Annotated in this window: 193 protein-coding genes, 3 pseudogenes and 1 riboswitch (1 of these 197 running past the window's edge); of the genes and pseudogenes, 82 read left to right on the top strand and 114 right to left on the bottom strand. The window is 66.7% G+C overall.

The window, feature by feature from the left end; translation table 11 throughout:
* A protein-coding gene (locus tag CDN36_RS04760; RefSeq protein ID WP_287496107.1) for a YhdP family protein crosses the window boundary here: on the bottom strand, positions 1-2,374 show its 5' portion. Its footprint begins 2,006 nt before the window's first position; the window shows 2,374 of its 4,380 coding nt (coding positions 1-2,374); the start codon lies at positions 2,372-2,374; its stop codon lies beyond the left edge, outside the window.
* A 410-nt stretch (positions 2,375-2,784) separates the two neighbouring features.
* Here CDN36_RS04760 and glnE point away from each other — a divergent pair, with 410 nt between their 5' ends.
* Positions 2,785-5,682, top strand: coding sequence for a bifunctional [glutamate--ammonia ligase]-adenylyl-L-tyrosine phosphorylase/[glutamate--ammonia-ligase] adenylyltransferase (gene glnE / locus CDN36_RS04755; protein WP_287496106.1), 2,898 nt, complete (start codon positions 2,785-2,787; stop codon positions 5,680-5,682).
* A gap of 13 nt (positions 5,683-5,695) precedes the next feature.
* On the opposite strand, the gene recN is transcribed toward glnE, so the two are convergent.
* On the bottom strand, positions 5,696-7,360 hold the full coding sequence (recN, locus tag CDN36_RS04750) for a DNA repair protein RecN (protein ID WP_150556671.1): 1,665 nt from the start codon (positions 7,358-7,360) through the stop codon (positions 5,696-5,698).
* A 22-nt stretch (positions 7,361-7,382) separates the two neighbouring features.
* Positions 7,383-8,291: an NAD kinase gene (locus CDN36_RS04745; protein ID WP_502920334.1), complete on the bottom strand. Its 909-nt coding sequence runs from the start codon at positions 8,289-8,291 to the stop codon at positions 7,383-7,385.
* 116 nt (positions 8,292-8,407) lie between these two features.
* On the opposite strand from CDN36_RS04745, the gene hrcA reads away from it, so the two are divergent.
* The 4 genes from hrcA to CDN36_RS04725 all read left to right on the top strand — a co-directional run bounded on the left by hrcA (position 8,408) and on the right by CDN36_RS04725 (position 13,950).
* On the top strand, positions 8,408-9,436 hold the full coding sequence (hrcA, locus tag CDN36_RS04740) for a heat-inducible transcriptional repressor HrcA (protein ID WP_150556673.1): 1,029 nt from the start codon (positions 8,408-8,410) through the stop codon (positions 9,434-9,436).
* Between the two features lie 287 nt (positions 9,437-9,723).
* Complete coding sequence (locus tag CDN36_RS04735) at positions 9,724-12,189, top strand: DUF6600 domain-containing protein (protein WP_287496104.1); 2,466 nt, start codon at positions 9,724-9,726, stop codon at positions 12,187-12,189.
* A gap of 187 nt (positions 12,190-12,376) precedes the next feature.
* The gene (gene hemH / locus CDN36_RS04730) at positions 12,377-13,552 is read left to right on the top strand and encodes a ferrochelatase (RefSeq protein ID WP_150556674.1); all 1,176 of its coding nucleotides are present in this window, start codon (positions 12,377-12,379) and stop codon (positions 13,550-13,552) included.
* A 2-nt stretch (positions 13,553-13,554) separates the two neighbouring features.
* Entirely contained in the window at positions 13,555-13,950 is a 396-nt protein-coding gene (locus CDN36_RS04725) for an RNA-binding S4 domain-containing protein (protein WP_502920337.1), read from the top strand.
* A gap of 246 nt (positions 13,951-14,196) precedes the next feature.
* Here the strand turns inward: CDN36_RS04725 and CDN36_RS04720 are convergent, their stop codons facing one another.
* On the bottom strand, positions 14,197-14,385 hold the full coding sequence (locus CDN36_RS04720) for a hypothetical protein (RefSeq protein WP_241013900.1): 189 nt from the start codon (positions 14,383-14,385) through the stop codon (positions 14,197-14,199).
* Between the two features lie 299 nt (positions 14,386-14,684).
* On the opposite strand from CDN36_RS04720, the gene grpE reads away from it, so the two are divergent.
* The 5 genes from grpE (at position 14,685) to CDN36_RS04695 (ending at position 21,032) form a co-directional block, all read left to right on the top strand.
* Positions 14,685-15,230 carry a nucleotide exchange factor GrpE gene (grpE, locus tag CDN36_RS04715; protein ID WP_150556676.1) on the top strand — a complete coding sequence of 182 codons (546 nt, stop codon included), beginning with the start codon at positions 14,685-14,687 and terminating at the stop codon, positions 15,228-15,230.
* A 92-nt stretch (positions 15,231-15,322) separates the two neighbouring features.
* Positions 15,323-15,751, top strand: a complete 429-nt coding sequence (locus tag CDN36_RS04710; RefSeq protein WP_287496102.1) for a thioredoxin family protein — start codon at positions 15,323-15,325, stop codon at positions 15,749-15,751.
* Between the two features lie 96 nt (positions 15,752-15,847).
* On the top strand, positions 15,848-17,770 hold the full coding sequence (gene dnaK / locus CDN36_RS04705) for a molecular chaperone DnaK (protein ID WP_150556677.1): 1,923 nt from the start codon (positions 15,848-15,850) through the stop codon (positions 17,768-17,770).
* Positions 17,771-17,897: 127 nt separating this feature from the next.
* Complete coding sequence (gene dnaJ / locus CDN36_RS04700) at positions 17,898-19,040, top strand: molecular chaperone DnaJ (protein ID WP_150556678.1); 1,143 nt, start codon at positions 17,898-17,900, stop codon at positions 19,038-19,040.
* 3 nt (positions 19,041-19,043) lie between these two features.
* Positions 19,044-21,032, top strand: coding sequence for a chorismate-binding protein (locus CDN36_RS04695; RefSeq protein WP_287496101.1), 1,989 nt, complete (start codon positions 19,044-19,046; stop codon positions 21,030-21,032).
* A gap of 121 nt (positions 21,033-21,153) precedes the next feature.
* Here CDN36_RS04695 and CDN36_RS04690 read toward each other — a convergent pair whose 3' ends face one another.
* From CDN36_RS04690 to CDN36_RS04680, 3 genes are all read right to left on the bottom strand, one after another.
* On the bottom strand, positions 21,154-22,182 hold the full coding sequence (locus CDN36_RS04690) for an ABC transporter substrate-binding protein (RefSeq protein WP_150556680.1): 1,029 nt from the start codon (positions 22,180-22,182) through the stop codon (positions 21,154-21,156).
* A gap of 110 nt (positions 22,183-22,292) precedes the next feature.
* The gene (locus tag CDN36_RS04685; RefSeq protein ID WP_287496100.1) at positions 22,293-23,204 is read right to left on the bottom strand and encodes an ABC transporter permease; all 912 of its coding nucleotides are present in this window, start codon (positions 23,202-23,204) and stop codon (positions 22,293-22,295) included.
* Positions 23,205-23,214: 10 nt separating this feature from the next.
* A complete protein-coding gene (locus tag CDN36_RS04680; RefSeq protein WP_287496099.1) occupies positions 23,215-23,967 on the bottom strand; it encodes an ABC transporter ATP-binding protein in 753 nt (250 codons plus the stop codon).
* A gap of 324 nt (positions 23,968-24,291) precedes the next feature.
* On the opposite strand from CDN36_RS04680, the gene CDN36_RS04675 reads away from it, so the two are divergent.
* Positions 24,292-24,954, top strand: a complete 663-nt coding sequence (locus tag CDN36_RS04675) for a response regulator transcription factor (RefSeq protein WP_150556683.1) — start codon at positions 24,292-24,294, stop codon at positions 24,952-24,954.
* The gene (locus CDN36_RS04670) at positions 24,951-26,327 is read left to right on the top strand and encodes a sensor histidine kinase (protein WP_287496098.1); all 1,377 of its coding nucleotides are present in this window, start codon (positions 24,951-24,953) and stop codon (positions 26,325-26,327) included. Before CDN36_RS04675 ends, CDN36_RS04670 begins: the two co-directional genes overlap by 4 nt.
* Before the next feature lie 60 nt (positions 26,328-26,387).
* Here CDN36_RS04670 and panB read toward each other — a convergent pair whose 3' ends face one another.
* The 6 genes from panB to hda are packed head-to-tail and all read right to left on the bottom strand — an operon-like array spanning position 26,388 to position 31,358.
* Positions 26,388-27,206 carry a 3-methyl-2-oxobutanoate hydroxymethyltransferase gene (gene panB / locus CDN36_RS04665; protein ID WP_150556685.1) on the bottom strand — a complete coding sequence of 273 codons (819 nt, stop codon included), beginning with the start codon at positions 27,204-27,206 and terminating at the stop codon, positions 26,388-26,390.
* Positions 27,207-27,260: 54 nt separating this feature from the next.
* Positions 27,261-27,917 carry a deoxynucleoside kinase gene (locus CDN36_RS04660; protein ID WP_287496097.1) on the bottom strand — a complete coding sequence of 219 codons (657 nt, stop codon included), beginning with the start codon at positions 27,915-27,917 and terminating at the stop codon, positions 27,261-27,263.
* Positions 27,914-28,426, bottom strand: coding sequence for a 2-amino-4-hydroxy-6-hydroxymethyldihydropteridine diphosphokinase (gene folK, locus CDN36_RS04655; protein ID WP_150556687.1), 513 nt, complete (start codon positions 28,424-28,426; stop codon positions 27,914-27,916). The genes CDN36_RS04660 and folK overlap by 4 nt, the downstream gene beginning before the upstream one ends.
* Complete coding sequence (pcnB, locus tag CDN36_RS04650) at positions 28,423-29,940, bottom strand: polynucleotide adenylyltransferase PcnB (RefSeq protein WP_287496096.1); 1,518 nt, start codon at positions 29,938-29,940, stop codon at positions 28,423-28,425. Before pcnB ends, folK begins: the two co-directional genes overlap by 4 nt.
* Entirely contained in the window at positions 29,937-30,617 is a 681-nt protein-coding gene (locus tag CDN36_RS04645; protein WP_287496095.1) for a histidinol-phosphatase, read from the bottom strand. Before CDN36_RS04645 ends, pcnB begins: the two co-directional genes overlap by 4 nt.
* Before the next feature lie 30 nt (positions 30,618-30,647).
* A complete protein-coding gene (gene hda, locus CDN36_RS04640) occupies positions 30,648-31,358 on the bottom strand; it encodes a DnaA regulatory inactivator Hda (protein WP_150556767.1) in 711 nt (236 codons plus the stop codon).
* A gap of 147 nt (positions 31,359-31,505) precedes the next feature.
* Between hda and purM the strand changes: the two genes are divergently transcribed.
* The gene (gene purM / locus CDN36_RS04635) at positions 31,506-32,552 is read left to right on the top strand and encodes a phosphoribosylformylglycinamidine cyclo-ligase (RefSeq protein ID WP_150556690.1); all 1,047 of its coding nucleotides are present in this window, start codon (positions 31,506-31,508) and stop codon (positions 32,550-32,552) included.
* Positions 32,553-32,772: 220 nt separating this feature from the next.
* On the opposite strand, the gene CDN36_RS04630 is transcribed toward purM, so the two are convergent.
* The 9 genes from CDN36_RS04630 to mutL all read right to left on the bottom strand — a co-directional run bounded on the left by CDN36_RS04630 (position 32,773) and on the right by mutL (position 43,619).
* Complete coding sequence (locus tag CDN36_RS04630) at positions 32,773-33,690, bottom strand: LysR substrate-binding domain-containing protein (protein WP_287496094.1); 918 nt, start codon at positions 33,688-33,690, stop codon at positions 32,773-32,775.
* A gap of 87 nt (positions 33,691-33,777) precedes the next feature.
* A complete protein-coding gene (locus tag CDN36_RS04625; protein WP_150556692.1) occupies positions 33,778-35,019 on the bottom strand; it encodes a metal-dependent hydrolase family protein in 1,242 nt (413 codons plus the stop codon).
* A 47-nt stretch (positions 35,020-35,066) separates the two neighbouring features.
* On the bottom strand, positions 35,067-36,263 hold the full coding sequence (locus tag CDN36_RS04620; protein ID WP_287496093.1) for a M24 family metallopeptidase: 1,197 nt from the start codon (positions 36,261-36,263) through the stop codon (positions 35,067-35,069).
* Positions 36,264-36,354: 91 nt separating this feature from the next.
* Positions 36,355-37,260 carry an ABC transporter permease gene (locus CDN36_RS04615; RefSeq protein WP_287496092.1) on the bottom strand — a complete coding sequence of 302 codons (906 nt, stop codon included), beginning with the start codon at positions 37,258-37,260 and terminating at the stop codon, positions 36,355-36,357.
* 68 nt (positions 37,261-37,328) lie between these two features.
* Positions 37,329-38,393, bottom strand: coding sequence for an extracellular solute-binding protein (locus CDN36_RS04610; protein WP_150556694.1), 1,065 nt, complete (start codon positions 38,391-38,393; stop codon positions 37,329-37,331).
* 61 nt (positions 38,394-38,454) lie between these two features.
* Positions 38,455-39,507: an ABC transporter ATP-binding protein gene (locus tag CDN36_RS04605; RefSeq protein ID WP_287496091.1), complete on the bottom strand. Its 1,053-nt coding sequence runs from the start codon at positions 39,505-39,507 to the stop codon at positions 38,455-38,457.
* Position 39,508: 1 nt separating this feature from the next.
* The gene (locus CDN36_RS04600) at positions 39,509-40,384 is read right to left on the bottom strand and encodes an ABC transporter permease (protein ID WP_287496090.1); all 876 of its coding nucleotides are present in this window, start codon (positions 40,382-40,384) and stop codon (positions 39,509-39,511) included.
* Positions 40,385-40,687: 303 nt separating this feature from the next.
* Positions 40,688-41,647: a tRNA (adenosine(37)-N6)-dimethylallyltransferase MiaA gene (gene miaA / locus CDN36_RS04595; protein WP_287496089.1), complete on the bottom strand. Its 960-nt coding sequence runs from the start codon at positions 41,645-41,647 to the stop codon at positions 40,688-40,690.
* A 7-nt stretch (positions 41,648-41,654) separates the two neighbouring features.
* Positions 41,655-43,619, bottom strand: a complete 1,965-nt coding sequence (mutL, locus tag CDN36_RS04590) for a DNA mismatch repair endonuclease MutL (protein WP_287496153.1) — start codon at positions 43,617-43,619, stop codon at positions 41,655-41,657.
* A gap of 451 nt (positions 43,620-44,070) precedes the next feature.
* Between mutL and CDN36_RS04585 the strand changes: the two genes are divergently transcribed.
* On the top strand, positions 44,071-44,739 hold the full coding sequence (locus CDN36_RS04585; protein WP_287496088.1) for a VTT domain-containing protein: 669 nt from the start codon (positions 44,071-44,073) through the stop codon (positions 44,737-44,739).
* 210 nt (positions 44,740-44,949) lie between these two features.
* Here the strand turns inward: CDN36_RS04585 and CDN36_RS04580 are convergent, their stop codons facing one another.
* Together CDN36_RS04580 and tsaE are read right to left on the bottom strand one after the other, a co-directional pair.
* Positions 44,950-46,404 (bottom strand): N-acetylmuramoyl-L-alanine amidase, encoded by a 1,455-nt coding sequence (locus CDN36_RS04580; protein ID WP_174966448.1) that lies wholly within the window; start codon positions 46,402-46,404, stop codon positions 44,950-44,952.
* The gene (gene tsaE, locus CDN36_RS04575) at positions 46,398-46,931 is read right to left on the bottom strand and encodes a tRNA (adenosine(37)-N6)-threonylcarbamoyltransferase complex ATPase subunit type 1 TsaE (RefSeq protein WP_287496087.1); all 534 of its coding nucleotides are present in this window, start codon (positions 46,929-46,931) and stop codon (positions 46,398-46,400) included. The genes CDN36_RS04580 and tsaE overlap by 7 nt, the downstream gene beginning before the upstream one ends.
* Before the next feature lie 17 nt (positions 46,932-46,948).
* Here tsaE and queG point away from each other — a divergent pair, with 17 nt between their 5' ends.
* Both queG and xerD read left to right on the top strand, forming a co-directional pair.
* A complete protein-coding gene (gene queG, locus CDN36_RS04570; RefSeq protein WP_287496086.1) occupies positions 46,949-48,223 on the top strand; it encodes a tRNA epoxyqueuosine(34) reductase QueG in 1,275 nt (424 codons plus the stop codon).
* Between the two features lie 92 nt (positions 48,224-48,315).
* Entirely contained in the window at positions 48,316-49,329 is a 1,014-nt protein-coding gene (xerD, locus tag CDN36_RS04565) for a site-specific tyrosine recombinase XerD (protein WP_502920336.1), read from the top strand.
* A gap of 18 nt (positions 49,330-49,347) precedes the next feature.
* On the opposite strand, the gene CDN36_RS04560 is transcribed toward xerD, so the two are convergent.
* Positions 49,348-50,913, bottom strand: a complete 1,566-nt coding sequence (locus tag CDN36_RS04560) for a class I adenylate-forming enzyme family protein (RefSeq protein WP_287496084.1) — start codon at positions 50,911-50,913, stop codon at positions 49,348-49,350.
* A 76-nt stretch (positions 50,914-50,989) separates the two neighbouring features.
* Here CDN36_RS04560 and ybaK point away from each other — a divergent pair, with 76 nt between their 5' ends.
* Both ybaK and plsY read left to right on the top strand, forming a co-directional pair.
* Positions 50,990-51,481, top strand: coding sequence for a Cys-tRNA(Pro) deacylase (gene ybaK / locus CDN36_RS04555; RefSeq protein WP_150556703.1), 492 nt, complete (start codon positions 50,990-50,992; stop codon positions 51,479-51,481).
* 127 nt (positions 51,482-51,608) lie between these two features.
* On the top strand, positions 51,609-52,211 hold the full coding sequence (gene plsY / locus CDN36_RS04550) for a glycerol-3-phosphate 1-O-acyltransferase PlsY (RefSeq protein ID WP_287496083.1): 603 nt from the start codon (positions 51,609-51,611) through the stop codon (positions 52,209-52,211).
* Between the two features lie 111 nt (positions 52,212-52,322).
* Here plsY and CDN36_RS04545 read toward each other — a convergent pair whose 3' ends face one another.
* Positions 52,323-52,808, bottom strand: coding sequence for a YajQ family cyclic di-GMP-binding protein (locus CDN36_RS04545; protein WP_150556705.1), 486 nt, complete (start codon positions 52,806-52,808; stop codon positions 52,323-52,325).
* Between the two features lie 268 nt (positions 52,809-53,076).
* Between CDN36_RS04545 and murB the strand changes: the two genes are divergently transcribed.
* Positions 53,077-54,111, top strand: a complete 1,035-nt coding sequence (gene murB, locus CDN36_RS04540) for a UDP-N-acetylmuramate dehydrogenase (protein WP_287496082.1) — start codon at positions 53,077-53,079, stop codon at positions 54,109-54,111.
* 33 nt (positions 54,112-54,144) lie between these two features.
* Here the strand turns inward: murB and CDN36_RS04535 are convergent, their stop codons facing one another.
* The 3 genes from CDN36_RS04535 to argF form a co-directional block, all read right to left on the bottom strand.
* Positions 54,145-55,608 carry a patatin-like phospholipase family protein gene (locus tag CDN36_RS04535; RefSeq protein ID WP_353846847.1) on the bottom strand — a complete coding sequence of 488 codons (1,464 nt, stop codon included), beginning with the start codon at positions 55,606-55,608 and terminating at the stop codon, positions 54,145-54,147.
* An 86-nt stretch (positions 55,609-55,694) separates the two neighbouring features.
* The gene (ppnP, locus tag CDN36_RS04530; protein WP_150556707.1) at positions 55,695-56,018 is read right to left on the bottom strand and encodes a pyrimidine/purine nucleoside phosphorylase; all 324 of its coding nucleotides are present in this window, start codon (positions 56,016-56,018) and stop codon (positions 55,695-55,697) included.
* A gap of 400 nt (positions 56,019-56,418) precedes the next feature.
* Positions 56,419-57,345 (bottom strand): ornithine carbamoyltransferase, encoded by a 927-nt coding sequence (gene argF, locus CDN36_RS04525; protein ID WP_287496081.1) that lies wholly within the window; start codon positions 57,343-57,345, stop codon positions 56,419-56,421.
* A 349-nt stretch (positions 57,346-57,694) separates the two neighbouring features.
* Here argF and CDN36_RS04520 point away from each other — a divergent pair, with 349 nt between their 5' ends.
* Positions 57,695-58,009: a DUF3579 domain-containing protein gene (locus CDN36_RS04520; RefSeq protein WP_150556709.1), complete on the top strand. Its 315-nt coding sequence runs from the start codon at positions 57,695-57,697 to the stop codon at positions 58,007-58,009.
* Between the two features lie 282 nt (positions 58,010-58,291).
* Here CDN36_RS04520 and rpsT read toward each other — a convergent pair whose 3' ends face one another.
* Positions 58,292-58,564 carry a 30S ribosomal protein S20 gene (rpsT, locus tag CDN36_RS04515; RefSeq protein ID WP_039405217.1) on the bottom strand — a complete coding sequence of 91 codons (273 nt, stop codon included), beginning with the start codon at positions 58,562-58,564 and terminating at the stop codon, positions 58,292-58,294.
* A gap of 179 nt (positions 58,565-58,743) precedes the next feature.
* Between rpsT and murJ the strand changes: the two genes are divergently transcribed.
* Both murJ and CDN36_RS04505 read left to right on the top strand, forming a co-directional pair.
* The gene (murJ, locus tag CDN36_RS04510) at positions 58,744-60,297 is read left to right on the top strand and encodes a murein biosynthesis integral membrane protein MurJ (protein ID WP_206111267.1); all 1,554 of its coding nucleotides are present in this window, start codon (positions 58,744-58,746) and stop codon (positions 60,295-60,297) included.
* Positions 60,298-60,354: 57 nt separating this feature from the next.
* Positions 60,355-61,221 (top strand): SirB1 family protein, encoded by an 867-nt coding sequence (locus CDN36_RS04505; protein WP_150556711.1) that lies wholly within the window; start codon positions 60,355-60,357, stop codon positions 61,219-61,221.
* A 77-nt stretch (positions 61,222-61,298) separates the two neighbouring features.
* Here CDN36_RS04505 and CDN36_RS04500 read toward each other — a convergent pair whose 3' ends face one another.
* The 8 genes from CDN36_RS04500 to CDN36_RS04465 form a co-directional block, all read right to left on the bottom strand.
* On the bottom strand, positions 61,299-61,793 hold the full coding sequence (locus CDN36_RS04500) for an Mpo1 family 2-hydroxy fatty acid dioxygenase (protein WP_174966449.1): 495 nt from the start codon (positions 61,791-61,793) through the stop codon (positions 61,299-61,301).
* A 190-nt stretch (positions 61,794-61,983) separates the two neighbouring features.
* Complete coding sequence (locus CDN36_RS04495) at positions 61,984-62,742, bottom strand: SDR family NAD(P)-dependent oxidoreductase (protein ID WP_150556713.1); 759 nt, start codon at positions 62,740-62,742, stop codon at positions 61,984-61,986.
* A gap of 125 nt (positions 62,743-62,867) precedes the next feature.
* Positions 62,868-63,533 carry an adenylate kinase gene (adk, locus tag CDN36_RS04490; protein WP_287496080.1) on the bottom strand — a complete coding sequence of 222 codons (666 nt, stop codon included), beginning with the start codon at positions 63,531-63,533 and terminating at the stop codon, positions 62,868-62,870.
* A gap of 307 nt (positions 63,534-63,840) precedes the next feature.
* Positions 63,841-64,632 (bottom strand): 3-deoxy-manno-octulosonate cytidylyltransferase, encoded by a 792-nt coding sequence (gene kdsB, locus CDN36_RS04485; protein WP_150556715.1) that lies wholly within the window; start codon positions 64,630-64,632, stop codon positions 63,841-63,843.
* A gap of 5 nt (positions 64,633-64,637) precedes the next feature.
* Positions 64,638-64,835 carry a Trm112 family protein gene (locus tag CDN36_RS04480; protein WP_150556716.1) on the bottom strand — a complete coding sequence of 66 codons (198 nt, stop codon included), beginning with the start codon at positions 64,833-64,835 and terminating at the stop codon, positions 64,638-64,640.
* Positions 64,816-65,901, bottom strand: a complete 1,086-nt coding sequence (lpxK, locus tag CDN36_RS04475; RefSeq protein WP_502920333.1) for a tetraacyldisaccharide 4'-kinase — start codon at positions 65,899-65,901, stop codon at positions 64,816-64,818. Before lpxK ends, CDN36_RS04480 begins: the two co-directional genes overlap by 20 nt.
* Positions 65,898-66,359, bottom strand: a complete 462-nt coding sequence (locus CDN36_RS04470) for an ExbD/TolR family protein (RefSeq protein ID WP_150556718.1) — start codon at positions 66,357-66,359, stop codon at positions 65,898-65,900. Before CDN36_RS04470 ends, lpxK begins: the two co-directional genes overlap by 4 nt.
* A gap of 15 nt (positions 66,360-66,374) precedes the next feature.
* On the bottom strand, positions 66,375-66,989 hold the full coding sequence (locus CDN36_RS04465; protein ID WP_150556719.1) for a MotA/TolQ/ExbB proton channel family protein: 615 nt from the start codon (positions 66,987-66,989) through the stop codon (positions 66,375-66,377).
* Positions 66,990-67,436: 447 nt separating this feature from the next.
* Here CDN36_RS04465 and xseA point away from each other — a divergent pair, with 447 nt between their 5' ends.
* The 3 genes from xseA to CDN36_RS04450 all read left to right on the top strand — a co-directional run bounded on the left by xseA (position 67,437) and on the right by CDN36_RS04450 (position 70,535).
* Positions 67,437-68,810 carry an exodeoxyribonuclease VII large subunit gene (xseA, locus tag CDN36_RS04460; protein ID WP_287496079.1) on the top strand — a complete coding sequence of 458 codons (1,374 nt, stop codon included), beginning with the start codon at positions 67,437-67,439 and terminating at the stop codon, positions 68,808-68,810.
* Between the two features lie 202 nt (positions 68,811-69,012).
* Entirely contained in the window at positions 69,013-69,591 is a 579-nt protein-coding gene (sodB, locus tag CDN36_RS04455; protein ID WP_150556721.1) for a superoxide dismutase [Fe], read from the top strand.
* 212 nt (positions 69,592-69,803) lie between these two features.
* On the top strand, positions 69,804-70,535 hold the full coding sequence (locus CDN36_RS04450) for an HD-GYP domain-containing protein (RefSeq protein ID WP_287496078.1): 732 nt from the start codon (positions 69,804-69,806) through the stop codon (positions 70,533-70,535).
* A 65-nt stretch (positions 70,536-70,600) separates the two neighbouring features.
* Here the strand turns inward: CDN36_RS04450 and CDN36_RS04445 are convergent, their stop codons facing one another.
* The 4 genes from CDN36_RS04445 to CDN36_RS04430 all read right to left on the bottom strand — a co-directional run bounded on the left by CDN36_RS04445 (position 70,601) and on the right by CDN36_RS04430 (position 72,444).
* Positions 70,601-71,011, bottom strand: a complete 411-nt coding sequence (locus CDN36_RS04445) for a DUF192 domain-containing protein (RefSeq protein WP_150556772.1) — start codon at positions 71,009-71,011, stop codon at positions 70,601-70,603.
* A 204-nt stretch (positions 71,012-71,215) separates the two neighbouring features.
* Entirely contained in the window at positions 71,216-71,422 is a 207-nt protein-coding gene (locus CDN36_RS04440) for a hypothetical protein (RefSeq protein ID WP_039405187.1), read from the bottom strand.
* A gap of 127 nt (positions 71,423-71,549) precedes the next feature.
* Positions 71,550-71,801, bottom strand: a complete 252-nt coding sequence (locus CDN36_RS04435) for a hypothetical protein (RefSeq protein WP_150556723.1) — start codon at positions 71,799-71,801, stop codon at positions 71,550-71,552.
* Between the two features lie 52 nt (positions 71,802-71,853).
* A complete protein-coding gene (locus CDN36_RS04430) occupies positions 71,854-72,444 on the bottom strand; it encodes a pseudouridine synthase (protein ID WP_150556724.1) in 591 nt (196 codons plus the stop codon).
* A 225-nt stretch (positions 72,445-72,669) separates the two neighbouring features.
* Here CDN36_RS04430 and icd point away from each other — a divergent pair, with 225 nt between their 5' ends.
* Positions 72,670-73,923 carry an NADP-dependent isocitrate dehydrogenase gene (icd, locus tag CDN36_RS04425; RefSeq protein ID WP_287496077.1) on the top strand — a complete coding sequence of 418 codons (1,254 nt, stop codon included), beginning with the start codon at positions 72,670-72,672 and terminating at the stop codon, positions 73,921-73,923.
* A gap of 73 nt (positions 73,924-73,996) precedes the next feature.
* On the opposite strand, the gene CDN36_RS04420 is transcribed toward icd, so the two are convergent.
* Positions 73,997-74,425 carry a hypothetical protein gene (locus CDN36_RS04420; protein WP_287496076.1) on the bottom strand — a complete coding sequence of 143 codons (429 nt, stop codon included), beginning with the start codon at positions 74,423-74,425 and terminating at the stop codon, positions 73,997-73,999.
* Positions 74,426-74,576: 151 nt separating this feature from the next.
* Positions 74,577-75,500: a LysR family transcriptional regulator gene (locus CDN36_RS04415; RefSeq protein ID WP_150556727.1), complete on the bottom strand. Its 924-nt coding sequence runs from the start codon at positions 75,498-75,500 to the stop codon at positions 74,577-74,579.
* A gap of 107 nt (positions 75,501-75,607) precedes the next feature.
* On the opposite strand from CDN36_RS04415, the gene CDN36_RS04410 reads away from it, so the two are divergent.
* Positions 75,608-76,351 (top strand): SDR family oxidoreductase, encoded by a 744-nt coding sequence (locus tag CDN36_RS04410; RefSeq protein ID WP_287496075.1) that lies wholly within the window; start codon positions 75,608-75,610, stop codon positions 76,349-76,351.
* Between the two features lie 51 nt (positions 76,352-76,402).
* Here CDN36_RS04410 and CDN36_RS04405 read toward each other — a convergent pair whose 3' ends face one another.
* Entirely contained in the window at positions 76,403-77,314 is a 912-nt protein-coding gene (locus CDN36_RS04405) for a LysR family transcriptional regulator (protein WP_287496074.1), read from the bottom strand.
* Positions 77,315-77,496: 182 nt separating this feature from the next.
* On the opposite strand from CDN36_RS04405, the gene CDN36_RS04400 reads away from it, so the two are divergent.
* Genes CDN36_RS04400 through CDN36_RS04385 form a run of 4 tightly spaced genes read left to right on the top strand, consistent with a single transcriptional unit; the run spans position 77,497 to position 80,773 of the window.
* Positions 77,497-78,612: a 2Fe-2S iron-sulfur cluster-binding protein gene (locus CDN36_RS04400; protein WP_287496073.1), complete on the top strand. Its 1,116-nt coding sequence runs from the start codon at positions 77,497-77,499 to the stop codon at positions 78,610-78,612.
* Between the two features lie 40 nt (positions 78,613-78,652).
* Positions 78,653-79,939, top strand: a complete 1,287-nt coding sequence (locus CDN36_RS04395; protein ID WP_287496072.1) for an aromatic ring-hydroxylating dioxygenase subunit alpha — start codon at positions 78,653-78,655, stop codon at positions 79,937-79,939.
* 13 nt (positions 79,940-79,952) lie between these two features.
* Positions 79,953-80,426, top strand: a complete 474-nt coding sequence (locus CDN36_RS04390; protein ID WP_287496071.1) for an aromatic-ring-hydroxylating dioxygenase subunit beta — start codon at positions 79,953-79,955, stop codon at positions 80,424-80,426.
* A 32-nt stretch (positions 80,427-80,458) separates the two neighbouring features.
* Positions 80,459-80,773, top strand: coding sequence for a non-heme iron oxygenase ferredoxin subunit (locus CDN36_RS04385; RefSeq protein ID WP_150556732.1), 315 nt, complete (start codon positions 80,459-80,461; stop codon positions 80,771-80,773).
* A 511-nt stretch (positions 80,774-81,284) separates the two neighbouring features.
* Here the strand turns inward: CDN36_RS04385 and CDN36_RS04380 are convergent.
* On the bottom strand, positions 81,285-81,491 hold the full coding sequence (locus CDN36_RS04380; protein ID WP_150556733.1) for a cold-shock protein: 207 nt from the start codon (positions 81,489-81,491) through the stop codon (positions 81,285-81,287).
* 441 nt (positions 81,492-81,932) lie between these two features.
* On the opposite strand from CDN36_RS04380, the gene clpS reads away from it, so the two are divergent.
* Positions 81,933-82,247 carry an ATP-dependent Clp protease adapter ClpS gene (gene clpS / locus CDN36_RS04375; RefSeq protein WP_150556734.1) on the top strand — a complete coding sequence of 105 codons (315 nt, stop codon included), beginning with the start codon at positions 81,933-81,935 and terminating at the stop codon, positions 82,245-82,247.
* Positions 82,244-84,541, top strand: a complete 2,298-nt coding sequence (gene clpA, locus CDN36_RS04370; RefSeq protein WP_150556735.1) for an ATP-dependent Clp protease ATP-binding subunit ClpA — start codon at positions 82,244-82,246, stop codon at positions 84,539-84,541. Before clpS ends, clpA begins: the two co-directional genes overlap by 4 nt.
* 97 nt (positions 84,542-84,638) lie before the next feature.
* On the opposite strand, the gene dut is transcribed toward clpA, so the two are convergent.
* The 7 genes from dut to CDN36_RS04335 form a co-directional block, all read right to left on the bottom strand.
* Positions 84,639-85,085, bottom strand: coding sequence for a dUTP diphosphatase (gene dut / locus CDN36_RS04365; RefSeq protein WP_150556736.1), 447 nt, complete (start codon positions 85,083-85,085; stop codon positions 84,639-84,641).
* 31 nt (positions 85,086-85,116) lie between these two features.
* Entirely contained in the window at positions 85,117-86,148 is a 1,032-nt protein-coding gene (locus CDN36_RS04360; RefSeq protein WP_150556737.1) for an LLM class flavin-dependent oxidoreductase, read from the bottom strand.
* Between the two features lie 46 nt (positions 86,149-86,194).
* A complete protein-coding gene (locus tag CDN36_RS04355) occupies positions 86,195-87,415 on the bottom strand; it encodes an MFS transporter (protein ID WP_287496070.1) in 1,221 nt (406 codons plus the stop codon).
* Positions 87,416-87,455: 40 nt separating this feature from the next.
* A complete protein-coding gene (gene coaBC, locus CDN36_RS04350) occupies positions 87,456-88,667 on the bottom strand; it encodes a bifunctional phosphopantothenoylcysteine decarboxylase/phosphopantothenate--cysteine ligase CoaBC (RefSeq protein WP_287496069.1) in 1,212 nt (403 codons plus the stop codon).
* A gap of 124 nt (positions 88,668-88,791) precedes the next feature.
* Positions 88,792-89,340, bottom strand: a complete 549-nt coding sequence (gene lspA / locus CDN36_RS04345; protein WP_150556740.1) for a signal peptidase II — start codon at positions 89,338-89,340, stop codon at positions 88,792-88,794.
* Complete coding sequence (gene ileS, locus CDN36_RS04340; protein WP_287496068.1) at positions 89,340-92,177, bottom strand: isoleucine--tRNA ligase; 2,838 nt, start codon at positions 92,175-92,177, stop codon at positions 89,340-89,342. Before ileS ends, lspA begins: the two co-directional genes overlap by 1 nt.
* Before the next feature lie 146 nt (positions 92,178-92,323).
* Entirely contained in the window at positions 92,324-93,316 is a 993-nt protein-coding gene (locus tag CDN36_RS04335) for a bifunctional riboflavin kinase/FAD synthetase (protein WP_150556742.1), read from the bottom strand.
* A gap of 218 nt (positions 93,317-93,534) precedes the next feature.
* On the opposite strand from CDN36_RS04335, the gene purN reads away from it, so the two are divergent.
* From purN to nadC, 6 genes are all read left to right on the top strand, one after another.
* Positions 93,535-94,185: a phosphoribosylglycinamide formyltransferase gene (gene purN / locus CDN36_RS04330; protein WP_150556744.1), complete on the top strand. Its 651-nt coding sequence runs from the start codon at positions 93,535-93,537 to the stop codon at positions 94,183-94,185.
* A 161-nt stretch (positions 94,186-94,346) separates the two neighbouring features.
* Positions 94,347-95,666: an RsmB/NOP family class I SAM-dependent RNA methyltransferase gene (locus CDN36_RS04325; RefSeq protein ID WP_150556774.1), complete on the top strand. Its 1,320-nt coding sequence runs from the start codon at positions 94,347-94,349 to the stop codon at positions 95,664-95,666.
* Between the two features lie 43 nt (positions 95,667-95,709).
* On the top strand, positions 95,710-97,134 hold the full coding sequence (locus CDN36_RS04320; RefSeq protein WP_150556745.1) for a mechanosensitive ion channel family protein: 1,425 nt from the start codon (positions 95,710-95,712) through the stop codon (positions 97,132-97,134).
* 299 nt (positions 97,135-97,433) lie between these two features.
* Complete coding sequence (locus CDN36_RS04315; protein ID WP_287496067.1) at positions 97,434-98,630, top strand: DesA family fatty acid desaturase; 1,197 nt, start codon at positions 97,434-97,436, stop codon at positions 98,628-98,630.
* Between the two features lie 93 nt (positions 98,631-98,723).
* Positions 98,724-99,857 (top strand): quinolinate synthase NadA, encoded by a 1,134-nt coding sequence (gene nadA / locus CDN36_RS04310; protein ID WP_287496066.1) that lies wholly within the window; start codon positions 98,724-98,726, stop codon positions 99,855-99,857.
* The gene (gene nadC, locus CDN36_RS04305) at positions 99,854-100,759 is read left to right on the top strand and encodes a carboxylating nicotinate-nucleotide diphosphorylase (protein ID WP_241014072.1); all 906 of its coding nucleotides are present in this window, start codon (positions 99,854-99,856) and stop codon (positions 100,757-100,759) included. Before nadA ends, nadC begins: the two co-directional genes overlap by 4 nt.
* Positions 100,760-100,907: 148 nt before the next feature.
* Here the strand turns inward: nadC and nadB are convergent, their stop codons facing one another.
* From nadB to radC, 4 genes are all read right to left on the bottom strand, one after another.
* Positions 100,908-102,512 carry an L-aspartate oxidase gene (nadB, locus tag CDN36_RS04300; protein WP_287496065.1) on the bottom strand — a complete coding sequence of 535 codons (1,605 nt, stop codon included), beginning with the start codon at positions 102,510-102,512 and terminating at the stop codon, positions 100,908-100,910.
* Between the two features lie 273 nt (positions 102,513-102,785).
* On the bottom strand, positions 102,786-102,953 hold the full coding sequence (gene rpmG, locus CDN36_RS04295; protein WP_010807102.1) for a 50S ribosomal protein L33: 168 nt from the start codon (positions 102,951-102,953) through the stop codon (positions 102,786-102,788).
* Between the two features lie 16 nt (positions 102,954-102,969).
* Positions 102,970-103,203 (bottom strand): 50S ribosomal protein L28, encoded by a 234-nt coding sequence (gene rpmB, locus CDN36_RS04290; RefSeq protein WP_039405121.1) that lies wholly within the window; start codon positions 103,201-103,203, stop codon positions 102,970-102,972.
* A 225-nt stretch (positions 103,204-103,428) separates the two neighbouring features.
* On the bottom strand, positions 103,429-104,103 hold the full coding sequence (gene radC / locus CDN36_RS04285; protein ID WP_150556749.1) for a RadC family protein: 675 nt from the start codon (positions 104,101-104,103) through the stop codon (positions 103,429-103,431).
* A 161-nt stretch (positions 104,104-104,264) separates the two neighbouring features.
* On the opposite strand from radC, the gene CDN36_RS04280 reads away from it, so the two are divergent.
* The 7 genes from CDN36_RS04280 (at position 104,265) to CDN36_RS04250 (ending at position 111,568) form a co-directional block, all read left to right on the top strand.
* The gene (locus tag CDN36_RS04280; RefSeq protein WP_287496064.1) at positions 104,265-104,720 is read left to right on the top strand and encodes an FKBP-type peptidyl-prolyl cis-trans isomerase; all 456 of its coding nucleotides are present in this window, start codon (positions 104,265-104,267) and stop codon (positions 104,718-104,720) included.
* Positions 104,721-104,728: 8 nt separating this feature from the next.
* Positions 104,729-105,703 (top strand): 4-hydroxy-3-methylbut-2-enyl diphosphate reductase, encoded by a 975-nt coding sequence (ispH, locus tag CDN36_RS04275; RefSeq protein WP_150556751.1) that lies wholly within the window; start codon positions 104,729-104,731, stop codon positions 105,701-105,703.
* An 831-nt stretch (positions 105,704-106,534) separates the two neighbouring features.
* Entirely contained in the window at positions 106,535-107,743 is a 1,209-nt protein-coding gene (locus CDN36_RS04270) for a branched-chain amino acid ABC transporter substrate-binding protein (protein WP_150556752.1), read from the top strand.
* Between the two features lie 211 nt (positions 107,744-107,954).
* Complete coding sequence (locus CDN36_RS04265; RefSeq protein WP_150556753.1) at positions 107,955-108,905, top strand: branched-chain amino acid ABC transporter permease; 951 nt, start codon at positions 107,955-107,957, stop codon at positions 108,903-108,905.
* A gap of 18 nt (positions 108,906-108,923) precedes the next feature.
* Complete coding sequence (locus tag CDN36_RS04260) at positions 108,924-110,060, top strand: ABC transporter permease subunit (protein WP_241014073.1); 1,137 nt, start codon at positions 108,924-108,926, stop codon at positions 110,058-110,060.
* Positions 110,061-110,081: 21 nt separating this feature from the next.
* Positions 110,082-110,855 (top strand): ABC transporter ATP-binding protein, encoded by a 774-nt coding sequence (locus CDN36_RS04255; RefSeq protein ID WP_150556754.1) that lies wholly within the window; start codon positions 110,082-110,084, stop codon positions 110,853-110,855.
* The gene (locus tag CDN36_RS04250) at positions 110,855-111,568 is read left to right on the top strand and encodes an ABC transporter ATP-binding protein (RefSeq protein ID WP_370750473.1); all 714 of its coding nucleotides are present in this window, start codon (positions 110,855-110,857) and stop codon (positions 111,566-111,568) included. The genes CDN36_RS04255 and CDN36_RS04250 overlap by 1 nt, the downstream gene beginning before the upstream one ends.
* Positions 111,569-111,666: 98 nt before the next feature.
* Here CDN36_RS04250 and CDN36_RS04245 read toward each other — a convergent pair whose 3' ends face one another.
* The 5 genes from CDN36_RS04245 to CDN36_RS04230 form a co-directional block, all read right to left on the bottom strand.
* On the bottom strand, positions 111,667-112,143 hold the full coding sequence (locus tag CDN36_RS04245; protein WP_287496063.1) for a GNAT family acetyltransferase: 477 nt from the start codon (positions 112,141-112,143) through the stop codon (positions 111,667-111,669).
* Positions 112,140-112,487 carry a GNAT family N-acetyltransferase gene (locus CDN36_RS04240; RefSeq protein ID WP_353846846.1) on the bottom strand — a complete coding sequence of 116 codons (348 nt, stop codon included), beginning with the start codon at positions 112,485-112,487 and terminating at the stop codon, positions 112,140-112,142. The genes CDN36_RS04245 and CDN36_RS04240 overlap by 4 nt, the downstream gene beginning before the upstream one ends.
* Before the next feature lie 27 nt (positions 112,488-112,514).
* Complete coding sequence (locus tag CDN36_RS22510; RefSeq protein WP_353846845.1) at positions 112,515-112,637, bottom strand: hypothetical protein; 123 nt, start codon at positions 112,635-112,637, stop codon at positions 112,515-112,517.
* A gap of 82 nt (positions 112,638-112,719) precedes the next feature.
* Positions 112,720-113,979 (bottom strand): acetylornithine transaminase, encoded by a 1,260-nt coding sequence (locus CDN36_RS04235; protein ID WP_150556758.1) that lies wholly within the window; start codon positions 113,977-113,979, stop codon positions 112,720-112,722.
* Between the two features lie 298 nt (positions 113,980-114,277).
* Positions 114,278-115,312, bottom strand: coding sequence for a CDP-6-deoxy-delta-3,4-glucoseen reductase (locus CDN36_RS04230; RefSeq protein ID WP_150556759.1), 1,035 nt, complete (start codon positions 115,310-115,312; stop codon positions 114,278-114,280).
* A 15-nt stretch (positions 115,313-115,327) separates the two neighbouring features.
* Here CDN36_RS04230 and CDN36_RS04225 point away from each other — a divergent pair, with 15 nt between their 5' ends.
* Positions 115,328-116,407: a Rossmann-fold NAD(P)-binding domain-containing protein gene (locus tag CDN36_RS04225; RefSeq protein ID WP_287496062.1), complete on the top strand. Its 1,080-nt coding sequence runs from the start codon at positions 115,328-115,330 to the stop codon at positions 116,405-116,407.
* Positions 116,408-116,423: 16 nt separating this feature from the next.
* Here CDN36_RS04225 and CDN36_RS04220 read toward each other — a convergent pair whose 3' ends face one another.
* The 4 genes from CDN36_RS04220 to CDN36_RS04205 all read right to left on the bottom strand — a co-directional run bounded on the left by CDN36_RS04220 (position 116,424) and on the right by CDN36_RS04205 (position 122,399).
* Positions 116,424-117,950, bottom strand: a complete 1,527-nt coding sequence (locus CDN36_RS04220; protein ID WP_287496061.1) for an efflux transporter outer membrane subunit — start codon at positions 117,948-117,950, stop codon at positions 116,424-116,426.
* Between the two features lie 107 nt (positions 117,951-118,057).
* Positions 118,058-120,151 (bottom strand): MacB family efflux pump subunit, encoded by a 2,094-nt coding sequence (locus CDN36_RS04215; RefSeq protein ID WP_287496060.1) that lies wholly within the window; start codon positions 120,149-120,151, stop codon positions 118,058-118,060.
* Entirely contained in the window at positions 120,148-121,305 is a 1,158-nt protein-coding gene (gene macA / locus CDN36_RS04210; RefSeq protein WP_150556350.1) for a macrolide transporter subunit MacA, read from the bottom strand. The genes CDN36_RS04215 and macA overlap by 4 nt, the downstream gene beginning before the upstream one ends.
* Positions 121,306-121,601: 296 nt before the next feature.
* A complete protein-coding gene (locus CDN36_RS04205) occupies positions 121,602-122,399 on the bottom strand; it encodes a hypothetical protein (RefSeq protein ID WP_287496059.1) in 798 nt (265 codons plus the stop codon).
* Positions 122,400-122,763: 364 nt separating this feature from the next.
* Between CDN36_RS04205 and CDN36_RS04200 the strand changes: the two are divergent.
* Both CDN36_RS04200 and CDN36_RS04195 read left to right on the top strand, forming a co-directional pair.
* Positions 122,764-123,474 (top strand): annotated as a pseudogene (locus CDN36_RS04200) (response regulator); the annotation flags it as partial.
* Positions 123,475-123,653: 179 nt separating this feature from the next.
* Positions 123,654-125,042 carry an ATP-binding protein gene (locus tag CDN36_RS04195; protein WP_287496058.1) on the top strand — a complete coding sequence of 463 codons (1,389 nt, stop codon included), beginning with the start codon at positions 123,654-123,656 and terminating at the stop codon, positions 125,040-125,042.
* A gap of 69 nt (positions 125,043-125,111) precedes the next feature.
* Here the strand turns inward: CDN36_RS04195 and ppk2 are convergent, their stop codons facing one another.
* A complete protein-coding gene (ppk2, locus tag CDN36_RS04190; RefSeq protein WP_150556354.1) occupies positions 125,112-126,032 on the bottom strand; it encodes a polyphosphate kinase 2 in 921 nt (306 codons plus the stop codon).
* A 322-nt stretch (positions 126,033-126,354) separates the two neighbouring features.
* Here ppk2 and CDN36_RS04185 point away from each other — a divergent pair, with 322 nt between their 5' ends.
* A complete protein-coding gene (locus CDN36_RS04185) occupies positions 126,355-127,371 on the top strand; it encodes a transporter (protein ID WP_150556355.1) in 1,017 nt (338 codons plus the stop codon).
* Between the two features lie 43 nt (positions 127,372-127,414).
* On the opposite strand, the gene CDN36_RS04180 is transcribed toward CDN36_RS04185, so the two are convergent.
* Together CDN36_RS04180 and CDN36_RS04175 are read right to left on the bottom strand one after the other, a co-directional pair.
* Positions 127,415-128,671: an autotransporter strand-loop-strand O-heptosyltransferase gene (locus CDN36_RS04180; protein WP_150556356.1), complete on the bottom strand. Its 1,257-nt coding sequence runs from the start codon at positions 128,669-128,671 to the stop codon at positions 127,415-127,417.
* A 271-nt stretch (positions 128,672-128,942) separates the two neighbouring features.
* Positions 128,943-129,911: a LysR family transcriptional regulator gene (locus CDN36_RS04175; RefSeq protein WP_150556460.1), complete on the bottom strand. Its 969-nt coding sequence runs from the start codon at positions 129,909-129,911 to the stop codon at positions 128,943-128,945.
* Positions 129,912-130,114: 203 nt separating this feature from the next.
* Here CDN36_RS04175 and CDN36_RS04170 point away from each other — a divergent pair, with 203 nt between their 5' ends.
* Positions 130,115-132,403, top strand: coding sequence for an NADP-dependent malic enzyme (locus CDN36_RS04170; RefSeq protein WP_150556357.1), 2,289 nt, complete (start codon positions 130,115-130,117; stop codon positions 132,401-132,403).
* 225 nt (positions 132,404-132,628) lie between these two features.
* Here the strand turns inward: CDN36_RS04170 and CDN36_RS04165 are convergent.
* The 5 genes and pseudogenes from CDN36_RS04165 to CDN36_RS04145 form a co-directional block, all read right to left on the bottom strand.
* Positions 132,629-133,259, bottom strand: a pseudogene (locus CDN36_RS04165) (amino acid ABC transporter permease); the annotation flags it as partial.
* Positions 133,260-133,295: 36 nt separating this feature from the next.
* Positions 133,296-134,018: an amino acid ABC transporter permease gene (locus tag CDN36_RS04160; protein ID WP_150556359.1), complete on the bottom strand. Its 723-nt coding sequence runs from the start codon at positions 134,016-134,018 to the stop codon at positions 133,296-133,298.
* Between the two features lie 80 nt (positions 134,019-134,098).
* Positions 134,099-134,944, bottom strand: coding sequence for an ABC transporter substrate-binding protein (locus tag CDN36_RS04155; RefSeq protein ID WP_150556360.1), 846 nt, complete (start codon positions 134,942-134,944; stop codon positions 134,099-134,101).
* Positions 134,945-135,182: 238 nt separating this feature from the next.
* Positions 135,183-135,554, bottom strand: coding sequence for a YXWGXW repeat-containing protein (locus CDN36_RS04150; protein ID WP_150556361.1), 372 nt, complete (start codon positions 135,552-135,554; stop codon positions 135,183-135,185).
* Positions 135,555-135,704: 150 nt separating this feature from the next.
* A complete protein-coding gene (locus tag CDN36_RS04145; RefSeq protein WP_150556362.1) occupies positions 135,705-136,103 on the bottom strand; it encodes a tautomerase family protein in 399 nt (132 codons plus the stop codon).
* Positions 136,104-136,235: 132 nt separating this feature from the next.
* Between CDN36_RS04145 and CDN36_RS04140 the strand changes: the two genes are divergently transcribed.
* Entirely contained in the window at positions 136,236-137,120 is an 885-nt protein-coding gene (locus CDN36_RS04140; RefSeq protein WP_287496152.1) for a LysR family transcriptional regulator, read from the top strand.
* Here the strand turns inward: CDN36_RS04140 and CDN36_RS04135 are convergent.
* Complete coding sequence (locus tag CDN36_RS04135) at positions 137,107-137,976, bottom strand: MBL fold metallo-hydrolase (RefSeq protein WP_150556363.1); 870 nt, start codon at positions 137,974-137,976, stop codon at positions 137,107-137,109. The two genes, CDN36_RS04140 and CDN36_RS04135, sit on opposite strands and share 14 nt — an antisense overlap.
* A gap of 123 nt (positions 137,977-138,099) precedes the next feature.
* Between CDN36_RS04135 and CDN36_RS04130 the strand changes: the two genes are divergently transcribed.
* The 3 genes from CDN36_RS04130 (at position 138,100) to CDN36_RS04120 (ending at position 139,469) form a co-directional block, all read left to right on the top strand.
* Positions 138,100-138,528, top strand: coding sequence for an ArsR/SmtB family transcription factor (locus tag CDN36_RS04130; RefSeq protein ID WP_353846843.1), 429 nt, complete (start codon positions 138,100-138,102; stop codon positions 138,526-138,528).
* A gap of 72 nt (positions 138,529-138,600) precedes the next feature.
* Positions 138,601-139,047, top strand: coding sequence for a YeeE/YedE family protein (locus tag CDN36_RS04125; protein ID WP_150556365.1), 447 nt, complete (start codon positions 138,601-138,603; stop codon positions 139,045-139,047).
* The gene (locus CDN36_RS04120; protein WP_150556366.1) at positions 139,044-139,469 is read left to right on the top strand and encodes a DUF6691 family protein; all 426 of its coding nucleotides are present in this window, start codon (positions 139,044-139,046) and stop codon (positions 139,467-139,469) included. The genes CDN36_RS04125 and CDN36_RS04120 overlap by 4 nt, the downstream gene beginning before the upstream one ends.
* A 75-nt stretch (positions 139,470-139,544) precedes the next feature.
* Here CDN36_RS04120 and CDN36_RS04115 read toward each other — a convergent pair whose 3' ends face one another.
* The 3 genes from CDN36_RS04115 to CDN36_RS04105 all read right to left on the bottom strand — a co-directional run bounded on the left by CDN36_RS04115 (position 139,545) and on the right by CDN36_RS04105 (position 142,253).
* On the bottom strand, positions 139,545-140,951 hold the full coding sequence (locus CDN36_RS04115) for an MFS transporter (protein ID WP_287496057.1): 1,407 nt from the start codon (positions 140,949-140,951) through the stop codon (positions 139,545-139,547).
* 246 nt (positions 140,952-141,197) lie between these two features.
* A complete protein-coding gene (locus tag CDN36_RS04110) occupies positions 141,198-141,800 on the bottom strand; it encodes a GNAT family N-acetyltransferase (RefSeq protein ID WP_150556367.1) in 603 nt (200 codons plus the stop codon).
* Positions 141,801-141,965: 165 nt separating this feature from the next.
* A complete protein-coding gene (locus tag CDN36_RS04105; protein ID WP_150556368.1) occupies positions 141,966-142,253 on the bottom strand; it encodes a hypothetical protein in 288 nt (95 codons plus the stop codon).
* A gap of 472 nt (positions 142,254-142,725) precedes the next feature.
* On the opposite strand from CDN36_RS04105, the gene CDN36_RS04100 reads away from it, so the two are divergent.
* Complete coding sequence (locus CDN36_RS04100) at positions 142,726-143,016, top strand: H-NS histone family protein (RefSeq protein WP_150556463.1); 291 nt, start codon at positions 142,726-142,728, stop codon at positions 143,014-143,016.
* A 325-nt stretch (positions 143,017-143,341) separates the two neighbouring features.
* On the opposite strand, the gene CDN36_RS04095 is transcribed toward CDN36_RS04100, so the two are convergent.
* Both CDN36_RS04095 and CDN36_RS04090 read right to left on the bottom strand, forming a co-directional pair.
* Positions 143,342-144,616 (bottom strand): ATP-binding protein, encoded by a 1,275-nt coding sequence (locus CDN36_RS04095; RefSeq protein WP_150556369.1) that lies wholly within the window; start codon positions 144,614-144,616, stop codon positions 143,342-143,344.
* Positions 144,617-144,803: 187 nt separating this feature from the next.
* Positions 144,804-145,523, bottom strand: a complete 720-nt coding sequence (locus tag CDN36_RS04090) for a response regulator (protein WP_287496056.1) — start codon at positions 145,521-145,523, stop codon at positions 144,804-144,806.
* 705 nt (positions 145,524-146,228) lie between these two features.
* Here CDN36_RS04090 and CDN36_RS04085 point away from each other — a divergent pair.
* The 5 genes from CDN36_RS04085 (at position 146,229) to CDN36_RS04065 (ending at position 156,947) form a co-directional block, all read left to right on the top strand.
* Complete coding sequence (locus tag CDN36_RS04085) at positions 146,229-147,578, top strand: MdtA/MuxA family multidrug efflux RND transporter periplasmic adaptor subunit (RefSeq protein WP_287496055.1); 1,350 nt, start codon at positions 146,229-146,231, stop codon at positions 147,576-147,578.
* Between the two features lie 90 nt (positions 147,579-147,668).
* On the top strand, positions 147,669-150,890 hold the full coding sequence (locus tag CDN36_RS04080) for an MdtB/MuxB family multidrug efflux RND transporter permease subunit (RefSeq protein ID WP_287496054.1): 3,222 nt from the start codon (positions 147,669-147,671) through the stop codon (positions 150,888-150,890).
* Positions 150,887-154,051 (top strand): multidrug efflux RND transporter permease subunit, encoded by a 3,165-nt coding sequence (locus CDN36_RS04075; protein ID WP_287496053.1) that lies wholly within the window; start codon positions 150,887-150,889, stop codon positions 154,049-154,051. The genes CDN36_RS04080 and CDN36_RS04075 overlap by 4 nt, the downstream gene beginning before the upstream one ends.
* Positions 154,052-154,307: 256 nt before the next feature.
* Positions 154,308-155,915 (top strand): efflux transporter outer membrane subunit, encoded by a 1,608-nt coding sequence (locus CDN36_RS04070; protein WP_287496052.1) that lies wholly within the window; start codon positions 154,308-154,310, stop codon positions 155,913-155,915.
* Between the two features lie 393 nt (positions 155,916-156,308).
* Positions 156,309-156,947 carry a response regulator gene (locus tag CDN36_RS04065; RefSeq protein WP_150556372.1) on the top strand — a complete coding sequence of 213 codons (639 nt, stop codon included), beginning with the start codon at positions 156,309-156,311 and terminating at the stop codon, positions 156,945-156,947.
* 57 nt (positions 156,948-157,004) lie between these two features.
* Here CDN36_RS04065 and CDN36_RS04060 read toward each other — a convergent pair whose 3' ends face one another.
* Positions 157,005-159,227 (bottom strand): FUSC family protein, encoded by a 2,223-nt coding sequence (locus tag CDN36_RS04060; RefSeq protein WP_287496051.1) that lies wholly within the window; start codon positions 159,225-159,227, stop codon positions 157,005-157,007.
* A 446-nt stretch (positions 159,228-159,673) separates the two neighbouring features.
* Between CDN36_RS04060 and recC the strand changes: the two genes are divergently transcribed.
* The 3 genes from recC to recD are packed head-to-tail and all read left to right on the top strand — an operon-like array spanning position 159,674 to position 169,253.
* A complete protein-coding gene (recC, locus tag CDN36_RS04055) occupies positions 159,674-163,096 on the top strand; it encodes an exodeoxyribonuclease V subunit gamma (RefSeq protein WP_287496050.1) in 3,423 nt (1,140 codons plus the stop codon).
* Complete coding sequence (gene recB, locus CDN36_RS04050; protein WP_287496049.1) at positions 163,093-166,938, top strand: exodeoxyribonuclease V subunit beta; 3,846 nt, start codon at positions 163,093-163,095, stop codon at positions 166,936-166,938. Before recC ends, recB begins: the two co-directional genes overlap by 4 nt.
* A 50-nt stretch (positions 166,939-166,988) precedes the next feature.
* Positions 166,989-169,253: an exodeoxyribonuclease V subunit alpha gene (recD, locus tag CDN36_RS04045; RefSeq protein ID WP_287496048.1), complete on the top strand. Its 2,265-nt coding sequence runs from the start codon at positions 166,989-166,991 to the stop codon at positions 169,251-169,253.
* On the opposite strand, the gene paeA is transcribed toward recD, so the two are convergent.
* Complete coding sequence (gene paeA, locus CDN36_RS04040) at positions 169,225-170,565, bottom strand: polyamine export protein PaeA (protein ID WP_150556377.1); 1,341 nt, start codon at positions 170,563-170,565, stop codon at positions 169,225-169,227. The genes recD and paeA overlap by 29 nt on opposite strands.
* Positions 170,566-171,059: 494 nt before the next feature.
* Here paeA and CDN36_RS04035 point away from each other — a divergent pair, with 494 nt between their 5' ends.
* Positions 171,060-172,145: a hypothetical protein gene (locus tag CDN36_RS04035; protein ID WP_287496047.1), complete on the top strand. Its 1,086-nt coding sequence runs from the start codon at positions 171,060-171,062 to the stop codon at positions 172,143-172,145.
* Positions 172,146-172,280: 135 nt separating this feature from the next.
* Here the strand turns inward: CDN36_RS04035 and thiC are convergent, their stop codons facing one another.
* Both thiC and pdxR read right to left on the bottom strand, forming a co-directional pair.
* Entirely contained in the window at positions 172,281-174,197 is a 1,917-nt protein-coding gene (thiC, locus tag CDN36_RS04030; RefSeq protein WP_150556379.1) for a phosphomethylpyrimidine synthase ThiC, read from the bottom strand.
* A gap of 73 nt (positions 174,198-174,270) precedes the next feature.
* A riboswitch (TPP riboswitch) is annotated at positions 174,271-174,369 on the bottom strand.
* Between the two features lie 197 nt (positions 174,370-174,566).
* Positions 174,567-176,123, bottom strand: coding sequence for a MocR-like pyridoxine biosynthesis transcription factor PdxR (gene pdxR, locus CDN36_RS04025; RefSeq protein WP_287496046.1), 1,557 nt, complete (start codon positions 176,121-176,123; stop codon positions 174,567-174,569).
* Between the two features lie 278 nt (positions 176,124-176,401).
* Here pdxR and CDN36_RS04020 point away from each other — a divergent pair, with 278 nt between their 5' ends.
* Positions 176,402-176,872, top strand: coding sequence for a carboxymuconolactone decarboxylase family protein (locus tag CDN36_RS04020; protein ID WP_502920332.1), 471 nt, complete (start codon positions 176,402-176,404; stop codon positions 176,870-176,872).
* Between the two features lie 129 nt (positions 176,873-177,001).
* Here CDN36_RS04020 and CDN36_RS04015 read toward each other — a convergent pair whose 3' ends face one another.
* The 6 genes from CDN36_RS04015 to CDN36_RS03990 all read right to left on the bottom strand — a co-directional run bounded on the left by CDN36_RS04015 (position 177,002) and on the right by CDN36_RS03990 (position 184,627).
* Positions 177,002-178,483: a TolC family protein gene (locus tag CDN36_RS04015; protein ID WP_287496045.1), complete on the bottom strand. Its 1,482-nt coding sequence runs from the start codon at positions 178,481-178,483 to the stop codon at positions 177,002-177,004.
* Between the two features lie 14 nt (positions 178,484-178,497).
* The gene (locus CDN36_RS04010) at positions 178,498-180,678 is read right to left on the bottom strand and encodes a peptidase domain-containing ABC transporter (protein ID WP_287496044.1); all 2,181 of its coding nucleotides are present in this window, start codon (positions 180,676-180,678) and stop codon (positions 178,498-178,500) included.
* Positions 180,679-180,680: 2 nt separating this feature from the next.
* Positions 180,681-181,853: an HlyD family secretion protein gene (locus CDN36_RS04005; RefSeq protein ID WP_287496043.1), complete on the bottom strand. Its 1,173-nt coding sequence runs from the start codon at positions 181,851-181,853 to the stop codon at positions 180,681-180,683.
* 227 nt (positions 181,854-182,080) lie between these two features.
* The gene (locus CDN36_RS04000) at positions 182,081-182,272 is read right to left on the bottom strand and encodes a hypothetical protein (protein ID WP_150556384.1); all 192 of its coding nucleotides are present in this window, start codon (positions 182,270-182,272) and stop codon (positions 182,081-182,083) included.
* 186 nt (positions 182,273-182,458) lie between these two features.
* Entirely contained in the window at positions 182,459-182,650 is a 192-nt protein-coding gene (locus CDN36_RS03995) for a hypothetical protein (protein WP_150556385.1), read from the bottom strand.
* A gap of 309 nt (positions 182,651-182,959) precedes the next feature.
* Positions 182,960-184,627 (bottom strand): hypothetical protein, encoded by a 1,668-nt coding sequence (locus CDN36_RS03990; protein WP_287496042.1) that lies wholly within the window; start codon positions 184,625-184,627, stop codon positions 182,960-182,962.
* Between the two features lie 191 nt (positions 184,628-184,818).
* Between CDN36_RS03990 and blaOXA the strand changes: the two are divergent.
* Positions 184,819-185,675, top strand: a pseudogene (gene blaOXA, locus CDN36_RS03985) (OXA-62 family carbapenem-hydrolyzing class D beta-lactamase).
* A gap of 96 nt (positions 185,676-185,771) precedes the next feature.
* Here the strand turns inward: blaOXA and CDN36_RS03980 are convergent.
* Together CDN36_RS03980 and CDN36_RS03975 are read right to left on the bottom strand one after the other, a co-directional pair.
* Positions 185,772-186,065, bottom strand: coding sequence for a hypothetical protein (locus tag CDN36_RS03980; protein WP_150556388.1), 294 nt, complete (start codon positions 186,063-186,065; stop codon positions 185,772-185,774).
* Positions 186,066-186,292: 227 nt separating this feature from the next.
* Positions 186,293-187,243, bottom strand: a complete 951-nt coding sequence (locus tag CDN36_RS03975) for a LysR family transcriptional regulator (protein WP_287496041.1) — start codon at positions 187,241-187,243, stop codon at positions 186,293-186,295.
* Between the two features lie 223 nt (positions 187,244-187,466).
* Between CDN36_RS03975 and CDN36_RS03970 the strand changes: the two genes are divergently transcribed.
* On the top strand, positions 187,467-188,558 hold the full coding sequence (locus CDN36_RS03970; RefSeq protein WP_241014047.1) for a bile acid:sodium symporter family protein: 1,092 nt from the start codon (positions 187,467-187,469) through the stop codon (positions 188,556-188,558).
* A gap of 242 nt (positions 188,559-188,800) precedes the next feature.
* Positions 188,801-190,255: a DEAD/DEAH box helicase gene (locus tag CDN36_RS03965; protein WP_150556390.1), complete on the top strand. Its 1,455-nt coding sequence runs from the start codon at positions 188,801-188,803 to the stop codon at positions 190,253-190,255.
* Positions 190,256-190,341: 86 nt separating this feature from the next.
* Here the strand turns inward: CDN36_RS03965 and gluQRS are convergent, their stop codons facing one another.
* Positions 190,342-191,289 (bottom strand): tRNA glutamyl-Q(34) synthetase GluQRS, encoded by a 948-nt coding sequence (gene gluQRS / locus CDN36_RS03960; protein ID WP_287496040.1) that lies wholly within the window; start codon positions 191,287-191,289, stop codon positions 190,342-190,344.
* Positions 191,290-191,307: 18 nt separating this feature from the next.
* Positions 191,308-192,207 carry a sulfurtransferase gene (locus CDN36_RS03955; RefSeq protein WP_287496039.1) on the bottom strand — a complete coding sequence of 300 codons (900 nt, stop codon included), beginning with the start codon at positions 192,205-192,207 and terminating at the stop codon, positions 191,308-191,310.
* Between the two features lie 261 nt (positions 192,208-192,468).
* On the opposite strand from CDN36_RS03955, the gene dnaE reads away from it, so the two are divergent.
* Positions 192,469-196,065 carry a DNA polymerase III subunit alpha gene (gene dnaE, locus CDN36_RS03950; RefSeq protein ID WP_287496150.1) on the top strand — a complete coding sequence of 1,199 codons (3,597 nt, stop codon included), beginning with the start codon at positions 192,469-192,471 and terminating at the stop codon, positions 196,063-196,065.
* A gap of 121 nt (positions 196,066-196,186) precedes the next feature.
* Positions 196,187-197,038: a glycosyltransferase family 2 protein gene (locus CDN36_RS03945; RefSeq protein ID WP_287496038.1), complete on the top strand. Its 852-nt coding sequence runs from the start codon at positions 196,187-196,189 to the stop codon at positions 197,036-197,038.
* A 181-nt stretch (positions 197,039-197,219) separates the two neighbouring features.
* Here the strand turns inward: CDN36_RS03945 and CDN36_RS03940 are convergent, their stop codons facing one another.
* A complete protein-coding gene (locus CDN36_RS03940; protein ID WP_287496037.1) occupies positions 197,220-198,002 on the bottom strand; it encodes a glycosyltransferase family 2 protein in 783 nt (260 codons plus the stop codon).
* A gap of 66 nt (positions 198,003-198,068) precedes the next feature.
* Entirely contained in the window at positions 198,069-199,877 is a 1,809-nt protein-coding gene (gene recQ, locus CDN36_RS03935; RefSeq protein WP_287496036.1) for a DNA helicase RecQ, read from the bottom strand.
* 174 nt (positions 199,878-200,051) lie between these two features.
* Between recQ and msbA the strand changes: the two genes are divergently transcribed.
* From msbA to rfbC, 5 genes are all read left to right on the top strand, one after another.
* Entirely contained in the window at positions 200,052-201,806 is a 1,755-nt protein-coding gene (msbA, locus tag CDN36_RS03930; protein ID WP_150556395.1) for a lipid A export permease/ATP-binding protein MsbA, read from the top strand.
* Positions 201,807-201,892: 86 nt separating this feature from the next.
* The gene (locus tag CDN36_RS03925) at positions 201,893-202,477 is read left to right on the top strand and encodes a peroxidase-related enzyme (RefSeq protein WP_150556396.1); all 585 of its coding nucleotides are present in this window, start codon (positions 201,893-201,895) and stop codon (positions 202,475-202,477) included.
* Positions 202,478-202,507: 30 nt separating this feature from the next.
* Positions 202,508-203,572 (top strand): dTDP-glucose 4,6-dehydratase, encoded by a 1,065-nt coding sequence (rfbB, locus tag CDN36_RS03920; RefSeq protein WP_150556397.1) that lies wholly within the window; start codon positions 202,508-202,510, stop codon positions 203,570-203,572.
* Positions 203,573-203,580: 8 nt separating this feature from the next.
* Positions 203,581-204,468: a glucose-1-phosphate thymidylyltransferase RfbA gene (rfbA, locus tag CDN36_RS03915; protein ID WP_150556398.1), complete on the top strand. Its 888-nt coding sequence runs from the start codon at positions 203,581-203,583 to the stop codon at positions 204,466-204,468.
* A gap of 22 nt (positions 204,469-204,490) precedes the next feature.
* Positions 204,491-205,039, top strand: coding sequence for a dTDP-4-dehydrorhamnose 3,5-epimerase (rfbC, locus tag CDN36_RS03910; protein ID WP_150556399.1), 549 nt, complete (start codon positions 204,491-204,493; stop codon positions 205,037-205,039).
* A 119-nt stretch (positions 205,040-205,158) separates the two neighbouring features.
* Here the strand turns inward: rfbC and CDN36_RS03905 are convergent, their stop codons facing one another.
* From CDN36_RS03905 to CDN36_RS03835, 15 genes are all read right to left on the bottom strand, one after another.
* Positions 205,159-206,418 (bottom strand): cation diffusion facilitator family transporter, encoded by a 1,260-nt coding sequence (locus CDN36_RS03905; RefSeq protein WP_287496035.1) that lies wholly within the window; start codon positions 206,416-206,418, stop codon positions 205,159-205,161.
* 28 nt (positions 206,419-206,446) lie between these two features.
* Positions 206,447-207,916, bottom strand: coding sequence for a ribonuclease G (gene rng / locus CDN36_RS03900; protein ID WP_150556401.1), 1,470 nt, complete (start codon positions 207,914-207,916; stop codon positions 206,447-206,449).
* 44 nt (positions 207,917-207,960) lie between these two features.
* Entirely contained in the window at positions 207,961-208,560 is a 600-nt protein-coding gene (locus CDN36_RS03895; RefSeq protein ID WP_150556402.1) for a Maf family protein, read from the bottom strand.
* A gap of 305 nt (positions 208,561-208,865) precedes the next feature.
* The gene (ugpQ, locus tag CDN36_RS03890) at positions 208,866-209,642 is read right to left on the bottom strand and encodes a glycerophosphodiester phosphodiesterase (protein ID WP_287496034.1); all 777 of its coding nucleotides are present in this window, start codon (positions 209,640-209,642) and stop codon (positions 208,866-208,868) included.
* Positions 209,639-210,736, bottom strand: coding sequence for a sn-glycerol-3-phosphate import ATP-binding protein UgpC (locus CDN36_RS03885; RefSeq protein WP_150556404.1), 1,098 nt, complete (start codon positions 210,734-210,736; stop codon positions 209,639-209,641). The genes ugpQ and CDN36_RS03885 overlap by 4 nt, the downstream gene beginning before the upstream one ends.
* 2 nt (positions 210,737-210,738) lie before the next feature.
* Complete coding sequence (gene ugpE, locus CDN36_RS03880) at positions 210,739-211,584, bottom strand: sn-glycerol-3-phosphate ABC transporter permease UgpE (RefSeq protein WP_287496033.1); 846 nt, start codon at positions 211,582-211,584, stop codon at positions 210,739-210,741.
* Positions 211,581-212,477 carry a sn-glycerol-3-phosphate ABC transporter permease UgpA gene (gene ugpA, locus CDN36_RS03875; protein ID WP_150556406.1) on the bottom strand — a complete coding sequence of 299 codons (897 nt, stop codon included), beginning with the start codon at positions 212,475-212,477 and terminating at the stop codon, positions 211,581-211,583. Before ugpA ends, ugpE begins: the two co-directional genes overlap by 4 nt.
* Positions 212,478-212,622: 145 nt before the next feature.
* Positions 212,623-213,954, bottom strand: coding sequence for a sn-glycerol-3-phosphate ABC transporter substrate-binding protein UgpB (ugpB, locus tag CDN36_RS03870; RefSeq protein WP_150556407.1), 1,332 nt, complete (start codon positions 213,952-213,954; stop codon positions 212,623-212,625).
* A gap of 354 nt (positions 213,955-214,308) precedes the next feature.
* Positions 214,309-214,779, bottom strand: a complete 471-nt coding sequence (gene rlmH, locus CDN36_RS03865) for a 23S rRNA (pseudouridine(1915)-N(3))-methyltransferase RlmH (protein ID WP_287496032.1) — start codon at positions 214,777-214,779, stop codon at positions 214,309-214,311.
* A gap of 18 nt (positions 214,780-214,797) precedes the next feature.
* Entirely contained in the window at positions 214,798-215,244 is a 447-nt protein-coding gene (gene rsfS, locus CDN36_RS03860; RefSeq protein WP_150556409.1) for a ribosome silencing factor, read from the bottom strand.
* A gap of 60 nt (positions 215,245-215,304) precedes the next feature.
* Positions 215,305-216,024: a nicotinate-nucleotide adenylyltransferase gene (locus CDN36_RS03855; protein WP_287496031.1), complete on the bottom strand. Its 720-nt coding sequence runs from the start codon at positions 216,022-216,024 to the stop codon at positions 215,305-215,307.
* 14 nt (positions 216,025-216,038) lie between these two features.
* On the bottom strand, positions 216,039-216,974 hold the full coding sequence (gene hemF, locus CDN36_RS03850; RefSeq protein WP_150556411.1) for an oxygen-dependent coproporphyrinogen oxidase: 936 nt from the start codon (positions 216,972-216,974) through the stop codon (positions 216,039-216,041).
* A gap of 111 nt (positions 216,975-217,085) precedes the next feature.
* Entirely contained in the window at positions 217,086-217,976 is an 891-nt protein-coding gene (locus CDN36_RS03845) for a mechanosensitive ion channel family protein (protein WP_150556412.1), read from the bottom strand.
* A 290-nt stretch (positions 217,977-218,266) separates the two neighbouring features.
* A complete protein-coding gene (gene purD, locus CDN36_RS03840) occupies positions 218,267-219,544 on the bottom strand; it encodes a phosphoribosylamine--glycine ligase (protein ID WP_287496030.1) in 1,278 nt (425 codons plus the stop codon).
* 1 nt (position 219,545) lies between these two features.
* Positions 219,546-220,271, bottom strand: coding sequence for a YebC/PmpR family DNA-binding transcriptional regulator (locus tag CDN36_RS03835; RefSeq protein ID WP_150556414.1), 726 nt, complete (start codon positions 220,269-220,271; stop codon positions 219,546-219,548).
* Positions 220,272-220,828: 557 nt separating this feature from the next.
* On the opposite strand from CDN36_RS03835, the gene CDN36_RS03830 reads away from it, so the two are divergent.
* Both CDN36_RS03830 and CDN36_RS03825 read left to right on the top strand, forming a co-directional pair.
* On the top strand, positions 220,829-222,289 hold the full coding sequence (locus CDN36_RS03830; protein WP_502920335.1) for a helicase HerA-like domain-containing protein: 1,461 nt from the start codon (positions 220,829-220,831) through the stop codon (positions 222,287-222,289).
* A gap of 77 nt (positions 222,290-222,366) precedes the next feature.
* Positions 222,367-223,290: a DMT family transporter gene (locus CDN36_RS03825; protein WP_287496028.1), complete on the top strand. Its 924-nt coding sequence runs from the start codon at positions 222,367-222,369 to the stop codon at positions 223,288-223,290.
* Positions 223,291-223,363: 73 nt separating this feature from the next.
* Here the strand turns inward: CDN36_RS03825 and upp are convergent, their stop codons facing one another.
* Positions 223,364-224,014, bottom strand: a complete 651-nt coding sequence (gene upp / locus CDN36_RS03820; protein WP_287496027.1) for a uracil phosphoribosyltransferase — start codon at positions 224,012-224,014, stop codon at positions 223,364-223,366.
* A gap of 353 nt (positions 224,015-224,367) precedes the next feature.
* Here upp and CDN36_RS03815 point away from each other — a divergent pair, with 353 nt between their 5' ends.
* The 3 genes from CDN36_RS03815 to CDN36_RS03805 are packed head-to-tail and all read left to right on the top strand — an operon-like array spanning position 224,368 to position 226,644.
* A complete protein-coding gene (locus CDN36_RS03815) occupies positions 224,368-225,147 on the top strand; it encodes an SDR family oxidoreductase (RefSeq protein ID WP_150556417.1) in 780 nt (259 codons plus the stop codon).
* A 51-nt stretch (positions 225,148-225,198) separates the two neighbouring features.
* The gene (locus tag CDN36_RS03810) at positions 225,199-225,648 is read left to right on the top strand and encodes a methylglyoxal synthase (RefSeq protein WP_241014051.1); all 450 of its coding nucleotides are present in this window, start codon (positions 225,199-225,201) and stop codon (positions 225,646-225,648) included.
* 21 nt (positions 225,649-225,669) lie between these two features.
* Positions 225,670-226,644: a quinone oxidoreductase family protein gene (locus tag CDN36_RS03805; protein WP_150556418.1), complete on the top strand. Its 975-nt coding sequence runs from the start codon at positions 225,670-225,672 to the stop codon at positions 226,642-226,644.
* A gap of 83 nt (positions 226,645-226,727) precedes the next feature.
* Here CDN36_RS03805 and CDN36_RS03800 read toward each other — a convergent pair whose 3' ends face one another.
* Positions 226,728-227,009 carry a YkvA family protein gene (locus CDN36_RS03800; RefSeq protein WP_287496026.1) on the bottom strand — a complete coding sequence of 94 codons (282 nt, stop codon included), beginning with the start codon at positions 227,007-227,009 and terminating at the stop codon, positions 226,728-226,730.
* Positions 227,010-227,465: 456 nt separating this feature from the next.
* Between CDN36_RS03800 and CDN36_RS03795 the strand changes: the two genes are divergently transcribed.
* On the top strand, positions 227,466-229,004 hold the full coding sequence (locus CDN36_RS03795; protein ID WP_287496025.1) for a gamma-glutamyl-gamma-aminobutyrate hydrolase family protein: 1,539 nt from the start codon (positions 227,466-227,468) through the stop codon (positions 229,002-229,004).
* Positions 229,005-229,146: 142 nt separating this feature from the next.
* Here CDN36_RS03795 and CDN36_RS03790 read toward each other — a convergent pair whose 3' ends face one another.
* Entirely contained in the window at positions 229,147-230,310 is a 1,164-nt protein-coding gene (locus tag CDN36_RS03790) for a porin (protein WP_150556420.1), read from the bottom strand.
* Between the last annotated feature and the right edge of the window lie 376 nt (positions 230,311-230,686).

Here is a 230,686-nt window from a genome sequence, read left to right as displayed (position 1 = left end):
GCGTCTCGTCGGTGAAGTCGCCGATCCAGTGGCCTACCGGGCTGCTGTTGAGGTACTTCACGAAATCGGCCGCGGGCCCCTTGGCGTCGCCCTTGAGCGTGAGCGTCGAATCGTCCTGACCGATGTTGCTGATATCGCCGAGCACCTGCGTGAGCGTCACGCCGAAGACCGTGCCGGAGTCGATGGCGATGTGCAGCTTGTCCGCGTCGAAGCGCAGGTTGCCGCGCACCTTCTCGAACGAGGGCCAGACTTCCGTATGGCCGGGACGCAGCGGCGAGGGGTTGAACGTCACGTCGACGAGCGGAATGTCGACGTTGAACCTGCCGCCGCCCTTGCCGTAGGGGAAGTCCTCGAGGTCGCCCTGCACGGCGAACGGCGCGTTTTGCACCGTGCCGGCGAGCAGTGCGCGCTGCAGATAGTCGCGCACGCCGGCGCCGATGTCGGTCGGCAAATAGCGCGGCACCGCATTGGCATTCGCGCGCGCGATGTTGCCCTTCAGGTCGACGATGCCGTTGCCCTTGCCGCCGTTGTGCCAGGTGCCGCTCACGTCGCCCGCGAGTTCGGCGTTCTGCACATGCAGCGCATCGATACGCACCTGCACGTTGGCCGGCGCATCGCGCCGGGCCGCGGAACGCGACACGCGCCACGACGTGCGCGCGCTCAGCGTGTCGAGATCGATGCGCGGCTGGTCGAAGCGGCCGGGAAAGTCCAGCGTGGCATTCCTTGCGTCGAGCGTCAGAGCGCCGCGCGTCTGGTCGGCATCCACGTGGCCGCTCAGGTTCGAGAAGCCGGGGCGCCCGGCGTTTGGCGCGCCGGGTTGCGCCGGCGGGCGCTGACTGGCCTGGCTGTCGATGCCGAGGCCCTCGAAGTCGGCCACCACGCGGTACCGGTCGCGCTCGGGCGGCAACTGCTTGAGCCCCGGCAGGTCGCGCCAGTTGCCCGATCCATGCGGCTTGGGCGCCTGGTAGCTGAGATCGAAGTTGGCGAGGCGGCCGCGCGGGCGGAAGCTGGCGAGCGTCTCGCGGGTCTGGGCGTCGATCGGCAGCGACGGCACGAGCGCCATCGCCGCGCCGATGTCGAAGCGCTGGCCGGCGAGCGTCATGCGCTGGCCATGCTCCTGCGAGCCGGGGGCATAGCTGCCCCGGAGGTCCGGCACGTCGAGCGTGGGACGGCCGGCGGCCTGCAGCGTCAGGTCGCGCGCGCGCAGGTTCCAGCCCGCGTCGGCCTGGGCGCCGGCGCGCGTGAGATCGATGCGCCCGCCGGTGGCGTCGAACGTGAGCGGCGGCAGATCGTCCGCCAATTGCACCGACGTGTTCTCGCCGGCCGCGCGCAGCGTGGCGCCGATGAGCGCGCCGCTGTCGAAATCGACCCAGGCGCGAGCGGCGACACGCCCGCGCGAATCCTTGCCCGGCAGATCGACGTAGCGCGCCAGCGCGCTCAGATCGAGCGTGCCGAGCTCGGCGTAGACCTGTCCGCGCCAGCGCTCGACTTCGCCGGGGCGCGTGAACAGCGGGCTCGTAAAGCGCGCCCGGATGTCGAGCGGCGCGACCATGCCGGCCGGCGGCGTGGCCTGCAAGCCAAATCGATGCTCGAAGCCGCGATTGCGCAGCATGGCGTTCACTTGCGTGACGACGAGCTCGGGCACGTCGCGCGTGGCGTCGCGCCAGCGCACCGTGCCGCCGCGAACGACGACGCGCGCCTGACGCATCAGCCAGTCGGCGGCCTGCGTGTTCGACGCGCCGGTGTTGCCGCTGATGGGCAATCCCGCCACGAGCACCGAGCCGTCGGCCAGACGCTCGACCGTCAGGTCCGGCTGATACAGCGTGAGGTCGGACAGGCGCAGATCCAAATGGAGCAGGCTTGTCCACGAGAGCACGGCGTCGAGCCGGTGCAGTGTGAGTCCCGGATCGGCCGGCGGCGGGGCGCCCGGCGGAGCATAGGCGACGGCGGCGTTCGCCGTATCGCCGGAATGGCGCGCGTTGCCCGCAGCGGACGCCGACGCATCGGCACGGCTCGCGGGCACCGCCACGCGCGCGAGCGGGTGCGCCTTGGGCTTCGGGTCCGGCGCGGCGCGCGCCACGCGCACGTCTTCGAGCGTCAGATACGGATGCCAGCCACGCCAGACGGCGTCGACGCGGCCGATGGTCACGGGCAGGCCGATGGCGCGCGTGGCCGCCGCTTCGATTTGCGGGCGGTAGTCGGCAACACGCGGGAGGATCACGTACCGGGTCGCGAGGACGACGGCACCAAGTCCGAAATAGACGATGACGACGAGCGCCAGCAGCCATTCCAGGGCCAGGCGCAGGCCACGCGGCAGTGACGAGAACCAGGACCGGGTCGCAGTGGGCGAGGCGGGCGGCTTACGGTCGGTCATGCTGCGCGTCTACGAGGGAATGTGGTAGTTTCTGTGGCAAAGACTGTAACACAAGCCCAGTGCCGCCCGAGCGGCCGGCCGTCGCGCAAACAGACGGGGGATCGGGTGTCTGATCGCGCGCAGGTAAGCCTGTGAAAGCTCGCGAAAGCCGCCGGGCCACCGAAGGGGCGAGGGCGGATGAGGGTGGAGGAGCGTGGACGACGGCGGCCAACGCCGGCGCGAACGAACCTCCTCGCACGCCGCGCTTGCATGGCATGCCGGACCGCCGTCGTTCGCGCCGTCGTTCGCACCGTCGTTCGCACCGTCTGGCGCCGCAGGCCCTGGTGCCGCAGGCGCGTTCCGGCTTGGGTTTCGGTCTTGCCGACAGACATCGCGTCTCCTCATTCCCTGTGCTGACCGGAAGCCCGCCCGTGAGTTCACCCGAAGACCCCATCGACATCACGTCCTACTCGCGTTACGCCGCGCGCATGCTGGCGAGTCGCCCCGCGCTGGCCGAAGCGCTGCCGACACTGGCCGAGCATCCGGTGGACGCCCGCTGGCTCGCCCGCCGCTTCGAGGCCATCACCGGCGCCACGCTCACGGCGCTCATGCCGCCCACGCCGCCCACGTCACCTGAACAGCCCCCGGGCGTGCCGGGCCTGGACGAGGCCGGGCTGGCACGCGCGCTGCGCGTGTTGCGTGCCGAGGCGATCTGCACCGTCATGCAGCGCGATCTGGACGGACGCGCCGAACTCTCCGAAGTCACCGAGGCGATGACGGCGCTCGCCGAGTTTGCCGTGCGGGCGGGCATCGCGGTGCTCTCGCGCGAACTGGAGGCGATTCACGGCGTGCCGCGCAATGCCGAAGGCGAGCGGCAGACGCTGGGTGTGGTGGGCATGGGCAAGCTCGGCGGGCGCGAACTGAACGTCTCTTCGGACATCGATCTGATCTTCCTTTATGAAGACGACGGCGACACCTGCGCGCCGGACGGCGCCGATGCGGCCGAGGCGAGCCGGATTCGCCCGCTCTCCAATCACGAATTCTTCACGAAGCTCGGTCGCAAGCTGATTGGCCTGATTTCGGAGCTCACGCCCGACGGCTATGTGTTTCGGGTGGACATGCGTCTGCGCCCGAACGGCGATTCCGGCCCGCTCGTGTGCAGCCTGCCCATGCTCGAAGAGTACTTCTATGTGCAGGGGCGCGAGTGGGAGCGCTATGCGTGGATCAAGGGACGGCTGGTCTCGGAGGTGGCGAGCGAGCCGGGCAAGCGCATCGAGCGATTGCTGGCTTCGCTGGTGCAGCCGTTCGTCTTCCGTCGCTATCTCGATTACGGCGTGATCGGAGCAATTCGCGCGCTGCACGAGCAGATTCGCCATGAGGCCGAACGGCGGGCGCGTGCCAAGCCGGCGCGCATCAACGACATCAAGCTAGGCCGCGGAGGCATTCGCGAAGTCGAGTTCTCCGCGCAGGTGTTTCAGCTGATCCGGGGCGGGCAGGAGCCCGAGCTGCGTGTGCGGCCGACGCTCGCCGTGCTCGGCGTAGCGGCCCGGCGCGGCTGGCTCGCGCAGCACGTGGCGGATCAGTTAAGCCACGCCTACGTCTTTCTGCGCAAACTGGAGCACCGTATCCAGTATCTCGACGACGCGCAGACGCACATCCTGCCCGCGCCCGGCGACGACCGTCTCGCCGTGGCGCGTGCCATGGGCTTTGCGGACGAGGCGACGTTCATGACCGTGCTCGATGAGCACCGCGAGTTCGTGGCCGCGCAGTTCGATGAGATCTTCGCCGACAAGGCGAACGGCAACGGACAGAAGGGCGGCCGGGCGTCGACCGGCGCGGGCGATTGTGAGTGCCCGCCCGAATTGTGGAGCGAATGCCTCGCCGACGAGGCGCAGACCGGCGATCTGGGCAACCAGCTCACGCGCCTGGGCTTCACCGATGCCGAGGGTGCGCTCGAGCGGCTGCGCGCCGTGTGGACGTCCTCGCGCTACAAGGCGCTCGGCGAGCAGAGCCGGCGGCGTTTCGATCAGCTCGTGCAGCGCGCCGTGGAGGGCGCGGCGGGCACCGGCGAAGCGGACGCCGTGCTCGCGCGCATGCTCGATCTGCTCTCGAGCATCAGCCGTCGCAGCTCGTACCTCGCGCTGCTCACCGAATATCCGCGCGCACTCGAGCGCGTGGTCAAGGTACTGGCCGGCTCGCGCTGGGCGGCGGGCTACCTGATCAGCCACCCGCAACTGCTCGACGAATTGCTCGACGACGAAGCGCTCGCCGCGCCGTTCGACTGGCCGGCGTTCAAGACGCAACTGCTGCTGAGCCTGAACGCCGCCGGCGCGGCCGGCAACGTGGAAGTGCAGATGGACATCCTGCGTCGCGCTCACCACGCCGAAGTGTTCCGGATTCTGCTGCTCGATCTGCAGGGCGCGCTGTCGGTCGAAGCGATCGGCGACCGGCTCTCGGAGCTGGCCGACATCATCGTCGACGTGACCATCTCGACGGTGTGGCCGCACGTGGCGACGCGCCACCGTGAAGTGCCGCGCTTTTCCGTCATCGCTTACGGCAAGCTTGGCGGCAAGGAGCTCGGCTACGCGTCCGATCTGGATCTGATCTTCCTGTACGACGATGACGACGAGCGCGCGCCGGACGCCTACGCCGCACTCGCCCGCCGCTTCGTGACGTGGCTCACGACGCACACGGGCGCCGGCATGTTGTTCGACGTCGACCTTCGCTTGCGACCCAACGGCCTGTCGGGCCTGCTGGTGACGAACATCCAGAGTTTCCGTCAGTATCAGTTCCGCGAGGGCAATGCCAACACCGCGTGGGTGTGGGAGCATCAGGCGCTCACGCGCGCGCGTTTCTGCGCGGGGGACGAGGCCATCGGGGCGGCGTTCGAGAGCATTCGCGCGCAGGTGCTCGCCACGCCGCGCGAAGCGGGGCCGCTCGCGCAGGAAATCGTGGCGATGCGTCGCAAGGTGCTCGAGGGGCATCCGAATCCGACGGCGCTGTTCGACCTCAAGCACGATCGCGGCGGCATGGTCGACATCGAATTCACGGTGCAGTATCTGGTGCTGCTGCATTCGGGCGCGCACCCGGCGCTGCTCCGCAATGCGGGCAATATCGCGCTGTTGCGCGAAGCGGCGCAGTTGGGGCTCATCGACGCGAAGCTCGCCGAGGACGCCGCGGCCGCATATCGCACGTACCGCAAGCGTCAGCACAAGCTGCGGCTCGATGGGGTGGAGGCGGCGCGCGTGCCGGCCGATCAGGTCGCCGCCGAACGCGACGCGGTCGTCGCGCTATGGGATTCCGTGTTCGCGGACGCCGGGCCGGTGTAACGGCGGCCGCGGTTCAGAGCGCGAGCATCTCGCGCGCGTGCTTGCGCGTGGTCGCCGTGATTTCGACGCCGCCGAGCATGCGCGCGATCTCCTCGACGCGTTCCGTGCGACCGAGCGGCTCGATCTCGCTCATGGTCGTATCGCCGTCGCTGCGCTTCTTCACGCGCAGGTGCTGATGGCCCAGGGCCGCCACTTGCGGCAGGTGGGTCACGCACAGGACCTGCCGCCCCTGCCCCAACTCGCGCAGCAGGCGGCCCACGACCTCGGCAACCGCGCCGCCGATGCCGGAATCGACTTCGTCGAAAATCAGCGTCGGCGTGAGGCTGGCGCTGCTCGCGATCACCTGCAGCGCCAGACTGATGCGCGCGAGTTCGCCGCCGGAGGCCACCTTCGCCAGTGGCCGCGTCGGCACGCCGGGGTGGCCGGCGACGAGAAACTCGACCGTCTCCAGGCCGAAAGACTGCGCCTCGCCGGCCGGATGGAGGGCCACTTCGAAGCGGCCGCCCGGCATCGAGAGATCCTGCATCGCGCGCGTGACTTCGCGCGAGAGCGACGCCGCGGCCTGTGCGCGCGCCTTCGAGAGCGCCCCGGCGAGCTCGAGGTAGGCGGTGTGCGCGGCGTCGGCGGCGGCCTGCATTGCCGCCGTGTCCTGTGACGCCGTAAGTTCTTCGAGCTGCGCGCGCCGCTCAGCCAGTTCGGCCGGCAATTGCTCGGGCGTCACCCGGAACTTGCGCGCGGCCGAGTGCAGCGCATCGAGCCGCTGCTCGACCACGGCCAGACGCTCCGGGTCGAGGTCGATGCGTTGCGCATAGTGCGTGAGCGAATGCACGGCCTCGCGCAACTGAATTTCGGCGGGTTCGAGCGCGGCCAGCGCGTCGGCGAGTCCGGCGTCGATCTCCGCCAGCTCGCGAATCTGATGCACGACGTGGCCGAGCGACGGCACGATGGCGCCATCGGCCTCGGCGAGCGCGTCGAGCGCGCCCTGAACGCCGTTGATGAGGCTCGCGGCGTGGGACAGGCGGCGGTGCTCGGCGCTCACCTCGTCCCACTCGCCCTCCTGCGGCGCGAGCTTGTCGAGTTCGGCCGTCTGCCATTCGAGGCGCTCGCGCTCCAACTGCAGTTCGCGGTCGCGCCCGTGCGCCTGCTCGCAACGCTTGACCAGCCGGCGCCATTCCTTGTGCGCCGCGGCCGTGTCGGCCGCCAGTGTGGCCGCGCCGGCATGCGAGTCGAGCAGGCGGCGCTGCGCGTCGGGGCGTAGCAACTGCTGGTGAGCGTGCTGGCCGTGAATGTCGACCAGCATGTCGCCGAGCTCGCGCAGCTGCGCGAGCGTGGCCGGGGTACCGTTGATGAAGGCGCGCGAGCGGCCGCTGGCGTCGAGCACGCGGCGCAGCAGCACGCCGCCGTGCTCCTCGAGCGAGAGGGCTTGCGCCTGCAACCAGGCTTCGAGATCGGGACGGGCGGTGGCGTCGGCGGCGAATTCGGCGGTGATGTCGGCACGGGGCTGCCCCGTGCGCACCATGCTGGCGTCGCCGCGCTCACCCAGGGCCAGCGCGAGCGCGTCGATCAGGATCGACTTGCCCGCGCCGGTCTCGCCGGAAAACACGGTGAAGCCGGCGGAGAACTCCAGGTCGAGACGATCGACGATCACGAAATCGCGAATCGAGAGACTGCGTAGCATGAGGTGTCGAAGAAGGCGTGGGTCAGTTCTGCGGCGTATCTTCGTCGGAGATATGCTCGTTCCAGTGCAGCTTGCGGCGCAGCGTGGCGTAGTAGTTGTAGCCGACCGGATGCAGGAACGTTACCTGATGCTCGGAGCGGCTCACCAGGATCTGGTCGCCCTGACGCAATTCGGCAAACGACTGCATATCGAAATTGGCGCCGACCTCGCGCCCGCCCGTGATCGTGATGACGATGTCGCTGGAGTCGGGCAGCACGATCGGGCGGTTCGACAGCGCGTGCGGCGCGATCGGCACGAGCACCACGCCGCCCAGGCGCGGATGCAGGATCGGGCCGGTGGCCGAGAGTGCATAGGCGGTCGAGCCGGTCGGGGTGGCGACGATCAGGCCGTCCGAGCGCTGCTTGTACATGAAGCGGCCGTCGACGTCCACGCGCAGCTCGACCATGCCCGAGATGCCGGAACGGTTCACGACCACGTCGTTGAAGGCGAGGGTGTCGTAGAGCGTCTTGCCGTCGCGCTCGATGCGCGCGGCGAGCAGCGTGCGCTGCTCCGCTTCGAAATGCCCTTCGAGCATGGCCGGCACGACCTGACGCATGTCGTCGAGCGGAATATCGGTGATGAAGCCGACGCGCCCGTGGTTCACGCCGATGAGCGGCACCTTCGACGCGGCGAGCTGGCGGCCGACGCCGAGCATCGTGCCGTCGCCGCCCACCACCACGGCCACATCGGCGCTCGTGCCGATCTCGAGGATGTCGAGCGTGCCGTACCGGTCGGCGGCAGTGCCGATGTTGCGCGCGGTATCGCGCTCGAACACCACGTGATGCCCGCGCTGGGCAATGCATGCCGCCAGCGTGAGCAATGGCTCGGCAACACCGTCGGCATGGTATTTCCCGACGAGCGCTACGGTCTTGAAAGGGCTCCCTGTTTTCATGCCGCCATTACACCATAAGTCGATGACAGCAACCATTGGCAAGCGCGCCACACCGAGGGCCCGGTTCCGGGGGTGACGCACGCCGCGTATGCATATTTCGCGTTACAATTTTTGCCATGCTAGATCAACGTGCGCAAACCCTCCTCAAGACCCTGATCGAACGGTACATCGAAGATGGCCAACCGGTCGGCTCGCGCACGCTTTCTCGCTACTCGGGACTCGACCTGTCGCCGGCCACGATCCGCAACGTGATGGTCGACCTGGAGGCGCTCGGTTTCGTGTCGAGCCCCCATACATCGGCCGGGCGCGTGCCCACGCCGCGAGCCTACCGGCTGTTCGTCGACACCATGCTCACGGTGCGCCCGCTCGAGGAAGCCGTGCATCAGCTCGCGTCGCAGGTGCAGAACCGCCTGCAGCCGGCCGGCCCCCAGCAACTGGTCGCTTCGGCCGCGCAGGTGCTCTCGAACCTGTCCCAGTTCGCGGGCGTGGTGCTTACGCCGCGCCGCAGCCAGACCTTCCGGCAAATCGAATTCCTGCGCCTGTCCGACAAGCGGGTGCTGCTGATCATCGTCACGCCCGAAGGCGACGTGCAGAACCGCATCATCCTGACCGAGAAGGACTATTCGCCGGCACAACTGGTCGAGGCGGCGAACTACCTGAACGCCCACTTCGGCGGCCACAGTTTCGACGATGTGCGCGCTTACTTGCGCGGCGAGCTTGACGCCTTGCGCTCTGACATGAGCGCGCTCATGCAGGCCGCCGTCGAGGCAGGCTCCGACGCCATGGCCGACACCACGCGCGAGAGCGTGCTCATCTCGGGCGAGCGCAACCTGCTCGGCGTGGAGGACCTGTCGTCGAACATGGAGCGGCTGCGCAAGCTTTTCGACGTCTTCGAGTCCAAAACGAGCCTGTTGCAGTTGCTCGACGTCTCGAGCCGTGCGCAAGGCGTGCAGATCTTCATTGGCGGCGAATCGAGCCTGGTGCCGATCGAGGAGATGACGGTCATCACCGCGCCCTACGAAGTCGACGGCGAAGTCGTCGGCACGCTCGGCGTGATCGGTCCGACGCGCATGGCTTACGAGCGCGTGATTCCCATCGTCGACATCACCGCCAAGCTGCTGTCGAACGCGCTCAGCCAGCATTGAGACGCCGCGCCCGGCGGCTCCCTTCCGGTTACATCCCCGTAGCATTCCCTTACACGCTGTCACATACGGCGGGCTTAGGCTCGAAGTGTCACTCGTGGTGAGCTGAAGCGGGGCGCGAAGCGGTGTTCCGAGACCGGCGTTCCTGGCGGCACCCCGACGGCGGCCGACGCGATGGCGGCCGCCGAAAGATTCGGACAGAGCGACGAGATGGCGCGCCCGCCAACGCATGCCGCGTTCGGCGTCATGGGTGTGATCGATGTGATGGCCCGGAGTGGCCCGGAGTCTTTATGAAACCCCTCATTTCCTGGCGGACGGTGGTTCGCTATCTCGGCGTCGGGCTCGCGTTGGGAGCCCTGGGCGCGGCCGGCGTTCCGGCGCTCGCACAGGCACAGAGCGCGGACCCGCCGAGCCGGGTCGCGCGTCTGAACGAGTTTGCCGGCACCGTGACCTACGCCCCGGCCGGCACCAACGATTGGCGTTATGCCGATCGCAACCGGCCGCTCACCACGGGCGACGCCGTGTGGGTCGAGCGCAACAGCCGCGCGGAAATGCACGTGGGCGGCACGGCCGTGCGCATGGGGCCCGCCACCAGCGTCGCGCTCTCGGCCGTCACCGACGAGAATGTGCAACTGAACGTAACGCAGGGCACCCTTGGCGTTCGCCTGCGCAGCTATGACCCGAACCAGCCCTACGAGATCGATACGCCGAATCTGGCGTTCGTGCCGCAGCAGGCCGGGGAATACCGCGTGGACGTCGACCCGAATGGCGTGACCACGGTCAGCGTCTGGCGCGGAGCGGGCACGGCGTATGGGCAGGGCGCGTCGGTGCCGCTGCAGCAGGGGCAGCGCGTGGCCTTCGTCGGGCAGAACCTCACGCAGCAACCGAGCGGGCCGCTCGTTGCCGACACGTTCGATCAGTGGATGCGCGAGCGCGATGCCCGGGAGGACGCATCCGTGTCCGCGCGCTACGTGCCGCGGGACATGACGGGCTTCGAAAGCCTGGACGACTACGGCCAATGGCAGGAGACGCCGACCTACGGCGCCGTGTGGGTGCCTTCCAACGTACCCTCGGGCTGGGCGCCGTATCGGACGGGACACTGGGTCTGGGTCGACCCGTGGGGCTGGACGTGGATCGACGACGCACCCTGGGGCTTCGCGCCGTATCACTACGGCCGCTGGGCATATGTCGACGCGCGCTGGTGCTGGGTGCCGGGGCCGGCCGCCGTGCGACCCGTGTACGCGCCGGCGCTGGTCGGCTGGGTTGGCGGCAGCAGCGGCGGCAATGCGTGGGGCGTGGCGTTTGCGGCGGGCGGCGTGGGCCTCGCCTGGTTCGCGCTGGGTCCGCACGACCCGTATCGTCCGGCCTATCACGCGAGCTCGGCGTACATCACCAACATCAATCGCTCCGCGATCGTCAAGACGACCAACATTACCAACATCAACGTCAATAACGTGTACGTGAACCGGAACGTTCGCGGCGCCGTGTCGACGCTGCCGGCGCAGGCGTTCGTGCAGGGGCGTCCGGTGGGGGCGCCCGCGGCGTTGGCCGCACCGCGTCAGGGACAGGGCTGGCGCGTGGGCAACACGCCGGGCGTGGCGCCTGTGCAGCAGAGCCTCGTCGGCAGCAGTCGTCCCGCGACGGGCGCGCCGCCGGCCGGGGTGTTCAACCGCCAGGTGCTCGCCACGCGCGCGCCGGCCGTTCGCGCGATGACGTCGCGCGAATTGACGAGCAACCTGCATCCCGTGCCCAACGCCGGCGGGACGCCGCTGGCATTCGGCGCGAACGGGCGGCAGGGACGGGACAATCCGGCCGGTCGGGCCAATGCCGCCAACGGCACCGTGCCAGCCCGCGTGCAACCTCGCGTGATGGTCGTCAGTACTCGCACGCCGGTGGGCGCGCCGATCAGCGGTGATGGTGAGAACCGCGCCACGGAACCCGCCCGGGCTGCCCGAGGGGCGACGGGGGCAGCGTCGGCGCAAGGCGGTCTGCCGCCAACGGGCGCGGCGCCGTCCGCGCACGGCGTGCCGCAGGCGCCCCAGCCGGGACGTAGCGTGCCGCATCCGCCGGCCGCCGCGACGCCGGCGCAGCCCTCGTCGACGATGCAGTCTCCGGCACGAGGCGAGGCGCCGCAAGGCCTGATGCAACCGGGCCACGACGCCGCGCAGCGCGACATGCAGATGCGCCGCCGGGCGCCGCAATCTCCGGAATCACCGCAATCGCCGCAGTCTCCGGGCGCCGCGCGTTCGGCGCGTCAGGTGCCGAACGCCCCCAACACGCCGAACGAAGGCGAGCCGGCGCGCCGGGCGCAGCAGTGGCAGACTCGCCCCGAGCCGTCCGTGCCACAGGGGCAGTCGGCGGCGCCGGTACGCCCGCGACCGCAGTACGAGCGAGCGCCAGTACACCCGGAGTCCGGTCCGCAGTCTCGTCCCGAGCGTCGTCCGGAAACCCCGCCCATGCCAAGTCCGCAGCCGCAGACCGAGCGCGCGCAGTCGCGCCCGGCGTTGCCGGCTGCGCCGCAAGCACGTCCGCAACCTCATCCGGAACCGCAGCCCGCGCCGCAAGCGCGTCCGCAGCCACAGCCCGAACGTCCGCAGGCTGCACCGCATCCCCAGCCGCAGGAACGCCCGCATCCCCAGCCGGCGCCGCGCGAGAACCGTCAGAACCATACTGAGGGCTCGCGGGCACCGGCGCACGACGAGCGCTCGTCCGTCGCCCATCGCCCGTCGCACGAAGGCGTTCCCCCACGCGGCTGACATCCCGCCGCGAAGGCCGGCCTCCCTGCGGCCTCACTGCCTCGCTGCGCCGCTGCCCCGCCGCCTCGCGTCGCGGGTGGGCGTGCGAGCGAGGGGGCCCGCCGTGGCGCGAACATTCGCGCCACCGTGCCACCGTGCCGTCGCTGCGCCTCCGGAAGCGCGCCGGGTTTGCGGTAAAGTACGTTTCATGCGCTTCGATCCCGAACCCATTTCGCATGGCCAGACCGGCAAGACTGCCGTTCTGCTGATCAACCTCGGCACGCCCGATGAGCCACGCCCCGCGGCGGTGCGCCGCTACCTGCGCGAATTCCTGTCGGACCCGCGCGTCGTGGAGATCCCGCCATGGGTGTGGCAACCGCTGCTGCGTCTGGTGATCCTGCCGTTGCGCTCGCGCCAGTCCGCACAGAAGTATGCGACGGTGTGGACGCGCGAAGGCTCGCCGCTCAAGGTCAACACCGAATACCAGACGAACGCGCTGCGCGCACTGTTGCACGCGAACGACTACGACGTCGTGGTGGACTACGCCATGCGCTACGGCAACCCGTCGATTCCCGACCGGATCCGCGCGCTGCGTCAGAGCGGCGTGGAGCGAATCCTCGTCCTGCCGCTTTATCCGCAGTACTCGAGCAGTACGACGGCCACCGCCTGTGACACCGTTTTCCGCGTGCTCGGCCGATTGCGCAACCAGCCGGACGTGCGCACGGTGCGCGACTACCACGACCATCCCGCTTATATCGAGGCGCTGCGCCAGCAAGTCGAGGGCTATTGGCAGCAGCACGGCCGGCCCGACTTCGCGGCGGGCGAGCGCCTGTTGCTGAGCTTTCACGGCGTGCCGCGCCGCACACTGGACCTGGGCGACCCCTATCACGACCAGTGCGTGCGCACGGCGCGTTTGCTGGGCGCCGCGCTCGGGCTGGACGAGACGACTTGCCGGCTCACCTTCCAGTCGCGCTTTGGCAAGGCCGAATGGCTTCAGCCGTACACCGCGCCCACGCTCGAAGAATTGGGCCGGGGCGGCACGCCGCGCGTGGACGTGTTCTGCCCGGGCTTCACGTCGGACTGCCTCGAGACCCTCGAGGAAATCAACATGGAAGGCCGTCACGCCTATCTGTCCGCGGGCGGCAAGGCGTTCCACTTCATTGCCTGCCTAAACGGCGCGAGCGCCTGGATCACCGCGCTCGGCGAGATCGCGGCGCGCCACCTGCAGGGCTGGCCGGTGCTCTCGCCCGAAGGGACGGCCGAAGCCGCGGCCGCTGCGGCTGCCTCGACACGTCAGCGTCAGGCGGCGGCCGTGGCTGCCTTCGACGAAGCGGCCGCCGCCGCGGCCTCGGCGGCCCAGGCCCACCCAGGAGCCGGCGCATGACGATCAAGATAGACGATTCGCCGCAGGCCGCCACGCGCATCGACAAATGGCTGTGGGCGGCGCGCTTTTTCAAGACGCGCTCGCTCGCCACGCAGGCCGTCGACCGTGGCCGCGTGCTGTGCAACGATGCGCGCATCAAGCCCGCGCGCGACGTGCATCCGGGCGATCTCCTGTTAGTGGACAACGGCAGCACACGGTGGGAAGTGCGCGTGAAGGCCATTGCGGAGGTGCGAGGCCCGGCGTCGGTCGCGCAGTCGCTCTACGAGGAGACGCAGGCGAGCGTTCGCGCGCGCGCCGAGGAAAGCGAGCGCCGGCGCCTCTTCCAGGAACCGGCCGCGCAGATGCACGGCCGCCCGACCAAACGGGATCGCCGCCGCCTGGGCGGTCTCGGCGAATAGCCGCCCGCACCCTTCTCCGGTTTTCTTCGGCCTTCCGCCTTTTCCTGCTTTCTTCTGCTTTTTTCTACCTTGTCCTGCCCTTTCCTGCCTTTTTTGTCTTCTCCAGTTTTTCGTGGCCAAAATGGACGCCGCCGCCGGGCCGAGGCGCGGCGGCGGGCGTATGAGGGCGCGCAAACAACACGCCTCGCGAAGACGAGACGGCCGGGACGCCTGCACGGGGTGGCAAGCGGCGTAGTCCCGGGGCGATCAGTGCGAGGGAATTCCGGAATTGGACGAGTGCGACGGCATGCCCGGCATTTCGACGAAATGATGCAGCACCGCGCGCACGCCACCATATTCGGTGTCGCGCCGGGTGACTGCGCCAGACAGGCAGATCGTAATCGTCACCGTCGTCACCAACGCAAGGATGAAGACAACAGCCAATGGCAGCTTCATGATGCGCTCCTGAAAAACGCTGCGTCGGACAGGGCGACGTTCGGCGCAGCGGCCGGGTCCGGCGCGGCACACCATCGACCGGACCGTAATTCATGTTAGGTCGCAGCAACGGCCGATACAATAGAGGACTCGTAACGCGTGTAACCGGATATTTGCCGGTCTGCCGCGCGCACCGGTCTGGCGCACGAAATGCCCGCCAGCTCTTGAAATCGGTGTGGACGCCCCTACTATCCAAAGGGATTTGAACCGGTGGCGCATCGTCTTGGTGCGCCGCAAGAACCTTTTGACGACTCAAGCTCATGACTGAACAGCAAAACACCCCCGATCAGCCGATTCCGTCCCAGGCCGACACGGCCCCGAACGATGCTGCGGGCGCGAACGACGCGCTGCCCTCGGTCGAGGCTCAACTGCTGGCGGCACAGGCCGAAGCGGCGGATTTCCGCGACCAGTTGCTGCGTGCACGTGCCGAAGTGGAAAACGTTCGCCGCCGGGCGGAAGAAGATGTGGCCAAAGCGCGCAAGTTCGCCGTCGAGAGCTTCGCCGAAGGCCTGCTGCCGGTGATGGACAGCCTGGAGGCGGCCGCGGCCGACAAGAGCGGCGACGTCGCCAAGCTCCAGGAAGGCGTGGAGCTCACGCTGCGCCAACTGGTGCAGGCGCTCGAGCGCGGCAAGGTGAAGGTCATCGACCCGGCCGGCGCGAAGTTCGACCCGCATCAACATCAGGCCATTTCGATGGTGCCGGCCGACCAGGAGCCGAACACCGTCGTTACCGTACTGCAAAAGGGTTATCTGATTGCCGATCGCGTGCTGCGCCCGGCGCTCGTGACCGTCGCCGCCGCCAAGTAAGCCGGGTGCCATTGGCGGCGAAGGCCGCAGGTCACGGCATGACATGATGGGAAGGTATGCGGCAAGTGCAGGACCCAACACAGGAGCGAACGATGGCAGCCGATCTTCCGGGAATGGCGGGCGTGGACGGCACGGCATTCGAGGCGTTTTCGATGCGCGAGCTCACGCTGGCCACGTTCGACGAGCGGCTGCGCGAGGCGGGCGACGCGCTCGCCGTCGTGTTTTTCTGGGGCGTCGACTGCTTCAACTGCGAAGTCGCTAAGAAGACCATGCTCGCGCAGCGCGAAGCCATCCAGTCGCTCGACCTGCGTTGGTTCCATGCCAACGTGTACGCCGACATGGCGCTGGGCAAGCGCTTCGGCCTGCATGGCGTGCCCACCTTCGTCTTTTTCCACAGGGGGAAGACGCTGGGCCGGGCGACCGGCTGGCACGGCCTGCCCCAGTTCCGGCTGGCGGTGGCCGCCGCCCGTGAGAAGATCGCGGCGGCACAAGCGAAAACCGGGTTGCAGAAAGGGTCTTGAAATGCACCGCGCTGCACCCATATGTCGTGCAGATCAACGAATTGACCGGGCTTCGGGCCCGACAGAAAGACGCAAAGGACGCTAGGAGAAATTCATATGGGCAAAATCATCGGTATTGACTTGGGCACCACCAACTCGTGCGTTGCCGTGATGGAAGGCAACCAGGTCAAGATCATCGAAAACGCGGAAGGGGCCCGCACCACCCCCTCGATCATCGCCTACATGGACGACGGCGAGATTCTCGTCGGCGCGCCGGCCAAGCGTCAGGCGGTGACCAATCCGAAAAACACGCTGTACGCCGTCAAGCGCCTGATCGGTCGTCGTTTCGACGAGAAGGAAGTGCAGAAGGACATCGGCCTGATGCCGTACAAGATCATCAAGGCCGACAACGGCGACGCCTGGGTGGAAGCGCGCGACCAGAAGCTGGCCCCGCCGCAGATTTCCGCCGAAGTGCTGCGCAAGATGAAGAAGACCGCCGAGGACTACCTGGGCGAGCCGGTCACGGAAGCCGTGATCACGGTGCCGGCCTACTTCAACGACAGCCAGCGCCAGGCCACGAAGGACGCCGGCCGCATCGCCGGTCTGGAAGTCAAGCGCATCATCAACGAGCCGACCGCCGCCGCACTGGCCTTCGGTCTGGACAAGAAGGAAGGCGGCGACCGCAAGATCGCGGTGTATGACCTGGGTGGCGGCACGTTCGACATCTCGATCATCGAAATCGCGGATGTGGACGGCGAACACCAGTTCGAAGTGCTCTCGACCAACGGCGACACGTTCCTGGGCGGGGAAGACTTCGACCAGCGCATCATCGACTACATCATCGCCGAGTTCAAGAAGGAACAGGGCGTCGACCTGTCGAAGGACGTGCTCGCGCTGCAGCGCCTGAAGGAAGCTGCCGAAAAGGCGAAGATCGAGCTGTCGTCGAGCCAGCAGACCGAAATCAACCTGCCGTACATCACGGCCGATGCCTCGGGTCCGAAGCACCTGAACCTGAAGATCACGCGCGCGAAGCTCGAAGCACTGGTCGAGGACCTGATCGAGCGCACGATCGAGCCCTGCCGTCTGGCCATCAAGGACGCCGGCGTGAAGGTGAGCGACATCGACGACGTGATTCTCGTCGGCGGCATGACGCGCATGCCGAAGGTGCAGGACAAGGTCAAGGAGTTCTTTGGCAAGGATCCGCGCAAGGACGTGAATCCGGACGAAGCCGTGGCTGCCGGTGCCTCGATTCAGGGCTCGGTGCTCTCGGGCGACCGCAAGGACGTGCTGCTGCTCGACGTGACCCCGCTCTCGCTCGGTATCGAAACGCTGGGCGGCGTGATGACGAAGATGATCACGAAGAACACCACGATCCCGACGAAGCACTCGCAAGTGTTCTCGACGGCCGACGACAACCAGCCGGCCGTGACGATCAAGGTGTATCAGGGTGAGCGCGAGATGGCCGCCGGCAACAAGCTGCTTGGCGAGTTCAACCTCGAGGGCATTCCGCCGGCAGCTCGCGGCACGCCGCAGATCGAAGTGACCTTCGACATCGACGCCAACGGCATTCTGCACGTGGGCGCGAAGGACAAGGCGACGGGCAAGGAAAACAAGATCACCATCAAGGCGAACTCGGGCCTGTCGGACGCCGAGATCGAGAAGATGGTGAAGGACGCCGAACTCAACGCCGAGGAAGACAAGAAGGCACGCGAGCTGGCCGACGCCCGCAACCAGGGCGACGCACTCGTGCACAGCACCCGCAAGGCGCTGACCGAGTACGGCGACAAGATCGAGGCCTCGGAGAAGGAAGCCATCGAATCGGCCATCACGGCGCTCGAAGGCGCCCTGCGCGGCTCGGACAAGGCGGACATCGACGCCAAGGTCGAAGCGCTGGGTACGGCAAGCCAGAAGCTCGGCGAGAAGATGTATGCCGACATGCAGGCACAGGCGGGTGCCGGCGCCGCGGGCGCCGAACAGGCCAAGCCGCATGACGACAACGTCGTCGACGCCGAGGTGAAGGACGTCACCGACAAGAAGTAAAGCGTGCGTGGCGCGCGGGGCGCACCCATGCGTCCCGCGTGTGGGCCGGGTATCGAAGTTCTCTGCGAAGGGAATCTCGACCCGGCTTTTTGCCTGATGGCGACATGCGCCAACATTGGAAAGACTTATGGCCAAACGTGATTACTACGAAGTCCTTGGCGTCGCCAAGAACGCCACCGACGACGAAATCAAGAAGGCGTATCGCAAGCTGGCGATGAAGTACCATCCGGACCGCAATCCGGACAGCAAGAGCGCCGAAGAGAAGTTCAAGGAAGTCAAAGAGGCCTATGAGATGCTCTCCGAGCCGGAGAAGCGCGCGGCCTACGACCAGTACGGCCACGCCGGCGTCGATCCGAACATGGGCGGCTTCGGGGGAGCGGGCGCTCAGGGCTTTGGCGGCTTTGCCGACGCATTCGGCGACATCTTCGGCGACATCTTCGGTCAGGGCGGCCCGGGTGGACGTGGTGCGCGCGGCGGCCCGCAGGTGTATCGCGGCGCGGATCTGCGCTACAACATGGAGATCACGCTCGAGCAGGCCGCGAACGGCTTCGACACGCAGATTCGCGTGCCGAGCTGGGAAGAGTGCGAAGTCTGCCACGGCAACGGCGCGAAGCCGGGCACCAAGCCCGAGACCTGCCCGACCTGTAACGGTTCGGGCTCGGTGCGCATGTCGCAGGGCTTCTTCAGCATCCAGCAGACTTGCCCGAAGTGCCACGGCACCGGTTCGTACATTCCCGAGCCCTGCACCAACTGCCACGGCTCGGGCAAGATCAAGAAGACCAAGACGCTGGAGATCAAGATCCCGGCGGGTATCGAAGACGGCATGCGCATCCGTTCGTCCGGCAACGGCGAACCGGGCGTGAACGGCGGGCCGGCGGGCGACCTGTATGTGGAAATCCACATCAAGCCGCACAACGTGTTCGAGCGCGACGGCGACGACCTGCATTGCCAGATGCCGATCTCGTTCGCCACGGCGGCCCTGGGCGGCGACATCGACGCGCCGACGCTGCATGGCAAGGCGACCTTCGAAGTGCCCGAAGGCACGCAGACGGGCAAGACGTTCCGCCTGCGCGGCAAGGGCATCAAGGGGCTGCGCTCGAGTTATCCGGGCGATCTGTACGTGCACGTGCAGGTGGAGACGCCGGTCAAGCTCGACGACAAGCAAAAGCAGATGCTGCGCGACTTCGACGCCTCGCTCAAGGCGGGCGGCGCGCGCCACAGCCCGCAGACGAAGGGCTGGTTCGACCGTGTGAAGCAGTTCTTCGAGTAAGTCATGCCAAGTGAAGCGCCCGTGGCCGCGTTCGCGCTGTTGGACGACAGTGCCGACCCGGCCGGCGGGGCGCGTCTGTATACCGGGCTCGTGCGCGTGGTGACTTGCGCCGAGCCCGCTGTGCTTTCGGACGCGCTTCGCGAGATGGAAGACGCCACGCGCCGCGGCCTGTATGCCGTGCTGCTGGCCGACTATGAATTCGGCGTTCGCCTGGGTGGCGTGCACACGATGGCGACGCGCCGCGCGCCGGGCGAGTTCCGCGCCTTGCTGTTTCGTGACTTGCAGCGTCTCGATGCGATGCAAACGCAAGCGTGGCTGGCGGCCCAGGAGGCCGCGCAGCCGGACGGGGACGCCGCCTGCGCGCCCGTGCCGGCCGTCCCGGCCGGTCAGGCCACCATCGACGGCTTTCTTGCCACCCCCGCCACCCCCGCCACACCCCCCACTACCCCTCCCGGCGTTGCGGGCGTGGCCGCGCTGCGCAGCGACGTGAGCGACGAGGCTTTCGACGACGCGATCGCCCGCATCCATGCATGGCTCTCGCAAGGCGAGTGCTATCAGGTCAACTACACCTACCGCCTGCATTTCGACGCCTTCGGCTCGCCCGTGGCGCTGTATCGCCGCCTGCGCGCACGCCAGCCGGTACCGTATGGCGCGCTCGTCGTGCTACCGGGCGCGCAGGGCGGCGCGGGCCGCGCGATTGTCTCGCTGTCGCCAGAACTGTTCCTGCGCCACTCGGCCGGGCACATCGAAGCGCGGCCGATGAAGGGCACGGCCCCGGCCAGTGGCGACGCGGCCGTGGACGCCGAACGCAGCGCCGCACTCGCGGCCGACGAGAAGAACCGCGCCGAGAACCTGATGATCGTCGATCTGCTGCGCAACGATCTCGGCCGTCTTGCGACACCGGGCACCGTCAGCGTGCCGAAGCGCTTCGAGGTCACGCGATTCGCCAGTGTTTTGCAGATGACCTCGACCGTGACGGCCACGCTGCCGTCCACGGTGACGTTTGCCGACGTGCTGCGCGCGTTGTTCCCCTGCGGCTCCATCACCGGCGCGCCGAAGCACCGCACGATGCAGTTGATCGGCGAGCTGGAGTCGTCGCCGCGCGGGCTCTACACCGGCGCCATCGGCTGGTTCGACGCGCGTGGCGACGATCCGCACGCGCTCGGCGATTTTTGTCTGTCGGTCGCGATCCGCACGCTCGAGCTCGACGCACCGGCCGCCGATGGCATACGCCGCGGCAGGCTCGGCGTGGGCGCGGGCATCGTACTCGACAGCAAGGCGGACGAGGAGCGCGAGGAGTGTTGCCTCAAGGCGCGCTTTTTGAGCGCACTCGATCCGGGCTTCGAACTGTTCGAGACGATGCGGGCGTCGCGCGAGGGCGGCGTCGCGCACATCGAGCGACATCTGGCGCGCCTGGGCGCATCGGCCGCGTATTTCGGCTTCCGCTTCGATGCGGCGGCGTTGCGCGCGCAGCTCGATGCCGTCGTCGCGACGTTGACCACCGGCGACATGCCGCATCGCGTGCGTCTCGCGCTCTCGCACGGCGGCACGGTGGCGATCACGCACGCACCGCTCACGCCACTGCCGGCCGGTCCGGTGAAGGTGCGGCTCGCCGACGCCTCCGCCGCCACGCGCGCGAACGATCTTTTTGTGCGTCACAAGACGACCGTGCGCTCGCGTTACGACGCGGCGTGGCGCGCCGCCGAAGCGCACGGTGCGTTCGACACGCTGTTCTTCAACGAGCGGGGAGAGTTGACCGAAGGCGGGCGCTCGAATGTGTTCGTCAAGCGCGACGGCCGGTGGGTGACGCCGCCGCTCTCGTGCGGCGTGCTGCCGGGTGTGATGCGCGGCGTGATGCTCGACGATCCGACGTGGGCGGCCACCGAAGGCGTGATTACGCGCGAGGACCTGCTTGCCGCGACGGCGATCGTCGTGTGCAACGCGCTGCGCGGCGCACTGCCTGCAAGACTGGTGACGGCCTCAGCCGTGTGACGCGGCCAACGCGAGGTGCGGTCGCCCCGTCGCCCCCCACCGCCCCCGTCGCCAGTCGTCGCCCACCACCGTACCCCCGCCGCGGATGCCCATCCCCGCGCGCCGGCCTCGCGCCGATACGTCAACTGCCCTGACGCGCCGCCATCTGCGGCACGAACAGCTCGCTCCACCTGGCCGGGCGCGTCTTGATCGTGCCCGCGCGTCCCATGAACTCCACGTACTGCATCAGCCCGTTGGGCGTCGTGGTGAACTGCAGGCCCGGGTCGGCGAGCATCTGCTCGATCTCGGCTTGCGGCAGGTTCATCTTCGACACGCGCAGGAAGGTTTTCGCCGCGCCGACCTTGTCCTTCGCGATGTAGGCGGCCGCTTCCTCCTGCGCGTCCAGGATCGCCTGCACGAGTTTGGGGTTCTGCACGGTGAACTGCTTTGGCGCGAACACCACGTCGATGGTGATGTTGCCCAGCACGTCGGTCGAATTGAGCACGCGCCTGATGCGCGGATCCTTGAGTTCCTGATACGAGAACGGCGGCGACGTGAAGTGCGCCGTGATCTCGGTCTTGCCCGAGAGCAGGGCGCTCACCGCTTCCGGATGGCTCAGGCTGACCGTCTGCGGATCGAGTTTCGCGTAGTTTTCAATGCCGAAGGTCTTCGCCACGGCCATTTGCAGCAGTACGGCCGACAGCGACGTCTTGATGCCCGGAATCGCGATCTTGTCCTTCGGCGTGAAGTCCTTGAGCGACCTGATGTTCGGGTTGTTCGTGTTGAGCCACAGCGGGCCGGTCGAGAGCGCCGACAGGCCGATGACTTCCGAGCGCGGAATGCCGTGCGCCTTCGACCACAGCGTGACGAAGCCGGGCGCGCCGGTGCCGGCGACATCGAGGTTGCCGGCGAGCATGGCGTCGTTGATGACGTTGCCGCCGTCGAGAATGGTCCACGTCGTCTTCACGTCGCCCAGCCCCAACGCCTTCGCATGCTTCTCGACGAGATGCTGGTCGCGCATGACCATCAGCGGCAGGTACAGGATGCCGTAGCCGTGCGACAGGCGCACGGTGCTCGCTTCGGCGTGCGCCACGCTGCCGAGCGTCGATAGCGTGGTGGCCGCGGCTAGCGCGAGGGTGCTCGCCCAACGGGTGAAATGGCGTCGATTCATGAGGTTGTCGTCTCCGGATAGTTGGAATTATTCATGACCCCGAAGGGGCGTCAATCTCGCGGCACTGCGTCGCGGCATCGCATCGCAGCCCCGCGCCGATCGCGGTGCCGTCAGTGCTGCATGCCCCAGCGGTGCAGCGTGCGCCTCTCGATGCGCGCAAACAGCAGGTTCTCCACCGCCAGCCCGATCAGAATCACGAAGAACAGCCCGGCGAACACGTTGGCCGTCTCCAGCGAGTTGCGGTTCTCGAAGATGTACCAGCCCAGCCCGCCCGAGCCGGACGACACGCCGAACACGAGCTCGGCCGCGATCAGCGTGCGCCAGGCGAAGGCCCAGCCGACCTTCAGACCGGTGAGAATGCTCGGGAACGCGGCCGGGACGAGCACGTGCCGCACGAGCGCGAAGCGCTTGAGGCCATAGTTCTGCCCGACCATGCGCAGCGTCTTCGATACGCCGCGAAAGCCGCTGTGGGTGTTGAGCGCCACGGCCCACAGCACCGAGTGCACGAGCACGAAGATCACGCTGCCGTTGCCCAGCCCGAACCAGATCAGCGCGAGCGGCAAGAGCGCGATGGCCGGCAGCGGGTTGAACATGGCGGTGAGCGTCTCGAGCAGGTCGTTGCCGATCTTCGAGCTGATGGCCACGGTGGTGAGCACCGCGGCGAGCGCGATCCCCGTGCCGTAGCCGACGAGCAGCGTCTTGAGCGAGATCGCGGCGCGCAGCAGCAGCACGCCGCTCGTCAGGCCGCTCGCGAATGCGGCGACCGTATCGGAGAAACCGGGAAAGAGCAGGGCGTTGTCGAGCCAGCGGCCGTAGATTTCCCAGATGACGGCCAGCACGCACAGGATGACGGTCTTGCGCAGCCAGCCCAGGCGATAGAGCGTTTCGAAGGCGGAGAGCGGGCGCTGGACCGAGGAGAGCTCCGCCGGCACGGGCTCGAGCACGAATTCCGGACGATGGACCGGTTCGATGCGCGGCGTTTGTTCGGCCGGCGCGGGATATTCCGGGGCAATGGCGTTCATGGTCGTGTCCTCAATGCGCGGCGAACAGCAGTTGATCGATGCGCGACTCGAGCGCGCTCTGGTGCGCCGTGCCCAATTGGTCGGGGGCGATGCTATTGAGCTCGGCCTTGACCTGACCCGGATGCGGTGAGAGCAGCAAGATGCGGGTGCCGATGCGAATGGCCTCGTCGATGCCGTGCGTGACGAACAGCACCGTGAAGCGCGTGTCGTCCCACAGGCGCAGCAGTTCGTCCTGCATCTTGCGGCGCGTGAGGGCGTCGAGCGCGGCGAACGGCTCGTCCATGAGCAGGACGTCCGGCTCCATCGCCATGCCGCGCGCGATCGACACGCGCTGCTTCATGCCGCCCGACAACGTGTGCGGATAGCTGTCGATGAACTTCGCGAGGCCGACCTTCTCGATGTAATGCGCGGCGCGCTCGGCGGCGTCACGCCCTTTCAGGCGGCCGCTCGCGGTAAGCGCGAACTCCACGTTCTGGCGCACCGTCTTCCAAGGCAGCAGTTGGTCGAATTCCTGGAACACCATCATGCGATCGGGGCCGGGCTCGGTGATGGTGCGGCCCTTGAGGCGAATTTCGCCGTGCACCGGCGGCAGATAGCCGCCGATGGCCTTGAGCAGGGTGGACTTGCCGCAGCCGGAGGGCCCGAGCAGCACGAAGCGATCGCCCGGATAGACATTGAAACTGACTTGCTGGGCGGCGGTGACGAGGTAGTCGTCGGTCTTGTACTGCAGCGTGACGCGGTCGATTTCCAGCAGCGGGGGCACGGCGGCCGCCGCGGGGCCGGGCGCGCCCGTCGGGGGGGGCGATCTGCATGGCTTGTCTCCTGAGGGATACTCTTATAATCGGCTCCGATACTAAGCAGCCAAGCTGTAGCGAAGCTGACATCGCGGGCCCGCGGCTGCCCGATTCAGGGCAAACACCGAGGCCGCCGCCGGGGATTTCCCAGACAATGCCCGCAGAACGCCGGCGTGCCCGCGCAAGGACCGGCCGCCTCGCGGGGCCACGGCGCGGGAAATCGCAACGGGCGCGAGAGCGCACGGCAACGCAGCGGCCGGCGCGCCAGCTTGCACAGAAGGAGACACAGGACCATGCGCATCATGCTGGTGGAGGACACCGCCGATGTCGCCGAAGCGATTGCCACGCAGTTGCGCAAGCTCGGCCATGCGCTCGATTGCGAGACCGACGGCGCGGTGGCGGCGTCGCGCATCGGCGACGACTACGACCTGTTGATCCTCGACGTGATGCTGCCGCATGTCGACGGCTTCGAGCTGTTGCGACGCGTGCGCGAGCGTGGCCTGTCCACGCGCGTGCTCATGCTCACCGCGTGTGCCGAAATCGAAGAGCGGGTGCGCGCGCTCGATCTCGGCGCCGACGACTACCTCACCAAGCCGTTCGACTTTCGCGAACTCGAAGCGCGCGTGCGCGCCCTCATGCGTCGCACGGGGCAGGACGCGACGAACCGGCTCGCGTGCGCGAACCTCACGCTCGATCGCAAGAGCCGCGGCGTCGAAGTCGACGGTCGGCCGGTCGAGCTCACGCGCCGCGAAGTGACGCTGCTCGAAATCCTCGCGGCGCGCCCGGGACGCATCTTCGGCAAGGACGAACTCATGGACCGCCTGTACGGCGACGAGCCCGCACCCAACGCGAACGCCATCGAGCAATACGTCGCGCGTCTGCGCAGGAAGCTCGCTGCGGCGCAGTTCCAGATTCGCACGCTGCGCGGACTGGGCTATCAGCTCGTGCTGTCATGATCGTTCCGGGCCGCTCGCTCTATTTGCGGCTCGTCATCCGCATGGGCGCCGTGCTGGCGTTTGCGGCGGTGGCGGTGATGCTGGGCATCTGGTTTTCCACGCGCGCGGCCGTTGACCGCGCCTACGACCGCTGGCTGCTCGGCAGCGCGCTGCAGGTCGCCGAGAACACGTGGTACCAGAACGGCGAAGTCAACGTCGACGTGCCGCTCGCCGCGTTCTCCGCGCTCGCGCCGGGCGATCAGATTTTCTACACGGTGCTCGATCCGAATGGCCGCTCCGTGGCGGGAGATTCCGAGTTCCGTCCGCCGATTCCGTGGGACAAGCTCGACGACGGGCCCATCGTCGTCGATGGCACGTATCAGGAGATGCCGATCCGCATCGCGATCGTCGGGCGCCGCATGCCGGTGAGCGCCCCGCATCCGTGGGCCGTGGTGGCGCTCGCGCATACCCAGAACGCGCGGGTGCGTTTCACGCGCGGGCTGGCGGACAGCACGCTGCTCATCACCATCGCGACGGGCGTCCTGACCTTGCTCGCCGCGCTGTGGACGCTGCGCCAGGCGCTTGCACCGCTCAAGCAGATCGAGGCGGCGATCCGGACGCGCGACTCCAGCGACCTCGTACCGCTCGCGGTGACGGCACCCGCGGAGACACTGGCGCTCGTCGGCGCGATCAACGACTTCATGCGGCGGCTCGCCATGTCGCGCGCGCTCATGCGGCGCGTGATCGGCGACGCCGCGCATCAGTTGCGCACGCCGGTGACGGCGCTTACGGCGCAGGCCGAGATGCTCACGCAAACGCAGGACGAGGCGCAGCGCCAGCAGCATATCGCGCGCATCCAGAAGCAGGCGCGCGGGCTCGGTGGGTTGATCCATCAACTGATCAATCACGCGATGGTGCAGCACCGCGCGGACAGCGTGGCGCGCGTGCCGGTCGACCTGGGCAAACTGCTGTCCGAGGCCATGCGCGAAACGTTCTCGTATGCGAGGCGCGACATCGACGTCGCGCTGCATGTGCCGGACGGGCCCTGCCGGGTCGTCGGCGACGCGCTGAGCCTGCGTGAAGCGGTCAAGAACGTGCTGGTCAATGCGCTGGCGTATGGCGCGCCGCACCGCCTGCACGTCGACGTGACGCGCGTGGACGGGCAATGGCGCGTGCGCTTCTTCGACGACGGTCCGGGCATTCCGGCGTCGGAATGGCAGCGCGTGCGCACGCCATTCGCGCCGCGCGCCGACGGCCGGGAAGGCGCGAGTCTCGGGCTCGCCATGGTGGCGGAGGTGATGCAGGCGCACGGCGCCCAGATGGCCTTCGAGCGCGCCGAGGGCGAAGGCTTCGCCGTTGTGCTGACGCTGCCTGTGGCGCCGGGCGAATCATAAAAAAAAGCGGCTCGTGCGTGAGCCGCTTCCGTTCATCGTCGGCGCGCTGCCGACGCGCGCTCAGAAGCAGTGCTCCGGCGACGGGAACGTGCCGTGCTTGACCGCTTGCACGTAGGCTTCGATCGCGGCCGCGATGCTGGGCTGGCCTTCCATGAAGTTCTTCGAGAACTTCGGCGACTTGCCGGGGAACACGCCGAGCATGTCGTGCAGCACGAGCACCTGGCCGTCGCAGTCCGGGCCGGCGCCGATGCCGATGGTCGGCATCGTCGGCAGCTCGGGCGTCACGCGCGAGGCGAGGGCCGCCGGAATCGCTTCGAGCACTACGAGCTGCGCACCGGCCGCCTGCAAGGCGCGCGCATCGTCGAGCAATTGCACCTGCGCCGCGTCTTCACGCGCCTGCACCTTGAAGCCGCCGAACGCGTGCACGGATTGCGGCGTGAGGCCCAGGTGCGCGCACACCGGAATGCTGCGCTCGACGAGAAAACGCACCGTCTCGGCAAGCCATGCGCCGCCTTCGATCTTGACCATCTGCGCGCCGGCCTGCATCACGGCCACCGCGCTCTGATACGCCTGCTCCTTCGTGCCATACGTGCCGAACGGCAGATCGGCGAGCACCAGCGCCTTGCTGGTCGCGCGCGCGACGCATTCGGTGTGATAGCAGATATCGCGCAGCGTGACGGGCAGCGTCGTGCCCTGGCCCTGGATCACGTTGCCGAGCGAGTCGCCGATGAGAATGGCATCGACGCCCACGCGGTCGAGCAGTGCGGCGAAGCTCGCGTCATAGGCGGTGAGCATGACGATCTTCTCGCCGCGCTCGCGCATCTGGGCAAGACCGGGAACGGTCACGGCCTTGCGGTTGGATTCCTGCAGATAACTCATGTCAGCCTCGGTTCAGGAGGTTTCACCCGCGCGCTGGGGCGGGCCCGGAGACGATCAGGGGCGTGCGCCCTTGACGAAGACTTCCTTGCGCCCGCGCATCTGGTCGATGCGCTCGACCAGCAGGGCGAAGTCGCTGTCGTTGTGCGCCGGATCGAATTGTTCCGTGTCGACGGTCAATACCGGCGCAGCGGCGTAATGATAGAAGAATTCACCGTAGATGTCGCACAGCGCACGCAGATACGTGTCGGAAATCTGCTGCTCCATCGGGATCGCGCGCTTCTGGATGCGCGAGAACAGCGTCTCGGGGCTCGCCTGAAGATGAATCACGAGATCGGGGGCGCGATTGGGCCGCTCGATGTGTGCGACGAGCTTGCGATACAGCTCGAGCTCGTCGTCGGCCAACGTGAGCCGTGCGAACAGACCGTCCTTCTCGGGCAGAAAATCGGTGAAGATCGGTTTGCCGTCGATCTCGCGTCGCGCGATCTCGAGCGCTTCGTCCACGCGCTCCAGGCAGAACGTCAGTTGTGCTGCGAGTGCATAGCGCGCACTGTCGCGATAGAAGCGTTCGAGGAAGGGGTTGAGCGCGGGCTGCTCGAGCATCACGTCGGCGCCGGCGGCTTCGGCCAGCCGGCGGGCGAGCGACGTCTTGCCCACGCCGATCGGGCCTTCGACGGCCAGATAACGGAAACGCCCCAGGACGGGCGACCTCATGAGACGTAGGCGCGCTTGGTCGGGCAGCAGCACTGCGCGACGCGTTCGATGCGCTGATCCGCGACTTGCGGCAGCAGCGCGCTCACGCGGCCAACACCGGGGATGTCGAGTTCGGGGGCGAGATCGGCCAGCGGGCGCAGCACGAAGGCGCGTGAGGCCATGCGCGGATGCGGCACGATCAGGTCAGGTTCGGCGATGCGCTCGTCGCCGTAGAGCAGCAGGTCGAGGTCGAGCGTGCGCGGCGCGTTCTTGTACGGCCGCTCGCGCCCGAAATGCAGCTCGATCTTCAGGCACAGCGTGAGCAACTGACGCGCGGTGAGACTCGTCTCGACGGCGACGGCGCAGTTGAGATAGTCGTCACCGCTCGAGTCGATGGGTGCGGTGCGATAAAGGTCGGACTTGCCAATGATGGTGACGCCGATTTGCTGCGCCAGACAGACGATGGCGTCCTTGATCGCTTGGCGGGCGTCGCCGAGGTTGGCGCCGAGCCCGATATAGGCAACAGTCATGAAGCACCTTCGGAACCATGCTGTGGCGATGATACCCGCTTGCCATGATTCTCGCTGACGCCGTTCTCACCCGCGCCGCTCGCGCCACCCTGGCCGCCGCCCCCGCCCGATGGCTTGCGGCGACGCCGGCGGCGCTTCGCCGCCGGCGTACCGCCGCCGGCACCGCTGCCCTGCGCGAGCAGGGCGTCGCGCGCGGCCGCATCGCCTTCGAGGAAGTCGGTCCACCACTGGCCCGCTTCGGCCGGCACTTCGCCCGACTCGCAGCGCAGCAGCAGGAAGTCGTAGCCGGCGCGCAGGCGCGGATGTTCGAGCAAACGCAGCGGCGTGCGGCCCGCGCGTTTGTCGAGGCGCACCTGCAGCCCCCAGATTTCCTTCATGTCGGCAACGAAGCGACGCTGGATCGCCAGCTTGCCGGTCTGCGCGTCGAGCACGTCGTCCATGGCGAGGTGCAGCGCCGGAATCGGGTATTCGCCCGCGCTCTGGTAGGCCTGCCACTTCTCGAGCACGAGATGCCAGAGCAGTGCGGCAAACAGGAAGCCGGGCGAGACCGGCTTGCCCGCACGAATGCGGGCGTCGGTGTTGGCGAGCGCGAGCGTGACGAACTTCTCGCCCAGCGGCTGCTCGAGCACGACGTCGAGCAGCGGCAGCAGCCCATGGTGCAGGCCTTGCGCGCGCAGTTGCTGCACGCACGCCCAGGCATGGCCCGAGAGCAGCAGCTTGAGCATTTCGTCGAACAGACGCGCCGCGGGCACGTTGTCGATGAGCGGCGCGAGCTGCGGGATCGGCGCGGCCGTGGCCTCGTCGATCTTGAACCCGAGCTTGGCCGCGAAACGCACCACGCGCAGCATGCGCACGGGATCTTCGCGATAGCGCGTGGCCGGGTCGCCGATCATGCGCAGCACGCGTTTCTGAATGTCTTCCCAGCCGTGGTGATAGTCGTGCACCGTCTGCGTGGCCGGGTCGTAATACATGGCGTTGACGGTGAAGTCGCGCCGCGCGGCGTCTTCGTTCTGCTCGCCCCAGACGTTGTCGCGCAGCACGCGGCCCGATTCGTCGGTCACGTGCGTCTTGCGGTCGAGCTCGCCCTTTTTCGGACGACGCGCACCGATCTGCTCGCTGTCCACGGCGTCGACCAACGCCCGGAACGTGGAGGTCTCGATGATCTCCTGCCCGAACTGCACATGCACGATCTGAAAGCGCCGGCCGATGATGCGGGCGCGGCGGAACAGCCGCTGGACCTGCTCGGGCGTGGCGCTGGTGGCGACGTCGAAATCCTTCGGGGCGATGCCCAGCAGCAGATCGCGCACGGCGCCGCCGACGATGAAGGCCTTGAAGCCGGCTTGCTGCAGCGTGTCGGTCACGCGCACGGCGTTCTTCGAGAGCAGCGTCGGGTCGATGCCGTGCACGGAGGCGGGAATCACGACCGGCATGCCGCTCGGGGGTGGGCTGCCCGCGCCGCCGTTATCGGTCTGGCCGTCCTTGCCCAGCAGCTTCTTGATGAGTTTGCGGATCACTGGAACAACTCGAGAATGGGCCAGCGACGCGCCAGCGCGATTGCCCGCAGCGTCTCATCGGGATTGGTGGCCACCGGATGGTTGACCTTCTCCATCAGGGGGACGTCGTTGGCGGAGTCGCTGTAGAAAAATGCGTGGTTGAAGTCGCCCCACGTCTTGCCGAGGCTCGCGAGCCAGGCTTCGGTGCGAGTGATCTTGCCCTCGCGAAAGCTCGGCGTGCCAACGTATTCGCCGGTGTAGCGGGCGTTCGGGCCTTCGCCGGCCGTCGCCGGCTCGGTGCCGATCAGGTGCTCGATGCCGAAGGCCTTGGCGATCGGGCGCGTCACGAACGTATTGGTCGCTGTCACGATGGCGCACAGGTCGCCCGCCTTGCGATGCATGTCGATCAGCTCGAGCGCTTCGGGGCGCACGTGCGGCAGGATCGACTCCTCCATGTACTGCGCATGCCAGGCGTCGAGCTGGTCGCGCGGGTAACGCGCAAGCGGCGCCAGGCAGAAACGCAGATAGGCCGGCATGTCGAGCCGGCCTGCACGGTAGTCCTGGTAGAAGGCCTCGTTGGCCTGCGCGTACGAGTCACGCTCGACCGCGCCCTGGCGCACGAGGAAACGGCCCCACTCCTTGTCGCTGTCGGTCGGCAGCAGGGTGTGGTCGAGATCGAAGAGAGCTAAATTGGTCATTGCGCGAATTTTACCTGAAGCGAACAACAGTCAGTGCTTGCCGTCGGGGGAGGCGGAATCGGTGTGGGTGAGCATCTGGCGCAGCAACGGCAGGGTCACCGCGCGCTTCTGCTCCATGGAAAAGCGGTCCAGGCGGTCGAGCAACGCCATGAGGCTCGACATGTCGCGCTGGAAATGCGTAAGCAGATAGGCGGGCACGTCCGCGGCGAGCTGCAGGCCGCGCTCGCGCGCCGCGTTCTGCAGCGCCTGCTTCTTGCCCGCGTCGTCGAGTCCCACGATGTGAAAAACGAGCCCCCAACCGAGGCGGGTGCGCAGGTCTTCGCGCAGCGGCATATCCACCGGCGGCTGCGAGCCTGCGGCCACGAAGGCGCAATGAGGACGGGCGCGGGTTTCGTTGAACAGGTTGAAGGCGGCGATTTGCTGCGTGGGCGAGAGATCGTCGCAGTCGTCCACGCAATAGACCGTACTCGCGTCGTCGAACGTGAAGGCGGCCAGCGGGCTGCGCGCCCTCAGGTAGCGCGCGCTCGGGCCGACGGCATGGCACAGGGCTTCCATCAGATGGGTGCGCCCGGACCCCACGGCACCCCACAGGTAGATGCCGCGGTCGCGCGCCGTGCCTGCCGACAGATCTGCGGGAAGGCCGGCGAGCGTCTGCGCCGCCTCGCGATTCGGCCCGACAATGAAATTGTCGAACGTGGCGGGCGGCGGGGTGCCGAGGTCGAGATACAGTTGCTGGATCACGAACGAAGAAAGCCGGCGCAGACGCCGGCACAGTACGGTTTGCAGGGCACGCCAGCCGTGGTTGGCGTCCGATATCCGGGTTGCGTGCCGAAAGGGCACGCGCATCGGGTAAAATCGCATTTTACCGAACCTTGATGCATTCCCGTCATGTCACACCCTAACGAAACCTCCGGCCTTTCCTATCGCGACGCTGGCGTCGACATCGAAGCGGGCGACGCGCTGGTCGAAGCGATCAAGCCGTTTGCCAAGAAAACCCTGCGCGACGGCGTGCTGGGGGGCATCGGCGGCTTTGGCGCACTGTTCGAAGTGCCCAAGCGCTACAAGGAGCCGGTGCTCGTTTCGGGGACCGACGGCGTGGGCACCAAGCTCAAGCTCGCCTTCACGCTGAACAAGCACGACACGGTCGGCCAGGATCTGGTCGCCATGAGCGTGAACGACATTCTGGTGCAGGGCGCCGAGCCGCTGTTCTTCCTGGATTACTTCGCCTGCGGCAAGCTCGACGTGGCCACCGCGGCGACCGTGGTCAAGGGCATCGCGCACGGCTGCGAGCTGGCCGGCTGCGCGCTGATCGGCGGCGAGACGGCCGAAATGCCGAGCATGTATCCGGACGGCGAGTACGATCTGGCCGGCTTCGCGGTCGGCGCGGTCGAAAAGAGCAAGATCATCGACGGCACGACCATCGTGCCGGGCGACGTGGTGCTGGGCCTGGCTTCGTCGGGCGCGCACTCGAACGGCTACTCGCTCGTTCGCAAGATCATCGAAGTGGCCCGGCCGGACCTGGACGCCGACTTTCACGGCCGGCCGCTGCGCGACGTGCTCATGGCGCCCACGCGCATCTATGTCAAGCCGCTGCTGGCGTTGATGCAGACGCTCACCGTCAAGGGCATGGCGCACATTACCGGCGGCGGTATCGTCGAGAACATCCCGCGCGTGCTGCAGGACCATCTGACGGCCGACATCAAGAAGGACGCCTGGACGTTGCCGCCGCTGTTCCAATGGCTTCAGGAGCACGGCAAGGTGGCCGACGCCGAAATGCACCGCGTGTTCAACTGCGGTATCGGCATGGCGGTGATCGTCTCGGCGGCGGACGCCGACGCGGCGCTCAGGCACCTCGAAGCCTCGGGCGAGACGGTCTACCGCCTGGGCACGATCCGCGAGCGCAAGGAAGGCGAAGCACAGACGATCGTCTCCTGACGTAACGCGACATCGAGGCACCGGCCGGCTGGGCGGCCTCTGCAACATTTGCAGCATTTGCAACATGCGAGCCGCCGGGCGCGCGCGACCGAAGCCCGTCAGGGCCCACCTGACGGGCTTTCGCTTTTATCGGAGCGAGCCACGGCCTCCCGAGCGCGCATGCCGACCAGGCCGCAGGCGGCGCCACACCACCACACCCGCACCACCCACCACCCGCGCCTCACGCCCGCTTCATCCGCGCCTGCACGGCCCGCATGACGTCGTCGAGCGTGGCTTCCATGACACGCACGAGATCGTCGAGCTGTGCGCTGGGCGCCGCCGCGCGAGGCGTCACGCGCAGCGTGTGAAAGGGCATGGACGGCTCGAACCGTCGCAGCACGAGATTCGAGTCGAGAAAGTCGTAAGCCGAGACCGGGTGCAGCAGGCCGACGCCCACGTTCTCCTTGACCATCGTGCCGATGTTGATCGAGTAGCGCGCGGTGGCCACCACCTGTCGATGCAGATTGCCTTCGGCGAACAGGCGGTCCATGCCCCAGCGCACCATGTCGGTCGGCTCGTATGACAGGATCGGCTGATCCTGCAGGTCGGCCAGGCGCACGACCTTCTTGCGCGCGAGCGGATGGCCGGCCGGCAGCGCGCAGATGGCGTCGAGCTTGGCGAACGAGACGGCGTCGGTGGCCGCCACGTCGATGGTGTCGGTCACGAGTCCCAGCGCCAGTTGATGCGTGACCACCTGATCGCGGATCAGGTCCGACGCGCCGGTCGTCAGCGCGAGCTGCACGCTCGGATGCAACGCGCGGTAGCCGGCCATCACACGCGCGAAGAAGCCCAGCCCGAACGACACCACCGAGCCCACGCGGATGACGGCCTTATCGGGATTGCGCAGGTTGAGCGCGAACTCGCGGATGTTGTCGAGCCCGGCGTAGCGGCGCTCCACTTCCTCGAAGAGCGCAAACGCCTCGGCCGTCGGCTCCAGACGGCCGCGCGCGCGATCGAACAGCGTGAGGCGCGTCGAGCGTTCGAGATCGGCGATGAGGCGACTCACCGCCGACTGCGACATGCCGAGCACCTGGGCCGCCTTGGTGGTCGTGCGCGTGAGCATCAGCGCCCGAAAGGCGTCGATGTGCCGGAAATCCATCGGTTCTCCACGGAAGGGTTGGCGCGTTCGATGCGCCGCGAAAGTCTCGCGGGCGGCTTGCGAGGCAGGCCGCCTGCCGCGCCCGCCTTACAGCGCGAAAGCGTGGATTTTACCGCCCTTCATGACCACGGGAATGCGCTCTCCCTGGCCGAGCAGGCAGTCGAGCGACTTCAGCGGATTGCCGTCGACGACGAGCACGTCGGCATGCGCGCCGGGCACGATCTGGCCGAGCTGCCCTGCCTGGCCGAGCACCTCCGCGCCGATGACCGTTGCACTGCGCAGGATCTCGGCGGGCGTCAGCACTTCGGCGCGCAGCCGGAATTCGTCGCTCTGCAGCCGCTGCGACTCGCCCAGCAGGTCCGAGCCGTACCCCATCTTCACGCCGGCCTCGCGGAAGATCTCGAGCGAGCGCAGGCCGGCCGCATGCACGTCGGCAATCTTCGCGACGCTATCCTCGGGCAGGCCGAGCGACTTGCCTTCGCTCGCGAGGGCGTCGTAGGTCACGAGCGTCGGCACGGCGTAAGCGCCTTGTTCGGCCATGTAGCGCGCGGTCGGCGCGTCGACGAGGTTGCCGTGCTCGATGGTGCGCACGCCGCAGCGCACCGCGCGCTCGATGGCCGGGGCCGTATAGGCATGCGCGAGCACGTAGGTGCCGCGCGCGCGCGCCTCGGCGACGATCGCGCGGATCTCGTCTTCCGAATAGCCCCACGCGCCCACGGGATCGGTCGGCGAGGCCACGCCGCCAGAGGCCATGATCTTGATCTGATCGGCGCCCATTTGCAGTTCCTCGCGCACGGCGCGGCGCACTTCGTCAACGCCGTCCGCCACGCGCGAGAGGGCGCCGACGCGCACGCAGCACGGGCACGGCCCGTCGGTGCCGATGTAGTCGGTGCGCGCGCGGCCGTCGCCGTGTCCGCCGGTCTGGCTGATGGCGCGGCCCGACACGAACAGGCGCGGACCCTGTGCAAGGCCGCTCTCGACGGCCTGCTTGATGGCATGCCCCGCGCCGCCGGCGTCGCGCACCGTGGTGAAGCCGCGTCGCAGCATGCCCTGCAGGATCGGCACGGATTTGAGCGTGACGAGCACGTTCGGCAGATGCGCCTGCGCTGACAGGTTGAGCTGCGTGGCATGCACGTGCACGTGCAGATCGATGAGACCGGGCATGACGGTGCGCCCGCGCGCGTCGATCTCGCGCGCCGACGCGGTGCGGATCGGCCTGTCCGAGACTTCCTTGATGCGACCGTTTTCGATCAGCACGGCGTGGTCTTCGCGCAGCACGCCCTCGATCGGGTCGAGCAGCGCGCAATTCGACAGCAGGATCGACTCCATGACTTTTCCTCCCGAGTGGTGATGATTTTTTTCGTTGCGCGGCGCGCTCAGTCGATGGTGGCGTGCGCGAGCGTGCGCGGCGTGCGGGTGAGCACGCGCGGCGTGTCGCCCGTGACGACCGAGTCGTCGAGACGGAAGCCGCCCAGTCCGTAGACGTAGATGCCCGGCTCGGCCGAATAGACTTCGTTGGCGAGCAGCGGACGATGGCTGAACGCCATGTCGTCGGGGTACTCGTGGCCGATGATGCCCATGCCGTGCCCGGTCCGGTGACGGATGTACGCGCCGCAGCCGGCCTTCTCGATCACGGCCTGCGCGGCGGCGTCGATGCCCGAGACCGGCCGGCCGGTGATGGCGGCGCCCACGGCGGCCTCGTTGGCGGCGCGCGCGACTTCATAGAAGCGCGCCTGCTCGCTCGAGGGCTTGCCGCAGAACCATGTGCGCTCGTTTTCGATCACGAGGCCGTTCAGGCGCGGGATCACGATGTTGACGAGACCGTCGCCGGCGTTGATGCGCGCGCCGCACGACGCGCCGTCGCCGTGCGGCGAAGCCGAGGCGGGGCCCGAGAGCGTCCAGCAGCGCATGACTTCCAGGTTCTCGCCGGGAAAGCGTTTGGCGCCTTCGGTGACCATCAGCGCGGCCATCGAGTAGTCGAGCTCCTGCACCAGACGTCCCGGACGAATGTTCTCGCGATAACGCTCCTGCACCCAGTCGGCGAGCGCCGAGGCCGCCTGCATGATGGCGATCTCTTCCTCGTGCTTGACCCAGCGCAGCGCACGCATGTCGGCGAGCATCGGGACGAGCTTCGCGTCGGGCATCGACGCGGCGGCGCGCGCGAGCGGCCCGCCCGCGGCGTCGACGCCGATGCGCGAGGCGCCAAGCCCCGCCGCCCGCAGGCGCTCGGCGATGAGCGCCGGGACTTCGGCGAGCAGCGGCAGGCGTTCGGTCACGCGCGCGTGCTCGGCATAGAGCGCGACGCGATCGAGCTCGAGCCAGAGGTGGCCGCGCTCGCGCGCCATCATCAGATGGTGCGTGGACAGCTCGTTCATCACCGCGAAAGGCTCGCCATTGCGCGGCACGCAAACGGCGATGGGGCGCTCCCAGGTCTGCACGTCGACGTGGAAGTTGGTCGCCCACTGGAAGAAATCGGCGGCGGTAAACACGAGCGCATCGACGCGCGCCCGGTCCATCAGGTCGTGCATCAGGCGTTGCCGGTATTGACGGGTGGCGTGAGAGAGGGTCGGCATGGCGGAGTCCTTTGTGCGAGATGTCGGCGGTGTCGGGGCGATCGGACCACTGCGGCCGGATCGCTGTGACCGGGCGGGTCGATCGGGGCGATCAGGTCATCATGGTCTTCGCGTAACGGCGCTGGATGAGCCAGTGCGAGGCGATGGCGAGCGCGAACGTCACGACCATCGACACGATGGAGAGCACCGCGCCGAACGGCCAGTTGTTCGCCTTGGCGATCTGGTCGTAGATCGCGGGCGTCATCATCGTGATGCCGGTGCCGCCGAGCAGCACGGGCGTGGCGTAGGCGTTCATGCACAGGATGAAGACGAGCATGGTGCCCGCGGCGATGCCGGGGGCGGCCATCGGCAGGATCACGCGCGTGAGCGTTTGCCGGAACGTCGCGCCGAGGTTGCGCGCCGCTTCCTCGACCGAGAAATCCATGCCCTCGAGCACGCTTTGCAGCGTGAGGATCATGTACGGCAGTACCACCGCGGTGGTGCCGATGACCACGGCAAACGGCGTGTACAGCAGGCGTACCGGCTCGGCCACGATCCCCAGCGAGACGAGCAGCGAATTGACGAAGCCCGCGTTGCCGAGCATGACCATCCAGCCCGCCGCGCGCACGACGTTGCCCACGAGCAGCGGAAACACCAGCAGCATCACAAGCAGGCTCTTGAAGCGGCTTTGCGCGCGCGCGAGCACGTAGGCGACGGGAAAGCCGAACACGAGCGCGAGCGCCGTGCACAGCGAGGCGACCTTGATCGTCGTCCAGAGCACCGTCAGGTAATAGGGATCGGTGAAGAACTTGACGTAGTTCGCGCCAGTGGTCGCCGCGCTCATCATCTCGACCGGATCGAAGCGATTGAAGCTGTAGCGAATCAGTTGCAGGCCGGGCAGGACGATCACGAGCAGCACGACGAGGGTGGCCGGTGCAACGAGCGAGCCGCCTGTGAACGCGCCGCGCACCGTCCGCGCGGGCCCTGTGGCGCGGGTGGCCGTGGGCGACGAGTTCACGAGCGGGCTGTCGAGTCGCGCTTCGTGGGACCCTCCGAGGGGGGCGCCCGAATCGGGCGGGGTGGCGCTCACAGGCCCACCTTGAATTCCTTGTTCCAGAAGTCGAGCAGCGCGGGCTTGTCCGCGGTGAAGCGTGCGTAATCGAGCTTGACCATGCGATCGAGTTCGGCGCCGGTAAATCCCACGCTCTGCTGCAGCGACGGCGGCAGGTTGGCGTTTTTCACCGTCGGCGCGTAGCCCATCGTCTCGGCGAAACCGATTTGCGCGCGCGGGTCGAGCATCGCGTCGAGGTAATTGAAGCCGCAGGTCTTCGATTGCGAGTTCTTCGGCACCGCCGCTTCGAACGTGACGGGCACCGCGCCTTCCTTGGGCACCACGTAGTCGATCGGCACACCGGCCTTCTTCCATTGCAGGGCGCGCGCTTTCCACATGCAGGTGAACCAGATGTCGCCGCTCTTGAGCGCCGAGGCGACCGCCTCGTTCGACGGATACACCTTGGGCTGCTGCGTCTTGCGCAACTCGCGCAGGAACTGCACGCCGCCGGCCGTATTGCCGTCCTTGTGGCCGGCGGCGAGCGAGCTGCTCACTACGTTGAAGTTGTAGAGGATGTCGGAGAAGCCGACCTTGCCCTTGAGCCTGGGGTCGAGCGCGGCCGTGAACGAATCGGGCTTCGTGCCGAGTTTTTCGGGGTTGTAGACGATCACCATGGCGCTGAAGATGTGCGGTATCGAATACGGCCGGCGCAGCGCTTCGAGCGTGTTGGCGAGATTCGGTACGAGCTTGGTGTCGACCGGCTCGAGTATGCCGGAGCGGTTGATGTCGTACATGTCCAGATCGGCCAGGCACGCCACGTCCATCGAGCCGCGCCGCGACGTCTTTTCGGCGCGCAGCTTGGTCATGCGATCGACCTGTCCGGCCGAGTCGTATGTCACCTTGCCGCCGGCGGCTTCGATGATCGGCTTGCCGATGTTCTGCTCGAGCAGATTCAGATAGTCGCCGCCCCAGGTGCCGACGACCACGTTCGGACACGCCGCGCCAGCGTGTGCGCTAAGCGCGTCGAGGCCGAGCGCGGGGGCGATCACCAGCCCGGAGGCGGTCTTCAGGAACGTGCGGCGGTTCAGGGCGTGCGTCATGTCGTCATCCTTCGAAACGTGGGCGGAATCGTGTGCGGGTGATACGGGTTGCGAGTGATCGTCAGGCGTTGAAGAACAGGCAGTCGCTGCTCGCGAAGCAGGCCTTGAGCGCGCGCCCGGGGGCGTAGCGGCTCGTGTCGTCGCGCGCGATGTTCGGGACGTGCGCGACGAGCGTCTCACCGTGTGCGCTCTTGAGCCGAAGCTCGAGCGTGGCGCCGAGATAGATCGTCTGATCCACCGTCACGGGCAAGGCGGTTTCATTGTCGGCGGGGGCATCGGCCAGCCGCAGGCGTTCGGGACGAATGCCGAGCGTGGTCGCGTCCGCGCCCGCGCCGGCCAGGGCCAGGCGCTCGCCTTTCGCGGTGATGAAATGGCCGTCATGCACTTGACCGGCGAGGAAATTCATCTTGCCGAGGAAGTTCGCGACAAACGGATTGGCCGGACGTTCGTAGAGCGCGTCTGCGGTGCCGATCTGCTGCACACGGCCGTCGTGCATCACGGCGAGCCGGTCGGCGATGGCGAGCGCTTCCTCCTGATCGTGCGTGACGAAGATCGTGGTCAGGCCGAGCCGGCGCTGCAGCGCGCGGATTTCCTCGCGCACTTCGGTGCGCAGCTTGGCGTCGAGATTCGAGAGCGGTTCGTCGAGCAGAAACACATCGGGCCGGATGGCGAGCGCGCGCGCGATCGCCACGCGTTGCTGCTGGCCGCCCGAGAGCTGGCGCGGGTAGCGCCCGGCGAGTGCGGACAGGCGCACCATGTCGAGCGCTTCGCGAATGCGCGTGTCGCGCTCGGCGCCCGATAGGCGCCGCATCTCGAGCCCGAACGCCACGTTCTCGGCCACGGTCATGTGCGGAAACAACGCGTAGCGCTGGAACACCATGCCGGTGTTGCGGCGATGCGGCGGCAGGCGCGAGACTTCCCTGCCGCCGATCCAGATCTCGCCCGCCGTGGGCTCGACGAAGCCCGCCACCATGCGCAGCGTCGTGGTCTTGCCGCAGCCGCTCGGGCCGAGAAAGGCGACGAGCTCGCCTTCGGCGATCTCCAGCGAGAAGTCGGCGACGGCGGCGGCATTGCCGTACTGCTTGCGCAGCCCGCGAAGCGAAACGTTGGCCATGTCAGATCACCTGGCTGAGTTTGACGAAGCGATCGGTGATCAGCATGACGATGCCGAGCAGCACGATCTGCGCGGCGGAGACGGCCGCGATCGTGGGATCGAGATTGAATTCGAGGTACTGCATGATCGCGATGGGCAGCGTGGTCTTGCCCGGGCCGACCAGCGGCAGCGTGAGCTCGAGGTTCTCGAACGACACGATGAAGCTGAACAGCACCGCCGCGACGATGGCCGGACGCAGCATTGGCAGCGTTACGCGCCAGAGCGTGCGCCACGGCCCCGCGCCGAGGTTGCGCGCGGCCTCCTCGATGGTGCCGTCGATCTGCGCCAGGCTGGCGCCGACGAGCCGCATCGTCCACGGAATGGTCAGGCAAACGTGTGCGACCACGAGGCCGCCGAAGGTGCCGACGATGTCCGCGTCCAGAAAGTTCTCGGCGCGCAGATAAAAGAGATAAGTGGCAATGCCCGCCACGATGCCCGGCACGACGAGCGGCAGCAGCAACACGTTGCCGAGCGTGCGACGGCCCGGGAAGCGATAGCGCGCGAGCGCGAGCGAGGCCGCCACGCCGAGGATCACGCCGCCGATGGCGGCAAAGGCCGCGAGTTTGAGCGAGAGCAGAAAACCGTCCGCGAACGCGGCGTTGCGCCACGCGTTGAGATACCACGACACCGTGTAGCCGCTGGGCGGGAAGGTGATGATCGCGTCCTTGAAGAAGCTCAGCCACACCACGAAGATCAGCGGGCTGAGCATGAACAGGTAGATGAGCGTGATGCCGGCGCGCACAGCCCATCGGGCCACGGATGCGCGGCGCGGTCCACCCGCCGGCAACGCGAGCGTGCTGCCCGCCAGCCCACCTGGCTCCATCGAAGTCTGCGTCATTGGCGTCCTTCCGGCATCGTGGATTCGATGCAAATTTGCATTGCACGAAACGTCGATATGCAAATTAGCATATCAAAATCGACATGCAAACCGGAAAGCTGTCAGGGTTTCAACGGAGACGGGGGGCGCCGGTCAGTACGTCGCGATGCCTCGCACAAGGTGCGAGAGGGCTGTTCGGTGCGCGCAGCAGGCGCGCCGCGCATCGAACGGCTGCGAGGGCGGTGCAACGCCTGCTTACGACCGAAGCCGCGAAGCCGTGAAGCTGTGAAGCCGCGAAGCCGCGGAGGGCGGGCCGCGAGGCGTTCAGTCTTGCCAGAGGGCGCGCACGGTCGCGAGCGCGCGTGGCAGGGCGTCGGGGGCGGTGCAGTCGACGACGTGGCGCTCGGGCATCGAGCGCAGCCACGTGAGCTGGCGCTTGCACAACTGGCGCGTGGCGAAGATGCCCTTGTCGCGCATGGTGTCGTAGTCGGTCTGGCCGTCGAGGTATTCCCACACCTGGCGATAGCCGACGCAGCGCATGGAGGGCAAGCCGGGATCGAGATCGCCGCGCGCGCGCAGGCGCGCCACTTCCTCGACGAAGCCGGCCGCGAGCATGGCGCGAAAGCGCTCGGCGATGCGTGCGTGCAGAACCGAGCGGTCGCCCGGCTCGAGCGCGACGGGCACGAAAGTGGGCACGAAAGCGGGCGCATTGCCGTCCTGCGGCGTCGGCGCCTGTTCCGCCAGCCACTGCGACATCGCTTTGCCCGTCAGCGCGAAGATCTCCAGCGCGCGCTGGATGCGTTGCGAGTCGTTCGGCGCGAGGCGCGCGGCCGTCACCGGATCGACCGACGCGAGGCGCGCGTGCATGGCAGGCCAGCCTACGCGCGCGGCATCTTCGTTGAGCTGCGCGCGCACGGCCGCATCGGCGCGGGGCAGCGGCGAGAGGCCTTGCGTGAGCGCCTTGTAGTAGAGCATCGTGCCGCCGACGAGCAGCGGGCGCCGTCCGCGTGCGGCGATCTCGCCGACGAGTCGCAGCGCGTCCTCGCGGAACTGCGCGGCGCAATAGGCGTCGCGCGGATCGATGATGTCGATCAGGTGATGCGGGACCGCGGCGAGTTCGGCGGCGCTTGGCTTGGCCGTGCCGATGTCCATCTCGCGATAGACGAGCGCGGAGTCCACGCTGATGATCTCGAGCGGGGTGTCCCGCGCGAGCGCGAGGGCCGCGGCGGTCTTGCCGGAGGCCGTCGGACCCAGCAGACAGACGATCGGGGGAGATGCCTTCATGAACCGCTCAACGTCCGCGCATGAACAGCTTGTCGAGGTCGCCGAGCGTGAGCTGGTACCAGGTGGGGCGGCCGTGATTGCACTGGTCGGCGCGCTCGGTGGCTTCCATCTGGCGCAGCAGCGCGTTCATCTCCTCGTGCGTGAGGCGGCGATTCGCGCGCACGGCCGTGTGGCAGGCGAGCGTGCCGAGCAGTTCGTGCTGGCGTTCCGTGAGCACGCGCGAGCCGCCGTACTGGCGCAGATCGGCGAGCACCGCGCGCGCGAGCGCCTGAACGTCCGCACCGTCGAGCAGGGCCGGAATGGCGCGCACGGCGAGCGTGGTCGGCGACATGGCGGCCAGGTCGAAGCCGAGCGCGGTGAGCGTCTCCCGGTGCTCCTCGGCGGTGCCGATCTCAATCGGGTCGGCGAAGAACGTCGCCGGAATGAGCAACGGCTGCACCGGCACGCTGCGCGCCACGAGGGCCTGCTTGAAGCGCTCGTAGAGGATGCGCTCGTGTGCGGCGTGCATGTCGACGAGCACGAGGCCGTGGGCGTTCTGCGCAAGGATGTAGATGCCGTGCAACTGCCCCAGCGCGAAGCCGAGCGGCTGATCGAGCGCCATGGCCTCCGCGCTGCCGGCCGGCGCCGCGGTGCTGCCCGCTGCGCCGGCGAGGCCGATGCCGTCGGCCGGCAGTGAACCGTCGCGCGCAGTGGCGCTGCCATAGGTCGGCGCGGGTACGTCCGTGACGCCCGGCTGGCCATACGGGCGCGGCGCGGGCGGTGCGGCCCGGCCGAACAGGTTGTCGTAGACGGACAGCGGCTGCGCGACCGGCAGCGTGCCTTGCTGCATGCGCGGTGTCCAACTGGCGCCGCCCGGCATGCCGGCGCTGCCGGCCGACCGCGCGCTGCCGAACATGGGGCTCGCAGCGCCCGGCCCGGCGGCGAGTCCGCCAGCATCGGTCAGATGCGCGGCATGCGATGCCCCGCCGCTGCCGGCCGCACGCGCGAGCGCACGCTGCACCGCGTGGAACACGAACTGATGAACGCTGCGGGCGTCGCGAAAGCGCACTTCGATCTTCGACGGATGGACGTTCACGTCCACCAACTGCGGCGGCAGCTCGAAGTACAGCACGTAGGCAGGATAGCGGTCGCCGTGAAGCACGTCTTCGTAGGCGGCGCGAACGGCGTGCGTGAGCAGTTTGTCGCGCACGAAGCGGCCGTTCACGAAGAAGAACTGCTGGTCGGCGCGGCCGCGGCTCGCCGTGGGCAGGCCAACGAAGCCCGACAGACGCAGGTCGCCGGCGCCTTCGTCGAGCGCGAGGTGCGCGTCGGCGAAGTCGCTGCCGAGCACGCGCTTGACGCGCGTGGCGGCGTCCGAGGCGTTCCAGTGCTCGACCGCGCGGTTGTTGTGCAGGATCGAGAAGCCGACGTCCGGACGCGCGAGCGCGCTGCGGCGAATGACGTCCATGCAGTGCCCGAATTCCGTTTGCTCGGTCTTCAGGAATTTGCGGCGCGCCGGGGTGTTGAAGTACAGGTCGCGCACGTCGACGGTCGTGCCCACGGGGCCGGCTGCAGGCGTGAGCGCGCCGGTGTTGCCGTCGATGGCGGTGGCATGCGGGGCATCCGCCTGACGGCTCGAGAGCGTGAGCTGCGCCACCGAGGCGATGGAGGCAAGTGCTTCACCGCGAAATCCGAGTGTCAGCACCGACTCGAGTTCGTCGAGCGTGCGGATCTTGCTCGTGGCGTGCCGGGTAAGCGCGAGCGGCAACTGGTCGGCGGACATGCCGCCGCCGTCGTCCGTGATCGCAATGCGGCGCACGCCGCCTTCTTCCAGCTTGATCTGGAGCGCCCGCGCGCCGGCGTCCAGCGCGTTCTCGAGCAATTCCTTGACTACCGACGCGGGACGTTCGACCACCTCGCCGGCGGCGATCTGGCTGATGAGCTGATCGGGGAGAACGCGGATCGGGCGCGCCGGCGCCAGGCCCGCCGGCATGGGGCCGGGACGGCGCTCGGGAACGTCGGCAGAAAGGTCGGCAGAAAGGTCGGCGGCCGCGCCAGGGGCGGCGGCCGAAGCGGCGTCAGCGGGCGCGGTGGCCCGGGCTGGCGAGGCGGAGGCGGAGGTGGGGGTCGCGGACATGGGAACCATTATAAAGGCTGCCCTCAAAGACATAAGCCGACCGACGTTTCAGCCTGCAATACCGTTAGAATCCGACGCATTCCTGTCATGGGAGCGTTCGGGCATTCCGGGCATCCGAGGGCATTCGGGGGCATTCGGGGGCATTCGGGGGCATTCGGGGGCGAAATGCTGCCGCGCTCGATTCCCCATGTCCGACGCCAGCCGACTGTCATGGGGACTTAACGACGCCCGATGTGCGCGCTGGTATGATGCGAGTCGTCGCGAGCCCGTGGGGACGGGCCGGCGTCCTTTATCTTGAGGAATCGTCTTGGATACTTTGGTGCAGTTGCTGGAGATGGTGCTCCACATCGATAAACATCTGGGCGTGTTTATCGATCAGTACGGAAACTGGGTGTATCTGTTCCTTTTCATGATCGTGTTCGTGGAAACGGGGCTGGTGCTCTTTCCGTTCCTTCCGGGCGATTCCCTGCTGTTCATCGGCGGCGCCTTTGCCGCCACCGGCGCCATGGACCCGTGGCTGCTGGGCGTGCTGCTCTTTGTCGCGGCCGTGACCGGCAACACCCTCAATTACTGGATCGGCTCGAAGATCGGGCCGCGCGTGTACGAGAAGAACTGGCGCTTTCTCGATCGCGACGCGCTGCGCAAGACCCATGACTTCTACGAGCACCACGGCGGCAAGACGATCGTGATGGCGCGCTTCGTGCCGGTGGTGCGCACCTTCGCGCCGTTCGTGGCGGGTGTATCGGCCATGTCGTGGGCGCGCTTTCAGTTCTACAACGTGCTTGGCGCCGCGATCTGGGTGGTGCTGCTCGTGGGCGGCGGTTATCTGTTCGGCAACCTGCCGGTCGTCAAGCAGTACCTGAACATCATCGTGCTGGTCGGCATCTCGGCCGCGGTGGTGCCCATCGCCCTCGGCGCACTGTGGAAGGTGCTCACGCGTGGCCGCCGGCGCGTGCCGCAAGGCCAGGGCGAGTAAGTCCGCTGCGGATCGGCGCGACGCGAAGCCGTCGCTTCCGAAAGACTCCTGCAGCAAACATGGCGCGTTCCGTCTGAAGCGCTTCCCAAAAGCTGGCCATGACGCCAATGCCCGGGAGGCAGTTCATGGCCGGGCGCGCCATTTTCTTGCGAGCGGCGCCGGCATCGGCGCGCACCGCGCCGCCCTTCTCACGTCGTTCCCGCGCCGTTCTCACGCCGTTCGGTTTTTCGCAATGGGCGGGTTCTTGGCGAAGTACGCCTTGATGCCCCTGAGCAACGCGTTGGCGAGCCGGTCCTGATAGGCGGGATCGTTCAGGTAGCTCTCTTCCTTCGGGTTGCTGATGAACGCCGTCTCCACGAGCACCGATGGAATGTCGGGCGCCTTGAGCACGGCGAACGCGGCCTGTTCCACGTTCTTGCTGTGCAGCCGGTCCGCCACCGTGCCGATCTCGGCGAGCAGCGCGGTGCCAAAGACCTTGCTGTCGCGGATCTGCGCGGTCGTCGACATGTCGAGCAGCGCGTGTGCGACGGCACGGTCATTGGTCTTGATGTTGACCCCGCCGATCAGGTCGGAAGCGTTCTGCGTCTTTTCGAGCAGGCGCGCCGTGGCGCTCGTGGCACCGCGCTCGGACAGCGCGAACACGGACGCGCCGTTGGCCGACGGCGACGTGAACGCATCGGCGTGAATCGACATGAACAGATCGGCGTCCACGCGGCGCGCCTTCTGCACGCGCACGCCGAGCGGCACGAAGAAGTCCGCGTCGCGGGTCATCATTGCGCGCATGTTGGGCTGCGCATCGATCTTCTCGCGCAGGCGCTTGGCGATTTGCAGCACGACCACTTTCTCGTATGTGCCCGCGCTGCCGATCGCGCCCGGATCTTCCCCGCCGTGGCCGGGGTCGATGGCGATGGTGAGCAGGCGCGCAGTCTTCGGCCCGCGAGCGGGCGCCGGCGCAGGCAGGCCGTCGTCATCGTCCTTGCGCTGCGCGAGAGGCGGCGCCTTGTCCTGCGTGGAAGCGCCGGCCGACGGACCAGGGCGCGACGGACGCGAACCGGGCTCGCGCTGCGCGTAGCGCTGGAAGAATGCCTCGCTCTCGTCGGTGCTCGGCGTGCCGGCGCCAGAAGACGGCGGCGGGTTCTGCGCCAGCGCCTCGGCCTTGTGTCCCGACTTGGCGAGCAGCTCCATGAGCGGATCGGGTTCGACGGCCGGGTAGAGATCGAACACCGTGCGGTACTTGTAGCCCGCAACGGGGGGCAGCGTGAACGACTGCGGCTTCACGCCGGCCTTCAGGTCGAACACCATGCGTACCACGCCGGGCTTGAACTGGCCCACGCGTACCTGGATGATCTGCGGGTCGTTCGGCTGGATCTTGGAGACGAGGTCGCGCAGCGCAGGGCTCAGATCCACTTCGTCGAGATCGATCACGAAGCGGTTCGGGCTCTCCATCAACTGCTGCTGAAACTTGACCGGGTTGTCGGTCTCGAGGGTGACCCGCGTGTAGTCGCGCGCCGGCCACACGCGCACGGCGACGATGGCATTGGCGCGGGCGAGGCGAGGGCCGGTGAGGGCGAGCACGAGGGTGGAGGCCCCGGCACGCAGCGCGCGGCGTCGGCCGGCATTGGGCGATGAGGCGTCGTCGGTTCGGGCGAAGCGTTTGATCAGCATGAGTTCAGGCAAGCAAGACCGGCCGGCGTGTAGGCGCTCGTCGTCAGACGGCGGCTGTTGCCGACAGGTTCCAGGCAAAGGCGCAAATCGGGCGTGCCCAGCAGGTCTTCCGCCTTTTCGGGCCATTCGACCAGGCACAGGGCGTCGCCCGCGAAATGCTCGCGAAAGCCCGTGTCGTGCCATTCGGCCGGATCGGCGAAGCGGTACAGGTCGAAATGATAGACCGGCAACACGCCGTGCGGTGTGTCGATGTTGTACGGTTCACACAGCGCGTAGGTAGGGCTCTTCACGCGCCCCGTGTGGCCGAGCGCGCGCAGCAGCGCCCGCACGAGCGTTGTTTTCCCCGCGCCGAGGTCGCCCGAGAGCTGCACGTGCAGTCCGGCGTGAGCGGCATCGGTATGCGCCATGCGCGCCACGATGACGCGTGCGAGCGCCGCGGCGAAGGCCTCGGTGGCGGCTTCGTCCGGCAGCGCGAAGATGCGCTCGCCCAGCGGGGGCGGCGCCGAGGAATCGGGCATGGCGGGCATTGCGTAAAATGGAGGGGATGAAAGCTTCCGTGATTTTCCCCGCTACCGCCGCACAAGTCGAGCCGTCGACGCTTCCGAGCGCCTCGGAAGTGTCGCCATCGCGCGACAACGCGAGCCTCGCGCCACTCGATGCCGCGGGGCTGCGTGCGCTCGCCTTGCGCATTCGCGAGTGGGCGCACGAGCTCGGTTTCGGTGCGGTGGGCATCACGGACACGGACCTCTCGCACGCCGAAGCGGGCCTGCAGCGATGGCTCGACGACGGCTGCCACGGCGAGATGGACTACATGGCCGCGCACGGCATGAAGCGCGCGCGGCCCGCGGAACTGGTGCCGGGCACCGTGCGTGTGATCAGCGCGCGCATGAATTACCTGCCGGGCGACACCGACATGGCCCGCTGGCGCCGTCACGAGGCCGAACGGGCGAAGCAGCCCGGCGAGGCGATCGTGTCGATCTACGCGCGCGGACGCGACTATCACAAGGTCATGCGCCACCGGCTCCAGCAGTTGTCAGAGCGAATTGCGCAGGCCATCGGCCCGTTCGGGTATCGCGTGTTTACCGACTCCGCGCCGGTGCTGGAGGTCGAACTGGCGCAAAAGGCCGGCCTTGGCTGGCGCGGCAAGCATACGCTGCTGCTCTCGCGCGACGCCGGTTCGCTCTTTTTCCTCGGCGAAATCTTCGTCGACGTGCCGCTGCCGGTCGATGCGCACATCAACGCCGATGGCGATGGTGGCGGCGATGGCGCCGGCAGGACCGGCGATAGGGGCGCGATGCGGCCCGGCGAGCACTGCGGGCAATGCCGGAAGTGCCGCGACGTGTGTCCGACGGGCGCGATCACCGAGGCGTTTCGCGTTGACGCGCGGCTGTGCATTTCGTACCTCACCATCGAGCACAAGGGCGCGATTCCCGAACCGCTGCGCGCGAAGATGGGCAACCGCATCTATGGTTGCGACGATTGCCAGCTCTTCTGCCCCTGGAACAAGTTCGCACAGCCTTCGCCGCTGGCGGACTTCGCGCCGCGCAACGGACTCGAGCGTGCGTCGCTGGTCGAGCTGTTCGCGTGGACGGAGACGGCGTTCATGGAACGGCTTGCCGGCAGTCCGATTCGCCGCATCGGGCACGAGCGCTGGCTGCGCAATCTGGCCGTCGGCCTCGGCAATGCCCTGCGCGGGACCTCGGACGCCGCCGCGCGGGTGCAACTGCGCAACGCGCTGCTCGCCCGCCGCGATCACCCTTCCGCGCTCGTGCGCGAACATGTCGAATGGGCGCTAGCCCAGGAAGGAGCCACGGTTTGAGTCCGCGCTCCCGCAACTTGGCTGATGCCATTGAGGCGGCTCATGCCGCCGATGCCGGCGATTGCGCCGACGCCATCGATGCCGGCAATGCCCTGGGCGACGCCGACGAGCCGTTCGAGCAGGCGGCGCGCAGCGGGGCGCACGATGGAGCCGATGGAGCCGATGGAGCAGCCGCCGAAGCGGACCCTCCTTCGTTCGACTCCGACGGCAAGGCGTTCCGCCGCAGCCTCGCGCTCATCGACCAGTTTTGCGACACCCTATGGCTCGAAGACGGCCTCTCGCGCAACACGCTCGACGCCTACCGCCGCGACTTGCGGCTCTTCGCGGAATGGCTGGGCGCCAAGCGCGACACACCGCTCGACGGCGTGGACGAGGCGGCGCTCTCGGCCTATCTGGCGTGGCGTCGCGACAGCCTGGCGAGCAGCATCAACCGTCGCCTGTCCGTCTTCAAGCGCTTTTACCAGTGGGCGCTGCGCGAGCACGTCGTGCAGCGCGACCCGTGCCTGCGCATCGCGTCGGCCAAGCGGGCGCAGCGTTTGCCTTCGACGCTGTCCGAGGCGCAGGTCGAAGCCCTGCTCGCGGCGCCCGACGTGTCGCAGCCGCTCGGACTGCGCGATCGCGCCATGCTGGAGCTGATGTATGCGAGCGGACTGCGCGTGTCCGAGCTCGTCGCGCTCAAGACCATCGAAGTGGGGCTGAACGAGGGCGTGCTGCGCATTTTCGGCAAGGGGGCGAAGGAACGGCTGGTACCGTTCGGCGAGGAAGCCAACGGCTGGCTCGCGCGCTATCTCGCCGAGAGCCGCGGCGTGCTGCTCGCGGGCCGTGTGTGCGACACGCTGTTCGTCACCCAGCGCGGGGAGGGCATGACACGTCAGGCGTTCTGGTATTTGATCAAACGCTATGCGCTGCAGGCCGACATTCGCGCGCCGCTCTCGCCGCATACGCTGCGTCACGCGTTTGCCACGCATCTGATCAATCATGGTGCGGATCTGCGCGTGGTGCAGTTGCTGCTCGGCCACGCGGACATCTCCACGACGCAGATCTACACGCACGTGGCGCGCGAGCGCCTCAAGGCGCTGCACGCCCAACACCATCCGCGCGGCTAGGCCGGTGCGGGCCTTCGCTCACAACAATGCCCTGAGCTTGTGCTTGAGCACCTTGCCCGTCGACGCGGCGGGCAGGGCGTCGAGCACGAGAATCTGCGCGGGGCGCTTGTAGGGGGCCAGGCGCCCGGCTGCCCACGCTGCGAGCGCGCTCACGTCGATGTCATGGCCGGGGCGTGCTTGCACGAACGCGACGACCTCCTCGTTGCCGTCCCGCGCGCGGCCGAGCACGGCGGCCTGCAGCACGTCCGGATGACTCGCAAGCGCCTGCTCGACCTCGGTCGGGTAGACGTTGAAGCCGGAATGGATGATGAGCTCCTTGGCGCGCCCCGCGACAAACAGCGCGCCGTCGGCCTCGCGGTGTGCGAGATCCCCGGTGCGCAGCCACCCGTCGGCATCGATGGCCGCCGCGGTCAGTTCGGGCGCGCGGTAGTAGCCGAGCATCACGTTCGGTCCGCGCACCCAGAGCTCGCCGACTTCGCCGTCCGGCAAGTCGCGGCCGTCGGGCGCGACGATGCGCACCGCGACGCCGGGAATCGCGGGCCCCACGGCGCAGTCCTTGCGAGGCGCGTCGAGACGGGTCTGGGAGACGGTCGGGCTGCTCTCCGTGAGCCCGTAGCCGTTATGGACGGGCAGGCCATAGAAGGCCTCGACGCGCGCCTTGAGGGCGGCGTCGAGCGGCGAGCCGCCCGAGTAGACGAAGCGCAGGCGCGGCGCAACGAGCGGCGCGTTACGACTTGCCACGTAGGCCATCAGCCGCGCGTGCATGGCGGGCACGCCCTGCAGGATCGTCAGGCCGTCGCGCGCGAGGGCGTCGAGCACCGCTTCGGGCGTGAAGCGCGCGGCGAGCCGCAGTGTCGCGCCTGCGTAAAGCGTGCCCAGGCACACCGAGGTGAGGCCGTACACGTGGGAGATGGGCAGCACGCCGTAGGCGACGTCCTCGACGCACACGCGACGCAGCGTGCTCGACACCGCCGCGACGAACATCAGGTTGCGGTGCGACAGGCACACGCCTTTCGGCGTGCCGGTCGTGCCCGTCGTGTAGATGAGCGCGGCGCACTGTCTGGCAGGATCGGCTTGCACCGCCTCCGCTTCGCTGGCGGGGTCGGTGTCGGACACGGCGATGGCGCCCGGCGCGAGTTCGGGCCAGGCCACGGTGGCCGCGTCGGCGCGCGCATGCGCGGCGGCGTCGGGCGAGGCGTCGACGGTGTAGGCGGCGCAACGCGCGCGCGCGTGCTCGCGGATCGCACGCAGCTCCGTCGCGCTGAGCCGTGCGTTGCACAGCAGCGGCCATGCGTCGAGCGACGCGACGGCGAGCAGCAGCACCACGTAGGCGATGCTGTTCTCTCCGACGATCATCACGCGATCGCCGCCACGCACGCCGTGCCCGCGAAGGCGTGTGGCGCAGGCCGAGACGGCGCGCGCGAGTTCGCCATAGGTCACGCGACCGCAGTCGTCGATCAGGGCGGTGCGAGCAGGCGCGTGCGCGGCAATGCGCGCAGGCAGGGTATCGATGCGTGCCGGCAGGTTCGCCAGCAGCGTGGCGGCGAACGCGTCTTCTCGCGAGGTATCGGGGGGCGCGGACATGGCTGGCATTGTAATGCGGGCGCCGGCACGCGGCAGAACAGGCGCGGCGCCCCCTGTTTCATTACAATAGGCGCCCATGAGCAAGACCAGACACGTCTCGGAAACGCCGGCCACGCAGTTTCTGAAGCAGAAGAAAGTGGCCTTTACGGAACACGTCTACGAGTACGTCGATCATGGCGGCACCGGCGAGTCGGCGCGCCAGTTGGGCGTGGATGAACATTGCGTCGTCAAGACGCTCGTCATGGAAGACGAAAAAGCGCGTCCGCTGATCGTGCTCATGCACGGCGATCGCACCGTGTCGACGAAGAATCTGGCGCGCCAGATCGGCGCCAAGCGCGTGGAGCCGTGCAAGCCCGAAGTCGCGCAACGGCATTCGGGCTACATGGTGGGGGGCACGTCGCCGTTCGGCACCAAGAAGGCCATGGTCGTCTACGTGGAGTCGTCGATTCTCGATCTTCCGCAGATCTATATCAACGGCGGGCGCCGCGGCTATCTCGTCGGCATCGCCCCGCAAGTGCTTCTCAACACGCTGGCTGCCAAGCCGGTCGCCTGCGCGCTCGACGAGTGAGGCGCCGCGCGCCGCCGTCCACGCGCGGGAGGGCCGCGCGGCGCAACCCCGTGTTTGCCAGAATGGGGCGGCGGGGTGGCTCAAGTAGAATGGCGCCCATCACAAAAACTCATCACGCACGAAGTTCATGGCCACACTGGTTTTTATCGTTCTCGCGTATCTGATCGGCTCGGTGCCGTTTGCGGTGATCGTCAGCCGCACCATGGGGCTGGCCGACCCGCGCAGCTACGGCTCGGGCAACCCCGGCGCCACGAACGTGCTGCGCTCGGGCAACAAGAAAGCGGCCGTGCTCACGCTCATCGGCGACGCCTTCAAGGGCTGGCTCGCGGTATATCTCGCCGAGCGCTTCGCCGGTGCGTGGGGCGTGGGCGAGTTCGGGCTGGCTGCCGTGGCGCTGGCGGTATTCATCGGCCATCTGTACCCGGTGTTCCTGCGCTTCGCGGGCGGCAAGGGCGTGGCGACGGCCGCCGGTGTGCTGCTCGCCATCGATCCGATCCTCGGTCTGGCGGTCATCGCCACCTGGCTGATCATTGCGGTGTTCTTCCGCTATTCCTCGCTGGCCGCGCTCGTGGCGGCCGTGTTCGCGCCGCTCTACTACGTGTTCATGTTCGGGCTCGGCCCGTATGCGCCGGCGGTGATCGTGATGGCGATCCTGCTCGTCTACCGGCATCGCTCGAACATCGGCAAGCTCATTGCCGGCAAGGAAAGCCGCATCGGTCAGAAGAAGTGACACCGGGGGGCTTTTCCGCAATGAAAAAAACCCGCAGGCGCTGCGGGTTTTTTTGTGCCTGACGGCGCCCGAGAGCGCCGCAAGCGCACGATGCGCGATGCGCGCCCGTGCTCAGTCGCGGAAGTTGTTGAAGTCGAGCGGCGTGTCGGTCACGTCCTTGCGCAGCAGCGCGATGGCGCTTTGCAGATCGTCGCGCTTGGCGCCCGAGACGCGCACCGTGTCGCCCTGGATGCTCGCCTGCACCTTCATCTTGCTGTCCTTGATCAGGCGCACGATCTTCTTGGCCAGGTCGCCTTCGACGCCCTTCTTGACCTTGACCACCTGCTTGACCTTGTCGCCGCTGATCTTCTCGATCTTGCCGTAGTCGAGGAAGCGCACGTCCACGTTGCGCTTGGCCATCTTGCTCACGAGCACCTGCGTGACCTGATCGAGTTTGAAGTTGTCGTCCGCGTACAGCGTGAGCTCCAGCTCCTTGTGCTCGATGCGCGAGTCCGATCCCTTGAAGTCGAATCGCGTCGAGATCTCCTTGTTGGCCTGCTCGACGGCGTTCTTGACCTCCACCATGTTGGCTTCGCTAACCACGTCAAACGACGGCATCTGGCTCTCCTGAAATACAAAGGGTTCGTGAAATGGCGGCCGCGCCCGGCAACAGTATCGGCACGCGTCGCATGCCGGTGCGGCGTTCCGAACGGCGGCGACGGCGCCGGTATAATGCGAAAACCCGTGCACGCCCGTGCACGGGTTCGTGCGGAAATTCGTGTGCAAGCCCGCGCGCAAATGCTTCTCGCCCGACATTGTAATTCAGCCGTCGGTTCCGCGTCCCCTTCCGGCGATGACCGGCGATGGCCGGCGCGGCCCGCGCCCAATGGTGTCTTCTTACTTCATGCTCCAGTTGCAACGCGACGTCAGTCTGCGCGAATTCAACACCTTCGGTTTGCCCGCCACCGCCCGCTATGTCGCGACGATCGACAGCGAGGCGGCGCTGCTGGAGGCCCTTGCCATGCCCGAGCTGCGCGGCCTGCCCCGGCTGGTGCTCGGCGGCGGCAGCAACGTGGTGCTCACGCGCGACTTCGACGGCGTGGTGCTGCGCATGGCCATTCGCGCTCGCGAACGCCTCGCCGATGATGCCCACGCCCGCTACGTGCGCGGCGGCGCGGGGGAAGTCTGGCACGACTTCGTCGACTGGACGCTCTCGCAGGACTGCCCGGGTCTCGAGAACCTCGCGCTGATTCCGGGCACGCTGGGCGCGGCACCCATCCAGAACATCGGCGCCTACGGGCTTGAGTTGGCCGAACGTTTCGCCGAGCTGCGCGCGCTCGATACGACGACCGGCGAATTCGTCACGCTCACGCGCGAGACGTGTGCGTTCGGCTATCGCGACTCGTTGTTCAAGCGCGAGCCGGGCCGCTACATCATTGTCGCCGTCACGCTGCGGCTGCCGCAGCCGTGGCAGGCGGTCACGGGTTACGCCGACGTCTCGCGCACGCTCGCCGAGGCGGGCATCGATGCGCCGCACGCGCGTCAGATCTTCAACGCGGTCGCCGACATTCGCCGCCGCAAATTGCCCGATCCGATAGAACTTGGCAATGCGGGCAGCTTCTTCAAGAACCCTGTCGTCGACGCAGCCACATTCGCCGCGCTGCGTGAGCGTTTTCCGCAAGCCGTGGGCTACGCACAGCCGGATGGCACTTCCAAGGTGGCCGCCGGCTGGCTCATCGACCAGTGCGGCTGGCGCGGCAAGTCGCTCGGCAAGGCCGGCGTGCATGAGCGTCAGGCGCTGGTACTCGTCAACCGGGGCGGTGCGAGCGGCGCGGATATCGTCGCGCTCGCACGCGCCATACAGGCCAGCGTGCACGAGCGCTTCGGCATCACGCTCGAACCCGAGCCGCTCGTGCTCTGACGCTGCCGGGCGGCGCGCGGGAGGCTCGATCCCTCACGCCTTGATCGCCGTGGCGTCGGGCAGGCGCTGCAGGTAGTCGCGCCGCAGATCGACCGACGAGCGCACGCCCACGTCGGCGTAGTGCGCATCGAGCCAGCGGCTCGCGGCTTCGCGGCCGCGGTCGCGCAGGGTCGTCAGGAAGTGCCAGTCGGTCACGAATTTCGTCGACGACGACAGGTCGTAGAGCGCCTTGTCGGCGCGGATCGAGTGAATCAGCGGGTATTTCAGGCGTTTGCGGAATTCCGGCTTCAGCCAGCCTTCGTCGATCAGCTTGTGGACGAACGAGATGGCGCGGAATTCGCGCTGCAGCGAGGCATTGAACGTGATCTCGTTCACGCGGTTCATGATCTGTCCCGGCAATACCGGCTTTTCCTTGCGCTCGATCGGGTTGATGTGAACGATCAGGATATCGCTCGTGACGGTCTCGTAATAGAACGGGTAAAGCGCCGGATTGCCCAGGTAACCGCCATCCCAGTAATAGTCCTCGTCGATCTTCACCGGCTTGAACAGCCACGGCAGGCACGCCGATGCCATCGCCACGTCCAGCGTGATCTCGTGCGTGCGGAAGATGCGGATGTTGCCCGTGCGGATGTTGGTTGCCGACACGAACAGATGCGTTGCCGTACTCTCGCGAAGCCGCTCGAAGTCGACCTGCGCTTCGAGCACCGTGCGCAGCGGATTGATTTCGGTCGTGGGCTGCGAGAACGGCATCATCCACTGCTGCATGCTCTGCATCCAGTCATGCCAGACCGGATATTCGGTGGGCCGTCCGTTGAGCCAACTGAAGACGGTCTGCGCCCACGCCGTCGCCGACGATCCCGCTTGCGACACGCCAAGCCAGAAGCTGTGCAGCGCCTCGCGTGCTTTCTCCCGTGGATCCACACCGGGACGGTCGAGCAGGCCGTGCGCGAGCACCACGGCGTTCATCGTGCCGGCCGACGCGCCGCTGATGCCTTCGAATTCGAGACGCCCGTCTTCGAGCAACTTGTCGAGCACGCCCCATGCATACGCGCCGTGCGCGCCGCCGCCTTGCAGGCCCAGATCGATGCCTTTGCGTCGGGGGCTGCCGCGTCGGCCGCGGGACGGTTTGGCCGGGTTCGTGCTGGGGCTGCGCGCGCGCGCGTTGCCGCCGGTGCCGCCCCTGGCTTGGGCGTTGCCGCCGTCGCCGTCGCCGTCGCCATCCGCCGGGGCGGGGCGCTTGCGGGCGCGCGGCGCGGGCGTCTTGCCCGACCGGGTGCGGCCGTCCGGCGGAAGCAGCGGGACGTCGCTCGGCTCGAGATCGGCGCCCGCACCGTGGGATGGCGCGCGTTCTGCGCGGGCGTCGTCAGCGGCGCGGGAGGCGTCGGAAGTGTCGGCAGTGTAGGAAGTGCCGGCGGATGGCGCAGTCGCCGGAGCCGGTGTCGGGGAGGTCAGGTCGCCGGCAGCATCGTCGGCGGATTCCGGGGGCAGACGCGACATAGTGAGTAGCGGCGCCGGGCCGCGCTGAACCGGCCGAGAGGGCAACGCGCGAGACGTCGATCCCGCGCGATGGCTGTGGCCGTCGGTTAGCCGTAGTGGCAGACGTAATCGAGCGTCTCGACGACCTCGATATCGAACTTGCTGTTGCCGGGCACGGAGAACTGCTGACCGGCGGCGTACTCCTGCCACTCGGTCTGGCCGGCCAGGCGAATGCGGCAGCGGCCGCCCGTGACTTCCATGATCTCAGGGGCATCGGTACCGAACTGGAGCGTGGCGGGGAAGATCACGCCCAGCGTCTTGCGCGTGCCGTCCGGGAACAGCACGGTGTGCGAGACACACTTGCCGTCGAAATAGGTGTTGGCGCGCTTGATTACGGAAACGTTGTCGAACTGTGTAGCGTTTTGCGTCATGACCGATTGCGGTGTCGAGTGCGAGGGAAATCGCGATGAGGAGCCGTGCGAATGGCTCGGTAAGCCGGCCCTGGCGTGGGCCGGCGTGAATTCATGCTAGCACGTTTCGAACGTCGACTCGCCAGACATTTGTGCGATGCACAACGAATTTGCACTGTGATGGTGCAAATTGCGAAATGTTCTGACGGCGGCGTCCGACTGTGGCGCGCCGACATGAAGCGCGTGTCGATGCGTGACGGCAGCGCGTCAGCGATGATAGCGGAACGCAGGTCGCGGCGGGGACTTGAGAAAGGCGCCTGAGGGACGCCGGCGGGGGCGGCGATGCAGGAAAACAAGAGCCCGGACGGCTCGCACCGGTCCGGGCTGACGATTCGCGTCTCGATGGACGTCGACGGGCGAGTTATACGCGGCCGAGCATCAGGAATTCCATGAGAGCCTTCTGCACGTGCAGACGGTTCTCGGCTTCATCCCAGACCACGCTCTGCGGGCCGTCGATTACATCGGCCGAGACCTCCTCGCCGCGGTGGGCGGGCAGGCAATGCATGAAGAGCGCATCGGGCTTGGCGCGCTTCATGAGATCGGCATTCACGCACCATTGCGCGAAGGCGGCCTTGCGTGCCTCGTTCTCCGCTTCGAAGCCCATGCTGGTCCATACGTCGGTCGACACGAGGTCCGCGCCTTCGCAGGCCTCGCGCGGGTCGTCGAACTCGCGCACGAACGGGCGGCTCGACTCGGCCACCATCGCCTGATCGAGGCGATAGCCCGGCGGCGTGGAGATGTTGAACTGAAAGCCGAAAATTTCGGCGGCCTGGATCCACGTGTACGACATGTTGTTCGCGTCGCCGATCCACGTGACCGTCTTGCCCTTGATGGGACCGCGGTGCTCGTAGTACGTGAAGATGTCCGCGAGCACCTGGCAAGGGTGGTACTCGTTGGTCAGGCCATTGATCACCGGCACGCGCGAGTGCTGTGCGAAGCGTTCGATGATTTCCTGACCGAAGGTGCGGATCATGATGATGTCGGTCATGCGCGAGATGACCTGCGCGGCATCTTCGATCGGCTCGCCACGGCCGAGTTGCGTGTCGCGCGTGTTCAGGAACACCGCGTGGCCGCCCAGTTGGTGAATGCCGGCTTCGAACGACAGGCGCGTGCGGGTCGAGCTTTTCTCGAAAATCATCGCGAGCGTGCGGTCGTGCAGCGGGTGATAGGTCTCGTAGTTCTTGAACTTCTTCTTGAGAATGCGGGTGCGCTCGAGCACGTAGTCATACTCGTCGAGCGTCAGGTCCGAAAACTGAAGGTAATGCTTGATGGGTTTGGCGGTGGTCATTTGGATGTTCTGCTGGAGGCCGGTGGCGGGAGCCCGACGGGAACTCATCCGCCCGCGGCACGACGAACAAGCCTTGAGGCCTGTCCCCCGGTCAGGCTCGTGAAGGTGTTCTACCGGTTGCTGGCGTCAGGGGAACAGCCCCTAGTCTACCAAATCGTTTTGTCGTCACACGAAAAGCGTATGATCGAGGCCGTTGCTGCACAGCCGAAAAGCGCTGGCAAGTCCGAAAAAAACATCTGCAGCATGGGTGGGGGGCAGGTTCGAGTCTTATATAAGATATAATACTGTCTCTGCCGGCAACGTTACCCGCGTATGGTCGGCCAGATGTTTTTTTAGGTGATTGAGCGATATGACCGACCAGGTTTCCGCGCGCGAGTATTTCATCCAGGGCATCACCCGGGGTGGCAAGAAGTTCCGGCCGAGTGACTGGGCGGAACGCCTGTGCGGCGCTGTGTCGTTCTGTGGCCGAAGCAATATCGGTCCGAACGCATACATGCAGTATTCCCCCTATGTGCGCCCGATTATGGTGGGTGACGTCAAGTGTGTCGTGGTCGACGAGCGGCTGCGCGAGATCGAGCCGAGGGCCTTCGATTTCGTGATGAACTTTGCGCGTGACAACGATCTGCAATTGACCGAAGCCTGTATCGTCCCCGACATCAAGTAGATCCTCCCGGCCGGCTTCCGGCCAGACGTGAGTACCGGGCCTCCGGCCCCGGCTCACCGTCGTCTGCCCCGTTCCCCCGTTCGTCGTTCGTCGCTCTCCTGCCGTCCCGATCTTTCTCCGCTTTTTCGTTTTGCCATCGATTCGCGCCGCGCCGGCCGGGTGGGGAAGGGGTAAAAAGAGATCGCGGAAAAGAAAAAAGCCCGCGTGGGAGCGGGCTTTTTAGTGTTCCGACCGGAGTCGGAACCGGCAAGCAACTGATTCTGCTTTGCAGCTGACGCTGTCTCAGGCAGCCGCCGACATCGCTTTGATGGCGGCCGACAGACGGCTCTTCTGGCGAGCCGCGGTGTTCTTGTGGACGATCTTCTTGTCAGCGATGATGTCGATCGTCTTGGCCGAAGCGCGCAGCACTTCCTTGGCGGCAGCCTGATCGCCAGCGGCGATGGCCTTGCGAACGGCCTTCACGGCCGTGCGCAGGCGCGAACGCAGCGCCGAATTGTGGGCGTTGATCTTGACGGTTTGACGCGCGCGCTTGCGTGCTTGTGCGGTATTTGCCATGTTCGGTGAATTCCTTGAATTGCTCCGCCTGATGCGGCTTCTATGCAGTTTGGCTCGGCTCCCTGGGAGACACGGTGGCCAGGAAGCAATCCATTGACTTCGAAACCGACGATTATAGCCGAAGACCAACGGAATTTGCAACTTCTTTGCTGCAGGGCTGTGCGTATAATACGCGCAACATGAATTTGCTCAAAGCCCTCGCTACGGTCAGCGGTTTCACGATGCTTTCGCGCATCACCGGTCTGGTCCGTGAAATCCTCATCGCGCGCATGTTTGGCGCGGGTCCCATGACCGACGCCTACAACGTCGCGTTCCGCATTCCCAACCTGCTGCGCCGCCTGTCCGCCGAAGGGGCGTTTTCGCAGGCATTCGTTCCGATTCTGGCCGAATTCAAGTCCCAGCGCAGCCCGGAGGAGACCAGGACTCTGGTCGATTCCGTGACGACCGTGTTGTTCTGGACGTTGCTCTCGATTACCGTCGCCGGGGTGCTGGGCGCGTCGGCGGTGGTCTATGCCGTGGCGACGGGGCTCTCGCGCGAGAACGGTACGTTCGACGCGGCCGTCTTCATGACGCGGGTGATGTTTCCCTACATTACCCTGATCTCGATCACGACGCTCGCTGCCGGCGTGCTCAATACCTGGCGCCAGTTCTCGATGCCGGCGTTCGCGCCCGTGCTGCTCAACGTCAGTTCGATCGTCGCGTCGCTGTGGGTCGCGCCGCACCTGGACACGCCGGTGTACGCGCTCGCGTATGCCGTGATCGTCGGTGGCGTGCTGCAGCTCGTCATTCAGCTCCCGGCGCTGGCGCGCATCGGCATGCTGCCGCGTATCCGCCTGAACGTGCTTGCCGCCCTGCGCAACGCCGGGGTCAAGCGCGTGCTTGCGAAGATGGTACCCGCCACGCTGGCCGTCTCGGTCGCGCAGGTCAGCCTGATCATCAATACCAACATTGCGTCCCGTCTGGCGCAGGGCAGCGTGTCGTGGCTCGCCTACGCCGACCGTCTGATGGAGTTTCCGACGGCATTGCTGGGCGTGGCACTGGGCACCATTTTGCTGCCGAGCCTGTCGCGGGCACATGCTGATGGCGACGCCGCCGAGTACTCGGCACTGCTGGACTGGGGGCTGCGCCTCACGTTCTTGCTGGCCATGCCGAGTGCCGTGGGCCTGTTCGTCTACGCCGAGCCGCTCACGGCCACGCTTTATCAGTACGGACGCTTCGACGCGACCGACGTGGCAATGACGGCGCACGCACTGACAGCCTACGGCGTAGGACTCGTTGGCCTCATCCTCATCAAGATTCTGGCGCCGGGCTTCTATGCCAAGCAGGACATCAAGACGCCGGTGAAGATTGCCGTGGTCGTGCTCGTCGCCACGCAGCTCTCCAACCTGCTGTTCGTGCGCTGGTTCGCGCATGCGGGACTCTCGCTGTCGATCGGCGTGGGTGCCTGCATGAACGCGGCGTTGCTCTTCGCGGGACTGTACCGGCGCGGGATTTACCGCCCGGCGCCGGGCTGGGGGCTGTTCTTCGTGCAACTGCTCGCGGCCTGCCTGATCCTGGCCGGCGTGCTGCTGTGGTTCACGCAGAGCTTCGACTGGGTGGCGCTCGGCGCCCGACCGCTCTCGCGCATCGCACTGCTCGGCGCGAGTCTGGTCCTATGCGCGGTGGTGTATTTCGGGGCATTATTCCTTATGGGTTTCAACTTCTCGTTCTTCCGCCGGCGCACGCATTCGTAAGCCGCCAAGGCGAAGCACGCCGCGGAATACACCCACGGAATACACCACGGATACCGCATGGCGAACCGAATTCTCGAGTACTTTGCCGCGCTGGTGGCCTCCGACGAGGGGCTGCCGCTCACCGAAGCCGCGATAGCCATCGCGCAGGACGTCTATCCCGACCTCGACGTACAGGACACGCTCACCCAGATCGACATGCTGGCGGCGCGACTGGCCAGACGTCTGCCGCCCGATGCCGGGCCGCTGCAGAAGCTGCAACTGCTCGATCACTTCTTCTTCCGCGAGCTCGGCTTCACCGTCAACCAGAACGACTACTACGACCCGGACAACAGCCACCTGCACGTGGTGCTGGACCGGCGCCGCGGCATTCCGATCTCGCTGGCCGTGCTGTGCATGGAAATCGGTCACCAGATCGGCCTGCCGTTGCGCGGTCTGTCGTTTCCGGGACACTTTCTGCTGCGTCTTGCCGTGCCGGCAGGCGACGTCGTCATCGACCCGATCTCCGGGCATTCGCTCTCGCCGCAACGGCTTCTCGAGATGGTCGAGCCGTACCTGAAGCACTACCGCGACGAGAGCGCCGAGCCGATCCAGGAGCTCGCGCTGTGGGCGCTGCTGCATCCGTTCCTGGAGCCTGCGACGCCGCGCGAGATTCTTGCGCGGATGCTGCGCAACCTGCGCGCCATCTATACCCAAAGCGAGCGCTGGGAACGGCTGCTCGCCGTGCAGGAGCGCATGGTGCTCGTGCTGCCCGATCAACCGATCGAGAGGCGGGACCGCGGGCTCGCCTATGCGCGGCTCGGACTGGTGCGTCCGGCGCAGGACGATCTCGAGCTGTACCTGAGCAAGCGGCCCGAGGCCGAAGACGCGGATGCGATCCGGCAGGTGCTCGACGACCTGAGCCGTCGTCCCGGCAGCCACGGCTGACGCCGGACGTCGGCAATCGGGATGCTGTCGGCGCCGCCAACGCCGCGCGTTCGCCGGTGCGCCTGCCGGTCGGCTCGTCAGGCCGACTGCGCGGCCAGCTCCTGCACGCGGCGTTGCAGGCCGGGCTTGTAGCCGAAGTGAAAGAAGATCTCCGCCATCAGGAACATCGGCGCAATGAAGATCTGGAAGAAGTTGTCGAGCAGCGCGGGCTTGCGTCCTTCGAAATGATGGCCGACCAACTGGATGATCCAGCCGCCGACGAAGAGCACGCCGAAGACCGTCAGCGCCCAGGGCCACGGCAGCTTCGCGAGATGTTGCGTCACCGCGAGCAGCACCGCAAAGAAGGCGGTCATGGCCAGTGCGAGCGGGACGTCGAGCAGGAAGTAATACATCAGCAGGACCAGCACGATCACATGCGTGGCATTCAGGCCGCTGGGGCCGAGCGGCACCCAGGAGAACGCCTGCATCACCGCCAGGATGATCATGGGAACGCCGAAAAAATGGGTCAGACGATTCTTGGGGCTGCGGTGATAGCGCTGGTAGAACGACATCTGTTGCGCCAGAGATTTCATGCCAGCCTCCTGCCGCAGGGGCGCAGAGTATGGGGGGATGCCGGCGTCGACGCCGGCGGCCGTCCGGTCGCGCGACACGACCGGCATTCCATTGTAGTCACAGATCCGACGACATTTTGTTGCGGTGCGTCAACGTGACGCGAGCCCGGCGGGAAGCCGGCAAGCCTTGCAGGGAGCCCGCGCACGAAGTCTATTTGGGTTGCATGCGGATGGCGCCGTCGAGCCGGATGACTTCGCCGTTGAGCATGGGATTGCGCACGATCTGCTCGACGAGCATGGCATATTCCGAAGGTTTGCCCAGCCGCGGTGGAAACGGCACCATCTGGCCGAGCGAAGCCTGCACTTCGGCGGGCATGGCGAGCATCATCGGCGTCTCGAAAATGCCGGGCGCGACTGTCATGACGCGGATGCCGCTGCGTGACAGGTCGCGCGCGACGGGCAGCGTCAGGCTGGCCACACCGCCTTTGGACGCCGCGTAGGCGGCCTGGCCCATCTGCCCGTCATATGCCGCGACCGAAGCCGTGTTGACGATCACGCCGCGCTCGCCTTCGCCGTTGGGCTCCTCCCGGCTCATCGCGGCAGCGGCGAGCCGGATCATGTTGAACGTGCCGATGAGGTTGATCTGGATGACGCGCGCGAATGCATCGAGAGGATGCGGGCCGTCGCGGCCGACGGTCTTGCTGCCGATGGCGATGCCGGCACAGTTGACGAGCCCGCGCAGCGCGCCCAGCGATTGGGCGGCGGCCACGGCGGCGTTGCCGTCGTCTTCACGCGTGACGTCGCATCTGACGAATTTCCCGCCGAGCTTTTCGGCGAGCGCTTCACCTTCGGCGACGTTGACGTCGGCGAGCACGACATGCGCGCCCAGTCCGGCAAGCCAGCGCGCGGCCGCAGCGCCGAGCCCCGAGGCGCCACCGGTGATCAGAAACACATTGCCCTGAATTTCCATGCGTCATCCTCCTCTGGCAAAAAAGGCGGCGCAGTGGGAACTGGCCGCCTTCTTCATGGCGTCATCGACGTCGGCCGAACCACTGGCGTTGCGTACAGCGCCAGGGCACGGGCCGCGGCAACGGCTTACTTCAGCGCTTCGAACACGCGCGCGCGGATGTCTTCCACGCTGCCCTGGCCCGAAATCTTGCGGTACTTCGGTGCTGCGACGATCGCGCCTTCGCTGCCGTGCCTGGCCCAATCCGAATAGTAGGCGACGAGCGGCTTGGTCTGCGATTCGTACACGGCCAGACGCTTCTTGACCGTCTCCTCCTTGTCGTCGTCGCGCTGCACGAGCGGCTCGCCCGTCACATCGTCCTTGCCTTCCACTTTGGGCGGGTTGAACTTGATGTGGTAGGTGCGGCCCGACGCCGGGTGGGTGCGACGCCCGCTCATGCGCGTGATGATTTCGTCGAACGGCACGTCGATCTCGAGCACGAACTCGATGGCGACGCCGGCGTCCTTCATGGCTTCGGCCTGCGCGATGGTGCGCGGGAAGCCGTCGAAGAGGTAGCCGTTCTTGCAGTCGTCGGCGCTCAGGCGCTCACGCACCATGCCGATGATCACTTCGTCCGGAACGAGGTCGCCCGCGTCCATGAAGCGCTTGGCTTCGAGGCCGAGCTGGGTGCCTTCCTTGATCGCGGCGCGCAGCATATCGCCGGTCGAGATTTGCGGGATGCCGAATTTTTCTTTGATGAAAGTGGCTTGGGTGCCCTTGCCGGCCCCGGGTGCCCCCAACAAAATCAGACGCATCGATGACTCCTGAAAGTTTGTGATTTGTGAATGCTGTGCGTGCGGCAGGCAGGTGCGTCTCCGGATGTCGGCAGCGGTTTCGGCCTGCGTGGCCGGCTCAACCACGCTTCGCGCGCACGACGCGCTCGGCAGGGGCGCATCGCGCGCGACCGGGGTCTGCTCGCGAGAATCAGAGCGATTATGCCACGACGCACCGGCCCGACGGCGTTTTGCCGACGCCGTCCCGTTCACCCGGCACGATTTCCGGGACGCATGGAAAGGGAGGACTCGCGGCGATATGACGATATGGCGTGGGGGCGCTGCGGACTCAGCCGCGTAGCAGCGCCCGCACGCGCTCGAGGTCTTCGGCCGTGTCGACGCCGGGCAACGGGGCGTCGTCGGTCACGAGCACGGCGATGCGCTCGCCGTGCCACATGGCGCGCAGTTGCTCGAGCGACTCGGCCGTCTCGATCGGCGCCTGCGGCAGGGACGGGTAGTGACGCAGGAATTTGGCGCGGTACGCGTAAAGCCCGATATGCCGGAAGATGGGCGCTGCGCTCGCGGGCAGCGTCGCCATGCTGGCCAGGCCGGCGGACCAGGCATCGCGCGACCAGGGGATGGGCGCGCGCGAAAAATACAGGGCGCGGCTGTGGGCGTCGAGCACGACCTTCACGACGTTCGGCGAGAAGATCTCGGCGTGGTCGGTGATCGGGTGCGCGGCCGTCGACAGGGCGCATTCCGGATGCTCGGCCAGATGCGCCGCCACGGCGCGCACCAGACGCGGATCGATGAGCGGCTCGTCGCCCTGAACGTTGACCACGATGGTGTCGTCGGGCCAGCCTTGCTGCACGGCCACTTCGGCCAGGCGGTCGGTGCCGGTGGGGTGGTCGGCCCGTGTGAGCGCGACGTCGAACCCGTGCGCGCAGACGGCGTCCACGACGCCCTGCGCGTCCGTGGCGACCACGACCTGGCGGGCCCCCGACTCGCGCGCGCGTTCCGCCACGCGAACCACCATCGGCTTGCCGCCGATGTCGGCGAGCGGCTTGTTCGGCAGACGCGTCGACGCCAGACGCGCAGGCACGACGGCGACGAAATCGACGGTGTGGACTGGCTCGCTCACGATGCTCACTTGTCGTCGTCGAGCGGGACCGGCGTGCCTTCGACAGACTGGCGCGCTTCGTCGGCGAGCATGACGGGAATGCCGTCACGGATCGGATACGCGAGCTTGTCGGCGTGGCAAATCAGTTCCTGGGCTTTCTTGTCGTATTCCAGGGGCCCCTTGCACAGCGGGCAGACGAGAATCTCAAACAGTCGGGTATCCACGCAATTTCTCCACTACCAGTGATACGAGGCGCGCGTCGAGCGCCGCCTCGGCAGGCACGGCCCACACACGCGGGTCCGACCAGGTCAGGCATTTTACTGCATCCTTTTCGGTAATCAGGATGGCCTCGGCCGCCACGCCGTCAAACGGATTTGCCGCGAAGTCGTAGTGATCGGGCAGCGCCAGCGTCTCGATCTGCAGTCCCGCGCCGCGCAGCGCCGCGAAGAACCGTTCCGGCGCACCGATGCCGGCCGCGGCCAGCACGCGTCGTCCGGCGAAGTGGGCAAGGGCTCGCGTGAGCGACGGCTGGCTCACGCACCACGCGTGGCCGAGCGTGAGCGACAGTCGCCAGGTGTTTGGCCATGCCGGAAGCGTCTTGCCGTAGGGGTCGTTGATGAGACTGGCATCACGCCGGCGCGACAGCGGCTCGCGCAGGGGACCGGCCGGCAGCAGGAAGCCGTTGCCGCCCAGGCGATGGTCGAACACGGCGATCTCGACGTCGCGCTCGAGCGCGTAGTGCTGAAGGCCGTCGTCGCACACGATGACGTCGCACTCGGGCCGCGCCGCGAGCAGCGCCCGCCCACCTTCGACGCGTGAAGGCCATACCCACACAGGAGCACCGGTGCGCCGCGCGATCAGCAACGGCTCGTCGCCCACCGCTTCAGGCGTTGCGTCGGCGCCGACTTCCGTCGGCCGGGATAGCGCGGCCCCGTAACCGCGTGAGAGCACGCCAGGCGTATAGCCCTGGGCGCGCAGCGCGGCGACGAGCGCGATGACCGTTGGCGTCTTGCCCGTGCCGCCGACGGTGAGATTTCCCACGACGACGACCGGCACCGGCAGACGGGTGGACGTCTTCCAGCCCCGGCGGAAACACACGCGGCGCCATGCCGCGACGGCCCCGAAGATCCAGGACAGCGGCCACAGCAGCCAGGCGAGGAGCCCGCGGCGCTGCCACTGCGCCGTCACCCAATGCGCGAGCGCGCCGGACAGGCGCGGCACCACGGCGCGCGAGCGCGCACGTGGGGCGTGGCGGGCATGGGGAGCGTCCGGCGTGCCTGGCGTGGTCATCGGGACGGGGACTTCGCGGCGCCTTGTGCCGCTGTCGAACGGGCCGAGAACGTCAGCCGCGTCAACCCGGCTTCGCGCGCCGCTTCCATGACGTTGATGACTGACTGATGGGCGCTCTTGGCGTCGGCGTTGACGATGACGACCGGCGCTTCGGCGCCGTCGTTCGCCGCACCGGCGGCCTGGCGCAGTGCCGCGGCCAGGCTCGCGACATCGCGCTGTGCGAGGGCGTGGCGGTCGATGGCGTAGCTGCCGTCCGCGCCGACCGACACCACGATCTGCCGCGGCGGCACGAGCGCCTTTTCGGCGTCGGCGGTCGGCAGGTTCACTTTGAGCGCGGTATAGCGTGTGTAGGTCGTCGTCACCATCAGGAAGATCAGGATCACGAGCAGCACGTCGATGAGCGGAATCAGATTGATCTCCGGCTCGTCGCGCGTGGAGAGGCCTCGACGGAAATTCATCGCGCGTCTCTCGCCTCAGTGCCGCGGCAGCGTGGCATCGAGGAAGTGAACCGCCTGCGTCTCGAGTTCCACGAGGAAGGCATCGACGCGCGTTCGGTAATAGCGATAGAAGATCATCGCGGGAATTGCGATCATCAGGCCGAAGCCCGTGTTGTAGAGCGCTACCGAGATGCCGTGCGCGAGTTGCGCCGGATCGGTGCCGGTTGCGTCCTGCGAGCCAAAGATCTCGATCATGCCGATGACGGTGCCGAACAGCCCCATGAGCGGTGCCACCGACGCGATGGTGCCCAGCGCGGGCAGAAACCGCTCGAGCTCGTGCGCGACTGCGCGCCCGGTTTCCTCCAGCGCTTCCTTCGCGCCGTCTCGCGCACCGTGCGGATTGCGCGAGACGTAACGCACGCCCGTGGCGAGCACACGGCCGAGCATCGAGCCTTGCGCGAGCGCGTCGGTGGCCTCCTGCTTCGCATTGCCGCGACGGGCCAGCGTGATGGCGTTCTCGAGCACGCCGCCCGGCAGCACGCGGGCGCGGCGCAACGAAAGGGCGCGCTCGACGATCAGGGCGAGCGCGATGACGGAGGCGATGAGAAGTGGCCAGATGGGCCAGCCGGCGGCCTGGATGACGGCGAACAAAGACGACCTCTTGCTTGTTGCGGGGATAGGCAAACGAGTCCGCACTGTAGCGTGCAGGGGGGGGATGGGCAAGCACCGTTTTCCACACCGGACGAGCACAAGGATGTGGACAACCTTTGGATACGTCAGACAACCCGTTGACGCGGCGGGACTTTTCACTTTGTGATGAAAAAATGGGCAGCGCATCGTTTCAGAAATGAACACCGCCGCAAGCTCGGCTTTCCCAATGCTTCGCGCACAGCCTGTGGATAACTGTGTGTACATGTCGGCTGTGGATAATATATCTTCCCGCCGCGCTCGAATTCGCTTCGCCCGTTGGCTGCGAATCGAAGCGTAGAGCCCGATAAATCAAGGGCTTGGCGCCGGCGCCAAGGAAATATGCGGCGCCCGGCCGAGAAAACCCGTAAATTAGCGGGCCTGTGGACAGTTATTCGTCAGCGCACACGCATGAACTCATCTTTGGACGACATTCGGCACGATCGTGGTGCAGACCGCGTGCTGAGCGTTTCAGATCTGAACAAAGCTGTCGCCGGCATGCTGGAGCGGACTTTCCCGCTGGCGTGGGTCGGCGGCGAAATCTCGAACTTCACGCGCGCGGCCAGCGGCCACTGGTATTTCTCGATCAAGGACGCGCAGGCGCAGATGCGCTGCGTGATGTTCCGCGGTCGCGCGCAGTACGCCGATTTCTCGCCGAAGGAGGGCGATCGCGTGGAGGTGCGCGCGCAGCTCTCGATGTACGTGCCGCGCGGCGAGGTGCAACTCAACGTCGAGGCGATCCGCCGCGCGGGGCAGGGCAATCTGTACGAAGCGTTCCTGCGGCTCAAGGAGAAGCTCGCCGCGGCCGGGTTGTTCGACGCGCAACGCAAGCGCGCGTTGCCCCGATATGCCCGCCGGGTGGGCGTCGTCACGTCGTTGCAGGCCGCGGCATTGCGCGACGTCCTCACGACACTGGCGCGGCGCGCCCCGCATGTGAGCGTGGTGATCTACCCGGCGCCGGTGCAGGGCGCCGATGCGGCGTCGCGCCTGGCGGCCGCTCTCGACACGGCCAACGCCCGTCGGGAAGTGGACGCGATCCTGCTGTGCCGCGGCGGCGGCTCCATCGAGGACCTGTGGGCGTTCAACGAGGAAGTGCTGGCCCACGCGATCGCGCGCAGCGAACTGCCCGTGGTTTCGGGCGTGGGGCATGAGACCGACTTCACCATTGCGGATTTCGTCGCGGATGTGAGAGCGCCGACGCCCACCGCCGCCGCCGAGCTGATCAGCGCCGCGCGCGACGAGTGTCTGCGTGAGGTCGACCGGCAACGCCAGCGCCTCACGCGGGCCATGTGGCGCATGCTCGAACAGCGCGCGCAGCAGCTCGACAGCCTCTCGCGCGGTCTCGTCTCGCCGCGCGAGCGTCTGGCCCGGCAGCGCGGGGAACTGGCGCATCTGGGCGACCGCATGCGTCACGCGCTCGAACGCCCGCTCGCACAGCGGCGCAACCGGTTCGACATGCTGCGTCTGCGCCTGGCACGTGCGGTGCCCGATGTCGCGTCGCAGCATGAGCGCGTGGCACTGCTCTCGCAGCGGCTCTCGAGCGCCATGTCGCGCCGCGCGGAGCGTTCCGCGCAACGGCTCGCCGATGCCGCGGCGCAGCTCGAGCTGCTCAATCCGCGTCGCACGCTGCAACGGGGCTATGCCGCCGTGCTCGACAGCCGCGGCCACCCGGTGCGCGACCCGCGCAGGCTGCAGCGCGGCCAATCGGTGACGATGCATCTGGCCGAGGGCGCCGCCGACGTGGGCATTGGTGACGTCCAGGTCAGGCTAGACGATACTTTTTAGCGCGGCCCGCTTCGGCTATCCCGGCAAACTGCACGCATCGTGCATCGATCGGCGGGGATCGACAAACAATCGTCACATGCGCGGCGCACTGTGCGGTAAAGCCGGTAACCGTGCGGTTTGCGGGGTTTTTGCATCTGCCCTAGAATCGATGGCTCCGGATAATGCAAATCGGGTTCCCCTCAGAGCACAAAGGACAATCGCCATGGAACACAAGCTCCCTGAACTGCCGTACGCCATCGATGCGCTGGCGCCGACCATCTCCAAGGAAACGATGGAGTATCACTACGGCAAGCATCACCAAGCCTATGTGACCAACTTGAACAACCTGATCAAGGGCACCGAATTCGAAAACGCCAGCCTCGAGGACATCATCAAGAAGTCGTCGGGCGGCGTGTTCAACAACGCTGCACAGGTGTGGAACCACACCTTCTTCTGGAACACGCTGTCGCCCAAGGGCGGCGGTGCGCCGAGCGGCGATCTGGCCAAGGCCATCGACGCGAAGTTCGGCTCGTTCGACGCCTTCAAGGAAGCCTTCACCAAGTCGGCTGTGGGCAACTTCGGTTCGGGCTGGACGTGGCTCGTGAAAAAGACCGACGGTTCGGTCGACATCGTCAACACCAGCAACGCCGCGACGCCGATCACCGGCTCGGACAAGCCGCTGATCACGATCGACGTGTGGGAGCATGCTTACTACATCGATTACCGCAATGCCCGTCCGAAGTTCGTCGAGGCGTTCTGGAATCTCGTCAACTGGGACTTCGCCGCGAAGAACTTCGCATAATCGCGAATGCCCGGATTTCGCCGGTAAAGCGTCTGGCGCCCGACCCGAGCGTCCGGCGTTCGCGGCGAAGCAAGAAGCCCACTGCATGCAGTGGGCTTTTTTGTTTTCAGCGGTTGCCGGGGCCGTGTCATCCGCAGCGACGTTGATCGCGATCAACGCTCATGCAAGCTCGCGTCGCTAGAGTGTGAGCTTCAAACTCGACGGCGGGACATATGCCAGAAGACCCTGCGCCAGCGAACGGCGCGCATTCCGCAACATCCACGCGCTTCTCCTTCACGCCTGACGACCTCGCCCGCGCCGGCCCGCGGCACGACGACGCGCCGCGATACTGGCTCGCCGACGCGAGCCTCATGCGAAGCCTGCCGCCCGCGGCCTGGACACTCTTTCGCCTTGCCGAGTACAAGCGCGGCGGCACGGCCGCCCACATGTGGCGCGTCGGTGCGCTTACGTGGCGCTTCGCGCAGTCGCTCGGCATGCCGGCGATCAGGGCGCAGGCGCTCGGACTGGCCGCCGCATTGCACGATACGGGCAAGCTTTGCATCCCGAACGCCATCCTCGAGAAGCCGGGCAGACTCACCGCGGAAGAAATGCGCGTGATGCGCGCGCATCCGCAACTGGGCGCCGATGTCCTCAGCGCGATCGGCGGTGCGGCGTGCGAGTTGGCGTCAACGGTGGCGCGCTCGCATCACGAGCGCTACGACGGCAGGGGGTATCCCTATGGACTGTCGGGCAACCGGATTCCGCTGGCCGGGCGCATCGTTGCCCTGGTGGACGTGTTCGACGCCCTCGCGAGCCACCGTCCGTATCGCACCGCATGGAGTCCGGCGAAGATCGTCGGCGCCATGCTCGCCGAGCGCGGTCGGCACTTCGACCCGTGGTTGCTCGATCGTTTTCTGGAGCGCTCACTGGGCGCGGCCCTGCAAATCTCGAGCGGCGCGCGCTAACGACGCACCGATAGCGCGCAGCCCCGCCGGCGGCGAATGAGGCGCCCGGACAAAACGCGAAGGGATCAGCGCGGCAGCCCGGAGATCTTCGCGCCGGGGCCGATGCCCTTGCTCTTGAACCAGCCCTGATTCATCTCGAGCGCATAGCGCACGGCAGCACGCGGGCAGTGGTTGTCTTCGGTCTGCGGAGCCATGTCCTCGATGTTGACGATGGTCCCGTCGTCGGCGAGAAACGCGATCGACAGCGGCAGGTTCGTGTTCTTCATCCAGAAGCAGTGTCCGGCGCGCTGCTCGAAGACGAACAGCATGCCGGCGTTGGCGGGCATGCTCGTGCGGTACATCAGACCCTGCTCGCGATCGGCTTCATTGGCGGCCACTTCGGCCTTGATGAGGAACATGCCGGCGGAGAGCTGGACCGTGGGGAACTGTCCGGGCTGCTTGATCTGGGCGTCGGCGGCGGCCGGGACGAGCGCCATGACGGCGGCGACGGTGCTGAACGTGGCGCTGGCGGCGAGCGCGGCCAGCTGACGTGAAATCCGGATCACAACGACTCCTGGGAAGATCGGGGGAACGTCAGATGAGTGGCGGGTCATTGTAGCCGCCGGACGAAAAAAAAGCAGGTTGCACGAGCAACCTGCTGATTACCGTCCGTTGCGCAGCCGGGCTGCGCGACGTGGTACTTACTTGCTGGCAGCGGCCGGAGCTTCGGCAGCCGAGGCCTTCTTGGCCGACTTCTTGTGCGACTTCTTGTGCGACGACTTCTTCTTTGCGGCCGGCTTGCTTGCGGCGGCCGGAGCAGCACCCGCGTCAGCGGCCGGAGCCGAAGCTTGGGCGAACACGCCAGTTGCGAACAGGCCAGCGACCAGGGCAGCGATCAGTTTTTTCATGAGATTCCTCTTTGGAGCTCGATGTTTGGGTGATGTACTCGTTGACCCGCGAAGTGAGTCATCTCCTATAACGTCCGTTCAGGACATCGGTTGACAGCCGGTTCGCGGATTTTTCGCGCGGCAAGTATTACGGCTTGTTACCGGTGGCCGGCTGGGTCGCCGGCCCCTTCTTGCCGGACTTGTTGTGGTGATGCTTCTTGTGCTTGGCAGTCTTCTTCGCCGGCGCAGCGTGATCGGCCGAGGCCGGCGCCTGCGCTGCCGGACCTGCTGCTGCAGGCGCAGCCGGTGCGACAGGCGCCGTGGCCGGCGCCGATTGTTGGGCCATCGCGGCGCCGGACACCATCAGGCCGGCGGTCAATGCGAGCAGCAGTTTGTTCATGACTGGGTTTCCTCGTTTCGGTTGGTGGTGCGTATGTTGCGCACCTGCTCCCTCAACGAGAGGCGCGTGTGCCGCGTTGACCGGAAAGTGTAAGTATTTGTTGCGGCAGCTCGCACCATTGACCCGGTGCGAGTTTCAGGGAGAACACGTCGACCGGCCCGATCGCCACGCGCACCAGGCGCAGGGTCGGCTTTCCCACGGCGGCGGTCATGCGGCGCACCTGCCGGTTCTTGCCTTCGACGAGTTTGATTTCGAGCCAGTGCGTTGGGATACTGGCCCGGTAGCGGATAGGCGGGTCGCGCAGCCAGAGACCGTCCGGCTCGGCGATTTGCCGGGCCTCGCAGGGCAACGTGACGAAGTCGCCCAGGTCCAGCCCCCTACGCAGGCGCTCGAGCGCGGCCTCGTCGCAGGCGCCTTCGACCTGCGCCCAATAGGTCTTGGGCAGCTTGCGTTCGGGCTCGGCAATGCGCGCCTGCAGCCGACCGTCGTCGGTGAGCAGCAGCAGGCCTTCGCTGTCGGCGTCGAGTCGGCCTGCGGGATACACGCCGGGACGTTGCACCCACTCGGCGAGCGTGGGTCGCGTCGGGTGCGGCGAGAACTGACAGATGGTGCCGAACGGTTTGTTGAGCGCGAGAAGTGTCATACGGTGAAACGAGAGTCGGAGCTGCCGATGCCAGGGCTGGCCTCTGGTCAGCCTGGCCATGTTAATGCATAATCGGTGACCTGAGTCTTATGTCTTATATAAGACTCAGGTCTTGTCATACGCGCGGATGAGCGCAGTGACTACAATAGGACGGAAATGTGCCGGCGAGTCCCCCCATGTCGCTCGTGCCGGGCACTCAGTTCGATCTTTCATTGGAGCCCCACCATGTCGTATCAGCACATCAAGGTACCGGCCGGCGAGAAGATTACCGTCAACAAGGATTTTTCCCTCAACGTGCCGGACAATCCGATCATCCCGTACATCGAAGGCGACGGCACGGGCGTGGATATTACGCCGGTGATGCTCAAGGTGGTCGATGCCGCCGTGCACAAAGCCTATGGCGGCAAGCGCAAGATCAGCTGGATGGAGATCTACGCGGGCGAGAAGTCGACGCGCGTGTATGGGCCGGACGTGTGGTTGCCCGACGAGACGCTCGAAGTCGTGCGCGATTACGTCGTCTCGATCAAGGGGCCGCTCACGACGCCCGTCGGCGGCGGCATTCGTTCGCTGAACGTCGCGCTGCGCCAGCAACTCGATCTGTACGTGTGTCTGCGTCCGGTGCAGTACTTCAAGGGCGTGCCCTCGCCGGTGCGCCAGCCGGAGAAGATCAACATGGTGATCTTCCGCGAGAACTCGGAGGACATCTACGCAGGCATCGAATGGGAGGCCGAGTCGGCGGGCGCGAAGAAGCTCATCGCCTTCCTGCGCGACGAAATGGGCGTGAGCAAGATCCGCTTCCCGCAGACCTCGGGCATCGGCGTAAAGCCGGTGTCGCGCGAGGGCACGGACCGGCTGGTGCGCAAGGCGATTCAGTACGCCATCGACAACGATCGCGATTCGGTCACGCTGGTCCACAAGGGCAACATCATGAAATTCACCGAGGGGGCGTTCCGCGATTGGGGCTACGCGCTCGCCAGGAAGGAGTTCGGCGCCACGGAGATCGACGGCGGTCCGTGGTGCAAGGTGAAGAATCCGAAGACGGGCAAGGACATCGTGATCAAGGACTCGATTGCCGACGCCTTCCTGCAGCAAATCCTGCTTCGCCCGGCCGAATACGACGTGATCGCCACGCTGAACCTGAACGGCGACTACATCTCGGACGCGCTCGCGGCGCAAGTCGGCGGCATCGGTATCGCCCCGGGCGCGAACCTGTCCGATTCCGTGGCGATGTTCGAAGCGACGCATGGCACGGCACCGAAGTACGCGGGCAAGGACTACGTGAATCCGGGTTCGGAAATTCTTTCGGCCGAGATGATGCTGCGTCATCTAGGGTGGACGCAGGCCGCCGATCTCATCATCGCGTCGATGGAAAAGTCGATTCTCTCGAAGAAGGTGACCTACGATTTCGCGCGTCTGATGGAAGGTGCGACGCAAGTGTCGTGCTCCGGCTTCGGCGACGTGATGATCGAGAACATGTAAGCGTCATCGGCGTGCCGCGACAGGTTTCGGAAAAGCGGGAAGGCGCTCGTCACGGGCCCTGCATGGGGGGGCGCTATTGCACGACGACGGTGGTGGTGACCCGATGCTCGCCGCTGCCGGGAACGCGGCTGGTGAACTCCCGCGGGAAGCCGACCGTCCACACCACCACGTCGGTGCCCGCAACCTGTCCGGCCTGATACCAGACGACCATGCCGGGAAAGCGCATCGTCTCGCAGCGCTGGCCGTCCGGCACCGTGTACTCGATCCATTCGGCCATGACCTCGCCGAGCGCCGGTGTCGAGTCCAGCTCGAAGGTCGGCTGCCCGAGCGAGCGGCACAGCACACTGTAATTCGACTGCACCCAGATCGCGACCTTCTGGCCAACGGCCACGCTCACTTCGAGGGTCCGCGGCGGATACGCCGACTGCGCCCGCACCGCACACGTGCCTGACATGCAGGCGACGACAACCATGACGCGCAACACCGTTCGTATGGCGTCCATGACGGATCTCCCGCCCCCCCTTTAAGGCCGACGCTGCGGCGTTCTCGCGTCCAGGCAACGCGTCGGTCAGACGCTTTCATTACAGTGCACGAGCGCGTGCATGGCAAGGCGACATCGCACGCGGGCGTCGTGCCGCGCCGGCGACCGTTCATCAACGTCCATCGAAACAGGCCGCAAGCCGCTGTTGCTCGAACGCCTGCGCCACGTGGTCCACGAATACTCGCGTGCGAAGCGGCAATTGCTTCTTGTTCGAGTAGTAGATGAACACACCACCGTACTCTTCGTACCAGCCGGGCAGCAGACGCCGGAGGCGGCCGTCGGCCAGCAGGGGGGCTGCGTGCGGCATCGGCAGCAGCGCCACACCGTAGCCGAGCGCCACGGCATGGGCCATCGCTTCGGGGTCGTCGAAGATCATGCGCGTGCGCGCCTCGACGTTTGCGCGCTCGCCGATGGCGTTTCTCAACTCCCACGCACGCAGCCGTCCGCTGGTGCCCGAGCGGCGGAGGATGGCGTCGAACGCGACGAGCTCCGACGGATGCGTGGGCGCCGCACGGCCGGCCATGTACGCCGGCGCGGCACAGATCACGGCATAAGTCGGTGCGAGACGACGGGCGATCACACCGGGCGTCAGTTCGATGCCGCCGCCGATGGCCGCGTCAAATCCTTCGGCGACGACATCCACGCTACGGTTCTCGAAGCGCCAGTCGGGCACGATGTCGGGATAGCGCGCAAGGAAATCCCCAAGCAGCGGCACCAGATACTGCCGGCCGAACGAGTGCGCAACGCTCACCTTGAGCACGCCGGACGGCGCGCTCTCGCGCTCGGCCGCACGCGAGAAGGCGTCGGCGAGCGCGGCGAACGGTGCGTCCACGTCGAGCAGGAAACGCTCCCCGCCGGCCGTCAACGTAAGACTGCGCGTGCTGCGATGAAACAGCCGCAAGCCCAGCCTCGCCTCGAGTCGCGCCACGTTCTTGCTCACCGCCGCGGGCGTCATGCCCAGCCGGCGTGCGGCCGCGGAGAAACTTCCGGCACGCGCGCTCAGCACGAACGATTCGATCAGGTGCATGGCATCCATCGTTTATCTATTCCTGATGGTTGAAACTGATGATCGTTATTATCGTCTAGTTGGGATGTAATCAGGCGGCCATACTGACGCCACTTTCAACCGAAATGGAGTCAACCATGGCAACGAATTTCCAGGACAAGGTGGTTTTCGTGACGGGCGGTTCGCGCGGTATCGGCGCTGCGATCGTTCAGCGTTTCGCGCACGAGGGCGCTGCCGTCGCCTTCACGTACAAGGGCTCGAAGGCCGCGGCCGAGACCCTGGCCGCGCGCATCGAGCAAGCGGGCGGCCGCGCGCTCGCTTTGCCGGCCGACGCTGCCGACGCCGCAGCGCTCGCTCGCGCGGTCGACGACGCCGCGCATCGGTTCGGGCGCATCGACATTCTGGTCAATAACGCCGGCGTGTTTTCCATGGCGCCGATCGCCGATCTCGCGCTCGAGGAATTCGACCGGATGGTGGATGTGAACGTGCGCTCGGTGTTCGTCGCGTCGAAGGCGGCGCTCGCGCACATGGGCGAGGGCGGCCGCATCATCAACATCGGTTCGTGCAATGCGGATCGCATGGCCTTCGTGGGCGGTGCCACGTATTCGATGAGCAAGGCGGCGCTCGTGGGGCTCGTGAAGGGCATGGCGCGCGACCTTGGTCCGCGGGGCATCACCGTCAACAACGTGCAGCCGGGGCCGACCAACACCGACATGAATCCGGCGACAGGCGAGTTCGCCGGCGGCATGCACGAGCTCATGGCGCTCAAGCGCCATGCCCGGCCGGAAGAGATCGCAGCAATGGTCGCATACGTCGCCAGCGAAGAAGCCGGCTTCGTGACCGGAGCGAGCCTCACCATCGACGGCGGCTACAGCGCGTGATTCGCCCCGGTGTGACGCGTGGTGCAGGGCGGCCGTGGGCGGTCGGGCATCTCACTCCGAGAACAGATCGAACAGCAGCGTGCGCATCCACTGGCTGGCCGGCTCGCGGTGGTAGCGCGCATGCCAGAAGAGGTTGATCTGCACGTCGGGCAGTTCGAGCGGATGGTCGACGTAGCGCAGGCCGAAGTGCTGTGCGCTGCGTTGCGCGAACTTCTCCGTCACCGTGGCGATAAGGTCGGTGGCGTGCAGGATGTCGGCCAGCGCCACAAAGTGCGGCACACGCAGCCGGATATTGCGCTGCACGTGCGCGCGTGCCATCAGGTCGTCGACCTGCCCGTGGCCGGTGCCCGCCGCGACCACCATCACCTGTTCGGCCCGCTCGAAATCCTCGCGCGTCATGCGGCGGCGTCCGGGCCGGTCGAGCGGGTGTCCGGGCCGGAACATGCACACATATCGCTGGCGAAAGAGCCGGCGCTGAAAGAACGCCGCCGTGAGGTCCGGCAAGTGCCCCACCGCGAGATCCACCTGACCGGCCGCCATCTCCTCGTGCAGGTTGATTGCCGTGTTGCGCACCGTGCTGACCGTAATCCCGGGCGCCCGCGCGCCCAGTGCGTGCATGAGCTTCGGCAGGAAATGGACTTCACCGATGTCCGTCATGGCGATCCGAAACGCTCGCTGGCTGGTGGCCGGATCGAACGCGAGCTGCCGGTTGAACACGCCGTGCAGCGCGTCGAGCGCGGCGGCCACGGGCTCGGCCAGCTCGATGGCGAGCGGCGTGGGCAGCATGCCGCGCGACGTCCGGATGAACAGTTCGTCGTTGAACAGCTTGCGCAGGCGCGCGAGCGAGTTGCTCACGGCCGGCTGCGTGACACCGAGCGCTTCGGCCACGCGTGAGACGCGTCGCGCGTTGTACAGATGCTGGAAGACCACCAGCAGATTCAGGTCGACGGAATGCAGGTCCATGGAGTTTGCCCCGTGGGCGCCAGGCCCCTCGGCGATGGCTCAGTGAAATCACCGGAATTTATGAATTATATAAACGAGATTCTATTGGTTTATATAACGTGTTGCGCGATGCTACTTGCAAACGGCGTCGGAACGCCACCGACGGCGCCCCGCGGGCGCCGCGAGAACGGAGACGAATCCCCATGCAAGTTCACGTGCGACCGCTCGGCGAGCGCATCGAAGTCGCCGCCGGCGACAACCTCCTGAAGGTCCTGACGGACCGGCAGATTCCCATCTCCCATAGCTGTCTTGCCGGACGCTGCGGCACCTGTCGGTGCCGCGTCGTATCGGGCGACGTCCGGCAGGCCGAGCATGTCGAATACCGCCATCACGAAGCCGATGCCGCACGCGGCGAGCGCCACGTCCTCGCGTGTCAGTCGAGCGTGCATGGCGACTGCGAAATCGAGCTGCCGGAACTCGACGAGGTCGTGGTCCACCCCGCGAAGATCCTGAAGGCGACGGTGCTTGCCATCGAGCCGCTCACGCACGATATCAAGCGCCTCGTCCTCAAGCCGGCCAAGCCGCTCAGCTTCTCGCCCGGTCAGTACGCCACGCTGCAATTCACACCCGAGCACATCCGTCCGTACTCGATGGCCGGGCTCGCCGACGACGATACGCTGGAGTTCCATATCCGCCGCGTAGCGGGCGGCGCCGTCACCGGGTATGTCGACGAACGGCTCAAGGTTGGCGACGTCGTGCGGGTGTCGGGGCCGCTCGGGACGTCGTATCTGCGCACGCGTCACGACGGTCCGATGCTCTGCGTGGCGGGCGGCACGGGTCTCGCGCCCGTGCTGTCGATCGTGCGCGGCGCGCTCGCGCGGGGCATGACCAATCCCATCGAAGTCTACGTTGGGGCACGCTCGCCGGCCGACGTCTACGGGCTTGGGTGGCTGCGTGAACTCGCATCGCGCCACGAGGGCATTCGTTTGCACGTCGTGACGACGACGGGGGCGCCGGGTGTGCCCGATGCGACGGGTGCGCCGGGTGCGCCGGGTGCGCCGGGTGCGCCGGGTGCGCCGGGTGCGCCGGGTGCGCCGGGTGCGCCGGGTGCGCGGGAGGCCGCGCTCGCCGGCTCGCGCATCGGCCACGTCACCGACGTGCTCGCCACCGACTTTTCCCATGCCGATGCGCTGCGCGGCTGGCGCGCCTACCTGTGCGGCGCGCCGCCCATGGTCGATGCCGCCGCCCGGCTGCTGCGCGCGCGCGGCATCGGAGCGTCGCACATATACGCCGACGCGTTTTACGCGAAAGCCGCGTGACGCCGCCCGCGTCCCCCAGCATTTCCCTCAGGAGACAACCATGAGCACTACACCGCACGCCGCGGTCGATCCGTCGCACGGCGAAGGCGAGCCGACCCCGCCGATCTGGCCGTCCGACGGCTCGAGCCGCATTCCGTTTCGCGTCTACACCGACGAGCAGCTGTACCGCCGCGAGCTGGAACGGTGCTTCTATCGCAAGCACTGGAACTACGTGGGGCTGGAGGCCGAAGTGCCGAATCCCGGCGACTTCAAGCGCACGGTGATCGGCGAGCGCTCGGTGATCGTCACCCGCGATGCGAGCGGCGAGATCAACGTGATCGAGAACGTCTGCGCGCATCGCGGCATGAAGTTCTGTCGCGAGAAGCGCGGCAATCGCACCGACTTTCACTGCCCGTATCACCAATGGAACTACGACCTCAAGGGCAACCTGCAGGGCGTGCCGTTCCGGCGCGGCGTCAAGCAGGACGGCAAGGTCAACGGCGGCATGCCCAAGGACTTCCGCCCGGAAGATCACGGGCTCACGAAGCTGAAGGTGGCCACGCGCGGCGGCGTGATCTTCGCCTCCTTCGATCACGACGTGGAGTCTCTCGAAGCGTTCCTCGGCCCGGAGATCTGCGGCTACTTCGACCGGCTGTTCAATGGCCGCAAGCTGCGGCTGCTCGGCTACAACAAGCAGCGCATTCCCGGTAACTGGAAGCTGATGCAGGAGAACATCAAGGACCCGTACCATCCGGGGCTGCTGCACACCTGGTTCGTCACCTTCGGGCTCTGGCGCGCCGACAACAAGTCTCGGCTCGTGATGGACGAGCATGGCCGCCACGCCGCCATGATCTCCACGCGCGGTCAGGGGGGCGGCGGCGAAGTGACCTCGGGCGTGTCGAGCTTCAGGGCGTCGATGTCGCTCAACGACACGCGCTTTCTCGACATCGTGCAGGAAGACTGGTGGCAGGGACCGACGGCCGTGCTCATGACGCTTTTCCCCAGTGTGATCCTCCAGCAGCAGGTCAACTCCGTGTCCACGCGTCACATTCAACCACGCGGCCACGACTCGTTCGACTTCGTGTGGACGCATTTCGGATTCGAGGACGACACCGACGAAATGACCCGGCGCCGCCTCCGTCAGGCGAACCTGTTCGGCCCCGCGGGCTTCGTTTCGGCCGACGACGGCGAGGCGATCGAATGCTCCCAGGAAGGTTTCGAGCAAAAGCCCTGGCATCGCGTGATTGCGGAGCTGGGCGGCACGGGCGTGGAGAACACGGACCACATGGTCACGGAAACCCTGATTCGCGGCATGTACGCCTACTGGCGCCGCGTCATGGGTGTTTGAGGAGGCTCGCGAGATGGTCGATTTTGCAACGTTTCAGGCCGTGGTCGAACTCAATGCCGCCTATGCGGCGGCGCTCGACGCACAACAGTGGGATGCCTGGCCCGAGTTCTTCCTCGACGAGTGCGTCTACCGTATTCAGCCGCGCGAGAACCACGAGATGGGCCTGCCGCTCGCCACGCTGTCTTTCGAGAGCAAGGGCATGCTGCGCGATCGCATCTACGGGATCCGGGACACGCTGTTTCACGACCCGTACTATCAGCGCCATGTGATCGGGCTGCCCGCCGTTCGGGAAATCGACGGCGACACGCTGCATGTAGAGGCGAACTATGCCGTATTTCGCACGAAGCCCGATCAACTCACCGACATTCTGTCCGTGGGGCGCTACCTGGACGTCGTCAAGCGCACCGGCGACGGGCTGAAGTTCGCCTCGCGCCTGTGCATCTTCGACAGCGAGATGATCCCCAACTCGCTGATCTACCCCATCTGATCGGCCCCCGATCGATTCGACGAGAGGACACCATGAGCGGCAACTGGATTGAGGCGGCGTCGCGCGACGCCATCCCCGAGGACGACGTAATCGGCGTGAGCGTGGGCGGCCGGGACATCGCCCTGTATGGCGTGCAAGGCGAGATTTTTGCGACCGACAACGTCTGTACGCACGGCAATGCCCGGCTGTGCGACGGCTTTCTCGACGGGCACGAGATCGAGTGCCCGCTGCATCAGGGCAAGTTCGACGTGCGCACGGGGGCGGCCCTGTGCGCGCCGTTGACGGAGCCGGTGCGGGCTTACCCGATCCGCATCGAGGGCGGCAAGGTGTACGTGGACCTGGCGTGAGAGGGAGGGCGGCCCGTCGCATTTGTACGACACGATGCGCCGGCGCCGCTCGCCGCGCCGGCTCCCGTTGTGCGATGAATCATTCGGTTCATTTGCTGCGGGAATGAATCATGCGATTCTTCCGACCCGCGAGCGGGCGGGCGCCGGCGGCGCGCCGGACCAATAAAAAGTCTTTCCTTTTCCGGGGTTTAACGCGCGAAGGTATTGGTGTCGACCGGTCGACCCGCTGCGTAGAAATACCGAGGCGGTTCGGGTAATTGCGTAATTGATTTCCGCAACACGGGATTGAACACCGTTATTTTAATAAGGGAGTGGAATATTGCGTTGAATCGAATTTTATAAGGGATTTAATGCAATTGAATTCGGAAAATTTTCCCGTCCAGAGCGGAAAGTTGCGCCATTTTTGCATTCAAAACCGGATCCAAAAAATCCTCCCCGCCGGGAGGTTTGTTGCGACGCAATAAAAAACCCGGCCGAGGCCGGGTCTCCAATGCGTCAGAAGCGTGTCACGTCAGCTCGGCGACTGAATATTCGACGCCTGCTTGCCCTTCGGGCCCTGGACGACGTCGAACGTCACCTTCTGACCTTCCTTCAGGGTCTTGAAGCCGTTCATCTGGATCGCCGAGAAGTGAGCGAACAGATCCTCGCCACCCTCATCCGGCGTGATGAAACCAAAACCCTTGGCATCGTTAAACCATTTGACCGTACCGGTTGCCATACAAACTTCCCCTAAACAATTACGACTACTACATATCACCGCAACAACGAGCACATCTGAAAAACCCGCCGGCTGGCGGCGGCTTCTTAGGCTCACCCAGGCATCTTTTCTTTTAAAACGCTTATAGAGGAAAAGCGCCACGATGATTGTTTTCGCTAACTGCCAATAGTGTCAAGCCCTTTTTGAACGATAGAAGTGGCGTTCGATCAGGTATTACCCTTATATGTCGGAAGGCATAAGGCGTGCCGCGACACGCCCTTGAAATTTGGGTTAAGCTGACTCATATGGGTGTGGCACCCCGGCGCCCGGGGCTGCAGCGCCATGCTGGCAATATTGTGCGGAGATCGACGAGTGTTGGCTTGACCGGTGGAGAACCGGCCGGCAGGCGGCAATGAAGCTCCGATTGCTTCCTGCACCCGGGGAGTTGTTTAGAATCCACGTATGGCAACCTTACCGACAACGCATGACGACACCGTACAGGAGCGGCAGGAGCAGCAGCTCAAGCCGCCATCGATGTACAAGGTGGTACTGTTGAACGACGATTTCACCCCGATGGAATTCGTGGTGATGATCATTCAGGAATACTTCAATAAGGACCGGGAATCTGCCACGCAGATCATGCTCAAGGTCCACCGCGAGGGCAGGGGAGTTTGTGGGGTCTTTACGCGCGACGTCGCGGCGACCAAAGTTGAGCAAGTTGTTAGCCATGCAAGGCAGTCCGGGCACCCGCTGCAGTGCGTGATGGAGGAAGCATGATTGCCCAGGAATTGGAAGTCAGCCTGCATATGGCGTTTATGGAAGCGCGCCAGGCCCGACATGAATTCATTACGGTCGAGCACCTGTTGCTCGCCCTCTTGGATAACCCCACTGCAGCGGAAGTGCTGCGCGCCTGCGCGGCCAATCTCGACGATTTGCGGCAGAACCTGCGCAACTTCATCGCGGACAATACGCCGACCGTGCCGGGCAGCGACGAAGTCGACACCCAGCCCACGCTCGGCTTCCAGCGCGTGATCCAGCGCGCGATCATGCACGTCCAGTCCACGTCCAACGGCAAGAAGGAAGTGACCGGCGCCAACGTGCTCGTCGCCATCTTCGGCGAGAAGGATTCGCACGCCGTCTACTACCTGCAGCAGCAGGGCGTGACGCGGCTGGACGTCGTCAACTTCATCTCCCACGGCATTACCAAGACCGGTGCGTCCGGCGAGTCGGCCAAGGCCGGCGAGGGCAGCGCCGAGGGCGAAGAGGGCGCCAACACCAAGGAAAGCCCGCTCGCGCAGTACACCCAGAACCTCAATCAGATGGCGCGCGACGGCAAGATCGATCCGCTCATCGGGCGTGAGGCGGAGGTCGAGCGCGTGGTGCAGGTGCTGTGCCGCCGCCGCAAGAACAACCCGCTGCTCGTCGGCGAGGCCGGCGTGGGCAAGACGGCCATCGCCGAGGGCCTGGCCTGGCGCGTGACGCGCGGCGAAGTGCCGGAGATCCTGCAGGACGCCACCGTCTACTCGCTGGACATGGGCGCGCTGCTGGCCGGCACCAAATATCGCGGCGATTTCGAGCAGCGCCTCAAGGCGGTGCTCAAGGAGCTCAAGGAGCGCAGCAACGCAATCCTGTTCATCGACGAGATTCATACGCTGATCGGCGCGGGCGCCGCATCGGGCGGCACGCTCGACGCCTCGAACCTGCTCAAGCCGGCGCTCTCCTCGGGCCAGCTCAAGTGCATCGGCGCGACGACCTTTACCGAGTATCGCGGCATCTTCGAGAAGGACGCAGCCCTGTCGCGGCGCTTCCAGAAGATCGACGTGAACGAGCCCAGCGTCGAGCAGACGGTGCAGATCCTGCGCGGCCTGAAGTCGCGTTTCGAAGAGCACCACGGCGTGAAGTACTCGTCGAGCGCGCTCTCTGCCGCGGCCGAGCTGTCCGCCAAGTTCATCACCGATCGCCATCTGCCTGACAAGGCCATCGACGTGATCGACGAGGCGGGCGCGGCGCAGCGAATCCTGCCGAAGTCCAAGCAGAAGAAGACGATCGGCAAGGGCGAGATCGAGGAGATCGTCTCGAAGATCGCGCGCATTCCGGCGCAGAGCGTGTCGGCGGACGACCGCGGCAAGCTGCAGACACTCGATCGCGACCTCAAGAGCGTGGTGTTCGGGCAGGACCCTGCCATCGACGCGCTGGCCGCCGCGATCAAGATGTCGCGCGCGGGACTGGGCAAGACGGACAAGCCGATCGGCGCGTTCCTGTTCTCGGGCCCGACGGGCGTGGGCAAGACCGAGGTTGCCAAGCAGCTCGCGTTCACGCTCGGCATCGAGCTGATCCGCTTCGACATGTCGGAGTACATGGAGCGTCACGCGGTAAGCCGGCTGATCGGCGCGCCGCCGGGATATGTCGGTTTCGACCAGGGCGGCCTGCTCACCGAAGCCATCACGAAGAAGCCGCACTGCGTGCTGCTGCTCGACGAAATCGAGAAGGCGCACCCGGATATCTTCAACGTGCTGCTGCAGGTCATGGACCACGGCACGCTCACGGACAACAACGGTCGCAAGGCGGACTTCCGCAACGTCATCATCATCATGACGACGAACGCGGGCGCCGAGACGATCAACCGTGCGAGCATCGGGTTCACGAACGAGCGCCAGGCCGGCGACGAAATGGCCGACATCAAGCGCATGTTCACGCCGGAGTTCCGCAACCGCCTGGACGCGATCATCAGCTTCAAGCCGCTCGACGAGCAGATCATCCTGCGCGTGGTCGACAAGTTCCTCATCCAGCTCGAAGACCAGCTCCATGAGAAGAAGGTGGAAGTCGTGTTCAGCGACAAGCTGCGCGCGTTCCTCGCGAAGAAGGGCTTCGATCCGCTGATGGGCGCGCGTCCGATGCAGCGTCTCATCCAGGACACGATTCGTCGCGCCCTGGCCGACGAGTTGCTGTTTGGCCGGCTGACCACGGGCGGTCGCGTGACGGTCGATCTCGACGAGCACGACCAGGTGCAGTTGTCCTTCCCCGAGGACGGCAATACCCGTGCCGAACCGGAAGCCGCCGAAGTCGAGTAGTCGTCCGGGCCGGGCCGGAAAGAAAAAAGCGCCGCTTCATGCGGCGCTTTTCTTTTTGCACGCTCGCGACAGCCGGCGCCGCCGCATGGAGCAGCCGTCAGTGCTTGCCCGTGCTGCCGAAGCCGCCCGCGCCCCGATCGCTCTCGGGGAATTCGTCGACGATGTTCAGTGTCGCCTGCACGACCGGTACGATCACGAGTTGCGCGAGGCGCTCGAACGGATTGAGCACGAACGGCTCGTTGCCGCGGTTCCATGTCGAGACCATCAGCTGCCCCTGGTAGTCCGAGTCGATGAGCCCGACGAGGTTGCCCAGCACGATGCCATGCTTGTGCCCGAGGCCCGAGCGCGGCAGGATCAGCGCGGCGTAGCCCGGGTCGGCCAGGTGAATGGCCAGCCCCGTGGGTACGAGCACGGTCTGGCCCGCCTCGATGGTCAGCGGGGCGTCGAGGCAAGCGCGCAGGTCCAGCCCGGCACTGCCCGGCGTGGCGTAAGCGGGCAACTGCGAGCGCAGGCGTTCGTCGAGAATCTTGACGTCGAGTTTCATGGCGTTGGCTTGGGTCGATGCAATCAAAAGGTCAGTCGGCGGCGCGCAGCGAGAACGCCTGCGCGAGCAGTTCATGCGAGCGCAGGCGCGCACGGTAGCTGCCCGCCACCGTCAGCACGACGATCTCGTCCGCCTCGAACTGCGCCTGCAATTCCAGCACGCGCTCGGTCACGCGTTCCGGGGTGCCGATGATACTACGGGCTTTCTCGCGGGCAATGACGGACCGCTCGCGCTCGCCGTACTGCGACCTGGCCTGCGCTGCCTGGGCCAGGCTCGGAATCGGCTCGTTCATGCCGTATGCCATCTGCACGCGACGCAGGTCGACGCCGGCTTCGAGCGCCTCGGCTTCGGCCTCGGTGTCGGCGCAAATGACGAAGAGCGCAACGGCGCAATAGGGCCGGGCGAGTTGACCCGGCACGAAGCGTTCGCGATAGGCCTGCGCGACGCGATGGCCGTAATGGGCGTTGATGAAGTGCGCGAAGCAGTAGCGCAGTCCGAGTTGCGCGGCGAGCAGGCCGCCGAACTCGCTCGAGCCGAGCACCCACAGCTCGGGGCGCGTGTCGACGGCAGGTTGCAGCAGTACGCCCCGATAGGGATGATCGTCGGCGAGCGTATCGCCAAAGAGGCCGGCCAGCTCGGCGACCTGCTGGGGGAAATGCTCGCCGGCGTCGTAAGGGCCCTTGGCGACCGCGCGTGCGGTTCGCATGTCGCCGCCGGGCGCGCGACCCACGCCGAGGTCGATCCGGTTCGGAAACAGCGCCTCGAGCATCAGGAACTGCTCGGCCAGTTTGAAGGGGCTGTAGTACGGCAGCATGACGCCGCCCGAGCCCACGCGCAGCCGTTTCGTCGCGCTCGCCAGACGCGCGATCATCACTTCGGGCGCCGGGTTGGCCACGCCGCGCAGCCCGTGGTGCTCGGCGCACCAGTAGCGCGTATAGCCGAGGTCGTCGGCGGCCTGGGCGAGCTCGACGGTCGCGGCGATGGCGTCGGCCACGCTGTGGCCGTGGATTACCGGCGTCTGATCGAGGATCGAGAGCTTGATGGGGGCGCGGGGATGGTCCATGAGGTCGGTTCCGGGCGGCCGGCGTTGGCGCCGGCCCAGGGTTGTGTCAGTGGCCGCTGCCGGCGGATGACTCCGCCGGTACGCTGCCGGGGGCTGCGTGCGGCAGGCGCGCAATCATCAGGATCGCCACGATGCCGCCGAGCGCACCGCACAGGAAGATCGAGGCGTAGCCGAAGTAATTTGCCACCAGCCCGGCCATCGGGCCGATCAAGCCCAGCGCGAGATCGAAAAACGCCGAATAGGCGGCCAGTGCGGCCCCGCGGTTCTGCGGCGGCACCGAGCGCAGCGCCTCCACGCCAAGCGCCGGGAACACCAGCGAGAAGCCGATGCCGGTCAGGCCGGCGCCGGCGAGCGCCATGTGCGGGTTGACGGCGCCCCACAGCAGGAACTGGCCGATCGCACTGAAGACGAGCGAGAACATGGCGACGCGGCGCCCACCGAAGCGATCGACCGCATGGGCGAGCAGGACGCGCATGCCGATGAAGCAGGCGCTGTAGAGCGTGAGTGCGTATGCCGCGCCCGACCAGCCATGGCTCGCGTAGTACAGCGTGATGAACGCGGCAATGACCGCGTAGCCGATGCTCCCGAGCGTCATCGCCAGTCCCGGGCGCCATACGAGGCCCACCACCCGGAAAAACGGCAGGCGATTGCCGCCCACGGGGGCCGCGGCCGGCAGGCGCAGCGCGATGGCGAACGCAATGGCGGGCAGGACGATGTTGACGAGCGACACCACGGTGAAGCCCGCCGCTTGCAGCAGATACGCGCCCAACGGCGCGCCGGTGGCCAGCGCGGTGTACATCGATACGCCTTGCCACGAAATCGCCTTGCTTGCGTGCGCGGCGCCCAAGAGGCCAATGCCCCAGGACATCCCGCCGGTGAGGATGAGGCTTTCGCCGAAACCGAGCACCACGCGCCCGGCGATGAGCACGCCGAGCGCGAGCGCAGGTTGCGGCACGATCGACGCTACGAGATAGAGCACACCGGCCGCGCCGCAGCCGCACAGGCCGGTGAGCACCGCGCGACGCGGGCCGCGCGTGTCCACGGTACGCCCGGCGTAGGAGCGCAGGACGAGCGTGACGACCGACTGGATACCGATGGTGACGCCGACCACGAACGAGCCGTAGCCGAGCGTCTCGTGAACGTACACCGGCAGCACGGGCAGGGGCATGCCGATCGTCATGAAGCCGAAGAACATGATCGCGGCGAGCATGCTCAGTGTCCCGTAGACACTGACGGCGGGCCGCACGGGCGAGGAGGGTTGCGTCATGTTGTGATGGTTATCGTGTGCGACGGCCCGAAGGCGTCGATCAGCGGGGCGCACGCGAGGGAAGACGGGCGGCGATCTCGATGATCAGGCTTCGCGCGAGCGCATGCTTGTCGGCGCGCGGCAGGCGTTTCTGGCCGGCGTCGTCGAACAGCATGACCTCGTTGTCGTCCTGGCCGAACGTGGCCGGTCCGAGGTTGCCGACGAGCAGCGGGATTTGCTTGCGGGCGCGCTTTTGCGCGCCGTGCTTCTCCAGATCGCCCGATTCGGCCGCAAAACCCACGCAATACGGCGGCTTTGGCAACCGCGCCACGGCCGCGAGGATGTCGGGGTTCTGCACGAACTCGAGGGTCGGCACGTCGGTCTCGCCGGTCTTCTTGATCTTCTCGCGCGCCACGTCGCGCACGCGCCAGTCGGCAACGGCGGCCACGGCAATGAAGATGTCGTTGCGTGCGGCGTCGGCCATCACGGCGTCGTACATCTGCCGGGCGGTCTGCACGTTGCTGCGCGTCACACCCCACGGCGTGGCGAGCGACGTCGGCCCGGCCACCAAATGCACGTCGGCGCCGGCCTGTGCGGCCGCGCGCGCGAGGGCGAAGCCCATCTTGCCGCTCGAAAGGTTGGTCAGGCCGCGCACCGGGTCGATCGGCTCGAACGTCGGGCCGGCAGTGATCAGTACGCGGCGGCCGGCCAGCCGCTTGGGCTGGAAGAAGCTGATCATCGCCTCGCAGAGCGCTTCGGGTTCGAGCATGCGCCCGTCGCCGACTTCGCCGCACGCCTGATCGCCGCTGTCCGGGCCCAGGAGGGTGACGCCGTCGCCGCGCAGCGTGGCCGCGTTGCGTTGCGTTGCCGGATTGGCCCACATCTGACGGTTCATCGCCGGGGCGACGAGCAAGGGGCAATCGCGCGCCACGCACAGCGTGCAGAGCAGATCGTCGGCCATGCCGTGCGCGAGCTTGGCGAGAAAGTCGGTCGAGGCGGGGGCGATGAGGATGGCGTCGGCCTCGCGCGAGAGATCGATGTGCGCCATGTTGTTGTCGATGCGGCTGTCCCACTGGCTGGTGAAGACGGGCCGGCCCGAGAGCGCCTGCATCGTGAGCGGCGTGATGAATTGCGTGGCGGCATCGGTCATGACGACCTGTACCGCCGCGCCGGCCTTGATGAGCAAACGCGTGAGTTCTGCCGACTTGTAGCAGGCGATGCCGCCCGTCAGGCCGAGAACGATGGTCTTGCCCGCAAGTTCACCGCGATCCATAGGAAAATGCTCCTCCAAAGTGCCGCGCGGCGCCTCCGGGGCGCCGCGACGGTGTGCGCATCGCCGCGTGTGCGGTGCCGTGGCACCGCGCACGCGGCGCGCCGCAAGTCCTGCCGCGGCGGCGCTATTTGCCGCGCCGCACGCGTCGCAACTCGTCGATCACCAGCAGCACCGCGCCCACGCAAATGGCCGAGTCGGCCACGTTGAACGCCGGCCAGTGCCAGCCGCCGACGTGAAAGTCGAGAAAGTCGACCACATGTCCGTAGATCACGCGATCGATCACGTTGCCCAGCGCGCCGCCGAGAATCAGCGAGAGCGACAGGCAGAACATCTTCTGACCATGGTGACGCTTGAGCAGCCAGATGATCACCGCGGCCGCCACCACGCCCAGCAGCGTGAAGAACCAGCGCTGCCAGCCGCCGGCCGCGGCCAGGAAGCTGAAGGCCGCGCCCTTGTTGTACACCAGCACCAGATTGAAGAACGATGTCAGCGGACGGAATTCGCCGTACTGAAACGTTTTCAGGATGGTGAGCTTGGTGACCTGGTCGAGCAGAATCGCAATGACCGCAATGCCAAGCCACGGCGCCAGACCGAAGCCTGCGCTGCCGCGGGCCCCGCTGCCATTTCCGCCGTTACGCCTTGCGCCCGCACGAGCGCCTGCTTTGCCCGCCATTATGCCGCGCTCCGGTGTTCGCCGCTGCCGAACAGGTTCGACACGCAGCGCCCGCACAGGGTCGGATGCGCGGCGTCTGCGCCCACGTCTTCACGGTAGTGCCAGCAGCGCTCGCACTTCTGGTGCGACGACGGCGTGACCACCACGCCTTCCTCGGCTTCGGTCGCGACCTGCGTGACCGAAGCGGCCGAGGTGATCAGCACGAAGCGCAGGTCATCTCCGAGGCTGGCGAGCACGTCGAACTTGCGACCCGATACGCGCACCTCCACCTCGGCCTGCAGCGACGAGCCGATCTGCTCGGCGGCGCGCGCTTCTTCCAACGCCTTGGTCACGTCGCCGCGCACCGTGCGCAGCAGGTGCCACTTCTCGAGCAGACGCGTGCCTTCGGCGACTTCCGGATAGGTGTAGAACGTCTCGGTGAAGATCGTGTCGTTGCCCGGCTGGAACACCTGCCACGCTTCTTCCGCCGTGAACGACAGGAACGGCGACATCAGCTTGAGCAGCCCGTGCGTGATGTGATACAGCGCGTTCTGTGCGGCGCGGCGTGCCGGCGCGTCTGGTGCGCTCGTGTACAGCCGGTCCTTGAGGATGTCGAGATAGAAGCCGCCGAGATCCTCCGAGCAGAATGTCTGCAGCTTGGCCACGACCGGGTGGAATTCGTAGCGGTCGTAGTGGCTCAGCACTTCAGTCTGCAGCGACTGCGCCAGCGCCACCGCGTAGCGATCGATTTCCAGCCATTGGTCCTGCGCCAGCGCGTGCTTCGCGTGGTCGTAGTCGGCCAGGTTCGCGAGCAAAAAGCGCAGTGTGTTGCGGATGCGGCGATAGCTCTCAACCACGCGCTTGAGAATTTCGTCGGAGATCGACAGCTCGCCCGAGTAGTCGGTCGATGCCACCCACAGGCGAATGATCTCGGCGCCGAGCTTGCCCGCGACTTCCTGCGGCACGATCGTGTTGCCGACCGACTTCGACATCTTGCGGCCCTGGCCGTCGACGGTAAAGCCGTGCGTGAGCAGCGCCTTGTACGGCGCGCGGCCGTCGAGCATCGAGGCGGTGAGCAGCGACGAGTGGAACCAGCCGCGGTGCTGGTCCGAGCCTTCCAGGTACAGGTCGGCGGGAAAGCCCAGCTCGTGCGCGTGCGAGCCGCGCAGCACGTGCCAGTGCGTCGTGCCCGAGTCGAACCAAACATCGAGCGTGTCGCGGTTCTTCACGTAGTCCCTGGCCTCATCGCCCAGCAGTTCGACCGGATCGAGCGTCTGCCAGGCCTCGATGCCTTCGGTTTCCACGCGCTTGGCCACGGCTTCGAGCAGCTCCGGCGTGCGCGGATGCAGCGCGCCGGTTTCCTTGTGCACGAAGAACGCCATCGGCACGCCCCACTGGCGCTGGCGGGAGAGCGTCCAGTCCGGGCGGTGCGCGATCATGTTGTGCAGGCGCTGCTTGCCCCAGGACGGGAAGAACTCGGTCGCCTCGATGGCGGCCAGCGCGATCTCGCGCAGCGTCTTGCCGCCACCCGGCGCACCGGCGGCCGGCGCCACGTCCATGCCCGCGAACCACTGGTTCGTCGCGCGATAGATGATCGGCGTCTTGTGGCGCCAGCAGTGCATGTAACTGTGCGTGTACTTGAACGAGTGGAACAGCGAGCCGGCTTCGCGCAGCGCTTCGACGATGTGCGGATTGGCGTCCCAGATCGACTGGCCGCCGAACAGCGGCAGGCTGTCCTGGTAGCGGCCGTCGCCGAGCACGGGCATGCGGATCTCCGAGTCAGGCATGTCGTGCGCCTTGCATGACAGGAAGTCTTCCACGCCGTAGGCCGGCGCCGAGTGGACGATGCCCGTGCCGGTATCGGTTGTCACGTAGTCGCCCAGATAGATCGGCGAGGTGCGATCGTAGCCGGCATCGGCCTTGGCGAGCGGATGACGAAAGCGGATGAGCGAGAGTGCTTCGCCCTTCGTGCGCGCGATGATCTCGCCATGCAGGCCGTAGGTCTTCAGGCACGCTTCGACACGCTCGGTCGCGAGGATCAGCAAGCCGCGCTCGGTCGAGACCAGCGCGTATTCGACTTCCGGATGGACGTTGAGCGCCTGGTTGGACGGGATGGTCCACGGCGTGGTCGTCCAGATGACGATGTAGCCGTCTTCGCGCGGGAGCCTGGACAGACCGAATGCCGCGGCCACTTTCTCCGGCTCGGCGAAGGCGAAGCCCACGTCGATCGCCAGATCGGTTTTGTCCTTGTATTCGACCTCTGCTTCGGCCAGTGCCGAGCCACAGTCGAAACACCAGTTCACCGGCTTCAGGCCGCGGTACACATAGCCGTTCTCCATGATCCTGGCGAGCGCACGAAGCTCGTCGGCTTCGTTCGAGAAGTTCATGGTCTTGTACGGATTGTCCCAGTCACCGAGCACGCCCAGACGCTGGAAGTCCGCCTTCTGCCGCTCGATCTGCACGGCCGCGTAGGCGCGCGCCTTCTCCTGCACTTCACGCACCGGCAGGTGCTTGCCGAACTGCTTCTCGATCTGGATTTCGATGGGCATGCCGTGGCAGTCCCAGCCCGGCACGTAAGCGGCGTCGAACCCCGCGAGGCTGCGCGCCTTGACGATCATGTCCTTGAGGATCTTGTTGACCGCGTGGCCGATGTGGATGTCACCGTTCGCATACGGCGGGCCGTCGTGCAGGATGAACTTCGGGCGGCCCTTGCTCGCGCGGCGGATCTTGTCGTAGATCTTTTTTTCCTGCCATTGCTTGACCCACAGCGGCTCGCGCTTGGGCAGGTCGCCGCGCATCGGGAACGGCGTGTCCAGCAAGTTGACGGGATATTTGCTCGGTGCTTTCTTTTCGCTCATGGTGCTTCGCTACGAATTTTGGAATATCGGGTGTGGGGCGCTCGCGCCGGCCGTCTCGCCGTGCGCTCTTGTGCGGCGCCCGCGGCCAGGGCCGAAGGCGGCGGGTCGCGCGCGTGGCGCAGGGCGCCGGCGCACGCGGGCGAAGATCAACTAATTCGGTCGGTGGCCGAGGTGGCGAAGTCGCGTCGTGCGCTCGGACCGTTGGCGTCGAGCGCATGGGCGAAGTAGGCGCGCGCCTCGCGCGTGTCCTGCGCGATGGCGGCTTCGAGTTCGGCCAGGCCGTCGAATTTCGCTTCGTCGCGCAGTTTCTGCAGGAATTCCACGCGCACCAGCTTGCCGTAGCAATCGCCGACGAAATCGAGCAGATGCACTTCGAGCAGCACGCGCCCGGAGTCGTCCACGGTGGGGCGCAGTCCCATGCTGGCCACGGCCGGCAGCGCCCGCTCGGCCAGGCCGTGCACCTGCACCACGAAAATGCCCGAGAGGGCCGGGTGCTTGTGCGCGATGCGCAGGTTCAGCGTGGGGAAGCCGAGCTTGCGGCCCAGCTTCATACCGTGCACCACGTGGCCCGTGATCGCGTAAGGGCGGCCCAGCAGCGCGTGGGCGCGCTCGAAGTTGCCGTCGGCCAGCGCCGCGCGCACTTCCGAGCTGGAGATGCGCACGCCGTCGTGCGCGATGGTCGGCATCTGCTCGACGACGAAGTCGAAGCGCCGGCCCGCGTCGCGCAGGTACTCGATGTCGCCTGCGCGCTTGGCGCCGAAGCGGAAGTCGTCGCCCACGAGCAGCCAGCGCGTGTGCAGGCCGTCGACGATGATGTTGCGCACGAAGTCTTCGGGCGATTGGCCGGCGAAATGGGCGTTGAAGTGCTCCACTACCAGCCGGTCGACGCCGTGCGCGCGCAGCGCCTCGAATTTGTCACGCAGGTTCGAGATGCGCGCGGGTGCCTTGTCGGGCGTGAAGTACTCGCGCGGATGCGGCTCGAACGTCATCACGCACACCGGCAGGCCGCGCGCGGCCCCTGCGGCGCGCACGCGCGCGAGCAGCGCCTGATGGCCCAGGTGCACGCCGTCGAAATTGCCGATCGTCAGCACGCAGGGCGCTTTGCTTTGCGCGTTGGGTAGACCCCGGAAGACTCGCACGATAAAGGAAGCGTCAGTACAGGACGTTGAGTGAGCGTTGGTGGAACCGGGCGGCGGGCAGCGAGGGGCCGGCGGCCTGCGGCGGCGGGACGGGCCCGGTGGCGCAGGACGGCCGATCCGACATTGCGGCGCCGCAGAACGTTGAATTATAAACGCTTCGGGGCCTTCGCGGCGCGGATCGGCTGTCTGGTGCGACGCGCCAATGATAAAATCCGCCGATGAAGAACATTGTGATCCTGATTTCCGGACGAGGCAGCAATATGCAGGCTATCGTCCGCGCCTGTACCGCCGAAGGCTGGCCGGCCCGCGTGGCAGCCGTCATCGCCAATCGCGCCGAGGCCGAAGGCCTGGCGTTCGCGCAGCAACACGGCATCGCCACGGCTGTCGTGCCGAGCCGCGGCAAGACCCGCGAGGCGTTCGACGCCGAACTGGCCGCCGAAATCGACCGCCATCGGCCGGATCTGGTCGTGCTGGCCGGTTTCATGCGCATTCTCACACCGGAATTCACCGAGCGCTACGCGGGCCGGCTCGTCAACATCCATCCGTCTTTGCTGCCCGCGTTCACGGGCCTGCAGACGCACGCCCGCGCGCTCGAGGCCGGCTGCAAGATCGTCGGCGCGACCGTGCATTTCGTCACGGCCGATCTCGATCACGGCCCCTTCGTGCTGCAGGCGGCGGTGCCCGTGCGCGCCGGCGACACGCCGCAGACGCTCGCGGCGCGCATCCTGCCGCTCGAACACATCATTTATCCGCGCGCCGTGCGCTGGTTCGTGGAAGATCGTCTGATCGTGGCCGATGGCCGCGTGACGGTCAAACCCGCCGCCGACGGCACGCCTGAACCGCAATGGCTCTTTGGTGAGGACGCATGAGCACACGCCCGACCCAGCGCCGCGATGGCGCACACACCGGCAGCCGCCACGGCGGCAAGTCATTCGATTCGCGCAACGCGGCCAAGGGCAGCCGGGGCGGCCGTCCCGGCGCCGAACGTCGCCACGGGGCGCCCGAAGCGCCGCCGACCGAGAGCGCGCGCATGCGCGGCGAGCGACTCTCGCCGGCGCTGTTCGAGCACACGCAGATGCTGCTCGGCAGCGTGCTCAAGTTCACCGGTCCGGCCGACACCCTCGTGAGCACGTACTTCCGCGCGAACGCCAAGCTGGGCCACCGCGAGCGCGGCGTGCTTGCCGAGACGGTTTTCGCCATCCTGCGCCGCAAGCTCGAGTTCGGCCAGCACGCCACGAGCGGCACGGGGCCGCTGGAGCGCCGTCTGGCGCTGCTCGGACTGGCGTTCACGCGCGGCATCGCCTCGGTGGAACTCGTGGCCACGCCGGAGGAGGCCGCGTGGCTCGAGCACGTCGGTCAGATCGATCCGGCGAGCCTCGCCGCGCGGGTGCGCACCAACCTGCCGGAGTGGCTCTACGAACGTCTGGCCAGGCGCTTCGACGCGCAGGAACTCGAAGCGCTGGCCGCCGCGCTCAACCAGCCCGCGCCGCTCGACTGCCGCGTGAACGTGGTCAAGGCGAGCCGCGACGACGTGCTCGCCCAGCTGCGCGCCGACGGTTTCTCTGCCGAGCCGACGCCTTTCGCGCCGAACGGCATTCGTCTGGCGGGCAAGCCGGCGCTGCAGAAGCATCCGCTTTTCATGTCGGGGGCGATCGAAGTGCAGGACGAGGGCAGCCAGTTGTTGTGCCAGCTCGTGGCGCCGCGTCGCGGCGAGATGATCGTCGATTTCTGCGCCGGCGCGGGGGGCAAGACGCTCGCCATTGGCGCGCAGATGCGCTCGACGGGCCGTCTGTATGCGTTCGACGTGTCGGAAAAGCGCCTCGCCAAGCTCAAGCCGCGTCTGGCGCGCAGCGGGTTGTCGAACGTCTATCCGGTCATGATCGACAGCGAGAACGACAGCAAGATCAAGCGTCTGGCGGGCAAGATCGATCGCGTGCTCGTCGACGCGCCGTGCAGCGGGCTCGGCACGCTGCGTCGCAATCCCGATCTGAAATGGCGCCAGTCGCCGCAGTCGGTCGAGGAGCTCACGCACAAGCAGGCGTCTATCCTCGCGAGCGCCGCGCGTCTGGTCAAACCGGGTGGCCGTCTCGTGTACGCTACGTGCAGTTTGCTGACGGAGGAAAATGGCGAGATTGCCGAGGCGTTTGCCGCGGCGCATCCGGAGTTCGTGCTGGTGCCGGCCAACGAGCTGCTCGCCTCGCAGAAGATCGGCCTCGGTAGCGGGGGCGGTAGCGGGGCGGGTAGCGGGGCCGATCGCGGTCTGGACACGGGCAAGTATCTCGAACTGCTGCCGCACCGCCACGCGACCGACGGCTTCTTTGCCGCCGTGTTCGAGCGCCGTCCGGCCTGAGGCCGGAGGCGGCGGCCGCCGGCCTATAACAAGAGAGATCGCAATGCAGGAAAGTCCGGCTTTCGCGAAATTGGTGCGGGACGTCGTTCGTGATTTCGGCGACCCGCAGATCGTCTGGCAGATCGTGGCGCTCGTCGGGGCGCTCACCGTCGCGTTCATGGTGCGACGCTGGATGATCGGTCGGCTCGAACGCCATTTCGAGCGCGTGGCGCCCGCGCGGCGGGCGGGTTCGTCGAGCCTGCGCCGCTCGTTCTTCCCGATGTTCGGCTGGATGTGCGTGGCGCTCACGCGCGTGGTGCTGCAGGAATATATGCGCGTGTCGCTGCTGCGGCTCGCGGAGGTGCCGCTGTTCGGCACGGCACTCATCTACCTGGCGTTCTACTTCGCGCGGCGCCTGTTCGCCTCGTCGCCGCACGCTTACGGGCTGCTCAAGATCTTCGAGCGCGTATTCACGCTGTTCGCCTGGCTGTCGATGCTTGCCTACGTGCTGGGCGTGCACGACGACATCCTCACATGGCTGGGCAGCGTGCGATTCGCCGTCGGCGCGAGCCATCTGACGCTCCTCTCCATCCTGTCGGGACTGCTCTGGATCGGCGTGACGCTGGTGCTGGCCATGTGGGTCGGCTCACTGATCGAAGACCGGATCGTGCGCACCAGCACGCTCGACGGCAACCTCAAAGTGGTGCTCTCACGGCTGGTGAAGGGGGTACTCACCCTCATCGCCGTGCTCGCCACGCTGTCGTTCGTCGGCATCGACATCACGGTGCTCGGCGTGTTCGGCGGCGCGCTCGGCGTGGGGCTCGGTTTCGGCCTGCAGAAGATCGCGTCGAACCTCGTGTCGGGCTTCATCATCCTGCTCGACCGGTCGGTGCGCATCGGCGATCTCATCACGATCAGCCCGTACCACGGCACGGTCTCGCAGATCAATACGCGTTACACGGTGGTGCGCGGGCTCGACGGCGTGGAAGCGCTCGTGCCCAACGAGCAACTCGTGACGAACGTCGTGCAGAACCACTCTTTTACCGAGACGCGCGGCCGCGCCAAGGTGAACGTGCAGGTCGCGTACAGCGCCGATGTCGAACTGGCGATGCAACTGATGCTCAAGGCCGCCGAGGGGATCCCCCGCGTGCTGAGCGATCCGCCCCCTTTGGCATTGCTGCTCAACTTCGGCGCCGATGGGATGGATCTTGAAATGGGGTTTTGGATACAGGACCCGGCACAGGGCAGCGGAGCTATCCGCTCCGAGATCAATATGCGGATTTGGCGCACATTTCGCGAGCATGGCATTGAAATTCCGTATGCGCAGCGCGAAATACGCATTCTGAACGACTGGGCAGAGGGCGTGCCGGGCGCGTTCGCCGCTCAGGCGGGTTTACCGCCGGCCTCGGGGGCGGCAAACCCGCAAGCGCTGCCCGGCGCCGCGCAGACGCCCCCGCAGGCGGATGACGGCGTAAAGACGGCGCCGTAGACGCACTCGCCTACGGCGGCGGGTTGACCTGCGACAAAATGCGTGGCGGGCAGGCTACACACGGGCAACAGTCCGTCGGGTAAAATGCCCCCAAACCATAACAACCGACGTTCACCGGCACGTTTTCCGCCCATCTCGCCCCGGCTTCAGCAACTTGCCGACCTCCAGCGAATCCAAGCGTCAAGCGAGCGTAAGAACGAGACCTGACGCGGTGGCGGTGCAAGCCGCCCGGACCCGACAAGACAAGGCACGGCGGCTTGCCGTGATTGTTACTGTATTGATTAGTTTGGAGTGATATTTTGCTGGACAGTCTCCTTGGATTTCTCTCGACCGGCCTGCTCGACTGGAGCGGCTGGAAGATCACGTTGTTCACGCTGGGGCTCACCCATGTGACCATCGCGGCCGTCACGATCTATCTGCACCGCTGCCAGGCGCACCGCGCGCTGGACGTGCATCCGATCGTCTCGCACTTCTTCCGTTTCTGGCTGTGGATGACGACCGGCATGGTCACCAGCGAATGGGCCGCCATCCATCGCAAGCACCACGCCAAGTGCGAAACGCCGGAAGACCCGCACAGCCCGCAGACGCGCGGGCTGTGGAAGGTGCTCGCCGAAGGGGCCGAACTCTATCGCGCCGAGGCGAAGAACGAAGAGACGCTGCGCAAGTTCAGCCACGGCACGCCGAATGACTGGATCGAAAATCATGTCTACAAGCGCTATCCGATCCTCGGCGTGAGCCTCATGATGATCATCGACATCGCGCTGTTCGGCGCCATCGGTCTGACCGTCTGGGCCGTGCAGATGGTGTGGATTCCGTTCTGGGCGGCCGGGGTGGTCAACGGTCTGGGCCACTACTGGGGCTACCGCAATTTCAACTGCGCGGACGCGTCGACGAACCTGCTGCCGTGGGGCATCATCATCGGCGGCGAAGAATTGCACAACAACCATCACACGTATGCCACGTCGGCCAAGCTGTCGAACAAGTGGTACGAGTTCGATATCGGCTGGATGTACATCCGCATGCTCTCGGCCGTGGGACTCGCCAAGGTGAAGAAGATCGCGCCGACGCCCAAGCTCGCGAAGAACAAGGCTGCCTGCGACGACGATACGCTGCAGGCCGTGCTCTCGAACCGCTACGAAGTGATGGCGCGCTATGCCAAAACCTTCAAGCGCGCCTATGGCGAGGAACTGGCGCGCTTCAAGGAAAAGCGTCTGCATGGCGAGTATCAGCTGCTGCGCGGTGCGCGCAAGTGGCTGCATCACGACGAAGCGTCGCTGCAGGAGCCGCAGAAGCAGCAACTGGGCGAGATCTTCGCGCACAGCAATGCGGTGAAGACATACTACGAACTGCGCCGCGAGCTGGCCGGCATCTGGGAGCGTTCCAACGCCTCGCGCGAGCAACTGCTGAGCCAGTTGCAGAACTGGTGCCATCGCGCGGAGCAAAGTGGTATTCACGCCCTGCAGGAATTTGCTTCGCGCCTGCGCCGCTACGCGTGAACGGTCTCAGCCAGAATTGCGTTTTTGACGCATAATCGAAACCCCGCTACGGCGGGGTTTTTGTCATTCCCGGTCCCCACGGACCACGTGAACATGAACGCCTCACTCAAATCCGTAGAATTCGAGCGCCCCGCACCGAGCGGCGCCACGTGCGTTGCCCAGGCGTGGGCGCGCGTCCCGGAGACACCGTCGCAGGAGGAGCGCACCGCGCTCAAGGCCCGTATCAAGCGCCTGCTCGTCGAGCGCGATGCCGTGCTGGTGGCCCACTACTACGTCGATTCGGACTTGCAGGATCTCGCCGAGGAGACCGGCGGCTGCGTGGCCGATTCGCTCGAAATGGCGCGTTTCGGCCGCAACCATCCCGCCAAGACGCTCGTGGTGGCCGGCGTCCGCTTCATGGGCGAAACCTCCAAGATTCTCAGTCCCGAAAAACGCATTCTGATGCCGGATCTGGATGCGACCTGCTCGCTCGATCTGGGCTGCCCCGCCGACGAGTTCGCCGCTTTCTGCGATGCGCACCCGGACCGCACGGTCGTGGTGTATGCGAATACCAGTGCGGCGGTGAAGGCGCGGGCCGACTGGATGGTGACCTCCTCCATCGGGCTGGAGATCGTTGCGCATCTGCACGCGCAGGGCAAGAAGATCCTGTGGGCGCCGGACCGCCACCTGGGCAGCTACGTCCAGAAGCAGACGGGCGCCGACATGTTGCTGTGGCAGGGCGCGTGTCTCGTGCACGACGAATTCAAGGGGACGGAGCTGGAGCTGCTGCGCCGCGAATTTCCGAACGCCAAGGTGCTGGTGCATCCGGAGTCGCCGGCGTCGGTTGTCGAGCAGGCCGACGTGGTCGGCTCCACCTCGCAGATGATTGCCGCCGCGCAGACCATGGACGCGACCGAGTTCATCGTCGCGACCGACAACGGCATCCTGCACAAGATGCGGGCCGCGGCGCCGGGCAAACGTTTCATCGAAGCGCCGACGGCGGGCAACAGCGCCACGTGCAAGAGCTGCGCACACTGCCCGTGGATGGCCATGAACAGTCTGCAGAATCTGGCTGACGTGCTGGAGTCGGGACGAAACGAGATCCACGTCGATCCGGACATCGGGCAGCGCGCCCATACCTGTATCGACCGCATGTTGACGTTCGCCGAGGCGCGTAAGCAGAATGTGCGCGCCAGCGGCGATTTCGCGCGCGACGGCGCGCTGTTTGCCGGTGTAGGCCCCGCATGACGACGCAATCCCGACTCCTGAGCACCGACGAGGCGCTCTCTCCCGAATTCGCCAGCTTCGGCGAACCGCTCGAAGCTGCCCTGTCGCGCAATGTTCGCGACGCGCTCGAAGAAGACATCGGCGCCGGCGATCTGACCGGTCTGCTCGTGCCCGCCGACGAAATGGCGCACGCGCGCATCATCGTGCGCGAGTCGGCGGTACTGTGCGGCGTGCGCTGGTTCGAGCGCTGCATGAAGGGCGTGGACGCCTCCGTGCGTGTGCAATGGCATTACCGCGAAGGCGATCGCATGACGCCCGATTCGTCGGTTTGTGACATCTACGGCCCCGCGCGCGCGTTGCTCACCGGTGAGCGCACGTCGATGAACTTCCTGCAGATGCTCTCCGGTGTTGCGACTGCGGTGCGCCGATACGCCGATATCGTCGAGGGTACGAAAGCCCGGGTGCTCGACACGCGCAAGACGCTGCCGGGCCTGCGCCTCGCGCAGAAGTTTGCCGTGCGTGTCGGCGGCGGCGCCAATCAACGTCTCGCGCTCTACGACGGCATTCTCATCAAGGAGAATCACATCGCGGCCGCAGGCGGTATTCGGCAGGTGCTCGCCAACGCCGATCGTCTGGCCGACGGGGTGCCGGTGCAGATCGAAGTGGAGTCGCTCGAAGAGCTCGAAACGGCGCTCGAGTGTGGCGCCAAGTCGATCCTGCTCGACAATTTCTCGCTGGAAATGATGCGCGAGGCCGCGCGCGTGACGGATGGGCGTGCGGTACTCGAAGCCTCGGGCGGCATCAACCTCGAGACGTTGCGCGCGATTGCCGAGACGGGCGTCGACCGGATTTCGGTCGGGGGGCTGACCAAGGACGTGCGCGCCGCAGACTTCTCGATGCGAATTCTGGAGACGGTCGGTTAAGCCCTCGGGCGATTCCCATCGTCTGGCGCCAGGCCGCGCCAGACGCACGTCAGGGCGGCATCACCGACGCCGATCACGCCGCATCGAATCAAGAAAGCCGCAGCGTCGATTCTGCGGCTTTTTTTTTGATGGATGGAAAAACGCCACGTCAGGGCTTGCGGCGCGCCAGGTTGGGCGACAGGACGGTCGGCAGCGCCTTGGGCAGCGTATCGGGGAAGTCGCGCGAGAAGTGCAGGCCGCGGCTCTCGTGGCGCGATAGCGCGCTGTCCACGATGAGCGACGCGACGTCCACCAGATTGCGTAGTTCGAGCAGATCCCGGCTCACACGGAAATTGGCGTAATACTCGGTGATTTCCTCGCGAAGCAGGGCGATGCGATGCTGCGCGCGCTCCAGACGCTTGGTCGTGCGCACGATGCCGACGTAGTTCCACATCATGCGGCGCAGCTCGTCCCAGTTATGGGCGACGACGACCTCCTCATCGGCATCCGAGACGCGGCTCTCGTCGCAGGGCGGCACGTCGGCAACGGTCGGATGTGTGAACTCGCCGCGTTGAATGTCCTCCGCCGCGGCCTTGCCAAGCACGATGCATTCGAGCAGCGAGTTGCTCGCCAGCCGGTTGGCGCCATGCAGCCCCGTGTAGGTGGCTTCTCCGACCGCGTGCAGTCCCGGCAAATCCGTGCGGCCGTGCATGTCGGTGACGATGCCGCCGCACGTGTAATGCGCGGCGGGCACGACAGGAATCGGTTGCGTGGTGATGTCGATGCCGAGTTGGGCGCAGCGCGCGAGAATCGTCGGAAAATGCTCGCGAAGGAATTCCGGACTCTGATGGCTGATGTCGAGATAGACGCAGTCGAGCCCGTGCTTCTTCATCTCGAAGTCGATGGCGCGCGCCACGATGTCGCGCGGCGCCAACTCGGCGCGCGGGTCATGCTGAGGCATGAAGCGGGTGCCGTCGGGCAGCACCAGTCGTCCGCCTTCGCCGCGCACCGCTTCGGTGATCAGAAACGACTTGGCGTAAGGGTGATAGAGGCACGTCGGATGGAACTGGATGAACTCCATGTTCGCAATTCGGCAGCCGGCGCGCCAGGCCATTGCGATGCCGTCGCCGGTCGCGGTGTCCGGGTTCGTCGTATAGAGATAGACCTTGCCTGCACCGCCGGTCGCCAGCACCGTGTGGCGCGCCGTCATGGCGAGCACTTCGCCGGTGCCCAGATCCTGCACGTACAGACCCTGGCAGTGGCGTCCGGCGGTCGGTGCAGCGTCGAGGCGGTCCGACGTGATCAGGTCGATTGCGAAGTGATTCTCGAAAAGCGTGATGTTCGGATGGCGCCGCACGCGCTCCGTGAGCGTGGCGATCACTGCGTGCCCGGTGGCGTCGGCCGCATGGATGATGCGGCGATGGCTGTGGCCGCCCTCGCGCGTGAGGTGGAAGCCGAGTTCGGCGGCCTCGTCGCGGGTGAAGGGCACGCCCTGGGCGATGAGCCACTCGATCGCCTCGCGGCTGTGCTCGACGATGAAGCGCGTGGCGCCTTCGTCACAGAGTCCGGCGCCGGCGACCAGGGTATCGGCCACATGCTCGTCGACGCTGTCGGTCGAATCGAGCACCGCGGCGATGCCGCCTTGCGCCCAGTCGCTGGCCCCTTCGGGCATCGGGCGCTTGGCGACCAGCGCGACGCGGCAGGTGTCGGCTAGATGCAGGGCGACGGACTGGCCGGCGAGTCCACTGCCGACGATGACGACATCGAAATTCATGATACGGGCTGTCTCCGGAGTCGTCGCCACGGCGGTGGTGCGCGCCTCGTGATGGAAAATGAGCCAGTATAGCGAGTCAATACGCGTGTGGCACGAGCCACTATGCGCACCTTGGCGAAATAGTGTCGCGCGCGACTACGCAGCGCGTAGCGCAGCGAATTTCGGGACGCCCGGAAACGAAAAACCCCGCCAGGAGCGGGATAAAACGAAAAACCCCGCCAGGGGCGGGGTATCGAACGCAACGGCGAACCGTTGCGAGAAAACCTGTTGATCTTATTTGATCTTGGTTTCCTTGTAGGGCACGTGCTTACGAGCCACCGGATCGAACTTGCTGATTTCCATCTTTTCCGGATGGGTACGCTTGTTCTTGGTGGTCGTGTAGAAATGACCCGTGCCAGCGGTCGATTCCAGCTTGATCTTGTCGCGAGCGCCTTTTGCCATGATGAGCTCCTAAAACTTAGATGGCGTTGCGCGAACGCAGGTCGGCCAGAACGGCGTCGATACCGTTCTTGTCGATCAGGCGCAGGCCGGCATTCGAAATGCGCAGGCGCACCCAACGGTTTTCGCTCTCAACCCAGAACCGGCGATTTTGCAAGTTCGGGAGAAAACGGCGCTTGGTTTTGTTGTTGGCGTGGGAAACGTTGTTGCCGACCATCGGCGCTTTCCCGGTCACTTGACATACGCGTGCCATGAAGCACTCCTAACCCAGAATTCTGTGTAAAAAAATGGTGAGTCGAAAAGACAGACCGCGATGATACCACAAAAATCCCAGACAAATCAATCGCTTTAGTCGATGTAGGATGCGAGTCCCTGGCGGGAAACGTCTGTCGGAGATTCGGGGAAGGGACGGATTATAGCGCAAGCCGCCCCCGAGCGCGACATGCCTGCCGAATTCTTGTGCAAATGTTGCGGGAAATCACACCTCGCCGTGCTCCGCGAGCGAGTACACACTGCTGCCTGCCACGATGAAATGATCGAGCAGGCGGATCTCCAGCAGCGCCAGTGCTTCGCCCAACTGGCGGGTGAGCGCCAGGTCGGCCGTGCTCGGGCGCGCAACGCCGGACGGATGATTATGGGCGACGATGACCGCCGCAGCATGGGTCTCGAGGGCCGCCCGGACGATCTCGCGCGGGTAGGCGCAAGTCTGGGTGAGCGTGCCTTCGAACATCACCCGCGTGCTCACGAGCCGGTGAGCGGCGTCCAGAAACAGGCAGGCGAAGCGTTCGCGGGAGGGATCCTGCAGCGTTAGCCGCAGGTAATCGCGAACGCGCTCGGGCGAATCGAGCAGGCTGCCGGCCTGCATGCCTTCGCCGAGCATGCGGCGCGCGACTTCGAGCGCGGCCTGGAACTGAAGACATTTGGTCTGGCCGAGCCCGGGCACCTGCCGCAGCGTCTCGAACGGCATGGCCAGAAGCCGGGCGAGCGAGCCGCTGCGGGCGAGCAGGTCCCGGGCGAGATCGACGGCGTTGCGCCCGTGCGAGCCGGTGCGCAGCAAGATGGCGAGCAACTCGGCGTCGGAAAGGGCGCCGGGGCCGCGGGAGAGCATTTTTTCACGAGGGCGCTCGGTGAGCGGCCATTGGGCGATGGACATGACGACTCCGGAGGCGGATGCGCCCGGCCGCATGATGCCGGGGCGTCTCTGACGAACGAGGCTGCCGCCGATGGAAAAAATCGGGAACAGCGTTGATGGGGAGCCGGACGCGCAACGCGTCGTCGTTTACAATAATAGCTTGACCCTGCTGTGAGACCCCCATGAGTTCTGTCGCAACCCCCGTGGTTCAAGACGATTCCTATCTGACGCTCCACTACCGGATTGCCGCGCCCGACGGTGCGGACATCGTCAACACTTTCGAAGGCACCCCTGCGACGCTGCAGCTCGGCGGCGGCCAGATGGCGCCCACGCTGGAGCAGGCGTTGCTGGGAATGACGGTGGGGGAGCGGCGCCGCATCGAACTGGCGCCCGAGCAGGCATTCGGCCCACGCAATCCCGAGCTGCTGCAGCGCGTTTCGATGAAGACGTTGCAGGAGAACAGCAACTTCGGCGAAGAATATAGCGTCGGCGATCTGGTCGAGTTCAACGCGCCGAGCGGTGGCCGCTACGCGGGCATCCTGCGCGAGCTGGGCGACGGCTGGGCATTGTTCGACTTCAACCACCCGCTGGCCGGACAGCCGATCGTGTTCGAAGCCCAGATTATCGGCATTCTGTAGGAATCGAGATGAGCGCCACCCAATTCGTAGCACCGACGCTGTCGGATGCGGAAATCCTGCTGGCCCAGCCGCGCGGCTTTTGCGCCGGCGTCGATCGTGCGATCGAGATCGTCGAGCGCGCGCTGGCCATGTACGGCGCGCCGATCTACGTGCGCCACGAGATCGTGCACAACGCTTACGTCGTCGAGAATCTGCGCAAGAAGGGCGCGATCTTCGTCGAGGAACTCGCCGACGTGCCGCCGGGCAACACGCTGATCTTCAGCGCCCACGGCGTATCGCAAGCCGTCCGTGCTGAAGCGCAGGCGCGCGGGCTCCGCATTTTCGACGCCACGTGCCCCCTCGTCACGAAGGTCCACGTCGAGGTCGCGAAGATGCGCGGCCAGGGGCTCGAGATCATCATGATCGGCCACAAGGGCCACCCCGAAGTCGAGGGCACGATGGGGCAGTCGGGCGAGGGCATGTTCCTCGTCGAGACGATCGAAGACGTGCTGAATCTGCAGGTGGCCGACGAGAGCAAGCTGGCCTACGTCACGCAGACGACGCTCTCCGTGGACGACGCCGCCGAAGTCATCAATGCGCTCAAGAAGCGTTTCCCGGCGATCGTCGAGCCGAAGAAGCAGGACATCTGCTATGCCACGCAGAATCGTCAGGACGCCGTGAAATTCATGGCGCCGCAATGCGACGTCGTGGTGGTCGTGGGCAGCCCGAACAGCTCGAACTCGAACCGCCTGCGCGAAGTGGCCGAGAAGATGGGCGTGCCGGCCTACATGGTCGATTCGCCCGACCAGCTCAAGCCCGAGTGGTTCGACGGCAAGCGTCGCATTGGCGTGACGGCAGGTGCGTCGGCGCCCGAAGTGCTGGCGCAGTCGATCGTGTCGCGTCTGCGTGAGTTGGGCGTGAACCAGGTCAAGGTGCTCGAGGGCGTTGAAGAGAACATCGCGTTTCCGCTGCCCAAGGGCCTCACGCAGGTGGCCGCCGACTGAGCGCCGACCTCGTGAAAAGCGGCGGCCGTTCGCGGTAACGCCGCACAGGCGCAGCGCACACGCCGCATCGCCAGCAAACCGGAGCGTCGCATCGGGCGACCTCCGGTTTTTTTATTGCCCTTCGCGTTCCGCCGCCCGCGCTTGCCTGGGGCGCGTCGTGTCGCGTGTGTCGCCCGTGCTACCTGTGCCGCCTGTGCCGCCTGTGCCGGCGCGCCGCTTTCAGGCGGGTTCGCCAGCGCCCCTGCCTGTTCGCTTCCCATCCCGTTCCCCCGATTGGGTTGGAACCTCACAAAACCCGCAAAACCCAGCAAAACCCCGCTGCGCAATTCACGCATGCGGCTCCCATGATTTGCGAGGTCGCCGCATGTCCGAATCCGTGCATTTCCGTGTGTTGTCTGGTGAAACTGGACGCCCTAATTATTTATTCAACAATTACAGAATTCAAACCCGTAACTGATATTCGGTTTTGGTAAATCCAGTTATTTATACACTTCCTTAATTAGACGAAACCCTCAAAATCGCATGGGCACGGGAATTGCTTATTAGATTGGTGCGCTGTACAGGCCCATAGATGGTGCAGTGCATGCACCATGAAGCCGCCCGGGTGCGAGCACGCGGGTGAATAAAACGTTTAACGATTCCGGGGTTGCGCTTTTGAAAAATTAGGGTTGCACAAGCTGGTATAAACCTTAGGCCTCCATTATGGAAAACCCTGTGACGGCGAGCGTCGCAGCCGCAAAGAATGGAGTTACAATGCGCGCGTTTCGCATACGAAACATTGAATTGGCGTCATTGGCGTTATTAAAGCGCCGACAATCAGGAGATAATCACATGCAACTCAAGTTCGCGAAGGTACTGCCCGTAGTCGCCGCAGTGACGCTGTTGGCGGCATGCGGTCAGAAGGAAGAAAAGCAGGCCGATTCGGGTGCCGCTTCTGCACCTGCCGCGACGACTGCCGCTAGCGGGGGCGGCGATGCGGTTGTAGTCAAAATTGGTCACGTTGCACCATTGACGGGCCAGATTGCCCACTTGGGCAAAGATAACGAAAACGGTGCACGCCTCGCCATCGAGGAAGCCAACAAGGCCGGCCTGACGCTCGACGGCAAGCCGGTCAAGCTCGAACTCGTGGCCGAAGACGACGCCGCCGATCCGAAGACCGCAACGCAGGTTGCCCAGAAGCTCGTCGACGAGAAGGTGGTCGCCGTCGTGGGGCACCTGAATTCGGGCACGACGATCCCGGCCTCGAAGATCTACAGCGACGCCGGCATCGTTCAGATCTCCCCGTCGGCAACCAACCCGGCCTATACGCAGCAGGGTTTCAAGACGACCTATCGCGTCGTCGCCACGGACGCCCAGCAGGGTCCGGCACTCGCCAACTACGCGAGCAAGTCGCTTGGCGCCAAGTCGGTGGCCATCGTCGATGACGCAACGGCTTACGGCAAGGGGCTGGCCGACGAGTTCGAGAAAACCGCCAAGGCCAACGGCCTGAAGGTGCTCTCGCACGACGCGACCAACGACAAGGCCACGGACTTCCGCGCGATTCTGACGAAGATCAAGGGTGAGCGTCCGGACATCATCATGTACGGCGGCATGGACGCCACCGGCGGCCCGTTCGCCAAGCAGTCGAAGGAGCTGGGCATCGGCGCCAAGGTGCTCGCCGGCGACGGCGTGTGTACCGACAAGGTGGCCGAACTGGCCGGCGACGCCATCGACAACATCGTGTGCTCGGAAGCGGGCATGGCGCTGTCGAAGATGGAGGGCGGTGCAGACTTCTCGAAGCGTTACGAAGAGCGCTTCAAGCAGCCGATCCAGATCTACGCCCCGTTCACGTATGACGCCATCAACGTGATCGTCGACGCCATGAAGCGCGCCAACTCGGCCGATCCGGCGAAGATCCTGGCCGCCATGCCGGCCACGGACTACAAGGGTGTCATCGGTCACATCGCCTTCGACAGCAAGGGCGACATGAAGGAGCCGGTGATCACGCTCTACAACTACAAGGACAAGAAGAAGAGCGTGCTCGACGTGGTGAAGATGTAACTCCCGGGCGCTCGCGCCATGAAACGGCACCGTCGCCTACCCGTTCGGTGCCGTTTCCTCATCTGCGGATCGATGCCGTGCCTGCATGACGGGCGCGGCCCTCCTCCTCACACAGGATTACGCCTCATTACCCGCAGTTCTCCCGGTTTCGTCGCACGTCCTATCGGGCAAGCGTGCCGGGAGCCCGTTTTCGGGACAAGGAGTTAGCTTCATGGATATTCTTATCCAACAAATCTTGAACGGCCTCGTGCTTGGCAGCGTCTACGCGATCATTGCACTCGGCTATACGATGGTCTACGGCATTCTGGGCATCATCAACTTCGCCCACGCCGACGTGATGATGATCGGCGCCATGGTCGCGCTGTCCACCATCAACCTGTTGTTGAAGGTCGCGCCGGACATGAACCCGGCGCTCATGCTGGCCATTGCCACGCTCGTGTGTATGCCCGTGTGTGCCCTGACCAACTTCGTGATCGAGCGCGTGGCCTACCGGCCGTTGCGCAACGCGCCGCGTCTTGCGCCGCTGATCACGGCCATTGGCGTGTCGCTGCTGTTGCAGACCATCGCCATGCTGATCTGGTCGCGCAACCCGCTCTCGTTTCCGCAACTGCTGCCGACCGATGCGCTCACGATCATCCCGCAGCGCGGCGATCATCCGGGCGCGGTGACCAACGGCACCGGTATCGTGATCGTCGTCGTCGCGTTCCTGGTGATGTTCGGCCTGACGCAGCTCGTGAACCGGACCAAGCTCGGACGCGCCATGCGTGCGACGGCGGAAAACCGCAACGTGGCCGGTCTCATGGGCGTGAACCCCAACTTCGTGATCTCCGCGACGTTCGCGCTGGGCGGCGCCCTGGCGGCGCTCGCGGGCGTGATGATGGCGTCGAACTACGGCAACGCCCACTTTTACATGGGCTTCATCCCCGGCATGAAGGCGTTCACCGCGGCGGTGCTCGGCGGTATCGGCAACCTGCAGGGGGCGATGGTCGGCGGCGTGCTGCTCGGCCTGATCGAAGCGCTCGGGGCAGGCTACATCGGTGATCTCACCGGTGGGGTATTCGGAAGTAACTATCAGGACGTGTTCGCGTTCATCGTCCTGATCGTCGTGCTGGTGTTCCGTCCGAGCGGTCTGCTTGGCGAACGCGTGGCCGATCGTGCATAAGCGGGGAGGACCGACATCATGAATCAACCCGTGCAAACGTCCTCCGGGCCGGCCACGCAGATCTCTGCGGCGGCGGCCACGCGCAAGGCCTACCGCGGCCTCGCGCTGTTTCTCGTGGCGGCAATCTTCGCGCCCGTGCTCGTCGGTTATGCCGGCGGCAACTACTGGGTGCGCGTGCTCGACTTCGCGCTGCTCTACATCATGCTCGCGCTGGGCCTGAACATCGTCGTGGGCTTCGCCGGCCTGCTCGACCTGGGCTACATCGCGTTCTATGCGGTCGGCGCGTATGTCACGGCATTCCTCAGCTCGCCTCACCTGACCACGCAATTCGAGTGGATCGCGCACATGTTCCCCGCCGGACTGCACGTGCCGGTGTGGTTCACGATCCCGATCGGGGCGGCGGTCGCGGCGGTGTTCGGCATTCTGCTCGGTGCCCCGACCCTGCGCCTGCGCGGCGACTACCTGGCCATCGTGACGCTGGGCTTCGGCGAGATCATCCGCATCTTCATGAACAACCTCGACCGGCCGGTGAACATCACCAACGGCCCGAAGGGGATCACCGGCATCCAGCCCGCGTCGCTGTTCGGCTTCGATTTCTCGAAGGCGCACAACTTCTTCGGGTTCCAGGTGAGCTCGGTGTACATGTACTACTACCTGTTCGTGTTCCTCGCGCTGCTCATTGCGTTCATTTGCGTGCGCTTGCAGCACTCACGCATCGGGCGCGCCTGGGTGGCGATTCGTGAAGACGAAATCGCCGCGAAGGCGATGGGTATCAACACGCGCAACATCAAGTTGCTCGCGTTTGCCATGGGGGCGTCGTTCGGCGGCGTGGCCGGCGGCATGTTCTCGGCGTTCCAGGGCTTCGTCTCGCCGGAGTCGTTCACTTTCTGGGAGTCGATCGTCGTGCTCTCGATGGTGGTGCTCGGCGGCATGGGCCACATTCCGGGCGTGATTCTGGGCGGCGTGCTGCTCTCGGCGTTCCCCGAGATTCTGCGCTCGACCATGGGCCCGTTGCAGATGAAGTTGTTCGGCAGCGTCATCGTCGATCCCGAAGTGATCCGGCAGTTGCTGTACGGTCTGGCCATGATCCTGATCATGCTCTACCGTCCGGCCGGCCTGTGGCCGTCGCCGCGTCCGGAAGAGCGGACTCTGTAAGCCGAGGGAGACGAATTCAAGATGAGCGAACAAATTCTTCTGTCCGTCAAGGGCGTGAACAAGCGCTTCGGCGGTCTGCAGGCTCTCACCGACGTGGGGCTGGAGATCAGGCCGGGGCAGATCTATGGCCTGATCGGCCCCAACGGCGCGGGCAAGACCACGTTCTTCAACGTGATCACGGGCCTGTACACGCCCGATTCGGGCGAATTCCGTCTGGCCGGCGAGTCGTACAAGCCGAGTGCCGTGCACGAGGTGGCGAAGGCCGGCATTGCGCGCACGTTCCAGAACATTCGCCTGTTCGGCGGCATGACGGTGATTGAGAACGTGATGGTCGGGCGCCACGTGCGCACGAAGATGGGCGTGGTCGGCGCAATCCTGCGCCACCCGGGGGCCAAGGCCGAGGAGCGCGCCATTCGCGATCGTGCGATGGAACTGCTCGAATACGTGGGCGTGGCCAAGTACGCCAACTACACGGCGGCGAATCTCTCTTACGGCCACCAGCGCCGTCTGGAGATCGCGCGCGCGCTGGCGACGGATCCGAAGCTGCTCGCGCTCGACGAGCCCGCAGCCGGCATGAACGCGACCGAGAAGGTCGAGCTGCGCGGCCTGCTCGACAAGATCCGCAGCGACGGCAAGACGATCCTGCTCATCGAGCACGACGTGAAGCTGGTGATGGGGCTGTGCAACCGCATGACGGTGCTCGATTACGGCAAGGTGATTGCCGAAGGTTTGCCGCAGGACGTGCAGAACAATCCTGCGGTGATTGAAGCGTATCTCGGTGCAGGAGGCCATTGATGAGCGCAATGTTGACGATCAAGGGCCTGAAAGTCGCTTACGGCGGTATCAAGGCGGTCAAGGGCATCGACCTGAATATCCAGCCGGGCGAGCTGGTCACGCTCATCGGTGCGAACGGGGCGGGCAAGACGACCACGATGAAGGCGATCACCGGCCTGTTGCCATGGGCCGAGGGCGACATCGAGTATCTGGGCAAGTCGATTCGCGGGGTGAAGGCGTTCGATTTGCTCAAGCAGGGGCTGGCGATGGTCCCGGAGGGTCGCGGCATCTTCACGCGCATGACCATCCTCGAGAACATGCAGATGGGGGCGTACCTGCGCAACGACACCGCGGGCATCAAGCAGGACGTCGATCGGATGTTCGGCATCTTCCCGCGCCTGAAGGAGCGCAAGGACCAACTCGCGGGCACGCTCTCGGGAGGGGAACAGCAGATGCTGGCAATGGCGCGCGCGCTCATGAGCCAGCCGAAACTGTTGCTGCTCGACGAGCCGTCGATGGGACTCTCGCCGATCATGGTGGAGAAGATCTTCGAAGTGGTGCGCACGGTTTCGGCCGAGGGCGTGACGGTGCTGCTCGTGGAGCAGAACGCGCGTCTTGCGCTGCAGGCGGCGCACCGCGGCTACGTGATGGACAGCGGCCTCGTCACGATGACCGGCGATGCGAAAGACATGCTCGACGACCCGAAGGTGCGCGCGGCGTATCTCGGCGAGTAGGGGCGGGAAACGTCAGCCGGCAAGTCCGGCTGACGAAACAGGAAGGGCGCCCGGTGGTCCGCATCCGGCGCCCTTCTTCGTGTTCTCCGGCGAGCCCGTCACCAGGCGCCCATCCCGCTTCCCGGGGCCGCCGGCAGCCGCTTGCCGAGGCTCACGACGTCGTCGGCGGCGTAGCCGTGGGCGCTGTAGAACGCCAGCGCTTCGCGCGAGCCGGTCAGCACCTGCAGATTCAGCTTGAGACATCCGCGCTGCGCGAGCGCGCTTTCCGCGTGGCGCAGCAGGGCGCTCGCCACGCCGCGGCGCCGCAGCGCGCGCGCCACCGCCAGCGAGTACACCCACCCGCGATGCCCGTCATAGCCCGCCATCACCGTGCCCGCAATCTTGCGCTCGCGGACCGCAACGAAGAACAGGCCGTCACGCATCGCCACCTTGTTCGCGATCGACCGGCGCGGTTCGCGATGCGGCTTGTCCGGCGCGTTGTACTCGGGGAACGCGTCGCGCCACAACGCGAGCACCGCCTCCGTGTCCGCCTCGTCGAACGGGCGAATGCGAATATCCACCGGCGCGCCCGTCATGGCGCCTCCCGCTTGCCGGTGTACACGTCGGGCCGATGAATCTGCATCATCTTGTTGACCGGGCCGAGCGGCTCGAAACCGTAGCGCGCGTACAAACCCGCCGCATCGGTCGTCGCCAGCAGGAAGCGCCGCAGTCCCTGCAGCGCCGGGTGCGCCAGCACGTTCTCGCACAGACGCTTGCCGATGCCCAGCCCGCGCATCGGAGGATCGACGAATACGTCGGCCAGATACGCGAACGTCGCACGATCGGTGATCACACGCGCGAACCCCACCTGACGCACGGGGCCCCCTTCGACCTCGGTGGCATACGCGCCGAAACACAGCGAGTGCGAAATGGCGCGCATGAGCGTCTCGCGCGGAATGTCCTTCGCCTAGTGCGTCTGCGTGGACAGCGCGTGGTGAATGAAGCCGATGTCGAGCCGGGCCGGATCGGACGAAATCTCGACGATGGCGTCCGCGGGCGGCGTCGCATGGGCGTGACTCATGTCGTTCATTGACGGGTGCTCCCAGGAGTGGACAGGGCGCGCGCCGCGCCCGGCGCGAGGGCCGGACGGGCGGGCTGACCCCGCAAGGTTTTCAGACGTGCTTGGCGAGCAGCGTGTCGAGCATCGAGAGCATCTGGTCGATTTCCTCGCGGCTCACGTTCAGTGCGGGCATGAAGCGCAGCAGGTTCGGACGCGCCGAATTGAGCAGCAAGCCGTCCGGCGCCATGTCGCGCGCCGCTTCGACCAGTTGCGGGCCGATGTCGCGCCCGAGCAGCAGCGCGCGCAGCAGGCCCGCGCCGCGCTCGCCCTCGCCGCCGTACTTCGACGACAGATGCTGCAGCCCGGCGCTCAGATAATCGGCCTGCGCACGCACGAATTCGAGAAAACCGGGCGCGCTCACCGTGCGCATGACCGCGAGACCCACGGCGCACATGAGCGGATTGCCGTTGTACGTGCCGCCCTGATCGCCGGGCTGGAACACGGCGAGCTCGTCGGCGCACAACATCGCCGCGAGCGGCACGCCGCCGCCGATGCCTTTGCCGAGCGTCATGATGTCGGGCACGATGCCGGCCTGCTGATGCGCGAAGAGCGTGCCGGTGCGTCCGCAACCGGTCTGCACCTCGTCGACGATCAGCAGCAGCCCGCGCGCCTGCGTGAGCGCGCGCAGTTCCTTGAGGAAGGTCGTCGTCGCCGGCACGACGCCGGCCTCGCCCTGAATCGGCTCGAGCATCACGGCCACCGTGTCGGGGCCGATCAGCGCTTCGACCGATGCCAGGTCGTTGAGCTCCGCCTTCGGAAAGCCCGGCACCTGCGGCGCGAAGATCGTGTCCCAACCCGGCTTGCCGCTCGCGGACATCGTTGCGAGAGTACGGCCATGGAAGCCGTTCCGGAACGTGATGATCTCGTAGCGCGCACCGCCCGAGGCGTTCGGGTGCAACTGCCCCCACTTGCGGGCGAGTTTGATGGCGCTCTCGTTGGCCTCCGCGCCGCTGTTCGCGAAGAAGACCTTGCCGAGCCCGGAGAGCGTCGCGAGCAGGTCGGCCAGCTCGATCATCGGGCCGTTGTAGAACGCGGGGCTCGGATTGAGCAGCAGCGCGCCTTGCGTGGCGAGCGCGTCGCGCATCACCGGATGGCAGTGGCCGAGGCTGTTGACCGCCCAGCCCTGGATGAAGTCGAGATATCGCTTGCCCTCGTGGTCGTACAGCCAGCCGCCCTTGCCGTGCGTGAAGACGAGCTCGGGGCGCGTGGTGATAGGCAGCAGCGCCCCGGTGGGGAACTCGGCGAACCTGGCGTTACGCGCGGCTCCGGGCGCATTGGAGGGCGGAACGGCGGGCGAGTTGGCAAGCGACATGACGGTCTCCGAAGGACAAGGGTGAAAGAGACGAGGGAATAAAAAAAGCCACGGGGACTGCCCGTGGCTTCGCTGTGCTTGAGAACTTGCGTGTTATCGCAGTCGATAGCGTGCCGCGCGGCATCCCGGTTGGGGCAGCGTGCGGCGACGTCGGATCGAGGCGATGGCAATCAGGTTCATGTCGGCAAGCATAAGGGGGTGACGCGGCGCTTGTCAAAGGGTAAGCGCGCACTGTGGCGTGCGCGCATCTTTGCGAGGTCCAGGATCGCCGCCCGGCGCGCGGCGCACGGTCCGCCCGTCAGTGGCCGCCGCCGGGGTTGTCGGCCTCGGTGGTGAACGCGTCGGCGAAGAACGCATCCTCCGGCAGGCCGTGGTGCGTGGTGAAGTCGCGCCGCGCCGACTCGACCATCACCGGCGCACCGCACGCGTAGACTTCGTGGCCCGACAGGTCCGGCAGGTCTTCCACCACGGCCCGGTGAACGAAGCCCGTGCGGCCCTGCCACCGGTCTTCGGGCGCGGCCTCGGAGAGCACCGGCACGAACGTGAAGCCCGGAATGTCGCGCGCCCACTGTTCGGCCAGTTCGCGCATGTAGATGTCCTTGAGCTGGCGTGCGCCCCAGTACAGCGTCATCGGGCGTGCCAGTCCCTTGTGTACGGCATGCTCGACGATGGCCTTGATCGGCGCGAAGCCCGTGCCCGAGGCGAGCAGCACGATCGGCCGGTCGGAGTCCTCGCGCAGGAAAAACGTGCCCAGCGGGCCTTCGAAGCGCAGGATCTCGCGCTCCTTCATGTTGAGGAAGACGTGGTCGGTGAACGCGCCGCCGGGCATGTGCCGCAGATGCAGCTCCAGGAAGCCTTCCTCGTGCGGCGCGGTCGCCATCGAATAGCTGCGGCGCTTGCCGTCCTTCAGGATGAATTCGATGTACTGGCCGGCGAGGTACTGGAAGCGTTCGTTGGCGGGCAACTGCAGACGCATCACGATCACGTCGTCCGCGCGGCGCTCGAGCGCGTTCACGCGACAGGGCAGGCGCTTGACCGGAATGTCGCCGATGCCCTTGACCTCGCGCGATTCCACGACGAGATCGCCGCTCGCGTGCGCGCAGCACAGCAGCGCAAAGCCTCGCGTTTGCTCGTCCTTGGTGAGCGCGGAACTGGAATGCGCGCCGTGCTCGACGCTGCCCTCGACGAGCCTGGCCTTGCACGAGCCGCAGCCGCCGTTCTTGCACCCGTAAGGCAGGCCGATGCCCTGACGCAACGCGGCAGAAAGCACGGCCTCGCCGTCTTCGACCTGAAACTCGCGCCCGCTCGGCACGAGGGTAACGTTGTAAGCCATACTACAATCCGAAAAATGAAAAATTCGTCGAAATCCTTCGGTCGTCCGCGCCTGCTGGTCGTGGGCTGTGGCGACGTCGGCATGCGTGCGTTGCCGGCCCTCATCCCGCGCTTTCGCGTCTTTGCCGTGACGTCGAGCGACGCCCGGCACGCGGCCTTGCGCGCGGCCGGCGCGATTCCGGTCATCGCCAATCTCGATGATGCCGCCAGCCTGCGCCGCATCGGCCGTCTGGCCCCTCGCGTGCTGCATCTCGCGCCGCCCGCCGCAGTCGCCGGCAACGGTTCGCGGGATCTGCGCACGCGCCGCTTGTGCGCCGCGCTGGGGCGAGCGCCCGAACCCGTGATTGTACCCGAGGGGGGGCGGCAAGCCCTGTCACGCCTGCCCAGTGCGGTCCGTCGAATCCTCGTGTATGCCAGCACCAGCGGCGTCTATGGCGACTGCGGGGGCGCGCATATCGATGAGACCCGGACACCGGCGCCGCGTTCGCCGCGCGGCCAGCGCCGCGTCGACGCCGAGCGCACGCTGCGCGCGCTCGGCCGCCCGTCGCGCCACGCGCGCGCGGCGCGCCGCTGGCTCGCGGCTGGCCCGTCGCGCCGACTGACGCCCGCGGGCGCGGGGGTGCAGGCAGCGTGGCGACGCCCCGCGCCCGCCCGAACTCCGTGGCGCACCACGCTCGTTCGCATCCCGGGCATTTACGCGGCGGACCGCCTGCCGGTGGCGCGCCTGCAACGAGGCACGCCCGCCCTTCGCCCGGAAGACGACGTCTTCACCAACCATATTCACGCCGACGATCTCGCCGCGATCCTGGTCCGCGCGATGTGGCGCGGCAAGCCGCAGCGCGTCGTACACGCGAGCGACGACACGCAATGGCGCATGGGAGAGTATTTCGATCGCGTGGCCGACGCATTGGGGCTGCCGCGCCCGCCGCGCGTCTCGCGCGAGGCGGCCGGGCGCGTGTTGGAGCCGACGTTGCTCTCGTTCATGTCGGAGTCGCGACGGCTCTCGAACGCGCGCCTCAAACGCGAGCTTGGCTACCGGTTGAAGTACCCCGATGTCGCCGCGCTGCTCGCCGTCCTTCCTCCGCAACGTCCATGACCGCTCGCGCCGCGCCTCACGGCGAGCTATCGAACGTCTCGCCCAATGTCCCGCCCAGCGCCTTGACGAGCGTGAGCGTGGCGTCGATCTGATCGAGCCGCGACTGCGCGGCGTTGCGCCGGGCCTGACGCGCGAGGCGCTGCGCGTCGAGCCAGCTCTGCAGGTCGATGTCACCGGCGCGGTAACGCGCGCCCGAGAGTTCGGCCGCGCGTTGCGCAAGCGTGGCGGCCCTGGCGAGCGACGCGTATTGCGACGCCGTGGCCCCGCGCGCCGTCAACGCATCCTCCACTTCGTTCAACGCGCTCAGCAGCGCGTTGCGAAACGACGCCACCGACTGCTCGTAATCATTGCGCGCGATGGCCGTCGTGAAGCGCGCCGTCTGGACCTGGAGGAATGGCAGCGCGATCGTGGCGGCGAGCGTGCCCACGGGATTGGCGAGCAGCCGCGAGAGCGAATCGCTGGTCGTGCCGGCCGTGCCCGTGAGCGTGAACGTCGGATAGAAGGACAGCCTGGCCGCGTCCACGTCGGCGAGCCGTGCGCGCACCCGCGTCTCGGCGGCGGCCAGATCGGGGCGCCGCGCGAGCAGCGACGCCGGCAGCCCGGGCGAGACTTCCGGCAGGTACGCCTGTGCCAGCGACACGTTCTCGGCGAACCGCGTTTGCGGCGGCAGCCCGAGCGCCACGGCAAGCGAGTGCCGCGCCGCATCGCGCAGCCGCTCCCAATTGGCGAGCGCGCCTGCCACTGCGTCGCGATCCTGATGCGCCTGCACCGGGTCGATGCCCGACACCGCACCGGCCCGGCGCTTCGCTTCGACGAGCGCCACGACGTGTTCGGCGGCGCGCAGGTCCTCCTGTGCGCTCGACACGTTCTCGTTCAGATACGCCACGCGCCAGTACAGCGACGCGACCTGGCTCGATAGCGAGAGCGCGGCGGCACGCCGGTCCCATGCGCTCGCCGCGGCCTGCCAGTGGGCGGCGTCGCGCTGCGCCGCGAGCTTGTTCCAGACGTCGACCTCATACGTGATGCTGACGCTCGCGCCCGACACCGTCTGCGTCTGCCCGTTGTAGGGGGCGCGATTGCCATCGAGCGCGCGCGACTTCGATCCGGTCACGGACGCCGAAAACTGCGGCCATCGATTCGCGCCGGCGAGACCGGCCTGCAGCGCGTCGCGATCGGCTTGCAGCGCCTTGATGGCGAGGGCCGGATTGGCAGCCAGCGCCTGGGAAATGAGCGTGTCGAGCTCCGGATCGCGAAACGCATGCCACCACGGGTCGATGTCGGCGGCCTCGGGCGCGCCGGCAACGGATCGGGACGCGGCAACGGCCGCCGCGCCGTCGAGCGTCGTTTGATACTGCGCGGGAATGTCGAGGGCGGGGCGCTCGTATGTCGCGCGCGTGAGACTGCATCCGCACACGAGTGCCGCGGCGGCGAACGCGCCCGCCGTGGGCAGCGTCGCCGCCGCGCGTGCGACGAGGGCATGGCGAGCGCGCCGAAGGCGATGAAGGTGGTGAAGCGGGCGAGGCAATCCTGTCGAGCGAATCATCAGATCTGTCAAAAAGACCCCCGCGCGCGACACCGAATCGCGCGCGGGGTTTGAAAAACCACCCCGGGCTGTACAGGGGGGAGCCACGGGACGGTTGGGGGGCAAAATCACTCACGAGCCAGCGCGTCGACGGGATCGAGCCGTGCCGCGCTGCGCGCGGGCCACCAGCCGCTTGCCATACCGATGGCGCTCGCGCACGCCACGGCCGCGACAAACGTGCTCACGGAAAACACCACGGCGATCTGCGGCACGAACAGCGTCACGAGCCGGCCGATGACATACGACAGCGCCACGCCGACGGCGCCGCCCATCAGGCATACGAGCACCGCTTCGATGAGGAACTGTCGCAGGATGTCCTGACGGCGTGCGCCGATTGCCCGCCGGATGCCGATCTCGCGCGTGCGCTCGGTGACCGACACCAGCATGATGTTCATGACGCCGATGCCGCCGACGACCAGCGAGATGAGCGCCACGAACGAGAGCAGCAGCGTGAGCATCTGGCTCGTGCGGGAGATCGACTTCACGATCGTGTCCATGTTGAACGTGAAGAAGTCCTTCTGGCCGTGCGCGTGTGTGAGCACGCGGATGATCCCGGCTTCGGCGGCGGCCGGCGGATGGCCGTCTACCACGCGCACGGTGATCGACTCGAGGTGCTGCTGCCCCGACAGGCGGCTGGCGACCGTCGTCCACGGCACATACACGTTGAGCGAGCGGCTCACGAACATCGACGACTTGTCGCGTATCACGCCGATGATGCGCAGCGGCAGCGATCCCGCGAGCACGATCTGTCCGATGGGATCGCCGCCGTTGGGCATGAGCTTTCTGAGCGCGTTCTCGCCGATTACGGCGACTTGCGCCTGACGCTCGATCTCCTTGGCGTCGAAACTGCGGCCGCGCGCGAGCTTGAGCCCGTTCGCGCGCAGGAAGTCGGCGCCTTCGCCATGCACCTGCGCGTCCGTGTCGAGCCGCCCGAAGCGCACGCGTATCGTGCGCGGGCCGATCTGCGGCGACACGCTGTCGGTGTAGGGCTGCGCGGCGAGCAGCGCGGCGTCGCGCGGCAGCAGCGTGCGAATCTCGGCGGCCTTGTCGTCGTTGAAATCCTTGCCGCGCAGCACCGTGATGGTGTTCGGCGCGATGCTGCCGATGTCGTCGATCACGCGCCGCTTCGTGCCTTCGCCGATCGCCGAGAGCGATACGACGGACGTGATGCCGATGACGATACCGAGCATCGTGAGCCCGGTGCGCAGCCGGTGCGACGCGAGCGCGTGCCACGCCATCGCCAGGCTCTCCGAGAAAGTGGGCCAGCCGGCCAGCCAGGGCCGCCGCCGCGGCTGCTGCTGCGGCTGCTGCTGGCCGGCGCGCGGCGCGGTGACGACGTCGCGGTTCACGTCACCGCTCATGCCGCCGCCTACGTCACCCGACCCGACGCCCCACGCCTCCTCTGCGGCGCGGCCCGGCTTGCGATCGCGACGCGCGGCGCCGTCGGCCTCGCTCACGGGCGGTGTCTCGTTGATGCGATCGCGCACGATGCGCCCGTCCGCGATATCGATGACGCGCTGCGCCCACGCCGCCACGCCCGGGTCGTGCGTCACGAGAATGATCGTGTGCCCGCGCGCATGGAGCTCGCGCAGGATCTGCATGACTTCGAGGCCGCTGCGGCTGTCGAGCGCGCCGGTGGGCTCGTCCGCGAGGATGATGTCGCCGCCGTTCATCAGTGCACGGGCAATGCTCACGCGCTGCTGCTGGCCGCCCGACATCTGCGCCGGGCGGTGCGACACATGCGCGCCGAGGCCCAGACGCTCGAGCAGCGCTGCCGCGCGCGCCGCGCGCGAGGGCTTCGGCGTGCCGGCGTACACGGCCGGCACTTCGACATTGCCCTGCGCCGTGAGATGCCCCATCAAGTGATAGCGCTGGAAGATGAAACCGAAATACTCGCGGCGCAGGCGGGCGAGGGCGTCGTCGGCGAGCGAGGCCACGTCGCGCCCGTCGATCTCGTAGCGGCCCGCGCTCGCGCGGTCGAGGCAACCGAGCACGTTCATCAGCGTCGACTTGCCGGAGCCGGACGGCCCCATGATCGCGACCATCTCCGCGCGGCGAATCACAAGGTCGACGTCGCGCAAGACCGTGACCGCGCTCGCGCCCTCGCCGAAGGTGCGGCAGACGCCTGCGAGACGCAGCAGCGGTTCGCAGGCGCGCGTCACAGAATGCCTCCCGAGTCGGGCGTGGCGCCCGGCGGCGGCGCGTCGGTCGGATCGGCCGTCACCACGCGCTCGCCTTCGGTCAGGCCGTCGAGCGCCTGCGCCATGAGACGGTTGTCGAGCCCCACCTTCACCCAGCGCACGTGTGCGTTGCCCCTCGCATCGAGCACCCGCACGCGATAGCGGCCGTCGGCGCGCTTCTCGCCGAGCGCCACCGACGGGAACGCGAGCGCCTTTTCGATGCGCGCCCGCACGATCGACACCTGCGCCGTCATGTCGGGGCGCAGCACGCCATGCGGGTTCGGCACATCGAACAAGGCGTTGAAGAAGATGGCGTTGTTGATTTTCTCGGGCGAGGGCTGGATCACGCGCAGCTTGCCTTCGTAGCGCGTCTCGGGGGCGCCGAGGATCGTGAAGTACACGTGCTGGCCCTCGCGCACGCGCACGACGTCCGCCTCGGAGACCTGCGCGCGGACCGTCATCATCGAGAGGTCGGCGATCTTGAGAATCGTCGGAATCTGATAGATCGCCGTGACCGTCTGCCCTTCCTGCGTGGTGATGGCGGTGACCGTGCCATTGAGCGGTGCGGTAATGCGTGTGTACGACAGGTTCGTGCGCGCCTTGTCGACCTTCACGTTCTGTTGGCGAATCTGCGAGTCGAGCGACTCGAGCTCGGCCGCAAGCGCATCGCGTTCGGTGCGCGCCTTCTCCAGCTCGCGCGGCGAGGTGGCGTCGTCGTGCGCGAGCAGGCGTTGACGCGCGAGCTCGCGCTCTGCCTGCGCGAAGCGAAGCGATTTGGCACGGCGGTCGGCCGCGAGCGTCGAGAGTCCGGCGGTCGCTTCGCGCAGGTCGTTGTCGCTGGAGGTCGGATCGATTTCGGCCAGCAACTGGCCTTTGGCCACGCGATCGCCGAGCACCACCTTGAGCGAGCGCAACTGGCCGTTCGCCTGCGAGCCGACTTCCACCTGCTTGATCGGCTGGAGCACGCCCGTAGCGAGGACCGCATCTTCCAGATCGGCGCGCACGACCCTGGCGCTCAGATATGCGGGCGGCTTCGGGCGCGGCCATTGCCAGACGGCAATACCGCAGAGCACGACGAGAATGGCCGCGCCAATCTTGCGGCGGCGCGTGAGGCGAAACAGCGGGAGAGGCGTCATCGATCGCGAAAAAACGGGATACCGCAAGGTGCGGACGTGTTGGCGATCCTAATCAAAGAGGGGGCGGCAAACTGTTTTTTGTTGTTGTGACTTTGTGAACGGACGTGAATGGACGTGGGCGGACATGGGCGGACATGGGCGCACATGGGCTGCGTGTGTCGGCCCATTCGGTCTTCTTGTTCCGTTCGATTCCTTGGGGGCGTTTTCCCGTCAGATCCTTCCGGCGTGTCTGGCGTCTTTGGCGTGTTTGGCGCGGCAGCGCCGAAGCGAGAGACTCGCCCGCGCGCGCGCTGCCGTCAGGGCAGCGGCTTTGCGCCGGCCGGCAGTTCGGGATGCGCCGGCGTGGGGTAGGTCAGGCGCGGCAGCGGCGTGCCGGGTCGATGCACCACCAGTTGGTCGACCACGGCTTCTACGTCGGCCGTCTCGCCCAGCGCCTTGAGAAACTTCGCGACGGCAAAGCCCGGTGCGACGCAGCCCTGGACGACGATGATCCGACGCTCGAACGTGAGCCAGAGCGACGTCTGCGCGGCCCATGGAATCTCGGCAGCAATGCTCGAGAGCCGCCGTTGCGCGGCTTCGGCGATCTCCGCGTCGTATCGATAGCTGTTGGACAGCCGGCAGCGCCCTTCGAGCCAGCAGTGATTGCCTTTCTCGATGCGGTGATGGGCGTTGGCAAGCCAGTCCGATTCACGCATGGCGGGCCCGAGCGGTGCGGGGCAATCGGCGATCGCCATGGAAATGTGGAGAAAGGGATCGTGGCCGAAATTGCGTAATTCGTCCGGGGCGGGCGCGGCGAAAGCCGACGTGGGCGGCGCCGAGGCCCCGCCGGGCAAGGCGTTCGGCGCGCCCTGGGCAGTTGCCGTCATGCCCAGGCTCGCGGCCGCGGCGGCGGCCAGCCGGCTGCACAGTGTGAAGATTGCACCGCGCCTATGACGCACATGGCCTCCCATGGTCTGGACGGTCGGCGCCCACGGCGCGGTGACGCCGAGGGGGCGGGCGCGAAAATGGCTATAATTGCGCGCTATATCCGCCAACGTCGCCGAAATTTCGGTTTCGCGAACGCTGATGACTCCCGGTGCGGGCAGGGCAGGCATCGGCGCACCTTACCGATCCTTTCTGAAATAAGGATTGGACGCCATTCTATAAGATGCTTCGGTCAACGCCCGAGCGGACGCGGGGGCAGACTCCGGTGTACTTCGACACCAAGGGAGCACGAACCATGTCTTCAGGCATTGGTGCGCCGGGTTCGGCGCTGCATCGGGCCTGGCGTTTGCCGGGTCAGGGAAAGGCCGCGACGGTGGGCACTCGGCGTGCCGCGTCGTCGCCCGATAGATATACGAACGCGCTGCGTGCGCTTTCGACCGCGCCGGCGCCTGCCGGCCTCACTCAGGACAGCGCCGTGAAGCTGTCGCAGGGGCCGCGCGAACCTCGCCAAACGTAAATTACCGAGAGAGCTTCATGAGTCTGCATGTTCTTCTGGTCGACGACGATCCCGTCGTGCGCGACCTGCTGCGCGAATTGCTGCATGCCAACGGCATGCAGGTCTCGGTGCTGCACAACGGGACTTCGCTGCTGCGCCGGCTCGAGCTGGAGCGTCCGTCGGTGATTCTGCTCGACATCATGATGCCGGAGCGCGACGGGCTGCGCGCGCTGCAGGACCTGCGCGCCGCCGGCGAAGACATTCCGGTGATCATGCTGTCCGCACGCGGCGGCCCGCTTGACCGGGCGCTCGGGCTGGAACTGGGCGCCGACGACTATCTCGTCAAGCCGTTCGACACGCGCGAGCTGCTCGCGCGCATCCACGCGGTGCTGCGCCGCCGCGGACCGGTGGCGGCCAGCGCGCCCGACGCCCGCGCGCCCTACCGCTTCGGCCCGTTCGAGCTCGACTACACGCTGCGCACGCTGCAGCGCGAGGGCGAGCGTCTGCCGCTGCGCGACACGGAGTTCGCCATGCTCAAGGCATTCACGCAGCACCCGATGCAGGTGCTCCCGCGTGTGAAGCTGCACGCCATGCTGTACGGCGATGGCATCACGTTCCGCGATCGCAGCCTCGACGTGCCGGTGTGGCGGCTGCGGCGTCTCATCGAAGCCGATCCGTCCGAGCCGCGCTACATCCAGACGATTCGCGGCAAGGGCTACGTTTTCGTGCCGGGCGGCGAGCTGTCCGGGGATGCGAGCGCCGACGCGCGGGAGCCGTCCGGCAGTCTCGGTGGCATGGGTGGCATGGGTGGCATGGGTGGCATGGGGGGCACGGGCGGCGTGGGGCAGGACGGCGACGACGGCATGGCCCTTGCGGCCCCTGCCGCGGCGGGCAAGCGCGCGGCGCGCGGCTGGCGGGAGTCTGCTGCGTGAGACTGCGTTGGCTGCTGCGCGATACGTTGTTCGCGCGCATGGCGGGCCTGGGCATTGCCGTTTTGCTCGTCATGCACCTCGTGTGGAGCGCGCTCGTGTTCTACCAGCGCCCACGTCAGCAAGTCGACGGCTTCGCGCGCGGCCTGCTCGTCGCCATTCAGAGCGTGGACCAGCGCGCCGTGGATCCCGGCAGCCTCGCGCCGCCGCACGGCCTGCGCCGGGTGCCGCTGGCCGAGGCGCCGACATTCGCCGACAAGCCCAACGATGCGCGCGGCGACCGGCTGCGCAACGAGCTGCGCTCGCACTTGCCGCCGGGCACGCAACTGCATCTGCGCGAGCAAGGCAAGCGCGGCACCCTGTGGGTCTTGCTGCCGCAGCACGACGAGTGGATCGTGATCGGGATGGAGTTGCCGCCGATGCCGCCGTTCGTGCGTGAGACGGCGGGCATTCTGCTCGGCGCCGTGCTGCTCGCCGTGCTCGTCGCCTGGCAGATGCAGCGGCCCATCTCGCGCGTGGCGCAGGCCGCGCGGGCGATCGCGCGGGGACGCCGCCCGGCGTCGCTGCCCGAGCAGGGACCGCATGAACTGCGCGATCTCGCACATGCGTTCAACGACATGGCCAGGCGGCTCGCGCAAGCCGAAGACAATCAGGCGATCATGCTCGCGGGCATTGCTCACGATCTGAAGTCGCCGCTCACGCGGCTGCGCCTGCGCGCCGATCTCATCGAAAACGACGTGTCGCGCGATGGCTTCGCGCGCGACATCGCGTCCATCGATCACATTGTCCAGCAGTTCCTCGCCTATGCACGGGACGAGCACGACACCAGCCCGCTCGTGAGCGTCGACGCCTTCCTGGAGGCGCAATTTCCCGCCGACGACACGGCCGCCGACACGGCCACGGCCACGGCGTCGCCCACGGGTGACGGCGGCGCCTCGCTCTTCGTGCGCGATCTGCGCGCGGGGCCCGATTTCATGCTGCCGCGCACGCTGCTCGACCGTGTGATGTCGAACCTCGTGGACAACGCGCTCGAGCATGGCGAGCCGCCTGTGCGTCTGGCAACGTGGCGTGAAGCGGACATGGGGTGCATCGAAGTGAGCGATTGCGGCGCGGGCATTCCGGACGATCAGGTGGCGCTTGCCATGCGGCCGTTCGTGCGGCTCGATGCGTCGCGCGGCGGCGAGGGCCATTGCGGCCTCGGCCTCGCGCTGGTCGTGCGGCTGGTGGAAGGGCTGGGCGGCGCGGTCCGCGTGGGGCGCGCGCCGCAGGGCGGGCTGCGCGTCGTGTTGCGCGTGCCCACTGCAACGCCCACTGCAACGCCCACGGCCACCACCGTCGCCACCGCCACCACGGCCTCCGTGGCGTCGACCCGGACGACGGCGGTGTAATCCGCGTGCGGCGCGCGAAGCGCTGGACGCTTCGTCCCGATATCGTCAGCGATATCGTTGGCGATACCGTCAGTAGATCTCCGGCACGATCATCGTGTCGGGCACGGGCTGGCGCATGTAGTCTTCGCTGCGGGCGCGCTCGGGCAATACCACGGGGGGGCGCTCCACGTCGTGATACGGCACCTGTGCGAGCAGATGGTGGATGCAGTTCAGCCGCGCGCGCTTCTTGTCGTCGGCCTGCACGACCCACCACGGCGCTTCCGGGATGTGCGTGCGCTCGAGCATCACTTCCTTGGCGCGCGTGTAGCTCTCCCAGCGGCGCCGGCTCTCCAGATCCATCGGGCTCAGCTTCCATTGCTTGAGCGGGTCCTGGATGCGCGCGAGAAAGCGCGCTTCCTGTTCTTCGTCCGAAATCGAGAACCAGTACTTGACGATCTGGATGCCGCTTCGCACGAGCATCTTTTCGAATTCGGGCACCGAGCGGAAGAACTCCTCGTACTCGTCCTCGGTGCAGAAGCCCATCACATGTTCCACGCCGGCGCGGTTGTACCAACTGCGGTCGAACAGCACCATCTCGCCGGCCGCGGGCAGGTGCTGGACGTAGCGCTGGAAGTACCACTGCGTGCGTTCGCGATCGTTGGGCGCGGGCAGTGCGGCCACGCGGCATACGCGCGGATTCAGGCGCTGCGTGATTCGCTTGATGGCACCGCCCTTGCCGGCGGCGTCGCGGCCTTCGAAGATCACCACGATCCGGTGGCGGCTGCGAATCACCCAGTCCTGCAGTTTGACGAGCTCGCCCTGCAGGCGGAAGAGTTCGCGGAAGTAGTGCAGACGGTCGTTGCGGGCGCTATCGCCCAGATCGTTCAGGCCGGGCAGGCGGAGATCGTCGATCTCCATCTCGATTTCCTCGTCGTAGCTGTCGATGAGGTCGTCCTGCAAGCGGCGCGCGATCGAGGCGTCGTGGTCGGCGTCGGAATCGAATGGGGTCATGGCGACGGTCTCTTGCGGCCAGAAATCACAATGGGCGCCCGCGGGCGGCGGACAACGAAAGGTGCGCTCGGCGAGGCACCCCAAGTATGCGACGTTTTTATGACAATCGCATGGCGTTGCGGCACATCCGGCGGGCACATCCGGCGGCGCAGTCCCGGGGCCGGGCCCCGCCGGGCGGACGCCCGCGCCGATCCGGCGGCTGCGGGCAAGCGGCGTGAATTGTCACGAAAGTGAAATATGACATTGCCATGATGCCAAATCCCGTCACCGCCATGCAGGCGATTTCCGCCATCTCCCCTCGTTTCGCCAGGACGCCGCGCGCATGTTCGCTGATCTGATCCATAACGCTTACGGCTGCGACCAGGCGGGCCTGATCTATGGCTATCGCTTTACCGAAGGCGCGGCGCCCGAGCCGGTCGACTCCGGCGATGCGCTCGCCTGGCTGGCGCAAGGCGAGCGGGCCGACGGTTTCCTGTGGCTGCATTTCAACTTCGCGCACGCCGCATGCGAGAAGTGGCTGCAGCAGCATCTCGCGTTGCCCGGCGAATTCTACGAGAGTCTCGGCGAAGGCTCGCGCTCCACGCGCATCGAGCACTCCGACGACTGGCTGCTCGCGGTCATCAACGATGTGATCTTCGCGTTCGACATCGCGCAGTCCGAGATTTCGACGCTTCGCGTGGCCGCCAACGCGCGGCTGCTCGTGACCGGGCGCGTGAAGCCGTTGCGGTCGATCGACAAGCTGCGCGCGTCGGTCAAGCGCGGCGATGCGTTTCGCTCGCCGTTGGCGCTGCTCGTGCATTTGCTGCGCGACCAGGCGGACGTGCTCGAGCGCATCGTGCGAGAGACGAGCGGGCGCGTCGACACGGTCGAGGACCGGCTGTTGCAGCAACGCGTGGAGAGCAACCGCGCGGACCTGGGCTCGTTGCGGCGGGTGCTCGTTCGCCTGCAGCGGCTGCTCGCGCCCGAGCCGGCGGCGCTATTCCGGCTGCTGAGCCGACCTCCGGCATGGGGGCATGCGGAAGACGTGCAGGAGTTTCGCCAGGCGACCGAAGAATTCGCGGTGGTACTCAACGACCTGTCGGCGCTGCTCGAACGCATCAAGCTGCTGCAGGAGGAAATCGCGGCCATGGTGAGCGAGCGCACGGACCGCACCATCTACACGCTGACGGTCGTCACCGTTCTCGCCTTGCCGATCAATATCGTGGCGGGCTTCTTCGGCATGAACGTGGGCGGCATTCCGCTGGCCGATCACCCGCATGGGTTCTGGGTACTGGTGGCGCTTGTCGCGACCGGTACGGCGGCGGCGGGATGGTGGGCGTTTCGCCGCCGGCCCGACTGAGCGCCGTCGCGCGCGCGTCGGGCGAGCCGCCGCGCCCGTCCCGTCACCGCACCCCCGGTATCCGATCGAAGGCGGCGAGCACCTGGGCGGGATGAATGGCGCGCGTGCACTCGAACGCGCGCGGCGTGCCCTTGTGGCGCGGGCACCAGTGGAAATCGTCGTGGTTGTAGCGCAGCGCCGGATCGTGCCAGCAGCCCGTGCATACGCCCTCGGAGATCACGCGGTACGGCGTTGCAAATTCGTTGTGCGGCAGCGTGAAGCCCGAAATCAGCACGGTCGGCGTGCCCATCGTCCACGCCAGCCATGACAGGCCGCTCGACAAGCCGACGAAGGCGCTCGCGTGCCTGAGCCAGCGCGCGCGCTCGGTGAGCGGCAAGTCCCCCGTCGCGTCGATGGCCCCTTCCGGAATCGCCTGCCAGAAGTCGCCTTTGCCGTGCCGCGCCTTCTGGTCGATGCACACGACCTGCAGGCCGCGCTCGCGCAGCCCCGCCACGACGGCGTCCCAGCCGCCCGGATGGTTCCAGTACTTGCACTGCGCCGTGCTTTGCACCGCAATGCAGACGTAACGGGCCGCCATTGGCCGGGACGCGTCTGGCAGCGCGGTTCTCGCCGGCGCCTCGGCGTCGTCGACGCCCAGGATGTGAGCCGCCGTGCGATGCAGTCCCGTTTCGCGAAAGTCGCGCGGCTGCTCGACGAGCGCCTTGTCGTCGAAGAACAGGCCCACGTTGTACGTGGCGTAGTACTTGCGGCGCTCCACGTCCTCCTGCGCCACGAAGTCCACTTCGGGATAGGCATCGCGAAAGAGCGCGGCCACCGCCGGCGTGACCACGCACGCGAGGCGGCAGCCGTGCACGCTCGCAAACCGCAGCGCATACGGCAGCCAGCCGAGCACGTCGCCGAGCGCGGCGAGCGGGAACTGGACGAGCACGTCCCGGTCGCGGGCATCGTAGCGGTGCTCGAACACCACGACGTCGTTGAGCCAGATGGTGATGCCATACGGCACGAAGTACTTCGCCGGGCTGCGCACCACGCCGCAGGACAGCGACACGTCGGCAACCGTGGTGTCGTCGCGCAGATCGCTCAGGCGCACGCGCCACGGCAGGGGCTGGCCGAAGTCGGGAATGACGACGCGAGCGCCGTCGTTGAAGTCGTAGCGCAGGCCCGCCGGGCCAACCTGCGTGGGCAGCAGCGCGGGCGAGAGGAAGATCTGGCCCGGCGAGCGCGCGAATGGCGTGGGCGCCGGACGGGGCGCGGCGCTCGGGACATCGGCGGACATCGGGACGGGGGCGGCTTCATTCATGGATGACACCTTACCCTCCGGCGCACGGGAGCAATCGCCGGGCAAGCGCGCCGAAAAGGGCTCAATTCAGGAAATTGGGCGACGTGGGGGACGGTGGGGGCGCCGTGGTCGCCGCAGACGACCTCTCCCGATCTTTCCCGACCTTTCCGTCCCCTTCCGTCCCCTTCCGTCCCCTTCCGTCCCCTTCCGGACCCGTCCGGGCCTTTCCATGCAGGCCGCCGCCCGTCCCGGATCGATCCGGGACCGGCGGCTCGCGCGGCGCGGGGCCGATTCAGGCGCCCGCGCCGTCGGCCATCCCCTGATACTGGGCGCGCAGCGCCTGCGTGAACCGGCGGTGAATGTCGCGCGGATTCTCGCGGCGGGTGAACATGGCCACAGGCGGCAGCGTCCATGTGAGCGACCACGGCACGATGGCCACGCCGGCGATGCGCACGAGCTCTTCGGCAATGTCGGCGGGCAACAGCGACACGGCCCGCTCGCTGCTTGCCAGCAATTCGCCGGTGAGCCGCGACGAAAAACTCTCGACGATGGGCACCGGCGGCACCACCCCCGCATGCAGGAACAGATCCGAGAGCTGGTCGCGCATGGGGGTGTGGGGCGCGCCCATCACCCAGTCGAGCTCGGCCAATTGCGACCAGACCGGGGCGCTGCGCCCGAGCCGGGCGGCCAGCCGCCGGCTGGCGACCACGCGCGGCATCTGGTGGTGAAGTACTTCGAACTGCACTTGCGCGAGGTCGACGCTGGCCGCTGCGCGACCGATCACGACGTCGAGCGTGTGATCACGCAATTGCGCCATGAGCGCGTCGCTGGTCCCTTCGTGGAGGGTGACGGTCAGCCGCTGCGGGATCTGGGCGAGCGTTTGTTGGATGGCGGCGGCGAGCGTCTTGCCGGAGATGTAGGGGATCACGCCAACGTGCAGCCGCGCCGCATGCCCGGCCATCACGGCTTCGATGTCGCGTGTGAGGTGGTCCAGGTCGTGCACCATGGCCTGCGCGCGGGCGAGGACGACTTCGCCCAGCGGAGTCGGCGTCATGCCGCGCGGGGTGCGGTCGAAGAGCGGGCCGCCGAGCATGCTCTCGAGTTCGGCCAGGGCGCTCGTGACGGCGGGCTGGCTCGTCGCCATGTGCTCAGCGACCCGTGTCAGCGACCCGTGCTGCTGGATCTGCAGCAACAGCACGAGATGGCGCATCTTGAGCCGAGTCGTCAGCCGCCGGACCACTTCCCCCGTATCGAAAGGCACCGCGCCCATCTGTCCCCAATCCTCTGAAACCCCCGATGCACGGGGCTTATAACAAAAACATGATGCCCCCATAGTAATTCAGAATCGCCCCCCGCTGGGGGCTGCCTAGAATGGCCTCACCTCCGATGCGCCAGCGCGACAGCCGTCGCCAGAACGGCCGCAGCGCATGCCGGAGCCGAGACATTCAACGAGGACGACACGCCATGAGCACCACCAACGACCAACAGGCCGCCCTGGAGTACCACCAGTTCCCGACGCCGGGCAAGATCTCGGTGACGGCCAGCAAGCCGCTCGTCACCCAGCGCGATCTGGCGCTCGCCTACACCCCGGGCGTCGCGCTGCCGTGCCAGGAGATTGCGAGCGATCCGTCGGCGTCGTTCAAGTACACCGGCCGCGGCAACCTCGTCGGCGTGATCACCAACGGCTCGGCCGTGCTGGGGCTGGGCAACATCGGCGCGCTCGCCTCCAAGCCCGTCATGGAAGGCAAGGCCGTCCTCTTCAAGAAGTTCGCCGGGATCGACGTGTTCGACATCGAGATCACCGAGAGCGACCCGGACAAGCTCGTCGACATCATTGCCAGCCTCGAAGCGACCTTTGGCGGCATCAACCTCGAAGACATCAAGGCGCCGGAGTGCTTCACCGTCGAGCGCAAGCTGCGCGAACGGATGAAGATCCCCGTTTTCCACGACGACCAGCACGGCACCGCCATCACCGTGAGCGCCGCGTTCATCAACGGCCTGAAGGTCGTGGGCAAGGACATCCGCGAGGTCAAGGTGGTGACCTCGGGCGCCGGCGCGGCCGCGCTTGCCTGTCTTGAGCTGATGCTCGAGCTCGGTCTGCCGATCGAGAACGTGTGGGTCACCGATATCGACGGCGTGGTGTACGAGGGCCGCACCGTCGGCATGGACCCCGACAAGGCCCGCTTCGCGCAGAAGACCGACAAGCGCACGCTCGCCGAGGTGATCGAAGGCGCCGACGTGTTCCTCGGTCTGTCGGCCGGCGGCGTGCTCAAGCCGGAAATGCTGTTGACCATGGCGGCTCGTCCGCTGATCCTGGCGCTGGCCAACCCGACCCCGGAGATTTTCCCGCAGGACGCCCGCGCCGCGCGCGAGGACGTGGTGCTCGCCACCGGCCGTTCGGATTTCCCGAACCAGGTCAACAACGTGCTGTGTTTCCCGTACATCTTCCGCGGCGCGCTCGACGTGGGCGCGACCACGATCACGCGCAACATGGAAATTGCCGCGGTGCATGCGATCGCCGGCCTGGCGCAGGAAGAGCCGAACGATTCCGTGGCGAGCGCCTACGGCGCCTACGATCTGTCGTTCGGGCCGGAGTACCTGATTCCGAAGCCGTTCGATTCGCGCCTGATCGTGCGTATCGCGCCGGCCGTGGCGCGGGCCGCGATGGAAGACGGCGTCGCCACGCGCCCGATCGCCGACTTCGACGCCTACGCCGATCAGCTGCAGCAGTTCGTGTATCACTCGGGCGCGTTCATGAAGCCGATCTTCTCGGCGGCCAAGCAGCTCGTGCGCGACGGCGGCAAGGCGCGCATCGTGTTCGCCGAAGGCGAGGAAGAGCGCGTGCTGCGCGCCGTGCAGGTGATCGTCGACGAGAAGCTGGCGCGCCCGATCCTCGTGGGCCGCCCTGAAGTGCTGCTCGCCCGCATCGAGAAATTCGGTCTGCGCCTGCGTCTGGGCGAAGACGTCGAAGTCACGAATCCGTACTACGACGAGCGCTTCCATCAATACTGGACGAGCTACTGGGAGCTGCGCTGCCGCGACGGCATCACGAAGGAAATGGCCCGCGTGGAGATGCGCCGCCGCCTCACGCTCATCGGCGCGATGATGGTTCGCCTGGGCGACGCCGACGGGATGATCTGCGGCACCGTGGGTGCGTACCACGATCATTTGCGCTTCGTGGACGAAGTGATCGGCAAGCAGCCGGGCGCCAACACGTATGCCGCGATGAACATCCTGCTGCTCGACAAGCGCACCGTGGCGCTGGTGGACACGCACGTCAACGACGATCCGAGCGCCGAGCAGATCGCCGAGTTCACGCTGGCGGCCGCCAGGCAGATGTCGTGGCTCAACCTCAACCCGAAGGTCGCGCTGCTCTCGCGCTCGAACTTCGGCTCGGGCAGCGCGGCTTCGGGCACGAAGATGCGCCGCGTACTGGAGATGGTGACGGCGCAGGCGCCGGAGCTCGAGATCGACGGTGAAATGCACGGCGACTGCGCGCTCGACGAGGCGCTGCGCAGCCGCATCCTGCCGCAGTCGCGACTCAAGGGCGCCGCCAACCTGCTGGTGTGCCCGAACGTGGACTCGGGCAACATCGCCTACAACCTGCTCAAGACGGGCGCGGGCAGCAACGTGGCCGTGGGGCCGTTCCTGCTGGGAGTGGGCGCACCGGTCAACGTGCTGACGTCGAGCTCGACCGTGCGCCGCATCATCAACATGACCGCGCTTACCGTCATCCAGGCCAATCGTGACTGAAGTCCGGGCGCGGCTCGCGCTCGGCCAGCTCACCGGCGGCGCGGCGCGCCCGATGACGTTTCGCGATTTCTTGCAGCCCCGGCAGGCCTGACGCGCGCGTCGCCACGAGGCGCCGCCAGCCTTGCCGGGGCCGTGTCCGGGGCCGTGTCGTTTGCGTCGCCGCGTCCTGCCGCGCATGCGGCCTTGGCGGCTTGCCGAGCAGCGTCGTGCAAAGCCATGCCAGCACGCTGCACATCACGAAATAGATCAGCGCCACGAACGCGAACACTTCCGCCGAATAGACCATCAGGCGGCTGTTGACCTGTGTCGCGACAAAGGAAAGCTCCGCCACGCCGACGATGTAGGCGAGCGAGGTGTCCTTCACCAGCGACACCCATTGATTGATAAAGGACGGCGTCATGATACGCAGCGCCTGCGGCAGCACGACGTGGCGCAACGTTTGCACGCGCGTGAGCCCGAGCGACATGCCGGCCTGCCACTGGGCGACACCCACGCCGCGAATTCCGGCATGCACGGTGTGCGACAGATAGGCGCCACCGATCAGCGCCAGCGCGCAGGCGACGGTGGCGAGGCCCGGCACGTTCACGCCAAAGAGGATCGGCAGCAGAAAGTACGTCCAGAAAATCAGCATCAGGACCGGAATGGCGCGAAAGAAGCCGATGAGGAGCGTGAGCGCCCAGCGGGCCGGGCCCGCCAGCATGGCGAGCGCGATGCCGCCGGCCAGACCCAGCGCGCCGGAGGCGACGGCGCTCACGCTGGCGAGCACGAGCGTGAGTGCGGCGCCCGCGAGCGGGCCGTCGGGAAAGTCACCCCACAGCAGATAGGGCAGGTTGTCGAGTACGGCGCGGGCGTTCATGGGGGCGTCCTGAAGGGCGACGTCTGTCGTGCGGCGTCAGCGCGACGGTGCGACGGCGTGGCGGTGCGTGCTCGCCATGCTCACGGCCTCGATCATCGCGATGGTGCCGACGTAGAGCAGCGTGGCGATGCCGAAGGCCTGGAACGTCCTGAAGGTTTCTGTCTCGACCTGGCGCGACGCGTAGGACAGCTCCGCGAGTCCGATCGCCATCGTGAGCGACGAGTTCTTCACCGCGTTCATGTACTGCCCGAAGAGCGGCGGCAGCGCGATACGCACGGCCTGTGGCAGCACCACGTGGCGGAAGACGGCGAAGCGGCTCAGCCCCAACGCGGCGGCCGCATGCGTCTGAGCGGCGGGCACGCCGCGCAGTCCGGCGCGGATTTCCTCGCCGATGAAGGCGGTGGTGTAGACCGTCAGCCCGACGAAGCCCGAGAGCGTCTCCAGGGTCGGCCAGCGAATGTCGAACAGCGTCCAATGCCATGCATGCGGCTGCGAGAGCCACTGCACCGCGCCGGGCGGCAGCAGCGCGGCCACGCCGAAGTACCAGAAGAACAATTGCACCAGCAGCGGCGTGTTGCGCATGGCGGCGACGAACACGGCGGCGGGGCCCGAGAAGAAGGCGCTGCGCGAGTCGCGGGCGAGAGCGAGACCGAAGCCGAGCCAGGTCGCCGTGGCACTTGCGGCGGCGGCGAGCGCGAGCGTCACGCCGAAGCCGTGCAAGAGCCACGCGAGATATTTCGGGGCGAGCCAGTCGATCATGATCGGGCGTTCCAATGCCAGAGGCCGGGCCCGCGTGGCGCGCGTGCGCCATGCGCTCCCGGCCGGCCGACGGGTGAGCGTCAGACCTTGTCGCCGATCTTGAACAGGCGCGGCAGCGGCTGCGTGGTGTTCGGGCCGAACCAGCGGTCGTAGATGGTGGCGGCGGTGCCGTCTTTCTCGAGCGCACGCAGCGTGTCGTTGACGAAAGCGGTCAGTCGCGCCTCGCCCTTGGGCACCCCTACGCCCATGTAGTCGTTCGAGATCGTGAAGGCGGGAATTTCGTAGTTCTGCTTGTCGGGCACGTTCGCGAGCAGGCCGACGAGCTTGGGACCGTCTTGCGTGATGGCTTGGACCGTGCCCGTGCGCAGCGCGGCGAAGGCAAACGGCGTGTCGTCGAAGGCCACGATCGTCGCCTTCGGGAATTTCTCGCGCAGCGTGATTTCGTTGGTCGTGCCCTTGTCGGCGCCGATGCGCAGCGCGTTCAACTGGTCCGGCGATGAGAGCGTGCCCTTTTTCGCGAGGAACTGCTGGCCCGACGAGAAGTATGGAATGCTGAAGTCGATCTGTTTGGCGCGCTCTTCCGTGATCGTGAAGTTCGCCAGTACGAGGTCGACTTTCTTCGACGTGAGGAACGGGATGCGATTGGCAGGGTTCGTCGGCTGGAGCTCGAGCTTCACCCCGAGCTTGTCGGCGAGCGCCTTGGCGTAGTCGACATCGAGGCCGACGATCTTGTGCGACTTCGCGTCGACGTAGCCGAACGGCGGGTTGCTGTCGAACGTGGCGACGCGCAGCACGCCGGCTTTCTTGATGTCGTCGAGCTTGTCGGCGTGAGCGGCAAGCGGCGCGAGAGCCGCGATCGAGAACAGCGATGCCGCGAGGGCGGACACAGCGAGGCTGGCGCGTGGTTTGCGAGTGTGGTTTTGCATGGCCTGTTGGGCTCCGTTTTGCGTAGATCCGTCACTCGTCCCGCCATCGTTCGATGGCGCCGGCGAACAGCATGGACAGACGCCGGCGGGGGACGCGGCTGCGGGTAGCAGCGAGTGGGCCTCTACGATAACGGCGCATTGCGACGCGCCCAACCAATCGATTTTCCTTAGCAAAACGCCGGCGCTGATAAGCGCCGGCGTGCCTGCCGCCAAACCGGGTTGCCGCGATACGGCGCGATCAGTGGCGATGACCGTAGCCGTGGCCGCGACCGTGGTCGTGATCATCGTGGTGATCGGGGCCGCGCGGGTCCCAGCCGCCGCGACTGAGCTCCCAGCCGTGCGGGCCCTGGTGCCAGGCCGGCGCACGATAGGCGTAGCCGGGGCGGGCGCGTTCCCAGTGACCGCCGCGCCACATGTGGCGATGGCCGTCCCAATCCCAGAACCCCGGCGCCCACACGTAGCCGGCGCGCGGCGGCGGCACCGGTTCGTAGCGCGGCGGCGGCGGTGCGCCAATGCTGATCGACACGCCGACTTGGGCGTGGGCCGGTGCCGTGGCGATGCCGCCGAGCGTGGCGGCGACGAGCGCGATGGTCAGCGTCAGTTTTTTCATGTTCGCCCCCTTTGAAAGCGATGTCTTGGTACGCCTTCATGGTACGGGCTGAATGTCTCCAAGGCGAAACGAATAGTCGTAAGAAAATGTTGGAAATGTTTCGTTCCATTCCCCGAAAACCCGCGTGGGCGAACGATCGTGACGAACCCGTCACCCGTGCGCATGCTGATGCCGATACTCCTGCGTGCGTCCGCCGTATCCATAAGCTGCGCCGCGTGCGTCGATCACATGGATGTACGAGCACTCGTGGACATTGCCGAGCAGTTCCGAGAGCGTTTCGAACACCTGGGCGATGAACCGCGCCTTTTCGGCTTTCGTGTTGGTTTCGTCGGTCACGCTGATGTCGAGGTGAAACGCATTCTTGCCTTGCTCCGAGAGCGGCGCGCCACCGATGAACCAGCGCTCGTGCGCAATGTAGTCGACCGTGACGGCGATGACCTCGGGCGCCTTGTGCAGCGTGTCGACGGTGAACTGCGAGACGGCGCGTACCGCGTTGCGCGTGAGGGTGTCGTCGGGCGTGCCCGAGAGCTGGAGGACGATGTGCGGCATGGTGTGGCTCCTGAAGGTTGAAGATCCAACGTGTTGTCGAAGACGACGGCTTCAGTCTAGGGAGCCGATTGACATCGGAAAAGCGGGAATTTACGATCTCATCCATCGATTTTTCGAATAGGTGAGATCATGGTGCCCGGGTTCGATTTCGATCAGCTGCGAACCTTCGTGGCGGTGGCCGAGGCGGGCAGCCTGTCGGCCGCGGCGCCCCGCGTATTCCTCTCGCAATCTTCCGTGAGCGAGCAGATGCGCAAGCTCGAGGAGCGCATTGGCGTCACACTGTTCACGCGCGGCAAGCACGGCGTGGCCACCACGCCCGCCGGCGAACGCCTGCTCGGCCACGCGCGTCAATTGCTGGCGCAGTCCGAACACGCCTGGCACGACGTGCGCGGCCACTCGATCGCGGGCGAGCTGCGACTGGCGATCACCGATTACTTTCGTCCGGGCGAAGTGGCGCGCATGCTGCGCCACCTCGGCGTGGCATATCCGTCGCTGCGCATCCACGTGACGATTCTCAAGAGCGGCGTGATCGAGGCGGGCTACGACGACGGCGAGTTCGACATCGGCGTGTCGATGCGTGTGCTCGGCAAAGGGCTGGGGCGCGACACCGTGGCCGGTGCGCGGCCGCTCGTGCGCGAATCGCTGGACTGGGTGGCGTCGCCCGATTTCGTGCGCGACAGCGGCGAGCCGGTGCCGCTACTCGTGCTGCCGGACACGTGCGCACTGCACCGCTTCACCACGCAGTGGCTCGACGCGCATCGCGTGCCGTACACGATTGCCCATGTGGCCTCCGGCGTGGCGGGATTGCAATTGGCGTTGAGCGCGGGGCTTGGGGTGGCTTGTCTGAACGCGTCGGCGGCGGGGCCTTCGCTCGTGCGCGTGGAGCCGCTCGTGCCGGGGCGGCGCTTGCCCGTGCTGCCGGAGGCGGAGTTCCACCTGCTGCCCGCTCGCCGTGGCGAGCCCGAATGGGTCACGCAGGCGCGCGATGCACTGGCTGCTCAGCTTACAGCGCGTTGAGCGGAATCTTCAGGTAGCGGGTGCCGTTGGCTTCCGGTGCCGGCATGTCGCCGGCGCGGATGTTGACCTGCACGGCCGGCAGGATCAGCGTCGGCATGTCGAGCGTGCGGTCGCGCGCTTCGCGCATCGCGACGAACGTCGCTTCGTCGATGCCGTCGTGTACGTGGATGTTGGCGCGGCGCTGCTCGCCGACGGTCGTCTCCCACTTCGGCGCGCGCCCGGCCGGCGGATAGTCGTGACACATGAACAGACGCGTCGAGGGCGGCATCGAGAGCAGCCGGCGAATCGAGCGAAACAGCGTGTGAGCGTTGCCGCCGGGGAAATCGCAGCGGGCGGTGCCGACGTCCGGCATGAACAACGTGTCGCCGACGAAGACCGCGTCTCCCACGCGGTAGGCCATGTCGGCCGGCGTGTGTCCGGGCACGAACATCGCCTGTGCCTGCAGCGCGCCGATCGCGAACGTCTCGCCGTCCTCGAACAGATGGTCGAACTGCGAGCCGTCGGGCGGCACGTCGGCGCCGAGATGGAAGAGCTTCTTGAATACGTGCTGCACGTCGCGGATATGGGCCCCGATGGCGATGCGCCCGCCCACGCGCTCCTTGAGCCAGCGCGCCGCCGACAGATGGTCCGCGTGGGCGTGCGTCTCGAGAATCCAGTCGACGGTGAGCTTCTGCGCGGCCACGAAGTCGAGTACCCGCTGGGCCGAGCCCGTGTGCGTGCGGCCGGCCTTCGGATCGTAATCGAGGACCGGATCGATGATCGCCGCGTGAGCGCCCGGCGCATCGAACACGACATACGTCACCGTGGCGGTGGCGGTGTCGAAAAATGCCTCGATGTGGGCTGGCGTGGCTGACATGTCCGACTCCTGCAAAAGTTTATCGATTCATATATTATAAATCAGCAAAGTGTACGCATTGGGCGTAACGCCGCGCGACATCTTGCCGCGCCCCCACTTTTCCGATCAGGTTTCGATCCTGCCATGCCACGAGGCACTGCGCCATCCCCGGACGACCGGACGGCACCCGCTGCGGGCGCCGCCACCGGCACTTTCTCCCCTACCGTCACGGCACTCCATGAGGCCGCCGCCAACGATACGGCGGGTGTGCCGCTGGACGCCGCGCACCTGCGCTCGGCCGCGCGCGAGGCCGCCGCGCTGCTGCGCGCGCTCGCCAACGAAGACCGGCTGCTGATTCTGTGTCAGCTCACCCAGGGCGAACTGTCCGTGGGCGAGATCGAGGCGCAGCTCGACATTCGCCAGCCCACGCTCTCGCAACAACTCGCGGTGCTGCGCGCGCAGGCGCTCGTGACGACCCGCCGCGACGGCAAGCGCATCTTCTATTCGGTTGCCGACGGTGCCGTGCTCGCCGTGCTTGCCTGCCTCTACGAGCAGTTCTGTCCGAGGCCCTGACGGGCGATCTCGCCGACAGCCCGTTCCCTGACGTCGTTGCCCCATCATTGCCAGGTCACTGAAAATCGCCCCATGACAATCGACACCTTCCATTTCACACCCTGGACATCGCTTGCCGGCGGGGTCCTGATCGGCGTCGCCGCCGTCTGGCTGATGCTCGCGAACGGGCGCATCGCCGGCATCTCCGGCATCCTCGGCGGCCTGTTGCGACCGCGCTCGGGCGACGTCGGCTGGCGCGTGGCATTCGTCCTCGGGCTGATGGCGGCGCCCTGGGTGTATCAGGCCGTGGCGCTGGTGCCGGAGGCGCAGATCGAGGCGAGCACCGCCATGCTCGCGGCGGCCGGTCTTACCGTCGGCTTCGGCACGCGGCTCGGCTCGGGCTGCACCAGCGGCCACGGGGTGTGCGGCTTGTCGCGACTGTCGTGGCGATCGCTGGTGGCCACGCTGTGTTTCATGGCCACGGGCTTTCTGACCGTGTTCGTGGTGCGTCACGTCCTCGACTTCCGGGGCGTCGTATGAAGAAGCTGCTTTTCGCGTTCACCGGCGGTCTCGTGTTCGGCCTCGGACTGATGCTCGCGGGCATGGCCAATCCCGCGAAAGTTCTGGGCTTTCTCGATCTCGCCGGGCGTTGGGATCCGTCGCTCGCGTTCGTGATGGGCGGGGCGGTCGCCGTCGCCTTCGCAGGGTTTGGGCTCGCGCGCGGGCAGGTCATGGCATGGACCGGCGAGCCACGCATGTGGCCGGCGTTGCGCGGGCTCGACAAACGGCTCGTCATCGGCGCCCTGCTGTTTGGCGTGGGCTGGGGGCTCGCCGGCATTTGCCCCGGACCCGCGCTGGTGCTGCTCGGCGCGGGCTCGGCCAAGGCGCTGGTGTTCGTCGCTGCCATGGTCGTGGGCATGGCGGTTCATGCGCTCGCCACCCGGGGAGCGGCCAGACGCTGATGGGCTGGCGCCGACGTCAGGCATCAGCGCCCGACGTCAGCGCCGATGTCAACGCCCACCGCCGATCCCCGACCGTCAGTGCTGGCGCGCCAGTTCCGTGCCGGCGTCGGCCGGCAGCCGGCGGGTCACCGGAATCGACAGCCACGAGAAAAGGCCGATCACGAGAAACGCCGGCAGGAAGTCGCCTGCCGTCAACTGCTCGTGTCCGGCAAGGCGGCTGCTCGCCTGCAGCACCATCCCCGCAATCGTCACGCCCAGACCGAGCGAGAGCTGTTGCACCACGCTCGCGAGACTCGTTGCGCGGCTCGCGTCCGCGCTAGCAATGTCGGCGTAGACGATCGAATTCAGACACGTGAATTGCAGCGACGGGAAGAAGCCGCCGAACGCCACCACGGCGAGCATGAGCGCGACCGGCGTGTCGTGCGTGAACAGCCCATACGACGAGAGCGCGAGCCCGGCGAGCCCCGCGTTGACGATCAGCACGCGACGGAACCCGAAACGCGCGAGCACGCGCTGCGCGATCGCCTTCATGAAAATGGCGCCGAATGCCGATGCGCACGTGATCATGCCCGACTTGAACGGGTCCATGTGCAAGCCCTCCTGCAGCGCCAGCGGCAGCAGGAACGGCACCGCGCCCAGACCGATGCGAAAGAGCGAGCCGCCGATCACGCTCGCGTGAAACGTCGGAATGCGCAGCAGGCGCAAGTCAAGCAATGGAGCCTGCGCGCGGTTGGCGTGGCGCCAGTAGGCAAGCAGGAACAGCGCGCCGAGCACGCACATGGTCGCGACGACGCCGTCGTCGACCTGACGCTCGCCGATCATCGCCAGACCGAGCATGAGCAGCCCGCTGCCGAGTGCCGAGAGGACGAAGCCGACAGTGTCGAGGCGTCCCGCGTCGCCGCCGCGTTCGTTGTCGATGTACTTGCCGGCCAGATAAATGCCGAGCAGGCTCACGGGGATGTTGATGAAGAAAATCCAGCGCCAATGCAAATAGGCCGTGATCGCGCCGCCGAGCGGGGGGCCGATGACCGGGCCGAGCAGCGCCGGCATGGTCAGGTAGCCGATGGCCTTGACCAGTTCATGCTTGGGCACGGCGCGGAAGATCACGAGCCGGCCGACAGGCACCATCATCGCGCCGCCCACGCCCTGCAGAAAGCGGGCGAAGACGAACGTCGGCAGCGAGAAGGACAGGGCGCACAGGATCGAGCCGGCCATGAAAATGCCAATGGCGGTGCGAAACACGTTGCGCGCGCCGAAACGGTCGGAGACCCAACCGCAAATCGGAATGAAGATGCCCAGCCCGACCACGTAGGCGGTCAGCGCCATCTTGAGCGAAATCGGATCCTGGTGCAGGTCTCGTGCCATGGCAGGCAGCGAGGTGGTGATCACCGTCGCGTCGATGTTCTCCATGAACAGGGCGCAGGCGATGATGAGCGGAATAATGACGGCGCGCGACACGATTGGGGGGAACGGCAGGCGCAAAGATTCGAATTCTCCCACGAGTGCGCCGCACGCTTCAATCGCGAAGGCGAGGCGAGGCCGCCATCGGCGCACGCGGGGTTCCCGGCGCACGGGAAAGCAAGCGCTTGCGCGCCGGCCGAGCGGCCACCCCGCCGCCGGTTCGGGGCGCGTGTCCCGTGCTGTCCCGCAGTTATTGCGCGCCTACGCCGGACCCCGCCCATCCACGCCCATCCACGTCCCTCCACGTCCCTCCACGTCCCTCCACGCCTATCCGCCCGACGTCGATGCACGCCAATCGCTCGCCGCCAGCCGGTAGAGCACGTGACGGCGCATGCGATGTCCCGGGGGGACCAGGGGATGCAGAAAGTCCTCGTCCGGGCAGTGGTGCATGCCGAGCCGCGCCATGACCGCGCGTGAGCGCGCGTTGGCCGTGACGGTAAAGGACACCAGAGCGTCGAGGCCGAGCGTGTCGAACGCGAAGGCGACGGCCGCCTGCGCGGCTTCCGTGGCGTATCCGTTCGACCACCACGCGCGCGCCAGCCGCCAGCCGATCTCGACAGCCGGTGCGAACGGCGCATCGAAACTCACGTTCATGAGGCCGACGAAGCCGGCAAACGGCGTCACGCCCGGAATCTCGAGCGCCCACGGGCCGTAGCCGTGCGCCTCGATATGCTGCGCGAGCCGGTGCGCGACGGCGTCGCTTTGCGCCCGGTCGAGCGTCGTCGGAAAGTGACGCATGACTTCGCGATCGGCGTTGAGCGCCGCGAAAGGCGCTAGGTCCTCGGCTCGCCAGGGACGCAATACCGTGCGCGCCGTGGTGAGCGTCGCCGCGGGCAACGCGGGGGCGCAGGGGGGGAGGAAGGTCGTCATGCGTTCAAACCCGAATTTGATTCGGTGGTCAAATGAGTCATCACGATAAATCAGGATTTACTTAATTTACGTAAATCGCTCCGATTCACTTTTTGAAAGGCCACGCGGGGCGGGCGCTTGCGCCGGGTTGCCGGGCCAGCCGGTCGCACGGCGCATTGCCCTATCTTACGGAATCGCGCGCCAATCCGGGGTGAGATTGACGCGCGAATTTGACGTATACGTCAATCGATCGGAAATATCCGGCATTCGCTGCCATTCATCATCATTGGCCAGGCGCCAGGCAGGGATTACCCGCGCCTCGCCCATATTGCACGCAATGCCCGGAATATCGCGAGGGCGCGCAGGGTTCCGGCGCCGGCTCGCGTCTGACCAGACAGTTAATGGCGAGCCGTATGAAATCGGGCGAATCGAACGCATGAAACGGCTGTCGCGCTTATCCGTAAATTGCGTCACCTCGACGCCAATCGAGGGCGAATGTCTTGCGAAGCATCCGAATCAGTTCGCTGTTTCGGATCACAGAATAATCGGATAGCGCTTAAATATTTGTAATCGTATATTTTCGTGCGTCGAAGAATGCGTGTCGCGATGGCGCAAGGCGAGGCCGGCAAGCGCGCGAAATGCTTACCAAGTCTTGCGGAGCGTGATGAGCGACGACATGGCCGCGTGGAGTCCTGATCACTTTGGGCGCTGATTGGCGGATATCAGACGCCAATCAAGTGGTACACGCGTTGAGTTGCGAAGCGCCGGGCGAGGCGATATTCCCGGATTTTTGCCCTCATTCCGTGCATTTTGTGAAGTATCACCGGGACGATTCAATGCGATTTTGGCGTGCAATGCCTCATCCCCTGGAAATGCGGTTTTCAATTTATTAAAACTCGTGCTATTTTAAGTGGCGATCCATTTTAACAACGTAAGGACACGCCAGATGGCAAGCTATAAGGAACTCGTCGCGCAACGCGAAAAGATCGAAAAGCAGATCGAGGAAGCCCGGGCCCGCGAAGTCGCCCAGGTGATCGCCGAAGTGAAACAGAAGATCCAGGAATATGAGCTGACTGCGAAGGATCTGGGTCTTGCAACGACGGACGGCCGTCGCCGTGCCGCGCGCGCGCAGATCGCACCGAAGTACATGAATCCGGCAACCGGTGAAACGTGGTCGGGCCGCGGCCGCGCGCCGAAGTGGGTCGGCAAGAACAAAGAGAAATTCCTGATCAAGTAATTCGCCGGCGAAAGCCGGACGGGCATTGCCGGTCACATGTCAGGGAGATGGGGCGCAAACGATCGCCATGCCGCACCGACGCGCAAGGCACCGCCAGCCCATCCACCGTGTCCATTCAACGTGTGCTACGTGTCCCTGTAAGCAGTAGAGCAGCAGCCCAGTAGTCGCATTGCCCCCTAACCCCGGATCGCCTGGCTGTGGCTTGATGTGATGCAATGCCGTAAAAGTCGAAACCCGCCGCTCGTGGATCGAGGGCGGGTTTTTTCATGGGGCGTGCTTCAGGGCAATCGTGCGCTGGCGGCCGTCATGGCCGGCGTGTCGCTTTTCACGCCGCACCGGGATCGTCCGGCGGGAACATGAGCGTCACCTGCAGGCCGCCGGTGGGCCGGTTGGCAAACGACACGCGCCCGCCCAGTTGCTGCGTCAGCTTGTCGACAATGGCCAGTCCGAGTCCGCAGTGCGCGTTGCCGCCGCGCGCGGGATCGAGCCGGACGAAGGGACGCACCACGCGATTGATGTCCTCGTTCGGAATGCCGGGCCCGCTGTCTTCGATGACCAGTCGCCAGCCGCTCGCGTCGTGCGAGGTCCGGATCGCAAGCGGCGCGCGCCCATACGTCACGGCGTTGTCGAGCAGGTTGTTCACGATGCGCTCGAGATAGGTCTGACGCAGTTTGAAGCCCGGCCCGGCCTGCAGATCGAGTTCGATGGCGTAGCCCTGGTCGAGAAAAGGCTGGACAAGCGCCGGGATCCGCGCTTCGACCGGCGAGGCCGCGCTGTCCATTTCGATGCCGCGCGCAAACAGCAGGAACTGGTCGACGATGCGGGTCATCGATTCGGCATCGCGTGCGATGCCTTCGCTCATCTGCGCGTCCTCGAGCATTTCGGCGCGCAGCCGCAGCCGCGCGAGCGGCGTCTTCAGATCGTGCGCGATGCCGGCGAGCATGGTGTTGCGCTCGCGATCGGTCTGCACGATATCGTGGCTCATGCGATTGAAGCGCTCGGTAAGCTGACGCAACTCGAACGGGCCGCGCTCCTTGACCTGCGTGCGCACGCGGTGGGTGGCCAATTGCTCGGCGGCCGCCGCCATGTCGCGGACCGGACGTTGCAGCTGCCACGCGGCGAACAGCGCAAAGATGACCGTAATGCCGAGCACCGCGGCCAGGCCGGGCAGCACTGCGGCCGTGCCGGGCGGATTGCGCACGGAGAGGATCGGCGTGGCGATCCAGTAGTCGCGTCCCGGCAGGCGCGCCCAGATGCGCGGCGGCGGCGTGCGCTCCACGCGCAGTTGCGTGCCCGGCGGCAGACGGCGCGCGAGCTCGGTCGTGAGGCGCGCACTGCGCGAGGCCGGCTCGAACACGTCGCCGTGCGCGAACGTGACCGGCACGACCTGCACGAGATCGGGCAGCGTGAGCGTGGAGTTGCCGTCGTGCACGTCGGCGGCGGCCTTGATGATGAACGCCATCTGCTCGGCGGCGTTCTGCACGCGCGTGTCGTCGTGATCGCTGCGCAGGATCGTGAGGTAGGAAAAATGACTGATGACCAGCGCGGCGATGATCAGCACCGCGAGCCGGCCGAACAGCGTATCGAACCGGCCTTTCATGCGGCGCTCCGCAGGCGGTCCGGGAAAAGCATTGGCAGCATGCCGGAGTCCTTGTCAGGCCGGGAGACGGCGTCGCGCGACGCCCCCGGCGTTTCGACGGCGAATCGGTCGTCCGCCTTTGCCGGATCGTCCGTACCGGCGGAGTCGGGTAGGCGCGAGACGGGGAGCGGATGACCGCGCCGCGTCATCAGGCGCTCGCCATGTCGGCGCGCTGGCCGTCGGGAACGAAGATGTAGCCGCGACCGCGCACGGTCTGGATGAAGCGCGGGCTTTGTGCGTCTTCGTCGAGCAGGCGGCGCAGGCGCCAGATCTGCACGTCGATGCCGCGATCGTTGACGTCGCTGTCCGCGCCGTAGAGCAATTCGATGATGCGCTCGCGCGAGAGCACCTGCATGGCGTGATTGACCAGCAGGCGCAGCAGCCCGTATTCGCCGTCCGAGAGCGTGAGCAGCTGCGCGTCGCGCGTGAGCGTGCGGCTGCGGAAGTCCAGCACGAACGGCCCGAACGTGTAGTTCTCGCGCTGCTCGGGTATGGCGGCGTCCGGCGTCTTGCGACGGCGCAGCACGGCGTTGATGCGAGCGAGCAGCTCGCGCGGGCTGAACGGCTTGCCCAGGTAATCGTCGGCGCCGATCTCGAGGCCGACGATACGGTCGATTTCGTCGCTGCGCGCGGTGAGCAGAATCACCGGCACGTCGTCGTTGCGCGCGCGCAGGTCGCGCAGCGCGGTGAGCCCGTCGACCTTGGGCATCATCAGGTCGAGCACGATCAGGGCCGGGCGCTCGCGTTCGAGGCGTGCGGCCAGCCCGTCGCCGTCGTGCATCACGGCGACCGAGAAGCCGTGGCGGCTCAGGTACTCGCGCAGCAGGTCGCGCAGGTCGGGATCGTCGTCGACAACAAGAATCTTCATATTGGATCGGACAGGTGGTGTCGTCATGATAGTGGCCTCCCCGCGCAGCTAGACACGCGTTTTGTTTCCAGACATTACAGTGTTGCCGACCTGTAACGATGCGTAATAATAGTGCGAGCTTCGATGCCGCCAAAATTTCATGCGCTTCACGTAAGCTTCGCTCTGCTCGGCAGGCGGCCCGTCCGGCCTCCTTGCCCCCGTGTCTCCTTGCCCTCGTGCCTCCTTGCCTCCCGGTCCCGCCGGCAGCCCTGGCAGTTCTCGACGATCCGTCTGGCTGCCGTCGCGCACGCCCGGACGCGCGTCTCATGCCATGAGAGTGGGGCGACGGCATGATTCCGGGCGCCTTGGCAGCACGCACTGGCGAAGCGAACCAATGCGCGCGCCGCCGGTCTGTCACCAGCAACGGCATTCTGCCGCGCGCCGGTGAAGCTGCGGTAAGTGACCCGGTGCGCCGGGCCTGCACGTCGGTCTGCTATGCTGATCGCCCAAGGTCGGCGCGAGACACCCCCGGGGCGTCCGGGCAGTTCGCCGCGCCGCAGCAATCCGACAAGAATGAATGTCGTCCGTATCGTCGTTGCCGTCGTCGTCGCTGTCGTCGCCGTCTAGGCTGCCAAAGCCGGTCTGAGCGCCTGACGCCTTGACGCGCTTGCCGCTCTCGCCGGTGCCGGACGAATCCGCCAACCACTGCGCTGTTACGAGGAAGTCATGACCGAGCACGGTCCCCACGGTTCCGAACAACCGAACGGTTCTGATCGTTCGTCTGTGCCGCCGGCGCCGCCCAACGGGCCGGCGCCGCGCGACACGGGAACACGCACGCGCCGCTGGCTCGTGCCCGGCGTGATCGGGCTCATCGTGGTGCTCATCGCGGGGGGCGTCTATTACCGCCTGCACACGCAAGGCGCGCAGGGGCCAGCGCAAAGCGGCGGGCGCCGCGGCGGGCCGCCGGGCGGCATGGCCGGCGGCGCGGCGACCCCGGTGAGCGCCGTCGAAGCGAAGACGGGCGATCTGCCCGTCTTCCTCAACGGCCTGGGCACGGTAACGCCCAAGCGCAGCGTCACCGTGCACTCGCGCGTGGACGGGCAGTTGATGAAGGTGCATTTCAAGGAGGGCGACATGGTCAAGGAAGGCCAGTTGCTCGCCGAGATCGACCCCCGGCCGTTCCAGGTGCAGGTCACGCAAATGGAAGGCCAGCTCGCGCGCGATCAGGCGCTGCTCAGAAACGCGCAGCTCGACCTCGCCCGCTACGAAACGCTGCTCAAGCAGGACTCGATTGCCACGCAGACGGTCGACACCCAGCGCGCCCTCGTCAAGCAGTACGAAGGAACGGTCAAGTCCGACCAGGGCCAGCTCGACAACACCCGCCTGCAATTGACCTACGCGAACGTGACCGCGCCGGTCTCGGGACTCGTGGGGCTGCGGCAGGTCGACCCGGGCAACATCGTTCACGCCTCGGATACCAACGGCATCGTGATCATCAACGAAGTCACGCCGATCACGGTCGTCTACACGATTGCCGAGGACAATCTCGCGCGCGTGCTCAAACGCTCCCGCGGCGGCGAGACGCTGCCCGTGGAGGCGTTCGACCGGGCGGGCAAGATCAAGCTCGCCACGGGCAAGCTGGCATCGATCGACAACCAGATCGACGTGAGCACCGGCACGGTCAAGCTCAAGGCCGAGTTCCCCAATGGCGACGGCCTGCTGTTCCCGAACCAGTTCGTCAACGTGAAGATGCTCGTCGACACGCTCAGGGGCGCCACGCTCATCCCGAGCGCCGCCGTGCAGCGCGGCACCCAAGGCAGCTTCGTGTACACGGTGCAGCCGGACCAGACCGTCAAGCTCAAGACCGTGAAGCTTGGCCCGACCGACGGCACGAACGTGGCCGTGGAGTCGGGCATTGCGCCGGGCGAGAAACTCGTCATCGACGGCATGGACAAGCTTCGCGACGGCGCCAGGGTCGAAGTGATCACGGCCGAGAGCCGCGCCGCGGCCGTCGCGCCGCGCGCCGCCGGCGAGAAGCGCAACGGCAACGGCGGGCAGCGCCGTCAGGCGCAATAAGGTGGCGTCGCGCGAAGCCACGCGACGCGGCCCCGCCCGCCGCGCCGCAGACGCCCCGGCACAAGCCGCTCACGCCTTCCCACGCAGCCAATGAATCCGTCACGCCCGTTTATTCTCCGACCGGTCGCCACATCGTTGCTGATGCTGGCGATCCTGCTCGCCGGTTTCGTCGCGTACCGGCTGCTGCCGCTCTCGGCGCTGCCGGAGGTCGACTATCCGACCATCCAGGTGGTCACGCTCTACCCGGGCGCGAGTCCGGACGTGATGACCTCGTCGGTCACCGCGCCGCTCGAGCGGCAGTTCGGCCAGATGCCGGGGCTCAATCAGATGTCGTCGACCAGTTCGGGCGGCGCCTCGGTGATCACGCTGCAGTTCTCGCTCGATCTCGGGCTCGACGTGGCCGAACAGGAGGTACAGGCCGCCATCAACAGCGCGAGCAATCTGCTGCCGAGCGACCTGCCCATGCCGCCGATCTACAGCAAGGTCAACCCGGCCGACACGCCGATCCTGACGCTGGCGGTCATGTCGAAGACCATGCCGCTGCCCAAGCTGGAGGACCTCGTCGACACGCGCGTCGCGCAGAAAATCTCACAGTTGCCCGGCATCGGCCTGGTGAGCATCTCGGGCGGCCAGCGCCCCGCCGTGCGCATTCAGGTCAACCCGCGCGCGATAACGTCCTACGGGCTCAATATCGAAGACGTGCGCACGTCCATCGCGGCGGCCAACGTCAACCAGGCAAAGGGCAGCTTCGACGGTCCGCTGCGCGCGTCCACCATCGACGCCAACGATCAACTCGCCTCGGCCGACGAGTACCGCAATCTGGTCATCGCCTACAAGAACGGCGGCCCGATCCGTCTGTCGGACATCGCGGACGTGATCGACGGCGCGGAGAACACCAAGCTCGCGGCTTGGGCCGACACCACGCCGGCCATCGTCGTGAACGTGCAGCGCCAGCCGGGCGCGAACGTCATCGAGACGGTCAACAAGGTCAAGGCGCTGCTGCCGCAGTTGCAGGCGTCGCTGCCGGGCAGCATCGACGTGAAGCTGCTCACCGATCGCACGACGACGATTCGCGCGTCCGTCTCCGACGTGCAGTTCGAGCTCATTCTCGCCGTCGCGCTGGTGGTGATGGTGATCTTCCTGTTCCTGCGCAACGTCTCGGCCACCCTCATCCCGAGCGTGGCCGTGCCGCTCTCGCTGATAGGCACGTTCGGCGTGATGTACCTCGCGGGCTTCTCGATCAACAACCTCACGCTCATGGCGCTGACCATCGCGACGGGCTTCGTGGTGGACGACGCCATCGTGATGATCGAGAACATCGCGCGCTACATGGAGCAGGGCGAGAAGCCGCTGCAGGCGGCGCTCAAGGGCGCGGAGCAGATCGGCTTCACGATCATTTCGCTCACGTTCTCGCTGATCGCCGTGCTCATCCCGCTGCTGTTCATGGGCGACGTGGTCGGGCGGCTGTTTCGCGAGTTCGCGATCACGCTGGCGGTGTCGATCCTGATCTCGGCGGTCGTCTCGCTCACGCTCACGCCGATGATGTGCGCGAAGCTGCTGCGCCATGTGCCGGAAGACAAGCAGGGCAAGTTCTACCGCAAGACCGGCGAGATGTTCGATCGCATCATCGCCAGGTACGGCGAGTGGCTCACGTGGGTGCTCGATCGCCAGCCGGCCACGCTGCTCGTGGCGCTCGGCACGCTCGTGCTCACCGTGCTGCTGTACCTCTGGGTGCCCAAGGGCTTCTTCCCGGTGCAGGACACCGGCGTGATCCAGGGCATCTCCGAGGCGCCGCAGTCGATTTCGTTCGCGGCGATGGGCGAGCGGCAGCAGGCGCTGGTGGCCGAAGTGCTGAAGGACCCGGCGGTCGAGTCGGTGTCGTCGTTCATCGGGGTGGACGGCGTGAATGCCACGCTCAACAGCGGCCGTCTGCTCATCAACCTGAAGGACAAGGGCGAGCGCGGCGTGGACGCCTCCGAAGTCATCCGGCGCCTGCAGCCGGCCGTCGCGAAGGTTCCCGGCATTGCGCTGTACATGCAGCCGGTGCAGGACCTGACGATCGAAGACCGGATCAGCCGCACGCAATATCAGTTCACGCTGCAGGACCCGAGCCTCGACACGCTGAGCGCCTGGGTGCCCAGGCTCGTCGAGAAGCTGCAGCACGTGCCGCAGCTCGCCGACGTGACGAGCGATCTGCAGGTCAACGGCTTGCAGGCCTACGTGGAGATCGATCGCGATACGGCGAGCCGTCTGGGCGTGACGCCCGCGTCGGTCGACCAGACGCTCTACAGCGCCTTCGGCCAGCGGCTGATTTCGACGATCTACACGCAGGCGTCGCAGTACCGCGTGGTGCTCGAGGTGGCCGAAGACTTCCAGCGCGGCCCCGACGCGCTCAAGGGCATTTACGTGGCGTCGAGCTCGGGCGTGCAGGTGCCGCTCACGTCGTTCGCGAAGGTCATCGAGAAACCCACGCCGCTCGCGATCAACCATCAGGGCCAGTTCCCGGCCGCGACGATTTCGTTCAACCTGGCCAAGGGCGCGTCGCTGGGCGACGCCGTCAAGGCGATCACCGAGGCCGAGCAGTCGATCGGTCTGCCGGTGAGCACGCAGACGACCTTCCAGGGCGCCGCGCAGGCGTTCCAGGCGTCGCTCTCGAACACGCTGTGGCTGATCCTGGCCGCCGTGGTGACGATGTACATCGTGCTGGGCGTGCTCTACGAGAGCTACATCCATCCGGTCACGATCCTGTCGACGCTGCCCTCGGCCGGCGTGGGGGCGCTGCTCGCGCTCATGGTGACGGGCAACGACATCAGCATCATCGCGATCATCGGCATCATCCTGCTCATCGGTATCGTCAAGAAGAACGCGATCATGATGATCGACTTCGCGCTCGAAGCCGAGCGCGAGCACGGCATGGCGCCGCGCGAGGCGATCTATCAGGCGTGTCTGCTGCGTTTTAGGCCGATTCTGATGACGACGATGGCGGCCGTGCTGGGCGCGCTGCCGCTGATGCTCGGCTCGGGCGTCGGCTCCGAGCTGCGTCAGCCGCTCGGCATCACGATGGTGGGCGGGCTGATGGTGAGCCAGGTGCTCACGCTGTTCACCACGCCGGTGATCTACCTGTGGTTCGACCGCTGGGCGATGCGTGCACGGGCATGGCGCGAGCGGCGCTTCGGGCCGTCGGACGGGCAAGGCGGGGGCGAGCACGGCGGCGGTGGCGGCGATGGCGGCGATGGCGGCGATGGCGGCGATGGCGGCGATGGCGGCCAGGCCGGCGCCGGTCCGGCAATCACGGACGGTCCCGCGCGATGAACCTGTCGGCCGTCTTCATCAGGCGCTCGGTCGCGACGGTCCTGCTCACCATCGGGGTGACGCTCGCGGGCATCGTCGCGTTCGGCCTGCTGCCGGTCTCGCCGCTGCCGCAAGTCGACTTTCCGACGATTTCCGTGTCGGCGTCGCTGCCCGGCGCGAGTCCCGAGACGATGGCCGCGAGCGTGGCCACGCCGCTGGAGCGCGCGCTGGGTCGTATCGCCGGCGTGACCGAGATGACGTCGAACAGCACGCTGGGCTCCACGCGCATCACACTGCAATTCGACCTCTCGCGCGACATCAACGGTGCGGCCCGCGACGTGCAGGCCGCGATCAACGCCGCGCGCAGCCTGCTGCCCACGGGCCTGCCGAGCAACCCGACCTATCGCAAGGTGAACCCGGCAAGTGCGCCGGTGATGATCATCGCGCTTACCTCCGAGAGCATGACGCGCGGGCAGATGTACGACGCGGCGTCGACCATTCTCGCGCAGAAGATCTCGCAGCTCGAGGGCGTGGGCGACGTGACGGTGGGCGGCAGCTCGCTGCCGGCGGTGCGCGTCGAACTCAATCCCACGGCGCTCAACAAGTACCAGATTCCGCTGGAGACGGTGCGCACCGCCATCCAGTCGGTCAACGCGAACCGCCCGAAGGGGGCGCTCGAGGACGGTGAGCGGCGCTGGCAGATTCTCGCCAACGATCAGGCGAAGACAGCCAGGGAGTATCTGCCGGTCATCGTCAGCTATCAGGACGGGCGCCCCGTGCGCCTGTCCGACATCGCCGACGTGGTCGATTCGGTACAGGACGTGCGCAACGCGGGCTCGGCCAACGGCAAGCCTTCGGTGCTGCTGATCATCACGACGCAGCCAGGCGCGAACATCATCCAGACCGTCGACGGCATCAACCGCATTTTGCCGAACCTGCGCGCGTCGATTCCCGCCGCGATCAACCTGGACGTGGTGATGGACCGCACGCCCACGATTCGTGCGTCGCTCAGGGAAGTCGAGCGCACGCTGCTGATCTCGATCGGGCTGGTGATCATGGTGGTGTTCGTCTTCCTGCGCAACTGGCGCGCGACGCTGATCCCGAGCGTGGCCGTGCCGGTCTCGCTGATCGGCACCTTCGGGGTCATGTATCTGTGCGGCTTCAGCCTCGACAACCTGTCGCTCATGGCGCTCACCATCGCGACGGGCTTCGTGGTCGACGACGCCATCGTGGTGCTCGAGAACATCTCGCGGCATATCGAGCAGGGGCTGAGTCCGTTTGCCGCGGCGCTCAAGGGCACGCGCGAAGTGGGTTTCACGGTGCTGTCGATGAGTATTTCGCTGGTGGCGGTGTTCATTCCGCTGCTGCTCATGGGCGGCATCGTCGGACGGCTGTTCCGGGAGTTCGCCGTGACGCTCTCGGCGGCCATCATGGTCTCGCTGGTCGTCTCGCTCACGACCACCCCGATGATGTGCGCCCGCCTGCTCAAGGGCAGACCCGCGCCGGGCGTGCCTGTCGGGACGGCGCCGCTCGCGCCCGAGCCGCCGCCGCGCCGCACCGTGTGGACGCGCATGGGCGAGTGGACCGAACGTCTGTTCGCGGCCATGCTGCGCGAGTACGAACGCTCGCTCGCCTGGGCGCTGCGGCATGGGCCGCTGATGCTCATCATCCTGTTCGCGACCATTTGCCTGAACGTCTGGCTGTACGCCGTCGTGCCGAAAGGGTTCTTCCCGCAGCAGGACACGGGCCGCATGATCGGCTTCATTCAGGCCGACCAGGCGATTTCTTTCCAGGCGATGGAAAAGAAGCTCGCCGACTTCATCCGGATCGTGCAGGCCGACCCGGATGTCGCGTCCGTCACCGGCTTTACGGGCGGCTCGAACCGCAACGGCGGCTCGATGTTCGTCACGCTCAAGCCGCTGGGGCAGCGCAAGGCGAGCGCCGATCAGGTGATCGCGCGGTTGCGCGGCAAGCTGGCCAGGGAGCCGGGCGCGGTGCTGTACCTGCAATCGGTGCAGGACATTCGCGTGGGCGGGCGCTCGAGCAACGCGCAGTACCAATACACGCTGCAGGCCGACGACCTGCAGCAACTGCGCGAGTGGGAGCCGAAGGTGCGCAACGCGATCTCGCGTCTGCCCAATCTCGTCGACGTCAATACCGATCAGCAGGACAAGGGGCTGCAGACGACGCTGGAGATCGACCGCGATCAGGCCTCGCGCCTCGGGCTGACGATGAGCCAGATCGACAACGTGCTCAACGACGCGTTCGGGCAGCGGCAGGTCTCGACCATCTACAATCCGCTCAACCAGTACAAGGTGGTGATGGAGGTCGCGCCGCAGTGGTGGCAGAGTCCGGAGTCGCTCAAGGACATCTACGTGGTGACGTCCGCCGGCGCGCAGGTGCCGCTCTCGGCGTTCGCGCGCTACCGGCCGACGAACACCGCGCTGGGCGTCTCGCACCAGGGACAGTTCGCCGCGAGCACGATTTCGTTCAACCTGCCGCCGGGCGTGTCACTCTCGCAGGCGCAGGCGTCGATCAGCGACGCCGTGAGCCGCCTGGGCATGCCGACGTCGGTGCACGGCAGCTTCCAGGGCACGGCGCAGGCGTTCCAGTCGGCGCTCTCCTCGCAGCCGATCCTGATCCTGACGGCGCTGCTCACGGTGTACATCGTGCTGGGCGTGCTCTACGAGAGCTACATCCACCCGCTGACCATTCTGTCGACGCTGCCCTCGGCGGGCGTGGGCGCGCTGCTCGCGCTGCTGCTCTTCAATACGGAGTTCAGCATCATCGCGCTCATTGGCGTGATTCTGCTCATCGGCATCGTCAAGAAGAACGCGATCATGATGATCGACTTCGCCCTGGAGGCCGAGCGGCGTCAGAACATGGCGCCGCGCGAGGCGATCTATCACGCGTGCGTGCTGCGCTTTCGACCGATCATGATGACGACGATGGCGGCCATGCTCGGCGCGATTCCGCTCGCGCTCGGCACCGGCGACGGCGCGGAGCTGCGTCAGCCGCTCGGCATCTCGATCGTGGGCGGTCTGTTCGTCAGCCAGGTGCTCACGCTTTACACGACGCCCGTGGTGTATCTGTATCTCGATCGCTTGCGCCTGCGCTGGGCGCATTGGCGTGCGCGCGGCCAGACGGGCCATGGCGACGTCGGGGAGATCGGCCATGGCTGATGCCGCTCGTCGTTGGCGCGATGCTCGCGTCGTCGAATTCGTCCGCGGGGTCGTTGCCGCCCGCGTCGGCGCATTCCCTGCAACTCCTGTCCCGGCCAGTGGGCCGATGTGTGCCATGTTCCCTACCCTGAATCGCCAAGTCCTGCCCGATCGTGCTTGCGCCACCGTCCCTTCGGGGCGTCGGCAGAGGGCGGGAGCGTCGCCGCGAGAAGTACCGCGAGAGGCACCGCGAGAGGCACCGCGAGAGGCGCCGCGTGTGCGCCGCGCGGCGGTGTTTCTCGCGGCGAGCGCCGCGTTGTGGCTGGCGGGCTGCGCCGTGGGGCCGGACTACGTGCGCCCGGACATCGACACGCCGGCCGCGTTCAAGGAGACGGGCGACTGGAAGATCGCCGAGCCGGCCGACGCGGTGGCCAAGGGCGAGTGGTGGTCGATCTATCAGGACCCGGTGCTCGCCGATCTGATGCGGCAGGTCGACGTCAATAACCAGAACATCAAGGTGGCCGAGGCCAACTATCGGCAGGCGCTGGCGGTGGCGGCACAGGCGCGCTCGGCGTTCTTTCCGACCATCGGCGCCGATTCGAGCCTCACGCGCAGCAGCTCGCGCGTGAGCAACACGGCCGTGAGCGGGGCCGGGGCAGGGGGCATTTCGAACAGCTACAGCCTGTCGGCCACGGCGAGCTGGGAACCGGACATCTGGGGCAGCGTGCGCCGCTCGGTCGAAGCCGGCAACGCCAGTGCCGAGGCGAGTGCGGCGGATCTGGCCAACGCGCGGCTCTCGGCGCAGGCGCTGCTCGCGCAGAACTACTTCGATCTGCGGGTCACGGACGCGCAGAAAGCGTTGCTCGATCGCACGGTGACCGCCTACGAACAGACGCTCAAGCTCACGCAGAATCAGTACGCGGTAGGCGTCGCGCAGCGCTCGGACGTGATCCAGGCGCAGACGCAGTTGCAGTCGGCACAGGCGGCTGCCATCGATATCGAGGTGACGCGCGCGCAACTGGAGCATGCGATCGCGCTGCTCGTGGGCAAGGCGCCCGCGGCGTTTTCGCTTGCGCCGGCGCCGCTGCGTGCGGCGCTGCCGCCGGTGCCGGTGAGCCTGCCGTCGCAACTGTTGGAGCGTCGCCCGGACATCGCATCGGCCGAACGCGCGGTGGCCGCGGCGAACGCCAGGATCGGCGTGGCCAAGGCGGCGTTCTTCCCGTCACTGTCGCTCTCGGCCTCGGGCGGTTTCCAGAGCAGCAGCTTCGCGAACTGGCTGACGCTGCCGAGCCGGTTCTGGTCGGTCGGGCCGGCCCTGGCGGCGACGCTCTTCGACGGCGGTCTGCGCCGCGCGCAGACCGACGCGGCCATCGCGGCCTACGACGCGCAGGTGGCGACCTACCGCCAGACGGTGCTCACGGCCTTCCAGTCGGTCGAGGACAACCTCGCGGCGTTGAACTACCTGGGACGCGAAGCGGCTGTACAGAATCAGGCCGTGCAATCCGCACGAGATGCGTTGCAACTCATCCTCAACCAGTACAAGGCCGGGACCGTCAGTTTCCAGAATGTGCTGACGGCACAGACGACGGCGTACACCGCCGAGCGTACCTCGCTCACGATTCTCGGTCGTCAGTTCACCGCGAATGTGCTGCTCGTGACCGCACTTGGCGGCGGCTGGCATGGCTTGACGGGTGCCGCGGCGAATGCAACGAGTGCGGCGAATGCCGCCAGCGTGGCGGCTGCGGGCAATCCCGGCGCGGCAGGGCGTGGCGCGGGCGGCACGGGCCCCGTCCCCGCCGGCGCAACGGGCCCGACGGAAGCAACGGGAGCAACGGGAGCAACCGGTGCGGCAGGCACGGCCGGCGTGGCCCGCGCACAGGAATAACGCACTGTGCGGTCGGGCCGCGCCCCAACGTTTAAGGTATTTCCGAACTTCCCAATCGGACAGCCGGAAGTCGGTCTGAAGAATCGTCTGAACCCCGGTGACGCGAGTAGCACAGACGGCGGGATCGTGCCATTGTGCAATTTCACGTCGATGCGCGACCAGACAAGCTTTCAGGTCGCAGTCGCCGCTCTATCGGGCGGCATGCGGGGCGCGAGCCGGCCGACCACACCGCGTGGCAACGACATTCTCGCGTCCCGGCAATGTGACGATTCCCAGCCAGTTTGCCCGTTTCCTTTTTGCCAGAATGGATCCGCTTTGCTGCAACGACCGGGCGAAGCGCGGCGCGACGAGCGCCGTCCACGGGATGCCAGATGACGAAGGGGAGGGGCAACGATGACGATCAACGTCGTGGTCGCGGACGACCATCCGATAGTGCGTTATGGAATACGGCGACTGCTCGAGGAGCGGGAGATGATTCAACTGGTAGGCGAGGCGGCCAATTCGTCCGAACTCGTGAGTCTGCTCGCGAAGGCGCCATGCGACATTCTCGTGACCGACTTCTCGATGCCGGGCGGCCAATTCAAGGATGGCCTGTTCCTCATCGGATACGTTCGCAGGTACTTCCCGAACATCAAGATCATCGTCGTGACGATGCTGGAGAACCTCGCGATTCTGCGCGGCATGCTCAAGCTCGGCGTACACTCGATTCTCTCGAAACTCGACGAGCAGAGCTCGATCGCGGACATCGTGTGCGTGGTGGCCGACGGCAGTCGTTACATTCCGGCCGGGCTTGCCACGCGCCTGCACGATTCCATTGCCGACGATGCCGAGATCGACGCGTCCAAGCTCTCGAATCGCGAAGTGGAGGTGGTGCGGCTGTTCGTGTCGGGCCTGACCATCAGCGAGATTGCGGTCAAGCTCAGCCGCAGCGTGAAGACCGTCAGCTCGCAAAAGACGAACGCGATGCGCAAGCTCGGGCTGGATCGCGACGTCGACCTCTATCACTACGCCACGCGCACGGGCATCGCATGAAGGACGGCCGCCGGCGCGCCCCGCGCCGCCCGCGCCACCGTCAATCCGAGGCGGGCGTCACGCCGGCAGGCGGATGGCCCGCATGTCGCGCAGGATCAGTTCCCCCGCCCGCAGCATCTGCTTGAGTTGATGCGCCACCTGTTTCATTTCCTGCACATGGGTCTCGGAGGCGTCGGGTTGCTGCTCCTGCGCCACGACGAGTGCGTCGAGCCGTCGCGTGTAGTCGCGCATCGCTTCGCTGGCCGCCTGCGCATCGGTCGGCACCGATGCCGCCGGCGCCGCCACCGCCTGCGAGAGCAGGTCGCTGATCGCCGAGACCACCTGCCCCAACTCCCCGCTCTTGTCCGCCGCGATCTGACGTGGCAAAACGTCTGCCAGGCCCGTGATGTATGACGCCATCACATGGTTCTGCACGAGCAGATCGTTGAGCTCGCCCACACAGACCTGCTTGGACTTCGGTTCGAGCATCATCCGCTTGAACGCCGCCCCGAAATTACCGAAGGCGATGTGCATGTCCTTGCGCGCCATGCGATAGGCGAAGTCGTCGCGCTTGCCGTCGCGGCCGGCGCAAGACTCGAGGTAGGCGCGCGTCGACTGCACCGCGTTGCGGATGAGCGGTCCCATGAGCCGGTATTCCCAGTAGGGGAACAGGTACGAGCACACCAGCGCCACGGCCGAGCCGATCAGCGTGTCGATGGCCCGCTCCCCGACCACCGACAGCGATCCGGGCAACAGGAAGTGGAACAGCAGCAGCACGTATGACGACATGAACACGACCGACAGCCCGTAGTTGAACAGCGACAGGCTGTTGCCCATGACCATGCAGAAGAACATCAGCGCGAGCAGCACCCACGGTTTGTGCACGAACGCCAGGATCACCAGCACGCTCACGCAGCCCACGAGCGTGCCGGTCAGCCGCTGTGCGTTCTTCTGCTTCGTGAGGCTGAAGCCGGGCTTGAGAATCACGATGATCGTGAGCAGCACCCAGTAACTGTGGGCCTGCCCGGCCAGTAACGACCAGTTCTCGCAGATGATCAGTCCCGCTGTGATGGCGATCGTCACGCGCAGGGCATGGCGAAAGCTCGGCGAGGAGAAAGTCAGATTTTTCCAGAGCAGTTTCGGCGAATAGCTCTGCCGCGACGTGAAGCGCACGAGCGCCTGGTCGATCTGCATTTCGGTGGCCGCTCCGGCCGTGGCGAGATTGGTGTTGCGATGCATGCGCTCGACCACGCGCGTGCTGCTCCAGACGCGGCGGAATGTGCTGGTGACCGCCTGATAGGCTTCGGGCTCGCGCTGCGGCAGCCCTTGCTTGCGCATGAGTTCGATCTCGTACTCGATGGCGCGAAACTCGGCACGCCAACTGCGCTGCGCCCGCGAGGGCTCGTTGGTCGCGATGGCGTAGCCGATGGCATCGACCTCGGTCGCGATCTTGCGGATCATGTCGCGGAAGAACAGCAGCACGTCGTTGTTGGCGAACTCGCGGCGCAGCATCGGGTAATCCGTGTGCACCGACACCACGACCTCGTGCAGGTCCACGATGTTGATGAACAGGTTGAAAAGCATCGTGCGGCGCGGCTCGAGCGTGCCGGTGCGCAGCCGCGGCAGGTTGCGCAGGATGATCTCTCGCGCGGCCTGCTGTTTTTCCACGACATTGACCTGCGCGGCGATGAGCCGCCGGTAGCATTCGTCGATGTCGGTCGAAGTGTCGTAGAACGCGGCCTTGGCCTCCAGATACTGGGCGGTGACGAAGAAGCACTCGGCGAGGGTCTGCTGTTCGATGCGAAACCACCAGACGCGGCACACGACCAGACTGAAATAGGTGTACCACAGCCCGCCGGCGAGCACGGCGCCCGCGTCCAGCACAGCCTGATGCCGGGTGAGATCGGCCTCGACGTTGAGCACCATCATCATCAGGCACGCGAAGCTCACGAGCGAGGCGCGATAGCCGTAGATCACGAGCATCGACAGCCCGAAGGTGAGAATCAGCGTGGTGAGCCAGAGCTGCCACGGCTGCGCGGCGGTGGCCATGCCGGTGATGAGCACCGTGAGCGCGCCAAGCAACGTGCAACTGAGCAGTTCCGTGTGCTTGTGACGCAGTGGACCGTTGATGTCGACCACACTCGCGCACAGCGCGCCCGAGGCGACTTCGATGCCGAGCAGATGCTGGTCCATCCCCCAGAACAATACGAGCGCGGGCATGACGACGCCCACGGCTTGCCGGGTGCCGCTGAAAAAGTAATGGCTGTATAGGAACTTCTTGATGTCGGTCTGGTAGTCCATGCGTCGGGGGCGAGGGGTTCCGCAGCAAAGCCGGCCGCGCGATGGGGTAGGCGCGGCGCAGACAGAGTCTAGCCGATGCCCCGCGCGCCGCGAAGAGGGGAGACTGCCGGTGACAAGCGGCTTATCGTGGAGTCACCGTCGGGCGACCGTCGGGCCGCTGCCGGGTTGCTGCCGGCCGCTGTCGCGGTGGCGCCGCAGTGGCGTGGCGTTCGCGGCATTCGCGGCACTGGCCGCATCTGCGCGGTATTGGCGTGGTATTGGCGCGGTATTGGCGTGGTATTGGCAAGGTATCGGCAACGTGTTGGCAAGGTGTTGGCGGTGAGACGGCGCTACGGCGCCGCGCACGCCGTCACGCATGATGGGGCAGGTTTTCGGAACTGCCCGATCTGCCGCGCCGCAGGGCATTTGCTATCCTTGCGGACAGACTCGCTAAGCCGCCACACCGCATGCTCCATCTTTTCTTTTCCAACCGGTTCACCACGCTCGAAGCCGCGCTGCTGCGCGATCTCGCGCGCACGCCCGGCGACCCGCTGCATGTGGAGACCATCGTCGTGCCAAGCGTGGCGGTGCGCCGCCGGCTGGAACTCGACTATGCGGACGTCTTCGGCGTGTGCGCCAACGTGCGCCTGACCTATCTGGCGCAGTGGCTGTGGGACATGGCGGGCAAGCTGCTGACGGTGCCCGAGAGCTCGCCGTTTGCGCCGGACCGGCTTGTCTGGCCGCTGTATCAATGCCTGGCCCAGCCGTGGGCGGAGGCATCGCCACGGCTCGCCGGCTATCTCTCCGAAGCCGACGACGTCATGCGCTTCGAACTCGCCGAGCGGCTCGCACACATCTACGACCAATACCTGACGTATCGGCCGGACTGGCTGGAGCGCTGGCAGTCCGGGGCGAGGATCGACCCGGGGACGGCCGCCGGCTGGGGCGACGTGCAACGCGCCGACGAGGCATGGCAGAGCGAACTGTGGCGACAGGTGCTGGCGCATCTGGATATCCGCGAGCGCCACCCGACGCTGCGTGCGATCGAGCGCATCGGGCAGTTGACGCCGGAGACCGTACCGCCGGGGTGGCCGCCGCGCGTGTCGGTCTTCGCGCTGTCGTCGATGCCGCCGCTCTCCATGGCGCTGCTCAAGGCGATGTCGCGCCTCATCGACGTGCACCTGTACGTGCTCAATCCGTGCGAGAGCTACTGGTTCGACATCGTGCCGCCGTCGCGGCTATCGTATCTCGCGCAGCGCGGCGCCGCGGCGCATCGGGAAGTCGGTCACCCGCTGCTGGCGGAGTGGGGCCGCCAGACGCAGTCGCACATCGATGCGCTTTACGCCGATCTCGCACCGCAGGCGGTGGAGGACCACGCGCTGTTCCAACCGAATCCCGCCCCGACGCTGCTCGCCGCGCTTCAGAACGGCATTCTCACGCTCGACGATGGCCGTCACGGCGCGCCCGAGGGCGTGAGCGCGGACGGCTCGGTGCAGGTGCACGTCTGTCATAGCCTGGCGCGGCAGATAGAAGTGCTGCACGATCGCCTGCTGGCATGCTTCGACGAGATTCCCGATCTGCGCCCCGACGACGTACTGGTCACCGTGCCGGACCTGGGCCGCGCCGCGCCGCTCATCGATGCCGTGTTCGGTACGGCGACTCCGCGCATTCCTTATCTCGTCACCGGCTTGCCACCCACGCGGACCAACCCGGTGGCGCGTGCGTTCTCGGCGATTCTGGCGTTGCCGCAGCAGCGCGTGGCGGCGTCGAGCCTGATCGAGCTGGCCCGCACGGAGGCGATCGCCCAGCGCTACGATCTCGGCGGCAACGCGCTCGATTCGATTCAGAACTGGCTGCACGCCGCGGGGGCGCGGCGCGGCTGGCGCGGCGACGCACTGTCGCGGCTGGAAGGGCGGGGCACACCGGGCGACGAGGCGCCGGGCGAGAGAGACGCGGTGGACGTGCCCCATGCGCTGGAGCGTCACACGCTCGGAGACGCGATGATGCGACTCTTCCTCGGCTACGCGCTGCCCGACGACGCCCTGCCCGTGGACGACTGGCTTCCGGTCGGCGGCATCGAAGGCGGGCGCGCCGAGCTGCTGGGCCAACTGGCGCGGCTCGTCGACGATCTGGACGCCGCGGCCGTTGCGCTGCAAACCGAACGCACCGGCCTTGCATGGCGCGACCAGCTTCTCGGGATGCTCGAGCAGTTCTTTTCCGACGAGCCGCGCTTTGCCGACGACGTTGCCGAAGTGCGGCTGGCCATCGAGCAGATCGGTTCGGCCATCGCCGACGGCGCACCCGAGGTCCGCGTGCCCGTGGCCGTGGTCGCCCGGGTGCTCGCCGACGCGCTCGACGACCCGACGCGCGGCGGCGTTCCGTCCGGACGCGTGACCTTTGCCGCGATCCCGAGCCTGCGCCTGCTGCCGTATCGCGTGGTGTGCATGCTCGGCATGGACGACGGGGTGTTGCCGGGCCGGGTGCGTGCCGACGAGTTCGATCTGATGCGAGCGTTGCCGCACCGCGGCGATCGTCAGCGCCGCGACGACGAGCGCAACCTTTTTCTCGATCTGATGCTGAGCGCGCAGGACCGGTTTCTCCTGGCTTACACCGGGCGCAGCGTGCGCGACAACGCGCCGCTGCCGCCGTCGACCGCGGTTGACGAGTTGCTCGACTTCACCGGCCAGTTGCTCGCGCCGATGTCCCGGGGCCATACGCTCGAAGCGCAGCGTGCGGCGCGCGACCGGCTGGTCGTGCTGCATCCTCTCCAGCCGTTTTCCCCTGCTTATTTCGATGGACGCGACGCGTCGCTGTACAGCTACGACGTGTCCAACGGCGAGGCCGCACGGAAGCTCGCGGAGCAGCTTGCGTGCCCGACGCCCGACGCACCGGCAGGGCCGTTCGTGCGCGAAGCGCTGCCGGCCCTCGCCCAGACGCATCTCACGCTCGACGACCTTCTGCGCTTCTGGCGCCATCCCGGGCGGGCGTGGGCGCGCGATCGACTCGGCCTTTCGCTGGGCGACGTACTCACCGAGGTGGAGGACGAGGAACCGTTCGTGCTCGACTGGTCAGGGCGCGACGCGGTGGCCGCGCGGCTGTTGCCGCGTCTGCTGCGCCACGATGGCATTGACGTCGACTCGCGCGCCCACGCCGAGCTCGTCGAGCGCATCGCCAGCGTAAGCCACGAGTTGCCGGGCGGCGCCACGGGGGCCGTCTGGCGCCGTCGCGAGCTGGGTGGGCTGCGGGCGCTGGCCTCACAGGTCCGCCAGGCACAGGCGGAGGGCACCCAGGAGCTGCTGGTCACACTCGCGCTGGAGCCGACCCTGCCACCCGCATGGTGCGAGTCGACCGAAGCGATGTGGCACGCAGACGCAACGCTGTCGGCACAATGCCTGCTGCAGGGACGCCTCGCACCGGTATCGCGGTATGGTCTCGTGATGTATCGGTACGGCAGCATGCGCGCGAGCGACTTGCTCGCCGCGTGGCTCTCGCACCTGGCGTTGTGTGCGCATCTTCAGCAACCGGAGCACGCGGGCGCGGACATTGCGGCGCGCACGCTCTGGTATGGCGAAGACGAAACGTTCGCATTGAAGCCCGTCGACGACGCCGTAACGTTACTCGGGCAATGGGTGGCGCTGTATCGACTGGGGCAGACGCGTCCGCTGCCGTTCTTCGCGCGCAGTGCGTGGAAGCTCGCGAGCACTGGCAAGCCGACGGAGGCGCAGAGCGCCTGGCACGGCTCGGCCTTCGCGCGGGGCGATGCCGACGATCCGTACACGCGTCTGCTCTGGCGGGGCGTGGAAGACCCACTGGCATCGCCGTTCGATTTGCTGGCTGCCGCCACCTTCGGCCCGCTCATGCAACATCTCGAACGCGTGGAGGGCGCATGACGCAGCTCATCGACCTTGACGTGTTCCATTGCGACCTCGATGGCGTTTGCCTCATCGAGGCGTCTGCGGGGACGGGCAAGACCTGGAACATCTGCGCGCTGTACGTGCGGCTGCTGCTGGAGAAGCGCTTGACGGTCGAGCAGATCCTCGTCGTCACCTTTACCAACGCGGCGACGGCCGAGTTGCGCGAGCGCATTCGCGCCCGTCTGGCGGGGCTGGTCGCTGCGTTGACCCCCGTCTTCGATGATGAGCATGGCGCAGAGGGATCGGGCAGCGGCGAAGGGGACGACGAATTCCTGGACTTCGATCCCGACGCGAGCGACGATCCGCTCTTTACCGTGATGATCGCCGGACTCGTCGAGCGAGCCGACATGACGCCCAAGGCGATTCGTTCGTGCCTGCAAACGGCGCTGCGCGGGTTCGATCAGGCGTCGATCCACACGATCCACGGTTTCTGTCAGCGTGCGTTGGCCGAGGTGCCCTTCGCGGCCGGCTTGCCATTCGCCTATGAGCTGGTGCCCGACGACAACGGCGTGCGGCACGATCTGGCGATCGAGTTCTGGCGCCGGGTAGTCGAGCCGCTCGCCGCCCGGGACGACGGTTTTGCCGCATGGCTGGTCGACCGAAAGCGCTCACCGGGCACGCTCACCGATCAATTGGCGCGTCGTCTGAAAAAGCCGATGTCGGCGCTGCGCTGGCCGCCGGCGGTGGAAGCGGACGCACAGACGCTGCAAGACGAGACGCTCCTCGCCACCTATCGCGAGGCGTCCGCATGCTGGGAAGCCGAGGCGGCCTCGATCGCCGACCGGTTGCGCACGGCGCTGCCGGCGTACAAGAAGAACGTCTATCACGAGACGTCGCTTGCCGAGGCGATAGCCGCGTGGCAGCGCTATCTGGGCGCGGGCGACTTCGGCGCGCCGTTGAGCCCGAAGGCCGAACTGCTCACTACCACGCGCCTCGCCAAGGACATCAGGAAGGGCGAGACGCCCCCTGCGCATCGCTTCTTCGAGATGGCCGACGTGCTCGTGCGCGCCCGCGCCGACGCGGACGAGCGCCATGCCATCCAATGGCTGCGCATCCTGAGAGAGTGGCTGACGCAGGCGCCCGGGCAACTCGCGCTGCGCAAGCGCGAGTTGCGTGTGGTGTCGTTCGACGACTTGCTCGGCAATATCGCGCGAGCGCTTGCGCAGCATCCCGACCTCGCGCAGGCGCTGCGCGCGCGCTATCCGTGCGCGTTGATCGATGAATTCCAGGATACCGATCCGCTGCAATTCGCGATTTTCAGTGCGGTGTACGGGCAACGCAATGTCACCGCACCCGCAGACGAGGGGCGCGGACCGATGTTCATGGTGGGCGACCCCAAACAGGCCATCTACAGTTTCCGGGCGGCGGACCTCCATACCTATCTGGCAGCCCGCGAGAACGCCGACGCGGCGTATACGCTTGCCGTCAATCAGCGCTCGACGCCGGCCATCATCGAAGCGGGCAACCGCCTGTTCGGCGCCAACGACAAGGCCTTCGTGCTGGACGGACTCGAGTATCCGCCCGTGCGTCCGGGGTCACGGCACCGCGCGCCGCTATCGGATGTGCGCGACGTTGCCGATTTGACGGTCTGGTGGCTGCCGGACGACGAACCGCTGCCGAAAGACGAGGCGCAGCAAGCCTGTGCCAAGGCGACGGCCGCGGAGGTGGCGCGCTTGCTGGCGGGGGCGTCGCGCGCTGACGTGTGCATCGGCGAACGTCCGCTGGCGCCGGGTGACATCGCCGTGATCGTTCAGACGCATCGGCAGGGCGCTCTGATGAAAGCGATGCTGGCCGAGCACGGCGTGGGCAGCGTGGAACTCACACAGGATTCCGTGTTCGCCAGCGAGGAGGCCGAAACGCTGCTGCGCGTGCTTCGTGCCGTCGAGTCGCCGGGCGACGTGCGCGCACTGCGCGCGGCGCTGGCCACCGAGCTGTTCGGCCTGGACGCCACGGCGCTCTATCGCATGCAGACGAGCGAAGCGTCCGACGCCGAAGCGATTGCGTGGATCGAGCGACTGCAACGGTATCGTCAGCTCTGGATCGAACGTGGCTTCGCCGCGATGTGGCGCACGCTGATGCGCGAACTGGGGCTGGCCGCACGGCTGGTCGCCCAGGCGGGTGGCGAGCGGCGTCTGACGAACTTCATGCATCTCGCGGAACTGGCCCAGGCGCGCTGGGCCGAGCAGCCCGGCATGCCGGCGCTGTTGCGCTGGCTGGCTTCGCAGCGCAATGCGAGCGGTGGGGAAGAGGCGCAACTGCGTCTCGAGTCTGACCAGAACCTGGTGCAGATCGTCACCGTCCACAAGTCCAAGGGACTCGAGTACGGCGTGGTCTTTTGCCCGTTTCTCTGGGATGGCGCCGTGCGCGATGGCGGCGGCCTCGACGGGCTCGAATACCACGACGGCCCGACAGCCGTGATCGATTTCACCGACGCTGCGGCCAAGGGATCGCCGGCCGCAGTTGCGCTGCGGCGAGAGCAATCGGCGGAGCAGGCGCGTTTGCTGTACGTGGCGCTCACGCGCGCCGTCTACCGCTGCTATCTTGCGGCGGGCATCTATTCATCGCGAAGGAGCGTGAAGGAAGCTTGCGCCGGGATGCTCAACTGGCTTGCCGCCGGACGCGGCATGACCTTCGACGCATGGATCTCGCCGACCCTCGACACCGACGAGCGCATTGCGACGATCCGTGCGGCGTGGCAAGCGCTCGCCGGCGGCCCGATCGGGATCACCGCGCTGCCAATGGGCGACGCGCTCGATACCGATACGCGCGTCGCGCACGACGCACCGCCTGCACTGACGACGCGCGCGAGTACGCGCGCATTGCGCGAAGTCTGGCGCATCGGCAGCTTCTCCGGTCTGCTGGCCGCGGCGCACACGGGGCCGCAGTTGGGAGGCGCTCAGCTAAGCGCGCCGGAACGCACGCGCCCCGACTACGATGCCCAGGCCAATGCGGGGCCCGCGTTTGCGCTGCCCCCGGCGGCAGACGATGCGTGGCCGCCAGCCGACGACATCCTGCGTTTTCCGCGCGGCCCGGCCGCTGGTGAAAGCCTGCACCGCGTGTTCGAACTGGCCGACTTCCAAGCGCCCGCGCAATGGCCGCATGCCGTGGCGCGGGCGCTGCGCGAGCGGCCGCCGGGCCGTGGCGCGGAGCACAACGACAGCTGGCGCGCGATGATGATGAACATGCTTGCCGATACGGTCTTGACACCGCTGCGTCCCGGATTGCGACTGGCAGACGTCGCGATGTCCGAGCGGCTCACCGAAATGGAGTTCACGTATCCGGCCGACGCGGTCTCGCTCGACGCGCTGCGTGGTGTACTGCGCCAATTCGGCTACCCGGACCTCCCGCTCGATGCCACCGTACTGCGCGGCTATCTGAAGGGCTTCATCGACCTCGTATTCCGCCACGACGGAAAGTGGTGGATCCTGGACTGGAAGTCGAACTATCTCGGCACGGCGCCCGAGAATTACGGTGAAGACGGCTTGCGCGAAGCCATGGCCGAGCACGGCTATCACCTGCAGTACCTGCTGTACACGCTGGCGTTGCATCGCTATTTGCGTCGCCGCCTGCCCGGCTACGACTACGACCGCGACATGGCGGGCAGCCTCTATCTCTTCGTGCGTGGCGTCCGGCCGGATTGGGCGAGAGCTCATCTGGCCGGTGACGCAGTGCCAGGCGTGTTCTTCGACAAGCCGACGCACGAAATGATCGACGCGCTCGACCGCCTGTTCGCCGCCGGCGAGAACCACGCCCTGGCCGAAGCGTTGTCGCTCGACGCGCAGGGCGGCAAGAGCGACGTGCTCGGGGAGGATGCATGAGTGACGCGCGCGGCGGAAATGCCACGGGCACCGGGAATTCAAGGACCCCCATGAGCGATGCCTCTCTCACGGGCCACGGCGGTTGGGGCGGCCGGAGCGATCAAAGCAGCCGGAGCGATCAAAGCAGCCGGAGCGATCAAAGCAGCCGGAGCGATCAAAGCAGCCAGAGCGCCCGGAGCCGCCAGAACACCGAGAGCAGCCGGACCGGTCCCGGCGGCGGCGCCGGGGCGTCACCGCTTGCTGACAGCGGCGTCGTCCGGCTCGCGCAGGGCTTCGCGCGGCGCATGGCGTTGCTCGCGCGCGGGCGCGGCGCGGACGCCACCACGTGCCAACATGTCTGGCGTGCGGCGCTCGCCGTCAGCCTTGCCACGGCCGAAGGCCACGTATGCGTGCCGCTCGGCAATCTGCTCGACGCGCAGTCCAGCGGCGAACTGTTTCCCGGCGATGCGCCTGCGCTCTCAGTCTGGCGCGACGCGCTGTTGAGCAGCGGCCTCTGCGCCCCGGCGAACCTCGCTTTCGCGCTCGCGGGCGACGCGCAGCTCGACGCGTTCCCTTTGCTGCTCGACGAGCGTGATCGTCTTTACCTGGCGCGCTATTACAGTTACGAGGCGCGTCTTGCGGCGGCGCTCGGGCGCAAGCTGACGGCCGGCGGGCAGCTTCCGCTCACGCGGGAAGACCGCACCCGCCTGCGTCGCTATTTCGGTGACGGCATGCTCGTCGGTCCAGACGGCCAGCGCGAACCGAATTGGCAGATGGCCGCGGCAGCGCTGGCGTTGCAGCGCGCATTGGTGGTGCTCAGCGGTGGTCCGGGTACAGGCAAGACGACGACGGTGGTCGGGCTGCTTGCGTGCCTGCTGGAGCGGGACGCGAATTTGCGCGTCGCGCTGGCCGCCCCGACCGGCAAGGCGGCGCAGCGCATGCAGGAGGCGCTCGCGGCGCGCCAAGACCTGCCCGAGACGGTGCGCCGGGCCTTGCCCGAAGCGGCCGTGACGCTGCACCGCTTGCTCGGCGTGCTGCCGGAGTCGGCGCAGCGGGTCGGCAGACGTTTTCGCCACCATGCGGGCAATCCGCTGCCGTATGACCTGATCGTGGTGGACGAGGCGTCCATGATCGATCTTTCGATGGCGACGCAATTGCTCGAAGCCGTGCCGGACGGCGCGCGTTTGATTCTGCTCGGCGACAAGGATCAACTGGCCGCCGTGGAGGCGGGGGCGGTGTTCGGGGAACTCAGCGCACACCGCTCGTTCTCGCCCGAGATGCGCGCGCGGCTGCTCGAAGCGCTCGATTGGCCGCAGGGCGAACCGCCACCGCCGGGACCGTTGGCGGGCGGTGAGGCATCGCCCTCGGCGCGAGGACTCGAAGATACGGTGGTCTGGCTCGAGCGCAACTATCGCTTCGGCTCGCACTCCGCCATCGGGCGGCTCGCCACGGCGATCAAGGCCGGCAAGGTCATTGAGGCGCGCAAGGAATTCACGGTGGCCGAGGCGTCAGCGCCCGCGTCCGCATCCGCGCGCCTGTCGGCATCGCTTGCGCCGCCTGCCGTTTCGCCACCGCCCGCAGCAGGGGACCGCGTACTGCTGAGCGAGGATGGCGGCGTCCAATTGTCGGCGGCCAATCTGAATGCACTGGCCGACGGATACGCCGCGTATCTCGATGCGCTGGCGCAGGCCGTCACGACGATCGGCCAACTGGGAGACCCGGCCGCCGCCACGGCGGCCGACGTCGCGATGGTCGCGCGACCGGTGTTCGCGGCATTCGGCCAGTTCCGCGTGCTGTGCGCGACGCGGGGCGGGCGGCGCGGTGTCGAGTTTCTCGGCGCGCAACTCACTTCGCTGCTCGCGCGACGTGCGGGCGTGGCTCTCGGCGCCGGCGCGGGCGCCTGGTTCGCGGGGCGGCCTGTCCTGATCACGCAGAACGAGTACGCACTGAATCTGTTCAACGGCGATATCGGCATTGCGTTGCCGCTCGGCCCGTCCGGGGCGCTGCGCGTGGCGTTCGCAACGCCGGATGGGGGCTATCGTCTCTATTCGCCGGCCAGTCTGCCGGCGCACGAAACGGCGTTCGCGATGACAATCCACAAGTCTCAGGGCTCGGAGTTCGAGCGCGTGGCGATCGTGCTGCCGGAGCAGGCGAGCCGCGTGCTGTCGCGTGAGCTCGTCTATACCGGCGTGACGCGGGCGCGCACTCAGGCGTGGGTCTGCGCGCCCTGGCAAGTGATCGCGTCGGCCATCGCACGGCCGACGCAGCGCGATGGCGGGCTGACCGACCGGCTCGCGCAGGTGCTGGCTACGACGCCTCGTCCGCCGCAGGCGTGATGACGGCCTCGGCGACGGAGCCCAGCCGCGTGACAAGCAACTGGTCGATCTTGTAATTATCGATGTCGACCACTTCGAACTTGTAGCCGGCCGCCTCGGTGGCCTCCGACTTTTTCGGAATTCGCTTGAGCTGGTAGATCATGAAGCCGGCGATGGTTTCGTACTCGCCTTCGCCGGGCAACTCGTCGATATCGAGCGCCTTCTTCACATCCTCTACCGATGTCACCCCGTCGACGAGCCACGAATGCTCGTCGCGCTGCACGATCTGGTCTTCGTCGGCAGGGTGGACCACGTCGCCCATGAGCGCGCCGACGATGTCGTTGAGCGTGACCACGCCGACCACGAGGCCGTACTCGTTGATGATCACGGCAAAGCTCTCACGGGTTTCCTTGAAGCGCGCCAGCGCCTCGGAGAGATTGAGCGTGTCCGGAATCACGAGCAGCTTTTTCGCATACAGACGATCGAGGTTCCGGATCACGCTCGAAAGGTCTTCGCTCGCAATGCGCTGGAGCAGGTCCTTCGAGTCGACATAGCCGAGCACGTTGTCGATTTCGTCGCGGCACACCAGGTACTTCGAATGCGGACTCTCGGTAATCTTCTGGCGAATGCTGCGCTCGTCCTCGGAAATGGTGAAGTACACCACGTCGTCACGGAAGGTCATGACCGAGCTGACCGTGCGTGACTCCAGCTCGAAAACGTTCTCGATCAGATGCAGTTCCTGCTTGCGCAGCACGCCGGCCTGCGCGCCTGCCCCGACCATGGCCGCGATGTCTTCGGAGGTGATGTTCTCGATGGCATGCGTCGGCAGTTTGAAGATGCGCAGGAACAGGTTCGCCACGCCGTTGAAGACGTAGACGAGCGGGCGCAGCACCTTCAGGCAGAGCAGCATTGGGTCGATGATCGCCATCGCGACGCGCTCCGGATTGACCATCGCGAGCCGCTTCGGAATCAGGTCGGCGAACTGGATGAACGCGATCGTGATGAAGAGGAACGAGCCGATGCCCGCGAGTCGCAGCGCGAGCGCCTGGTCGGCCACCGGCGAGAGCCACGTGAACAGATAACCCGTGAGGAAACTCTCCCCGAGCACCCCGCCCAGCACGGCGACCGCATTCACGCCGATCTGCACGACGGTGAAGAAGTTGCCGGGCTGCTCCTTGAGTGCGAGCACCTTGACCGCTTGCGCGTCGCCTTTTTCCATGAGCACCTGAAGCTTGGTGCGCTTGGCGGCCGTGAGAGAGATTTCAGAGGCGGAAAAGAAAGCGCTCGCCAACACGAGCAAAAAGATACTGAAAAGAAAGCCGTAACCACTCATATCGATGTCCCTGTATGTACGAAAGCGGGCGCACAGCAGCGACGTAGGCCGGCGCCGCCCGAATGACGGAAGGGCCGGTGACAGGAGACATTTCAAAACAAGGCCGGCGAGGCCATCATTTTGAGATGCCTTCGGGCTGGGGACCGGAAAGAAGTCCGGGCCCGGCGTGTGCGGCGAGCAAGCTCTGCCGCCTACGCCTTCCGCGGGGATCGCGGGGTGCGTCAGCCGTCGGCTGTATCGCTTGTCCGATAGCATGCCATAACTTCAGGGCACGCCGATATGCCCTCCCTGCGCCGCCGTTGCGTTGCCGCACGTCTGTGGCATGACCGGGCGGACGACCTGTCTACTTCCGGGCGGTGGCGCGTACCTGCCGCGCATTCGGTCGCGCAGAACCGATAATCGCCGCATCGGCGCTCGGGCATCGTGAACCCGCTTCGACATGCGGTCGAAGCCGCGGCAATCGCCGCGCCACACGGCTTCCCGAGGAGGAACTCATGAACGGCGTACACAACTATCCGATCGGTCCGGTCAACATGACCAAGCCCGATCTGGGCGGTCTCGATCATGCTCGCGACAAGGTGCAGTGGGAGCGCTTTGCGCTGCTACGGTTGACCAACAGCATGGCAGGCTGCGCGAGAACGCCGCTCGCGCGGCAGATGTGCAAGCCGCGGACATGCCTTCCGAGCGCCGAGCTTTGCGAGGATTTGTGCAAAGTCTCGTCCCAAAAGACGCCGGAGCGCACGCCGGTGAACCGCGCCGGGGCTTCCGCGGCGCTTGCCGAAACGGGCGATCTGCTTCCCGTCCTGATGGCGGAACTCGATCCCGAGGGCCGCGCGCGAGCCAAGGCGGTGTTGTGCCCGTCGGCGCTGCAAACCCTCTTCGTCTGCGCAGGCGAGCGACATGGCAACGCCCGCGGCAATGGCGGCGACTTCGCCCATCACCCCGTCGCCATGCCCGATTCGCGCAGCGAAGGCGCGCAGATCTGCGCGTCGGTCATTGAGGGGGCGCTGCTCGGCATGGGTGGGCGCAACGCCACGGTGCCGTTCGAGGTCGGTCTGAACGATGTCACGCGCGCGGTGGCGGACACGGCGCGGCGCTGGACGGGCAAGTCGGGGCTGGTCGGCAAGAAAGCGTGGACGCACGCGTGTCAGGTGCACCAGAGCGCGCAGGATTTTCTTCGCGATGTGAACGCACGGCTACAGGCGAGCCAGCGGGAACTGCCGTCGTCGGCGGCGACCGCGTGGATGTTGCGCGTCGCCTTCTCCGACGCCATGCCGATGCACCAGGCGAGCGTGCGCGACGACCTGCCGGCATCAGCCGGCCTCGGCACCGACGAATGGGTGCGGTGCGCGCTCGGCATCGAGCAGTTGGGAGACCAGCACTGGGGCATGCGGCATCGTGATGTGGTGAGCGCCGCCAAGCTGCCGGCGACCGACACGCCGGCGTTCACGGCATTGGCGACGTCGATCTCGTCGCTGCGGCCCAGCCTGGCCACGCTTCGGCTGCGCAACCGGCTCACCGCGCGTGGCGTGCCGACGGCCGAGGCCGCCACGACGCCCGATGCGCAAAGGCATGCGTGAGTCGTCCCACCGCTGGCCAGGCCCGTGCCTTCGTGCAGGGCGCGCCCGAACCGGCTTGAGCTGAAACAACAACGCCCGCACAGACGCGGGCGTTGCTTCATGCGCACGCGGCGAACCGGCCGCGCCTTGCTCCCGTCAGGTGCGGCGATAGATCTCGGCGCCGCTCTTGACGAACTCGACGGCCTTCACTTCCATGCCCTGCTTGAGCGCGGCCTCGTCGCTGATGCCTTGCTTGGCGGCGTAGTCGCGCACGTCCTGCGTGATCTTCATCGAGCAGAAGTGCGGCCCGCACATCGAGCAGAAGTGCGCCACCTTGGCGGAGTCCTTCGGCAGTGTCTCGTCGTGGAATTCACGCGCCTTGTCCGGATCGAGACCGAGGTTGAACTGATCTTCCCAGCGGAATTCGAAGCGTGCCTTCGACAGCGCGTTGTCGCGAATCTGCGCGCCCGGGTGACCCTTGGCGAGGTCGGCGGCGTGCGCTGCGAGCTTGTACGTGATGATGCCTTCCTTCACGTCGTCCTTGTTCGGCAAGCCGAGGTGCTCCTTCGGCGTGACGTAGCACAGCATGGCCGTACCGTACCACCCGATGGTCGCCGCGCCGATGCCCGACGTGATGTGGTCGTAGCCGGGAGCGATGTCGGTCGTCAGCGGGCCAAGGGTATAAAACGGGGCTTCGTCGCAGTACTCGAGCTGGAGATCCATGTTCTCCTTGATGAGCTGCATCGGCACGTGGCCCGGGCCTTCGATCATCACCTGCACGTCGTGCTTCCAGGCGATCTGCGTGAGCTCGCCGAGCGTCTTGAGCTCGGAGAGCTGCGCTTCGTCGTTGGCGTCGTAGATCGAGCCGGGACGCAGGCCGTCGCCGAGCGAGAACGCGACGTCATAAGCCTTCATGATTTCGCAGATCTCTTCGAAGTGCGTGTACAGGAAGCTCTCCTTGTGATGCGCGAGGCACCACTTCGCCATGATCGAGCCGCCGCGGCTGACGATGCCGGTCATGCGGTTGGCCGTCATCGGCACGTAAGCCAGACGCACGCCGGCGTGGATCGTGAAGTAATCGACGCCCTGTTCCGCCTGCTCGATGAGCGTGTCGCGGAACATTTCCCACGTCAGCTCTTCGGCCTTGCCGTTGACCTTTTCGAGCGCCTGGTAGATCGGCACCGTGCCGATGGGCACCGGGCTGTTGCGCAGAATCCACTCGCGCGTTTCATGGATGTGCTTGCCGGTCGACAGGTCCATCACCGTGTCGCCGCCCCAGCGGATGGCCCACGTCATCTTGTCGACTTCTTCGCCGATCGACGACGTCACGGCCGAGTTGCCGATGTTCGCGTTGATCTTCACGAGGAAGTTGCGGCCGATGATCATCGGCTCCGATTCCGGGTGGTTGATGTTGTTCGGGATGATGGCGCGGCCGCGCGCGACTTCGCTGCGCACGAACTCCGGCGTGATCTCGGCGGGAATGCTCGCGCCGAAGTGCTGGCCCGGATGCTGGCGCGAGAGCAGATTGGCGAGACGCTCGCCCTGCGGGCCGGCGCGGCGCACGCTCTCGATGTATTCCTGACGACGCAGGTTTTCGCGAATCGCGATGAATTCCATCTCGGGCGTGATGATGCCCTGGCGCGCGTAGTGCATCTGCGTCACGTTCTTGCCAGCCTTGGCGCGGCGCGGCGTGCGGTGCAGGCCGGGGAAGCGCAGATCTGCCGTGGCGGCGTCCGCGGCGCGCTCGCGGCCGTAGGCCGAGGTGAGCCCCGGCAGGGCTTCGGTGTCGCCGCGTTCCTCGATCCACGCGGCGCGCAGGGCGGGCAGACCGGAGCGGATGTCGATTTTCGCGTTCGGATCGGTGTACGGCCCCGACGTGTCGTAGACGAAGATCGGCGGGTTCTTCTCGCCGCCAAAGCTCGTCGGCGTGTCGGCTTGCGAGATTTCGCGCATCGGCACGCGGATGTCGGGACGCGAGCCGCTCACGTAGATCTTGCGGGAATTGGGCAGCGGTGCGATCGCGGCTTCGTCCACGCGCGCGTTGGCTGAGAGGAACTTCGGATTGGCGTTCATGCAATGTCTCCTGGCGGGGCACGTGTTGACGCCGACAAATTCGGCGCAAAGCGGCTCAGGGGCATGAACGGGGGCGAGTAACTTCTACGCTCCCTGCGCTGGCATTATCCAGATCAGGTTCTAAGGGTATTTCTCACCCACAACTCACGTTGCAGGACCCCTGCGCTAGCTTTGCGGCAACGATACACCGACTCGGCCGACCAGCACAAGCGCGATGTGTCCCGAAAAACGTGAACGGGGCCATGGTGCGCCGCGGCATGACATGCTCGTCCGGCGCGTTGCCAACGAGGGGAATGTCTCGGCGGCTGTCCGTCCCGCCGCCGTGTTCGCGCGGCATGCTGGCGGCCTGCGTGCGGCGTGCGTGCGGCGTCACCGGGCGGGCCGACGGCGATCGTCGTCGTCGAAGGCTCGCGCGAGGCGCTGCGCCACGTCGGCGGCGCTCGATTCGCTCACGTTGGTGAAGCTCATCACGAGCGCTGGTGGCATCGTCCGTGCGACGCGGAAAAACGACAGCGCCCCGGGGGCGAGTCCGTGCCGCAGGGCGGCGCGGCAGATGTCCCGATCCCCGCGTGTGGGGTCCAGCCAGCCGAGCAGGTGCATGCCGCCGGCCTGCTGCGCGAGTTCGATGCGACCGGCCAGGTGCGTGCGCAACGCGCCGGCGAGCGCCGCGCGGCGCTCACCGTAGAGCTGACGCATGCGCCTGATGTGGCGGCTGAAGTGCCCCTGCGTGATGAAATCCGTCACCGTGGCCTGCTCGATCCAGCCCTGGGCCGGCGCGGCGAGCGCCGCATTGGCGGCAAACGCATCGCACAACGCCGGCGGCACCACCAGATAGCCGAGCCGCAGTCCGGGAAACAATACCTTGCTGAACGAGCCCGCGTAGAGCACGCGCTCGCCGCCATCCAGGCTCTTGAGTGCCGGCAGCGGTGCGCCGGTGTAGCGGAATTCGCTGTCGTAATCGTCCTCGATGATCCACGCGTCGCGCGCCTGTGCCCAGGCGAGCAGCGCGAGGCGGCGTGCCAGCGGCAACGTGACGGACAGCGGCGACTGGTGCGACGGCGTCACGACCGCGAGCCGCGCGTGCGGGGCAATCGCCTCGCCGGCCGCAACGTCGAGGCCCTGCTGATCGACCGGCACGGGCACGAGCGTCGCGCCTGCCATGCGCAGCGCCTCGTGCGCGCGAAAATAGCCGGGGTCTTCGCACCATACGGCGTCGCCGGGGCGTAGCAGCACGCGCGCGATCAGCGTCAGCGCTCCCTGATAGCCGGCGGTGACGACGATCTGCCCGGGCTCGCAGCGAATGCCGCGCGCAATGGCCAGATAGCCCGCGATGGCTTCGCGCAGCGGCGCCCAGCCGGTGGCGTCCTGATAGTGCAGGCCTTCGGGCGCGAGATGACGGGCGTGACGTGCCGCGAGGCGCGCCCACAGCTTGCGCGGGAACTCGTCGAGCGCGGGCATGCCGTTTTGCAGCGGGAGCGGCATGCCGGACGCGTTCAGCGGAAGATGATTCGGGTTCTCGGCGGGGTGTGGCGCACGCGGTGCGTCTTCGACGATGGCGGGCGTGCCAGCCGTGCCGTTCACCGCTTGGCCCGGGGGCGCTGGGAGCGCCTTGGCGGCGCCGCCGAGCCGGGCAGCGTCGAGTTGCGGATTGACGCGACTGCCGGCCGCGCCGCGTCCGATCACGAAGCCTTCGGCCACCAGCCGCTCGTATGCGGCTTCCACGGTGCCGCGCGCCACGCCCAATTCGCTCGCGAGCGCACGCGTCGAGGGCAGTCGCGCCGCAGGGGCGAGCTTGCCGGAGAGGATGCCGTCGCGTATCCGCTCGTAGAGCGCGCGATACGTCGGCACACCGGCCGTATGCGCGGCCTGCGCCAGATGCAGTGCGGCAACGGCGGGCGAGTGGGTATGACTGGCGTGATCGGACATGGCGCAATGCCTGGCTGGATGGCCCGCGCGGGGAGCATCCCGGCATGGCTCGGTTGGCCTGGCGATTTTATTCGATTTTGGCTCTTCCAGATAGGACAAGACGACCGTATCGTTGTCCTCGTCCCGCGCTCGCACGCTCACGCAATCACGCGGTGATCGCGGCGAGGTGCCCCGACAAGGTGCCCCGGCGAGGAGTCCTGGCGAGGCGGCACCACGCCTTCGCGCCCCACCGGCGGCATGGCGGCATGCCGGCATGCCGGAACCCGATGGAAAACCGAATGGAGAACCGACTGATGATGCGTCTGAACTACACCACGGCGTCCCCGCAACCTTACGAAGCGCTGCACGCTCTGAGTGCGTACTTCCACGACTGTGGTCTGCCCGGCGGGCTGGTCGAACTGGTCTGGCTGCGGGCCTCGCAGCTCAACGGCTGTGCGTTCTGCATCGACATGCACGTCACGGACGCGCTGAAGCTGGGCGTCGAGCCGCGCCGGCTGCATTTGCTCGACGCCTGGCGCGAGACGACACTCTATTCGCCGGCCGAGCGCGCGGCGCTCGCATGGACCGAGGCCGTCACGAACGTGCAGGACGCTCACGTGCCGGACGCCCTGTTCGCGGATCTGCGCGCGCACTACGACGACAGGCAGATTGCCGACCTCACGTATGCCATCGCCACGATCAACGCGTGGAACCGCCTGGCCATTTCGTTCCGTACCCCGTTGCCGAAAACGCCGCGGGGCGTGCGCTGACCCGCCAGAGGGAGGTGGAAGCAAGGGGCTTGCCGTCTCGCCGGCGGCCCTCAAGCGCGAGCGCCGAGCGCCTGTGGCCGCATTCTCTCGAACGTCGGCCGTTGGCCTTCGCCGCCGATTGGCGACAAGTCAATGCGGCCGCAATGCATCCATCGACAGCTTCCCGACATCCGCCGCCAGCTGCAAACGCGCCGTCTGTAACGCCGTGTACGCTGCGACGTCCTGCTGTTCGGCATCCGCCAGGTCGTTTTGGGCCTTGAGCAGCTCCAGCAAGGTTCCCACGCCGGCCTTGTATCGCCCGAGCGCGACGTCGGTGGTCTCCCGTGCACGCGTGAGCAGCGTTGCGCTCAATTGCAATGCGTCGGCGCTGGATGAAAACACCTCGTAATGACGCCAGACGTCCGCTGCAATACGGCGCTTGACCAGGTTGAGCGTCTCGCGGCGGCGATCGACTTCCGCCTGGGCGTCGCGCACGCGATATTGGCGCGCAAAGCCATCGAACAGCGGAATCGAAATCTGAATCCCAACGCTCCGGTTGTTGATCACCTGACGCGCGGTGACCTGCGTGATTGGCGTGTCGCCCCGGTCCGCCCATGCGGCCAGCGAGATCGTGGGGCGCCCCTGGCTTCGCACCACGTCGACGTTGGCTCGAGCGGCCTCGAGCTCGGCCTGCGCGGCGAGCACATCCGGATGGTGGGACAGCGCCTCGTCGAGCATTGGGCCGATGGCGCGCCGCTCGTCACGGACCCCAGCGCCCAGCGGCGGCAGTGGGGCCAGTGTGAGGGGGGTGTCCGCACGCGCGCCGATGGCCAGGGCCAGGTCTCCCAGCGCCAGTCGTGCCGCGCTCTCGGCCTGCAGCGTAGCCAAGCGAGTACGCGACCACGTCGTCTCCGCCTGAAGCCGGTCCGCGCGAGCACCGATGCCCGCCGCCAGGCGCGCGGCGGCGGCGTCGAAACTCTCCCGGGCAATCCGCTCGGCTTCGCGCGCCGAGCGCAACGCGCGATGACGCCCCTGCGCTTCGTAGTACGCCTTCACGGTGTCGAGAAATACCGTCTGCAAGCTCGCATTGCGCCAAGAGACGGCGGCGTCGACCAGCGCCGTATCGCGCGCAACGCTCGCCGATCGCTGGCCGAAGTCGTACAGCACCCATGTGAGGTTCAGTGCAATGTCGGTACTGCGGCTATAGAGCGACGAGTCGTATTCCGGCGAATCGTCGTAACTCACACGCTGGCCGACCCGCGCGATGCTGCCGGCGGCCGTCACATTGGGCAGGTAGGCCGAGCGCGCCACACCCAGGCGCGCCTGCCGCGCGCGCAATTCCGCCCAGGTCTGACGCGTTCGCGGGTCCGTGGCCAGGGCCATGCTCACGGCTTCGGGCAATGACAGCGGCGCGTCGGCGACAGCCGAGGCGGGGGGCGGCGGCGGTGCGCCCGCGCCCTGCGCGTAGTCGAGTGCCACCGAGGGCGGTGGCGTCATCGCGTGCAGCGGGTCGTTCCAGCCCTGGCCGAGTGCCGTCAGGGGGAAGAGGGCCGCTGCCCACGCGACCAGAGCAGGCACCAGGCGCGATGCAAGCGAGCCGGAAGTGGCCGGGCGCATACGATCATCTGCCATACGCCGGGGGCGGCTCATACCGGTGCGGCATCCGCCGCGCCCGCCGTGCAGACGTGGGCAGGACATGGCGCGTCGGCGTGCCGGACATCGCGCACGATGCGCCCGGCGTCAAGCATCAGTTCGCGTGAAGCGGTGACGACCGTCTCCGTGCGGTGCGCAACGATCACGCGAGTAATGGGCAGCCTGGCGATAGCCGCGTTCACTTCCCGTTCGCGCGTGACGTCCAGATGGCTGGTCGCCTCGTCGAGAAACAGTACGCTCGGGCGCTTGTACAGCGCACGTGCGAGCAGCACACGCTGCTTCTGCCCGCCGGAGAGCACGGTGCCCATGTCGCCCACGAGCGTGTTGTAGCCCATCGGCATCGCCGATATGTCGTCGTGTATTGCGGCCATATGCGCGCACTCGCCCACCCAGGCGAGATCGGCGTGCGGGTCGAAAAAACTGATGTTCTCGGCGATGGTGCCGGCGAACAGCGTATCGTCCTGCAATACGGTCCCCGCGAGCCGGCGAAGTTTGTCCAGTCCCACATGCCCTACCGGTACACCATCGAGCAGAACCTCTCCCTCGGTCGGCGGCAGAATGCCGAGCAGCACGTTGATCAGCGTGGATTTACCGCCCCCGGATGCCCCGGTGATCGCCACCGATTCGCCCGCCTCGATGCGCAAGTTCACGCCGTCGAGCACATACGGTTCATGCTCGCTGTAGCGAAAACGAAGGTTGCGCACCTCGATGACCGGCACCGAGGGCGTGTCGCTCAGCTCGGCAGCCTCTCGCCATGTGGCGGGCGACGCCGGTTCGGGCGCATGAAGGACGATATCGGCCAGACGCTCGCCCTGCAATTGCATCATCTTCACGTCCACCCATTTGTCGAGCAGCGCGCTCACGCGCGTGTCGAACATCAGCTTGAACGCCATGAACGCGATCAGCGCGCCAACCGTGAGCGTGCCGCCGAGCACGAACCGGGCGCCGAGCCAGACGATGACGATCGTCTCGAGGCCGAACAGCACACCACTGAGCGCGCGGTAGCCGAGCGCCATCTTCTGTATCGTCAGGTCCGCGTTGATCTGATTGACGAGCAGCGTGAGCCAGCGCGAGCGGCGTTCGTCCTGTTGGCGGAACAGCTTGATGGTCTTCACGCCGCGCACGGTCTCGAGAAAGTGTGTCTGCTGCTTGGCGGTATGCACGATCTGCGCTTCGGTCGCGTCGCGCAGCGGCACGAACCACAGCCATCGACCGAACGCGTAGAGCGCCATCGCGCCCACGGCGATCCACGCGAGCGGCGCGCTGAAGACGAACATCATGGCGAGCGTGATACTCATGACCAGTCCGTCGAGCACGGCCTCGAGAAACGACGTCGTCAGTGTGCGCTGAATCGCGTCGATGGCGCCGAAGCGCGAGACCACGTCGCCGAGATGCCGCTTTTCGAAATAGGTCACCGGCAGGCGCAGCAGATGCATGAACACGTTGCTGCGCCATTGCAGATTCAGCGTGGTGCCCAGAAACATCAGCACCCAGCCGCGCGCCACGGTGGTCACCTGCTGCATCAGCAGTAGCAGTGTGAAGCCGACGGCGAGCGTGGTGAGCAGGTCCAGGTCCGCACTGGGCAGGACGTGGTCGATCACCCACTGCATGAAGAACGGTTGCAACACCATCAGGATTTCGAGCACAAGCGCCAGCGTGACCACGTGCGCGATGGAGGCGCCTAGCCCCGTGATGCGACCGATGAGGCGTTGCAGGCGGACCGGGCGCCGTTCTCGCAGCGGAGAGAACTGAGCCGTCGGCCATAGTTCGAGCGCCACGCCGGTGAAGCTTCTCGAGATCTCGTCGATCGAACATTTCCGGATGCCCATGGCCGGATCGAAGATCGTGACCGTGCGGCTGCCCACTTCGCGCAGGACGACGAAGTGATTGAACTCCCAATGCAGGATGCACGGCAGGCGCAATTTGGACAGCGCGTCGATGTCGAGCTTGACCGGGCGCGACGCCAGTTCCAGGCGCGCAGCGAGTTGCACGAGCGCGCCGAGGGTGAGCCCCTTGAGCGAGACCGGGAAGCGTCCGCGCAGCGTCGCTAAGTCCGTCTCGTGACCGTGATAACCGGCGATCATGCCCAGACACGCAAGTCCGCACTCGGCGGCCTCGGTCTGGAGCATGAGAGGCATGCGTTGGCGAAAACCCAAGGCCAGACGTTCAAGCATGATTACAGTCTCCCCGACAGGCTCTGCACAGGATCGAACGCCCATTGATACAGACGCCGGCGCTGTTGCAGCAAATCGGCTTCGACCTGCATGCCCGAGCGCAATACCCAGGGCTGGCCAAGGGGCGATGTCGGTGTGGCGTCGATCGAGACGGTGATGCGGTACAGCGGCTCGCCGGCGCCCTCGCGCTGGGCCCGGGCGGCGTCGCCGAGCTGGTCGGCGGGTAGCGCCGTTTGGGCGACGGCCGCAACCACGCCGGGCTGTTGTCCGAAGCGTTCATATGGGTAGGCCTGATAGCGCAACAGGACTCGGTCGCCCGGCTTGACGGCGCCCACGGACCGGCTCGGCGCGTAGAGCTCCGCCTGAAGCCGGGAGCCGGCCGGCACGATCGCGGCGAGCGGGCGACGCTCGTCGACCGCCTGACCGACTTCGGCAAGCGCCGCGGTGACGGTGCCGGCCTGCGGCGCCGTGATCACGGTGCTGCGCCTGGCTTCGCTCTGGCTAAGCGCTTCGGCATTGCTCGAGATTTCCCGATCGATCTCCGCCAGTTGTTTCTCGTGCTTCGCCGTGAGTTCGGCCAACGCGTTTCGCTGCGCGGCCAGATCGGCGCCCACGCGAAGGCGCTCGCGCATGAGCGTCTGGAGTTGACTGCGTTGGTCGAGCGCATCCGCCTGCTTCTGGTCGGCTTGCTCCTGCGAGATGTAACCTTGGCCGACCAGTCCGCGATAGCGTGCGGCGGTCTGCGCCGCGAGCGACACCCGCTCGCGTTGACCGGCGATCTGCGCGTCCAGTGCGTCCGCCTGGCCGCGCAGACTCTTGACGGCGGCTTCGAGACTGTCGCGCTCGCCCGCTTGCATCGCGCGCGCCTTGTCGCGCGAGTCGCGCAGGCTCGCATCGCGCTGGCGCGCCTGCGCGCTGATGGCCGCCTGTGTTGCGCCCAGCGCGCTCTGGCGTTCGCCGGACACCACGTAGAGCACGTCGCCCGCATTCACGAACTGCTCGTCGCGCACGCGCCGCTCGACCACAATGCCGCTCTCGGGGGCGTAAAGCTTGATCAGGCCTCGTGCCGGCATCAGCTGGCCGCGAACCGTGGCGCGTTGCGTGTAGCCGCCAAACGTCAGAAAGAGGACCACTGCCACGGCAAACGTCGTGAGCACCGCGCTCAGCAGGCGCATGGACAACGGCTGGACGAGAACGATCTCCCCGAGGGATGTCGTCTTCTGCGCAGCAAGCGCTTCTTTACGGAATAGGGGCACGATGCGAGAGGACGGAGGCGCGCGATGGATCGCGTCGGGCGATGTGACGCGGTGTGATGCGGTGGGGGGAGGCGTCTGGGATTGCGCCGTACTCGAGGACGGGCGCCCGCAGCGGCTACTGCCGGCGCGAGTGCCCGCCCGCGATGTCAGGACGCCACGCTCCGGCCGCTAGGGACGGACTTCACCGCGCCCATTGTGGTGGTTTGCTGCACCGTCGCCCCGACGTTGTAACGGTTCGGGCCCCAGCCCCCGCCGACCTGCGCGATTTCTTCCGCCGAGAGTTCGGCGGGCTGTCGCGGCTCGTCGTGTTGCGTGGTCGTTTCAGTGTTGGTTGTCATGGCAAAATCCTCATTGACCGAAGGCGTTCGACCGCCACATCGGGTTGGATGGCATTCGTTCATTGCGTTTCATATTGACTCCTTGCATTGACGCCTTGCATTGACGCCTTGTCCCGACCGGGCCGTCGCGCGATATCGCACGAAGACGATGTCGCGTGACGGACCCGGGCCAGTGTGGCCGGTAGATCAGCGGGAGAAGGGAGTGGTCTTCTGGATGCGGGTGGGCGTCGCAGCCGGGACGGTCGCCGAGGGCTTCAGATAGCCCACGCCACCGCTTACCTGATCGACTTCCTGCGCGCTCAGTTCGGTGACGCTGCGCCGAGCGTCGGCGCCCGACACAGGGGTGGCCTGCGTCCGTTGCCTGGTCTTCATCTTCATAGAGGTCTCCTGCGAGTCATGCAAAGCGGCATGACATGGCCGGCTTCGCATGGAATTGACGTACGATCCGCGTCAACAACGGCACAGCCCCCGGGTTTGGACGGGCGCTGCACCGGCGACGATGTGAAGGCAGGGGACTCACCTCGCCCAATGCCTGCGCACGACCAAAACGTGATCTTTGGACGGCATCGTAACAACCGGGTCGGGCGCACGCATTGGACTTTAGTCCTATACGCGCTGCGGTTGCGCGCCAATGCGGCAAGGCAAGCGGAGCACATCCGGGAGCCGCCCCGGGCGCGTGGACAGCGCCTAGCGGGCGAGCCGGACCTCGCGCTGGAACTCGCGTGGCATCAGACGCAGGGCGTCGCGGAAGAAGCGCCGGTCGGGCGGCGGCAGCATCGGCAGCACGCGGCCCAGCGAGCGGGCCGCGTGAAGCGCCTGCGGCGAATCGCCATCTTGGTGCAGCGCGAACCACAACATCTCGAACCAGAGATTGGCGAGCTGCAAGGGCTCGAAGCGAACGCGCCCTTCCTCGTGGTCGGCGAGCGTCGTCGCCACCACATCGGTCCACTGCCGGAATCCCTTTGCGCGCGAGAAGGGGGCGCCGAATGGCTGCACGGCGTCGAGAAAGGCCTCGACGGCCAGCGGCGTGCTCGCGCGCAATGTCGCGAGATCGGGGTCGCGCCGCGCAGGCACGGCGCCGCGCGCGATGCGCAGCAGAAACACCGTGTTCCACACCGAGTTGCCGCCCACGCCGAAGCGATCGCAAATCCATTCCGACAGACCGATCCAGCGCAACGACTGTCGCTGCACGTCGGCCACGGACAGGCGCCGGCCCGGGTCGATCAGCGTCTCCTGCCAGAACAGCCACAACGACAGCCCGATATTGGCCGCGACGTGTTGTGCGAGCTCGATCGAGTCGGCTTCGAATGCGGCTTGCAGTGCATCGGAAAACGCGGCGAGGGCGTCGGCGGCCGACTGCGCTCGCGTGGGCATCGGCCCGGGACGCGCCGCACGGGACTTGTACAGCAGCGCCTGCAGGTTGCGGCTCTCGAAACGGATGCGCGGGTTGTAGACGAGGCACGGTGCAAGCGCCGCGTCGTCGCCGATGCGCTGCAAATGCGCGAAGGCCCCCGCTTCATCGCGCAGCGCATACGCCTGCCATGCCTGCACGATCCAGTGCATGGCGCGCAGGGTCGGCGAGCCCGGCTCATTCGCGTGGAAGGTGGCCGCGAGCGTGGCGAGCGACTGCTTCGTGCGCGTGGCGTCGCCCATGCGGCGCCACACGAGCGTCTCGGCAAGCAGCGCAATGCCGCGCTGCACGTCGTCGACGGCGCACACCTGCGCGGCGTGAAACGATGGGATGGCGCCGGTGCGCTGACGACGCGCTTCCCCCGACGACGGCGCCTGGGGAGCGAAGAACACGCCGTCCTGCATGTCGCGCTTGCCGAGCGTGAGGTGATGCCAGAACGCGATGTCCTGCATGACGTAATCGAGCGCCGGCGACTGCGGGCCTTGCGCGGCATGCCGCGGCAGGCCGAGGAACGCGGCGATGGCGTGGCGCGGCTCGGCTGGCTGCGTGTCGCCCACCATGACCACGATGCGCGAGCTCTCGTGCGCGGCAAGCCAGAACGGCCCCTTGCTGCGCCCGCGCGTGGGCAGCAGACGCACGTCCGCCTGCCGGTCGTCTCCCCAGCCCACGGCCACGCCCCAGCGCGCGAAATCGGCGAACGCGCGACTGATCAGCATGCGCAGGTCCCCGCCGGCGCCGGACTGTCCGAAGCGAATTCTGAGCGACGCCAGCGAGACGGGCGTGTTCTCGTAATGCGCGGCAAAGTACACGCGCATGAGCAGCCATAGACTCTGGTAGCGCACCGGCTCGCCGTTGACTTTTTGCGGCGCATCGAGGCGCACCCGTACCCGCGTGCGATCGCGGGCGTCGTTGGGCGGTGTGACCTCTATGGGCGGATCGATCATGGCGGTACGTGGCGCGGACGGTGGGGAAGGTCGCGATCGATGATACGGCGGTTACGAAAGTTACGGTAGCGTCGCTTTGCGCTTGCCCAAACGCAAACTATGCTGCAAACGCTTTCGAGAGAGGTGCCCGGCCAGCACCACCGACAACGTTTCCGCCAGTCCGCTGGCACCCATGAACTCAGGACAACGAAATGAAAAAGACACTCTCTCGCTGGCGGCGCGGCGCGGCGCGCTCGCGCTGCGCTTCCTCGGTGCGCTGGCCTCGCCCGTGGTCTTCGCAATGCCCGGACACGCCGCCGAACCCGCGCATTCTTCCGCGGTGCGCATCGCCGAGCGGGCCGACTGGGGCAAGTACTTTGCCGACGAAGGCGTCAAGGGCACGGTCATCGTGCTGGACGGCCGGACCCAGACCTATCAGGCTTACGATGCCGCACGCGCCGAGCGCCGCATGTCGCCCGCATCGACCTACAAGATATTCAATAGCCTGCTCGCGCTGGAGTCCGGCGCGCTCGACAACGAGCGCGAGATCATCCCGTGGGACGGCAAGCCGCGTCGCGTCAAGGCGTGGAACGCCGCGCTCGACCTGCGCAACGCGTTTCGCGTGTCGTGCCTGCCTTGCTATCAGGTCGTCTCGCACAAGATCCCGCGCCAGTACGCGCAGGCCAAGCTCAACGAGGCGGGCTACGGCAATCGCACGATCGGCCGCGCCGCGCACGCCTACTGGATCGACGACAGCCTGCAGATTTCGGCGCGCGAGCAAGTCGACTTCCTGCAGCGTCTGGCCACGGGCACGCTGCCGTTCTCGGCGCGCTCGCAGGACATCGTGCGCAACATATCGATCGTCGAAGCGAACGTCGACTACGTGCTGCACGGCAAGACGGGCTGGTTTACCGAAAAGAAACCCGACATCGGGTGGTGGGTCGGCTGGCTCGAGCGTGACGGCAACCTCACCATGATCGCGTTGAACATCGACATTCAAACCGATGCCGACGCGCCAAAGCGCGCGCGCATCGTTCGCAACGTGCTCAAGGATCTGAAGCTGATCTGAGGCGCGAAGTCGAAGCCGCCGAATGGAAAGCCCGCCGCGAGGGCGGGCCTTTTCCACGGGGCCCGCAAACGGCCGGTCCGGGGCCTGATCCGGCGCTCAGCGCAGTCGCGAGCCGATCAGGCAGCCGAGGGCAAGCGCGGCCATGAGAATCGTGACGCTCACCGACAGCCCGCCCGCGAGCGCGAGGCCCGCCGCCGCCAGGCCGTGCGCCAGGAGCGCGGCCGGCACGAGCAGGGCGGCGCTCACCGCGCACCACCGCATGACATACCGCCACAGGAAACGACTCACGATTCGCATGCGCGCGTCGAGTTGATGCCGCTGCCAGAATGACAGATCGGCCGCCGCGTGGAAGAGCCACAGCGGGCTGAAGTATTTGATGAACAAGTCCATGACGCTGCACCGGAAACACAATGCCCGCAAGTTGCGGGCATGGCGTCGACGCGCGACCGCGGCAACTCAGGGTCGCGCCGCCTCTCGTCAGAGCGTCGACGCAGACCTCATTGTAGCAGGTGACCACTTACTTCGAGTGGCGATGACTCGCGTGTTGCCTGCGAAATTGCATTGAATTTCGTGCAATGGGGCGGGAAATGCTGGTATCCGCTGGCATTTCCATGGTGTCAATCTTCGCGGGACGGGCCCTTTGGCGTGGCGGCAAGAGGAGGGGGCGTGTTGGCCGTGACTTGCTGGATGAGCTCCCATACGGATTGCGCCGCCGGGGAAAGTGTCCGGTTCTTGCGGCGCACCAGCGCGATTGTGCGCTCGAGCTGCGGCACGAGGGGCAGGGCGACCAGGCGCCCGTCGCGCTCCGGCATGCCGGGCATGGTCGGCAGCGCGAGCGCCGGCATGATGCTGATGCCGATGCCCGCTTCGATCATGCGGAAGACGGTAATCGCATGCCCGACCTCCTGCGCCACCTGGCAATAGGCGCCGTGCTGGGCCAGCGCCCGGTCGATGAGCGGACGGCTGCCCGAGGCGTAGTCGAGCAGCACCAGTCTTTCGCCATTGAGCTCTTTCCACGTTACCTGCGTCTGCTTTGCGAAGCGGTGTGAGCGGTCGCACACCACGAGGAACGGCTCGACCAGGATCGGCTCGCCGACGAGATCGTCGATGCCTTCGGAGGCGACGATCACGCCGAAATCCACTTCGCCGTGACGCACGCTGTCCGTGGCGAGCGTCTGCACCTGGTCGCGCAGCATGAAGGTGATGTCCGGATAGCGGGCGGCGCAGGCCGAGATGCACTCGGGCATCAGATTGGCCGAGATGGTCGGCGCGCTCGCCACGCGGACCCGGCCGCGCCGCTCTTCGGCCAGACCGTGCGTGTCGCGCAGGGCGCTTTCCAGATCGTCGAGCACGCGGGCGAGCGTGGCAGAGAGGCTAGCGCCCACTTCGGTGAGCGTGACTTCGCGCGTGGTCCGGTCCACCAGCTTGAGACCGAGTTCTTGTTCCAGTTCGCGGATACAACGGCTGACGGCCGGCTGGGTAAGGCCGATGTCCTCCCCGGCACGGCTGAAACTGCCGTGCGCGGCCACTGCGAGGAACACCTTGAGCTGGCGCAGCGAGATATTCATGCGTAATTTGTATGAATAAATTTTTTAAATGAATTTGTATTTTAACTGTCCTTGCGCTCTAATACGTGAAAACCCGTATCGCGAGCGCACACTTCCGCGTCCGATCGACCGTCTGCCGGTCGGTCGACGGTGATGCCGGCGGCTCCCACGCCGTGGCGTCGAGCGGCTTGCGGACGGGCTTTGTCTTTTCTATTGCATTCGACTGCAGCATTCGAGATCGACGATGGCCAGACCGCGTTTCCTTCCCGACAATTTCACGTTGATGCTGGTGGCGACCGTCGTGCTCGCCAGCTTCCTGCCGGCGCACGGCGAGGGCGAAGTTGCCTTCAACCTGCTCACCAACGTGGCGATTGCCGCCCTGTTCTTCCTGCACGGCGCGAAGCTCTCGCGAGAGGCCGTGCTCGCCGGCGCCACGCACTGGCGCCTGCATCTGCTGGTCTTCGCCAGCACGTTCGCCGTGTTCCCGATCGTGGGCGTGGCGCTCAAGCCCGTGCTCTCGTGGATGGTCACGCCCGAGCTGTATCTGGGCATCCTGTTCCTGTGCACGCTGCCCGCCACGGTGCAGTCGGCCATCGCCTTCACGTCGATCGCGCGCGGCAACGTGCCGGCGGCCGTGTGCAGCGCGTCGGCGTCGAGCCTCTTCGGCATCTTCATCACGCCGGTGCTCGTGGGCCTGATCGTGGTGCATCACGACGGCAATACCGGCGCGTCGCCGTTCGATTCCATTGGCAACATCATGCTGCAACTGCTCGTGCCGTTCATTGCGGGGCAACTGGCCCGCAAGGCCATTGGCGGCTGGGTCGAGCGCAACCGGGCGCTGCTCAAGTTCGTCGACCAGGGCTCGATCCTGCTGGTCGTCTACACCGCGTTCAGCGAAGCGGTGAACACGGGGCTGTGGCGTCAGATCCCGCCGCTCGCGCTGCTCGGCCTCCTGGGCTGCTGCGCGGTGATACTCGCGCTCATGCTGGCTTTCACCACGTATTCGGCGCGCTGGCTCGGTTTTTCTCGCGAAGACGAGATCACCATTGTCTTCTGCGGCTCGAAGAAGAGCCTGGCGAGCGGCATTCCGATGGCGAAGGTGCTGTTCGCGAGCGGCCCGCTGGGCGCCATCGTGCTGCCGCTCATGCTGTTTCATCAGATGCAGCTCATGGTGTGCGCGGTGCTGGCGCAGCGCTATGCCAACCGCCAGCGCGCCGCGCAGGCGGCTCAGTCTGCCAAATCTGCCAAATCGGCCTCGGCCGGCGCACCCAAGCTGACCGGGCGCGGCAAATCGCGAGAGTCCGACAAGCGCGCCAACGCCGGCGTGGGACGCTGAGCCGGCTATCCAGGAGCCGCTGTCACACGTCGGTCTCGCGCAAGTGCTAGAATTGCGGTTGTTTCGCTTCTTGACGACCACCCTGGTCCGGCGGCGCCCGACGCTTCTGTCTCCTGACAGGCCCCTCTCGCGCCAGCCCCGAGCATGGCGCGCAGCGCCCCTTGAATCTTCGCGAGTGAGCTTTGATGCGGAATCCTTCCGCGTGGCGGCCCCCGTTTTTTTAAAAGAGATGTCCCTTCATCATGGCTGATGTAAATGCTGTTCCGACCCCCGGCTTCGATAGCTTTGGGCTGCATGCGGACATCTTGCGGGCCATTGCCGAGCAGGGCTACACCCAGCCGACGCCGATTCAGGCGCAGGCCATTCCGGTGGTGTTGTCCGGTCGCGATGTGATGGGCGCCGCGCAAACGGGAACGGGCAAGACCGCGAGCTTCTCGCTGCCGATCATCCAGCGGCTGCTGCCCGACGCCAACACGAGCGCTTCGCCCGCGCGCCATCCGGTGCGTGCGCTGATTCTCACGCCCACGCGCGAGCTCGCCGACCAGGTGGCAGACAACGTGCGGCTGTACGCCGCGCACACGCCGCTGCGCAATACGGTGGTGTTCGGCGGCGTCGACATGAATCCGCAGAAGGACGTGCTGCGCCGCGGCGTCGAGATCCTGATCGCCACGCCGGGCCGCCTGCTCGATCACGTCGAGCAGAAGACAGTGAACCTGAGCCAGGTCAAGATGCTCGTGCTCGACGAAGCCGACCGCATGCTGGACATGGGCTTCCTGCCCGATCTTCAGCGCATTCTGAATCTGCTGCCCAAGCAGCGCCAGACGCTGCTGTTCTCGGCAACGTTCTCGAACGAGATCAAGAAGCTTGCTTCGAGCTACCTGACCAACCCGGTCACCATCGAAGTCGCGCGTCGCAACGCCACGGCGGACACGGTGGAGCAGGTCGTCTACGAAGTCGACGAAGACGACAAGCGCGCGGCCGTGGTGCAAATCCTCAACGAGCGCGACCTCAAGCAGGTGATCGTGTTCGTCAACAGCAAGATCGGCGCGAGCCGTCTGGCGCGTCAGCTCGAGCGCGACGGCATCGTGACGGCCGCCATTCACGGCGACAAGTCGCAGAACGAGCGCATGCAGGCGCTCGAAGCGTTCAAGCAGGGCGGCATTCGCGCGCTCGTGGCCACCGACGTGGCCGCGCGCGGTCTGGATATCTCGGATCTGCCAGGCGTGATCAACTACGACCTGCCGTACAACCCGGAAGACTACGTGCACCGCATTGGCCGCACGGGCCGCGCGGGCGCGTCTGGCGAGGCGCTGTCGCTGTGCGCGCCGGACGAGCGCAAGCAACTCGTGGAAATCGAAAAGCTCATCAAGCGCGAGCTCAAGCGCGGCGAACTGGTGCTCGAGCGCCGCAGCCGCTCGCGCGACGATCGCGGCGATCGCTACGAACGCAGCGAGCGCCACGCTCGCCACGAGGGCCTGCGCGCGAGCCGTGGCGGCAGCGCCGCGCCGCGTCGCGTGCGCCCGGAGGACGAGTTCTTCTACAAGCCCTACGAACCGTCGCCGTCGGCGGGGCAGTCGCAGCGCGAGGCGCAGCCCGATGCCGGCGCACCGGCCGCATTCGGCGCGATCCCCGAGAAGGCGCCCAAGCGTCAGGTCGCTGCGCTGCTTGCCGGCTTTCCCCGCAAGGCGGGCAACTGACGAAACTCACCGGCCGGTCCGGCGTGTCGAAACGAAAAAGCCAGCGCGATCGCGCTGGCTTTTTTATTTTCGATGGCGAGGACCGCTCAGCGGCCGTGCTGCTCGCGCCATGCGGCCGTGGCGGCGGCAAAGAAGTCGTCGCGATGTGCAATGTCGGCCAGTGTCGCGGGCAAGCCCAGGTGCAGGGCGGCCGCCTTCAGCGCGCCCAGCACGGCTTCTGGCGTACCCAGCGCTAGGGGCGCCGCGCCATTTTGCTTGCTGAGTTTCTCGCCGTCGTCGGCCATCACGAGCGGCACGTGGAGATAGCGGGGCGCCGGGGCGTCGAGGCACTCCTGAAGATAGATCTGGCGCGCCGTCGAATCGAGCAGGTCCGCGCCGCGCACGATGTCCGTGATGCCCTGATCCTCATCGTCCACCACCACGGCCAACTGGTAAGCCCACTGTCCGTCCGCGCGCTTGAGCACGAAATCGCCGACTTGCGTTGCCAGGTCCTGCGTTTGCGTGCCCATCCAGCGATCGTCGAAAGTCACGCGCGCCGCTTCGCCGTCCGGCACGCGCAGACGCCACGCTCGCGCGGGCTTGCCGTGCAGCCCGTTGCGGCAGGTGCCCGGATAGGCGAGCGTGCTGTGGCGGGCGTGGACGCGCGTGAGCGAATCGGCGATTTCGCGGCGCGTGCAGCCGCATGGGTAGACGAGTCCGCGCGCGGTGAGCGAGGCGAGTGCCGACGCGTACAGGGCGTGGCGCCGGCTTTGCCACACGATGGGCTCGTCCGAGTGCAGGCCCAGTCGCCCGAGGGTGGCGAGAATGTCGTCGGCCGCGCCCGGGACGCTGCGCGGCTCGTCAAGGTCTTCCATGCGCACGATCCAGACGCCGCCGTGGGCGCGTGCATCGAGCCAACTGGCCAGCGCGGTGACGAGCGAGCCGCGGTGCAGCGGCCCGGTGGGCGACGGGGCGAAGCGTCCCCGGTACGCGCGCGAGCCGGCCGTGCGCGTCGCGGGGGCTCGCGTCTGGCTGGACGCCGACGATGCCGCCACGTCGTCAGGGCCCCGTTGTCAGGCCGTCACCGCAGGAGCGGACGGAGCGGAGGGAGCGGCGGCCTCGCCTGCAGGCGGCGCGCCACGCCGGGTGCCGACGCATGCCGGGCAATGCTCCCCTTCGACATAATCGGGGCTGCGCTGGTCCTCCACGCTCACCACGGCACGGCAGGCAAAGCACTGCCGGGTCGCGGCAGGCGTCAGTTCGGGCGTGAGCGCTGTGCGGTAGTCGAAGACGAAGCAGTCGCCGCGATAGTGCGCCCCGCCCACGTCCTCGAAATACTTCAGAATGCCGCCATCGAGCTGATAAGTGTGTTCGAGGCCGATGTCGCGCATATAGATGGCGGCCTTCTCGCAGCGAATGCCGCCGGTGCAGAACGAGACGATGGTCTTGCCCTCGAAGTCGGCGCGATGCGCGGCAATGACTTCCGGGAACTCCGAGAACTTCGTCAGGCGATAGTCGACCGCATTGTCGAACGTGCCGACGTCCACTTCGAAGTCGTTGCGCGTGTCGAGCATCACGACCGGGCGGCCCTCGTCGTCATGGCCCGCGTCGAGCCAGCGCTTGAGCGTGGCGGGGTCGACGCCCGGTGCGCGCCCGTCGGCGGGCTTGATCACCGGCATCTTCATCGTGATGATTTCTTTCTTCTGGCGCACCAGCATGCGGCGGAACGGCTGCGTGTCCGAGAGGCTTTCCTTGACTTCGAGGTCGGCGAAGCGGGCGTCGGCGCGCAGGCTCGCGAGGAAGGCGTCGATGGCCGCGCGCGAGCCGGCGAGGAACAGGTTGATGCCCTCGGGCGCGAGCAGGATCGTGCCCTTCAGGGCGAGCGCCTGGCAGCGTTCGAGCAGTGCCGGACGCAGGGTCGCGATGTCGTCGAGCGTGACGAACTTGTACGCAGCGATATTGACGATGGACATGGCAACGGGCAAACGCAAAAGCGTGAAACGATAATCCGCCATTATCGCCGAAATTGCCGATATCGCGCCGGCTCGCCCCCGCGCGGCGCCGGTGGGCTTCGGTCCGGCGCCCAACCGTCATGGGGGGCGGGCGTCGCCTGTTCGGGTTCCGGCCCGGCTCACGCCGCGGGGCGGCGCACGTTGGCCTCCTTTCCGGGGCCCCGGCGTTCGTCAGGTGTTCCGTACCTCCCGGCACGGTCAATGCGAGGGCGTCGCGGTACAATACCGGCCATGTCAGAACCCCGCTTCGTCCACCTCCGTCTCCACTCCGAATACTCGATCGCCGATGGCATCGTGCGGCTCGACGACGTCGTCAAGGCCGCCGCCCGGGACGGTCAGGGTGCGCTCGCGCTCACCGACCTCGCGAACATGTTCGGCGCCATCCGTTTCTACAAGGAAGCTCGCGGCAAGGGCGTCAAGCCGATCATCGGCTGCGACGCCTGGATCACGAACCCGGCCGATCGCGACAAGCCGTCGCGGCTGCTGCTGCTCGCGCGCAACAGGCAGGGCTATCTGAATCTGTGCCAGTTGCTCTCCCGGGCGTGGCTGGGCAATCAGTGGCGGGGGCGCGCGGAGATCGAGGCGTCGTGGCTGCAGGCGGACGGTCTTGCCGCCGGCCTGCTGGCGCTGTCGGGCGCGCAGATGGGCGACATCGGCGCGGCGCTTGCCGCCGGCAATCCGGAACTGGCGCTGCAATGCGCCAGGCACTGGGCGGGCGTGTTTCCCGGCGCTTTCTACATCGAGTTGCAGCGAACCAGCCAGCCGGGCATGGAAGCGTATGTGCAGCAGGCCGTGCAACTGGCCGCGAAGGCGGGCCTGCCGGTCGTCGCCACGCACCCGATCCAGTTCATGAGCGCCGACGACTTCACCGCCCACGAAGCGCGCGTGTGCATTTCGGAGGGCGAGATCCTGGGCAATGCGCGACGCGTGCGTCGCTTCACGCCGGACCAGTGCTTCCGCACGCAGGACGAGATGATCGCCGCGTTCGAGGACGTGCCGTCGGCCATTGCCAACAGCGTGGAGATCGCCAAGCGCTGCAACCTCACGCTGGAGCTCGGCAAGCCGAAGCTGCCGTTGTTCCCCACACCGGACGGCATGTCGCTCGACGACTACCTCGTGCATCTGTCCAAGCAAGGACTGGAGACGCGCCTCGCGCAGCTCTATCCCGACGAGGCGGAGCGCGACAAGCAGCGTCCCGACTATTACAAGCGACTCGACTTCGAGACGGGCACCATCATCAAGATGGGCTTCCCGGGCTACTTCCTGATCGTGGCCGACTTCATCCAGTGGGCCAAGAACAACGGCGTGCCGGTCGGTCCGGGCCGCGGCTCGGGGGCCGGTTCGCTCGTCGCCTACGCGCTCGGCATCACCGATCTCGATCCGCTCAAGTACAACCTGCTGTTCGAGCGCTTCCTGAACCCGGAACGCGTGTCGATGCCCGACTTCGACATCGACTTCTGCCAGGACGGACGCGACCGCGTCATTCAGTACGTCAAGGAGAAGTACGGCGCGGACGCCGTGTCGCAGATCGCGACCTTCGGTTCGATGGCGGCCAAGGCGGCCGTGCGTGACGTGGGCCGCGTGCTCGACCTCGGCTACAACTTCGTCGACGGCATCTCCAAGCTGATCCCGTTCAAGCCGGGCAAGCACGTCACGATCGACGACGCGCTCAAGGAGGAGCCGCAGCTCGCCGAGCGTTACCAGACCGAGGACGAGGTCAGGCAACTGATCGAGCTGGCGCAGCGCGTGGAGGGCCTCACGCGTAACGTCGGCATGCACGCGGGCGGCGTGCTGATCGCCCCGGGCAAGCTCACCGACTTCTGTCCGCTCTACACGCAGGGCACCGGCGAGGACGCCAGCGGCGTGGTGAGCCAGTACGACAAGGACGACGTGGAAGCCGTCGGTCTGGTGAAATTCGACTTTCTGGGCCTGACCACGCTCACGATCCTGAACTGGGCCGAGCGCTACATCAAGCGCCTGCATCCGGAAATGGCGGACTGGTCGCTCGATCAAGTCTCGCTCACCGATCCGGCCGCCTTCAACATTCTCAAGAAAGCCAATACGGTGGCGGTGTTCCAGCTCGAAAGCCGCGGCATGCAGGGCATGCTCAAGGACGCGCAGCCCGACCGCTTCGAGGACATCATCGCGCTGGTGGCGCTGTATCGTCCGGGCCCGATGGACCTGATCCCGAGCTTCTGCGCGCGCAAGCACGGGCGCGAGAAGGTCGAATATCCGGACCCTCGCGTGGAGCCGGTGCTCCAGGAGACCTACGGCATCATGGTCTACCAGGAGCAGGTGATGCAGATGGCGCAGATCATCGGCGGATACTCGCTCGGCGGCGCCGACTTGCTGCGCCGCGCCATGGGCAAGAAGAAGGCCGAGGAAATGGCGCAGCACCGCGAGATTTTCGCGCAGGGCGCGGCCAAGAACGGTCTCTCGCGCGAGAAGTCCGACGAAATCTTCGACTTGATGGAGAAGTTCGCGGGCTACGGCTTCAACAAGTCGCACGCTGCCGCGTATGCCTTGCTGGCGTACTACACCGCGTGGCTCAAGGCGCACCATCCCGCCGCGTTCATGGCCGCCAACATGAGCTTGGCCATGGACGACACGGACAAGGTCAAGATTCTGTACGACGACTGTCTCGCCAACGGCCTGGGCGTGCTGCCGCCGGACGTGAACGTCTCGGCTTACCGCTTCGAGCCGGCCGACACGAAGACCGTGCGCTACGGTCTGGGCGCGATCAAGGGCAGCGGCCAGTCGGCCATCGAGGAGATCCTGCGCGCGCGCGAGGAAAAGCCGTTCACCGACCTGTTCGACTTCTGCGCGCGCATCGACCGGCGCGTGGTCAACCGCCGCACCATCGAAGCGCTGATTCGCGCCGGTGCATTCGACTCCATCCACGACAACCGCGCGCAGCTCATGGCGTCGGTGCCGCTCGCAATGGAAGCGGCCGAACAGGCGAGCGCGGCGGCCAACCAGGTAAGCCTGTTCGATCTCGGCGACGAGAGCCTGCAGGCGCCGCTGGAGCTGGCCGACGAACCGGCATGGTCCGACAAGCGCAAGCTCCAGGAGGAGAAGCAGGCGCTCGGCTTCTATCTGTCGGGCCACATGTTCGACGCCTATGCGGAGGAAGTGCGGCGCTTCGTGCGCACGCGTATCCGCGACCTCGGGGAAGGGCGCGACAAGCTCGTGGCAGGCGTGATCTCCAGCTTGCGAACGATGATGACGCAACGCGGCAAGATGGTCATCGTGCAACTCGACGACGGCACCGGCACGCTCGAGGCCACCATCTTCAACGAGCAGTTCGAGGCAAACAAGCATCTCTTCAAGGAAGACGAACTGCTGATCGTGCAGGGTAATGCGCGCCCCGACAGTTTCACGGGCGGCCTGCGCTTCACGACCGAAAGCGTGATGGACCTGGGCCGTGCGCGCGCGCGCTTCGCCCGCGCGCTCAAGCTCTCGTTCAATGGCAACGCCGACTGGACGCGTCTTCGCGCCACGTTGCAGCCGCACTGCACGATGTATCGCGTGGCTGCCGCGGCGAACCCGAGCGGCGGGTTCAATGGCGGAGGCGGAGGCGGGGGCTACGGCGGCAATGGGGGCAACAGCAACGGCGGCGGTTTCGGGCGCCGCAACGGCGGCAACGGCAACGAAGGCGGCGACAAGCAAAACGGCCTGCCGGTGCATATCGTGTATCGTCGCCCCGACGCGGAGTGCGAATCGCGTCTGGGCGACGACTGGAAGGTGCAGCCCGGCGACGAGTTGCTCGGCGAGCTGCGCCAGTGGCTCACGCCCGATTCGGTGCAAGTGGTCTACTGAGCCCATGGCGCGGCGAGCAGGCATGCCGCGGCGTGCCGACGGCGCGGCCAGCGTCATGTCATAACCCCGGCGTGGCGGACAGAAGCCGTCCACCGGACGATCCAACAAGAAGGAAACCCGGATGTTTTCCATCATTGTTCCGACGTGGAACAACCTCGCGTTGCTGCAACTGTGCGTGCGCAGCATCCGCCAGAACTCGAGCCGGCCGCATCAGATCATCGTTCACGTCAACGACGGCTCGGACGGCACGCTCGAGTGGGTGCGCGCCGAGGGGATCGAGCACACGGCGTCGCCGGATAATATCGGGATCTGCTATGCGGTGAATCAGGCGGCGGCGCTCGCGCGCGAAAAGTACATCGTCTACCTGAACGACGACATGTACTGCTGCCCCGGCTGGGACACCGCGCTCATCGAGCGGGCCGAGGCAATGCCGGACAAGGCGTTCATGCTCTCGGGCACGATGATCGAGCCGGTCGATACGGGCAACCCGTGCGTGCTGGTGCAGGACTTCGGGCGCGATGTCGATACTTTCGACGAGCAGGCGCTGCTTGCTGCTGTGCCGACCTACCGCAAGCCGGACTGGTTCGGCGCGACGTGGCCACCCACGCTCGTTCACCGCGACTGGTGGTTCCTCGTGGGCGGCTACAGCACCGAACTGAGCCCGGGCATGAGCAGCGACAACGATTTCTCCATGAAGATGTGGGGCGCCGGCGCACGCCGGTTCATCGGCGTCGGCGCGAGCCTCGTGTATCACTTCCAGTGCAAGAGCACGGGCAAGGTCGTGAAGAACGACGGCCGCACGCAGTTCCTGCGCAAGTGGGGCATGACGCAGTCGATTTTCGATCGCTACTACCTGCGTCGCGGTGTGCCGATCCCGGCCGGCAGCGACGGTCGCCTGGCCGAGCCGGTCGACGACGGCAAGCTGCGCTGGGCGCTGTTGCGCTCGCGGGTGAAGCGGGCGCTGGCGAAATAAGCGCGGCGGTACGTGCCTGCGCCCTGTCGGCCCCGTCGGCCGTTTCGACCCTGCCTGCCAAGCTGGCCAAGCCGGCCAAGCCGACCATCGGGCGCAGCGAGCGCCAGACACGAAAAAACGGACGCGTGGCGCGTCCGGTTTTGCATCCGAAGAAGGCGCAGGAAGGCAAGCGGTGCCGGCGTCAAACCTCGCCGCGTCGCAGCAGCGCGTACTTCAGAAAGGCGCTGCGAGCGTTCATGCGTGCGATGGCGGCGCCCGTGCCGCCGTCGAGAAACCCACCGCGCAGCACGTAGGTGCGAATGAACGCCCACCCGCCGTTGATCCACGGCTTGAGCGGCGAGACGCGCTTGCCGCGCAGCGCCATTTCCTTCGCGCCGGCGCGCGCATAGCGCTGTACCTTGTCCTCGACCTGCCGAGCCTCGGTATAGCTGTAGTGCAGGAGGTGGTGCGCGAGCGTGCCCAGTTCGCCGTCGACGATCACGCGCTCGTGCACGAGGTTGTCCGAAAAGCGCCCGGCCTCGCGGCGAAACAGCCGCACCACGTAGTCGGGATACCAGCCGCAGTGCCGCACCCAGTGGCCGAGGAACTGCGACAGGCGTGGCATGCGATAGCCCGCATGAGCGCCCCGGGCGAGCGCCGCGGCGATATCGGCGGCGAGCTCCGGCGTGACGCGCTCGTCGGCGTCGAGCGAGAGAACCCACGGCTGCGTCGCGTGAGACAGCGCGCGATTCTTTTGCGGGCCGAAGCCCGGCCAGTCGGGCGTGACGTGGACCTGCGCGCCGGCCGCCCGGGCGATGTCGGCCGTACCGTCGGTACTCGCGTTGTCGACCACCACGATCTGCGACGCGAACGCACGCACCGACGCGATGCACTCGGCGATGTTATGCCGCTCGTTGCGCGTGAGGATCGTCACGGTGAGCGGCAGTTGCGGCGCCTGCGGCGCAGGCGAAGTAGCTTCGGTCATGAATACTCGCGAAATGACGGCGTCGACCTGGCGCTGAGGCGCTCGCCACATGCCTGCCCGTGCCGGCTAGGCGTTGAGCAACGCCACGAGCGCTTCGCCGTAGCGTTCGATCTTCGCCTCGCCCAGTCCGGTGATGTCGGCGAGACCTTCGCGGTGCCGGGGGCGGCGCTGGGCCAGCTCGCGCAGCGTCCGGTCATGAAGGATAACGTAAGCGGGCACCTGTTGCGCCTTGGCAATGTCCTGGCGCCATGCTCGCAGCTTGTCGAACAGTTGCTGATCGGCGGGATCGAGTTCTATGGCCGGCGACGACGCATAGCCGGCAAAGCGGCCTTTCTTGCCCGTTGCCGCGCGCTGGCGCCGCAACGACAGCGTGGTCTCGCCCTTGAGCACGGGGCGCGCCGCGGCATTGAGCGTCAGCGCGCCGTACTGGCTGCTGTCGGGCTCGATGATGCCGTGTGCGATCAGTTGGCGAAACACCGAACGCCAGCCCTGATCGTCGAGTTCGCCGCCGACACCGAAGGTCGGCAGATTCTCGTGGCCGAACTGACGCACCTTGTCCGTGCTGCGCCCGCGCAGGACGTCGACCAGGTGCCCGGCGCCGAAGCGCTGCCCGGTGCGCAGGATGGCCGAGAGCGCTTTTTGCGCGGCGACGGTGCCGTCGTAGACTTCGGGCGGATTGAGGCAGACGTCGCAGTTGCCGCACGGCTCGCTGGCCTCGCCGAAGTACGAGAGCAACACGGTGCGGCGGCAGCGCGCCGCTTCGCAGTAGCCGAGCAGGGCGTCGAGCTTCTGGCGCTCGATGCGCTTTTGCAGCTCCGAGGCATTCGATTCGTCGATCCGGCTGCGATGGACCACGACGTCGTTGAGTCCGTAAGTCATCCAGGCTTCGGCGGGTTCGCCGTCACGCCCGGCGCGACCCGTCTCCTGGTAATAGGCCTCGAGGCTCTTGGGCAGATCCAGATGCGCGACAAAACGCACGTCCGGCTTGTCGATGCCCATGCCGAACGCCACCGTGGCGGCCATGACGAGTCCTTCCTCGCGCAGGAACCGCTGCTGGTGAGCGCGCCGCACTTCGGCGTCGAGTCCGGCGTGGTACGGCAGCGCCGCAATGCCCTGCGTTTGGAGCCACGCGGCCGTTTCTTCCACTTTCTTGCGCGACAGGCAGTAGACGATGCCCGCCTCGCCGCGATGCCGTGCGAGAAAGGCCAGCAGTTGCCTGCGCGGATTGTCGCGATCGACGATCTCGTAGCGAATGTTCGGCCGATCGAAGCTCGAGACGAACACACGCGCTTCGGTCAGGCCCAGCCGTGTCTGGATTTCGTCGCGCGTGGCGGCGTCGGCCGTGGCCGTGAGCGCGATGCGCGGCACCCGCGGATAACGCTCGTGCAGCGCCGAGAGCTGGATGTATTCGGGACGGAAATCATGCCCCCACTGCGATACGCAATGCGCTTCGTCGATGGCGAAGAGTGCGAGCTGTGCGCGCTCGTCGAGGCGGTCGAGCAGATCGAGGAAACGATCGGTCAGCAAGCGCTCGGGCGCGACGTAGAGCAAGTCTAGCTCGCCGCGTGCAGCCCGGCGCTCGGTGTCGAGCGCCTCGTCGAAACCGAGACTGGAATTGAGGTAGGCGGCGCGCACGCCCGCCTGCAGCAGGGCGTCGACCTGGTCCTGCATGAGCGCGATGAGCGGCGAGACCACGATGCCGATACCAGGGCGCAGCAGGGCGGGAATCTGGTAGCAGAGCGACTTGCCGCCGCCCGTGGGCATGAGGACGAGGGCGTCGCCCCCGCCGGCCACATGGTCGACGATGGCGGCCTGATCGCCACGGAATGCGTTATAGCCGAATACGGTACGGAGGACTTCGAGTGCGCTTGCCATGGCCGGGAGTATACCGGTTCCCCCGGCGCTCCGGCGCGCCGGAATCCCCGAAAAGCCCGAGGCTCGCGGCGATGGCGGAGAATTTCGCGGCGGCCTCCGAGCCGCGCCCGGGCGCGGCCCGACGCGGGCGTCCGGTACGTTAGAATAGCGGTTTTTCCGCCGTCCCCCATCTCCATGAGCGCACCGCACAAGCCCGCCGGACCGATTCTGCGACGTCTGCTGGGCTATCTTCAGCCGTACTGGCACATGGGCCTGCTGGCCGTCATCGCCATGGCGCTCGTCGCGGGGACCGAAGCGGCCATTCCGGCGGTCCTCAAGCCAGTGCTGGACAAGGGCTTCTCGGGCGGCGATCCGTGGAAGCTGTGGTACGTGCCGGCCGCGGTGATCGGCCTTGCCATCGTGCGCGGGCTGGCGCAGTACGCCGCCAACTACATGCTCTCGTGGGTCTCCAACCGCGTGCTGCTGGATCTGCGCGTGCGAATGTTCGAGCGTCTGCTGCACGCGCCCGCGGCCTACTATCAACGCGAGACGACCAGCACCCTCATCAACGCCATCGTCTACGAAGTCAACCAGGTGCTGGGCGTGCTGACCACGGTGCTGATCACGCTCGTGCGCGACTCGCTCACCGTCGTCGGCCTGCTGGGTTACCTCTTTTACCTGAACTGGCGCCTCACGCTTGTCGTCGCCGTCATTCTGCCGCTCATCGGCTGGCTCGTCGGCAAGATCAACCGGCGCCTGCGTCGCCTGAACCGCGAGCAGCAAACGCTCACCAATGCGCTGTCGTATGTCGTCGAAGAAGCGGTCGGCGGCTACAAGGTCGTGAAGATCCACAATGGCGAAGAGTATGAGAAGACGCGCTTCGACAGGATGACCAGCCGGCTGCGCGGCTACGCCATGCGCGTGACGGTCTCCGGCGGCCTGGCGCAACCGGTCACGCAGGCGCTGGCGTCGCTCGCGCTGGCCGTCGTGATCACGGTGGCGATGATCGAATCGTCCTCGGGCGAGATGACCGTGGGCGGCTTCACGGCGTTCGTCACCGCGCTGCTGCTCGTGGTCTCGCCGCTCAAGCACCTGATGGACGTCAACCAGCCGCTGCAGCGCGGCGTGACGGCTGCCGAGCTGATTTTCGACGTGATGGACGTCGAGCTCGAGCCTGCCGGCGGCGAGCGCACACTCGAGCGGGCGAAGGGCCGCGTGACGTTCGATCAGGTGAGCTTCCACTACGGCGCAAGCGAGCGTCCGACGCTCGACAGGATTTCACTGAACGTGGCACCCGGCGAGATGGTCGCGCTCGTCGGCCCGTCGGGCAGCGGCAAGACAACGCTCGTCAACCTGGTGCCGCGGTTCTTCGATCCGAGCGCCGGCCGCATCCTGCTCGACGACATTCCGCTCACGGAGCTTCGCCTGGCGGACCTGCGCCGTCAGATCGCCTTCGTGAGCCAGGACGTGGTGCTGTTCAACGACACCGTGGCGGCGAACGTGGCGTATGGCCAGGAAATCGACCTCGCGCGCGTGCATGCGGCGCTGCGTGCGGCCAATCTGACCGATGCGGTCGAAGCCATGCCCGAGGGCGTGCAGACGCTCGTGGGCGATAATGGCATGCGCCTGTCGGGCGGTCAGCGTCAGCGCCTGGCCATTGCGCGCGCCATCTACAAGGACGCCCCGATCCTGATTCTCGACGAGGCCACGTCGGCGCTGGACTCGGAGTCGGAGCGCCATGTACAGGCGGCGCTCGAAGTGTTGATGGAGGGACGCACCACGCTCGTGATCGCGCACCGTCTGTCCACCATCGAGCGAGCGGACCGTATCGTCGTGCTGGAGCACGGCCGGATCGTGGAGCAGGGGTCTCACCAGGAACTGGTGGCGCACAATGGCCTTTACGCCCATCTGCACCGCATCCAGTATGCGCAGCAAGCGCAGGAAGCCTGACGCGCGACGCGCTGCCGCGCCCCGGCACGTTGTGTCGAGACGTCGGCCCGGTCAGCGTCCTGTCACCGCCATAGAAGGAGATCGCAATGCGCCAGTCGCCAATCAGTCGTTTCCCCGTGCCGGATCTGGCCACGTTGCCAGCCGATATTCGCGCGCGTATCGAGCAGGTGCAGGAGAAGGCCGGCTTCATTCCGAACGTGTTCCTTGCGCTGGCGCACCGTCCCGACGAATTCCGGGCGTTTTTCGCGTATCACGACGCGTTGATGCTCAAGGAGGGTAACCTCAGCAAGGGCGAGCGCGAGATGATCGTGGTGGCCACGAGCGCTGCGAACCAATGTCTGTATTGCGTGGTCGCACACGGTGCGCTGGTGCGCATCTACGAGAAGCAGCCGCTGCTGGCCGACCAGGTGGCCGTCAACTATCTGAAGGCCGATCTGACAGCGCGTCAGAAGGCGATTCTCGCGTATGCCATGAAAGTGTGCGAACGCTCCCACGAAGTGGGCGACGACGATTACGCCGCGCTGCGCGAGCACGGCCTGGACGACGAGGACATCTGGGACATCGCCGCGATCACGGCGTTTTTCGGCATGTCCAACCGCATTGCGAATGCCATTTCAATGCGGCCTAACGACGAATTTTTCCTGATGGGGCGCGTGCCGCGCAGTCCGTAACAGTCTACTTTTGACCCAAGCTTGATACCTATGATCTTCGTGACTGGCGGCGCCGGCTTCATCGGTGCAAATTTCGTACTCGACTGGTTCGCGCAAAGCGACGAACCGGTCCTGACCGTCGACAAGCTGACCTACGCGGGCAACCTGACGAACCTGGCGAGTCTGGAACGGGATCCCCGTCACCATTTCGCGCAGGTCGACATCTGCGATCGTGAGGCGCTCGATCGCCTGTATGCGAAGCATCAGCCCCGCGCAGTCATCCACTTTGCCGCCGAAAGCCACGTCGATCGCTCGATTCACGGTCCGGGCGACTTCGTGCAGACGAACGTCGTCGGCACGTTCACGATGCTCGAGGCCGCGCGCGCCTACTGGGGCACGCTGACGGGCGAAGCGCGTGAGGCGTTCCGCTTCCTGCACGTCTCGACGGACGAGGTCTACGGCTCGTTGGGCCCGACCGATCCCGCGTTCTCCGAGACCACGCCGTATGCACCGAACAGCCCGTATTCGGCGTCGAAGGCGGGCTCGGATCATCTGGTGCGCGCCTATCATCATACGTATGGCCTGCCCACGCTGACGACCAACTGCTCGAACAACTACGGCCCGTATCAATTCCCGGAGAAGCTGATTCCGCTGGTGATCGCCAACGCGCTCGCCGGCAAACCGCTGCCGATCTACGGTGACGGCAGCAACGTGCGCGACTGGCTCTACGTAGGCGACCATTGCTCGGCGATTCGCGAAGTGCTCGCACGCGGCGCACCCGGCGAGGTGTACAACGTCGGCGGCTGGAACGAACAGAGCAACCTGTCGGTGGTGAAGCACCTGTGCACGCTGCTCGACGAACTGTCGCCGCGCGCGGACGGCAAGTCATACGCCGACCAGATCACGTTCGTGACCGACCGTCCTGGTCACGATCGCCGTTATGCCATCGACGCGCGCAAGCTCGAGCGCGAGCTGGGCTGGCGCCCGGCGCAGACCTTCGAGACCGGCATGCGCAAGACGGTGCAGTGGTATCTGGCAAACGGCGAATGGGTGCGCCAGGTGCAGTCGGGCGAATACCAGCGCTGGATCGAAACGCACTATCAGAAAAAAGACTGAGGCAACGTATGGGCGTCAGACGCAAAGGCATTATTCTCGCCGGAGGATCCGGCACGCGCTTGTATCCGGCGACGCTGGCGGTCTCCAAGCAACTGCTGCCGGTCTACGACAAGCCGATGATCTACTACCCGCTCACCACGCTGATGCTGGCGGGAATTCGCGACGTGCTGATTATCTCTACGCCGCAAGATACCCCCCGTTTCGAGCAACTCCTCGGCGACGGCAGGCAGTGGGGCCTGAATCTGCAATACGCGGTGCAGCCGTCGCCGGACGGTCTCGCACAAGCGTTTCTGATCGGTGCGAACTTCATCGGCAACGATCCGTGCGCGCTGGTGCTTGGCGACAATCTGTTCTATGGCCATGATTTCGCGGCGTTGCTCGGTGCGGCCAACGCGCAGACGAGCGGCGCGACGGTCTTCGCCTATCCGGTACACGATCCGGAGCGTTATGGCGTGGTGACGTTCGACGAGAACGGCAAGGCCATCGATCTCGTGGAAAAGCCGAAGGAGCCCAAGTCGCGCTACGCGGTCACCGGACTGTACTTCTGCGACAACGACGTGATCGAGATTGCACGCGCCATCAAACCGTCGGCGCGCGGCGAGTTGGAGATTACGGACGTCAACAACGAGTACCTGAAGCGCGGCAAGCTCAACGTCCAGATCATGGGCCGCGGCTACGCGTGGCTCGATACGGGGACGCACGAATCGATGCTCGAGGCGAGCACGTTCATTCAGACCATCGAAAGCCGCCAGGGCCTGAAGGTGGCATGTCCGGAAGAAATTGCTTATCGACGCGGCTGGATCGACGCCGCTGCCATCGAAGCGTTGGCCCAACCGCTGGTGAAGACCGGCTACGGCCAGTACCTGCTCGCCATGCTCAACGAGCGCGTATTCTGATCGCTCCGTCTAAGGTCAACTCATGCAACTGATTGCCACCGCCATTGCCGACGTCAAAGTGGTCGAGCCGAAAGTGTTCGGCGACTCGCGCGGCTACTTTTTTGAAAGCTTCAACCAGCGCCAGTTCGACGATGCTCTCGGCAAGCGTCTCACCTTCGTGCAGGACAACCAGTCGCGCTCGGCGCGCGGCGTGCTGCGTGGCCTGCACTATCAGGTGAAGCAACCGCAGGGCAAGCTCGTGCGTGTGCTGCAGGGCGAGATCTACGACGTGGCCGTCGATATCCGCCAGGGCTCACCGACGTTCGGCAAGTGGGTGGCCGAGGTGCTGAGCGCGCAGAACAAGAAACAGTTGTGGATTCCGGCAGGCTTCGCGCACGGTTTCGTGGTGACTTCGGAGACTGCGGAAGTGCTCTACAAGACGACCGACTACTGGGCGCCGCAGTACGAGCGTTGCATCCGCTGGGACGACCCGACACTCGCGATCCCCTGGCCGCTCGACGGCATCACCCCCATCGTCTCGGACAAGGACAAGGTCGGCATGCTGTTCGCGGATTACCGCCACGAGGACTGATCGGATCGCTTCCGAGCACAGTCGGGCAAGGCCGCGATTGCCCGAACCCGTCGACGTCACCTTGTCACCACGTTTCGCCACATTCCATTCCGCCGCGGCCGCCGCGAGCCTCGCGCCCGTCAGTCGACGGGGCGCCCGGCGGCCGTCGAAACGCCTTCGCCGTCCGCCATCGCGCGCACCTCTTCGGCCGCCGGCGTTTCCCCGGTAATGCACAGCACTCGCACGCGGCGCAGGCCGAAGCGGGCGGCGAGCGCATCCGCCACCGCCTGCGACGCCGGTTCGATGCCGCCGTGCATGCCGGCGCCCGGCGCGTCTCCCAGCCCCTCGACCAGCACGTCCGCTTCCAACCCGTTGTCGAGGTAGTGCAGCTTCACGCCGTGCAGCGCCAGCGCGTTGGCTCGGCAGAGCACTTCGGCCGCGCCGACGACGACCGCGCGCGCCGGCCACTGCTGCAAGGCGGTGCCCTTGGTGTCGCTCTCCGCGTCGACATGAACCAGCACGTCGAGAATCTCCGGCTCGCGCATGACGGCCGCGCGCGCCTGCTCGGCGATGTAGTGGCCCTCGGAGACGGACAGCCGGCCGTCGACGAGGATATGCACGTCCACGACGATCTGGTCGCCCATGCGGCGGGTACGCAGCATGTCGATGGCGCGCACACCCGGCGTGTCGGTGAGCCGCGTGCGGATGTTGACGGTGGTGCCGTCGTCCACACCGCGATCGATCAGGTCCTGCAGCGCGTTCCAGCCGAATTTCCAGCCGGTGCGGCCGATCATCAGGCCCACGAGCGCGGCGGCGAGCGGATCGAGAATGCGATAGCCCGCGAGGTTGCCGAGAATGCCGCAGGCCACGACGAGCGAGGAAAGGGCGTCCGAGCGCGCGTGCCAGGCGTTGGCCACCAGCATGGCCGAGCGCACGCGCTGCGCGGCGCGCAGCATGTAGCGAAAGAGTCCTTCCTTGGATACCAGCACGAACACGGCGACAGCGAGCGCGACCGTGTGCACTTCCGGAATCGCTTCGGGATGCAGCAGGCGGTCCACACCGCGCCATAACATGCCCGCGCCGACGGCCACCAGAATCACGCCGAGGAACAGCGACGCCGCATTTTCGTAGCGGCTGTGCCCGTAGGGGTGGTCGGCGTCGGGCGCCCGCGCGCTGCCGCGCGCAGCGGCCAGCACCACGAAGTCGGAGACGATGTCCGAGAGCGAATGAATGCCGTCGGCGATCAACGCCTGAGAACGGGCGAAAACGCCGACGGCGATCTGCGCCGTGGTGAGCACGATATTGACCCAGATGCTGACCCAGGTCGAATGGCGCGCGACGGCGTGCTTGTCGAGCGCCTCGCTCGATGCCGCCAGGTTGTCGTAGTTCGTGTAAGGCATGGGGTCGAGGCGCTTGATCGCCGCAGTGTTACATCAGAATGATGTCGTACTGTTCCTGATGGAACGTCGATTCGACTTGCAGAGAAATCGGCTTGCCGATGAAGTCGATGAGCATCGCCAGATGCTGCGACTCTTCTTCGAGGAACAGGTCCACGACTTCTTGCGAGGCGATCAGACGGAATTCGCGCGGGTTGAACTGACGCGACTCGCGCAGGATCTCGCGCAGGATGTCGTAGCACAGCGTGCGCGGCGTCTTCACCTGCCCCTTGCCCTGGCACACGGCGCACGGCTCGCACAGCACATGGGCGAGCGACTCGCGCGTGCGCTTGCGGGTCATCTCCACGAGCCCCAGTTGCGAGAAACCGTTCACGGTAATGCGTGTGCGATCGCGTGCGAGCGCCTTCTTGAGCTCGGCCAGCACCGAGTCGCGATGCTCGGCGCTTTCCATGTCGATGAAATCGATGATGATGATGCCGCCGAGATTGCGCAGCCGCAGCTGGCGCGCGATCATCAACGCCGCTTCGAGGTTCGTCTTGAAGATCGTGTCGTCGAAGTTGCGCGCCCCGACGTAGCCGCCCGTATTCACGTCGATGGTCGTCATGGCCTCGGTCTGGTCGATCATCAGATAGCCGCCGGACTTCAGATCGACGCGGCGCGACAACGCGCGCTCGATCTCCGTCTCCACGTTGTACAGGTCGAACAGCGGCCGCTCGCCGGTGTAATGTGTGAGCTTGCCGAGCACCGCCGGCGTGTAGGTCGTGGCGAATTCCGCGAGCTTCTGGAACGTTTCGCGCGAATCGACGAGGATCTTGCCCGTGTCCTCGTGCACGAAATCGCGCAGCACGCGCTGCGCGAGGTTCAGGTCCTGATACAGCAATGCTGGCGCCGGCATGCGCGTGCTCTGCTCGCCGATGGTCTGCCACGACTTGCGCAGGTAGGCGATGTCATTGGCGAGCTCCGCGTCCGCGGCGTCCTCGGCAATGGTGCGCACGATGAAGCCGCCTTTTTCGTCGCCCGGCACCAGCGCCTGAATCTTGCTGCGCAGCGCCTCGCGCTCGGCTTCGCTCTCGATGCGCTGCGAGATGCCGATATGCGGTTCCTGCGGCAGGTAGACGAGCGTGCGCCCCGCAATGCTGATCTGCGTGGACAGGCGTGCGCCCTTCGTGCCGATCGGATCCTTGATGACCTGCACCATGAGCGTCTGGCCTTCGAAGACGGTCTTCTCGATTGGCGGCTGCGGATGCGGCACCGACGTATCGTTGCTCACGCGCGGATGCCAGATGTCCGCCACGTGCAGGAACGCCGCGCGCTCCAGGCCGATGTCGATGAAGGCCGACTGCATGCCGGGCAGCACGCGCACGACCTTGCCCAGATAGATGTTGCCGACGAGGCCGCGCGAGAGCGTGCGCTCGATGTGCAGCTCCTGCACGGCGCCGAGCTGCATGAGCGCCACACGGGTTTCCTGCGGTGTGATGTTGACCAGAATGTCTTCGTTCATAAAGTGTCGACCAGACTCGAAATGCTTGGCAGATTCGGTTCGCGTCAGAAGTCGACGCCCGCTTGGCGCAAGAGCGCGGCGGTCTCGCACAGCGGCAGGCCCATGATGCCCGAGTAGCTGCCGTCGATACGCATGACGAACTCGGCCGCCTTGCCCTGGATGCCGTAGGCGCCCGCCTTGCCGCGCGGCTCGCCCGAGGCGACGTAGCGCTCGATTTCCTCGCGGCGCAGCGGGCGGAACCACACGTGCGAGATGTTTACCGCCTGATGGATCTGCCCGTCGGCGCAGACGGCGACCGCGGTCAGTACGCGATGGCGCGTGCCTGACAGGCGCGCGAGGACGGCGCGTGCGTCGGCGTCGTCGAACGGCTTGCCGAGGATGGTGCCATCGAGACACACCGTGGTGTCGGCCGCGAGGATCGGCGCAGCGGGCAGGCCGGCGCGCGACAGACGCGCCAGCGCCGCTTCGGCCTTCGCGCGTGTGACGCGCTGCACGTAGTCGTCGGGCGGCTCGCCGGGCAGTACGGCTTCGAGCGCTTCGGCGTCCTCGTCGGCCTGGGGCAGCAGCAGCTCGAAACGAACGCCGAGCTGGTGCAACAATTCCTGACGGCGGGGGCTTTGCGAAGCGAGATAGATGTACGGCATGGCGGCTTGGCTTGAATTCGTCCAGCCCGGCACACCGAAAACGCTTCGTGGGCCGGGCCGCTGGATAGGCTGGGCGAGGGGAACGCCTTATTATGCCGCCTTGCGCCCACGCCCGCCAGCAGGGCACGTGGGGTGCGCACGCGGCCGGGAAAGCCCCGGAACCCGCGATACGGCGGGCTCGGAGACGGGCGAAATCGAAGGCGCGCCGGCGCAAAAGCCGGCCGAAGGTTGGCGCAAAGTCGGCCGGAGGTCAGGGCAAGGCCGGCGGGACGCCGCCCGCCGCCCATGAATGTCCGCGCCGTCGCTTAGCCGGCGGCAAGAAAATCGTCGCCGATGAGGTCGATGCGGTCGGTGCAGATGGCGTCCACGCCCCACGCCGCGAGCTCGCGCGCGCGGGCCGGGTCGTTGACCGTGTAGACGAGCATCTGCAGACCGTAGGCCTTGATTTCAGCGACCTGCGGACCGTCCAGATGCCGATGACTTGCGTGCAGCGAGACGGTGCCGAGCTTGCGCGCATCGTCGCGCCAGTGGGCCGGCACGGCTTCGTACAGCATGCCGCGCGGCAGTTCGGGCGCCGCCGCGGCAGCCGCTTCCAGCGCCTCGTAAGAGAACGACGAGAGCAGCGGCCGCACGGCCTGCCCAGCCCACAATTGTCTGACCGCTTCGGCGACGAGCCGCCCTGTCTCGAGCTCGCGGCCCGGGCACGGCTTGATCTCGACGTTGGCCGCGAGCCCCAGCGCGTGGCAGCGCTCGGCGACCTGCGCGAGCGTAGGCATCTTCTGCTCGGCGAAGCGCGCGTCGAACCAACTGCCGGCGTCGAGTCGCTCGATCTCGGCGTAGGTCATGCCGGCGGCCGCGCCGTGGCCGTCGCTCGTGCGATCGACCGTGTCGTCGTGCAGCAGGAAGACGACGTTGTCAGCCGAGAGCTTGGCGTCGAATTCGACCATGTGCAGGCCGAGCGAAGCGCCCATCTCGAGGGCCGCGAGCGTGTTCTCGGGCGCGAGCTTGCCGCCGCCGCGGTGCGAGACGATGCGCGGATATGGCCAGCTGCGCCACACAGGCGAGGACGAGGTATCGCTCATGCTTCCACCCGTTTGCCGGTCGAAGGATCGAACAGATGCAGCGAGCGCGCCGAGATGGCCAGCGGCACGATCGCCCCGGCGGCCGGTCGCAACTCGTGCGGCAGACGCACCGTTACGGGTTGATCGCCCCAGCGGCCGTGCGCGAGGTTGTCCGCGCCCAGCAGCTCGAGCTGATCGACGACGATGTTGGTCTGCGCGGCGAACGCGCCGATGCCGTCGCGCTGCTCGGCCGGCACGAGATGCTCCGGCCGCACGCCCAGCACGAGCTCACGGTTGGCATGGGCCTGGCTCGTCGGGGGCAGGCGCAGCGAGGGACCGCCGCCGTCCACCTGGAACGTGCGGCCTTCCGGATCGACGCGGCCCTTGAGCAGGTTCATCGCGGGCGAGCCCATGAAGCTCGCCACGAACAGCGACGCGGGGCGTTCGTACACGTCCGAGGGCGTGCCGATCTGCTCGGCGTAGCCCTTGTTCATGACGATCACGCGATCGGCGAGCGTCATGGCTTCGACCTGATCGTGCGTCACGTACAGGCTCGTCGTCTTCAGACGCTTGTGCAGGCGCTGGATTTCCAGACGCATTTGCACGCGCAGCTTTGCGTCGAGGTTCGAGAGCGGTTCGTCAAACAGGAATACGGCCGGCTCGCGCACGATCGCGCGGCCCATCGCCACGCGCTGACGCTGGCCGCCGGAGAGCTCGCGCGGCTTGCGGCCGAGCAGCGGCTCGAGCTCGAGAATGCGCGCCGCGGCGAGCACGCGCTCTTCGATGGCCTTCTTGTCGATGCCGCGGATCTTCAGACCATACGACATGTTCTCGCGCACGTTCATGTGCGGATACAGCGCGTAGTTCTGGAACACCATCGCGATGTTGCGATCCTTCGGTTCCAACTGGTTGACGACCTGCGAGCCGATGAGGATGCTGCCCTCGCTGACCGATTCCAGGCCGGCGACCATGCGCAGCAGCGTCGACTTGCCGCAGCCCGACGGTCCCACGATCACCACGAACTCGCCGTCCTGGATGTCGATGTCCACGCCGTGCAGGACGTAGTTCTTCTGGTCGTAGGTTTTCTTGACGCTATGGAGTTTGAGGTTTGCCATGATTACTTTTCCGAATCGACCAGACCACGCACGAACCAGCGCTGCATGAGCAGAACCACCGCGAGCGGCGGCAGCATGGCGAGCAGGGTGGCGCTCATGACGAGCTGCCATTGCGTGGCGGTGTCGCCACTGCCGATCATGCTCTTGATGCCGACGACCGCCGTCGTCATCGACGGGGCGTTGGTCACCAGAATCGGCCACAGATACTGATTCCAGCCGTAAATGAACGTGATCACGAACAGCGCCGCGATGTTCGTCTTCGACAGCGGCAGCACCACGTCCAAGAAAAAGCGCATCGGGCCCGCGCCGTCGATGCGCGCCGCTTCCACGAGTTCGTCGGGCAGCGTCATGAAGAACTGCCGGAACAGGAACGTGGCCGTGGCCGAGGCGATGAGCGGCACGGTGAGGCCCACGTAGCTGTTGATGAGCCCGAGGCTCGAGATGACCTGCACGGTCGGGAAGATGCGCACTTCGACCGGCAGCATCAGCGTGACGAAGATCAGCCAGAAGAACAGGTTGCGCAGCGGGAAGCGGAAATACACGATGGCGAATGCCGAGAGGATCGACACCGAGATCTTGCCGATCGTGATGACCAGCGCCATGAGCAGGCTGTTGCCGAGCATCAGCCCGAACGGCATGGCCGAGTCGCCCGTCCCCTGGTTCCACACGGTGGACAGGTTCTGGAACAGGTGCGTGCTCGGCACGAGCGACAGGGGCACGTTGAAAATTTCGCGCTCGTTCATGGTGGCGGCGACGAACGCCACATAGAGCGGAAAGACCACCAGCAGCACGCCGATCACCAGCATGACGTGGCAGAAGATATCCAGGCCGCGACGATTCTCGATCATGCGTATTGCACCTTGCGTTCGATAAAGCGGAACTGCACGACGGTGAGCACGATGACGATGGCCATGAGCACCACCGACTGCGCCGCCGAGCTGCCGAGGTCGAGCCCCTTGAAGCCTTCCGAGTAGATCTTGTAGATCAGCGTCATGGTCGACTGGCCGGGGCCGCCGCCGGTGGCCGCGTCGATCACCGGGAAGGTGTCGAAGAACGAGTACACGAGATTGACCACGAGCAGGAAGAACGTTGTGGGCGAGATCAGCGGCAGTACCAGCCCGAAGAAGCGGCGCACCGGACCCGCGCCGTCGATGGCGGCGGCTTCCACGAGCGAGCGCGGAATGGCCTGCAGCCCGGCGTAGAAGAACAGGAAGTTGTAGCTGATCTGCTTCCAGATCGAGGCGAGCACCACGAGGAACATGGCCTGGCCGCCGTTGAGCGCGTGGTTCCACTCGATGCCGAGCTTCGCGAGGCCATAGGTGACGAGGCCGATGCTCGGGTTGAACAGGAATGCCCACAGCACGGCGGCGATCGCCGGCGCCACGGCGTAGGGCCAGATCAGCAGCGTCTGGTAGGTGCGCTTGCCGCGCGTCACGCGATCGGCCATGGCGGCGAGCAGCAGCGAAATGACGAGCCCGCAGACCGTGACCAGGCCGCTGAAGATCATCGTGGTGCGAAACGAGGCGAGATAGAGCGCGTCGCTCCATAGCGCCGTGAAGTTGTCGATGCCGACGAACTGGCTGGACAGCCCGAAGGCGTCCTGCGCCGACGTCGACTGCCACAGGGCTTCGCCCGCGGGCCAAAGGAAGAACACGACCGTGATGAGCAGCTGCGGCGCTACGAGCGCGTAGGGCAGCCAGCCGGTTCCGAAGCGAGGGCGTTCTCTGGTGTTATGCGCCATAACGTGTTGCCGGAAAAAAAGCGAAACCGGCCCGCTCGGAGGGCGGGCCGGGTGGCGTCATTGTAGCGTCGTCGCGCGGGCGGCCGGCAGCAGGAAAAGCCGGCATCTGGCGCCCCGCGGCAACGAGGGCGACAACGAGGGCGACTTAGCTGCCCGACTTCTCGAAGCGGCGCAGCAGGTCGTCGCCACGCGAGACAGCCTTGTCGAGGGCGGCCTTGGGGGCTTGCTTGCCGCTCCACACGCCTTCGAGCTCCTCGTCGATCACCGTGCGGATCTGCGGCATGTTGCCCAGACGCAGGCCACGCGTGAACGGCAGGGGCGGCTTGTTGAGCATCTGCTTGATGGCCATGTCGGCGCCCGGGTGCTTCGCGTAGAAGCCCTGCTTCTCGGTCAGCTCGTAGGCGGCCTTGGTGACCGGCAGGTAGCCCGTGTCCTGATGCCACTTCGCGGCCACGGCCGGCGAGGCGAGGTAGTTCAGAAACTTGGCCACGCCCTTGTACTCGGCGGGCGACTTGCCGGCGAGCACCCACAGGCTGGCGCCGCCGATGATGGCGTTTTGCGGTGCGCCCTTCACGTCGGCGTCGTATGGCATCATGCCCACGCCGTAGCTGAACTTGGCGTACTTGGCGATGTTGGCGAGCGCGCCCGAGGTGGTCATGGCGATACCGCAGTCGCCGCTGTAGAACTTCGAGGTCACTTCATCCTTGCGGCCCACATACGTGAACGTGCCTTCCTTGGCCATGTCGGCCAGGAACTGGATGTGCTTGACCTGCTGCGGGCCGTTGAATTCGAGCTTGGCGTCGAGACCATCGAAACCGTTGTTCCTCGTCGCGAACGGCAGGGCGTGCCACGCGCTGTAGTTCTCGAGCTGCGTCCAGCTCTGCCAGCCCATGGTGAAGCCGCATGCCAGACCGGCGGCCTTGAGCTTCTGCGCGTCGGCCTTCACGTCGGCCCAGGTCTTCGGCGGGGTGTTCGGATCGAGCCCGGCTTTCTTGAAGGCGTCCTTGTTGTAGTACAGCACCGGGGTCGAGCTGTTGAACGGCATCGACACGAGGTGGTTCGTCTTGCTGTCGGCGTAGTAGCTCGCGATGGTCGGCACGAAGGCCTTCTCGTCGAACGGCTCGCCGGCGTCCTTCATCACTTCCCACACCGGCTTCACGGCCTTCCTGGCCTGCATCATCGTGGCGGTGCCGACCTCGTAGACCTGCAGAATCGCCGGCGCATTGCCGGCGCGGAAGGCGGCGATACCGGCGGCCAGACCCTGCTCGTAGTTGCCCTTGTAGATGGGAACGATCTTGTAGTCGCTCTGCGACGCGTTGAAGTCGTTGGCGATCTGGTTCACGCGCTCGCCGAGGGCCGATTCCATCGAGTGCCAGAACTGGATCTCGGTCGCGGCCAGGGCCGGGGCGCTCATGCCGAGCGCCAATGCCGCGGCGGCGCCGACCAGGGCGAATTTACGCAGGGAAGGTTGCTTCATGCCAATCTCCGGTGGTTCACGAGAAGTCTGTTGTTCGCGGTGCGAACGATATAGCGCCGCGTAGACTAACACGTCGTCATGTTTTTTCCACTGGCGGTGCACAACGTGTGTTGTATGACGACGTCTGGCGGGGATTGACAGCACACGACACCGCCAGTCGGCCTGGGCCGGCGGGCGCGAGCGCCGTGCAACGCGGCATGGCACCGTACAAAGCGTGCTGACTGGATTTGATACCGACGTAGTCGTGGCCGGCGCCCGGCGTGCCGCTGACTTGGGGCGGAACCGGCTCAGGCCGGGGCTCGTCGAGGGGTCGAGGGCGCAGGCCGCGCCCGGGGGCAGCCCGGGAGGGCAACCTCACACGCGATGGTAAGGGTGATTGGCGTTGATGCTCCAGGCGCGGTAGAGCTGCTCGGCGAGCAGCACGCGTACCATGCCGTGGGGCAGCGTCAGGCTGGACAGGCGGATGAGCGTGTCGGCGCGCGATTTGAGGGCGGGGTCTAATCCGTCGGCGCCGCCGATCACGAAGGCCACGTCGCGTCCGTCCTGCTGCCAGCCGGTGAGCGACTGGGCCAGGCGCATCGTGGTGAGATCCAGCCCACGCTCGTCCAGGCAGACGAGGCGGCAGCCGCGCGGCAGGGCCGCCTCGATGCGCTGCGCCTCGGCGGCCATGACCGTCTCCGCCGTGCGGGAGTTGGAACGTTGCTCCGGCTTGATTTCCTTGAGCTCGATGCGCAGCTCGGGCGGCATGCGCTTGGCGTACTCGGCAAACGCCGTCTCGATCCAGCCGGGCATCTTGTGCCCGACGGCGAGGATGAACAGACGCATGGTGTGCGATGTGCCGGCTTACCTGGCCTTGCGGCGTGCCGGGGAGGGTGTGGCCGCCGCGTCGCCGTCGTCTTCCTCGTCGTCGTCCGCTTCCGCGCTTGCCTTGGCGCCGGCCCGGGTGCCCGCGGCCTTCAGGCGCACCGGCTTCTCGCCCCAGATTTCTTCGAGGTTGTAGTACTGGCGCAGTGCCGGCTGCATGATGTGCACGATGGCGTCGCCGGTGTCGACCAGCACCCATTCGCCCACGTCCTCGCCCTCCATGCTCACGATGTCGCCGCCGCCGGCCTTGACCTTGTCGCGCACGCTCGCGGCGAGCGCCTTGGTCTGGCGGTTGGAAGTGCCGCTCGCGATGATCACGCGGTCGAACAGTGCGGTCAGGTGCGAGGTGTTGAACACCTTGATGTCCTGGGCCTTGACGTCTTCGAGAGCGTCGACGATGAGGCGCTGAAGTTTGCGAATATCCATAGTGCGTCTTTTGGGTGAAACGGGGTGCGCGTGGCGGGGCCCGGGAAGAGCCGGGGATTGTCAGGCGCGATACAGGTGCTGCGCGCGGATGTACTGCCACACGGATTCGGGCAGGTTCGCCGGGGGCGTGGCCGCGTCTCGCGCGTGCGCCAGCGTGGCGCGCAACTCGGTGGCGGAAATGTCGACGGCCAGTGAGTCGTCGATCAGGATGCCGCCGCATGGCGTGGATTGTACCCCGAGCGCGGACTTCTCCCGCTCGGCGAACATCTCGCGCAGCGTCGGCGATGCCGTCTCGCGGCTGAAACCGGGACGCGCCGCCGCACAGACGTGCGCGTAATCGAACAACTCACGCCAGGCGTGCCACGTGTCGAGCCGCACCAACTGGTCCGAGCCGATCAGCAGCGAGAGCGAGGCGTCGGGGCCGACGTCGGCGCGCAGCTCGCGCAGCGTGTCGACGGTGTAGCTCGGCCCCGCGCGCTCGATCTCGCGCGTGCTGACGATCAACTGCGTGGCCGGTTGCGTGCGGGCGAGTTCTGCCGCGAGCCCTTCGGCGGCCAGCCGCGTCATGGCCAGACGATGCTCGGCCGCGGTGCTGCCGTGCTTTTGCGGCTGCTGGCCGGCGGGCATGAGTACCAGTTCGTCGAGCGCCAGGGTGCGGGCGAACAGGGCGCCGAGCGCGAGATGGCCGGTGTGGATGGGGTCGAACGTGCCGCCCAGCACGCCGATGCGCCGCCGTGGGGCGATGGGTGCCGTGCCGGCGGCGGGGGAGAATACGGTCATGCGCAGCCCGCCCCTTACACCCACTCGCGGCGCACGAGGAAGTCCGTGTACAGCCTGGCTTCGGGCGTGCCCGGCTCCGGCTTCCAGTCGTAGTGCCACTTCACGATCGGCGGCATCGACATCAGGATCGACTCGGTGCGCCCGCCCGATTGCAGGCCGAAGTGCGTGCCGCGGTCCCACACCAGATTGAATTCGACGTACCGGCCGCGCCGATGCGCCTGGAAGTCGCGCTCGCGCTCGCCGTATGGCATGCCGCGTCGGCGCTCGATGATCGGCACGTAGGCGTCGAGAAACGCGTCGCCCACGCTTTGCATGACGCCGAAGCCCGTCTCGAAGCCCCCGCCCGAGAAGTCGTCGAAGAAGATGCCGCCGATGCCGCGCGGCTCCTGACGATGCTTCAGATAGAAGTACTCGTCGCACCACGCCTTGAAGCGCGGATACCACTCGGCGCCGAACGGATCGAGCGCGTTCTTGCACGTCTGATGGAAATGCCGGCAGTCGTCCTCGAACGGGTAGTAGGGCGTGAGATCCATGCCGCCGCCGAACCAGAACGCCGGCGCCTCGCCGGGCGCGGTGGCGATCAGGATGCGCACGTTGAAATGCACGGTCGGGCAGTACGGATTGCGCGGGTGCAGTACCAGCGAGACGCCGAGCGCCTCGAAGCCGCGGCCGGCCAGTTCGGGACGCGACGCGCTCGCCGAGCCCGGCAGCTTGTCGCCAACCACGTGGGAGAAGTTCACGCCGCCGCGCTCGAAGAAGTCGCCGTCGTCGAGCACGCGGGTGCGGCCGTCACCGCGCAGGGCGCTGTCGGCCGGGCGTTGCCAGTCGTCAGCGAAGAAGCGTTTGCCGTCCAGGCGCTCGAGCGTCTCGACGATGCGCTCCTGAAGCCCGAGAAGATAAGTGCGAACGGCTGCCGTATCCGGCGCCGAGGCAGCGTCCTGCGCTGTCATTCTGTGACGTCCCCATGCGTGTTCATTACCGCGATTGTACCGGCAGCCACGCATTCGGGGGCGGGCGCCGGCGACAGACGGGAGTGCTCCGTGCCGCCGGCATGACTTGCATCAAGGCGCCGGGGCGTTGGGCAGCGTGCCGGCGGGGGCGGCGGCGCCTGTTGCCGGCACGGCTCGTACCGCACCGGCGCCCAGCTCGCCCGGCGGCGGCATGAGGATCTGACGCGGCGCGGGCACCGGCCACTGCGCCGTGCCGCCCACTTCCGAGATCGCCCGGTTGGTGTCGAAGTACACCTGCCAGTAATCGCGATTGTGGCAGTAGGGCCGCACGGCGAGCACCGGGCCGGCCGGGTTGAACTCGAGAATCGCGACGTCGACCGCAGGCGTGCTCATCACGTTCGGAATTTGCGCAATACGCGCCTTCAGACGCGCGATGGCGTCCTGCACGTCCACCGTATGGGCCAGTTGCGCGGTCAGATCGACGCGCCGGAACGCGTTCGCGTCGTACACCGTGATGTTGTCGCTGAAGACCTTCGTGTTGCCGACGTACACGCGCAGATTGTCGGCGGTGGTGAGGGTGGTGACGAAAAGGCCGATTTCATCGACGACGCCGGTCACGCCGCCGGCGCTGATCATGTCGCCGGTCTTGAATGGGCGCAGGACGATCAGGAAGATGCCCGAGGCGAAGTTCGACAGCAGCCCCGACCACGCCGCGCCGATAGCGACGCCGGCGGCGGCGAGCAGTGCGGCGAAGGACGTCGTTTCGATGCCGCAGACGCTGAGGATCGACAAAATGAGGGCGATGCGCAACGCGATGCGCAGCGTCGATTCGGTGTAGCGAACGAGGGTCGGATCGATGGCGCGGCGAGACATTGCGCTTCGCACGAGCCGTGCCACGAGGTTGATGACGATGCCGCCGACGATCCAGATGACGACGGCCATGACGATCTTCAGGCCGAACGGCACGAGATAGTCGTTGACCAGCTTGTTGAGGTCGAACATGTGAGTCTCCATCGAGCGAGAGATCCGTCAGGAAAACTGCATGAATTGCGCCGGGCCGGCCGCAGCCGCGATGCTCGGGGCATCACGTCGCGCCAGCGTGCCAACTTGGCTTGCGCTTGTCAATCGCGGCCCGGCACTCTCTCGGGGCCGAAACTTCGGCGCCCGGAGGTCCGCGTGCCGGACTTCGGGCGCCAAACGACAACGGCCCGGGGGACTCGACGTCCTCCGGGCCGCGGCAGAGCGGGGCGGTGGCGTTGGCGCTGGCCGTCGCCGCCTCCCCGGACGGTGACTTACTCGGGCTTGCGCGTGAGCGCGCGGTTGCCGATGTCGTGGCGATACTGCATGCCGTCGAAGTTGATCTGATTGACGGTCTGATACGCCACGCTTTGCGCGCCGCGCACCGTGTCGGACAGGCCGACCACGCACAGCACGCGCCCGCCAGTGACCGACAGCACGTCGTTCTCGAACTGCGTGCCGGCATGGAACGTCACGCAATCGGCCGTCTCCGCCGGAATCTCCGAGATGCGGTCGCCCTTGCGCGGATTGTCGGGATAGCCGTGCGCGGCGAGCACCACGCCCAGCGCGTAACGGCGGTCCCAGTCGAGCTCGACCTTGTCGAGCGTGCCGGCGATCGCGTGCTCGACCACCACCGAGAAGTCGCCCTTCAGGCGCGCCATGATCGGTTGCGTCTCGGGGTCGCCCATGCGGCAGTTGAACTCGAGCGTCTTGATGTTGCCTTGCGCGTCGATCATCAGACCGGCGTACAGGAAACCGGTGTAGCGAATGCCGTCGGTCTCCATGCCGCGCACCGTCGGCAGGATGATTTCGCGCATTACGCGGGCATGGATCTGCGGCGTCACGATCGGCGCGGGCGAGTAGGCGCCCATGCCGCCCGTGTTGGGGCCCTGATCGTTGTCGAGCAGGCGCTTGTGGTCCTGCGACGTGGCCAGCGGCAGCACGTTCTTGCCATCGACCATCACGATGAAGCTCGCTTCCTCGCCCTCGAGGAACTCCTCGATGACCACGCGGGCGCCGGCGTCGCCGAGCTTGTTGTCGGCGAGCATGGCGTCCACGGCGCTGTGCGCTTCCTCGAGCGACATCGCCACCACGACGCCCTTGCCGGCGGCCAGGCCGTCGGCCTTGATGACGATCGGCGCGCCCTTGGCGTCGATGTAGGCGTGCGCCTTGGCGGCGTCGGAGAACGTTTCGTAATCGGCGGTCGGAATGCCGTGGCGTTTCATGAACGCCTTGGCGAAGTCCTTCGACGATTCGAGCTGCGCCGCTTCCCTGGTCGGTCCGAAGACTTTCAGGCCGCGGGCGCGGAAGATATTGACGATACCGGCGGCGAGCGGCGCTTCCGGCCCGACCACCGTAAGGGCGATGCCTTCGCGTGCGGCGAACTCGGCCAGCACGTTCGGATCGCTGATCGGCACGTTGCGCAGGCGCTCGTCGAGCGCCGTGCCGCCGTTGCCCGGAGCAACGTACACGATTTGAATGCGCGGCGATTGGGCAAGCTTCCACGCCAGCGCGTGTTCGCGGCCGCCCGAGCCGACAACCATGATCTTCATCTTATTCCTCGATGACGGCGTTGGTGAACACTTCCTGCACGTCGTCGAGATTTTCGAGCGCGTCGAGCAGCTTCTGCATCTTCACGGCGTCTTCGCCGGTGAAGACCACTTCGGTTTGCGGCTTCATCGTGACTTCGGCGACCTCGGCCTTCAGTCCGGCCGCTTCGAGCTTGGCCTTGACGGCCTGGAAGTCGTTGGGCGGGCAGATCACTTCGAAGCTGCCGTCGTCGTTGGTGATGACGTCGTCCGCGCCCGCGTCGAGTGCGACTTCCATCAGCTTGTCTTCCGGTGTTTCGGGCGAGAACAGGAACTGACCGCAGTGCGTGAACAGAAACGACACCGAGCCGTCGGTGCCCATGTTGCCGCCGAACTTCGAGAATGCGTGGCGCACTTCCGCGACCGTGCGGGTGCGGTTGTCCGTCATCGTGTCGACGATCACGGCCGCGCCGTTCAGGCCATAGCCTTCGTAGCGGATTTCCTCGTAGTTGGCGCCGTCCAGACCGCCGATGCCGCGGTCGATGGCGCGCTTGACGTTGTCCTTGGGCATGTTCGCGTCGGCCGCTTTTTCGATGGCCAGACGCAGGCGCGGGTTGCTGTCGGCGTCGCCGCCGCCGAGGCGCGCCGCCACGGTGATTTCCTTGATCAGGCGTGTCCAGACCTTACCGCGCTTGGCATCGGCTGCCGCTTTCTTGTGTTTGATGTTGGCCCATTTGCTATGACCCGCCATGAATTTCTCCGTCGTGCCGCGCAGTGCGGCAAAGTATGCGCTGTGGCCGCCAGAATCCGGCGCGACCAGCCGTTGAAACGGGAGCGCCCGCCACCACCGGGGTCGCGGGCGCCCGAAAACCAGTTGCCCTCGTTTGCCCAATTGTCCCGTGGCGCCCGAGGCGCACCGCGTGCGAATCGGGCCGGGACGGGCCAAGCGGCGACGTGCCGCTATAATCGAAGGCAATTTTATCATGCCGCCGCGCCGTGCCACGGGTGTTTGCTGCGCCGTGTCACGGGGCAGGCAGGCGTCTACCGCCGAGGTCGCTCATGCCCCGCAAGTCCGTGCCGCCGCAAGTGCCGTCCGCCGCTTCCCCTGCCGCCGACGCGCCTGCGGCCGTCGCCAGCGCTGCCGACGCCGCTGCCGCGGCCCCCATCGCACCCACTGTCCCCACGCCTTCGCCCGCTGCGTCAGCGGCGCCCGCTCCGGCGCCCGGCGGCGCGAGCGCCGCGCAGGAGGCGGGCGACCGGCTCGTCATTGCCCGCAACGCCCAGCATGTGCTCGGCCTGCTGCCGGCCATGGGCAACCGCCACGGCCTGATCACCGGCGCGACGGGCACCGGCAAGACCGTCACGCTGCAGGTGATGGCGCAGGCCTTTTCGGACATCGGCGTGCCGGTGTTCCTCGCCGACGTGAAGGGTGACCTGACGGGTATCACGCAGCCCGGCACGCAGACGCCCAAGCTCCAGGAGCGCATCGCCAATCTCGGCTTCGACACGCCGCACTGGCACGGCAGCCCCGCCACGCTGTGGGATGTGTTCGGCGAGCAGGGGCACCCGGTGCGCGCGACCGTCTCCGATCTCGGCCCGCTGCTGCTCGCTCGCCTGCTCGGTCTGAACGAGACGCAGAGCGGCGTGCTCAATCTCGTGTTCAAGATTGCCGACGACAACGGTCTGCTGTTGCTCGACAGCAAGGATCTGCGTGCCATGCTGCAGCACGTGGGCGACAACGCCTCCGCGTTCACCACGCAGTACGGCAATATTTCGGCCGCCTCGGTCGGCGCGATCCAGCGCGGGCTGCTCACGCTCGAGCAGCAGGGCGCCGACAAGTTCTTCGGTGAGCCGATGCTCAACATCGAGGACTTCATGCAAACCGACGCGCAGGGGCGCGGCGTCGTCAATATCCTCGCGGCGGACAAGCTGCTCGGCGCACCGCGCATCTACGCGACCTTCCTGCTGTGGCTGCTCGCCGAACTGTTCGAGCGGCTGCCGGAGGTGGGCGATCCCGAGAAGCCGAAGCTCGTCTTCTTCTTCGACGAAGCGCACCTGTTGTTCAACGAAGCGCCCAAGTCATTGCTCGAGCGCATCGAGCAGATGGTGCGGCTCATCCGTTCGAAAGGCGTGGGCGTGTACTTCGTCACGCAAAACCCGGTCGATGTGCCCGACACCGTGCTGGGGCAGCTCGGCAACCGAGTGCAGCACGCGTTGCGCGCCTATTCGCCGCGCGACCAGAAGGCCGTGAAAGTGGCCGCGCAGACCATGCGCGCCAACCCCGCGCTCGACATCGAAACGGTGATCGGCGAGCTCGGCGTGGGCGAGGCGCTGGTCTCGCTGCTCGACGAGAAGGGGCGTCCTGCCGTGACCGAGCGCGCGTTTATCGCGCCGCCGGCGTCGCGCATCGGGCCCATCACGGCGCAGGAGCGTGCGGCGCTCATGGCGGCCTCGCTCGTCGCCGGTGTCTATGAGAACGCAGTGGATCGCGAGTCGGCCTACGAAAAGCTGGTTGGACGCACGCAGTCGCGCCAGCCGGAGACGCCGGCCGGCGGCGAGGCACGCGACGGCGCTTCGGGCGACGGTCTGCTCGACACGGTGAAAGACTCGCTCGGCGGACTGCTGGGCGGCGCCGGCAGCTCGCGGCGCAAGGACACGGCCATCGAAGCGATGGTCAAGAGCACGGCGCGCACCGTGGGCAGCCAGTTGGGGCGCGAGATCGTGCGCGGCGTGCTCGGCAGCATTTTCGGCGGCAGCCGACGCCGTTGAGATAACCGCGAAACCGCGGTCCCGCCAAGCGCCAGCCGCGCCCGGGATTGCCGGTTTCGCCAGGCCTGCGTCAATCCATGTCGCTGAAATCTTCGCTGGAGCCGGTACGCACCGGTGTCGCCCACGATCCGTTGTGGCTGCGCGCCGCGCCGCTCATCTTCCTGTTTCTGTGGTCGGTCGGCTTCACCGTCGCCAAGATCGGCCTGGCGTATGCCGACGCCCTGACGTTCCTCGCACTGCGCTATGGCCTGGTGCTGGTGCTGCTCGCCCCGCTGGCGCTCGTCATGCGCCCGCCGTTGCCCAGGAGCGCGGCGGCGTGGGGGCATCTCGTCGTCATCGGCCTGCTCATTCAGGCGCTGTACTTCAGCATGACGTATCTCGCGCTGCGCATGGGCGTCTCGGCGGGCAGCGTTGCGCTGATCACGTCGCTGCAGCCCATTCTCGTGGCGCTGGCCGCGCCGTATCTGGTGGGCGAGCGCGTGAGCGGGCTGAACTGGGTCGGCCTCGGGCTGGGGCTGGCCGGGGCGGCGCTCGTCATCGTGGCGCGCTCGGCCGTGGAGGCCACTTCCGTGCCGGGACTCGTGCTGACCTTCGTGGCGCTGGGCGCGATCACCGGCGGCACGCTGTATGAGAAGCGCTTCGGCGTGGGGCAGCATCCGATCACGTCGAACCTCGTGCAATACGCCGTCGGGTTTGCCGCGACGCTGCCGCTCGCGTGGTGGCTCGAGCCGATGCACATCGAATGGACGTGGCAGCTCGGCCTGTCCCTGGTCTATCTGGTGATCGGCAATTCGATCGTCGCGATCTCGCTGTTGCTGGCGATGATCCGGCGCGGCGAGGCCTCGCGCGTATCGGCGCTGTTTTTCCTGGTGCCGCCGGCCGCGGCGCTCGCGGCATGGGTCATGGTCGGCGAACACATGCCGCCGCTGGCATGGGGCGGCATGGTGTTGGCAGCCGTGGGCGTGGCCATGGCCACGCGCCGCAAAGCCCGAAATGGATGATCGCCGCCCGCCCCATCCCCAGCCGCAGAAAAAAAGCCCCGGACCGGGGCTTTTTTGCGATAGCGCCGCGCGTTCAGTTCTTGGTGCCGAACAGGCGGTCGCCGGCGTCTCCCAGGCCCGGGATGATGTAGGCGTGATCGTCGAGACGCTCGTCGAGCGAGGCCACGTACAGCTTCACGCCCGGATGCGCATCGTGGAACACCTTCACGCCCTCGGGCGCGGCCACCAGTGCGAGGAACGCGATGTTCTCTTCTTCCACGCCGCGCTTGCGCAGTACGTCCACGGCATGCACGGCCGAATAGCCCGTGGCGACCATCGGGTCGCACAGAATGAAGCGGCGATCGGCAACGTCGGGCAGACGCACGAGGTATTCGACCGGACGATGCTGCTCGTCGCGATACACGCCGATATGGCCGACGCGCGCCGAGGGCACCAGGTCGAGCAGGCCGTCGCTCATGCCGACGCCGGCACGCAGCACCGGCACGATGGCGAGCTTCTTGCCCGCGATGACGGGAGCGTCCATGTCGACCATGGGCGTGTTGATGTGCTCGGTCGTGAGCGGCAGATCGCGCGTGATCTCGTAGCCCATGAGCAGGGTGATTTCGCGCAGCAGGCCGCGGAACGTGCGCGTCGAGGTTTCCTTGTCCCGCATGTGCGAGAGCTTGTGCTGGATCAGCGGGTGATCGCAGATGTAGAGGTTCGGAAAGCGTGTGTCTTGTTTCATGGCTGGCGATCTGGGGCTGGGCTGATGAGCGGGGCCGCCTTTGGGCCCGCCTTCGGCCGACATTGAGCCCAAATTGAGGCGATATGGGGCGATATGGGGCGGTACATAACCGGCATGGGCCGCATGGCCGCGATTTTAGCCGATGCGGGCGCGCCGGGGCCGGTTTCCGCGCGTCGGCACGAGAAAATGCCCGGCGCCGGGTGCGGCGTGTCGCACAGGTCGGGCGCGGCAATCTGCCGGCGGGCGACGATAGACGAGAGACACAGCGGCGCGCGCACGATTCCCTTAGAATCGTTGCAAGACGGCGGCACGGCCGCACTTGTCCAATGCTTTATCTGTCTCGAAGGCTGAACATGGATCTGGGTATCAAAGGGCGCACGGCACTGGTGTGCGGCGCCAGCAAGGGGCTGGGGCGCGCTTGCGCGCAGGCGCTCGCCGAAGCGGGCGTGAATGTCGTGATCGTCGCGCGTACCGCAGATGCGCTCGCGGCGGCGGCCGACGACATCCGCGCCTCGACAGGCGTGCAGGTCACCGCAGTGGCCGCCGACATCACCACGCCGCCCGGCCGCGAGCGGGCCCTGGCGGCATGCCCGTCGCCCGACATCCTGGTGACCAACGCGGGCGGCCCGCCGCCGGGTGACTTCCGCGACTGGCAGCGCGACGACTGGATTCGCGCGCTCGACGCCAACATGCTCACGCCCATCGAACTGATCAAGGCGAGCGTGGACGGCATGATCGCGCGCCGCTTCGGACGCATCGTGAACATCACGTCGTCCGCGGTGAAGGCGCCCATCGACATTCTTGGGCTGTCCAATGGTGCGCGCTCCGGCCTGACGGGCTTCGTCGCCGGACTGGCGCGCACCACGGTCGCGCACAACGTCACCATCAACAACCTGCTGCCGGGCGCATTCGACACCGATCGGCTGGCCGGCACGATGAAAGCCTGGGCCGACAAGAGCGGGCAGACGGTGGACGAAGCGCGCAGCAAGCGCGCCAACGCGATTCCGGCGCGTCGCTTCGGCCGGCCGGACGAGTTCGGCGCCGCCTGTGCCTTCCTGTGCAGCGCGCAAGCCGGCTACATCACCGGCCAGAACATGCTGATCGACGGCGGCGCCTATCCGGGCACCTTTTGATCCTCCTGCGACCCTTTCCAGACAGCCCCGCGCGGGGCTGCGACATCTTCGATGACCGTCTCCCACGAATCCCGCGACCCGGGTGTTCCGAACGTTCCCATGGTCCGCATTGCGCTCATCGCGCACGACAAGAAAAAGGACGAAATTCTCGCCGTGGCACGCGACTACGTCGACGTGCTGCGCAAATGCCGGCTCCTGGCAACGGGGACGACCGGCGGGCGCATCGCCAATGAACTGGGGCTGGAAGTCGAGCGCATGCTCTCCGGCCCCCACGGCGGCGACCTGCAGATCGGCGCGCAACTGGCCGAGGGGCGCGTGGACATGGTGCTCTTCCTGCGCGACCCGATGACGCCGCAGCCGCACGAGCCCGACATCAACGCCCTCGTGCGCGCCTGCGACGTGCACAACGTGCCTTGCGCGACCAACAGCGCGACGGCGCGCCTGCTGCTCGAACAACTGATCGTGCGCCTGGCGGCAATGCCGCCGGCGATCCGCACATAACCCTGAAGGAAAGGAGCGAGGATGACCAAGGCAATCCGTATTGAACAGAACGGCGGCCCCGAGGTGATGCAGTACGTCGACGTCGAAGTCGGCGAACCAGGCCCCGGCGAGGCGCGTGTGCGCCATCAGGCCGTCGGACTGAACTACATCGACGTCTATTTCCGCACCGGTCTCTACCCGCAGCCACTGCCTGCCGGACTCGGCATGGAAGCAGCCGGCGTGGTGGAAGCGGTCGGCGAGGGGGTGACGCACGTGAAACCGGGCGATCGTGTGGCTTACGCGAGCCGACCGTGCGGCGCCTACTCGCAGGCGCGCGTCATGCCGGCCGCGCCGCTCGTGCGCCTGCCCGACACCATCAGTGACGAGCAGGCCGCCGCGATGATGCTGCAGGGCATGACGGCCCAGTATCTGCTGCGTCGCACATACCCGGTGAAGGCCGGCGACACCATCCTCATTCACGCGGCGGCAGGCGGGGTGGGCCTGATCGTGTGCCAATGGGCGAAGGCGCTCGGCGCCACGGTGATCGGCACGGTGGGCTCCGACGAAAAAGCGGCGCTCGTGCGCCAGTACGGCTGCGACCATCCGATCGTCTACACGCGCGAGAATTTCGTGGAGCGCGTCAAGGAGATCACGGGCGGCGAGGGCGTGCCGGTGGTCTACGATTCGATCGGCAAGGACACCTTCATGGGTTCGCTCGACTGCCTGCGCCCGCTGGGCACGATGGTCAACTTCGGCAATGCGTCGGGGCCTGTCACGCAGATCAACACGGCGGACCTCGTCTCGCGCGGCTCGCTGTTCTTCACGCGTCCGACGCTTTTCAATTACACCGCGAAGCGCGCCGATCTCGAGGCCACGGCGAACGAGTTGTTCGATGTCGTTGCGAGCGGCAAGATCAGGATCGAAGTCAATCAGCGCTATGCGCTGGCCGACGTGGCGCAGGCGCATCGCGATCTCGAAGCGCGCAAGACCACTGGCTCGACGCTGCTCATGCCTTGAGCCCACCCGGACATCGGAAACGCAGAAAAGGGACGCCTTGGCGTCCCTTTTTGCATGGCCGGCGCCCGTGAAGGCGGTGCGGCTCAGGCGCGCTGCGTGAACACGTGAGCGCGCGCGTCCTCGCGAACGTCGGTCGGCAAACGCCCGATCAGCCAGTGCAACACCATGCCGATCACCACCGCGTCGTCGAGCAGACCGAACAGCGGCACGAAGTCGGGGATCAGGTCGAACGGGCTGAGGAGGTATGCCGCGAGCAGCGCGACTGCCGGCAACAGCCAGCGTGGGCGGCGGGGATCACGGACCGCATGCCAGAGGATGCGGAAATCGTGGCGGGCAATCTGCCACAGACGGAGGAAACGCTTCACTTGCAGACTCCTGGGACGGATGAACCCACCGACAAGGCGGGCGATGTGCGCCATCGACATGAAAATGGCAGAAATGTCGGCTAACATCGCGCAACGTGCTCTGATTGTACGCGTGTGTCACCCGGTTTGCCGAAGCCCGGTGTGATTGCGCCCACATGGCGTTCAGCGTCGCGAAGTCGCGCACCGCAGTTGGACAGTCCTTACGTGATGCGGTTCATCGAGGCTTTTCGGACACGACTGACAGCCTCGTCGCGCTTTGCCGTGCTCTTGCCACCCTTGCCGCCCCATAACGCTCCTTAACGCTCCTTAACGCCCCTTAATGCCCCTTAATGCCCCTTAATGCCCCTTAACGCCCCCTGGCTTCCCGGTTGCGGCGGGGTCGGGGCGGCGGGATAATTTCCCAGCCGCAATGGTCAATTCTTTTTTCCCCTTCGCGGACGCCATCACAACGCCATCATGACCGACGCTCAAGATCCGAAATCGCCGCAGCAGCCCCCCGAGTCCCAGAAACCTGACAACGAGACGAGCAAGAGCGCGACCCCGCCGGAAAAGCGCCCGGCGACCGATTCCGGTTCCGCGTCGCCTGAGCATGAGGCTTCGCAGGAGCCCGCGCAAGGATCCGATTATGTCGAGCCCGCGTCGTCGAGCTCGGCGCATCCGACGGCCAAACCGGTCGCCGGCACGGCGGAGGGCTCCTCGGGCATGCCGCCGAACCCCGACACGCTCACACGGCCTGCCGCCTCGTCGGGCGCGGCGGCGGCCGGGGAGGCGAAGTCCGCTTCGCAGTCCGCCTCACAGCCCACTTCGCAGTCCGCGTCACAGCCCACTCGCTCAACACAGGCCACGACGAGAGGGCCGGCCGCCGAAGTGGCCTCCGACAGCAACCCCATCGGCAAGCCGGCACCCGCGTCGCGAGAAGACGTCAAGGCTGCCGGCACGGGTAGCGCGGGCGGCAGCATCGGTGGAACGGACGCCGTCGGCAGCGGTGCGGACGAAGCCGCCGGCGCCAGTCGCGGCACCGGGCAGGGCGCTGGCGGCGGCGGTGGCGAGCCGCCCCATCAGCCAGCATTTGGCACCACACCGCGGCCCGGCAGTCCGTCGTCGATGGGCGGCCAGCCGTCGTACCTGCAGGCGGGCGATTCGCCGTGGTCGGTCCTGCGCCGCATCATGTCCGCGCGTTTTCGCGCCTGGTACGACCGTGCCGGACAGCGCATCACGCAGCGCACGCTGAAGATCGGCATCTCGGCGCGCATCTTCCACCCGGAGCCCGGCTCGAAGGGGCTGCGCAGCAAGACGCTGCAATACCTCGAAGAGTCCATCGCGCACTGGGTAATGTCGCGCGACGTGCTGGTGTTCATGATCCCGACCGTCGACACGCAGGGTTTGCTCCACCCCAGCCACATCCGCCTGCACGATTACGCGAAGCACCTGGACGGACTGGTGCTGCAAGGGGGCGCCGACGTGTCGCCGCTCACCTACTCTGAAGTCGCGACGCGCCACGAGTGGCAGGGCGACCGCATGCGCGACATGTACGAGCTCGAGCTGCTGCACGAGTTCGTGGAGCAGGGCAAGCCGATCCTCGGCGTGTGCCGCGGCTGCCAGTTGATCAACGTGGCGTTCGGCGGCACGCTGCACCAGGACATTGCGACCGATCTGCCGGAAGCTATCCCGCATGTGACGGAAACATACGAGCACAACCGCCATACGTTGACGTTCCCCGAGGGGTCGTCGCTCGCGCAGATGCTCGGGCCGGTAGATGTGCCGATCGTGAACTCGATTCACCACCAGTCCGTGAAGACGTTGGGACGCGATCTGAGCGTAGAGGCGGTGTGTGCCGAAGATGGGGTGGTCGAAGCCATCCGCTATCGCAAGGCGCCGTTCGTGATGGGCTTGCAGTGGCACCCGGAATTCCACCGCGCGGGCGGCCCGGAATTCCTCGACTGCACGCCGGTGCTCGACAACTTCCTGCGCGCGGCGCGCGAGACGCGCTTCTGATCCTCGGCACGCCGCCGGCCGGCATTGCCGGCCAGCTCGCTAACGAGCATCGTGCAAATGAAAAAAGGCTGAGTTCCGGGGAACTCAGCCTTTCTTTCGTCAAGAACACCGGAAAACGGCCCCGGTGTTCACGCCGCCTGGATTAGAAGCGGTGACGGATACCCGTGCCCACAACGGTTTGCGAGTTGTTCGACGACATACCGCCGGCCGCGCCGATACCCGCTGCGAGGTTGGTACCTTCGTTGTCGGAGATGTGCTGGTACGAACCGGTCAGGTACACATCGGTGCGCTTCGACAGACGGTAGTCAGCTTGCAGCGTAACGGTGTGGAACTTCGGCTTCTTGTCGGTCGAGTCTTGCTTGGCCATCGTGTAGGTGTACGCGGCCGACAGCGAGACTGCCGGGGTCAGCATGTAGCGACCGTTGACTTCGAAGTTGTCGAACTTCAGACCGTCGTTGTTGAAGCCGACTGCGGTGCTGTTGTAGTTGATGCCGGACAGACCCTGGATTTGCGTGTGGGTGTACACCAGGCCGACGGTTGCCGGGCCGAAGGCGTAGTTACCACCAATACCCCAGACGCGTTGCTTCGATGCGTTGAACACCGAGTCGCCGCCAGCCGACGTGTCGACTGCACCGCTCGTGTTGTTGTTGCCCGGGTTGCCTTGACGCTCAAGGTAAGCGGCAGCCACCGTCAGCGGACCGTTTGCGTAGTTCACGCCGGCGCTGAATGCACGGTTGTTGGCGAAGTCGCCGGCCTTGTTCGAGAAGCCATACAGGCCGCCGAAGGTCAGGCCGTTGTAGTTGGCGCTCGAGTACTTGACCGAGTTGTTCACACGGAACGAGTTGTTCGTGTTGTCGTTATCGTACGGGTGCGATGCGATCGTGCCGCCGAACGACGAACCGTTCAGGGTGAGCGGTGCCAGGTAGTCGACGACCGAGTCATATTGACGGCCGAACGTCAGCGCGCCGAACTTGTCGTTCTGCAGGCCGACGAAGGCTTGACGACCGAACATGCGGTTGTTCTGGCCCAGGTTACCGTTGTTGATCGAGAAACCGTTTTCCAGCACGAAGATGGCCTTGTTGCCGCCACCCAGGTCTTCCGAGCCCTTCAGGCCCCAACGGCTGCCGTTGACCAGGCCGCTCGTTGCACGGAAGTTCTTCGAACCCGATGCGCCGATCGTGTTGGTCGAGTTGCTGGTGTACGAAACACCGGCGTCGATCAAGCCGTACAGGGTGACGCTGCTTTGTGCGTGCGCGCCCACCGAGAACGCGCCGATGGCGGCCGCGGCAAGAAGAGTTTTTTTCATGGTTTAAGCTCCAGTAACGTGACACGAATCGCAGAATTCGCGTGAAAACAGAACGCGGCGAAACAGAACATGTCGAGGTGACGGTTTGTCATTCGCGGACCCGATCAAGTATCGGCACTGCTCTGTTGACAGGGGGCAGTGTATGAGTGGGCGGTACTCCCGCCTATTTCAGAATCCGCAAGAATCTATTTCAGATATGAGAACAATCCCGCGCATGTGCCGCAAAGCGTTGCCGCACAAGGGGTTGGCTTAGTTAAGCCTAGGCGAGAAACGGCAATGCAAGTGCCGTGTGTTGCGCTTGGGACACAGTATGAAGTGCCTGTCGAAGCGCGTGAGAAGCGTTGCCGAGCGTGGTCTTGCGCGCGACAGGTCCCTT

Source organism: Pandoraea sp. CB10b_02 (assembly GCF_002216225.1).
GTDB classification, from domain to species: Bacteria; Pseudomonadota; Gammaproteobacteria; order Burkholderiales; family Burkholderiaceae; genus Pandoraea; species Pandoraea nosoerga.
Note: the sequence above shows the minus strand (reverse complement) of the source record. Positions and strands in the feature narration are given on the sequence as shown.

Bases quoted from the DNA above. Each gene is read 5' to 3' on its own strand.
- CDN36_RS04495 (WP_150556713.1), bottom strand. From the start codon at position 62,742: ATGGAAATTCAGGGCAATGTGTTTCTGATCACCGGTGGCGCCTCGGGG.
- CDN36_RS04130 (WP_353846843.1), top strand. From the start codon at position 138,100: ATGCCACGAGGCACTGCGCCATCCCCGGACGACCGGACGGCACCCGCT.
- CDN36_RS04240 (WP_353846846.1), bottom strand. From the start codon at position 112,487: ATGCGCGCCATTTCGCACTCGCTGTGTTTCGGCGCGTATGCCACCGAG.
- CDN36_RS04185 (WP_150556355.1), top strand. From the start codon at position 126,355: ATGTTCGCTGATCTGATCCATAACGCTTACGGCTGCGACCAGGCGGGC.
- CDN36_RS04100 (WP_150556463.1), top strand. From the start codon at position 142,726: ATGGCAAGCTATAAGGAACTCGTCGCGCAACGCGAAAAGATCGAAAAG.
- pdxR (WP_287496046.1), bottom strand. From the start codon at position 176,123: ATGTCCGATCACGCCAGTCATACCCACTCGCCCGCCGTTGCCGCACTG.
- ppnP (WP_150556707.1), bottom strand. From the start codon at position 56,018: ATGACGCAAAACGCTACACAGTTCGACAACGTTTCCGTAATCAAGCGC.
- CDN36_RS04230 (WP_150556759.1), bottom strand. From the start codon at position 115,312: ATGGCTTACAACGTTACCCTCGTGCCGAGCGGGCGCGAGTTTCAGGTC.
- CDN36_RS04120 (WP_150556366.1), top strand. From the start codon at position 139,044: ATGAAGAAGCTGCTTTTCGCGTTCACCGGCGGTCTCGTGTTCGGCCTC.
- hrcA (WP_150556673.1), top strand. From the start codon at position 8,408: ATGCTAGATCAACGTGCGCAAACCCTCCTCAAGACCCTGATCGAACGG.
- CDN36_RS03955 (WP_287496039.1), bottom strand. From the start codon at position 192,207: ATGTCCATCGTCAATATCGCTGCGTACAAGTTCGTCACGCTCGACGAC.
- recD (WP_287496048.1), top strand. From the start codon at position 166,989: ATGAGCGATGCCTCTCTCACGGGCCACGGCGGTTGGGGCGGCCGGAGC.
- CDN36_RS04320 (WP_150556745.1), top strand. From the start codon at position 95,710: ATGCAGGAAAGTCCGGCTTTCGCGAAATTGGTGCGGGACGTCGTTCGT.
- nadB (WP_287496065.1), bottom strand. From the start codon at position 102,512: ATGAATTTCGATGTCGTCATCGTCGGCAGTGGACTCGCCGGCCAGTCC.
- hemH (WP_150556674.1), top strand. From the start codon at position 12,377: ATGCGCTTCGATCCCGAACCCATTTCGCATGGCCAGACCGGCAAGACT.
- msbA (WP_150556395.1), top strand. From the start codon at position 200,052: ATGAGCGCACCGCACAAGCCCGCCGGACCGATTCTGCGACGTCTGCTG.
- CDN36_RS03885 (WP_150556404.1), bottom strand. From the start codon at position 210,736: ATGGCAAACCTCAAACTCCATAGCGTCAAGAAAACCTACGACCAGAAG.
- sodB (WP_150556721.1), top strand. From the start codon at position 69,013: ATGGAACACAAGCTCCCTGAACTGCCGTACGCCATCGATGCGCTGGCG.
- argF (WP_287496081.1), bottom strand. From the start codon at position 57,345: ATGACCACCGCCAAACCCATCAAGCATTACCTTCAGTTTTCGGACCTG.
- CDN36_RS04605 (WP_287496091.1), bottom strand. From the start codon at position 39,507: ATGGCCAACGTTTCGCTTCGCGGGCTGCGCAAGCAGTACGGCAATGCC.
- CDN36_RS04420 (WP_287496076.1), bottom strand. From the start codon at position 74,425: ATGGACGCCATACGAACGGTGTTGCGCGTCATGGTTGTCGTCGCCTGC.
- CDN36_RS04405 (WP_287496074.1), bottom strand. From the start codon at position 77,314: ATGGACCTGCATTCCGTCGACCTGAATCTGCTGGTGGTCTTCCAGCAT.
- mutL (WP_287496153.1), bottom strand. From the start codon at position 43,619: ATGCCGGCGGGCCTGGCGCCGGCGCGCCCGATCCGCGTTCTCCCCGAT.
- CDN36_RS04095 (WP_150556369.1), bottom strand. From the start codon at position 144,616: ATGAAAGGCCGGTTCGATACGCTGTTCGGCCGGCTCGCGGTGCTGATC.
- CDN36_RS04255 (WP_150556754.1), top strand. From the start codon at position 110,082: ATGAGCGAACAAATTCTTCTGTCCGTCAAGGGCGTGAACAAGCGCTTC.
- dnaK (WP_150556677.1), top strand. From the start codon at position 15,848: ATGGGCAAAATCATCGGTATTGACTTGGGCACCACCAACTCGTGCGTT.
- rfbB (WP_150556397.1), top strand. From the start codon at position 202,508: ATGATCTTCGTGACTGGCGGCGCCGGCTTCATCGGTGCAAATTTCGTA.
- CDN36_RS04155 (WP_150556360.1), bottom strand. From the start codon at position 134,944: ATGCAAAACCACACTCGCAAACCACGCGCCAGCCTCGCTGTGTCCGCC.
- CDN36_RS03830 (WP_502920335.1), top strand. From the start codon at position 220,829: ATGGGCAACCGCCACGGCCTGATCACCGGCGCGACGGGCACCGGCAAG.
- rpmB (WP_039405121.1), bottom strand. From the start codon at position 103,203: ATGGCACGCGTATGTCAAGTGACCGGGAAAGCGCCGATGGTCGGCAAC.
- CDN36_RS04445 (WP_150556772.1), bottom strand. From the start codon at position 71,011: ATGGCGCTCGTCCCGGCCGCCGCCGACGCCCAGATCAAGCAGCCCGGA.
- CDN36_RS04020 (WP_502920332.1), top strand. From the start codon at position 176,402: ATGGAGAACCGACTGATGATGCGTCTGAACTACACCACGGCGTCCCCG.
- CDN36_RS04400 (WP_287496073.1), top strand. From the start codon at position 77,497: ATGCAAGTTCACGTGCGACCGCTCGGCGAGCGCATCGAAGTCGCCGCC.
- CDN36_RS04580 (WP_174966448.1), bottom strand. From the start codon at position 46,404: ATGCTGATCAAACGCTTCGCCCGAACCGACGACGCCTCATCGCCCAAT.
- tsaE (WP_287496087.1), bottom strand. From the start codon at position 46,931: ATGCCCGCCATGCCCGATTCCTCGGCGCCGCCCCCGCTGGGCGAGCGC.
- CDN36_RS04145 (WP_150556362.1), bottom strand. From the start codon at position 136,103: ATGCCGCACATCGTCCTCCAGCTCTCGGGCACGCCCGACGACACCCTC.
- CDN36_RS03855 (WP_287496031.1), bottom strand. From the start codon at position 216,024: ATGACCGTATTCTCCCCCGCCGCCGGCACGGCACCCATCGCCCCACGG.
- CDN36_RS04150 (WP_150556361.1), bottom strand. From the start codon at position 135,554: ATGAAAAAACTGACGCTGACCATCGCGCTCGTCGCCGCCACGCTCGGC.
- CDN36_RS04325 (WP_150556774.1), top strand. From the start codon at position 94,347: ATGCGCGGCGAGCGACTCTCGCCGGCGCTGTTCGAGCACACGCAGATG.
- CDN36_RS04075 (WP_287496053.1), top strand. From the start codon at position 150,887: ATGAACCTGTCGGCCGTCTTCATCAGGCGCTCGGTCGCGACGGTCCTG.
- CDN36_RS04260 (WP_241014073.1), top strand. From the start codon at position 108,924: ATGAATCAACCCGTGCAAACGTCCTCCGGGCCGGCCACGCAGATCTCT.
- CDN36_RS04500 (WP_174966449.1), bottom strand. From the start codon at position 61,793: ATGAAATCTCTGGCGCAACAGATGTCGTTCTACCAGCGCTATCACCGC.
- radC (WP_150556749.1), bottom strand. From the start codon at position 104,103: ATGTCCATCGCCCAATGGCCGCTCACCGAGCGCCCTCGTGAAAAAATG.
- recN (WP_150556671.1), bottom strand. From the start codon at position 7,360: ATGCTACGCAGTCTCTCGATTCGCGATTTCGTGATCGTCGATCGTCTC.
- CDN36_RS04355 (WP_287496070.1), bottom strand. From the start codon at position 87,415: ATGACGCAACCCTCCTCGCCCGTGCGGCCCGCCGTCAGTGTCTACGGG.
- CDN36_RS04225 (WP_287496062.1), top strand. From the start codon at position 115,328: ATGAAAAATTCGTCGAAATCCTTCGGTCGTCCGCGCCTGCTGGTCGTG.
- CDN36_RS03815 (WP_150556417.1), top strand. From the start codon at position 224,368: ATGGATCTGGGTATCAAAGGGCGCACGGCACTGGTGTGCGGCGCCAGC.
- CDN36_RS04080 (WP_287496054.1), top strand. From the start codon at position 147,669: ATGAATCCGTCACGCCCGTTTATTCTCCGACCGGTCGCCACATCGTTG.
- purN (WP_150556744.1), top strand. From the start codon at position 93,535: ATGAAGAACATTGTGATCCTGATTTCCGGACGAGGCAGCAATATGCAG.
- CDN36_RS04265 (WP_150556753.1), top strand. From the start codon at position 107,955: ATGGATATTCTTATCCAACAAATCTTGAACGGCCTCGTGCTTGGCAGC.
- CDN36_RS04410 (WP_287496075.1), top strand. From the start codon at position 75,608: ATGGCAACGAATTTCCAGGACAAGGTGGTTTTCGTGACGGGCGGTTCG.
- CDN36_RS04735 (WP_287496104.1), top strand. From the start codon at position 9,724: ATGAAACCCCTCATTTCCTGGCGGACGGTGGTTCGCTATCTCGGCGTC.
- CDN36_RS03825 (WP_287496028.1), top strand. From the start codon at position 222,367: ATGTCGCTGAAATCTTCGCTGGAGCCGGTACGCACCGGTGTCGCCCAC.
- CDN36_RS04250 (WP_370750473.1), top strand. From the start codon at position 110,855: ATGAGCGCAATGTTGACGATCAAGGGCCTGAAAGTCGCTTACGGCGGT.
- recB (WP_287496049.1), top strand. From the start codon at position 163,093: ATGACGCAGCTCATCGACCTTGACGTGTTCCATTGCGACCTCGATGGC.
- murB (WP_287496082.1), top strand. From the start codon at position 53,077: ATGGTGTCTTCTTACTTCATGCTCCAGTTGCAACGCGACGTCAGTCTG.
- ugpA (WP_150556406.1), bottom strand. From the start codon at position 212,477: ATGGCGCATAACACCAGAGAACGCCCTCGCTTCGGAACCGGCTGGCTG.
- hemF (WP_150556411.1), bottom strand. From the start codon at position 216,974: ATGACAGCGCAGGACGCTGCCTCGGCGCCGGATACGGCAGCCGTTCGC.
- CDN36_RS04685 (WP_287496100.1), bottom strand. From the start codon at position 23,204: ATGAACGCCATTGCCCCGGAATATCCCGCGCCGGCCGAACAAACGCCG.
- CDN36_RS03965 (WP_150556390.1), top strand. From the start codon at position 188,801: ATGGCTGATGTAAATGCTGTTCCGACCCCCGGCTTCGATAGCTTTGGG.
- CDN36_RS04125 (WP_150556365.1), top strand. From the start codon at position 138,601: ATGACAATCGACACCTTCCATTTCACACCCTGGACATCGCTTGCCGGC.
- miaA (WP_287496089.1), bottom strand. From the start codon at position 41,647: ATGAAGGCATCTCCCCCGATCGTCTGTCTGCTGGGTCCGACGGCCTCC.
- CDN36_RS03940 (WP_287496037.1), bottom strand. From the start codon at position 198,002: ATGACCGAAGCTACTTCGCCTGCGCCGCAGGCGCCGCAACTGCCGCTC.
- CDN36_RS03975 (WP_287496041.1), bottom strand. From the start codon at position 187,243: ATGAATATCTCGCTGCGCCAGCTCAAGGTGTTCCTCGCAGTGGCCGCG.
- CDN36_RS04035 (WP_287496047.1), top strand. From the start codon at position 171,060: ATGAACGGCGTACACAACTATCCGATCGGTCCGGTCAACATGACCAAG.
- rpsT (WP_039405217.1), bottom strand. From the start codon at position 58,564: ATGGCAAATACCGCACAAGCACGCAAGCGCGCGCGTCAAACCGTCAAG.
- CDN36_RS04220 (WP_287496061.1), bottom strand. From the start codon at position 117,950: ATGATTCGCTCGACAGGATTGCCTCGCCCGCTTCACCACCTTCATCGC.
- CDN36_RS04435 (WP_150556723.1), bottom strand. From the start codon at position 71,801: ATGAACAAACTGCTGCTCGCATTGACCGCCGGCCTGATGGTGTCCGGC.
- CDN36_RS04160 (WP_150556359.1), bottom strand. From the start codon at position 134,018: ATGATCGACTGGCTCGCCCCGAAATATCTCGCGTGGCTCTTGCACGGC.
- CDN36_RS04015 (WP_287496045.1), bottom strand. From the start codon at position 178,483: ATGGCAGATGATCGTATGCGCCCGGCCACTTCCGGCTCGCTTGCATCG.
- dnaJ (WP_150556678.1), top strand. From the start codon at position 17,898: ATGGCCAAACGTGATTACTACGAAGTCCTTGGCGTCGCCAAGAACGCC.
- ispH (WP_150556751.1), top strand. From the start codon at position 104,729: ATGAGCGCCACCCAATTCGTAGCACCGACGCTGTCGGATGCGGAAATC.
- CDN36_RS04135 (WP_150556363.1), bottom strand. From the start codon at position 137,976: ATGTCAGCCACGCCAGCCCACATCGAGGCATTTTTCGACACCGCCACC.
- folK (WP_150556687.1), bottom strand. From the start codon at position 28,426: ATGACTGTTGCCTATATCGGGCTCGGCGCCAACCTCGGCGACGCCCGC.
- ugpE (WP_287496033.1), bottom strand. From the start codon at position 211,584: ATGATCGAGAATCGTCGCGGCCTGGATATCTTCTGCCACGTCATGCTG.
- CDN36_RS04560 (WP_287496084.1), bottom strand. From the start codon at position 50,913: ATGTCCGCGCCCCCCGATACCTCGCGAGAAGACGCGTTCGCCGCCACG.
- CDN36_RS04010 (WP_287496044.1), bottom strand. From the start codon at position 180,678: ATGCTTGAACGTCTGGCCTTGGGTTTTCGCCAACGCATGCCTCTCATG.
- CDN36_RS04205 (WP_287496059.1), bottom strand. From the start codon at position 122,399: ATGCCTGCCCTGCCCGCACCGGGAGTCATCAGCGTTCGCGAAACCGAA.
- CDN36_RS04395 (WP_287496072.1), top strand. From the start codon at position 78,653: ATGAGCACTACACCGCACGCCGCGGTCGATCCGTCGCACGGCGAAGGC.
- CDN36_RS04470 (WP_150556718.1), bottom strand. From the start codon at position 66,359: ATGAATTTCCGTCGAGGCCTCTCCACGCGCGACGAGCCGGAGATCAAT.
- CDN36_RS04710 (WP_287496102.1), top strand. From the start codon at position 15,323: ATGGCAGCCGATCTTCCGGGAATGGCGGGCGTGGACGGCACGGCATTC.
- CDN36_RS04690 (WP_150556680.1), bottom strand. From the start codon at position 22,182: ATGAATCGACGCCATTTCACCCGTTGGGCGAGCACCCTCGCGCTAGCC.
- CDN36_RS03925 (WP_150556396.1), top strand. From the start codon at position 201,893: ATGCGCCAGTCGCCAATCAGTCGTTTCCCCGTGCCGGATCTGGCCACG.
- CDN36_RS04415 (WP_150556727.1), bottom strand. From the start codon at position 75,500: ATGGATGCCATGCACCTGATCGAATCGTTCGTGCTGAGCGCGCGTGCC.
- rsfS (WP_150556409.1), bottom strand. From the start codon at position 215,244: ATGGATATTCGCAAACTTCAGCGCCTCATCGTCGACGCTCTCGAAGAC.
- CDN36_RS04180 (WP_150556356.1), bottom strand. From the start codon at position 128,671: ATGAATGAAGCCGCCCCCGTCCCGATGTCCGCCGATGTCCCGAGCGCC.
- CDN36_RS03905 (WP_287496035.1), bottom strand. From the start codon at position 206,418: ATGCCTTACACGAACTACGACAACCTGGCGGCATCGAGCGAGGCGCTC.
- clpA (WP_150556735.1), top strand. From the start codon at position 82,244: ATGATTGCCCAGGAATTGGAAGTCAGCCTGCATATGGCGTTTATGGAA.
- coaBC (WP_287496069.1), bottom strand. From the start codon at position 88,667: ATGGATCGCGGTGAACTTGCGGGCAAGACCATCGTTCTCGGCCTGACG.
- CDN36_RS04060 (WP_287496051.1), bottom strand. From the start codon at position 159,227: ATGGACTACCAGACCGACATCAAGAAGTTCCTATACAGCCATTACTTT.
- CDN36_RS04450 (WP_287496078.1), top strand. From the start codon at position 69,804: ATGCCAGAAGACCCTGCGCCAGCGAACGGCGCGCATTCCGCAACATCC.
- lspA (WP_150556740.1), bottom strand. From the start codon at position 89,340: ATGGCGGGCAAAGCAGGCGCTCGTGCGGGCGCAAGGCGTAACGGCGGA.
- CDN36_RS04170 (WP_150556357.1), top strand. From the start codon at position 130,115: ATGAGCACCACCAACGACCAACAGGCCGCCCTGGAGTACCACCAGTTC.
- murJ (WP_206111267.1), top strand. From the start codon at position 58,744: ATGAATTTGCTCAAAGCCCTCGCTACGGTCAGCGGTTTCACGATGCTT.
- grpE (WP_150556676.1), top strand. From the start codon at position 14,685: ATGACTGAACAGCAAAACACCCCCGATCAGCCGATTCCGTCCCAGGCC.
- CDN36_RS04505 (WP_150556711.1), top strand. From the start codon at position 60,355: ATGGCGAACCGAATTCTCGAGTACTTTGCCGCGCTGGTGGCCTCCGAC.
- thiC (WP_150556379.1), bottom strand. From the start codon at position 174,197: ATGAACGCCAATCCGAAGTTCCTCTCAGCCAACGCGCGCGTGGACGAA.
- macA (WP_150556350.1), bottom strand. From the start codon at position 121,305: ATGACGCCTCTCCCGCTGTTTCGCCTCACGCGCCGCCGCAAGATTGGC.
- CDN36_RS04620 (WP_287496093.1), bottom strand. From the start codon at position 36,263: ATGCCGACCCTCTCTCACGCCACCCGTCAATACCGGCAACGCCTGATG.
- CDN36_RS03810 (WP_241014051.1), top strand. From the start codon at position 225,199: ATGACCGTCTCCCACGAATCCCGCGACCCGGGTGTTCCGAACGTTCCC.
- lpxK (WP_502920333.1), bottom strand. From the start codon at position 65,901: ATGACCACGCCAGGCACGCCGGACGCTCCCCATGCCCGCCACGCCCCA.
- purM (WP_150556690.1), top strand. From the start codon at position 31,506: ATGTCACACCCTAACGAAACCTCCGGCCTTTCCTATCGCGACGCTGGC.
- nadA (WP_287496066.1), top strand. From the start codon at position 98,724: ATGAACGCCTCACTCAAATCCGTAGAATTCGAGCGCCCCGCACCGAGC.
- CDN36_RS03805 (WP_150556418.1), top strand. From the start codon at position 225,670: ATGACCAAGGCAATCCGTATTGAACAGAACGGCGGCCCCGAGGTGATG.
- recQ (WP_287496036.1), bottom strand. From the start codon at position 199,877: ATGGCAAGCGCACTCGAAGTCCTCCGTACCGTATTCGGCTATAACGCA.
- xseA (WP_287496079.1), top strand. From the start codon at position 67,437: ATGAACTCATCTTTGGACGACATTCGGCACGATCGTGGTGCAGACCGC.
- CDN36_RS03945 (WP_287496038.1), top strand. From the start codon at position 196,187: ATGTTTTCCATCATTGTTCCGACGTGGAACAACCTCGCGTTGCTGCAA.
- CDN36_RS04670 (WP_287496098.1), top strand. From the start codon at position 24,951: ATGATCGTTCCGGGCCGCTCGCTCTATTTGCGGCTCGTCATCCGCATG.
- CDN36_RS03970 (WP_241014047.1), top strand. From the start codon at position 187,467: ATGGCCAGACCGCGTTTCCTTCCCGACAATTTCACGTTGATGCTGGTG.
- rlmH (WP_287496032.1), bottom strand. From the start codon at position 214,779: ATGCGTCTGTTCATCCTCGCCGTCGGGCACAAGATGCCCGGCTGGATC.
- CDN36_RS04360 (WP_150556737.1), bottom strand. From the start codon at position 86,148: ATGGACCATCCCCGCGCCCCCATCAAGCTCTCGATCCTCGATCAGACG.
- ybaK (WP_150556703.1), top strand. From the start codon at position 50,990: ATGAGCAAGACCAGACACGTCTCGGAAACGCCGGCCACGCAGTTTCTG.
- clpS (WP_150556734.1), top strand. From the start codon at position 81,933: ATGGCAACCTTACCGACAACGCATGACGACACCGTACAGGAGCGGCAG.
- CDN36_RS04645 (WP_287496095.1), bottom strand. From the start codon at position 30,617: ATGACCAATTTAGCTCTCTTCGATCTCGACCACACCCTGCTGCCGACC.
- CDN36_RS03790 (WP_150556420.1), bottom strand. From the start codon at position 230,310: ATGAAAAAAACTCTTCTTGCCGCGGCCGCCATCGGCGCGTTCTCGGTG.
- CDN36_RS04090 (WP_287496056.1), bottom strand. From the start codon at position 145,523: ATGAAGATTCTTGTTGTCGACGACGATCCCGACCTGCGCGACCTGCTG.
- CDN36_RS04660 (WP_287496097.1), bottom strand. From the start codon at position 27,917: ATGAGGTCGCCCGTCCTGGGGCGTTTCCGTTATCTGGCCGTCGAAGGC.
- CDN36_RS04600 (WP_287496090.1), bottom strand. From the start codon at position 40,384: ATGACGCAGACTTCGATGGAGCCAGGTGGGCTGGCGGGCAGCACGCTC.
- CDN36_RS03845 (WP_150556412.1), bottom strand. From the start codon at position 217,976: ATGTTCGACCTCAACAAGCTGGTCAACGACTATCTCGTGCCGTTCGGC.
- ppk2 (WP_150556354.1), bottom strand. From the start codon at position 126,032: ATGACCCCATTCGATTCCGACGCCGACCACGACGCCTCGATCGCGCGC.
- ileS (WP_287496068.1), bottom strand. From the start codon at position 92,177: ATGAGCGAAAAGAAAGCACCGAGCAAATATCCCGTCAACTTGCTGGAC.
- CDN36_RS04545 (WP_150556705.1), bottom strand. From the start codon at position 52,808: ATGCCGTCGTTTGACGTGGTTAGCGAAGCCAACATGGTGGAGGTCAAG.
- CDN36_RS03980 (WP_150556388.1), bottom strand. From the start codon at position 186,065: ATGGACTTGTTCATCAAATACTTCAGCCCGCTGTGGCTCTTCCACGCG.
- paeA (WP_150556377.1), bottom strand. From the start codon at position 170,565: ATGAGTGGTTACGGCTTTCTTTTCAGTATCTTTTTGCTCGTGTTGGCG.
- CDN36_RS04610 (WP_150556694.1), bottom strand. From the start codon at position 38,393: ATGACGCACGCCCTGAACCGCCGCACGTTCCTGAAGACCGCCTCCGGG.
- CDN36_RS04390 (WP_287496071.1), top strand. From the start codon at position 79,953: ATGGTCGATTTTGCAACGTTTCAGGCCGTGGTCGAACTCAATGCCGCC.
- queG (WP_287496086.1), top strand. From the start codon at position 46,949: ATGAAAGCTTCCGTGATTTTCCCCGCTACCGCCGCACAAGTCGAGCCG.
- CDN36_RS04000 (WP_150556384.1), bottom strand. From the start codon at position 182,272: ATGACAACCAACACTGAAACGACCACGCAACACGACGAGCCGCGACAG.
- recC (WP_287496050.1), top strand. From the start codon at position 159,674: ATGCTCCATCTTTTCTTTTCCAACCGGTTCACCACGCTCGAAGCCGCG.
- CDN36_RS04270 (WP_150556752.1), top strand. From the start codon at position 106,535: ATGCAACTCAAGTTCGCGAAGGTACTGCCCGTAGTCGCCGCAGTGACG.
- CDN36_RS04085 (WP_287496055.1), top strand. From the start codon at position 146,229: ATGACCGAGCACGGTCCCCACGGTTCCGAACAACCGAACGGTTCTGAT.
- CDN36_RS04245 (WP_287496063.1), bottom strand. From the start codon at position 112,143: ATGACGGGCGCGCCGGTGGATATTCGCATTCGCCCGTTCGACGAGGCG.
- CDN36_RS04385 (WP_150556732.1), top strand. From the start codon at position 80,459: ATGAGCGGCAACTGGATTGAGGCGGCGTCGCGCGACGCCATCCCCGAG.
- CDN36_RS04675 (WP_150556683.1), top strand. From the start codon at position 24,292: ATGCGCATCATGCTGGTGGAGGACACCGCCGATGTCGCCGAAGCGATT.
- CDN36_RS04630 (WP_287496094.1), bottom strand. From the start codon at position 33,690: ATGGATTTCCGGCACATCGACGCCTTTCGGGCGCTGATGCTCACGCGC.
- CDN36_RS04695 (WP_287496101.1), top strand. From the start codon at position 19,044: ATGCCAAGTGAAGCGCCCGTGGCCGCGTTCGCGCTGTTGGACGACAGT.
- CDN36_RS04720 (WP_241013900.1), bottom strand. From the start codon at position 14,385: ATGAAGCTGCCATTGGCTGTTGTCTTCATCCTTGCGTTGGTGACGACG.
- CDN36_RS04520 (WP_150556709.1), top strand. From the start codon at position 57,695: ATGACCGACCAGGTTTCCGCGCGCGAGTATTTCATCCAGGGCATCACC.
- CDN36_RS03895 (WP_150556402.1), bottom strand. From the start codon at position 208,560: ATGCCGTACATCTATCTCGCTTCGCAAAGCCCCCGCCGTCAGGAATTG.
- CDN36_RS22510 (WP_353846845.1), bottom strand. From the start codon at position 112,637: ATGAACGACATGAGTCACGCCCATGCGACGCCGCCCGCGGACGCCATC.
- CDN36_RS03795 (WP_287496025.1), top strand. From the start codon at position 227,466: ATGACCGACGCTCAAGATCCGAAATCGCCGCAGCAGCCCCCCGAGTCC.
- ugpB (WP_150556407.1), bottom strand. From the start codon at position 213,954: ATGAAGCAACCTTCCCTGCGTAAATTCGCCCTGGTCGGCGCCGCCGCG.
- upp (WP_287496027.1), bottom strand. From the start codon at position 224,014: ATGAAACAAGACACACGCTTTCCGAACCTCTACATCTGCGATCACCCG.
- rpmG (WP_010807102.1), bottom strand. From the start codon at position 102,953: ATGGCAAAAGGCGCTCGCGACAAGATCAAGCTGGAATCGACCGCTGGC.
- CDN36_RS03995 (WP_150556385.1), bottom strand. From the start codon at position 182,650: ATGAAGATGAAGACCAGGCAACGGACGCAGGCCACCCCTGTGTCGGGC.
- CDN36_RS04110 (WP_150556367.1), bottom strand. From the start codon at position 141,800: ATGACGACCTTCCTCCCCCCCTGCGCCCCCGCGTTGCCCGCGGCGACG.
- rfbA (WP_150556398.1), top strand. From the start codon at position 203,581: ATGGGCGTCAGACGCAAAGGCATTATTCTCGCCGGAGGATCCGGCACG.
- CDN36_RS04440 (WP_039405187.1), bottom strand. From the start codon at position 71,422: ATGAAAAAACTGATCGCTGCCCTGGTCGCTGGCCTGTTCGCAACTGGC.
- icd (WP_287496077.1), top strand. From the start codon at position 72,670: ATGTCGTATCAGCACATCAAGGTACCGGCCGGCGAGAAGATTACCGTC.
- dut (WP_150556736.1), bottom strand. From the start codon at position 85,085: ATGAAACTCGACGTCAAGATTCTCGACGAACGCCTGCGCTCGCAGTTG.
- purD (WP_287496030.1), bottom strand. From the start codon at position 219,544: ATGAAGATCATGGTTGTCGGCTCGGGCGGCCGCGAACACGCGCTGGCG.
- CDN36_RS04745 (WP_502920334.1), bottom strand. From the start codon at position 8,291: ATGAAAACAGGGAGCCCTTTCAAGACCGTAGCGCTCGTCGGGAAATAC.
- CDN36_RS04380 (WP_150556733.1), bottom strand. From the start codon at position 81,491: ATGGCAACCGGTACGGTCAAATGGTTTAACGATGCCAAGGGTTTTGGT.
- CDN36_RS04065 (WP_150556372.1), top strand. From the start codon at position 156,309: ATGACGATCAACGTCGTGGTCGCGGACGACCATCCGATAGTGCGTTAT.
- CDN36_RS04005 (WP_287496043.1), bottom strand. From the start codon at position 181,853: ATGCGCCTGCTGAGCGCGGTGCTCACGACGTTTGCCGTGGCAGTGGTC.
- CDN36_RS04235 (WP_150556758.1), bottom strand. From the start codon at position 113,979: ATGTCGCTTGCCAACTCGCCCGCCGTTCCGCCCTCCAATGCGCCCGGA.
- CDN36_RS04430 (WP_150556724.1), bottom strand. From the start codon at position 72,444: ATGACACTTCTCGCGCTCAACAAACCGTTCGGCACCATCTGTCAGTTC.
- CDN36_RS04625 (WP_150556692.1), bottom strand. From the start codon at position 35,019: ATGGAGTCGATCCTGCTGTCGAATTGCGCGCTGCTCGACCCGATCGAG.
- ugpQ (WP_287496034.1), bottom strand. From the start codon at position 209,642: ATGAGCGATACCTCGTCCTCGCCTGTGTGGCGCAGCTGGCCATATCCG.
- CDN36_RS03835 (WP_150556414.1), bottom strand. From the start codon at position 220,271: ATGGCGGGTCATAGCAAATGGGCCAACATCAAACACAAGAAAGCGGCA.
- adk (WP_287496080.1), bottom strand. From the start codon at position 63,533: ATGCGTCTGATTTTGTTGGGGGCACCCGGGGCCGGCAAGGGCACCCAA.
- plsY (WP_287496083.1), top strand. From the start codon at position 51,609: ATGGCCACACTGGTTTTTATCGTTCTCGCGTATCTGATCGGCTCGGTG.
- nadC (WP_241014072.1), top strand. From the start codon at position 99,854: ATGACGACGCAATCCCGACTCCTGAGCACCGACGAGGCGCTCTCTCCC.
- rng (WP_150556401.1), bottom strand. From the start codon at position 207,916: ATGAACGAAGACATTCTGGTCAACATCACACCGCAGGAAACCCGTGTG.
- CDN36_RS03990 (WP_287496042.1), bottom strand. From the start codon at position 184,627: ATGATCGATCCGCCCATAGAGGTCACACCGCCCAACGACGCCCGCGAT.
- CDN36_RS04535 (WP_353846847.1), bottom strand. From the start codon at position 55,608: ATGTCGCGTCTGCCCCCGGAATCCGCCGACGATGCTGCCGGCGACCTG.
- CDN36_RS04280 (WP_287496064.1), top strand. From the start codon at position 104,265: ATGAGTTCTGTCGCAACCCCCGTGGTTCAAGACGATTCCTATCTGACG.
- rfbC (WP_150556399.1), top strand. From the start codon at position 204,491: ATGCAACTGATTGCCACCGCCATTGCCGACGTCAAAGTGGTCGAGCCG.
- panB (WP_150556685.1), bottom strand. From the start codon at position 27,206: ATGAGTTATCTGCAGGAATCCAACCGCAAGGCCGTGACCGTTCCCGGT.